The organism is Gluconacetobacter diazotrophicus PA1 5, assembly GCF_000021325.1.
Lineage (GTDB): Bacteria > Pseudomonadota > Alphaproteobacteria > Acetobacterales > Acetobacteraceae > Gluconacetobacter > Gluconacetobacter diazotrophicus.
The window spans coordinates 512,151-742,836 of record NC_011365.1 but is presented as its reverse complement, the minus strand read 5'-3'; the positions used below and the strand labels follow the sequence as shown (position 1 = coordinate 742,836).

General features: G+C 63.7%; 197 protein-coding genes, 3 tRNA genes, 3 pseudogenes and 1 riboswitch (2 of these 204 only partly in view). Of the genes and pseudogenes, 122 read left to right on the top strand and 81 right to left on the bottom strand.

Annotated elements, in window-relative coordinates; genetic code table 11:
* Together GDIA_RS18290 and GDIA_RS18285 are read left to right on the top strand one after the other, a co-directional pair.
* Positions 1-341, top strand: a protein-coding gene (locus GDIA_RS18290; RefSeq protein WP_157864088.1) for an IS630-like element ISGdi4 family transposase; it begins 717 nt to the left of the window's first position. Within the gene, positions 1-341 belong to an annotated coding region that runs on past the window's edge; the region does not span the whole gene.
* A 129-nt stretch (positions 342-470) separates the two neighbouring features.
* Positions 471-937: pseudogene (locus GDIA_RS18285) on the top strand (transposase); the annotation flags it as partial.
* An 82-nt stretch (positions 938-1,019) separates the two neighbouring features.
* Here GDIA_RS18285 and istB read toward each other — a convergent pair.
* The 3 genes and pseudogenes from istB to istA form a co-directional block, all read right to left on the bottom strand.
* Positions 1,020-1,799, bottom strand: a complete 780-nt coding sequence (gene istB / locus GDIA_RS03200) for an IS21-like element ISGdi17 family helper ATPase IstB (protein WP_012224987.1) — start codon at positions 1,797-1,799, stop codon at positions 1,020-1,022.
* A gap of 104 nt (positions 1,800-1,903) precedes the next feature.
* Positions 1,904-3,021, bottom strand: a protein-coding gene (locus GDIA_RS03195; RefSeq protein WP_157864127.1) for an IS3-like element ISGdi11 family transposase whose coding sequence is annotated in 2 segments (ribosomal slippage) — positions 1,904-2,769 and positions 2,769-3,021 — 1,119 coding nt in all. Because the reading frame shifts where the segments join, the coding sequence is not laid out codon by codon here.
* 61 nt (positions 3,022-3,082) lie between these two features.
* Positions 3,083-4,516: pseudogene (gene istA / locus GDIA_RS03185) on the bottom strand (IS21-like element ISGdi17 family transposase); the annotation flags it as partial.
* A gap of 112 nt (positions 4,517-4,628) precedes the next feature.
* On the opposite strand from istA, the pseudogene GDIA_RS18280 reads away from it, so the two are divergent.
* Positions 4,629-4,877 (top strand): annotated as a pseudogene (locus tag GDIA_RS18280) (integrase core domain-containing protein); the annotation flags it as partial.
* Between the two features lie 99 nt (positions 4,878-4,976).
* Here the strand turns inward: GDIA_RS18280 and galE are convergent.
* Positions 4,977-5,981: a UDP-glucose 4-epimerase GalE gene (galE, locus tag GDIA_RS03180; protein WP_012553265.1), complete on the bottom strand. Its 1,005-nt coding sequence runs from the start codon at positions 5,979-5,981 to the stop codon at positions 4,977-4,979.
* A 492-nt stretch (positions 5,982-6,473) separates the two neighbouring features.
* Positions 6,474-7,889, bottom strand: a complete 1,416-nt coding sequence (locus GDIA_RS03175; protein ID WP_244455088.1) for an LTA synthase family protein — start codon at positions 7,887-7,889, stop codon at positions 6,474-6,476.
* A gap of 210 nt (positions 7,890-8,099) precedes the next feature.
* Here GDIA_RS03175 and GDIA_RS03170 point away from each other — a divergent pair, with 210 nt between their 5' ends.
* From GDIA_RS03170 to GDIA_RS03155, 4 genes are all read left to right on the top strand, one after another.
* Entirely contained in the window at positions 8,100-9,269 is a 1,170-nt protein-coding gene (locus GDIA_RS03170; RefSeq protein WP_012553263.1) for a glycosyltransferase family 4 protein, read from the top strand.
* 187 nt (positions 9,270-9,456) lie between these two features.
* Entirely contained in the window at positions 9,457-11,082 is a 1,626-nt protein-coding gene (locus GDIA_RS03165) for a capsular polysaccharide export protein, LipB/KpsS family (RefSeq protein WP_244455087.1), read from the top strand.
* Positions 11,079-12,320, top strand: a complete 1,242-nt coding sequence (locus GDIA_RS03160; protein ID WP_012553261.1) for a glycosyltransferase family 4 protein — start codon at positions 11,079-11,081, stop codon at positions 12,318-12,320. The genes GDIA_RS03165 and GDIA_RS03160 overlap by 4 nt, the downstream gene beginning before the upstream one ends.
* On the top strand, positions 12,314-13,537 hold the full coding sequence (locus tag GDIA_RS03155) for a capsule polysaccharide biogenesis protein (protein ID WP_012553260.1): 1,224 nt from the start codon (positions 12,314-12,316) through the stop codon (positions 13,535-13,537). The genes GDIA_RS03160 and GDIA_RS03155 overlap by 7 nt, the downstream gene beginning before the upstream one ends.
* Here the strand turns inward: GDIA_RS03155 and GDIA_RS03150 are convergent.
* From GDIA_RS03150 to GDIA_RS03120, 7 genes are all read right to left on the bottom strand, one after another.
* A complete protein-coding gene (locus GDIA_RS03150; protein ID WP_012553259.1) occupies positions 13,480-14,766 on the bottom strand; it encodes an aminotransferase class I/II-fold pyridoxal phosphate-dependent enzyme in 1,287 nt (428 codons plus the stop codon). The genes GDIA_RS03155 and GDIA_RS03150 overlap by 58 nt on opposite strands.
* A complete protein-coding gene (locus tag GDIA_RS03145) occupies positions 14,763-21,806 on the bottom strand; it encodes a type I polyketide synthase (protein ID WP_244455086.1) in 7,044 nt (2,347 codons plus the stop codon). The genes GDIA_RS03150 and GDIA_RS03145 overlap by 4 nt, the downstream gene beginning before the upstream one ends.
* 716 nt (positions 21,807-22,522) lie before the next feature.
* On the bottom strand, positions 22,523-23,536 hold the full coding sequence (gene holA / locus GDIA_RS03140; protein ID WP_012226364.1) for a DNA polymerase III subunit delta: 1,014 nt from the start codon (positions 23,534-23,536) through the stop codon (positions 22,523-22,525).
* Positions 23,533-24,261, bottom strand: a complete 729-nt coding sequence (locus tag GDIA_RS03135; RefSeq protein ID WP_012226362.1) for an LPS assembly lipoprotein LptE — start codon at positions 24,259-24,261, stop codon at positions 23,533-23,535. The genes holA and GDIA_RS03135 overlap by 4 nt, the downstream gene beginning before the upstream one ends.
* Before the next feature lie 4 nt (positions 24,262-24,265).
* Positions 24,266-26,881: a leucine--tRNA ligase gene (leuS, locus tag GDIA_RS03130; protein WP_012553257.1), complete on the bottom strand. Its 2,616-nt coding sequence runs from the start codon at positions 26,879-26,881 to the stop codon at positions 24,266-24,268.
* Between the two features lie 88 nt (positions 26,882-26,969).
* Positions 26,970-27,497 (bottom strand): DUF3576 domain-containing protein, encoded by a 528-nt coding sequence (locus GDIA_RS03125; protein ID WP_012226358.1) that lies wholly within the window; start codon positions 27,495-27,497, stop codon positions 26,970-26,972.
* A gap of 161 nt (positions 27,498-27,658) precedes the next feature.
* Complete coding sequence (locus GDIA_RS03120) at positions 27,659-28,816, bottom strand: MFS transporter (RefSeq protein WP_012553256.1); 1,158 nt, start codon at positions 28,814-28,816, stop codon at positions 27,659-27,661.
* A 237-nt stretch (positions 28,817-29,053) separates the two neighbouring features.
* Between GDIA_RS03120 and GDIA_RS03115 the strand changes: the two genes are divergently transcribed.
* Positions 29,054-30,961, top strand: a complete 1,908-nt coding sequence (locus GDIA_RS03115) for a glycoside hydrolase family 3 C-terminal domain-containing protein (RefSeq protein ID WP_157864123.1) — start codon at positions 29,054-29,056, stop codon at positions 30,959-30,961.
* Between the two features lie 22 nt (positions 30,962-30,983).
* On the opposite strand, the gene GDIA_RS03110 is transcribed toward GDIA_RS03115, so the two are convergent.
* The 6 genes from GDIA_RS03110 to GDIA_RS03085 form a co-directional block, all read right to left on the bottom strand.
* Positions 30,984-32,267 carry a lytic transglycosylase domain-containing protein gene (locus tag GDIA_RS03110; protein ID WP_144880110.1) on the bottom strand — a complete coding sequence of 428 codons (1,284 nt, stop codon included), beginning with the start codon at positions 32,265-32,267 and terminating at the stop codon, positions 30,984-30,986.
* 85 nt (positions 32,268-32,352) lie between these two features.
* Entirely contained in the window at positions 32,353-32,799 is a 447-nt protein-coding gene (locus tag GDIA_RS03105; protein WP_012226350.1) for a DUF1489 family protein, read from the bottom strand.
* 7 nt (positions 32,800-32,806) lie between these two features.
* Positions 32,807-33,997, bottom strand: a complete 1,191-nt coding sequence (locus GDIA_RS03100) for a nucleoside hydrolase (RefSeq protein WP_012226348.1) — start codon at positions 33,995-33,997, stop codon at positions 32,807-32,809.
* A 30-nt stretch (positions 33,998-34,027) separates the two neighbouring features.
* Complete coding sequence (gene hemW / locus GDIA_RS03095) at positions 34,028-35,209, bottom strand: radical SAM family heme chaperone HemW (RefSeq protein WP_012553253.1); 1,182 nt, start codon at positions 35,207-35,209, stop codon at positions 34,028-34,030.
* Positions 35,199-37,193 (bottom strand): potassium transporter Kup, encoded by a 1,995-nt coding sequence (locus tag GDIA_RS03090; protein WP_012553252.1) that lies wholly within the window; start codon positions 37,191-37,193, stop codon positions 35,199-35,201. The genes hemW and GDIA_RS03090 overlap by 11 nt, the downstream gene beginning before the upstream one ends.
* 106 nt (positions 37,194-37,299) lie before the next feature.
* A complete protein-coding gene (locus GDIA_RS03085) occupies positions 37,300-38,046 on the bottom strand; it encodes a YggS family pyridoxal phosphate-dependent enzyme (protein ID WP_012553251.1) in 747 nt (248 codons plus the stop codon).
* A 144-nt stretch (positions 38,047-38,190) separates the two neighbouring features.
* On the opposite strand from GDIA_RS03085, the gene GDIA_RS03080 reads away from it, so the two are divergent.
* The 4 genes from GDIA_RS03080 (at position 38,191) to GDIA_RS03065 (ending at position 43,370) form a co-directional block, all read left to right on the top strand.
* The gene (locus GDIA_RS03080; protein ID WP_012553250.1) at positions 38,191-39,507 is read left to right on the top strand and encodes an RsmB/NOP family class I SAM-dependent RNA methyltransferase; all 1,317 of its coding nucleotides are present in this window, start codon (positions 38,191-38,193) and stop codon (positions 39,505-39,507) included.
* Positions 39,508-39,661: 154 nt separating this feature from the next.
* A complete protein-coding gene (rpe, locus tag GDIA_RS03075) occupies positions 39,662-40,339 on the top strand; it encodes a ribulose-phosphate 3-epimerase (RefSeq protein WP_012553249.1) in 678 nt (225 codons plus the stop codon).
* Positions 40,340-40,400: 61 nt separating this feature from the next.
* The gene (locus tag GDIA_RS03070; protein ID WP_012226335.1) at positions 40,401-42,194 is read left to right on the top strand and encodes a heparinase II/III domain-containing protein; all 1,794 of its coding nucleotides are present in this window, start codon (positions 40,401-40,403) and stop codon (positions 42,192-42,194) included.
* A gap of 36 nt (positions 42,195-42,230) precedes the next feature.
* Positions 42,231-43,370: a glycosyltransferase family 4 protein gene (locus GDIA_RS03065; protein WP_012226333.1), complete on the top strand. Its 1,140-nt coding sequence runs from the start codon at positions 42,231-42,233 to the stop codon at positions 43,368-43,370.
* A gap of 34 nt (positions 43,371-43,404) precedes the next feature.
* Here GDIA_RS03065 and GDIA_RS03060 read toward each other — a convergent pair whose 3' ends face one another.
* Complete coding sequence (locus tag GDIA_RS03060; protein ID WP_012226331.1) at positions 43,405-43,911, bottom strand: hypothetical protein; 507 nt, start codon at positions 43,909-43,911, stop codon at positions 43,405-43,407.
* A complete protein-coding gene (locus GDIA_RS03055) occupies positions 43,908-45,155 on the bottom strand; it encodes an aminopeptidase (protein ID WP_012553248.1) in 1,248 nt (415 codons plus the stop codon). Before GDIA_RS03055 ends, GDIA_RS03060 begins: the two co-directional genes overlap by 4 nt.
* Before the next feature lie 106 nt (positions 45,156-45,261).
* Between GDIA_RS03055 and GDIA_RS03050 the strand changes: the two genes are divergently transcribed.
* Positions 45,262-45,618, top strand: a complete 357-nt coding sequence (locus tag GDIA_RS03050; RefSeq protein ID WP_012553247.1) for a Rieske 2Fe-2S domain-containing protein — start codon at positions 45,262-45,264, stop codon at positions 45,616-45,618.
* On the opposite strand, the gene GDIA_RS03045 is transcribed toward GDIA_RS03050, so the two are convergent.
* From GDIA_RS03045 to GDIA_RS03035, 3 genes are all read right to left on the bottom strand, one after another.
* Complete coding sequence (locus GDIA_RS03045; RefSeq protein ID WP_012226325.1) at positions 45,572-45,982, bottom strand: DUF4186 domain-containing protein; 411 nt, start codon at positions 45,980-45,982, stop codon at positions 45,572-45,574. The genes GDIA_RS03050 and GDIA_RS03045 overlap by 47 nt on opposite strands.
* 13 nt (positions 45,983-45,995) lie before the next feature.
* Positions 45,996-47,237 (bottom strand): tyrosine--tRNA ligase, encoded by a 1,242-nt coding sequence (tyrS, locus tag GDIA_RS03040; protein WP_012553246.1) that lies wholly within the window; start codon positions 47,235-47,237, stop codon positions 45,996-45,998.
* A 114-nt stretch (positions 47,238-47,351) separates the two neighbouring features.
* Positions 47,352-48,017 carry an alpha/beta hydrolase gene (locus GDIA_RS03035; protein ID WP_012226321.1) on the bottom strand — a complete coding sequence of 222 codons (666 nt, stop codon included), beginning with the start codon at positions 48,015-48,017 and terminating at the stop codon, positions 47,352-47,354.
* 643 nt (positions 48,018-48,660) lie between these two features.
* On the opposite strand from GDIA_RS03035, the gene GDIA_RS03030 reads away from it, so the two are divergent.
* From GDIA_RS03030 to GDIA_RS02990, 9 genes are all read left to right on the top strand, one after another.
* Positions 48,661-49,827 carry a cysteine desulfurase family protein gene (locus tag GDIA_RS03030; RefSeq protein ID WP_012553245.1) on the top strand — a complete coding sequence of 389 codons (1,167 nt, stop codon included), beginning with the start codon at positions 48,661-48,663 and terminating at the stop codon, positions 49,825-49,827.
* Positions 49,824-51,050, top strand: coding sequence for a cysteine desulfurase family protein (locus GDIA_RS03025; RefSeq protein ID WP_012553244.1), 1,227 nt, complete (start codon positions 49,824-49,826; stop codon positions 51,048-51,050). The genes GDIA_RS03030 and GDIA_RS03025 overlap by 4 nt, the downstream gene beginning before the upstream one ends.
* Positions 51,038-51,352, top strand: a complete 315-nt coding sequence (locus tag GDIA_RS03020; protein WP_012553243.1) for a ferredoxin family 2Fe-2S iron-sulfur cluster binding protein — start codon at positions 51,038-51,040, stop codon at positions 51,350-51,352. The genes GDIA_RS03025 and GDIA_RS03020 overlap by 13 nt, the downstream gene beginning before the upstream one ends.
* 21 nt (positions 51,353-51,373) lie before the next feature.
* Positions 51,374-52,459 (top strand): tRNA 2-thiouridine(34) synthase MnmA, encoded by a 1,086-nt coding sequence (gene mnmA / locus GDIA_RS03015; protein WP_012553242.1) that lies wholly within the window; start codon positions 51,374-51,376, stop codon positions 52,457-52,459.
* Positions 52,460-52,497: 38 nt separating this feature from the next.
* On the top strand, positions 52,498-53,166 hold the full coding sequence (locus GDIA_RS03010; RefSeq protein WP_012553241.1) for a glutathione S-transferase: 669 nt from the start codon (positions 52,498-52,500) through the stop codon (positions 53,164-53,166).
* A gap of 7 nt (positions 53,167-53,173) precedes the next feature.
* Entirely contained in the window at positions 53,174-54,283 is a 1,110-nt protein-coding gene (locus GDIA_RS03005; protein ID WP_012553240.1) for a glycosyltransferase family 4 protein, read from the top strand.
* 91 nt (positions 54,284-54,374) lie between these two features.
* Positions 54,375-55,373, top strand: a complete 999-nt coding sequence (locus tag GDIA_RS03000; RefSeq protein ID WP_012553239.1) for a CobW family GTP-binding protein — start codon at positions 54,375-54,377, stop codon at positions 55,371-55,373.
* A gap of 11 nt (positions 55,374-55,384) precedes the next feature.
* Positions 55,385-56,434 (top strand): WD40 repeat domain-containing protein, encoded by a 1,050-nt coding sequence (locus GDIA_RS02995; protein WP_012553238.1) that lies wholly within the window; start codon positions 55,385-55,387, stop codon positions 56,432-56,434.
* Positions 56,435-56,537: 103 nt separating this feature from the next.
* Complete coding sequence (locus GDIA_RS02990; RefSeq protein WP_012553237.1) at positions 56,538-57,944, top strand: cytochrome P450; 1,407 nt, start codon at positions 56,538-56,540, stop codon at positions 57,942-57,944.
* Between the two features lie 21 nt (positions 57,945-57,965).
* Here the strand turns inward: GDIA_RS02990 and GDIA_RS02985 are convergent, their stop codons facing one another.
* From GDIA_RS02985 to GDIA_RS02975, 3 genes are all read right to left on the bottom strand, one after another.
* A complete protein-coding gene (locus GDIA_RS02985) occupies positions 57,966-59,336 on the bottom strand; it encodes a chloride channel protein (RefSeq protein WP_043459160.1) in 1,371 nt (456 codons plus the stop codon).
* 158 nt (positions 59,337-59,494) lie between these two features.
* On the bottom strand, positions 59,495-60,424 hold the full coding sequence (locus GDIA_RS02980; protein WP_012226296.1) for a cation diffusion facilitator family transporter: 930 nt from the start codon (positions 60,422-60,424) through the stop codon (positions 59,495-59,497).
* A 3-nt stretch (positions 60,425-60,427) separates the two neighbouring features.
* Positions 60,428-61,498 carry a cation diffusion facilitator family transporter gene (locus tag GDIA_RS02975; protein ID WP_012553235.1) on the bottom strand — a complete coding sequence of 357 codons (1,071 nt, stop codon included), beginning with the start codon at positions 61,496-61,498 and terminating at the stop codon, positions 60,428-60,430.
* A 134-nt stretch (positions 61,499-61,632) separates the two neighbouring features.
* Between GDIA_RS02975 and GDIA_RS02970 the strand changes: the two genes are divergently transcribed.
* Together GDIA_RS02970 and GDIA_RS02965 are read left to right on the top strand one after the other, a co-directional pair.
* On the top strand, positions 61,633-63,309 hold the full coding sequence (locus tag GDIA_RS02970; protein WP_012553234.1) for an NAD(P)/FAD-dependent oxidoreductase: 1,677 nt from the start codon (positions 61,633-61,635) through the stop codon (positions 63,307-63,309).
* A 99-nt stretch (positions 63,310-63,408) separates the two neighbouring features.
* A complete protein-coding gene (locus tag GDIA_RS02965) occupies positions 63,409-65,565 on the top strand; it encodes a catalase (RefSeq protein WP_012226290.1) in 2,157 nt (718 codons plus the stop codon).
* A gap of 6 nt (positions 65,566-65,571) precedes the next feature.
* Here the strand turns inward: GDIA_RS02965 and GDIA_RS02960 are convergent, their stop codons facing one another.
* Positions 65,572-67,824, bottom strand: coding sequence for a primosomal protein N' (locus tag GDIA_RS02960; protein WP_041249787.1), 2,253 nt, complete (start codon positions 67,822-67,824; stop codon positions 65,572-65,574).
* 235 nt (positions 67,825-68,059) lie between these two features.
* On the opposite strand from GDIA_RS02960, the gene GDIA_RS02955 reads away from it, so the two are divergent.
* From GDIA_RS02955 to GDIA_RS02945, 3 genes are read left to right on the top strand one after another with little or no spacing between them, the layout of a single operon-like run.
* A complete protein-coding gene (locus tag GDIA_RS02955; protein ID WP_012553232.1) occupies positions 68,060-69,034 on the top strand; it encodes a tyrosine recombinase XerC in 975 nt (324 codons plus the stop codon).
* A gap of 13 nt (positions 69,035-69,047) precedes the next feature.
* Positions 69,048-70,010, top strand: coding sequence for a prolyl aminopeptidase (pip, locus tag GDIA_RS02950; RefSeq protein ID WP_012226282.1), 963 nt, complete (start codon positions 69,048-69,050; stop codon positions 70,008-70,010).
* Positions 70,011-70,035: 25 nt separating this feature from the next.
* Positions 70,036-70,980, top strand: a complete 945-nt coding sequence (locus tag GDIA_RS02945; RefSeq protein ID WP_012226280.1) for a pepsin/retropepsin-like aspartic protease family protein — start codon at positions 70,036-70,038, stop codon at positions 70,978-70,980.
* Between the two features lie 43 nt (positions 70,981-71,023).
* Here GDIA_RS02945 and GDIA_RS02940 read toward each other — a convergent pair whose 3' ends face one another.
* The 3 genes from GDIA_RS02940 to glnK all read right to left on the bottom strand — a co-directional run bounded on the left by GDIA_RS02940 (position 71,024) and on the right by glnK (position 73,420).
* Complete coding sequence (locus GDIA_RS02940) at positions 71,024-71,524, bottom strand: hypothetical protein (RefSeq protein WP_012226278.1); 501 nt, start codon at positions 71,522-71,524, stop codon at positions 71,024-71,026.
* A gap of 169 nt (positions 71,525-71,693) precedes the next feature.
* Positions 71,694-72,998 (bottom strand): ammonium transporter, encoded by a 1,305-nt coding sequence (locus GDIA_RS02935; protein WP_261375499.1) that lies wholly within the window; start codon positions 72,996-72,998, stop codon positions 71,694-71,696.
* Between the two features lie 83 nt (positions 72,999-73,081).
* Complete coding sequence (gene glnK, locus GDIA_RS02930) at positions 73,082-73,420, bottom strand: P-II family nitrogen regulator (RefSeq protein WP_012226274.1); 339 nt, start codon at positions 73,418-73,420, stop codon at positions 73,082-73,084.
* Between the two features lie 243 nt (positions 73,421-73,663).
* Here glnK and GDIA_RS02925 point away from each other — a divergent pair, with 243 nt between their 5' ends.
* The 5 genes from GDIA_RS02925 to GDIA_RS02905 all read left to right on the top strand — a co-directional run bounded on the left by GDIA_RS02925 (position 73,664) and on the right by GDIA_RS02905 (position 80,295).
* Complete coding sequence (locus GDIA_RS02925; protein WP_012226272.1) at positions 73,664-74,926, top strand: UbiH/UbiF/VisC/COQ6 family ubiquinone biosynthesis hydroxylase; 1,263 nt, start codon at positions 73,664-73,666, stop codon at positions 74,924-74,926.
* A 76-nt stretch (positions 74,927-75,002) separates the two neighbouring features.
* Entirely contained in the window at positions 75,003-75,854 is an 852-nt protein-coding gene (gene cysE / locus GDIA_RS02920; protein ID WP_012226270.1) for a serine O-acetyltransferase, read from the top strand.
* 274 nt (positions 75,855-76,128) lie between these two features.
* Positions 76,129-77,520: an amidohydrolase family protein gene (locus GDIA_RS02915; protein ID WP_049762984.1), complete on the top strand. Its 1,392-nt coding sequence runs from the start codon at positions 76,129-76,131 to the stop codon at positions 77,518-77,520.
* A 31-nt stretch (positions 77,521-77,551) separates the two neighbouring features.
* The gene (locus GDIA_RS02910) at positions 77,552-78,802 is read left to right on the top strand and encodes a TIGR03862 family flavoprotein (RefSeq protein ID WP_012226267.1); all 1,251 of its coding nucleotides are present in this window, start codon (positions 77,552-77,554) and stop codon (positions 78,800-78,802) included.
* Entirely contained in the window at positions 78,799-80,295 is a 1,497-nt protein-coding gene (locus GDIA_RS02905) for a helicase HerA domain-containing protein (protein WP_012553229.1), read from the top strand. The genes GDIA_RS02910 and GDIA_RS02905 overlap by 4 nt, the downstream gene beginning before the upstream one ends.
* Positions 80,296-80,557: 262 nt before the next feature.
* Here GDIA_RS02905 and GDIA_RS02900 read toward each other — a convergent pair whose 3' ends face one another.
* Together GDIA_RS02900 and GDIA_RS02895 are read right to left on the bottom strand one after the other, a co-directional pair.
* Entirely contained in the window at positions 80,558-82,441 is a 1,884-nt protein-coding gene (locus GDIA_RS02900) for a HAMP domain-containing methyl-accepting chemotaxis protein (protein WP_012226253.1), read from the bottom strand.
* A gap of 232 nt (positions 82,442-82,673) precedes the next feature.
* Entirely contained in the window at positions 82,674-85,703 is a 3,030-nt protein-coding gene (locus GDIA_RS02895; protein ID WP_012553227.1) for an Rne/Rng family ribonuclease, read from the bottom strand.
* A 625-nt stretch (positions 85,704-86,328) separates the two neighbouring features.
* Between GDIA_RS02895 and GDIA_RS02890 the strand changes: the two genes are divergently transcribed.
* The 3 genes from GDIA_RS02890 to GDIA_RS02880 all read left to right on the top strand — a co-directional run bounded on the left by GDIA_RS02890 (position 86,329) and on the right by GDIA_RS02880 (position 89,670).
* Positions 86,329-87,228: an N-acetylmuramoyl-L-alanine amidase family protein gene (locus GDIA_RS02890; RefSeq protein WP_012553226.1), complete on the top strand. Its 900-nt coding sequence runs from the start codon at positions 86,329-86,331 to the stop codon at positions 87,226-87,228.
* Between the two features lie 3 nt (positions 87,229-87,231).
* Entirely contained in the window at positions 87,232-87,792 is a 561-nt protein-coding gene (locus tag GDIA_RS02885) for a chloramphenicol phosphotransferase CPT family protein (RefSeq protein ID WP_012226244.1), read from the top strand.
* Between the two features lie 303 nt (positions 87,793-88,095).
* Positions 88,096-89,670 (top strand): 2-isopropylmalate synthase, encoded by a 1,575-nt coding sequence (locus tag GDIA_RS02880; protein ID WP_012226242.1) that lies wholly within the window; start codon positions 88,096-88,098, stop codon positions 89,668-89,670.
* Positions 89,671-89,744: 74 nt separating this feature from the next.
* On the opposite strand, the gene GDIA_RS19615 is transcribed toward GDIA_RS02880, so the two are convergent.
* Together GDIA_RS19615 and GDIA_RS02870 are read right to left on the bottom strand one after the other, a co-directional pair.
* A complete protein-coding gene (locus GDIA_RS19615; RefSeq protein WP_012553225.1) occupies positions 89,745-90,185 on the bottom strand; it encodes a YMGG-like glycine zipper-containing protein in 441 nt (146 codons plus the stop codon).
* Between the two features lie 33 nt (positions 90,186-90,218).
* The gene (locus GDIA_RS02870) at positions 90,219-90,506 is read right to left on the bottom strand and encodes a YMGG-like glycine zipper-containing protein (protein WP_012553224.1); all 288 of its coding nucleotides are present in this window, start codon (positions 90,504-90,506) and stop codon (positions 90,219-90,221) included.
* 363 nt (positions 90,507-90,869) lie between these two features.
* Between GDIA_RS02870 and GDIA_RS02865 the strand changes: the two genes are divergently transcribed.
* From GDIA_RS02865 to GDIA_RS02840, 6 genes are all read left to right on the top strand, one after another.
* Entirely contained in the window at positions 90,870-91,916 is a 1,047-nt protein-coding gene (locus tag GDIA_RS02865; RefSeq protein WP_012553223.1) for a rod shape-determining protein, read from the top strand.
* Positions 91,917-92,053: 137 nt separating this feature from the next.
* Complete coding sequence (gene mreC, locus GDIA_RS02860; RefSeq protein ID WP_012226238.1) at positions 92,054-92,959, top strand: rod shape-determining protein MreC; 906 nt, start codon at positions 92,054-92,056, stop codon at positions 92,957-92,959.
* 12 nt (positions 92,960-92,971) lie between these two features.
* Positions 92,972-93,535: a hypothetical protein gene (locus tag GDIA_RS02855; RefSeq protein ID WP_012553222.1), complete on the top strand. Its 564-nt coding sequence runs from the start codon at positions 92,972-92,974 to the stop codon at positions 93,533-93,535.
* A 55-nt stretch (positions 93,536-93,590) separates the two neighbouring features.
* Positions 93,591-95,495 (top strand): penicillin-binding protein 2, encoded by a 1,905-nt coding sequence (gene mrdA / locus GDIA_RS02850; RefSeq protein WP_012226236.1) that lies wholly within the window; start codon positions 93,591-93,593, stop codon positions 95,493-95,495.
* 39 nt (positions 95,496-95,534) lie between these two features.
* Positions 95,535-96,689 (top strand): rod shape-determining protein RodA, encoded by a 1,155-nt coding sequence (rodA, locus tag GDIA_RS02845; RefSeq protein ID WP_012553221.1) that lies wholly within the window; start codon positions 95,535-95,537, stop codon positions 96,687-96,689.
* Entirely contained in the window at positions 96,686-97,111 is a 426-nt protein-coding gene (locus GDIA_RS02840; protein ID WP_012553220.1) for a DUF3293 domain-containing protein, read from the top strand. Before rodA ends, GDIA_RS02840 begins: the two co-directional genes overlap by 4 nt.
* Here the strand turns inward: GDIA_RS02840 and glyS are convergent.
* A complete protein-coding gene (glyS, locus tag GDIA_RS02835) occupies positions 97,092-99,152 on the bottom strand; it encodes a glycine--tRNA ligase subunit beta (RefSeq protein WP_012553219.1) in 2,061 nt (686 codons plus the stop codon). The genes GDIA_RS02840 and glyS overlap by 20 nt on opposite strands.
* Positions 99,153-99,155: 3 nt before the next feature.
* Positions 99,156-100,043, bottom strand: a complete 888-nt coding sequence (locus GDIA_RS02830) for a glycine--tRNA ligase subunit alpha (RefSeq protein ID WP_012553218.1) — start codon at positions 100,041-100,043, stop codon at positions 99,156-99,158.
* Between the two features lie 214 nt (positions 100,044-100,257).
* Between GDIA_RS02830 and GDIA_RS02825 the strand changes: the two genes are divergently transcribed.
* The 3 genes from GDIA_RS02825 to GDIA_RS02815 all read left to right on the top strand — a co-directional run bounded on the left by GDIA_RS02825 (position 100,258) and on the right by GDIA_RS02815 (position 102,672).
* Positions 100,258-101,004, top strand: a complete 747-nt coding sequence (locus GDIA_RS02825; RefSeq protein ID WP_012226230.1) for a DUF2076 domain-containing protein — start codon at positions 100,258-100,260, stop codon at positions 101,002-101,004.
* Between the two features lie 329 nt (positions 101,005-101,333).
* The gene (locus GDIA_RS02820; protein WP_012226228.1) at positions 101,334-101,705 is read left to right on the top strand and encodes a YidB family protein; all 372 of its coding nucleotides are present in this window, start codon (positions 101,334-101,336) and stop codon (positions 101,703-101,705) included.
* A gap of 157 nt (positions 101,706-101,862) precedes the next feature.
* Positions 101,863-102,672: a transglutaminase-like domain-containing protein gene (locus GDIA_RS02815; protein ID WP_012553217.1), complete on the top strand. Its 810-nt coding sequence runs from the start codon at positions 101,863-101,865 to the stop codon at positions 102,670-102,672.
* A gap of 601 nt (positions 102,673-103,273) precedes the next feature.
* On the opposite strand, the gene GDIA_RS19030 is transcribed toward GDIA_RS02815, so the two are convergent.
* The 13 genes from GDIA_RS19030 to GDIA_RS19010 form a co-directional block, all read right to left on the bottom strand.
* Positions 103,274-103,906 carry an Abi-alpha family protein gene (locus tag GDIA_RS19030; RefSeq protein WP_012553216.1) on the bottom strand — a complete coding sequence of 211 codons (633 nt, stop codon included), beginning with the start codon at positions 103,904-103,906 and terminating at the stop codon, positions 103,274-103,276.
* A gap of 162 nt (positions 103,907-104,068) precedes the next feature.
* Positions 104,069-104,242 (bottom strand): hypothetical protein, encoded by a 174-nt coding sequence (locus GDIA_RS19025; RefSeq protein ID WP_012553215.1) that lies wholly within the window; start codon positions 104,240-104,242, stop codon positions 104,069-104,071.
* Positions 104,239-104,538, bottom strand: a complete 300-nt coding sequence (locus GDIA_RS02810) for a type II toxin-antitoxin system RelE/ParE family toxin (protein WP_012553214.1) — start codon at positions 104,536-104,538, stop codon at positions 104,239-104,241. The genes GDIA_RS19025 and GDIA_RS02810 overlap by 4 nt, the downstream gene beginning before the upstream one ends.
* A 56-nt stretch (positions 104,539-104,594) precedes the next feature.
* Positions 104,595-107,390, bottom strand: a complete 2,796-nt coding sequence (locus GDIA_RS18265; protein ID WP_012553213.1) for a baseplate megatron protein TIM-barrel domain-containing protein — start codon at positions 107,388-107,390, stop codon at positions 104,595-104,597.
* 10 nt (positions 107,391-107,400) lie between these two features.
* Complete coding sequence (locus GDIA_RS18260; RefSeq protein WP_081434694.1) at positions 107,401-107,949, bottom strand: phage baseplate assembly protein domain-containing protein; 549 nt, start codon at positions 107,947-107,949, stop codon at positions 107,401-107,403.
* A gap of 9 nt (positions 107,950-107,958) precedes the next feature.
* A complete protein-coding gene (locus GDIA_RS19020) occupies positions 107,959-109,194 on the bottom strand; it encodes a hypothetical protein (protein ID WP_157864121.1) in 1,236 nt (411 codons plus the stop codon).
* A 476-nt stretch (positions 109,195-109,670) separates the two neighbouring features.
* Positions 109,671-110,105, bottom strand: coding sequence for a lysozyme (locus GDIA_RS18255; RefSeq protein WP_043458636.1), 435 nt, complete (start codon positions 110,103-110,105; stop codon positions 109,671-109,673).
* Positions 110,106-110,298: 193 nt separating this feature from the next.
* On the bottom strand, positions 110,299-110,955 hold the full coding sequence (locus GDIA_RS18250) for an HK97 family phage prohead protease (protein ID WP_012553210.1): 657 nt from the start codon (positions 110,953-110,955) through the stop codon (positions 110,299-110,301).
* Positions 110,956-110,984: 29 nt separating this feature from the next.
* Complete coding sequence (locus tag GDIA_RS18245) at positions 110,985-111,560, bottom strand: putative phage tail protein (protein WP_081434693.1); 576 nt, start codon at positions 111,558-111,560, stop codon at positions 110,985-110,987.
* Between the two features lie 12 nt (positions 111,561-111,572).
* Complete coding sequence (locus GDIA_RS18240; RefSeq protein ID WP_012553209.1) at positions 111,573-112,664, bottom strand: baseplate J/gp47 family protein; 1,092 nt, start codon at positions 112,662-112,664, stop codon at positions 111,573-111,575.
* A gap of 356 nt (positions 112,665-113,020) precedes the next feature.
* A complete protein-coding gene (locus GDIA_RS19015) occupies positions 113,021-113,413 on the bottom strand; it encodes a hypothetical protein (RefSeq protein ID WP_157864119.1) in 393 nt (130 codons plus the stop codon).
* 9 nt (positions 113,414-113,422) lie between these two features.
* Complete coding sequence (locus GDIA_RS19860; protein ID WP_407635498.1) at positions 113,423-113,824, bottom strand: hypothetical protein; 402 nt, start codon at positions 113,822-113,824, stop codon at positions 113,423-113,425.
* A 1-nt stretch (position 113,825) separates the two neighbouring features.
* Positions 113,826-114,137 carry a hypothetical protein gene (locus GDIA_RS19010; protein WP_157864117.1) on the bottom strand — a complete coding sequence of 104 codons (312 nt, stop codon included), beginning with the start codon at positions 114,135-114,137 and terminating at the stop codon, positions 113,826-113,828.
* An 80-nt stretch (positions 114,138-114,217) separates the two neighbouring features.
* Between GDIA_RS19010 and GDIA_RS18235 the strand changes: the two genes are divergently transcribed.
* From GDIA_RS18235 to GDIA_RS18995, 5 genes are read left to right on the top strand one after another with little or no spacing between them, the layout of a single operon-like run.
* A complete protein-coding gene (locus GDIA_RS18235; RefSeq protein WP_012553208.1) occupies positions 114,218-115,972 on the top strand; it encodes a terminase large subunit in 1,755 nt (584 codons plus the stop codon).
* Positions 115,973-115,991: 19 nt separating this feature from the next.
* Positions 115,992-116,414 (top strand): hypothetical protein, encoded by a 423-nt coding sequence (locus tag GDIA_RS19005; protein WP_157864115.1) that lies wholly within the window; start codon positions 115,992-115,994, stop codon positions 116,412-116,414.
* Positions 116,414-116,863: a phage GP46 family protein gene (locus GDIA_RS18230; RefSeq protein WP_081434692.1), complete on the top strand. Its 450-nt coding sequence runs from the start codon at positions 116,414-116,416 to the stop codon at positions 116,861-116,863. The genes GDIA_RS19005 and GDIA_RS18230 overlap by 1 nt, the downstream gene beginning before the upstream one ends.
* Entirely contained in the window at positions 116,856-117,251 is a 396-nt protein-coding gene (locus GDIA_RS19855) for an HNH endonuclease signature motif containing protein (protein WP_043458634.1), read from the top strand. Before GDIA_RS18230 ends, GDIA_RS19855 begins: the two co-directional genes overlap by 8 nt.
* A gap of 22 nt (positions 117,252-117,273) precedes the next feature.
* Positions 117,274-117,603 (top strand): hypothetical protein, encoded by a 330-nt coding sequence (locus GDIA_RS18995; protein WP_157864111.1) that lies wholly within the window; start codon positions 117,274-117,276, stop codon positions 117,601-117,603.
* Positions 117,604-117,837: 234 nt separating this feature from the next.
* Here the strand turns inward: GDIA_RS18995 and GDIA_RS18220 are convergent, their stop codons facing one another.
* A complete protein-coding gene (locus GDIA_RS18220; protein ID WP_012553207.1) occupies positions 117,838-119,256 on the bottom strand; it encodes a phage major capsid protein in 1,419 nt (472 codons plus the stop codon).
* A 94-nt stretch (positions 119,257-119,350) separates the two neighbouring features.
* Here GDIA_RS18220 and GDIA_RS18990 point away from each other — a divergent pair, with 94 nt between their 5' ends.
* The 4 genes from GDIA_RS18990 to GDIA_RS18975 all read left to right on the top strand — a co-directional run bounded on the left by GDIA_RS18990 (position 119,351) and on the right by GDIA_RS18975 (position 123,153).
* Positions 119,351-121,534 carry a hypothetical protein gene (locus tag GDIA_RS18990; RefSeq protein ID WP_012553206.1) on the top strand — a complete coding sequence of 728 codons (2,184 nt, stop codon included), beginning with the start codon at positions 119,351-119,353 and terminating at the stop codon, positions 121,532-121,534.
* Between the two features lie 38 nt (positions 121,535-121,572).
* On the top strand, positions 121,573-121,728 hold the full coding sequence (locus GDIA_RS18985) for a hypothetical protein (RefSeq protein WP_157864109.1): 156 nt from the start codon (positions 121,573-121,575) through the stop codon (positions 121,726-121,728).
* The gene (locus tag GDIA_RS18980) at positions 121,728-122,375 is read left to right on the top strand and encodes a hypothetical protein (protein ID WP_012553205.1); all 648 of its coding nucleotides are present in this window, start codon (positions 121,728-121,730) and stop codon (positions 122,373-122,375) included. The genes GDIA_RS18985 and GDIA_RS18980 overlap by 1 nt, the downstream gene beginning before the upstream one ends.
* A gap of 388 nt (positions 122,376-122,763) precedes the next feature.
* A complete protein-coding gene (locus GDIA_RS18975) occupies positions 122,764-123,153 on the top strand; it encodes a hypothetical protein (protein ID WP_157864107.1) in 390 nt (129 codons plus the stop codon).
* On the opposite strand, the gene GDIA_RS18970 is transcribed toward GDIA_RS18975, so the two are convergent.
* Complete coding sequence (locus tag GDIA_RS18970) at positions 123,140-123,697, bottom strand: hypothetical protein (protein WP_157864105.1); 558 nt, start codon at positions 123,695-123,697, stop codon at positions 123,140-123,142. The genes GDIA_RS18975 and GDIA_RS18970 overlap by 14 nt on opposite strands.
* Before the next feature lie 77 nt (positions 123,698-123,774).
* Between GDIA_RS18970 and GDIA_RS18965 the strand changes: the two genes are divergently transcribed.
* The 7 genes from GDIA_RS18965 (at position 123,775) to GDIA_RS18945 (ending at position 128,743) form a co-directional block, all read left to right on the top strand.
* A complete protein-coding gene (locus GDIA_RS18965) occupies positions 123,775-124,914 on the top strand; it encodes a Mu-like protein prophage tail sheath protein gpL-like protein (RefSeq protein ID WP_012553204.1) in 1,140 nt (379 codons plus the stop codon).
* A 121-nt stretch (positions 124,915-125,035) separates the two neighbouring features.
* The gene (locus tag GDIA_RS18960) at positions 125,036-125,416 is read left to right on the top strand and encodes a phage tail tube protein (RefSeq protein ID WP_157864103.1); all 381 of its coding nucleotides are present in this window, start codon (positions 125,036-125,038) and stop codon (positions 125,414-125,416) included.
* A 58-nt stretch (positions 125,417-125,474) separates the two neighbouring features.
* Positions 125,475-125,660, top strand: coding sequence for a hypothetical protein (locus GDIA_RS18955; RefSeq protein ID WP_157864101.1), 186 nt, complete (start codon positions 125,475-125,477; stop codon positions 125,658-125,660).
* 228 nt (positions 125,661-125,888) lie between these two features.
* On the top strand, positions 125,889-127,082 hold the full coding sequence (locus tag GDIA_RS18950) for a hypothetical protein (RefSeq protein WP_012553203.1): 1,194 nt from the start codon (positions 125,889-125,891) through the stop codon (positions 127,080-127,082).
* A 19-nt stretch (positions 127,083-127,101) separates the two neighbouring features.
* Entirely contained in the window at positions 127,102-127,563 is a 462-nt protein-coding gene (locus tag GDIA_RS18055) for a hypothetical protein (RefSeq protein ID WP_049762851.1), read from the top strand.
* 35 nt (positions 127,564-127,598) lie between these two features.
* The gene (locus tag GDIA_RS18215) at positions 127,599-128,378 is read left to right on the top strand and encodes a DNA circularization N-terminal domain-containing protein (RefSeq protein WP_012553202.1); all 780 of its coding nucleotides are present in this window, start codon (positions 127,599-127,601) and stop codon (positions 128,376-128,378) included.
* 11 nt (positions 128,379-128,389) lie between these two features.
* On the top strand, positions 128,390-128,743 hold the full coding sequence (locus GDIA_RS18945) for a hypothetical protein (RefSeq protein ID WP_157864099.1): 354 nt from the start codon (positions 128,390-128,392) through the stop codon (positions 128,741-128,743).
* Between the two features lie 290 nt (positions 128,744-129,033).
* Here GDIA_RS18945 and GDIA_RS19850 read toward each other — a convergent pair whose 3' ends face one another.
* A complete protein-coding gene (locus GDIA_RS19850; protein WP_407635500.1) occupies positions 129,034-129,399 on the bottom strand; it encodes an HNH endonuclease in 366 nt (121 codons plus the stop codon).
* 629 nt (positions 129,400-130,028) lie between these two features.
* Here GDIA_RS19850 and GDIA_RS18205 point away from each other — a divergent pair.
* A complete protein-coding gene (locus GDIA_RS18205) occupies positions 130,029-131,375 on the top strand; it encodes a phage portal protein (RefSeq protein WP_012553201.1) in 1,347 nt (448 codons plus the stop codon).
* Positions 131,376-131,405: 30 nt separating this feature from the next.
* Here the strand turns inward: GDIA_RS18205 and GDIA_RS18940 are convergent, their stop codons facing one another.
* Positions 131,406-131,771: a hypothetical protein gene (locus GDIA_RS18940; RefSeq protein WP_157864097.1), complete on the bottom strand. Its 366-nt coding sequence runs from the start codon at positions 131,769-131,771 to the stop codon at positions 131,406-131,408.
* Between the two features lie 207 nt (positions 131,772-131,978).
* Between GDIA_RS18940 and GDIA_RS02770 the strand changes: the two genes are divergently transcribed.
* The 5 genes from GDIA_RS02770 to GDIA_RS02755 all read left to right on the top strand — a co-directional run bounded on the left by GDIA_RS02770 (position 131,979) and on the right by GDIA_RS02755 (position 135,187).
* The gene (locus GDIA_RS02770; protein WP_012553200.1) at positions 131,979-132,569 is read left to right on the top strand and encodes a hypothetical protein; all 591 of its coding nucleotides are present in this window, start codon (positions 131,979-131,981) and stop codon (positions 132,567-132,569) included.
* 358 nt (positions 132,570-132,927) lie between these two features.
* Entirely contained in the window at positions 132,928-133,434 is a 507-nt protein-coding gene (locus tag GDIA_RS02765) for a hypothetical protein (RefSeq protein ID WP_012553199.1), read from the top strand.
* Positions 133,435-133,496: 62 nt separating this feature from the next.
* The gene (locus GDIA_RS02760; RefSeq protein ID WP_012553198.1) at positions 133,497-133,931 is read left to right on the top strand and encodes a hypothetical protein; all 435 of its coding nucleotides are present in this window, start codon (positions 133,497-133,499) and stop codon (positions 133,929-133,931) included.
* Positions 133,932-134,180: 249 nt separating this feature from the next.
* Positions 134,181-134,861 (top strand): hypothetical protein, encoded by a 681-nt coding sequence (locus GDIA_RS18935; RefSeq protein WP_012553197.1) that lies wholly within the window; start codon positions 134,181-134,183, stop codon positions 134,859-134,861.
* Between the two features lie 116 nt (positions 134,862-134,977).
* A complete protein-coding gene (locus tag GDIA_RS02755) occupies positions 134,978-135,187 on the top strand; it encodes a hypothetical protein (protein ID WP_012553196.1) in 210 nt (69 codons plus the stop codon).
* A 271-nt stretch (positions 135,188-135,458) separates the two neighbouring features.
* Here GDIA_RS02755 and GDIA_RS02750 read toward each other — a convergent pair whose 3' ends face one another.
* Together GDIA_RS02750 and GDIA_RS18050 are read right to left on the bottom strand one after the other, a co-directional pair.
* Positions 135,459-135,956 carry a hypothetical protein gene (locus GDIA_RS02750; protein ID WP_043458628.1) on the bottom strand — a complete coding sequence of 166 codons (498 nt, stop codon included), beginning with the start codon at positions 135,954-135,956 and terminating at the stop codon, positions 135,459-135,461.
* A gap of 699 nt (positions 135,957-136,655) precedes the next feature.
* Positions 136,656-137,123 carry a DUF6998 domain-containing protein gene (locus GDIA_RS18050; RefSeq protein WP_012553193.1) on the bottom strand — a complete coding sequence of 156 codons (468 nt, stop codon included), beginning with the start codon at positions 137,121-137,123 and terminating at the stop codon, positions 136,656-136,658.
* Positions 137,124-137,311: 188 nt separating this feature from the next.
* Here GDIA_RS18050 and GDIA_RS18930 point away from each other — a divergent pair, with 188 nt between their 5' ends.
* Together GDIA_RS18930 and GDIA_RS18195 are read left to right on the top strand one after the other, a co-directional pair.
* Positions 137,312-138,094: a hypothetical protein gene (locus tag GDIA_RS18930; RefSeq protein ID WP_012553192.1), complete on the top strand. Its 783-nt coding sequence runs from the start codon at positions 137,312-137,314 to the stop codon at positions 138,092-138,094.
* Positions 138,095-139,494: 1,400 nt separating this feature from the next.
* Positions 139,495-141,126, top strand: a complete 1,632-nt coding sequence (locus GDIA_RS18195) for a VapE domain-containing protein (protein WP_012553190.1) — start codon at positions 139,495-139,497, stop codon at positions 141,124-141,126.
* 195 nt (positions 141,127-141,321) lie between these two features.
* Here the strand turns inward: GDIA_RS18195 and GDIA_RS02745 are convergent, their stop codons facing one another.
* From GDIA_RS02745 to ssb, 6 genes are all read right to left on the bottom strand, one after another.
* The gene (locus GDIA_RS02745; RefSeq protein WP_012553189.1) at positions 141,322-142,563 is read right to left on the bottom strand and encodes a tyrosine-type recombinase/integrase; all 1,242 of its coding nucleotides are present in this window, start codon (positions 142,561-142,563) and stop codon (positions 141,322-141,324) included.
* A gap of 107 nt (positions 142,564-142,670) precedes the next feature.
* Positions 142,671-142,743 (bottom strand) — tRNA-Lys (locus GDIA_RS02740).
* A 70-nt stretch (positions 142,744-142,813) separates the two neighbouring features.
* Positions 142,814-143,299 (bottom strand): peptidylprolyl isomerase, encoded by a 486-nt coding sequence (locus GDIA_RS02735; RefSeq protein ID WP_012226222.1) that lies wholly within the window; start codon positions 143,297-143,299, stop codon positions 142,814-142,816.
* Positions 143,300-143,357: 58 nt separating this feature from the next.
* Entirely contained in the window at positions 143,358-143,867 is a 510-nt protein-coding gene (coaD, locus tag GDIA_RS02730) for a pantetheine-phosphate adenylyltransferase (RefSeq protein ID WP_012226220.1), read from the bottom strand.
* The gene (gene gyrA, locus GDIA_RS02725) at positions 143,860-146,652 is read right to left on the bottom strand and encodes a DNA gyrase subunit A (RefSeq protein ID WP_012226218.1); all 2,793 of its coding nucleotides are present in this window, start codon (positions 146,650-146,652) and stop codon (positions 143,860-143,862) included. Before gyrA ends, coaD begins: the two co-directional genes overlap by 8 nt.
* A gap of 167 nt (positions 146,653-146,819) precedes the next feature.
* The gene (ssb, locus tag GDIA_RS02720) at positions 146,820-147,374 is read right to left on the bottom strand and encodes a single-stranded DNA-binding protein (RefSeq protein WP_012553188.1); all 555 of its coding nucleotides are present in this window, start codon (positions 147,372-147,374) and stop codon (positions 146,820-146,822) included.
* A gap of 294 nt (positions 147,375-147,668) precedes the next feature.
* Between ssb and uvrA the strand changes: the two genes are divergently transcribed.
* The 3 genes from uvrA to speE all read left to right on the top strand — a co-directional run bounded on the left by uvrA (position 147,669) and on the right by speE (position 152,189).
* Complete coding sequence (gene uvrA / locus GDIA_RS02715; RefSeq protein ID WP_012553187.1) at positions 147,669-150,581, top strand: excinuclease ABC subunit UvrA; 2,913 nt, start codon at positions 147,669-147,671, stop codon at positions 150,579-150,581.
* Between the two features lie 158 nt (positions 150,582-150,739).
* Positions 150,740-151,198 carry an adenosylmethionine decarboxylase gene (speD, locus tag GDIA_RS02710; protein ID WP_012553186.1) on the top strand — a complete coding sequence of 153 codons (459 nt, stop codon included), beginning with the start codon at positions 150,740-150,742 and terminating at the stop codon, positions 151,196-151,198.
* Between the two features lie 121 nt (positions 151,199-151,319).
* Positions 151,320-152,189 (top strand): polyamine aminopropyltransferase, encoded by an 870-nt coding sequence (gene speE / locus GDIA_RS02705; protein ID WP_012553185.1) that lies wholly within the window; start codon positions 151,320-151,322, stop codon positions 152,187-152,189.
* 51 nt (positions 152,190-152,240) lie between these two features.
* On the opposite strand, the gene GDIA_RS02700 is transcribed toward speE, so the two are convergent.
* A complete protein-coding gene (locus GDIA_RS02700) occupies positions 152,241-152,546 on the bottom strand; it encodes a putative quinol monooxygenase (protein ID WP_012226209.1) in 306 nt (101 codons plus the stop codon).
* A gap of 139 nt (positions 152,547-152,685) precedes the next feature.
* Positions 152,686-152,773, top strand: a riboswitch (glycine riboswitch).
* A gap of 180 nt (positions 152,774-152,953) precedes the next feature.
* On the opposite strand from GDIA_RS02700, the gene gcvT reads away from it, so the two are divergent.
* From gcvT to GDIA_RS02665, 7 genes are all read left to right on the top strand, one after another.
* Positions 152,954-154,087: a glycine cleavage system aminomethyltransferase GcvT gene (gcvT, locus tag GDIA_RS02695; protein ID WP_012553184.1), complete on the top strand. Its 1,134-nt coding sequence runs from the start codon at positions 152,954-152,956 to the stop codon at positions 154,085-154,087.
* Positions 154,088-154,109: 22 nt separating this feature from the next.
* Positions 154,110-154,475 carry a glycine cleavage system protein GcvH gene (gene gcvH, locus GDIA_RS02690; protein ID WP_012226206.1) on the top strand — a complete coding sequence of 122 codons (366 nt, stop codon included), beginning with the start codon at positions 154,110-154,112 and terminating at the stop codon, positions 154,473-154,475.
* Between the two features lie 37 nt (positions 154,476-154,512).
* A complete protein-coding gene (gene gcvP, locus GDIA_RS02685) occupies positions 154,513-157,395 on the top strand; it encodes an aminomethyl-transferring glycine dehydrogenase (RefSeq protein WP_012553183.1) in 2,883 nt (960 codons plus the stop codon).
* A 195-nt stretch (positions 157,396-157,590) separates the two neighbouring features.
* Positions 157,591-157,785 carry a hypothetical protein gene (locus GDIA_RS02680; RefSeq protein WP_012226202.1) on the top strand — a complete coding sequence of 65 codons (195 nt, stop codon included), beginning with the start codon at positions 157,591-157,593 and terminating at the stop codon, positions 157,783-157,785.
* Between the two features lie 104 nt (positions 157,786-157,889).
* Positions 157,890-158,918, top strand: coding sequence for an ABC transporter substrate-binding protein (locus GDIA_RS02675; protein WP_012553182.1), 1,029 nt, complete (start codon positions 157,890-157,892; stop codon positions 158,916-158,918).
* Positions 158,915-159,943, top strand: coding sequence for a FecCD family ABC transporter permease (locus tag GDIA_RS02670; protein ID WP_012226200.1), 1,029 nt, complete (start codon positions 158,915-158,917; stop codon positions 159,941-159,943). Before GDIA_RS02675 ends, GDIA_RS02670 begins: the two co-directional genes overlap by 4 nt.
* On the top strand, positions 159,940-160,677 hold the full coding sequence (locus tag GDIA_RS02665) for an ABC transporter ATP-binding protein (protein WP_012226199.1): 738 nt from the start codon (positions 159,940-159,942) through the stop codon (positions 160,675-160,677). Before GDIA_RS02670 ends, GDIA_RS02665 begins: the two co-directional genes overlap by 4 nt.
* An 86-nt stretch (positions 160,678-160,763) precedes the next feature.
* On the opposite strand, the gene GDIA_RS02660 is transcribed toward GDIA_RS02665, so the two are convergent.
* The 3 genes from GDIA_RS02660 to GDIA_RS02650 form a co-directional block, all read right to left on the bottom strand.
* On the bottom strand, positions 160,764-161,123 hold the full coding sequence (locus tag GDIA_RS02660; RefSeq protein WP_012226198.1) for a hypothetical protein: 360 nt from the start codon (positions 161,121-161,123) through the stop codon (positions 160,764-160,766).
* Positions 161,124-161,181: 58 nt separating this feature from the next.
* Complete coding sequence (locus GDIA_RS02655; RefSeq protein ID WP_012553180.1) at positions 161,182-163,089, bottom strand: hypothetical protein; 1,908 nt, start codon at positions 163,087-163,089, stop codon at positions 161,182-161,184.
* A gap of 219 nt (positions 163,090-163,308) precedes the next feature.
* On the bottom strand, positions 163,309-164,022 hold the full coding sequence (locus tag GDIA_RS02650) for a class I SAM-dependent methyltransferase (protein ID WP_012553179.1): 714 nt from the start codon (positions 164,020-164,022) through the stop codon (positions 163,309-163,311).
* A gap of 32 nt (positions 164,023-164,054) precedes the next feature.
* On the opposite strand from GDIA_RS02650, the gene GDIA_RS02645 reads away from it, so the two are divergent.
* From GDIA_RS02645 to ftsY, 4 genes are read left to right on the top strand one after another with little or no spacing between them, the layout of a single operon-like run.
* Positions 164,055-164,456: a VOC family protein gene (locus GDIA_RS02645; RefSeq protein WP_012226195.1), complete on the top strand. Its 402-nt coding sequence runs from the start codon at positions 164,055-164,057 to the stop codon at positions 164,454-164,456.
* A 51-nt stretch (positions 164,457-164,507) separates the two neighbouring features.
* The gene (gene dapF / locus GDIA_RS02640; protein ID WP_012553178.1) at positions 164,508-165,347 is read left to right on the top strand and encodes a diaminopimelate epimerase; all 840 of its coding nucleotides are present in this window, start codon (positions 164,508-164,510) and stop codon (positions 165,345-165,347) included.
* Positions 165,344-166,606 (top strand): tRNA (N(6)-L-threonylcarbamoyladenosine(37)-C(2))-methylthiotransferase MtaB, encoded by a 1,263-nt coding sequence (gene mtaB, locus GDIA_RS02635; protein WP_012226193.1) that lies wholly within the window; start codon positions 165,344-165,346, stop codon positions 166,604-166,606. The genes dapF and mtaB overlap by 4 nt, the downstream gene beginning before the upstream one ends.
* A gap of 1 nt (position 166,607) precedes the next feature.
* Positions 166,608-167,588 (top strand): signal recognition particle-docking protein FtsY, encoded by a 981-nt coding sequence (ftsY, locus tag GDIA_RS02630; RefSeq protein WP_012226192.1) that lies wholly within the window; start codon positions 166,608-166,610, stop codon positions 167,586-167,588.
* Between the two features lie 22 nt (positions 167,589-167,610).
* Here the strand turns inward: ftsY and GDIA_RS02625 are convergent, their stop codons facing one another.
* From GDIA_RS02625 to GDIA_RS02615, 3 genes are read right to left on the bottom strand one after another with little or no spacing between them, the layout of a single operon-like run.
* Positions 167,611-168,834: a phosphoglycerate kinase gene (locus GDIA_RS02625; RefSeq protein WP_012226191.1), complete on the bottom strand. Its 1,224-nt coding sequence runs from the start codon at positions 168,832-168,834 to the stop codon at positions 167,611-167,613.
* The gene (gene gap, locus GDIA_RS02620) at positions 168,834-169,856 is read right to left on the bottom strand and encodes a type I glyceraldehyde-3-phosphate dehydrogenase (RefSeq protein ID WP_012226190.1); all 1,023 of its coding nucleotides are present in this window, start codon (positions 169,854-169,856) and stop codon (positions 168,834-168,836) included. Before gap ends, GDIA_RS02625 begins: the two co-directional genes overlap by 1 nt.
* Positions 169,857-169,876: 20 nt before the next feature.
* Complete coding sequence (locus GDIA_RS02615) at positions 169,877-171,943, bottom strand: transketolase-like TK C-terminal-containing protein (RefSeq protein ID WP_244455085.1); 2,067 nt, start codon at positions 171,941-171,943, stop codon at positions 169,877-169,879.
* Positions 171,944-172,069: 126 nt separating this feature from the next.
* On the opposite strand from GDIA_RS02615, the gene GDIA_RS02610 reads away from it, so the two are divergent.
* Together GDIA_RS02610 and hemA are read left to right on the top strand one after the other, a co-directional pair.
* On the top strand, positions 172,070-172,534 hold the full coding sequence (locus tag GDIA_RS02610; protein ID WP_012553176.1) for a hypothetical protein: 465 nt from the start codon (positions 172,070-172,072) through the stop codon (positions 172,532-172,534).
* A gap of 113 nt (positions 172,535-172,647) precedes the next feature.
* Positions 172,648-173,883, top strand: coding sequence for a 5-aminolevulinate synthase (gene hemA, locus GDIA_RS02605; protein ID WP_043459151.1), 1,236 nt, complete (start codon positions 172,648-172,650; stop codon positions 173,881-173,883).
* A gap of 53 nt (positions 173,884-173,936) precedes the next feature.
* On the opposite strand, the gene GDIA_RS02600 is transcribed toward hemA, so the two are convergent.
* A complete protein-coding gene (locus tag GDIA_RS02600; protein WP_012553174.1) occupies positions 173,937-174,746 on the bottom strand; it encodes a DsbA family protein in 810 nt (269 codons plus the stop codon).
* A 204-nt stretch (positions 174,747-174,950) separates the two neighbouring features.
* Between GDIA_RS02600 and GDIA_RS02595 the strand changes: the two genes are divergently transcribed.
* The 4 genes from GDIA_RS02595 (at position 174,951) to coaA (ending at position 179,199) form a co-directional block, all read left to right on the top strand.
* Positions 174,951-176,435, top strand: coding sequence for a gamma-glutamyltransferase (locus GDIA_RS02595; protein ID WP_012553173.1), 1,485 nt, complete (start codon positions 174,951-174,953; stop codon positions 176,433-176,435).
* 167 nt (positions 176,436-176,602) lie between these two features.
* On the top strand, positions 176,603-177,655 hold the full coding sequence (gene recA / locus GDIA_RS02590; RefSeq protein ID WP_012553172.1) for a recombinase RecA: 1,053 nt from the start codon (positions 176,603-176,605) through the stop codon (positions 177,653-177,655).
* Complete coding sequence (locus GDIA_RS02585; protein ID WP_244455084.1) at positions 177,639-178,043, top strand: hypothetical protein; 405 nt, start codon at positions 177,639-177,641, stop codon at positions 178,041-178,043. Before recA ends, GDIA_RS02585 begins: the two co-directional genes overlap by 17 nt.
* A 169-nt stretch (positions 178,044-178,212) precedes the next feature.
* Entirely contained in the window at positions 178,213-179,199 is a 987-nt protein-coding gene (coaA, locus tag GDIA_RS02580) for a type I pantothenate kinase (protein WP_012553170.1), read from the top strand.
* A 50-nt stretch (positions 179,200-179,249) separates the two neighbouring features.
* On the opposite strand, the gene GDIA_RS02575 is transcribed toward coaA, so the two are convergent.
* Both GDIA_RS02575 and GDIA_RS02570 read right to left on the bottom strand, forming a co-directional pair.
* Positions 179,250-180,383 (bottom strand): lactonase family protein, encoded by a 1,134-nt coding sequence (locus GDIA_RS02575; protein ID WP_244455083.1) that lies wholly within the window; start codon positions 180,381-180,383, stop codon positions 179,250-179,252.
* Between the two features lie 40 nt (positions 180,384-180,423).
* Complete coding sequence (locus GDIA_RS02570) at positions 180,424-183,651, bottom strand: glycosyltransferase (RefSeq protein WP_012553168.1); 3,228 nt, start codon at positions 183,649-183,651, stop codon at positions 180,424-180,426.
* 128 nt (positions 183,652-183,779) lie between these two features.
* On the opposite strand from GDIA_RS02570, the gene GDIA_RS02565 reads away from it, so the two are divergent.
* Positions 183,780-184,883: an anhydro-N-acetylmuramic acid kinase gene (locus GDIA_RS02565; RefSeq protein ID WP_012553167.1), complete on the top strand. Its 1,104-nt coding sequence runs from the start codon at positions 183,780-183,782 to the stop codon at positions 184,881-184,883.
* A gap of 115 nt (positions 184,884-184,998) precedes the next feature.
* Positions 184,999-185,340, top strand: a complete 342-nt coding sequence (locus GDIA_RS02560; protein WP_043458621.1) for an MFS transporter — start codon at positions 184,999-185,001, stop codon at positions 185,338-185,340.
* Positions 185,341-185,357: 17 nt separating this feature from the next.
* Here the strand turns inward: GDIA_RS02560 and GDIA_RS02555 are convergent, their stop codons facing one another.
* Positions 185,358-186,392 (bottom strand): glycosyltransferase family 4 protein, encoded by a 1,035-nt coding sequence (locus tag GDIA_RS02555; RefSeq protein WP_012226174.1) that lies wholly within the window; start codon positions 186,390-186,392, stop codon positions 185,358-185,360.
* 315 nt (positions 186,393-186,707) lie between these two features.
* Between GDIA_RS02555 and GDIA_RS02550 the strand changes: the two genes are divergently transcribed.
* Entirely contained in the window at positions 186,708-188,507 is a 1,800-nt protein-coding gene (locus GDIA_RS02550) for an ABC transporter ATP-binding protein (RefSeq protein ID WP_012553166.1), read from the top strand.
* Between the two features lie 3 nt (positions 188,508-188,510).
* A complete protein-coding gene (locus tag GDIA_RS02545; RefSeq protein ID WP_012553165.1) occupies positions 188,511-189,167 on the top strand; it encodes a GntR family transcriptional regulator in 657 nt (218 codons plus the stop codon).
* Positions 189,168-189,202: 35 nt separating this feature from the next.
* Here the strand turns inward: GDIA_RS02545 and minE are convergent, their stop codons facing one another.
* From minE to minC, 3 genes are all read right to left on the bottom strand, one after another.
* On the bottom strand, positions 189,203-189,493 hold the full coding sequence (gene minE / locus GDIA_RS02540; RefSeq protein ID WP_012553164.1) for a cell division topological specificity factor MinE: 291 nt from the start codon (positions 189,491-189,493) through the stop codon (positions 189,203-189,205).
* Entirely contained in the window at positions 189,490-190,305 is an 816-nt protein-coding gene (gene minD, locus GDIA_RS02535; RefSeq protein ID WP_012226169.1) for a septum site-determining protein MinD, read from the bottom strand. The genes minE and minD overlap by 4 nt, the downstream gene beginning before the upstream one ends.
* 97 nt (positions 190,306-190,402) lie before the next feature.
* Complete coding sequence (minC, locus tag GDIA_RS02530) at positions 190,403-191,116, bottom strand: septum site-determining protein MinC (protein ID WP_012553163.1); 714 nt, start codon at positions 191,114-191,116, stop codon at positions 190,403-190,405.
* A gap of 173 nt (positions 191,117-191,289) precedes the next feature.
* On the opposite strand from minC, the gene fzlA reads away from it, so the two are divergent.
* The 4 genes from fzlA to GDIA_RS02510 all read left to right on the top strand — a co-directional run bounded on the left by fzlA (position 191,290) and on the right by GDIA_RS02510 (position 195,434).
* Positions 191,290-191,958 (top strand): FtsZ-binding protein FzlA, encoded by a 669-nt coding sequence (gene fzlA, locus GDIA_RS02525; protein ID WP_012226166.1) that lies wholly within the window; start codon positions 191,290-191,292, stop codon positions 191,956-191,958.
* Between the two features lie 7 nt (positions 191,959-191,965).
* The gene (locus GDIA_RS02520) at positions 191,966-193,162 is read left to right on the top strand and encodes a BaiN/RdsA family NAD(P)/FAD-dependent oxidoreductase (protein WP_012553162.1); all 1,197 of its coding nucleotides are present in this window, start codon (positions 191,966-191,968) and stop codon (positions 193,160-193,162) included.
* Between the two features lie 22 nt (positions 193,163-193,184).
* Positions 193,185-193,937 (top strand): SDR family oxidoreductase, encoded by a 753-nt coding sequence (locus tag GDIA_RS02515; RefSeq protein ID WP_012553161.1) that lies wholly within the window; start codon positions 193,185-193,187, stop codon positions 193,935-193,937.
* A gap of 75 nt (positions 193,938-194,012) precedes the next feature.
* On the top strand, positions 194,013-195,434 hold the full coding sequence (locus tag GDIA_RS02510; RefSeq protein WP_012226163.1) for a replication-associated recombination protein A: 1,422 nt from the start codon (positions 194,013-194,015) through the stop codon (positions 195,432-195,434).
* A 24-nt stretch (positions 195,435-195,458) separates the two neighbouring features.
* Here the strand turns inward: GDIA_RS02510 and GDIA_RS02505 are convergent, their stop codons facing one another.
* Positions 195,459-195,698 carry a hypothetical protein gene (locus GDIA_RS02505; RefSeq protein WP_144880121.1) on the bottom strand — a complete coding sequence of 80 codons (240 nt, stop codon included), beginning with the start codon at positions 195,696-195,698 and terminating at the stop codon, positions 195,459-195,461.
* A 524-nt stretch (positions 195,699-196,222) separates the two neighbouring features.
* Here GDIA_RS02505 and GDIA_RS18190 point away from each other — a divergent pair.
* The 7 genes from GDIA_RS18190 to GDIA_RS02470 all read left to right on the top strand — a co-directional run bounded on the left by GDIA_RS18190 (position 196,223) and on the right by GDIA_RS02470 (position 205,323).
* On the top strand, positions 196,223-197,599 hold the full coding sequence (locus GDIA_RS18190) for an IS1182-like element ISGdi16 family transposase (protein WP_012553159.1): 1,377 nt from the start codon (positions 196,223-196,225) through the stop codon (positions 197,597-197,599).
* 289 nt (positions 197,600-197,888) lie between these two features.
* Positions 197,889-198,329, top strand: a complete 441-nt coding sequence (locus GDIA_RS18185) for a transposase (protein ID WP_050935015.1) — start codon at positions 197,889-197,891, stop codon at positions 198,327-198,329.
* A 222-nt stretch (positions 198,330-198,551) separates the two neighbouring features.
* Entirely contained in the window at positions 198,552-200,684 is a 2,133-nt protein-coding gene (locus GDIA_RS02490) for an EAL domain-containing protein (protein WP_012553158.1), read from the top strand.
* Positions 200,685-200,760: 76 nt separating this feature from the next.
* Entirely contained in the window at positions 200,761-201,738 is a 978-nt protein-coding gene (locus GDIA_RS02485; RefSeq protein ID WP_012226160.1) for an RluA family pseudouridine synthase, read from the top strand.
* 30 nt (positions 201,739-201,768) lie between these two features.
* On the top strand, positions 201,769-204,225 hold the full coding sequence (locus GDIA_RS02480; RefSeq protein WP_012553157.1) for an AsmA family protein: 2,457 nt from the start codon (positions 201,769-201,771) through the stop codon (positions 204,223-204,225).
* On the top strand, positions 204,222-204,962 hold the full coding sequence (locus GDIA_RS02475; RefSeq protein ID WP_012553156.1) for an ATP12 family chaperone protein: 741 nt from the start codon (positions 204,222-204,224) through the stop codon (positions 204,960-204,962). Before GDIA_RS02480 ends, GDIA_RS02475 begins: the two co-directional genes overlap by 4 nt.
* Before the next feature lie 148 nt (positions 204,963-205,110).
* Positions 205,111-205,323 (top strand): hypothetical protein, encoded by a 213-nt coding sequence (locus GDIA_RS02470; protein WP_012553155.1) that lies wholly within the window; start codon positions 205,111-205,113, stop codon positions 205,321-205,323.
* A 112-nt stretch (positions 205,324-205,435) separates the two neighbouring features.
* On the opposite strand, the gene GDIA_RS02465 is transcribed toward GDIA_RS02470, so the two are convergent.
* Positions 205,436-206,590: a bifunctional 2-C-methyl-D-erythritol 4-phosphate cytidylyltransferase/2-C-methyl-D-erythritol 2,4-cyclodiphosphate synthase gene (locus tag GDIA_RS02465; RefSeq protein WP_012226151.1), complete on the bottom strand. Its 1,155-nt coding sequence runs from the start codon at positions 206,588-206,590 to the stop codon at positions 205,436-205,438.
* A 248-nt stretch (positions 206,591-206,838) separates the two neighbouring features.
* Between GDIA_RS02465 and dusB the strand changes: the two genes are divergently transcribed.
* The 8 genes from dusB to GDIA_RS02425 all read left to right on the top strand — a co-directional run bounded on the left by dusB (position 206,839) and on the right by GDIA_RS02425 (position 216,783).
* On the top strand, positions 206,839-207,900 hold the full coding sequence (dusB, locus tag GDIA_RS02460) for a tRNA dihydrouridine synthase DusB (protein ID WP_012553154.1): 1,062 nt from the start codon (positions 206,839-206,841) through the stop codon (positions 207,898-207,900).
* 5 nt (positions 207,901-207,905) lie between these two features.
* Positions 207,906-209,015 (top strand): two-component system sensor histidine kinase NtrB, encoded by a 1,110-nt coding sequence (locus tag GDIA_RS02455; protein WP_012226146.1) that lies wholly within the window; start codon positions 207,906-207,908, stop codon positions 209,013-209,015.
* Positions 209,016-209,073: 58 nt separating this feature from the next.
* Positions 209,074-210,522, top strand: a complete 1,449-nt coding sequence (ntrC, locus tag GDIA_RS02450; RefSeq protein WP_012553153.1) for a nitrogen regulation protein NR(I) — start codon at positions 209,074-209,076, stop codon at positions 210,520-210,522.
* A 70-nt stretch (positions 210,523-210,592) separates the two neighbouring features.
* The gene (locus GDIA_RS02445; RefSeq protein ID WP_012226143.1) at positions 210,593-212,809 is read left to right on the top strand and encodes a sensor histidine kinase NtrY-like; all 2,217 of its coding nucleotides are present in this window, start codon (positions 210,593-210,595) and stop codon (positions 212,807-212,809) included.
* A complete protein-coding gene (gene ntrX, locus GDIA_RS02440; RefSeq protein ID WP_012226142.1) occupies positions 212,799-214,190 on the top strand; it encodes a nitrogen assimilation response regulator NtrX in 1,392 nt (463 codons plus the stop codon). The genes GDIA_RS02445 and ntrX overlap by 11 nt, the downstream gene beginning before the upstream one ends.
* Before the next feature lie 116 nt (positions 214,191-214,306).
* Positions 214,307-214,603, top strand: a complete 297-nt coding sequence (hfq, locus tag GDIA_RS02435; RefSeq protein WP_012226141.1) for an RNA chaperone Hfq — start codon at positions 214,307-214,309, stop codon at positions 214,601-214,603.
* A complete protein-coding gene (hflX, locus tag GDIA_RS02430) occupies positions 214,587-215,897 on the top strand; it encodes a GTPase HflX (RefSeq protein ID WP_012553151.1) in 1,311 nt (436 codons plus the stop codon). Before hfq ends, hflX begins: the two co-directional genes overlap by 17 nt.
* A 28-nt stretch (positions 215,898-215,925) precedes the next feature.
* Positions 215,926-216,783, top strand: coding sequence for an inositol monophosphatase family protein (locus tag GDIA_RS02425; protein ID WP_012553150.1), 858 nt, complete (start codon positions 215,926-215,928; stop codon positions 216,781-216,783).
* Between the two features lie 13 nt (positions 216,784-216,796).
* Here the strand turns inward: GDIA_RS02425 and mazG are convergent, their stop codons facing one another.
* Positions 216,797-217,573: a nucleoside triphosphate pyrophosphohydrolase gene (gene mazG / locus GDIA_RS02420; protein ID WP_012553149.1), complete on the bottom strand. Its 777-nt coding sequence runs from the start codon at positions 217,571-217,573 to the stop codon at positions 216,797-216,799.
* 144 nt (positions 217,574-217,717) lie between these two features.
* Between mazG and argC the strand changes: the two genes are divergently transcribed.
* The 5 genes from argC to GDIA_RS02395 all read left to right on the top strand — a co-directional run bounded on the left by argC (position 217,718) and on the right by GDIA_RS02395 (position 222,534).
* Positions 217,718-218,650: an N-acetyl-gamma-glutamyl-phosphate reductase gene (gene argC, locus GDIA_RS02415; protein WP_012553148.1), complete on the top strand. Its 933-nt coding sequence runs from the start codon at positions 217,718-217,720 to the stop codon at positions 218,648-218,650.
* Between the two features lie 60 nt (positions 218,651-218,710).
* Positions 218,711-218,794 (top strand) — tRNA-Leu (locus tag GDIA_RS02410).
* Positions 218,795-218,812: 18 nt separating this feature from the next.
* Positions 218,813-219,994 carry a phosphoserine transaminase gene (locus tag GDIA_RS02405; RefSeq protein WP_012553147.1) on the top strand — a complete coding sequence of 394 codons (1,182 nt, stop codon included), beginning with the start codon at positions 218,813-218,815 and terminating at the stop codon, positions 219,992-219,994.
* A 45-nt stretch (positions 219,995-220,039) separates the two neighbouring features.
* Complete coding sequence (locus tag GDIA_RS02400) at positions 220,040-221,185, top strand: ATP phosphoribosyltransferase regulatory subunit (RefSeq protein WP_012553146.1); 1,146 nt, start codon at positions 220,040-220,042, stop codon at positions 221,183-221,185.
* Positions 221,186-221,244: 59 nt separating this feature from the next.
* Complete coding sequence (locus GDIA_RS02395; RefSeq protein ID WP_012226126.1) at positions 221,245-222,534, top strand: adenylosuccinate synthase; 1,290 nt, start codon at positions 221,245-221,247, stop codon at positions 222,532-222,534.
* A 60-nt stretch (positions 222,535-222,594) separates the two neighbouring features.
* Here the strand turns inward: GDIA_RS02395 and rpoH are convergent, their stop codons facing one another.
* Both rpoH and GDIA_RS02385 read right to left on the bottom strand, forming a co-directional pair.
* Entirely contained in the window at positions 222,595-223,482 is an 888-nt protein-coding gene (gene rpoH, locus GDIA_RS02390) for an RNA polymerase sigma factor RpoH (protein WP_012553145.1), read from the bottom strand.
* 252 nt (positions 223,483-223,734) lie between these two features.
* The gene (locus tag GDIA_RS02385; protein ID WP_012553144.1) at positions 223,735-224,703 is read right to left on the bottom strand and encodes an RluA family pseudouridine synthase; all 969 of its coding nucleotides are present in this window, start codon (positions 224,701-224,703) and stop codon (positions 223,735-223,737) included.
* 63 nt (positions 224,704-224,766) lie between these two features.
* Between GDIA_RS02385 and GDIA_RS02380 the strand changes: the two genes are divergently transcribed.
* The 6 genes from GDIA_RS02380 to GDIA_RS18175 all read left to right on the top strand — a co-directional run bounded on the left by GDIA_RS02380 (position 224,767) and on the right by GDIA_RS18175 (position 229,327).
* On the top strand, positions 224,767-225,108 hold the full coding sequence (locus GDIA_RS02380) for a hypothetical protein (protein WP_012553143.1): 342 nt from the start codon (positions 224,767-224,769) through the stop codon (positions 225,106-225,108).
* A gap of 124 nt (positions 225,109-225,232) precedes the next feature.
* A tRNA-Glu gene (locus tag GDIA_RS02375) sits at positions 225,233-225,308 on the top strand.
* Positions 225,309-225,403: 95 nt separating this feature from the next.
* Entirely contained in the window at positions 225,404-226,600 is a 1,197-nt protein-coding gene (locus tag GDIA_RS02370) for an integrase (RefSeq protein WP_012553142.1), read from the top strand.
* Positions 226,590-226,931 (top strand): helix-turn-helix transcriptional regulator, encoded by a 342-nt coding sequence (locus tag GDIA_RS02365; RefSeq protein WP_012226117.1) that lies wholly within the window; start codon positions 226,590-226,592, stop codon positions 226,929-226,931. Before GDIA_RS02370 ends, GDIA_RS02365 begins: the two co-directional genes overlap by 11 nt.
* Positions 226,932-227,381: 450 nt before the next feature.
* The gene (locus tag GDIA_RS18180; RefSeq protein ID WP_244455082.1) at positions 227,382-227,897 is read left to right on the top strand and encodes a hypothetical protein; all 516 of its coding nucleotides are present in this window, start codon (positions 227,382-227,384) and stop codon (positions 227,895-227,897) included.
* An 8-nt stretch (positions 227,898-227,905) separates the two neighbouring features.
* On the top strand, positions 227,906-229,327 hold the full coding sequence (locus GDIA_RS18175) for an ImmA/IrrE family metallo-endopeptidase (RefSeq protein WP_157864093.1): 1,422 nt from the start codon (positions 227,906-227,908) through the stop codon (positions 229,325-229,327).
* A gap of 337 nt (positions 229,328-229,664) precedes the next feature.
* On the opposite strand, the gene GDIA_RS02355 is transcribed toward GDIA_RS18175, so the two are convergent.
* Positions 229,665-230,686, bottom strand: partial view of an IS701-like element ISGdi12 family transposase gene (locus tag GDIA_RS02355; RefSeq protein WP_012553139.1) — the 3' portion only. Its footprint extends 229 nt past the window's final position; the window shows 1,022 of its 1,251 coding nt (coding positions 230-1,251); its start codon lies off the right edge, out of view; it ends in the stop codon at positions 229,665-229,667.

Sequence of the window (230,686 nt, the reverse complement as noted above, 5' to 3'; positions counted from 1 at the left end):
GGTGCAACCTCCACGCCATGAACCGGCATCTCGACGAGATCTCGCAGGCCGTAGCGCCGGGCGCTCACGCTATCCTCATCGTCGATCAGGCAGCGTGGCATACCAGCCCGAAACTCGATATCCCCGCCAACATCACCATCCTGCCGCTCCCGCCACGCTCGCCCGAACTCAATCCGGTGGAAAACGTCTGGCAGTTCATGCGCAATACCTGGCTGTCGAACCGGATCTTCCGCACCTACGACGACATCGTCGATATCTGCTGCCACGCCTGGAACCAGCTCGTCGACCAGCCCTGGCGCATCATGTCCCTCGGGCTACGACAATGGGCACATGGGTTTTAACAAACAGGAGTTGGTATGACGGCATCCCCGTCGCGGAGCTTTGTCGGAAGGCCGGGATCAGCCAGGTGACGTGCCACCCGGAAATGTAACCATTTAAAAGTAGAGTCCGATCGAGAAGGATACGGACGAATGAAACGCAGTCGTTTTACGGAAGAGCAGATCATAGGGGTGCTGAAGGAACAGGAGGCTGGGCTCAAGGTCTCTGATCTTTGCCGCAAACACGGGATCAGTGATGCGACGTTTTACAAATGGAAGACCCGCTATGGTGGCCTTGAGGTATCTGAGGCCAAACGGCTGAAGGCATTGGCAGATGAAAACAGTCGTCTGAAGCGTCTCCTGGCGGATGCGATGCTGGATAATGCGGCGTTGAAGGAAATTGTTGGAAAAAAGTGGTGACGCCTGTCGCAAAGCGGCAGGCGGTCCTGCACCTTCAAAAGGCTCTGGAACTGAGTGAGCGTCGCGCCTGTGCCCTTGTTGGTCTTGCCAGGCGTGTTGCGCGGTATGTTTCCACCCGGGCAGATGATGCCGCCCTGCGCCAGCGCCTGCGGGATCTGGCGAGCCAAAGACGCCGCTTTGGCTATCGCCGTCTGGGTGTTAATTTCTGCTGAGATTTGACCCTGGGTTTTCATCGAGAACTGACCCGGCCTTTGGTTATCTCTGCTATGTTTTATGGGCTGGTCAAGCGGTTGCCTTTTCCTTCCGGTTCCTGGGGGCGGCGGAGCTTGCGCGGAACCGGTAGCTGTCATTTCCGGTTTCGAGGATATGACAGTGGTGGGTAAGGCGATCGAGCAGGGCTGTCGTCATTTTGGGATCACCGAAGACTTCGCCCCATTCGCTGAAGCTCAGATTGGTGGTGATGATGACGCTGGTGCGCTCGTAGAGACGGCTGAGGAGATGGAACAGCAGGGCACCGCCTGATGCGCTGAACGGCAAATAGCCAAGTTCGTCCAGGATCACGAGATCGAGGCGCAGGAGACGTTCCGCGATCTGTCCTGCTCGATTGGCGGTTTTTTCCTGTTCGAGGGCGTTGACGAGGTCGACCGTGGACCAGAACCGTATCTTCTTGCGGTGATGTTCGATCGCCTGCACGGCAAGTGCGGTGGCCAGATGGGTCTTGCCGGTTCCTGGTCCACCAATGAGGACGACGTTGTCGGCACGGTCGATGAAATCCCCGGCATGGAGTTGACGGACCATGGCCTCGTTGACCTCGGCGGCCGAGAAATCGAACCCTGCCAAATCTTTGTAGGCCGGGAACCTGGCAGTCTTGGTTTGATAGGCGATGGAGCGCACCTCTCGCTCGGCGAGTTCCGCCTTCAAAAGCTGGGAGAGGACGGGGATGGCGGCCTCGAATGCCGGCGCACCCTGTTCGGTCAGTTCGGCCGTGGCCTGGGCCATGCCATACATCCGCAGGCCGCGCAGCATGACGACGAGGGCACCGGCCGCGGGATCATGACGCATGACGGGCCTCCCCGCGCAGGGCGTCATACCGTCCGGTATCGGCCTGAGGCTCGCGTTCGAGCACCAATGCCTGCGGCGCGTCTGACCCTGCCCCGAACGTGCCCTCAGTTTTGAGTTAGGGTCTGTGTATTGTTGTATGCCTTGGTGGCGTGTTGAGCGAAAGCCTCTGGCGTCATGCCATTGAGGCTGGTGTGAGGCCTGACGGCGTTGTAGTCGGCCCGCCAGTCCTCGATGACCGTCCGAGCGTGGGCGATGTTACGGAACAGATGCTCATTGAGGCATTCGTCGCGGAACCGGCCGTTGAAGCTCTCGACGAACCCGTTCTGCTGCGGCTTGCCCGGTGCGATATAGTGCCACAGCACCGATCGCTTCTGCTGCCAGGCCAGGATCGCGTTCGATGTCATCTCGGTGCCATTGTCGCTAACGATCATCAGCGGCCAGCCGCGATGCTCGCCGATCCGGTCGAGTTCACGACCGAGGCGTTCGCCTGATAACGAGGTGTCCGCCACCAGCGCCAGACATTCGCGCGTGTAGTCGTCGACCACCGTCAGCACCCGGAAGCGCCGTCCGTTGTTCAATGCATCCGAGACGAAATCCAGGCTCCAGCGCTGGTTCGGCCCGTCGGGCAGCATCATCGGCGAGCGCGTGCCCAGCGCCCGTTTCCGGCCGCCACGCTTGCGGACCGACAGCCCCTCTTCGCGATACAGCCGGAACAGCTTCTTGTGGTTCATCGTCATTCCTTCCCGGCCGAGCAGGATATGCAGTCGCCGGTAGCCAAATCGCCGTCGCTCCCCAGCCAGTTCGCGCAGCCGCCCGCGCGCTGCGGCATCATCCGGGCGGCGTGACGCATAGCGCCAGGTCTTCGGGTCCATGCCGATCAGCCGGCAGGCCCGTCGCTGCGAATACTCTTTCTCCCGGATCGCCCAGGTCACGGCTTCCCGCCGCAAACCGGGCGTCACGAGTTTTTTGCCAGTAGTTCCTTCAGCGTCGAGACGTCCATCACGCTCTCCGCCAGAAGCCGCTTCAGCTTCGCGTTCTCTTCTTCAAGAGCCTTGAGGCGCCGCGCTTCCGACACCTCCATCCCGCCGTATTTCGACCGCCAGGTGTAGAAGGTCGCGTCACTGATCCCGTGCTTGCGGCACAGATCCGCAGCCGTAGCGCCCGCCTGATGCTCTTTCAGGACCCCGATAATCTGGTCCTGCGTAAATCGCGCTTTCTTCATCGTCTGTCTCCAGTGGACAGACCTTACTTCAATGCGAGGGCATTTCAGGGGGCAAGGTCACGTCGAGCCTGGGTGCTCCTGTTTTCTTGGCGTCCGTCAGACGATGCAACGTATTGAGGACGTGTGTCTTGGTGGCTACTCCCTCCTCGAGCGCGAGTTCAACCGCGCAAAGCACGGCCTGCTCATCATGCTGCAGCACCAGGGCGAGGATCTCGACCATTTCCCGGTCGCCGCCCGTGCGCCGGAGGAGGTGCGTCTGCAGCGTCCGGAACGCCTCGGGCAATTCAGAGAAGGGCGCGCCATTGCGCAAGGCCCCGGGTTTGCGCTGGAGCACCGCCAGGTAATGCCGCCAGTCATAGATCGTGCGACCGGGCACGCCGTGGGACCGCTCGACGATCCGGGGATGTTCGCATAGTATCCGTCCCTCGGCCGCGATCACCAACCGGTCGGGATAGACGCGCAGGCTGACCGGCCGATTGGCAAAAGAGGCGGGCACACTGTAGCGGTTGCTTTCGAACTGCACGAGGCAAGTCGGCGAAACCCGTTTGGTATGTTCGACGAACCCGTCGAACGGGCGCCCTGGAACCATCAGGTGAGGCACTTCCGCCGCATGGGCCTCGGCGAGGCTGCCGGGCAATTCGACATGCCTCAAGATAGTCCAACGTTCCCGGCAACGCGCCTCGAGCCAGACGTTCAGGGAGGCCAGATCAGGAAAATGCGGCATCTCCTGCCAGATCTGCCGCCGGGCGTCCTGGACGGTCTTCTCGATTTGACCTTTCTCCCAACCCGCTGCCGGATTGCAGAACTCCGCCTCGAACAGATAATGGCTCACCAGGGCCGAAAAACGCAGATTGACCTGGCGGACCTTGCCGGGCCCAACCCGGTCCACGGCGGTTTTCATATTGTCAAAAATACCTCGACGCGCAACCCCGCCCAAAACGCGAAAGGCTTCCGTCAGCGCGTCGAACAGCATCTCGTGAGTCTGGAGCGGATACGCCCGCAGAATGAAGGCCCGGCTGTAGGACAGCTTGGTGTGGGCGACCTGCAGCTTGACGCGCCGCCCTCCGATCACCGCCCAGTCCTCTCCCCAGTCGAACTGGAAGGCCTCTCCGGGTTGAAAGCGCAGCGGAACGAACACGCCGCGTCCCGTCGTCTGCCGCGCCCTTTGCTGTTCCGCCTTCCAGTTCCGGATAAAGGCCGCAACCCGTCCATACGATCCGTCATAACCCAGCGCTACAAGGTCCGCATGCAGGCGCCGCCCCGTGCGGCGCTGCTTGCGCGACTTTGACGTCTCCAGAGCAAGCCAGGTCGCCAGTTTCTCCGCAAACGGGTCCAGCCGGCTCGGGCGCCCGGCAACCTTGAACTGCGGCTCAACCGTCTCCGCCCGGAGATACTTGCGGATCGTGTTGCGCGACAATCGCGTCCGACGCTCAATCTCGCGGATCGGTACATGATCCCGGTAATGCCACCGCCGGATCACACTCAACAATTCCATGCTGATCACTCCTTTAACCCCCGGACAGTTGCTCCGGGGAAGTGTCAGACACGGGTCAATTCTCAATGAAAATTTCCGCCCCTACAGGGTCAGTTCTCGCTGGAAATCAACAGCCAACAATGTCACGCTGGACTTCTCCCGACCCGGCAAACCGACGGACAATGCGTTTATCGAGGCCTTCAACGGACGTCTGCGGGCGGAGTGTCTGAACGCCCACTGGTTCCTGACGCGTGCGGATGCACGCGAAAAGTTGGAGGCTTGGCGTAGAGACTACAACGAGGTCCGCCCGCATGGGGCGATTGGCAACAGGACGCCGATCTCGCTGCATCTTCCCGGTGACGCACCCAGCCCGTTACCGTGAAACCACGCCGGAAACTCTACCATCCGGCGGTCCAACCTTCGGGAGCAGATCAGACACCCCAGAAGTTCCGGCCCGGGGCGATCCAAAAAAGGAAGCACTTCACGCTGGGGCGGTAAGGTAGCCGTCAGGATGGACTAGGCGCCAGCGATAAGCCGTCTCGACGATTTCGTCGAGCGTGATGAAGCGTGGGCTCCAAGAGGTCTCGCGTCGCAGCCGTTCTGCCCCCGCGACCAGGCGGGCCGGGTCACCCTGGCGTCGGGGAGCCAGGCACCATGGGACCGGCTGCCCCGTCACGCGCTCGACGCTGCGGATCACATCCATGTTCGAATGGCCCGTGCCGGTGCCAACGTTATAGACTACGCTGCGGTCTCGAATGACCTCTAACGCCGCCAGGTGGGCATGGGCCAAGTCGCTGACATGGACATAGTCGCGGATGCATGTACCGTCCGGTGTGGGGTAATCGTTGCCGAACAGTTGCAGCGCATCTCGACGGCCCAGTGCCGCGTCGATCACCAGCGGAATTAGATGGGTTTCGGGGCGATGGTCTTCGCCGATCCGTCCGCCGGGATCGGCGCCGGCCGCATTGAAATAGCGCAAGCAGGCACTACGTAATCCGTGAATCCGGTCGGCCCACAACAGGGCACGCTCGACCATATGCTTGCTCTCGCCATAGGGCGAACCGGGAATGATCGGGGTGTCCTCGGTGATCAGCGGGTCCTCGGTCTGGCCGAACAGGGCCGCAGTGGATGAGAAGACGAAGCGTTTGACGCCATTGCGGACGCAGGCATCGATCAGCGTGAAGCCCAAGCCCGCATTGGCTTCCATGTAGCGGAGCGGCTGCTGCATGCTTTCGCCCACTAGCGAAAGCGCCGCGAAATGCAGTACCCCGTCCCACGGACCGTCGGCAAGCACGCTATCGATGAGGGCGCGGTCGACAAGATCGCCTTCGATGAGGGCCACATCCTCCGGGACCGACTCTCGATGGCCGGTGCGCAGATTGTCGAACACGACCACCTTGTGCCCCTCGTCGCGCAGCGCGGCGACCACGTGGCTACCGACATAGCCGGCTCCGCCGGTGATCAGGAAACGGGATTGGTGCGTCATGTTTTAGCTCAATTTTTGTTGGAAGGCTAAGCGAGGCGAAACCTCAACTCCGGTTATTGGATGTTCTCGAAGCGCATTGAATAGCCTCGGAGGGTAGTTTCAAAGAATTATTATTTTATAATTATCTCTTCTGCCAGGTCGCAATCGGAAGTGAAGTTCTGGATCCTATTGTTGGGAAGCGCAAACGTGAGGGTGAGAAGGCAGGTGCCGTAGTGACCCAGCCCTGAAGTGTACTCGATTTGAGATAAGATCTATTTTCGGGAATGGACAATGAAGACAGCGTGTTTCACCCGGGAACAGGTCCTGAAGATTTTGCCGGAGCATAAGGCAAGCGGGACTGCGATCGAACTGTAATCCAATTAAGGCATAGGGGATGTCACATTCTGCATTTGGCGAACGAATATGGCGGGGTGGAGGTTTCGAACGGCCGTTGGCTGAAGGTGTCTGGAAAAGGAAGATTCGAAGTTAAAGCCTTTCCTCTGGCCACGGCACTTAGGGGCATTCCATCAGGCATTCCGCAATGTTACGGCCCAACTGATGGACACCGATGTCGCGGCGATGGCCGGCCTGCCGTGTGCGGTCCAGGATGAAATAATCGGTCGAGGTGCCGATATCGAAGGTGCCATTATTCAGCATGGGCAGGCTGGGCTGGTGGTCGCCGTATAGGGCAAAAATGCCGCCGTCATCGTTCAGCCAGCGGGAGGACGCCAGTTGGCCGATCATTCGGTCGGTGGCCATCAGGCTGTCCAGGTAGCCGCCGAGTTTGGGGGCAAAGGGGCCGGGGGTTGTGGCCTGGGTTGGCCAGGGGCCGTGGTTGGCGACTGTGATGGCGAAGACGAAGACGGGTTGGGTCTGGCGGTCGACGAAGTCGTTGATCCAGGCGCCCAGGACCTCGTCGGGGACGAGGTGGCCGTGCGGGGCGTCGAAGGCCTCGCCGCCGATGAACTGGTCGAAGCCGAGATTGGGCATGACCTTGTGCCGGCCGTAGAACCGGCGGTCGTAGGGATGGACGCAGACCGTCAGGTAGCCCGCCTGCCGCATGCGCGCGGCCAGGGTGTCCAGGGGACGGCGGGCGAAGGAATAATAGGGGTTGAAGCGATCCAGTCCCAGGTCGGATGGGGAGGCGCCGCTGATGACCGCGAATTCGCTGCGTGTCGTGTTGGCCCCCCATGAATCGACATTCAGGTGGCCATGGCGCCAGGCGCGGTCCCGGCAGGCCATATACTCCGTCAGGGGGGACGGCTGGGTGGGGTCCAGCCGGCCGATATCGAAGAAGGATTCGGCCTGGACCAGGACCACCGGCGGCTTGTCCGCCGGCACGGTCACGATGCCGAAGCTGCAGGCGGCCTGGCGTTCAGGCCGTTCCTGGCGCGAGCAGACCGTATGGGCGGCGAAGCTGCCCAGCATGCCCAGTTTTTGCGCGTCCAGCACCGGATCGCCGCTCGGTCCGAACTTGCGCAGGACTTTTGCCATGATGTTCAGCGACGGGCGCCAGAAATAGGCACCGATCGGAACGGCCAGCAGCAGGGCCCCCGCCACGCGGGACAGTACGGGATGGGCCGGCATGGCGGGCGGTTCGACCGAAAACAGCCACGCCGTCGCCAGGACCAGCGTTCCGCCGATTCCATAGAAGACGGCGGGATGGACGTAGGGCAGGTAGAAGCGCGGGTGCGTGAAGACCAGAAAGAGTTCGCTGGCATCGGCAAAGACAACGGGTTCCCGAAGGACCTGGCGTTTGGTGTGGTCGGCCAGCAGCAGGCCCGCGGCCAGAACCGTCCACAGCAGGGCCGATGAGGCCGGCCGCTGGGTCAGCAATGTCAGCGCCAGCCACAGCGTGATGCCGATCACGATGTCCGGGATATCGTTGAGAAACGATCGGGTCAGCTTGCCACTCGTGAACCGAAGCACGAAAAGGGTGACGAGCCCGAGAACCGATACGACAGCAATGGCCCAAGCCTGCATTCTACCACCTTGGTCTTGTTCCGGATGTGGCATACGCGGGGTCATGTGCCAGCGCTACTCCATACACAGATGAGGACCGGTTTGCCATGCCGGGCAGCAAAGGGCTGATATTGCGGTTTTTTTATGAAATCCGATTTATAATTCGTGGCGGCGACGTTGTCTGACGGGCCGGTGATCTGGCTGGACGGACGCAATGCGAAACGGGCCGGCGGGACCGGTGTGGCGCGCTATACCCAGGCCATCGCGGAATGCCTGGAGCAGGCGGGCCTGCCCGCGACCTATCTGACCGATCAGGTCGAGGGAGCGCCGATCGGCCATCCGCATTCTTCGGCCAGGCAGGTCTGGCGTGCGGTGCAGACCCTGCGGCCTGCTTATCCCGCGACGATTTGCCGGGATGGGGGCGCGCCCTATGCGGTGTGCCCGGATATTTTCCGTATCGCGCATGTCAGGTTCAAGCTCTGGGGGGCGCTGGCCACCGTCTCGGTGCCCACGCCGCCCGACATCATGCACTGGACCTATCCGCTGCCGATTCGAATGAAAGGGGCGCGAAATGTGGTGACGATCCACGACGTCGTTCCCCTGACTCATCCGGAACTGACCGGGATCGATCCCGATCGCTATCGGCGGCTGCTGCGGCGTCTGGTCCGTTCGGCCGATGCGGTGGTGACGATTTCCGAGTCGGCGCGTCGCGATATCGCCACCCAATGCGATGTCCCGTTGTCGCATATTCACAACCTGTTCCAGACGGCCGGGTTTTCCGCCGACGAATTGCGGCAGGCGGGGCAGGTGCTGCCGCCCGCGCCACCGGGCTATTTCCTGCATGTCGGCCGCGTCGAAAGCCGGAAGAATATCTGTCGTCTCGTCGCCGCCCATGCGCGCAGCGGCACGCGGCGGCCGCTGGTCCTGATCGGACCCGATGGGGATGACAGGCCCGATTACGCGCCGTTTGTCGGGGACACCCCGGTCCTGCGTCTGCCCTGGTGTGACCAGCCGAGTTTGATCCGGGCGATCCAGGATGCGCATGGTTTGCTCTTTCCCTCGCTGGCCGAGGGATTCGGATTGCCCATCGTCGAGGCGATGGCCCTGGGGACGCCGGTATTGACCGCGCGCGGCGGGGCGACGGAAGAAATTGCCGCGGACGCCGCGATCCTGGTCGATCCCCTGGATATCGATGACATCGCCAGGGGGATCCGGACACTGGACGGGCTGGGGGAAACCTCGGCTTTGCGACTGGCGTTGCAGGGGAAAGGGAGGCTGCGTGCATCCCGGTTTTCCCGTGCCGCCTATACCGAGCGGCTGCGTCAATTCTATTGCTCGTTACTGTAATGAACTGGCGCCCGGGGACCGGATTTTAACGTGGCACAGCGTTGTCGATTTCGAAATGTTTGCTATAACCCCATAAATTCAGACGATTTTGAGAGGATATAACATCGCGAATGCCCGGGAATGACCAGCGATGCGGATAACGGGTGATACAACCGCCTTGTTGCGTCCTCCACCCTTTCACCGGGTCATGCCGGTTCTGGCCGTGAAGCAGGATGGTGCTACGTCGGAACGGGTCTGCGGTTCCGGGCGGGAACTGGACGATCTGGCCGCGCGGATCGTGCGGCAGCGCGTCGGCGGATGTTTCTGGGGGCGGCCTGCCGGAGCACGGCGGCCGGTCGTCGTATATGGCCCGGGATGGGGGGCCGGTTCCCGTCCAATTCGTTCGATCCTGCGGAATGTCTTCGCCGCGCATGCCGCGCAGGACGTGGTTCTGGTCTGCGGGCGGCGCCAGGGCGCACTGGCCGCATGGGGCCGCCGCCATGGGCTGGCGGTAGTCCCGGCCGATACCGATCCGCACGATCTTCTTGACGGTGCGACCTGTGTCTATGCCCACCCGACAACCGATCTGGCCCGGCTGGCCGTTCTGCGCGGCCATGCGGTGAAGGGGATTCCGGATGGGATGAGCCTGGCCGGAATCATGGCCGACATTGCGAATCGCACTGATTATGTCGATCCGTTTACCGGTGCGCCGATGGCATGCGCCGACGCGATCACGCTTCTGGCGGACTGGCGGCGGACGATCATGGCCAATCGCAGGATCGGCGCATGCCTTGGAATGTCGCGATGGAAGCGGCGCAGGATTGCCGATTTCCTGGCGACGGCGCCCGGCCATCCACCCTTTCGCCTGGACATCCGCGCCGGGCAGCGCGGCGCGGTGGCGGTGTGGGCAACCCGGCAGCCACCGGGACTGGAAGATGCGGTGCGCCGGGCGGGTATTCCGTTGTGGCGGGTGGAGGACGGCTTCATCCGATCCATCGGCCTGGGCAGCGCGTTGACCCCGCCTTCGTCGATTACGATCGACACGCGCGGCATGTATTACGACCCGGCGCAGGAGAGCGACCTGGAACATATTCTGGCCACATCCCCCTTTGATGATGTGTTGCGCGCCCGCGCCAGGAAATTGATGGATGCGTTGGTGCTGCTTGGTATTTCCAAATATGGCCCCGGTCGGGCCTCTGCCCTGCCTGCATACTGGGACGCCGCGGGGCGGCGCACGATCCTTGTGCCCGGCCAGGTCGCGGACGACCAGTCGGTGCGCCGTGGGGGCGGGCGGATCGCAGGCAACCTGGAACTGCTGCAGGCGGTCCGGGAGAGCAACCCGGACGCCTTCATCCTCTATCGGCCGCATCCCGATGTCGAAGCGACCCATCGGGTGGGGCATGTGGACGACGCGCTTGTCCTGCGGCTGGCCGATCGGATCGATCGCGGCGGAGCGATCACCGATACGATCGCCCGCGTGGACGAGGTTCATACCCTGACCTCGCTTGCCGGATTCGAGGCCCTGATGCGGGGACGGCGCGTCGTGACCTATGGCGCGCCGTTCTATGCGGGATGGGGGCTGACGGTCGATCGGGGGGACGTTCCCCCCCGCCGGACGCGGCGCCTGTCCCTGGAGGAACTGGTCGCGGGGGTCCTGATCCTGTTTCCGCGTTATCTGGACCCGGTGACCCGGTTGCCATGCAGCCCGGAAGTCCTGATCGAGCGCCTGCAGGACGCCCGGGTCTGGCGGCCTACCTGGTGGATGCGGGCGTTGGCCTTGCAGACAGGCTGGCGCAAGGCTGTCGCGCGCTATCGTGCGGCGGTGGCGTCATGATGTCCAACCCGATCCTGATGGATATTTCCCGGCTGCTGTCGCGTGCCGGCAGCGCGGTACCGACGGGAATCGATCGTGTCGAGCTGGAATACGCGCTGTATCTGTCACGGAATTTCCCGGCGCGGGTGACCTTCGTGGCCTATCACCCGCTGGGGCGGATCGGGGTCCTGCCGCGCCGTCCCACAACCTGGTTCCTGCGGATGCTGGCGCGGGCCTGGACGAACGGGACGCGGCCCTGGCGCGGGGCGTCACTGATGGCCGGGCTGCTGCTGCAGGCGGCGGCGGCCGGCACGGTTGGCGAGACCGCGCGGCGCCGGCTGTATCTGCTGCTGTCGCATCATCACCTGATGAAGCGTGACGTGATCGCCGGTTTCATGGATCGGGCGAATGCCGGATTGGCCGTCATGGTCCACGACCTGATACCGATCGACTATCCGGAATATGCCCGCCCGACCGAACCGGACCGCCATCGGCAGCGTATGGACACGGTGGGCCAACTGGCGGATTCCGTCATCGTGCCCTCGCAGGCCGTGGCGGACTCCCTGCGGCACTACCTGGCGCCGGGTGGCCGCTGCCCGCCGATCGGCGTGGTGCACCATGGATGCCATGTCGATCCAATCTCCACGATCCCGGTCAGCGGCCTGGCGCCGGATGTCCCGTATTTCGTCGTGCTGGGAACGATCGAACCGCGAAAAAATCATTTATTATTGCTTAATATCTGGCGGCATATGGCAACGGGACGTGACCGGAGCCGGTTGCCGCATCTGGTCGTCATCGGGCGCCGCGGCTGGGAAAACGAAAATATACTCGACATGATGGAACGTTGCCCCGCCCTTCAGGGGGTCGTGCACGAATACGCGACATTGTCCGATGTGGTGGTCGCTGATCTGGTCCGGGGGGCGCGCGCCCTGCTGTTTCCCTCGTTCGCCGAAGGATTCGGCCTGCCGTTGCTGGAGGCCCTGTCCATGGGCACCCCTTGCCTGTGCAGCGACCTGCCGGTCTTTCGCGAAATCGCCGGAGATCTGCCCTGTTACCTGGACCCGCTGGATGGACCCGGCTGGCAGCGCAGGATCCTGGACCTGGCCGGAGAGGACACGCGCGAGAACGGCGAGACGCCGGTCTTTGCCGACTGGCCGGCCCAGGTGGCGGCCGGGTTGGCGACGATCGACGGCGCGGTGCGTGCCGATGCGGCGGCGGCCGTTCGTCCGATGAACGTGGAAGCGAGGACGGCGTGCTGAGTTTCCTGGTGCTGCAGGGCAATGCCACCCCGTTCTTTTCCGAATTGGCCGCGGCCCTGAAGGCCGCCGGTCATCACGTCCGTCGCATCGCTTTCAACGGCGGCGATGTCGTCTTTTCCTCGGACGCCACCTGGTTTCGCGGACGCGAGGAGGCCTTGCCCGCCTTCATCGAAGACATCGTGGCGCGCGAACGGCCGGATGCGATGATCCTGTTCGGCGATTGCCGACCGATCCATCGCGTGGCGACCGAGATCGCCCGCGAGCGGGGCATCGCCATATGGGTGTTCGAGGAGGGGTATCTGAGGCCGGGCTGGATTACGCTGGAGCCGCACGGCGTCAATGGATTTTCCGCCCTGCCGCGCGACGCCGCCGCCATCCGGGCGCGCGGGACCGCACCCTGGCCCGCCCCGCGATACAAGCCGCATGCCGATTTCCTGCGGCGGTCGGTCTATGACGTGTCCTATCACGCCCTGCGCGTGGCCCTGACCCCGCTTTTTCCCCACGCGCGGTTTCATGCCGCCATCGACCCGTTCGTGGAATATGCGGGCTGGCTGCGGGACTGGGCCGGGCGCCTGGTGCGCAAGCCGCCGCAGGCGGTACTGCCCGATGGCCCCTTCATGCTGGTGCCGATGCAGATGGAAGGGGACTACCAGCTCCGGGTCCATTCCCCGTTCCACGGCATGGGCCAGGCGCTGGAGCAGATTCTGGGCTCTTTCGCCGCCCATGCGCCCGATACGCTGTCGCTGGTCGTGCGGCGTCACCCGCTCGATCCCCGGCTGACGGACTGGGAGGGGCTGGTCCGTGATCGTGCGCAGGCACTGGGCGTCGCGGACCGGGTTTATTTCATGTCCGAAGGGCCGCTGGAACCGGTCCTGGATTCCTGCATCGGGGTCGTGACGGTGAACAGCACCGTCGGGCTGCTGGCCCTGCGGCGGAACAAGCCGGTCAAAATCCTGGGCGAGGCGATCTACGACGTCGAGGGCTTGACCTTTTCCGGCCCGCTGGGACGCTACTGGCGCGAGGCCTGCGCCCCGGATGCCGGACTGCTGGACGCCTTCTGCCGCATGCTGATCCAGGAGGTGCTGGTCGAGGGTGATTTCTTCACCCCCGAAGGACGGGCGCTGGCGGTCGAGGGATCGGTTCGGCGGATCCTGTCCGCCTATTCCGACAGGGCCTGCAATTCCCGCACGAGAACCGCCGCCGTCGTTTCGATCTGATCGGGCGTGTGCGATGCGCTGACGAAGAAGCGCAGGCGCGCCGCCCGTTCCGGCACCGCGGGATGGATGATCGGCTGGACGTTGATGCCCTGTTCGAATACGGCCTGCGACAGGCGACCGGCCGTCACCGAACTGCCGGTGACCAGCGGCACGATGCCGTAGCCGGCGGAACTGCCGGTATCGAACCCCGCATCCTGGAAAAGACGCAGAAGATGGGCCGAGTTTTCGCGCAGGCGCGCGATGCGCCACGGTTCCTCGCGTATGATGTCCAGTGCGGCCAGCGAGGCGGCGGCGCCGGGCGGCGGCAGGCCGACGGAATAGACGAATCCGGCGGCCGTACGCTTGAGGTAGGTAATGACATCCGCGCGCCCGGCGATGTATCCGCCGCAGGATACCAGGCTTTTGCTGAGGGTCCCCATCCACAGGTCGACCGAATCCGGTGCAACGCCGGCCTGTTCGGCAATGCCGTGCCCGCCCGCGCCCAGCACGCCGGTCGAATGGGCTTCATCCACCAGCGACATGCAGTCGAATTCCCGCGCCAGGGCCACGAAGGCCGCGAGGTCGGGAATATCGCCATCCATGCTGTAATGGCCTTCCAGCACCAGCAGCGCGCGCTTATGAGCCTTGCGGTGCATCCATAGCTGCTCGCGCGCGGCGGCGACGTCGTTGTGGGCGAAGGCGACGCGGCGGGCGCCGGACAGGATCGCGCCCTGGATCAGGCTGTTATGGGCCAGGGCGTCATGGACGATCAGGTCGCCGGGCCGCATCAACTGGGCCAGTGTCGTCACGTTGGTCGCATGGCCCGATACCATCACGACGCAGTCCTCGGCGCCGTGCCATTCGGCCAGCGCATGTTCCAGTTCCCGATGGAACGGGCGTTCCCCCGACACCATGCGGCTGGCCGAAACCGTCGTGCCATATTTGCGCAGCGCGTCCTCGACCCGGGCGATGATCCGGGGATCGCCGTTCAGGCCGAGATAGTCGTAGGACGAGAAATTGATGTAGCTGCGTCCGTCGATCGACGTCGTGGCCCCGTCGAGTCCGTCATGCTGGCGGAAGAACGGATCGGCGATGCCGAGCGCCGCCGCGCGCTTCGCCATGAACTCCATTTCCTCCACGCCCGGCAGGGACCAGCCGCGCGAGCCTGTCTGGGCCGGTGCGGCACCGGACAGGCTGGCCAGCAGCTTGATGCGTTCGCCGAGGCGTCGGCCGAATTTCGGTCCCGTCATGTGGTCAGTTCTTCATTGTTCTGGGAGACGGGTTCGGACGACGCCGAGGCGGCCTGCCGTTCCTCGGCGGACAGATGGCGGTCCAGCACGGCCTCGTCCGGCGTGACGGCGGCGTCCTGGCCGCCGGCACCCAGCAGGGCGGAGACCTGGCGGGCGACGCGCCGTACGGTCATTTCCTGCCAGGCGAAACCGGGAAGCGACACGCCCAGTCGGCGTTCCAGCCCCAGTGCCAGTTCCACCGCCGTCAGCGAATCCATGCCCAGTTCGGCCAGCGGCTGGTCCAGGGGCAGCGCCTCGCGATCGGTCTGCATGATGCGGGTCAGTTCGCCCAGGATCAGGTCGGCGACGATTTCGCGCCGCTGTTCCTCGGTCGCCCCGGCCAGCAGGGTCATCAGGTCGCCGGTGTCGCTATCTTCGTCCCGACGGCGCGCCACGGCGCCGAACAGCGGTTCGTCCAGGATCGGCAGCATGTTTCCGGTTGCCTGCCAGTCCATGTCCGCCAGCACCGGGCACGGATCGGACGAGACGAGCAGGTCGGGCAGGGCGTCCAGCGCCGCCATGGAGCGCATCGATTGCGCGCCCAGCCGGCGATCCAGCGCCTCGCGCGCCGCCGCGTTGCGTTCCAGGAAGCCGGAATCGGCGATCGGTCCCCAGCGGACGGCGCAGCCGGGCAGGCCCGAATCGCGGCGTCGCCGGATCATTGCCTCCACCGCCGCGTTGGCGGCGACATAGGCGCCCTGGCCCGGCGCGCCGAGGGTGATCGTGGCCGAGGAGAAGATCAGGAACAGCGAAAGCGGATCGTCCCGCGTCAGCCGGTCCAGCGCCAGCGCGCCGCCCAGCTTGGCCTGGACCGAGGTGGCGACCTGCTCCTCCGTCAGGGTCGAGACCAGCCCGTCCGCCACGGTGACGGCGGCATGCACGACTCCGCCGAGCGGCGGCATGGTGGCGCGGATATCACCGACCAGCGACGCGAGCGCGGCCGGGTCCGTCACGTCGCAGGCGCGGATTTCGACGCGAAGCGCGCCCGCATCCAGCAGCGTGGCACGCAGGTCGGCGACGCCGTCGGCGGCGGGGCCGCGCCGGCTGACCAGCACCAGGTGCCGGGCCCCCCGCTTCACCAGCCACAGCGCGGCGCGCGCGCCGAACCCGCCGGTTCCCCCAGTGACCAGGACCGTCCGGTCGGCGGGCACATCCAGGTCGGGCGGCAGGTGCACGGGGCCCATCGTCAGGACGATCTTGCCCACATGGGCCGACGTGCGCATCAGCGCGAACGCATCGGTCGCGGCGGCGGCGGGGAAGCTGGTATGTGGCAGCGGGCCCAGCGCGCCCTCTTCCAGCAGGGCGTGAAGGCGCTGCGTCAGGGTGCCGACCAGTTCCGGGCGGTGGCGCACCAGCGCATCGACGTCGATCGCATGATAGCTGACATTCTGCCGCAGCGGGCCGATACCGACCCGGGTATTGGCCAGGAAGTCCCGCTTGCCCAGTTCCAGGAAGCGTCCGAACGGCCGCAGCAGTTCGAGACTGCGCTCCATCGCCTCGCCGCTCAGCGCGTTGAGGACCGCATCGACGCCCTGGCCGTTCGTGGCGGCCAGGACATCCGCGCCGAAGCGCAGCGAGCGGCTGTCCAGGACGGTTTCGATCCCCAGCCGTCGCAGCGCCGCCCGCTTGGCCGGCGAGCCCGCGGTGGCGATGATCCGCGCCCCGACATGGCTGGCATACTGAATGGCGGCCAGGCCGACGCCGCCGGCCGCGCCATGGATCAGCACCGTTTCCCCGGCGCGCAGCGCGCCCACGGTTTCAAGCGCGTACAGCACCGTCAGGTAGGCAACGGGAACGGTGGCGCCGGCCGCGAAGGACAGCCAGTCCGGCAGGGGCAGGACACTGCGCCGGTCCGTGACCACACGGCTGGAATGGGCGGCGGCGGACAGCGCCATGACGCGGTCGCCGGGCGAGAGGTCGGTGACCTGATCCCCCACGGCCTCGACCACGCCGGTGCATTCCATGCCCAGCGTCGCGCCGGCGAAGCCGTCCAGCAGCAACTCATCGGGCAGCATGCCGATGGCGGACAGCACGTCGCGATAGTTCAGGCCGCTGGCGCGGACATCGATGACGACGTCACGCGGCCCGGGCGCAGTGCGGGCTTCCGGGGTCCAGCACAGGCGGTCCAGCGGCCCCGGGACCGGCTGGATCAGCCGCACGGGTTCGGACGCCGGGGCGGCGGCACGATCCGGCAGGCTCTCGCGCAGGCGGCGGACCACGCGTCCGTCGGGGGTCCAGCGCACCTCGCGCTCATCATCCGTCGACGCGCATTCGGCGCGCACGGCCTCTTCGGTTCCGGCCTCCGTCATGGCGGCGGACAGGTCGATCCGCCGGCAGCGCAAGGACGGAAATTCGTTGGCGATCGTCCGGGCCAGGGCCGTACGCGCGGCCTCGTGCGGCGTGCGGGCGGCATCGCGGGTGACGACGGCCAGACGTTCGCCGGCCTCGGCGGCCTGCCGTGCGTCCTCGGCCAGGGCCAGCATCGCCCGGGCGGTGAGGGCGGTTTCGTCGTCCTCGTGACCCTCGGGCGCGTAGGACAGGCGGACCGGCGGCAGGACGGGGGCCGGTTCGGGGGCGGCGGCCAGCGGGTCTTCGGCCTCGGCCGCGACAGCCGCCAGCAGCGCGAGCGGGAACGGCGTCTGGCTGGGCGTGCTCTCGGCCACCGCGCGCAGGCGATGCGGCAGGTCGCGCCACGCGGCGATGGTGGTCAGCGGATCGGCGGACAGGTCGCGCAGGACGCCCCAGCCCCCGTCCTCGGCCGCCTCGGCCACCAGGATCAGGCCGCCCGGGGCCAGCCGGTCGGCCTGCGCCAAGATGGCGGCCGGCACGATGCCGTGCAGGCCGGGCGTGTAGGCGACCAGGACGTCATAGGCGCCGGCCGGAACGGTCTCGGCCAGGACGATGCCGGGCAGGTGGGCCAGCACCGTCGGGCGCAGCCGGGCCTGCCGTTCGCGGTTGGGTTCCAGGATCGTGTAATCCAGGCTCCCCGGCAGTCCGGCCAGGCGCGGGGCCAGTTGGCGGGTCAGGGTACCCCGGTCGGCATGCAGTTCCAGCACGCGTATCGGGCGGTCCTGCGGCCAGTCGCGCGTATAGGCGGCAATGGCGTCGGCGATCTGCGCCGCCGCCAGTTCGGCGGCACGGCCGGACAGCAACTGCCGGAACGCGATGTCGGGAAAGGCGTCGTCGCCCGGCATCGCTTCGTGGAGAGGGGCTTTGCCGCGCCGTTCGCCCACCCAGGCCAGCAGCAGCGCCGCCGGCAGCCATTGCGGCAGGTCCAGGAACAGGGTCTGCCAGACGCGCGTGACGTCTGGTGTCTCGCCCTGGGGTGCATCGCCCGCGGGCGCGTCGCAGGCGGTCAGGAAGGCCTGGGCCAGAAGGCCGGCATCCTTGTCGTCCGCGTCGCCGGCCGGTGTTTCCATGACCGGACGCAGGGCCAGGAAGCGGTCGTCGGACAACGGGGCGGGGGTGAGGGGCGACGGCAGCCAGATTTCATGGAAGCTGCGCTCGGCCACCGGGGTGGGGCGTTCGCCCGGCATGCGGGTGAACCAGCAGGCGGTGGCCGACAGCACCGCGCGCCCGTCGCCGTCCAGCATGACGATATCGGCCTCGGTCTCGCGCGGGCCGGACGTCGTGACGGTGGCCTGTCCACGGACCGGTTCCGCCGCCGTCAGGTCCAGGCGGATCACGCCGAACTTGCGGGGCAGCGGCGCATCCGTGGATTCGGTTCCGGCCCCGGCATGGTTGACGGCCAGTCCGACCAGCCCCTGGAAGGTGCCGTCCAGCGCCGTCGGGTCCAGCGTCAGGCCCGCCATCGGGGCGTGCCCGGTCAATGTCACCTCGACCCGGCCTTCGGCCATGGACGTGGCGGCGACGCGCTGGAAGGCCGGCCCGTAGGCCAGCCCGGCGGCACGCGCCGTGGCATACAGCGCATCCCCCGCCAGCATGGAATCGGTGGCGGCGGGCGGCAGCGCCGCAGGGGGGACAGGTGCCACGCCGGCCCGTGTGGTCGCATGGCGCGTCCAGACCGCGTGGGCCAGCCTCGGCCGGCTGTCGAGGGTGATCGTGCCGTCCGCTGCCAGCCGGACCCGGATTTCACGCAACTGTGCCGGTTCGATGATGATCGGGCGCATGATCTGGAAGTCGCGCAGTTCCAGCACCTGCGCCGCCGGCCATGCCGCCCGCGCGGCGGTGAAGGCGAATTCGATCATGCAGGCCGCGGCCAGGACGATGGTATCGCCGACCTTGTGGTCGGCCAGCCAGGGCTGCACCGCGCCGTCCAGATGCGCGATCCACTCGTTCGGATCCGCCTTGCCGCGCGCGCCCAGCAGGGGATGGGTGTTCTGCTGGTCGCACAGGACCACGGACGCGTCTTCGGTCGGGGTGTACCAGTGGCGCTCGCGCTGCCACTGGACGCCGGGCAGGCCACGGACCTGGGCCGGGCCAGTGAAGCACGACGCCGACAGGATATCGCCGCCCGCGGCAAAGCAGGCCAGGGCCGCGCGGGGGAACGGGTCGGTGGTGACCCGGGCCGGCACCGCCGGTATGGCCCGGAACTGCACGTCGCTGTCCCGCAGGATCTCGCGCAGGTAATGCTGCAGGACCGGGCGCGGGCTGATCTCGATGAAGATGGCGCCGCCCTGGGCGGCCGCCTGGCGCACGGATTCGGCGAAGAGGACCGGCGCGCGGACGTTGCGCCACCAATACTCGGCGTCGAACGTCGCGGTCACCGGCTGGCCCGTCACGGTCGAGATCAGCACCCGCTCCGGCAGGCGTGCGGTGATGGCGCCCAGGTCCTGGACCAGCGGGGTCGAGATCGGGTCCATCCGGCTGCTGTGATAGGCGTACCCGACCTTCAGCCGGTGGATCTGCAGCGCCGTGCCGGCGTTCGCCGCCTCCAGCCGGTCCAGCGCGTCCAGATCGCCCGCGACGGCCAGGGCGTTCGGCGCGTTGAAAGCCGCGATTTCCAGTTCCGGCGCGGCCTGCTTCAGCAGGCGCGTCGCCTCCTCCAAATCGCCATGCAGCGCGGCCATGCCGCCGCCGGGCGCTGCCGCCTGGTGACGGCTGCGCAGGACGACGATGCGCGCGGCCTCTTCCATGTCCAGCATCCCGGCGTAGAAGGCCGCCGCGATTTCGCCCACGCTATGGCCGATCGCGATATCCGCCCGCACGCCCTGCCGTTCCAGGCCGCGCAGGACGCCGATCTGGAAGGCGAACAGCATCGGCTGCGCGATGTCCGCCGGTTCGGCCGACCAGTCGCCCGACCGCATCGTCTCCAGCACCGACCAGCCGAGATGCGGGCGCAGCGCCGCGTCGGCCTCGGCGATGCCGGCGGCGAACGGGGCGCTGATCTCCAGCAGTTCCTGCCCCATTCCCGAAAACTGGGTGCCGTTGCCGGAAAAGACGAACACCGTGCGCCCCTGGGCCAGGGCCTGTCCGGTCACCACATCGGGATGGACCCGCGAGTCCACCCAGGTCGCCAGGGACGCGCGCATGTCCGCCGCATTCCCGCCGGGAACGCCCAGGCGATAGGGCAGGTGGGCGCGGCGGGTCGCGACGCCGCGCAGGTCGGCGTCGCTCCACGATCTGGCGGACCAGATCCGTGCCAGGTCGCGCAATCCGGCCTCGGACCGGGCGGACAGCAGCAACGGCACGGCGCGGCCCGGCGCGGCCTCGGGCGCGGACGGGCGGGCAGCCTGATCGGCGGCCCCGGCCGGGGCGGTGGCCAGGATCGCGTGGGCGTTGGCGCCCCCGAAGCCGAAATTGTTGACGCCGGCGATCAGTTCGCCCTCGCCGAGCGGCCGGGCCTTCGTCACCACATCCAGGTTGAGGTCCGCGAACGGGATGGCCGGACTGGGATTTTCGCAATGCAGCGAGGCCGGCAGGCGCCGCTTCTGCAGCGCCAGCATCGCCTTCAGCAGGCTGACCAGCCCCGACGCGGGCTCCAGATGCCCGACATTGGTCTTCACCGACCCGATCGGCAGCGGCGTGGCGCGCGCCTGGCCCAGCACGCTGCCCAGCGCCTTCGTTTCCACGGGGTCCCCGGCCGGGGTGCCGGTGCCGTGGGCCTCGACGAAGGCGAGCCGGTCGGGCGAGATTCCGGCCTGGTCGTAAATGTCCCGCAGCAGGGCGGCCTGGGCCTTGGCGCTGGGGAAGGTCAGGCCCGGCGTCCGCCCGTCGGCATTGACAGCGGTGCGGAGAATGACCGCGCGAATGTCGTCCCCGTCGCGCTGGGCGGCCGACAGGGGCTTCAGCAGGACCATGGCCCCGCCTTCGCCGCGCACATAGCCGTCGGCATCGGCGCTGAACGAATGGCACCGTCCCTTCGGGGACAGCATGCCCGCCGCGCAGAAGCCGATGAACGGATAGGGCGACAGCAGCATGCTGACGCCGCCCACCAGGGCCGCGTCGATACGGCCGGCGCGCAGATCCTCGCACGCGCTGTGCAGGGCGAACAGCGAGGACGAGCAGGCGGTGTCGACCGTCATGCTCGGCCCGCGCAGGCCAAGGGCGTGGGAGATACGGTTGGCGAAGATGCTGAGCGTGTTGCCCGGCATGAAATAGGCGTCGCCGTTCGCCGGGTCGGTCAGGCGCTGGTTGGCATATTCCAGCCCCGAGGCGCCGATATAGACACCGGCCGTCGCGATCCTCTCGGACGTCGTCCCGGCATCCTCCAGCGCTTCCCACGCCAGTTCCAGCAGCAGGCGCTGCTGCGGGTCGATCTGCCGGGCCTCGCGCGCCGAAATGCCGAAGAACGCGGCGTCGAACAGTTCGACATTGTCCAGGGTCGCGGCGTGCGTCGCATAGAATTTCCCGGCCTCGCCCCGCCGCGGGTGCCAGAAATCCCGCAGGGGAAACCGGTCGCCCGGAAGCGGCCTGACGCTTTCGCGTTCCTCGTCCAGAAGGTGCCAGAGACCTTCAAGGTCCGTCGCGCCGGGCAGACGGCAGGAAGCACCGATGATGGCGATGGGGTCTTCCGGAGTATCGGTAATGTGCCCAGGCATGGAACGATTCTGCATGAAGGGATATAATTCCAAATGCGACCAATGAATCAGGATGTAACGCGATCGAGACGGGGGGAAAAGGGCTGGCGGAACCGAAAAGCGGCGAAACGGAGGGGCACCGGTTCCACCCGATCACGCCCAGGACATCCATGGCTTATCGGGTCCAAGGTGAACGATCCCGGTCCCTTTTGCGATGCATACGGATTCTGCCGGGTCTTCTTCAATTCGTTGTTTGGTCGAGCCGGATGCGCAAGGCAAGCGGACAGCGCCGGATGAATCCGGAGCTGGATCGTTGGGTGGCAGGGTAATTCCGGGAAAAGTCACGGCGCTGTGATGGAAATTGTCCAGCACCGCACGGAGGGTGTGGTGTCCGCGGCGGGATTCGAACCCACGGCCCCAGGATTCATCCCACTTCGGCTTTCGCCGCCGCCATCGTCGATGGCGTTCGTGGTCTGGACTGTCCCTTCACCCTGGGCCCGAAGGCCGACAGGTGCCGCCCGTCCAGTCTCTACACCGTCCCGGCAGGCGCCGGGCTTGGCTCGGGATCGGCACGACCGCGCGGTCAGAGCGTTCCCCGAATTTGAGCGGATCCGTCATGCGGTTTCCCATCATGACGCCCAATTTGAAAACCAGGAATCCTGTGCTCTATCCTGCTGAGCTACGCGGACACACACGACGCTTCTAGCCGAGCGGGACGGTTCGGGCAAGCGCGCAGGTCACCGGCGGCGCCCCGCCATCGCGGTCGCGGCCAGGCGCGCGATATGGCGGCGGCAGAGCGCGAGGTCCGGGGCGCCGGTCTGCTTGCACTCCAGTTCCAGGCGCTGGGTCTGTTCGGCGGCCTCCATCAGGCGGGCGGCCGTCCACAGGGAAAGGGCCTGGCCGAAGGCATCGGTCCGCTTGAAGAAGACGGGCGGGCGCAGGCCGCGCATGGCGTCGGCGCGGCTCTGGCCGCCATCCATGGCGATTCGCGCGCGCCGCAGCCGGTGCAGGTGCGACAGCAGCGACCGGGCGACCGCGATCGGGCTGGTGCCCTCGGCCAGCGCGCGCTCGATCGCGATATCCGCGCCGGCCCGGTCGCCCGCTGTCGCGGCGAAGGCCGCGTCTTCCAGCGACACGCCCGCCGCGTCCCCGATGCACATCCGCACGTCGTCCAGCGAGAGCTGGCCGCCCCGCCCGGCATAGAGGGCGAGCTTCTCGACCTCGCCTCGTGTCGCGGCCCGGTTCGGTCCCAGCAGGCCGGCGAACCAGGACAGGGCGTCGGGATCGATGCGAATGTCCTCTTCCGCCAGCATCTGGCGGATCGAGGCTTCCAGCGCGCGGCCTTCCTCGGGGTAGCAGGCGATGGCGGCGCAATCGGCCTGCGCCTCGGCCAGCGCGCGCAGGCGCGCGCGCGAGGCCAGGCCCGGGGCCTCGACGATCACCAGCGTATCCGATGGCCGGGCCAGGCTGGCCTTCAGCGGGGCCGTCAGGCTGTCCCCGCCGTCGCGGACCCAGACGACGCGGCGGCCGCCGGCAAGGGATAGCGCGAAGATCTCCTCGTCCAGCCGGTCCGCCGCGTCGCGGTCCAGCACGGCGACGCGGAACGGGTCGTCCAGGTTCGGGGCGATGGCGGTCGCGGCCAGACGGGCGCGTTCGCGGATCAGGCCGGAATCGTCGCCGTGCAGCAGGATGACGCGCAGCGCCCCGGGTTCACGCAGGATGCGGGCGACCGAGCGCGCGTCGATCTTCACTGGTTGATCAGGGTCCCGTTGGCGGGCTCGGTCTCCGACGCGCCGGACGGGTTGGGCAGCGAACGTCCGATGGCCATGCCCGGCATGCCGTCCTCGCCGACCGACTGGCGTGGCATCTCGTTGCTGGCATTGGGCATGACGTTCGGGTCGATATAGGTCGGCTGCGGGGCGACGACCCGCTGGGCGGGCGTGGTATGGCTGCGGAACCATACCGCGAGCTGCTGGGTGATGCGCTCGGCGATCGTGTCGGCCACGCGCCGGCCGAGCGTGGCCTGGTTCAGGTTCTGGGCGAAATACTGCTCGAAAGACTCGTTCTCGCCGTCCACGGTCTGGGCGTCGCCCTGGGTCAGAAGGACGGGGTTGGGGGCGACGGTATACAGCATCCAGTGCGCGTGGCCCGTGGCGCGGGTACGCCCGCTGGTGTTGTCCGAATGGATGTCGATCGCTTCGTTCATCACATAGGAATTGACGCGCAGCGTATAGCCGGTCGGGTCCTCGGGGCCGGCACCGGCCAGGTCCTGCTGCAGGAACAGCCGCAATTCCTGGCCGTACCGTTCCGGAATGCTCGCGACATAGACCTGCCGAAGCTCGTCGGGAATGTTGTCCGCGGCGCTGCCGCCGGCACCCTTGCCGCCATAGAGGGGCTGGAAGCCGCATCCGCCCAGGGACAGCGACCCGGCCAGCAACAGGGCCCCAAGGACGGCGCGGCGCGGCGGGGCGGTCATCGGGTCAGCCCGCGATCACGAAATTGACGATGCGGTTGGGCACGTGGATGCGCTTGACGATGCGCTTGCCCTCCAGCAGCCGGGCGACGTTGGTCTCCGTTTCCGCCAGGGCGATGACCGCATCCGCCGGGGCGTCGGGCGGGGCCGCGACCGTGCCGCGCAGCTTGCCCATGATCTGAACCGCGATCGTGACCTGGCGGGCGACCAGCAGTTCGGGCTCGGCGACCGGCCACGGGCGGCTGACGGCGGGGGATTGTCCGGGCTCCAGCAGGGCCAGCATGTCCTCGGCCTGGTGCGGCACCATCGGGGCGGCCAGCAGGCACAGGGTCAGCGCGGCCTCGCGCCGGGCGAAATCCATGCCGTCGTCGCCTGACGCGCGTTCGGACTCCGCCAGCGCGGTCGTCAGTTCGTGCAGGCGGGCCACCGCGACGTTGATCGCGAAGCTTTCCAGCGCGTCGGTCACGGCGGCGATGGCGCGGTGGGTGGCCCGGCGCAGCGTATCGGCGGCTTCCGTGGGCGTGGCGGCGGCTTCCGCCACGGGCTGCACGGATTCGGCGACGGTGCGCACGGTCCGGTACAGCCGCTGCAGGAAGCGCGCGGCGCCGGCCACGCCGGCCTCGGTCCATTCCATGTCGCGTTCCGGCGGGCTGTCCGACAGCACGAACCAGCGTGCGGTATCGGCGCCGAACCGTTCGATGATCGCGACCGGCGCTACGGTGTTGCGCTTGGACTTGGACATTTTCTCGACGCGGCCGATCGTCACCGGGGCGCCGGTATCGCGGCTGACCGCGCCATCGGCACGGCGGTCGACTTCCTCGGGATACAGCCACTGGCCCGCCGCGTCGCGATAGCTCTCGTGGTTCACCATGCCCTGGGTGAACAGGCCGTCGAACGGCTCGTCCAGCCCGACATGCCCGGTTTCGCGCATCGCCCGGGTGAAGAAGCGGGCATAGAGCAGATGCAGGATCGCGTGTTCGATGCCGCCGATATACTGGTCGACCGGCAGCCAGCCGTCCGCCGCCGGGCGCACGGTCGGCGCTGCCGCGTGCGGCGCGGTGAAGCGGGCGAAGTACCACGAACTGTCCACGAACGTGTCGAACGTATCGGTTTCACGCGTGGCGGCGGCGCCGCAACGCGGGCAGGCGACGTGCTTCCAGGTCGGATGATGGTCCAGCGGATTGCCGGGACGGTCGAACGTCACGTCCTCGGGCAGCACCACGGGCAACTGGTCGTCGGGCACCGGCACCGCGCCGCAGGACGCGCAATGGATCACCGGGATCGGGCAGCCCCAGTACCGCTGGCGCGAGATGCCCCAGTCGCGCAGGCGCCAGTTCACCACGCCCCGGCCGACGCCCATGCCTTCCAGCCGGGTGATCGCCTCGGCCTTCGCGGTGGCCGAATCCAGCCCGTCGAGGAAGCCGGAATTGAACAGCGTGCCGTCACCGTCCCACGCCTTGCCGGTAATGGTGAAGGTCGTGGCGTCCTCGCCGGGCGGCAGGATCACCGGCTGGAACGGCAGGTGATAGGCATTGGCGAAATCCAGGTCGCGCTGGTCACCGCAGGGGCAGCCGAAGATCGCGCCCGTGCCGTAATCCATCAGCACGAAATTGGCGATCCAGACCGGGAAGCTGCGATCCGGCAGGAAGGGATGCGATACCCGCAACCCGGTATCGAAACCGCGCTTTTCCGCCGTTTCGATCGCTTCCTCGGACGTGCCCAGGCGGCGGCATTCGGCGATGAACGCGGCGGCGGCGGGATTGTCCTGCGCCACCTTGGCCGCCAGCGGGTGGTCCGCCGCGACGGCGAGGAAGGCCATGCCGAACAGCGTATCCGGCCGCGTGGTGAAGACCTCGACCGAATCGAGGTCGGTGTCGAAACCCTCGGGCGGGGCATGCAGGGCAAAACGCACCCGCGCGCCGACCGACCGGCCGATCCAGCGTTCCTGCATCGTCCGTACCCGCTCGGGCCAGCGGGGCAGGTGCGACAGCCCGTCCAGCAGGTCGGGCGCGAATTTGGTGATGCGCAGGAACCACTGCGAAAGCTGCTTCTTTTCGATCAGCGCGCCGGACCGCCAGCCGCGGCCGTCCACCACCTGTTCGTTCGCCAGCACCGTATGGTCCACCGGGTCCCAGTTCACCCAGCTTTCGCGGCGTTCGACCAGGCCGGCCCCCAGCATGTCCAGGAACAGCTTCTGCTGCTTGCCGTAATAGTCCGGCAGGCAGGTCGCGATCTCGCGGTCCCAGTTGAACGAGAAGCCCAGGCGCTTCAGCGTCGCGCGCATGGCGGCGATGTTGTCCAGGGTCCAGGCCTGCGGGTGCACGCCGCGTTCGCGCGCCGCGTTTTCCGCCGGCAGGCCGAACGCGTCCCAGCCCATCGGGTGCAGCACCGAATGGCCGCGGGCCCGCTTGTACCGAGCCACCACGTCGCCCAGCGTATAGTTGCGGACATGGCCCATATGAAGCTGCCCCGACGGGTAGGGGAACATCTCCAGCACGTAATATTTCGGGCGGTCGGCGGGGGGCACGTCGGGCACGTCGAAAGCCCCCGCCCGGTCCCATTCGGCCTGCCAGTGCGGCTCGGCCGTGCGGAAATCATAGGGGGCGGGGGAATTCTCGGTCATGATCATGGTCCGGGGCACGTGGCCCGATCGTCTATGGGGGCCCTGATCGATCGATGCAGGGAAGCGGGCCGCGCCGGGGCGGCGCGGGTCAGTGGCCGCCGCTGTCGGCGCGAAGCTGCCGCGCCCGGGTCAGGATGCGGGACGTGATGTCCGAAACCGTGTTCGGCGCGACCGGGGTGTCGGTCCACTGGCCGTCGGTGAAGGCCTGGCGGAAGACTGACACGCGGATGGCGTCGGACCGCAGGTTGCGCGACAGCACATAGGCCGTGATCTTGAAGCGTTCGTTCTTGGTCGCGGGCGGCGTGTACCAGTCGGTCAGGATCACCCCCCCCACCGCGTCGGCCGAGGCGAACGGCATGAAGGACAGGGTGTCGATCGCGCCGCGCCACAGATAGGCGTTCACGCCGCTGTTGCCGATCTGGTCGTCGCCGCCGCTGGCCGAACGATCCTCGCTCAGCAGGTGGTTCTTCGGCATGGCCAGCCCGGCGTCGGCGCTGTGCGGCGAACTGCCGCACGCGGCCAGGACGGCGAGCATGGGGGAAAGGGCCAGCGCGGGCAGCAGGCGCGCCCGCGACGAAAGGGAACGGCGGATGGCGGATGGCGGTCGAACGGTCATGATGCCCCTGTGGTCCCCTTGTGTATGGTCCCGCTGATGGACCGGCCGTCGTGGTGTTTCCCGCCCGGCCGGGGCCGGCGGTCGGGCCAGGTTCCAGCCGGTTTCGATGCCGTCTTCATATCCCGGCCTGCCAGCCCCGCCAAGTCGGCAGGACATTTTCTCTAGCGTGCGGCCACCGTACCGCGTTCGGCGGCCTGCGCCCACAGGACCAGCAGCAGCGCCGCCAGCGCCAGCACCGCGCCCACGACCGGCAGCGCGCCATAGGACCAGGGCGAGGACACGACCAGCCCGCCGATCCACGCCCCCACCGCGTTGCCCAGGTTGAAGGCGCCCTGGTTGAGGGTCGAGGCCATGTTCGGGGCCTCGGCCGCCTGCTGCACGACGCGATATTGCAGGGGCGGGACCAGCGCGAACACGATGATGCCCCACAGGAACAGCGTGGCCATGGAGGCGACGGCGAAATGGCTGGTTTCGACGAACGCCACCAGCACCACGATCGACGCCACCAGCGCCATGATGACCGAAGGCAGCAGCACCCAGTCCGCCAGGCGGCCGCCGGCCAGGTTGCCGATGGTGATGCCCGCCCCGAACAGCAGCAGCGCCACCGTGACCATCTGCGGCGACAGGCCGGCCCGGATCTGCAGCAGCGGGGTGATGTAGGTAAAGACGCTGAACAGGCTGGCGGAGCACATGGTCGAGATCAGCATGGTCAGCAGGACCTGCCGCCGGCGCAGCACGCGCAGTTCCGCCAGCACGCGGGCCGGGGCGTGGTCGTCCCCGCCCGGCACCAGCACGACGATGGCCAGCAGCGCCACGACCCCGATGGCGCAGACCGCCCAGAAGGTCGCGCGCCACCCCGCCCATTGGCCCAGCGCGGTGCCGAACGGGACGCCGAACACGTTGGCCAGGGTCAGGCCGGCGAACACCAGGGACAGGGCCTGCGCCCGCTTGTTGCGCGGAACCAGGTCGGCCGCCACGATGGCCGCGGTGCCGAAGAAGGCCCCGTGACAGAAGGCGGTCATGACCCGCGCCGCCATCAGCAGCAGGTAGGTGGGCGCGACGGCGCAGCAGAAATTACCGACGATGAACATGGCCATCAGGACCAGCAGGGCGGTCTTGCGGCGCAGGGGCGCGGTCGCGACCGCCACGATCGGCGCCCCCACCGTCACCCCCAGCGCATAGCCCGAGACGAGTTGCCCGGCGGCGGGGATCGACACGCCCAGATTGTCGGCCAGCTGGGGCAGCAACCCCATGATGACGAATTCGGTCGTTCCGATTCCGAACGAGGCGAGCGCGAGCGCGAGAAGGGGCAGGGGCACGAGGGGGGATTCCAAAAAAGATGGCCATCACGCAATGGAGATGCAAAATCCCTTCTTCCCTGTTCCGGCCTGCTTGAAAAGAGACATCATGCGGCGCCGTGATCGAAGGCGGTGTCTCGCGACGTTTCCGCCACATGGGGCGTTGACGTGTCATGGCGCCCGGATCGCGGCGCAGGGGCAGGGGGGATGGGATTGACGGTGCGGACGGATTCCCGAAGGCGAAGGACGCGCCTGGTCGTGGCGGCCCTGGGCGTCGCGTCGATCCTGCCGGTCATGCAGTCCGTGTCGCGGGCCGGCGCGGTGGACCGGGGGACGCGAATCGCGTCGATGGTGGCGCGCCTGACGCCGGCGGAAAAGCTGGCCCTGGTCCAGGCCGAAATGACCCCGGCGCAGGGCGGCGGCCCCATGATCGTCACCCTGCCGGGGGTTCCGCGCGTGGGCCTGCCCGCGTTGCGCATGGCGCTGGGCGACGGGCCGGGCCTGCCGTCGCCGTTGGCGCTGATGGCGACATGGGACACGGATCTGGCGCGGCGGGCCGGGCTGGCGCACGCGCATGCGGTTCGCGCGGCCGGGCGGGCCATCGTGCCGATGGGGGGCGTCGGGCCGGTGCCGACCGGGCGGACGCGCGATGGCGAAGACCCGTTGCTGAGCGGCCGGGTGATGGGGGGCGCCGCCTCCGGGCTGCTGGCGGGCCATGTGCTGCCGCTGTTCGGCGGCAAGGGCGTCGCCGGCCCCGGCGCCACGCGCGCCGACCGGCTGCTGGGCCTGTACCTGGCGATGGAACAGGCCCGGGGCGCCGGAATCCTGTGCCGGACGGCGATCGCCGACGCTCATCCCTGCGGCGACATGGACGGGATGAGGCGGACGATCCGCGATGGCTGGCATTTCGCCGGCATGATCGCCGAGCTGGCGGACCGCGAGGTCGCGGGCGACGGCATGGCGCGCCAGCCTTTCCTGCTGGCGACGCTGGCCGCCGGCGTGGACCTGGAGGGATCGCCGGCGACGGACACCCTGTTCGCCGTGGTCTTGCGGCAGGCGGTGAGCGGCGGCGCGGTGCAGCCCGCCACGCTGGACCGGATGATCGCGCATATCCTGCTGCCGCTGGACCAGGCCGGCGTGATCGACCGCCCGCCGCCCTTCGGTGCGCTGGGTACGGTCCAGCCGCCGCACGATCCGCTGGCGGAGGAGGAACTGGCGGAGGGCGCCGTCCTGCTGCGGAACGAAAACGATGTGCTGCCGCTGGCGACCACGGGCGGCGCCACCGCCGATGGCCCGGTCCTGATCGTGGGCGCGGGTGCCGCGCACGACGCGGCCCGCGCGCTGGTGGAGGCCCTGGGCCGCACGGGGCAGGCGGCGCGGCTGGCTGCCGATTCGCCGGGGGGCGGGCACTCGCCCGCCGATGTCGCGCGGGCGGATCGGATCGTGGTTTTTTCCGAGGGGCCGCAGGATGACCGGCTGATCGCCGCCATCGCGGGCAGCGGCGGCCATGTGGTGGTCGTGCTGCTGTCGGACGATCCGGACCGGCCCATGCCGTGGCTGGACCTGGTCGACGGTGTGGTTCAGGCCTGGTCCTGGCGCGGCGGGGGCGAGGCCGCGCTGGCGGCGCTGCTGACCGGTCAGCGGGATTTCGCCGGGCGGCTGCCCGCGACCTTCACGGGCGGGCAGGTGCCGGCGCAGGTCAGCCTGTCGGGCTACAAGGCGTTCGACCGCGCGCATGTCGCGCCGCTGTTTCCGTTCGGCTACGGGCTGTCGGTCCGCGCGCGGTTTTCATACAGCGACCTGCGGGTGACGCGGGACGGGACGCGGCTGGTCGTGTCCTTCGGCGTGACCAATTCCGGCAGCGGCGCGGGCCGCGACGTGCCGCAGGTCTATCTGGACCTGCCCGCCGGGGTGGGTGACGCGCCGAAGCGGCTGGTGGGCTGGCGCGTCGTGCAACTGGAACCGGGGCAGGCGGCGCGCCTGTCGCTGGGCATCGACGCGCATCTGCTGGGACAGTGGCACCCCGCCACGCTGGAATGGGTGGTGCCGGCCGGCGATTATGCGCTTTCGCTGGGGGCGCATTCGGCCAACCTGGTCCGCCAGGCCATGGTTCACCTGCCGGAACTGCACGTGCCCGGAGCGCTGCCCGACAGCGAAAGCGAATAAGGGTAGAAGAATCCGGGGAAACCTAATGCCCCGGCCGGACGATCATGCATGCCAGTCCCTGCTGCCGCAGGGTGGTGCAGGCCGTGGCCGCGCTGTTCTGCGCCAGGCCGGCCAGCCGCGCGCGATAGACGGCGTGACCGCCGGGCGACGGGATGGGCTGCACGACGCCGCGGGCACCATTCAGGGCGTTGAACGCGGCCTGGCGGGCCATCGTGTTGGCGAAGCGGGCCTGGCCCTCCGAAGTGAAGGCGCCGACCTGGATGGCCCATTGGCCGTAATTCACGCCGTCAGGCGGCAGGGCACGGCCCGAGAGCGGAATATGAATGATCGCGGGAACGATGGGCGCCATCCGGGACGGGGCCGGCGGCATCGTGGCGGCGGTGACGACTGCCGGCAGCACCGGTGCCGGGGGCGGCAGAGGTTGCGGCGGGCCGCTGACCATGGGCAGGCAGGGCGCGTCGGGGTCGTAGGCCGCGTTGGGGTCCTGCGCGCAGCGCGCGGCACGGGGGCGCGGCGGGACATAGGCCGCGTACTGGATCGGCTGGCCGCCGGTCGGGTTGGCGATCGTGGGCGTGACGACGACCGGCAGCCGGGGGCCGGCCGGCCGTGCGGCGGATGCCATGGCCACCGGCAGGGGCGTCGGTGTGGCCGAGACCATCTGCGTGCCGGTGCCATAGGCCGCCAGCGGGCCGCTGAGGGGGATGGTGCTGCCCAGGTTGGGTGTGACCGAGGCCAGGTAATTGACCGTCTCGTTCGGCAGCGACCGCCCGGTCTGCAGATAATCGTCCAGCCGCTGCGGTCCGGCGTTGTAGGCCGCCAGGAATCCCGGTGCGCCGTAGCGGTCGTACATCTGCCGGATATAGGCGGTGCCGGCCAGGATATTGTCGTGCGGTTCGTACGGGTCGGGGCCGAGCGTGTTCTGGTCCTGCATGTCGGCATAGGTCTGCGGCATCAACTGCATCAGGCCCATCGCCCCGGCGGAGGAAGTGATCGGCTGGCCGTCCAGGTATTCATGGCCGCCCGATTCCTGCTGGATGACGGCGCGGATCCATTCCTGCGGCACCGCGAAGCGGCCCGAGGCCTCGGCGATGTACGGGCCCCATGGGTCCTCGGCCGGGCCGGGGGCGCGGTAGGCGCCGTTGCGGGCATAATAGCGCGAATAGCGTGACCCGGGCGCGGTGCTGCAGGCCGCCAGCGTCGCGGCCGCGCCCAGCAGCGACAGGCCGATCACGACGCCGTATCCGCCGTGCGGCCGGCGCGCGGCGGGTGGGGCGGCATCGTCCGGTGGCGTCAGACGTCGGGTCATGATGCCATGTTGCCCCATTTTCATGAGTCCGCGCAATCGCTCTCCTGCGCAGAGTATTGATTTCCCGGGACTTCGCCAGCGGCGTCTAGATCAGGCACAGCCCCGCCAAGTCCCGCCGCAGCGCTTCGGGCAGCGCCGTGGCGTCGCCGCCGCCCGCGCCCAGATCGGGCGGGGCGTCGGCCGGGCGCAGGTAGCGCCAGCCCTGGAAGGGGCGCATCGGGCGCGGGACGACCGGGACGATCGCGGGGGCCAGCACTACCAGCGCGCAGGCCGCCCCGTCTTCGCGCACGTCCGGGCGGATATCAGCGATGCGCTGCCGGCACAGGATCATGCCGCCGATGACCCGGTAGAGCGAACCGCCCTGCAGAATTTCTTCTGCCCGGCGGGGATACATGCGGGTACGCAGCCAGGGCCGTCCGTCGGCGTGCGTGCCGTCCAGCCCATCTCCGGCGCCCTCCATCATCGTGCGCTGACGATGCGCCAGGTCGTCGATCGATGCGATTCCGACCGCCAGCTTGACCATGTGCAACATGGGATCGTCAGGGCCGGGGGAAGGCATGGGACGGATGGATGTCGCTCTGGGCCTCGTGCAGGAACGTGGCGAGGAAGCGTCCCGCATCCACGGACTGCACGATCCGCACCTTGCGGACGCCCATCGCCCTGGGCGCGGTGGCATCCGGCCAGACGACGGCGTGGCCGTATTGCGGCCCCTTGGAAATGTCGATGTCCATATAGGCGTCGATCGAGGACGTGATCAGGCCGGGGTCGGCGGCGATCGCCGTCGCCAGTTCGTCCCACATCGGCAGCGGGTCGTAATAGGTGCCGATATAGTCCGTCATTTTCGTCTTCTTCTGCGTGATGCGCTTCAGGTAGTCGCGCGTCATCATCAGGTCGTTCGACACGTTGCCCACGACGGTGATCGACGGCCACGGTGCCGTCAGCGTGATATGCGCCGCCTCCGGGTCGAAGATCATGTTGAAGTCCGAGGCGAAATCGACGTTCCCGGTCAGCGATTTCATGCTGGTGTCCAGCAATCCGCCCATGAACACCAGTTGTTTCGCCGTCGCGGCGAAGGTCGGGTCGATGCGGATCGCCAGCGCCAGGTTGGTCAGCGGCCCGGCGGCCACGATGGTGACCTGATGGGGGTGATTGTGGACCTGACGGATCAGGAACAGGGCCGCACTGTCATCGATCGGACGCTGTGCCGGGGCGCCCTCCTTCAGGTCCGGCAAGGGGGGCTGGGTCGCGGGCGTGCCGTCGATCGACCCGATTCCGCCCCAGGCGCCCTTCCACGGGATGACGCCGTATTGCTGTTCGCGCAGGCGCATCATCGGCACGCTGTTGATCAGCGGATAGACCGCGCCGTCCGCCACCGGCACGTCGCCCCGGCCGATAATGTCCAGGAACCGGCGCAGATGGGCGGATTCCTGGTTTTCCCAGCCATCGCCGGTCACGACGGTGAAGCCCAGGACCCGGACCGCCGGATTGAACAGCAGCGGAATGATCGATTGCTGGTCCGATCCGCCGGGACCGAGGAAATCATTGTCCTCGATCACCAGTTGCGGGGCGGCCGCCCGCGCGGGCGGCCCGGCCGTCAGCCAGGCGGCCAGCAGGCCGAGCACGCCGGCGCCCAGGGCGCGGCGGAAGGCGCGGCGCGGCACTTCGCGCGGCGTCGATTCGCGTCGGGTCGTCCCGAGGCGCATCGCGCGCCGGAGAGGGCAGAAAAACATGCGGCGTCCTAAATGCTGGTGGGCCGGGTCCTACAGCACCAGGGCGCCGAGCAGCGCTTCCAGGCGGAGGCGGCCCGACGGTGTTGCGCGCAGGACCGGTCCGTCCGTCGTCTCGTCCCGCAGAAGATATCCTTCTTCCAGCGCCGCCGCCAGAATCGCGGGGTCCAGCGCATCGGCCATCGCCATGCCGGTGCGGCGGGCGAAGCGGTCCTCGGTGATACCCTCGCTCAGGCGCAGGCCCATCAGCAGCATTTCCCGGGCGCGGTCGCGCGCCGACAAGGTCTCGTCCTGCATCACGCCGCTTCCCTGCCGCTCGACCCGTTCGGCCCAGGGTTCGGGGGCGCGGTGGCGGCGGGTGGCGTGCAGCGTACCGTCCAGCGTCAGGCGGCTATGCGCGCCGGGACCGATGCCCAGGTAATCGCCATAGCGCCAGTAGGTCAGGTTGTGGCGGCTTTCCGCCCCGGGACGGGCGTAGTTCGAGACCTCGTACCCCATCAGTCCGTGGCGGCCGGCGACGATAGCCGTTTCCTCGTACAGCCGCGCGGCATCGTCCTCGTCCGGAAGGGCCAGCAGGCCCTGGCGGTGCAGCCCCTCGAACCGGGTGCCGGGCTCGATGGTCAACTGATACAGCGACAGATGATCGGAGACGAGCGAGAGCGCCCGGTCCAGTTCGGCCCGCCACGCCGGCAGGGACTGGCCCGGCCGCGCATAGATCAGGTCGAACGAGATCCGGTCGAACAGGCCGCGCGCCAGATCCAGCGCATCTATGGCCTGCGTGGCGGAATGTTCCCGGCCCAGCAGGCGCAGCGCGTCGTCATCCAGGCTCTGGATGCCCAGCGACACCCGGTTGATCCCGGCATCGCGGAACGCGCGCAGCCGCCCGGCCTCGACGCTGGTGGGGTTGGCCTCCAGCGTGATTTCCAGGTCCGGCAGGGGGGTGAACAGGGTGGTGGCGTCCGCGATCAGCGCCGCCACGGTCGCCGGGTCCATCAGCGAGGGTGTGCCCCCGCCGAAGAAGATCGAGCCCAGCCTGCGGGGCCCGTCCGCGTTCAGCCGTGCCGCGTCCTGCGCCAGTTCGCGCCGCAGGGCGGCGGCGAAGCGGGCCTGGGGGATGACATCGCGGACATGGCTGTTGAAATCGCAGTACGGACATTTGGCCAGGCAGAATGGCCAGTGGATATAGAGCGCGAGCGGTGCGGCGTCAGATGGCAAGCCGCACGCCCAGTTCCACGACCCGGTCCGGCGGGATGCGGAAGAATTCGGTGGCGGGGGTGGCGTTGCGCGCCATCAGCAGGAACAGCGACATCCGCCAGCGCGACATCTTGGGCACCGAGGACCGGACCAGCAGTTCGCGGCTGGTGAAATAGGATGCCTGCATGACGTCGAAATCCACGCCGTTGGCCTTCAGGTCCTCCAGCGCGCGGGGCAGGTTCGGGGTTTCCATGAAGCCGTAGCGCAGGATCACCCGGTAGATATTGGGTGCCAGAAGCTGCAGCGCCACCCGGTGGCCGCGCGTGGCCTCGGGCTGGTCCAGGGTCTGGACCGTGACGAACAGCACGTGCTCGTGCAGCACCTTGTTGTGCTTCAGGTTGTGCAGCAGGCAGGTGGGCACGAATTCCGGCGTCGCGGTCATGAACACCGCCGTGCCGGGCACGCGGATGGTGCGCGACTGCGGCAGGCGCGCCAGGAAGGAATTGACCGGCAGGCTGTCCAGCTTCTGCCGGTTCATGATCAGGCCGCGGCCGCGCTTCCACGTCGTCATCATCAGGGTCAGCGCGATGCCCAGCAGCACCGGCACCCAGCCGCCCTGCGGGATCTTCAGCGCATTGGACGCGAAGAAGATGCTGTCCATGACGAAGAAGCCGCCGAACGTGAACGCCGCCGCCGCCCGCGACCAGTGATACAGGCGGCGGAACGCCACCATCGCCAGGACGCAGGTGCACATGAAGGTGCCCGTCACCGCGATGCCGTAGGCCGAGGCCAGGGCGTCGGAACTGCGGAACGCCACCACCAGCGTCAGCGCGCCCACCATCAGGAAGCGGTTGAACTCGGGCAGGTAGATCTGCCCTTCCTCGTTCTTGTTGGTGTGGGTGATGCGCATGCGCGGCAGGTAGCCGAGCTGGATCAACTGCCGACAGAGCGAGAACCCGCCGGAAATTCCGGCCTGGCTGGCGATGACGGTGGCCATCGTCGACAGGATGACCATCGGGATCTGCATCCAGTGCGGACCCAGCAGGAAGAACGGATTGCTCAGCGCCGACGGCGTGGCGATGATCAGCGCCCCCTGGCCCATGTAGTTCAGCGCGAGGCAGGGCAGGACGCAGAACAGCCAGGCGTAGCGGATGGGCTGGCGGCCGAAATGTCCCATGTCGGCGTACAGGGCCTCGGCCCCGGTGACCGACAGCACCACCGACCCCAGCGCGATGAACGACAGCCAGCCGTGAAAGGCGATGAAGCGCACGGCATAGATCGGCGAGATCGCCATCAGGATGCCCGGATGGCGCAGGATCTGCAGCATGCCCAGGATGCCCAGCATGCTGAACCAGAGCAGCATGACGGGGCCGAAGACCGTGCCGACCTTGCCCGTGCCGGCCGACTGGACGCTGAACAGCCCGATCAGCACCATGATGGCCACGGGAATGACCAGGTCGTGGGCCGCGGGAAAGCTGACCTCCAGCCCCTCGACCGCCGACAGGACCGAAATCGCGGGCGTGATCAGCCCGTCGCCGAAGAACAGGCACGCCCCGGCGATGCCGGTCATGCCCAGCACCAGCTTCAGCCGGGTGTTTTCCGACACGCGCTGGGCCAGCGACATCAGCGAGATGATCCCGCCCTCGCCATTATGGTCGGCGCGCATGATCAGCAGCACGTATTTCACGGTGACGATCAGGATCAGCGACCACAGGATCAGGCTTTCGACGCCCATCACCTCCCAGGCTTCGATCTGGTGGTGCTGCGACACGACCAGGATGGTCGATCGCAGGGCGTAGAGCGGGCTTGTCCCGATATCGCCGAAGACCACGCCCAGCACGACCATGAGGGCGGCGAAACCGACCGGATTGGCCGCATGTTCATGCTGGTCGGCGCCGAATTCGGTGATTTTCGTCGGCACGTCCGCCACGCCCCCCGCGGCGTTCGGGCTCGCCGGGGCGGAAGGCAGGGATCCGGGGGCCATATCGCCCGGGACTGGCGTCATGTCGGGACGTCTCCGCAGTCAGATCAGAGGGCGGCGGGTTGGCCGGCCTTGTTCATCGGCATAGCGTCATGATCCGGGGGGGGCAAGGTGACTTGCCGGGACCTAGCTATTCCCCGGCCCCCCTGTCTGGATCGGGCGTTGCTGTGGCAGGCCGCTGGCCGAAAATGGCGCTGCCGACGCGCACATGCGTCGCCCCGGCCGCGATCGCCGCCTCGAAATCGGCCGACATGCCCATCGACAGCACCTCCAGCCCGTGCGCGCGGCCCAGTTCCGCCAGGAACGCGAAATGCGGCGCCGGGTCCCGGTCCGCCGGGGGAATGCACATCAGCCCGCGTACCGCGTCGCCGAACCGCCGGCGGCAATCGGTGATGAAGGCGTCGGCCTGGGCGCGCGGCACGCCGGATTTCTGGGCTTCGTCGCCGGTATTGACCTGCACCAGCAGGTCCGGCAGGCGGCCGGCGCGATCGGCCGCGCGCACCAGGGCATCGGCCAGCGCCGGGCGATCCAGGCTTTCGATCATGTCCGCGATCCGCACCGCGTCCAGGGCCTTGTTGGTCTGCAACCCGCCGATGACATGCAGCCGCAGCGCGGGCCAGTCGGCGCGCAGGGACGGAAATTTCCCGGCGGCTTCCTGCACCCGGTTCTCGCCGAAGACCATCTGTCCGGCTTCCAGGGCCGCCACGACGCTGGACTGGGGATGGAATTTCGATACCGCGACCAGCGTGACCGCGTCCGGCGCGCGCCCCGCCCGCCGGGCGGCGGCGGCAATCCGCGCCCGGATGCCTGCCAGCGCGGCAGGGATCGCGGCGAGGGCGGAGGGGGAAAGAACGGGGGCGGCGGGCAGCGTCGTCATGGTGCTACGGTTGGGCCGCGCGGCCCGGCGGTCAAGGGCGGCGGGCAGAATTCCCCGGCGGGGGACTGGCGGCCCGGGGGCGGGCGTGCGATCAGCACGCCGGATGTCGAACCAACGATCGGGAACGGGGCAAGTCGGGCGGATATGATTCAGGGCGTACCAGACAGGTCAGGCGCGCGGGGGCGCGGCCCGCGCGGGGCCGCGGCGGACCCGACGCGGGATATCGCCTTCGATATCGTGCAGGGGGTGCTGGAACACCGGCGCATGCTGGAAACCAGCCTGGACCAGTCCGCCGCCGCACGGGACGCGGACGCGCGCGACCGTGCCGCCGCGCACCGTCTGGCGGCGACCGTGCTGCGTCACATGGGCACGGCGGGCATGGTGCTGGAACCCTTCCTGAAGAAGGAGCCGCCCCTGCCGGTGCGCACGGTGCTGCTGATCGGCGTGGCGCAGATCCTGTTCCTGGACACGCCCGCCCATGCGGCGGTCGGCACGGCGGTCTCGCTGGCGCGCCGGCGGGGGCTGGTGCCGTTCGCGGGACTGGTCAACGCCGTGCTGCGCCGGGTGGCCCAGGCCGGCGCCGGGGCGCTGGAGGGGCTGGACCAGGCCCGGCTGGACGTGCCCCCCTGGCTGTGGGGCGCATGGGGCAGCCTGGCGCGCCCGGTGGCCGAGGCGCTGGGCCAGGAGGCCCCGCTGGACCTGACATTGCGGCCGGGGCTGCCGGAGGCCGAACGGCCGCCCGGCGGGGTGATGCTGCCCACCGGGACCCTGCGCCTGCCGGCCGGCACCCGTGTGGCCGACCTGCCGGGCTATGCGCAGGGCGCGTTCTGGGTGCAGGACGCGGCCGCCGCCCTGCCGGCGCGCCTGCTGGCGCCCCGCGCGGGTGAGCGGATCGCGGACCTGTGCGCCGCCCCGGGGGGCAAGACGGCACAACTGGCCGTGGCGGGGGCCGAGGTCACGGCCATCGAGCGGGAGCCGGGCCGGCTGGCGCGGCTGAAGGAGAACCTGGACCGCCTCGGACTGGCCGACCGGGTGCAACTGGTCCAGGGCGACGCCGCCACGTGGCGGCCGGACGCGCCGCTGGACGCCGTGCTGCTGGATGCGCCCTGTTCGGCGACGGGCACCGCACGCCGCCACCCCGACGTGCTGTGGATCAAGCGCCCGCGTGACCTGACGGCGCTGACCGAGGGCCAGGACCGGCTGCTGGCGGCGGCGCGCGACATGCTGCGTCCCGGTGGCCGGCTGGTCTATGCGGTGTGCTCGCTCCAGCCCGAGGAAGGGCCGGAACGCGTACGCGCGGCCGAGGCGATGGGGCTGGAACCCGATCCCTTCACGGCGGAGGAACTGGCCGTGCTGCCCGAAGCCCTGACGAAGGAAGGCTGGCTGCGCACCCATCCGGGCCTGTGGACGGAACAGGGCGGCATGGACGGATTCTTCGCGGCGCGGTTCCGCCGCCGGTAGGCCGGGCCAGGGCAGGCACGGGACCCAGGGCCGGCATGGAACCCAGGGCAGCAGGGGACATGGACGCGGGCAAGCACGATCGTGATCCGCCGGGATGCGACGGAGGCACGCAACGGCTTGCACGCGGCATGTGATTTACTGTTACACTGTCCCCATGCCTGCTCACTTCCCCCCCCTCGTCGCGCCCAGCGTCCTGTCGGCTGATTTCTCCCGCATGGCGGACGAAGTCAGCGCCGTCGAGCGCGCGGGTGCCGACTGGCTGCACCTGGACGTGATGGACGGCCATTTCGTGCCGAACCTGTCCTTCGGCGCGCAGCTCATCAAGGCGTTGCGCCCGCGATCCAGCCTGGTGTTCGACGTCCACCTGATGATGGCGCCGGTCGATCCGTACCTGGAAATGTTTGCCCAGGCGGGCGCCGACCATATCCATGTCCATATCGAGGCCGGCCCCCATACCCATCGGACCCTGCAGCATATCCGCTCGCTGGGCGTGAAGCCGGGGGTCGCCATCTGCCCCGCCACCCCGCCCGAGGCGGTGGCCGAGGTGCTGGACCTGGTGGACGTGATCCTGGTCATGACGGTCAACCCCGGTTTCGGGGGCCAGAAATTCCTGACCAGCCAGTTGGGCAAGATCCGCACGCTGCGCCGCCTGGCGGACGCGACGGGCCGCGACATCCGCATCGGCGTCGATGGCGGCGTGGATGTGGAAACCGCGGCGCTGGCCACAGAGGCGGGGGCCGACATGCTGGTGGCCGGAACCTCGGTCTACGGCCAGCCGGATTATGGCCGGGCGATTTCCGCCCTGCGCGAGGCCGGCCGCCGGCCCGCATGACGAAAGCCGGACTGACGGACGCACGGCGCGCGTCCGGATATCGTGGGATGAGAGGGGCCTGATGGTCCTGCGACGCTGGAGCCAGGACGCGCGTCTTTCACTGGCACGCCTGCCGTCGCTGGCCGGGTTGGGCCGCGTCCCGCCCCAGCCGGTCCATGCCGTTCGCGACCTGTGGCCGGGCGATGCGGCATCGGGCGCGCGGCTGCTCCGCGGCAGCCTGTCTCATGCCGGCGTCACGCGGCCGATCGGCCCGGGCCGGTGGGAGGACCCGTCCTACCCCGAGCGCTTCCGGGCCTGCCTGCACGGATTCGCCTGGCTGCGCGACCTGCGCGCGGTCGGGACCGATTCGGCGCGGCTGCAGGCGCGGGCGCTGGTCGATGACTGGCTGTCCCATCCGCCCAGCGACCCGATGGTGCGTGACTGCGCCGTGACGGGCACGCGGCTGGCGTCGTGGCTGGGCCATTACGATTTCTTCGCCGCTTCCGCCGATGACGGGTTTCGCCAGCGCCTGATGCAGCGCCTGCTGGCGGAAGGACGGACGATTGCCGCCCTGATGCCGCCCGAATCGCATGACTGGCGGGCGCTGGCCGCGTTCAAGGGCCTGCTGGCGGCGGCGATCGCCATGCCCGACCATAGCGGCTTCCTGGTGCGGTTCCGGCGCTATATCGACGCCGAACTGGAACGGCAGATACTGCCGGACGGCTGCCATATCCAGCGCAGCCCGGAAATCCAGTTCCTGGTGCTGCGCGAACTGGCGGAAATGCACGCGATGCTGCACGCCGCGCAGATCGCCCCGCCCATGGCCCTGACCCTGGCGCTGGATCGGATGAGTCCCGTTCTGCGCGCGATGCGGCATGGCGACGGCGGGCTGGCGCTGTTCAACGGCAGCCACACGGGCAATGTCGCGATGATCGAGACGGTGCTGTCGCAGGCGACGCGCACGCGCGTGGTGGCCACCGCGATGCCGGACGGCGGCTTCATCCGCCTGCAGGTCGGCCGGTCGCTGCTGCTGGTGGACGCGGCCCCCCCGCCGCCGCCCGGCTTCGATGAAGATGCCCATGCCGGCACGCTGTCGTTCGAATTTTCGGTGGCGCGGCGGCGGGTGATCGTCAATTGCGGCGCGGGCGAGGGGCCGGAATGGCGACGGGCCCTGCGCGAAAGCGCGGCCCATTCCCTGCTGGTTCTGGAGGATACCTCGTCCTCGGACTTCGCGCCGCAGGGCGGAATCCTGCGCCGGCCGGTCCATGTGACGGCCGAACAGGTGGCCCAGGACGGCGCGCATTGGCTGGACCTGTCCCATGACGGCTATCACGCGCCGTTCGGCGCATCCTGGCGGCGGCGCCTCTATCTGGGAAACGGGGGCGAGGACCTGCGGGGCGAGGAAATCGTCGAGGGCGAGCGCCAGCAATCCTTCGTGCTGCGCTTCCACCTCCATCCGTCGGTCGGTGCGGAATGGGATGCCGATGCCCAGATCGTCATCCTGGACGTCGGCGGCCAGATCTGGAAATTCCGTGCCGACGGCGGCAAGGTCGCGGTCGAGGAAAGCGTCTATTGCGGCGGAACGACCCCCGAGCGCAGCCGGCAGCTCGTCGTCCGGGTGCGTCCCGGCGACCATGCGGACGAAGATCAGGCAGAGGACAATCAGGCGGATACCGATCAGGCGGATAAGGAGCCGGCGGATGAAGGCCGGACAGATGAGGATCGGGCCGCCCGGGACCATGCGGATGAAGACGGGCCGGCCCGGAACGCCGACACCCCTGACGCGGCCCCCCCGGCGAAGCCCGTGCCCCAGGCCGAGAGCGGCGAGCGTACACGCCAGGTCGTGCGCTGGGCGTTGATGCAGATGGAAGGGTAGGGGCGCGCCACGCGGTCTGGTGGCCCGGAACCGGGTATGAAAATTCTCGAAATCACCAATGTCGATTTTTCGCTGCGGCACTTCCTGCTGCCGCTGATGCGGGGCCTGCGCGCCGATGGGCACGAGGTCGTCGGCGTCTGCGCGGACGGTCCCCTGCTGGCCGATGTGCGCGGCGAGGGATTCCGCGTCGAGACGGTGCCGCTGGTCCGATCCTTCTCGCCCCTGGCGCAGATGCAGGCGCTGATCGCGCTGGTCCGGCTGATCCGGGAGGAAAAGCCGGACATCGTCCACGCCCACATGCCGATCAGCGGCCTGCTGGGCCGCCTGGCGGCGTGGCTGTGCCGCGTGCCGTGCGTGGCCTATACCTGCCATGGCTTCCTGTTCAACCAGCCGGGGCCCGCCCCACGGCGCGGTCTGGCGCTGGTGCTGGAATGGCTGGCCGGGCGGATCACCGACCGGTATTTCACCGTATCGGTGCAGGAGGCCGAGGACGCCCGGCGCCTGAAGATCCACCCGGCGCCGCTGGCGGTGGGCAATGGGCGCAACCCCTCCCTCTTCCAGCCCGATCCCGAGGCACGGCGGCGGATTCGCGCCGAACTGGGGGTGGCGGAAGGGGCGGTGGTCATCATCGCCGTGTCACGGCTGGTGCGGCACAAGGGCTATCCGGAACTGCTGAAGGCGATGGAGCAGGTGTCCGGCGCGATGCTGTGGGTGGTGGGCGAACGCCTGGAGTCCGACCATGGAGAATCGCTCGATTCGTGCTTCGAGGAGGCGCAGCGGGTACTTGGCGCGCGGCTGCGGTGCCTGGGCTATCGCGAGGACGTTCCGGCCCTGCTGGCGGCGGCGGATATCTTCACCCTGCCCAGCCATTTCGAGGGACTGCCGATGTCGGTGATCGAGGCGATGCTGACCGGCCTGCCGGTGGTGGCCAGCGATATTCGCGGCCCGCGCGAACAGGTCGTGAACGGCCGTACCGGGCTGCTGGTTCCCCCGGGCGAGGCCGTGCCGCTGGCGCGCTCCCTCGGCTGCCTGGTCCGCGACCCGGACCTGCGCTATCGGATGGGCGAGGTCGGGCGTGAGAGGGCCCGCGCCCGGTATGACGAGGACATCGTGGTCGGCCGCACCAAGATGGCCCTGCTGGCACCCGGGACGACGCCGACCGACGATGCCGGCTGACCGCCGTCCCGGTCAGGGCCGGGTACTGCTGCCGTTACTGCTGCTGGCCGGGACCGGCCGGCCCGCCCATGGCCTGCATCAGGGCCTGGGCTTCCTGGGGGGAATTGCGGATCAGGGCGACGTTGGCCGGGTTCGGGGTGGGGGCGTGCGCGCCGGGCGGCGGCGGCTGCTGGATCAGGGCTTCGGTCAGGCCGAAGGTCGTGATGCCCATCACGAAGTCGCGCGGGGTGAAGCCATGGGCGGCCAGGATCGGCGCCAGGCCGGGAATGGCGGCCGTCCGGTCGATCGTCTGGGCCAGCGACAGGTTCGGCGCGTTCGGCGGCGCGATGTTGGCGGCCTGGACGGCACGGACCGTCGCGGTCATGCGCGGCAGGAAATCGTTGGGCAGGCGGTACTGCGCCGCCGCCTCCATGTCACGCTGGAAGGCGGCCTGCTCCGCCGCGGTCGGCTGGCCCTGCTGGGGCGCCTGCTGTTGCGCCATGGCGGACAGGGGAAGGGACACGGCCAGCGCCGCCGCGAGGATGATCAGTCGCGTTTTCATACTTTGTTGACCCACTCACCATGTTTCATCAGGGGTTCGCACGCGCCATCCTGGGTGATGGCGGTCACGTCGATCTCGGCCGAGCCGATCATCCAGTCGATATGGATGAAGCTGCTGTTGGCGCCACGGGCCTGGATCTGCTCGGGCGTCTGGTTCTCGGTATCCAGCATGCATTTCGTGTAGGCCTGGCCCAGCGCGATATGGCTGGACGCGTTTTCGTCGAAGAGCGTGTTGCGAAACAGCACGCCGCTCTGCGAAATCGGCGAGGAATGCGGCACCAGCGCCACCTCGCCCAGCCGGCGGGCGCCCTCGTCGGTGTCCAGGATGCGTTCCAGCACCTCCAGCCCCTCGGTCGCATGCGCTTCGACGATGCGCCCGTCGGCGAAGCGGACCGCGATGCCGTCGATCAGCGTGCCCTGGTGGAACAGGGGCTTCGTCGCGCGGACATAGCCCTCGACCCGCCGCGCGTGCGGCGTGGTGAAGACTTCCTCGGTCGGGATATTGGGGTTGCACACGATGCCGTTGCGCGCCGGTTCCGACCCGCCGGCCCAGGCATGGCCGTCCGCCAGCCCCACCGTCAGGTCCGTACCCGGCCCGGTGAACTGCAGCGCCGCGAACCGGCGCTCGTTCAGCCAGTCGGCGCGGCGGTGCAGCGTGTCGTTATGCTCGACCCACGCCGCCACGGGGTCGTCCACCGTGACGCGGGACGCCAGGAAGATCGCGTCCCACAGCCGGGCCAGCGCCCTGTCCGGGGCATCGTCGGGGAACACCTGCGCGGCCCAGGCCGGGGTGGCGCAGGCGACGATGTTCCAGTTGACGGCGAAATTGGTGATCAGTTCCATCGCCGGGCGGCCGGCCAGCGAACTGGCCTTGCCGGCGCGGGCGACGCGGTCCGGGTCTTCCCCGGCCAGCAGGGTGGGGTTGCCGCCGGTCACGGCCATCCGCGCGGCGCCCTGGCGATAGGCGTTGGCCATGCCGTCCTGCAGCCAGCCGGCCGCGACGTCGAAGGACGCATCCGGGGCGTGGCGGAATCGCGCCAGCGTCATCTCGTCGTCCGAGAAGAACGGCGTGACCAGCGACGCGCCGGCGCGATAGGCGTGTTCGGTGATGCGGCGCACCAGCGGAACCGCGTCCAGCGACGCGGTGATCAGCAATTGCTGGCCCGGCGCCAGGTTCAGTCCGGTTCGGACCGCGACCTCGGCCAGCCGGTCCAGCAGGCCGTCATGGGACGATGCGGAAGTCATGAAGCCGTTCATCCTGTCATCTCAGTAGGTTCATTCTAGCCTGATCGCTTCGGACGGGATAGGCAACAGGTAGGCACCGGAATGGGCCATGTCAGGTAGGGGACGGATGAATATCGAACCGACGCGCCTGTGCGTGATGGATGACATACGCGACGGACCGCGCCGCGTCGTGGTGGAAGGCGAAGGGCTGGTGGTGTGGATGGCGGCCGATGGGCAACCCCGCGTCTTCGCCGATCGCTGCCCGCATCGCGACGCCCGCCTGTCGGCCGGTCATGTCGAAAACGGGCGCCTGCTCTGTCCGTTCCATCTCTGGGCGTTCGACGAATCGGGCCATTACGTCGGGCCCGACGGCGTGGCCGACCCGACCTGCGCGGTGCCGGGCGTGCCGGCGGACGTCCGTGACGGCGCGGTGTGGATCAGCCGCTTGCCTGTTCGCGATCCAGCCAGGTGCGAATCACCGTAAGGACATAGGCCCGTTCGGGGGCGTCCAGTTCGCGGCCGCGCGCCAGGCCGTGCCATTTTTCCAGGCAGCCGCGACAGCAGGTAGCGGTGGCGTGCTGGGCGACGAAGACCGGGTGCCCGCGCCAGGGCGTCTGGCGCCCGTCGCGGGCGGGACGCGCGGGGGCCAGGCGGCGCGCGATGAAATCCGCGGCGTGGGTCATCACGGTCGCCATGCCCTTGTCCGTCAGATAGGCGCGGTCCTTCGGGTCCAGGTGAAAGCGCGCGCGGAAGGCCGAGCGCGCAAGGCGCTGCCACAGCGCGTCCGGCACGGGCGGGGGCGGCGCAGGCGGGTGCGCGGCGTCGTCGGGCCCGGCCGCGGCAGCCATCAGGCGGGCGTCATCACGCGGGCCGCACCAGGATATGGTGCTTGCGTCCCGACGACAGCTTGATGGCCCCGTCCGCCAGGTCCGTCGTGGTGATCACCTGGCCTTCATCCTGCACCGCGACGTCGTTGATCCGCGCGCCGCCGCCGCGAATCAGGCGCCGCGCCTCGCCATTGCTGGCGGCCATGCCGCTTTCGACGAACAGGCGGAAGGCGGGAATGCCCGCCGCCAGCAGGTCGGCGGCGATCGTCGTGCCGGGCAGGGCGGCGGGCGCGGCCCCGTCCTCGAACGTGCGGCGAGCGGCCTCGGCGGCGGCATCGGCTTCGGCGCGGCCGTGGCACAGGGCGGTGGCCTCGGTCGCCAGGACCTTCTTCGCCTCGTTGATCTCGGTGCCGCCCAGGGCCGCCAGCCGGTCGCATTCCGCGATGGGCAGGTCGGTGAACAGGCGCAGGAACCGGCCGACATCCGCGTCATCGACGTTGCGCCAGAACTGCCAGTATTCGAAGATCGGCAGCCGGGACGCCGACAGCCAGATCGCGCCGCGCGCGGACTTGCCCATCTTGGCCCCGGACGCGGTGGTCAGCAGCGGCGTCGTCAGGCCGAAGACCTGCTTCTGGTCCGTCCGGCGCACCAGGTCGATGCCCGATACGATGTTGCCCCACTGGTCCGATCCGCCCATCTGCAGGGTGACGCCCTGCGTGCGGCTCAGTTCACGGAAATCGTAGGATTGCAGGATGGAATAGTTGAATTCCAGAAAGGTCAGCCCCTGTTCGCGCTCCAGCCGCGACCGGACCGAATCGAAGGCCAGCATGCGGTTGACCGAAAAATGCACGCCCACGTCGCGCAGCAGGTCGATATAGGACAGCCTGTCCAGCCAGTCGGCATTGTTGGCCAGCCTGGCCCCGGCCGCGCCGTCGAATTGCAGGAACTGGCGCAGGCAGCCCTCGATCCCGCGCAGGTTCGCCGCGATCGTCTCGTCCGTCATCAACTGGCGGGCTTCCTCGCGGAACGAGGGATCGCCGATCTTCGCCGTGCCCCCGCCCATCAGGGCCACGGGCCGATGCCCGTGCTTCTGCATCAGGCGCAGCATCATGATCTGGATCAGGCTGCCGACATGCAGGCTGTCGGCCGTGGGGTCGAATCCGATATAGCCCGCCGCCGGCCCCGCCTGCAGGGCGGCATCCAGGGCGTCGATGTCCGTGCACTGGAAGATGAAGCCGCGCGCTTCGGCTTCCTGGAGGAATTCGCTTTTAGGCATAGTCGGGTACTCTCTGGCGGGCCGGCCTGTCGGGGACATGTCCCGACAGGCCTTAGCATGCCCGCCTTGCGAGATGAAGCATGCCCGCCTTGCGAGATGAACCCGGGGACGGGGTCAGTCGGCCGCCAGCGCCAGCGCGCCGCGCGCCATGATGGTGCCGACATGGTCTTCCAGCGCCTCGGCGACCTGGTCGGAATGGTGGGCGAAGACATGGTCCGCGCCGGCAAAGATGCGGTAATCGACCGCCACGCCCTTCTGCGTGTTCAGCTTGTCGACCAGCTTGCGGACCGCGGGTTCGGGCACCAGCTCGTCGGCCTCGCCCGCGATCATCAGGCCGCCGCAGGGGCAGGGGGCCAGGAAGCCGAAATCGTAATGATTGGCCGGGGGGGCGACGCTGATCCAGCCGGTGATTTCCGGCCGGCGCATCAGCAACTGCATGCCGACGAACGCGCCGAACGAATAGCCCGCGATCCACAGCCCGCCGGCGTTCGGGTTGACCATCTGCATCCAGTCCAGCGCCGCGGCGGCGTCCGAGATTTCCCCGATGCCGCCGTCATAGCGGCCTTGCGACCGGCCGACGCCCCGCGAATTGTAGCGCATGACCGAGAAACCCATTTTCTCGAACGAGCGGTACATCGCATAGGTGATGCGGTTGTTCATCGTGCCGCCATGCAGCGGATGAGGATGGAGGACCAGCGCGAGCGGCGCATTCGGCTCGCTCGAATGATGGTAGCGTCCTTCCAGGCGGCCGTCAGGGCCGGCGAACATGACCTCAGGCATTCGTATCCCGCGATATGGATTCCGCGCCCCAGGGCATGGCGGCGGAATCGTTACTGTCACGGCCTGCGGATGACGATGCCCCGTCATCCCTCGGCAAAGAAAACAAGCGGCCCTTCGCGGAATCCCAGACGGGATGCGCGACCGGGCGTTCGGTCCACGTCAAAACCAGGTCACGTCGGCGTTGCCGTATCTCCCCGCGATCAATGAAACGCGATCGACGGGGATGGCACCGCCATCACTCCTTTTTATTGTGAAGCAAGCCCTGTGCTGATCAAAATGCCGGTTCGTCAGGCGTGGAATGCGTTTCCATCAGCCGTCGGAAGCGGGCGGGGGAAGTCAGGAGGGGCGGAAGCGAGGGGGGCGGTTGACTTCCAGCAGGACAGGACCATAGTTCAGTATCCCTTCTTCAGGCCCCAGCGCGCCCTGTCCGGCGCGGTCGCGTCGGGCGGGATCGTGCATCCGGCCATGAAAAAATCTTCGTCCGCCGGACCGGTCATGCGCTGACCGGCCAGGCTGCGGACCGTATATAGCGATCCAAAATCGCCAATTGCCATATAAATCGTGTTTAGGTCGCGCCGCGCGACCCGGAATTCGGACAGAAGCGCGCATCGTGGGGCAAGGACGGACGCGCAGGGTGGAGGTCATGGATCGCGATTTTTTCTATTTCGATGCCAACGCGTCGGAGCCCGCGCGTCCCGCCGCGCTGGACGCCATGGCCCGCGCGGCCGCGATCACCGGCAATCCGTCATCGGTCCACCGGGCGGGGCGGCAGGCGCGCGCGATCCTCGAATCCGCGCGGGAACGGCTGGCCGCGCTGTTCGGCGCGCGGGCGGATAATTGCGTCCTGACCTCGGGCGGGACCGAGGCCAACCTGTTGGCGATCGCCGGACTGGGCGGGGGCCGGCGCATTCTGGCCTCGGCCGTCGAACACGACGCGGTGCGGGCCGCCGTGCCGGCCGGCGCGGACCTGATACCCGTGGATGGGCAGGGCGTGGCGCGGCTGGAGGTGCTGGAGCAATGGCTGGTCGAAGCGGACGGCCCCCCGCCGCTGGTATGCCTGATGCTGGCGAACAACGAGGTCGGGACGATCCAGCCGGTGGCCGAGGCGGTGCGGATCTGCCACGCCCATGGGGCGCTGCTGCATGTCGATGCCGTGCAGGCGGCGGGACGGATACCCATCGACCTGGGCGCGCTGGGTGCCGACAGCATGGCGATCTCGGGCCATAAATTCGGCGGCGTTAAGGGCGCGGGGGCCCTGCTGCTGGCCGGGGAGGCGACGCGGGCGCTGCCGCCGATGATGGCCGGCGGCGGGCAGGAGCACGGCCGGCGCGGGGGCACGCCTGCCCTGCCGGCCATCGCGGCGATGGCCGAGGCGGCCGGGGACGCGGTGGCGGCCCTGGCGGGTGGCGGGGACGGACGCGCCGATCCCACGACGCTGGCACGGTGGCGCGACGCGATCGATGCGGCGGCGCGTGCCGCCGGTGCCGTCGTCTGTGGCGGCGACGCGCCGCGCCTGCCCAACACCACGTCCCTGGCCCTGCCCGGTCGTGCGGCGCAGATCCAGTTGATCGCGCTGGACCTGGCGGGATTCGGCGTATCGGCCGGGTCGGCCTGTTCGTCAGGCAAGGTCGCGCGGTCGCATGTGCTGCAGGCGATGGGCCACGGGTCGCTGGCCGGCGAGGCGATTCGCGTCTCGCTGCCCTGGACGGTGCGCGAGGATGACGTGACGCGCTTCATCGCCGCCTGGCGTGCGATGGCGGCCCGGCTGCCGGCGCGTGCGAGATCGGAACGAACGGAGGTCCACGTATGACGGACGGGCGCGAACTCTATCTGGACTACCAGGCCACCACGCCGTGCGATCCGGCGGTCGTCGCGGCGATGATGCCGTGGTTCGCCGAATCGTTCGGCAATCCCCACAGCGCCGATCACGCGCTGGGCCGCCGGGCCTGGGACGCGGTCGAGCAGGCGCGGGCCGAGGTCGCCGCCCTGCTGGGTGCCGACGCGCGGGAAATCGTCTTCACCTCCGGCGCGACCGAGGCCAACAACATCGCCATCAAGGGGGCGGTGCGCCATCTGGCGGCCCGGGGCGACGCCCGGCGGCGCGTCGTCACCGTGGCCACGGAACATAAATGCGTGCTGGAATCGGTGCGCGACCTGGCGGCGGAAGGGTTCGATCCGGTGGTGCTGCCGGTCGCGCCCGATGGGCGGCTGGACCCCGGGACGCTGCGCGCGGCGCTGGCGGTGCCCACCCTGCTGGTCAGCATCATGGCGGCGAACAACGAGACCGGGGTGCTGCACGACATGGCCGCCCTGGCCCCCATTGTGCGGGCGGCGGGCGCGCTGCTGCACAGCGACGTGGCGCAGGCGGCGGGCAAGGTGGCGCTGGATGTCCGGGCGATGGACCTGGACCTGGCATCGGTGTCGGCGCACAAGCTGTACGGGCCGAAGGGGGTGGGCGCGCTGTATGTCCGGCGGCGGCCCCGGGTGCGGCTGGCGCCGCTGTTCTCGGGCGGCGGCCAGGAACGCGGACTGCGCTCGGGCACGCTGCCCACGCCGCTGCTGGTGGGGTTCGGCGCCGCGTGCCGCATCGCGCGGACGGTCAGGGTCGAGGAGGCACGGCGGATGGCGGCGCTGCGCGACGGATTCCTGGAGCGCATGGAGGAGGGCGTTCCCGGGATCGTGGTCAACGGGTCGATGGCGCACCGCCTGCCGGCCAACCTGAACCTGCGCTTTCCCGACGTGCGGGCGCTGGACGTGATCGCGCATGCGCCGGAACTGTGCGTATCCACCGGATCGGCGTGCTCGTCGGCCGAACTGGTGCCGTCCTATGTGCTGACGGCGATGGGGCTGAGGGCCGAGGACGCGGCACGAAGCTTGCGTCTGGCGGTGGGACGCTATACCTCAGCCGCCGATATGGATCGTGCGGCCGCGATCCTGTGCCGGGCTGTAGCGGATGCGCGCCGGGCTGAACGGGGGGCGGCCGCGCGCGCCGCCCACGACGATACGGCCAGGACAGCAGAATGCCGCATATGATTTTCATCGAGAGTGACGGAACGCGCCGCGAGGTCGACGCGCCGGTCGGTCTGTCGGTCCTCGAGATCGCGCACAAGCACGGGGTGGACCTGGAAGGCGCCTGCGAGGGATCGCTGGCCTGCGCCACCTGCCACGTCGTGGTCGATCCCGACTGGGCCCCGAAGCTGGCCGCGCCGACCGAGGACGAGGAAGACATGCTGGACCTGGCATTCGGCCTGGAAAAGACGTCGCGCCTGGGCTGCCAGATCGTGATGACCGAGGCACTGGACGGGCTGGTCGTGCGCCTGCCGCACAAGGCCTGAGAAAGACGGGGGAACCAACTCATGCGGATCATGGTCGCCATGTCCGGCGGCGTGGACAGCAGCGTGGTCGCCGCGCGCCTGGTGGCCGAAGGCCACGAGGTCGTCGGCGCGACGCTGCAGCTCTATGATTCGCGCGAGTCCGCCCGCAAGGGCGCCTGCTGTGCCGGACGCGACATCCATGATGCGCGCCGCGTGGCCGACCGGCTGGGTATCCCCCATTACGTGATCGACGCGGAAACACGCTTCCGCCAGAGCGTGATCGAGACCTTCGCCGACGCCTATGCCGGCGGCGAGACCCCGGTACCCTGCGTGGCCTGCAACCAGGGGGTGAAATTCACCGACCTGCTGGGCATGGCGCGCGACCTGGGGGCAGAGGCGATGGCGACCGGCCATTACGTCCGCCGGATCGAGGGGCCGGACGGGGCCGAACTGCACCGCCCGGTGGATGAAGGCCGGGACCAGTCCTGGTTCCTGTTCGCGACCACCCGCCGGCAACTGGAATTCCTGCGCTTTCCGTTAGGCGACATGCCGGACAAGGCCGCCGTCCGGGCCGAGGCCGAGCGGTTCGGCCTGTCCGTGGCGGCCAAGCCCGACAGCCAGGACCTGTGCTTCGTGCCCGACGGGTCCTATGCCCGGGTGGTCGAGGCGCTGCGCCCCGAAATGGCGGGCGAGGGCGAGATCGTGGATGGATCGGGCCGGGTCGTCGGGCGGCATGACGGCGTGACCCGCTTCACGGTCGGGCAGAGCCGCCGGCTGGGCGATGCCGCGATGCGTGACGGCGCGCGCCAGATGGTGGTGGGCATCGACCCCGCTTCCCGGCGCGTGGTGATCGGGCCGCGCACCGGCAGCGCCGTGCGCGACCTGTCGCTGCGGGACATGAACTGGCTGATCGACCCGCCCGAGGGGGACCTGCGCTGCCTGGTCCAGATCCGCGCGCGCGAAGCCGCGCGGCCCGCGACGGTGCGGCGCACGGCGGACGGCGCCTCGGTGACGCTGGACGAAGCCGCGATGCCGGCCCCCGGGCAGGCCTGCGTGCTATATGACGGCAGCCGCGTCCTGGGCGGCGGCTTCATCCGGCGGCGCGAGATGGCGGGCGCGGCGGCCTGAACGGCAGGACCGCGCGTAAGGGACGAAGGATGGGTGGTATGGCGGACGGCAGACTGATCATCGGCACCAGACGGTATTCGTCCTGGTCGCTGCGCGGCTGGCTGGTCGTGCATCTGGCCGGGCTGGATGTCGAGGAGGTCCTGATTCCCATCGCCGGGGGCGGCGGCACCGCCGGGATCAAGGCGGTTTCGCCCAACGGGCTGGTGCCGTATCTGGAACATCGGGGCGCGCGGGTGTGGGAAAGCCTGGCGATCGGGGAATATTGCGCCGAGATCGCCCCCGCGCTGTGGCCGGCCGATCGCGTGGCCCGCGCCCACGCCCGCAGCATCGCGTCGGAAATGCATGCCGGATTCCGCCCGTTGCGCATGGCCATGCCGATGAACCTGGGCCGCCAGGCGCGGCCTTTGGCGGCGCCCCTGGCGGACGATGTGCTGGGGGACATCGCGCGGATCGACGCCATCCTGTCGGAAACCCGCGCGGCGTTCGGGGCGGGCGGCCCCTATCTGTTCGGCGCCGGCCTGACCGTCGCGGACGCGATGTATGCCCCGGTGATCGCCCGGTTCCTGTCCTATGGCGTGACGCTGTCGCCGGTGGCGGCCGAGTACGCGGCGGCGCTACGCGCGCATCCGCTGGTCGTGCGCTGGTATGACGAGGCGGCGCGCGAGCCCGCCGCGTGGCAGCTCGACCGCTACGAATCCATTTCCTGACGGCCTGGTGGCGCCGGTCGTCACCGTGCTGCCGCCGCGAGAGCGCTTCGCGCCGGGGCAGGCGGGGGCGATCAGCCTGCTGGTGCGCCGGCTGGCGGACGTGGGCGACGTGGTCGTCGGCACGGCGGTGGCCGCGCCGTTCGACGGCGTGACCTTCCGGCCGGCGGTGCCAGGCCTGTGGCCGCCGGCCTGGATCGCGGGGGGGGCGGGACGCTACGCCGCCGCCGTGGCGCGGATCGTGCGCGCCGTGCGCCCGGCGCTGGTCGAAATCCATAATCGCCCGGACGTGGCCTGGGCGCTGGCCCGGCGGTTTCCCCGCCTGCCGATGATGCTGGTGCTGCATAACGACCCGCAGGCGATGCGGGGCGCGGCCTCGCCGGGGGGGCGGGCGGCGATCCTGCGGCGCATGCGGGTGGTCGCGGTGTCCGGCTGGGTCCGGGGGCGGTTCGTCGCGGGCCTGCCCACCGGGGCGGGGGTCGACGTGGTCCCGAATTGTATCGACCTGGCCGGGCTGCCGCCCGCCCTGCCGCCGGCCGGGCGGGACCGGACGATCCTGTTCGCCGGCCGCGTGGTGGCGGACAAGGGGGCGGATGCCTTCGTCGCGGCGTGCGGCGCGGTGCTGCCCGACCTGCCGGGATGGCGGGCGCGGATGATCGGCGCGGACCGGTTCGGCCCCGATTCGCCGGACACGCCGTTCCTGGAGGCGTTGCGGCCCCTGGCGCGGGCGGCAGGCGTGGACATGGCCGGCTACCGGCCCCATGACCGCGTGCTGGCCGAAATGGCCCGTGCCGCCATCGTCGTGGTGCCCAGCCGCTGGCCGGAACCGTTCGGCCTGACGGCGCTGGAAGCCATGGCCTGCGGCGCCGCGCTGGTCGCATCCCCCCGCGGCGGGTTGCCCGACCTGGTGGGGGATGCCGGGCTGCTGGTCCCGCCGGACCCGGAAACCGGACTGGCGGATGCGATCCGCGACCTGGCCCGTTCGGCGGACCGGCGGGCCGACCTGTCGGCGCGGGGGCGGGCGCGGGCGCGGCTGTTCGACTGCGCGGCCGCCCGGACCACGTTGCGCGGCCTGCGCCGGGCCGGCATCGCCGCCGGCGGGGCAGGCCCCGGCGCCTGACCGGCCGCCACTTTCCTGCCGCCGGGGGATGGGACCGGCGGGCGGGTGGGCCTATATGCAGGAACGAATGGATACAGGGACAGGAGACGACATGTCTGAAACCCAAGCGGCGCTCCAGCCGAAAGACGGTGATGGGCTGGTGCCGGTGACGGTGCTGACGGGCTTTCTCGGCGCGGGCAAGACCACGCTGCTCAACCATATCCTGACGGCGGAGCACGGGCGCAAATACGCCGTGGTGATCAACGAGTTCGGGGAACTCGGCGTGGACAACGACCTCGTGGTGGATGCCGACGAGGAAGTGTTCGAGATGAACAACGGCTGCATCTGCTGCACCGTGCGGGGCGACCTGATCCGCATCCTGGGCAGCCTGATGAAGCGACGCGGGAAGTTCGACGGCATCATCGTGGAGACCACCGGCCTGGCCGACCCGGCACCCGTGGCGCAGACCTTCTTCGTCGACGAGGACGTGCGCGGCAAGACGCGCCTGGACGCCGTCGTGACCGTCGTGGACGCGATGAACGTGCTTCAGACGCTGGACGAAAGCCCCGAGGCGGTGAACCAGATCGCCTTCGCCGACGTCATCATCCTCAACAAGACCGACCTGGTGGACGAGGCCGCGATCGCGGCCATCGAATCGCGCATCCGGTCGATCAACGCGGTGGCGCGCCTGCACCGGGCCCAGCGCGGCGACGTCGCGCTGACCGACGTGCTGGACCAGGGCGGCTTCGACCTGGCCCGCGCGCTGGAGCACGCGCCGCGCTTCCTGGAGGACACCAGCCATTCGCACGAGGAAAACGTGACCTCGATGTCCTATGTGATGGAGGAACCGCTGGATGCGGCGAAGTTCCAGGCCTGGATCGGCGCGTTGCTGCAGGAACAGGGGGCCGACATCCTGCGCGCCAAGGGCATCCTGAACTATGCGGGCGAGAACCGGCGCTTCGCCTTCCAGGCCGTGCACATGATGGCCGATGGCGACTTCATCGGTCCGTGGAAGGAAGGCGAGGCCCGCGAATCCCGCCTGGTCTTCATCGGCCGCAACCTCAACCGCCCGCGCCTGCGTCGCGGCTTCGAAAGCTGCCGCGCGCAATGAGCGGCGCGGGGATGGCCGGCAACGCGCCGGCGGGACTGCTGGAGACGCGCGGCGCGGTAAGGATGATCGACGGCCATGTCACCGGTTGTGTCGCCTCGCGTGACAGCCGGCAGTTCGCCTTTGCCACCGCCGAGGGCGACATCGTGCTGGCGGCACGCGAGGATTTCGCAAACGCCGCCGTATGGCAGGTGCAGACGGTGCATGACGGGGCGATCCTGTCCCTGGCGCCGAATGCCGCCCCGGCGGGGTTCCTGACCGGGGGCGACGACAGCACGCTGCGTCGGATCGGCGCCGATGGCGCGGTCACCGACCTGGTGCGTGGCCGCCGCTGGGTCGAGCATGTGAGCAGTTGGGCGGACGGAAAGTCCGGCGTGATCGCGTTCGCGTCGGGCAAGCAGGTGGAACTGCGCGACGCCACGGGGGCGACGACCCTGAAGGTGCTGGAGCACCCCTCGACCGTCAGCGGCATCGTGTTCGATGCCAAGGGCAAGCGGATCGCGGCCTCGCATTACAATGGCGCGTCGCTGTGGTTCGTCCATGCCAAGGTCGATACCCCCCGGCGCCTGGAATGGAAGGGGAGCCATACCGGCATCGCGATCCATCCGGGCGGCGAGGCGCTGGTGACCAGCATGCAGGAAAACGACCTGCATGGCTGGCGCCTGTCCGACGGGCACAACATGCGCATGAGCGGCTATCCGCACAAAGTGCAGTCCATGGCGTTCTCGCGCACCGGCAAATGGCTGGTGACCAGCGGGGCGGACAGCGTGGTGATGTGGCCGTTCTTCGGCGGCGGCCCGATGGGCAAGCCGCCGTCGGAACTGGCAGGGGTGCCCGGTGTCATCTGCCGGCGCGTCGCCTGCCATCCGGTGCACGAGATCGTCGCCGCGGGGTTCGAAGACGGCACCGTGCTGCTGGAGGATGCGGCGGCGCAGCGGGTATTGCCGGTACGCGGCGCCGGTGGCGGCGCGATCTCCGCCCTGGCCTTCACCCCCGACGGCTGCGCCCTGGCCTTCGGGACCGAGGACGGGGGGATCGGAATCGTCGATCTGGCGGCACGCTAAGGGGCAGGGGGCAGGGGGCAGGGGGCAGGGTCGACGGACTGTCTCCCCTGCCATTCCCTCCCGGAGCTTGAATTTTCGACTGTGCGCCGATAGGTGGAATAGTATGGAATTCATCCCTCCCTTTCCGCCCCGTCCGAAGACATCGCTGTCGGTATTCGAGCTGTTGCGGAGAGGAACGCAAAACTTCCTGAATATATGGGAAGAAAAGGCATTCGAATACCAGACGATGTCGATGCAGGTTCTGGCCCGGCAGGTCTTCATCTGCAACAGTCCGGACACCGTCCGTCACGCCTTCATCACCCGTGCCGAGAATTTTCAGCGCAAGAGCCCGCAGATACGCAACGCCCTGTCGCCGCTGCTGGGTGACGGGCTGTTCGTCAGCGACGGCGAGACCTGGAAGCAGCGGCGACAGATGGTCTCGCCGGTGCTGCACACCTCGCGCATGGACCAGTTCGCCCCCGCGATGGTCGAGACCGTCGGCGAACTGGCCGACAGATGGGCCGCCCTTCCCGACGGGGCGACCTTCGACGTGCTGAAGGTCATGGCGCAACTGACGGCGGAAATCATCTGCCGCGCGGTATTCGGCCGGACGCTGGGGGCGGAGCATGCGCGCGAGGTGGCGGAAGCCTTTACCGAATACCAGAAATATGTCGATCAGAGCGATCTCGCGTCGTTCGGCCTGCCATCCTGGGTTCCGCGCCGGAACGGGGCCAAGACCCGCCGCGCGACGGCCCGGATTCACGCTGTCCTCGACGGGATCATCGCTGATCTTCAGCGCACCGAGGATGATGGCTCGGTCATCCGGATGCTGATGCGCGATGGGGTGCTGGACGCCACCGCGCTGCGGAACGAGGCCGCCGTCATCTTCCTGGCCGGGCATGAAACCACGGCCAACTGCCTGTCCTGGGTGTGGTACCTGCTGTCGCAGGCGCCGGAGGTCGAGGCCCGCCTGCACGAGGAACTCGATACCGTCCTCGGTTCGCGGGCACCGACCTTCGCGGATGTGTCGCAACTGGTCTATACGCGTGCCATCGTCGAGGAGACCCTGCGCCTCTACCCGCCCGTGCCCCTGCTGGCGCGGGAGGCGAAGGAGGACGACACCATCCGCAGCCGCAAGGTGAAGGCCGGCGCGCTGGTCATGGTGGTGCCGTGGCTGCTGCACCGGCACCGTCTCTACTGGCGCAAGCCCGACCATTTCATGCCCGAGCGGTTCCTGCCCGGCAGTCCGGATGCGCCGCAGAAATATACCTACGTGCCGTTCAGCATCGGCCCGCGGATCTGTCCCGGCCTGTCCTTCGGGCTGGTCGAGGCGATCATCTGCCTGGCCTCGCTGGCACGCGGCACGACGTTGCGCCTGGCGCCCGGCGCGGTGGTCGAGCCGGTCTGCCGCCTGACCCTGCGCCCCGGCGACACCCTGCCGATGACGGTGTGGAAGCGCACGGCCGCCGCCGGGACTCGACCGGTCCCGGCAGGCGCGTCGGCCCAACGCTGTCCGGTCCACCACGGCTGAGCGCTCGCGCGCAGGATCTCGTCAGACCCGTTCCGGCGCGGCGGGGCCGGGGACGATCGCGGCCCGGGGCGGGGCGGCGGTTTCCTCGGCCGGCGGGGGGGCATGTTCCACCACATCGAGGAATTTTTCGGCCAGCGCGCTGTAGAGCGACTGGCTGCAGACCGTGCGCGACACGGCATAGGCCAGGAACGACGTCGCCAGCAGCGCCAGCGTCACCTGCTGGTTGTCCGACATTTCCATCACGATGACGGTGGCCGTCAGCGGAGCCTGCACCACCGCCGAGAAATAGGCGACGGTGCCCAGCAGGACGACCGCGCCGGGCGTCGTATGGGGCAGGAACTGCGCGATCCACCCGCCGATGCCCGCCCCGATGGCCAGCGACGGCGCGAACAGTCCCCCCGGAATGCCCGAGCAGTAGGACACGATGGTGGCGATGTATTTCAGGATGAAGAACGACGCCGGATAATGGGTCTGGCCCGTGATGATCTCGCGCGCCTGTAAATAGCCCGTGCCGTAGGTGATGCCCCCCGATGCCACGCCCAGGACGGCCAGTACCAGGCCGCACGCGGCCGCGAAGGCCACCGGCCGGCGGCTGACGAACTGCCCCAGCACGCCCGGCAGGCCGGCCGAGGAGCGGATCAGGATGGCCGAGAACGCCCCGCCGCTGACCCCGCCCAGGATACCGCAGGCCAGCACCGCGATCCAGCTTATGCCGATCGGCACCACGACGTCGGTATGGCCGAAATAGGTATAATTGCCGACCAGCGCGATGGCGGTGACGCCCGACAGGATAACGCCGGTCAGCATCGTGCCGCTGGTGCGCTGCTCGAAGGAATGGCTCAGTTCCTCGATCGCGAACACGATTCCGCCCAGCGGCGTGTTGAAGGCCGCCGACACGCCCGACGCGCCGCCCGCCAGGATCAGCCCCCGGCGCATCCCCACCGCCGACAGGTTCAGCCAGCGGCCGAACGCATGCATGATCGCGGCGCCCACCTGCACGGTCGGGCCCTCGCGGCCGATCGATGCCCCGGCCAGCAGGCCCAGCGTGGTCAGCAGGATCTTGCCGAAGGCGATGCGCAGCGACAGCAGCCGGTCGACCACCGCGAAATCGTCCAGGTGCAGGGTCGCGATCGTCTGGGGAATGCCCGATCCCTGGGCGCCGCGAAACCAGGTGCGGGTCAGCCAGGTGGACAGCGCCAGCCCCGCCGGGGTGATCGCCAGCATGATCCACGGGTCCCAGTGGACCAGGCGCGTACGCAGGGCGGCGGCGGCGTCGGCGGCGGTGGCGAAGCCCACGGCGACCAGCCCCACGACGATGGCCGCGGCCCAGTACACGATCTTGCGCCGCCACTGCGCCGTCGTGACCCGGGCGGATCGGCGCAGGTGGCGCATATGGCGGATGCGCAGTTCGGTCAGGTCGGTTTTCATCATTCTCGCCCGAGGCAGGCCAGGCCTGCCCGGATGGGGGCTGCGGGTCGGTTCGGGGCCATCCGTCCCTTTAGCGCGGATTGTCCGGCGGGTTCCAGCGGAACCGCCATGCTAGCCCTGTTTCAGGATGAGGGCAGGATTGCCCGGGGCGCGGGGGCCGGCGGAACCGCAATTCCCTCATGCTTGGCCTTGCGCTCGGGCTCGACATGGATGTGGATCAGCGCCTGGCCGATCTCGGCGCGCAGGGCGGCCTCGATCCGGTCGCAGATCTCGTGGGCAGCGTCCACGGACATGGCGCCGGGAACCACCAGATGAAATTCCACGAACGCCATGGCGCCGACGATGCGCGCCCGCAGGTCGTGCGCCTCGATCGCGCCGGTGGCGTTGCTGGCGATGACGTGGCGGATATCGGCCAGGGTGTCCGCATCCGGGGCCTCGTCCATCAGGCCCGCGATCGAACGGCGCATCATCTCCCAGCCGACGCGCAGTACGTTCACCGCGATCAGCGCGGCCAGGGCGGCATCCAGCCAGGCCTGCCCGGTCAGCGGGATCAGGACGAAGCCGGCGACCAGCCCGACCGTGGTCCACACGTCGGACATCACGTGCTGGCCCGCTGCGATCAGGGTCGGCGATCGCCGCGCCCGGCCGGACTGCAGCAGCACGATCGCCCAGGCCAGGTTCAGTACGCCGGCCGAGCCGTTCAGCGCGATGCCCGACAGCGGCGCGTGCGGCAGAACCGGATGCTGCCAGTCGATCCAGGCCTCGCGCCCGATGGCCAGCGCGGTCATCAGTACCAGCACGCCTTCGGCCACCGCCGACAGGTATTCCGCCTTGTAATGGCCGTAGGTGTGGTTTTCGTCGGGCGGCAGGCTGGCGACGCGTAGCGCCCACAGGCCGGCCAGGGCGGCGACGACGTTGATGATCGTCTCGATCGCATCGGAATAGAGCGCGATCGAGCCGGTGACGCGCCAGGCGGCGTATTTCAGGCTCAGGGCGACCAGGCTGACCCCCAGGCTGGTCCAGGCCAGGGCGTTCTTGCTGATATGCGGCATGGGTCAGATCGTGTTCGCGTCCGCCAGGACACATCGTGCGGAATAGGACAGCGTTTCGATCTGGAAGGTGGGATGGCCGATGCGAAAGCGCGTGCGCAGTGCCTCGGTCGCGTCACGCAGCAGGCTGTCCTCGCTGGCGTCTTCCTCCCCCGGAGGAACGGGGCAGGCGGCGCGCACCAGATGCACGGTCAGGGCGGTGTCCGTCGTACTGATCGGCCAGATATGCAGGTCGTGCAGGTCCAGCACCCCCGGCAGGGTGCGCAGATAGGCCTCGACCCCGGCGCGGTCGATCGTGCGGGGCACCCGGTCCAGCGCCATGTCCAGCGAATCGCGCAGCAGCGACCAGGTGCCGGCGACGATCGTGACCGACACGACCAGGCTGACGATGGGGTCCACGCGCGTCCAGCCGGTATAGAGGATGATCGCGCCCGCGATCACCACCGCGACCGTCATCAGCGTGTCGGCCGCCATGTGCAGGAAGGCGGCGCGGATGTTCAGGTCCTCCCCGCCCCGCGCGAACAGCAGGGCGGTGATCCCGTTGACCAGGATTCCGATCCCCGCCACCACCATGATCGTGGTGCCGGGCACCGGGGCGGGGTTGATCAGGCGCAGGATCGCCTCCCACACGATGCCGCCGGTGACCAGCAGCAGCGCCACCGCATTGCCCAGCGCGGCCAGGATGGACGAGCGGCGCAGTCCATAGGTGAAATCGGCGCTGGGCGCGCGCCGCGACAGGTGCTGCGCCATCCACGCCGCCGCCAGCGCCAGGACGTCGGACAGGTTATGGCCGGCATCCGCCATCAGGGCGAGCGCGTGGGACAGCACGCCCCAGGTCGCCTCGGCGACGACATAGACCAGGTTCAGCGCGATGCCCCACGCAAAGGCGGCGCCGAAACTGGCCGGGGCATGGACGTGATGGTGGCCGAATCCATGTCCGTGCCCCTCATGCCCATGATCGTGACCGTGATCATGTCCATCATCGTGCGCGTGGTCATGTCCGTGGCCACACTCTCCCGCTTGGTCCTCGGCGGAATCGTGCCGGTGCGGGGGCGGTTGATCGTGCGGGTCGGCCATGGCGGCGTGGTTCTCGTCCGGGGGCGGGGGGCTTTCTGTAACAGAAGCGCGACCGGCGGGGCGAGTCCTGCATTCTTTTGCCGGGGGGCTCGCCCATGATATGGCACGCCTCCGAACAGAAACCGGGTTCCCTCATGATCCGACTGACCGAAATCCGGCTTCCGCTGGACCATCATCCCGATGCCCTGGCGGCGGAGATCATCCGGCGGCTGGGCATTCCGGCCGAGGACCTGCTGGATCACGCGGTGTTCCGCCGGGGCTACGACGCGCGGCGCCGGGGCGCGATCGTCCTGGTCTACACCGTCGATTGCACCCTGCGGGACGAGGAAGGGGTCCTGGCGCGGCTGGCGGGCGACAGGCATGTCGGCGTGGCGCCGGATACGACCTATCGCGTCCCCGTGGAGGACGGCGCCCGCCTGGCGGCTGCCGCTACCTATCGCCGCCCGATAGTGATCGGCGCGGGGCCGTGCGGCCTGCTGGCGGGGCTGCTGCTGGCGCAGATGGGGTTGCGGCCGCTGATGCTGGAACGCGGCAAGAGCGTGCGCGAGCGCACCGTCGATACGTTCGCCCTGTGGCGCAGATCGGTGCTGACGCCGGAAAGCAACGTGCAGTTCGGCGAGGGCGGGGCCGGGACGTTTTCCGACGGCAAGCTGTACAGCCAGGTCAGCGATCCGCGCCATTACGGCCGCAAGGTGCTGACGGAATTCGTCCGGGCCGGCGCGCCGAAGGAAATCCTCTATCTGTCCAAGCCGCATATCGGCACGTTCCGCCTGGTGTCGATGGTCGAGCATATCCGTGCGGAGATCGAGGCGCTGGGCGGCGAATATCGCTTCGGCGCCCGGGTGGAGGATATCCTGCTCGCGCCCGGCGCCCGCCGGGTCTCGGGGGTCAGCCTGGCGGGCGGCGAGGTGGTGCAGGCCGACCATGTCGTGCTGGCCGTCGGCCACAGCGCGCGCGATACCTTCGCCATGCTGCACGGCAGGGACGTTGCGATGGAGGCCAAGCCCTTTTCCATCGGCGTGCGGATTGAGCATCCGCAATCGGTCATCGATGCCGCGCGGTTCGGCACGCATGCCGGCAATCCGCTGCTGGGGGCGGCGGATTACCGGCTGGTGCATCACGCGTCCAACGGGCGGGCGGTCTATTCCTTCTGCATGTGCCCCGGCGGCACGGTGGTCGCCGCGACGTCCGAGGAAGGACGCGTCGTCACCAACGGAATGAGCCAGTATTCACGGGCCGAACGCAACGCCAATGCGGGGATCGTAGTCGGCGTCACCCCCGACCCCGATTATCCCGACGGCCCGCTGGCCGGCATCGCGTTCCAGCGCCATTGGGAACGCCAGGCCTACCTGGCCGGCGGCGGCGGCTACCGCGCCCCGGCCCAGCGCGTGGGCGATTTCCTGGCCGGCCGGCCCTCGACCCACCTGGGCGCGGTGGAGCCGTCCTATCGTCCCGGGGTCACGCCCACGGACCTGGCCGCCTGCCTGCCCGATTTCGCGGTCCAGGCCATGCGTGAGGCGCTGGCCGATTTCGGGCGGCAGCTCGCCGGCTTCGACATGGAGGACGCGGTGATGACGGGGGTGGAAACGCGCACGTCCTCGCCGCTGCGAATCCCGCGTGGGCCGGACGGGCAGAGCGTGAATACCGCCGGCCTGTATCCGGCGGGCGAGGGCGCGGGCTATGCGGGCGGGATTCTGTCGGCGGCCATCGACGGCATCCGCGTGGCCGAAGCGGTGGCCCTGGACCTGGCCGGGCGACCGGTCGACGGACTGATCCGCCAGACCATGACCCGCAGCGCCCCGGCCCAGTAGGGGCCCGGCAAGGGGCAACCCTCCCTTTGCGCCCACGTTGGCGAACCAGGGGCATGGCGGCGCCGGTCGCCCCATGCCGAAGGAAACAGAGGGGCTGTCATGAGCGTAAAATCACCAGGGACGAAATCGCCGGGTGCGAAATCACCCGGGCCGGGGCGCAAGACCGCCACGCTCGGGACCGAGACGATCCAGCGCGGGGCGGGTGGCGAGACGCATCAGGTGGCGGGGGGCGACGTGCCGGTCCTGACCACCCAGCAGGGCATACCGGTCGCGGATGACCAGAATTCGGCCCGGATCGGGGCGAGGGGGCCGACCCTGCTGGAAGATTTCCATTTCCGCGAGAAGATCTTCCATTTCGACCACGAGCGGATTCCCGAACGCGTGGTGCATGCGCGCGGCTATGGCGCGCACGGGTTCTTCGAACTGACGGAATCGCTGGCCGACGTGACGCGCGCCGACGTGCTGCAGCGCCCGGGCGAGCGCGTTCCGGCCTTCGTGCGGTTTTCCACCGTGGCGGGCAGCAAGGGATCGTCCGACCTGGCGCGTGACGTGCGCGGCTTCGCGGTCAAGCTGTACACGCATGAAGGCAACTGGGACATTGTCGGCAACAATATCCCGGTCTTCTTCATCCAGGACGCCATCAAGTTTCCCGACGTGATCCATTCGGTGAAGCCCGAGCCGGATCGCGACTTTCCGCAGGCGCAGTCGGCGCACGACAATTTCTGGGATTTCGTGTCGCTGTCGCCGGAATCGATCCACATGGCGCTGTGGGTGATGTCGGACCGCGCCATTCCCCGTTCGCTGCGGTTCATGGAAGGGTTCGGCGTCCACTCCTTCCGCTTCGTGAACAAGGCGGGCAAATCGACCTACGTCAAATTCCATTGGAAGCCGAAGCAGGGCCTGCAATCGGTGGTGTGGAACGAGGCCCTGAAGATCAACGGCGCCGATCCCGATTTTCATCGTCGTGACCTTTGGAACGCCATCCAGTCCGGCGATTTTCCGGAATGGGAACTGGGCGTGCAACTGTTCGACGACGATTTCGCCGACAGTTTCGATTTCGACGTCCTGGACCCGACCAAGCTGATTCCCGAGGAACTGGTGCCGGTGCGCCGGATCGGGCGGCTGGTGCTGGACCGGGTCGTCGATAATTTCTTCGCCGAGACCGAGCAGGTGGCCTTCTGCACGCAGAACATCGTCCCGGGCGTGGATTTCACCAACGATCCGTTGCTGCAGGGGCGGAATTTTTCCTACCTCGACACGCAGCTCAAGCGCCTGGGCGGCCCCAACTTCACGCATATTCCCATCAATGCCCCTAAATGTCCGTTTCACAATTTCCAGCAGGACGGGCACATGGCGATGCATAATCCGAAGGGCCGGGCGAACTACGAACCCAATTCCTGGGGCGGCGCGCAGGGCGGCCCGCGTGAGGACCCGGCGCGCGGCTTCACTTCCTTCCCGGCGCGCGAGGCGGGCGAGAAATTGCGGGAACGCTCCGAACTGTTCGGCGACCATTACAGCCAGGCCCGGCAATTCTACCTGAGCCAGACCGAGACCGAGCGCGTTCACATCCAGCAGGCCTTCACCTTCGAACTGAGCAAGGTCGAGACGCCGCCGATCCGTGCGCGGGTGGTGTCGCACCTGGTGAATGTCGATATCGACCTGGCCACCGCCGTGGCGCAGGGGCTGGGGCTGGAGGACCTGCCCGAGGCCGCCCCGCCGGCCCGCCCGCTGGTGGACGGCCTGGCGCCCTCGCCGGCGCTGAGCATCCTGCGGAACGGTCCCGACAGCTTCAAGGGGCGCAAGATCGGTATCCTGGTGACCGATGGCGTCGATGCCGGGCTGCTGAAGGCCGTCACCGATGCGGCGAGGGCCGAGGGCACGAACGTGGAACTGGTGGCGCCGAAGGTGGGCGGCGTGACGCTGCATGACGGCACGTTGGTTCCGGCCGGGCAGAAGATCAATGGCGGCCCGTCGGTGCTGTACGACGCCGTGGTGCTGCTGCCCTCGGCGGACGGGGCCACCCTGCTGATGCAGGAGGCGACGGCGCGGGACTTCATCGCCGATGCCTACGCCCATGCCAAGTTCATCGGCTACGCCGAGGCGGCGCTGCCGTTGATGGAACGCGCGGGGGTCCGCCCGGCCGACATGGATGACGGCATCCTTAAACTGTCCACGCCCGCCGACGCGACCGCCTTCATCGCCGCGTGCAGGGCTCTGCGGTTCTGGGAGCGCGAGGCGAACGTCCACGCGGTATAGGGCCTGCTAAAGGAACGAGACCGGATCGATATCGATGTCGATCCGGGCCCCGCGTTCGGGCGTCACGCGGTCCAGCCATTGCCGCAGCAGGGGCTGGACCGCGACCTCGCGCCGCGTGCGCAGCAGCAGTCGCCTGCGGTGGCGGCCGCGCAGGATGGCCAGCGGCGCGGGGGCCGGGCCCAGCACCTGCAGGCTGTCGCCCCGGGGCGCTGCCTGACCCAGGGCCCGGGCGGTGGCGTCGGCGGCCTCCGGCGTATCCGCGCTGACGATCAGGGCGGCCAGCCGGCCGAAGGGGGGCCAGAAGCCGGGGCGGCGCTGCTCGGCCTCCTGGCGCATGAAACTCTCGAAATCGCCTGACACCAGCGCCAGCATCACCGGATGGTCGGGGGTGTAGCTCTGCAGCAGCACCGTCCCCGGGGCCTCGGCACGGCCGGCGCGGCCGGCGACCTGATGCAGCAACTGCACCGTGCGTTCCGCCGCGCGCAGGTCGCCGCCGCCCAGGCCCAGGTCGGCATCGACGACACCGACCAGCGTCAGATGCGGAAAATGCCAGCCCTTGGCCACGATCTGCGTGCCGATCACCAGGTCGATCTCGCGCCGCGCGATCCGCGCCACGGCGTCGGCGGTGGCGGCGGGGCCGGGCAGGGTGTCGCTGGCCATCACCAGGATGCGCGCATCGGGGAAGGTGGCGCGCGCTTCCTCGGTAATGCGCTCCACGCCGGGGCCGATCGGCGTCAGGCTGGATTCGGCGTGGCATTCGGGGCAGGCGGGCGGTGTCGCTTCCTGATAGCCGCAATGATGGCAGGTCAGGATCTGCCGCGCGCGATGTTCCACCAGCCAGGCGGTGCAGTTCGGGCATTGCAGGCGGTGGCCGCAGGTACGGCACAGGGTCAGCGGCGCATAGCCCCGCCGGTTGAGGAACAGCATCCCCTGCTCGCCGCGCCCGATCGCCTGCCGGATGGCCTCGGTCAGCACCGGCGAGAGGAACAGTCCCCGTTCGGGCGGATGGGCGCGCATGTCGATGGTGCGCACCTCGGGCATCGTCGCCCCGCCATGGCGCGCGGTCAGCACCAGATGGCGGTAGCGGCCGGCCCCGACATTGGCCAGGGTCTCCAGGCTGGGCGTGGCCGAGACCAGGACGACCGGCGCGCGGTCCATGCGCGCCCGCACCACGGCCATGTCGCGCGCGTGGTAGGTCACGCCGTCTTCCTGCTTGAACGCGGTCTCGTGTTCCTCGTCCACGATGATCAGCCCCAGTTCCGCGAAGGGCAGGAACAGGGCCGAGCGCGCGCCCACCACCACCCGCGCCGTGCCGTCGGCCACCGCGTGCCAGGTGACGCGGCGCAGGCGCGGCCCCAGGTCGGAATGCCACAGCGCGGGCTCCGCCCCGAAGCGGCGGGCGAAACGCCCGGTCCATTGCGAGGACAGGGCGATTTCCGGCAGCAGCACCATCACCTGCTTCCCGCGCGCCAGGCAGGCGGCAATGGCCTCCATGTAGATCTCGGTCTTGCCCGATCCGGTCACTCCTTCCAGCAGGGTGACGGAAAAGCCGCCCTCCGCCGCCAGGGCACGCAGGGCCCGGGCCGATTCCGCCTGCTCGCCGTCCAGTGCCGGGGGGCAATGGTCCGGATCGGGCCGCACGAAGGCGGGGCGCGGCGTCATCGTTACCCCGCGCAGCGCCCCGGCATCCGCCAGGCCGCGCACCACGCTGGTGCCGACCCCGGCACGGCGGGCCAGTTCGGCGGCGGTCAGCGGCCCGTCATGCGCGGCGATGTCCAGCACCCTTCGCCGTGCCGGGGTGTCGCGCAGGCCCGGCGGCGGATCGGCAACGGCCCAGCCCAGCGCGGGGGCGGCCTGGGCGGCGGTGCCGGTGCGCAGCGCCATGGCCAGCACCAGCCCCGGGGGGGAAAGCGTATAGGCCGCGACCCAGTCGACGAAGCGGCGCAGCGAGGCCGGCAAGGGCGGCTGGTCCAGCCGCGCGATGACGGGCTTCAGCCGTCCGTCCGCCACGCTCTTCATGGGGGGCGGGGTGAATTCGGGCGGCAGGTTGCGCTCCGGGTCCCAGACCACGCCGGTTTCGGTACGCCGCCCCAGCGGCACGGTGACGATGTCGCCGGGTTGCAGCGGGGGGGCGGGCAGGTCCGGCGGTGCGGCATAGTCGAACGGGCCGGGGAAGGGCAGAGGCAGCAGGACCGCGACACGCGGCCGGCCGGTCGGAGGCTGCTTCAAAAGCCCCGCTGCTGGCGGTCCGACGCGCATTTCCTGCGCTCCGATGCTCACGGCCATAAGGCCGCTCCGCTTCGGTGCTCGGAAACACACGACGGGCGCGACCCTTCGGGCCGCTCTCGCTCAGCAGCGGGGCTTTTGAAGCAGCCTCCCATTCCCGCCTTCCGTGCCGGGGTGCGTTTGTCTAGACTCGCATGTGCCATGAGGTTTTCTATCGCCCCGGTCGTTTCCTGTCTTGTCCGCCGTCACGCGTGATGGGGGGCGGCGCATGACGGGCGCGGATCTGCGCGACGCCTTCCTGGACTGGATGCGGGACGAACGCCGGGCCTCGCCCCTGACGATCGCGGCCTATCGCGGTGACCTGGACCGGTTCCTGGATTTCATCGGCGCCCATGTCGGCGGCACGGTGGACCTGGCGGTACTGGACCGACTGTCGCTGGCGGACCTGCGGGCATGGCTGGCGTTCGAACATGCCCAGGGACATGCGCTGGCACAGCGCGACCGGGGGCGGTCCAGCACGCCGGACCGTGCGGCGCGGACCCGGGCGCGGCGGGTGTCGGCCATGCGGTCCTTCTATCGCTATCTGGCGCGGCGTCATGGCGTTACCAATCCGGCGCCCGGCCTGCTGGCCGCGCCGCGTACCAAATCCCCCCTGCCGCGCCCCTTGTCCGAAGCGCAGGCCCTGGACGTGCCCGATGGTGTAGGGGACCTGGCGGTCACGCCCCTGGGGCAGGCGCGCGACGCGGCGCTGTTCCTGCTGCTGTATGGCTGCGGATTGCGGATATCCGAGGCGCTGGGGCTGGATGTCCGGGATCTGGATCACGCGCTGTCGGCGGGCGGCACGCTGCTGGTCCGGGGCAAGGGCGGGCGGGAACGGCTGGTGCCGATCCTGCCGGCGGTGGCGCGTGTGCTGACGGACTGGCGGGCGCGGCATCCCGCGCCTCTGCCCGACGCGCCGCTCTTCCCCGGGGTGCGGGGCGGCCGGTTGCAGCCGGCGGTGGCGCAGCGGGCGATGCGCGCCTGGCGCGACATGGCGGGCCTGCCGGACCACGCCACGCCCCATGCCCTGCGCCATTCCTTCGCCACCCATCTGATGGAAGGCGGCGCGGATCTGCGCACGATCCAGGAATTGCTGGGCCATGCCAGCCTGTCGACGACCCAGCGCTATACGCTGGCCGACGAGGCCCGGCTGACGGAAGTCTGGACCCGCGCCCATCCCCGCGCGGCACGTCCGGCAGAATGAAGGAGCGCAGATCGTGACCACGTCGCCCGCCTGTACGCTGTATCCGCCCATCGAACCCTACCGGTCCGGCCATCTGGAAACCGGCGACGGGCATCAGGTCTATTGGGAATTGTGCGGCAATCCCGACGGCATTCCCGTCGTGTTCCTGCATGGCGGCCCGGGGGCGGGCTGCGCGCCCACGCACCGGCGCCTGTTCGACCCGGCGCGCTACCGCATCCTGCTGTTCGACCAGCGCGGATGCGGCCGGTCGCGGCCGCACGCGGCGCTGGAAAACAACACGACCTGGCATCTGGTCGAGGATATCGAACGGCTGCGCGAGATGACGGGTGCCACGCGCTGGCTGGTCTTCGGCGGATCGTGGGGCTCGACGCTGGCCCTGGCCTATGCCCAGGCGCATCCCGACCGGGTGACGGGCCTGGTCCTGCGCGGGATCTTCACCCTGCGGCGCGCGGAATTGCTGTGGTATTATCAGGAAGGTGCATCCTGGCTGTTCCCCGACAAATGGGAACGCTTCCTGGCCCCGATCCCGCCTGCCGAGCGTGACGACCTGATGGCGGCCTATCGCCGCCGCCTGACGCACGCCGATCCCGCCATCCGGGGCGAGGCCGCCGTGGCCTGGAGCCTGTGGGAGGGCGAGACCTTGACCCTGCGCCCCGCGCCCGACCTGGCGGCCCAGCATGCCGATCCCGAATATGCCCTGGCCTTTGCACGGATCGAAAACCATTATTTCGTCCATGGGGGATGGCTGGACGAAGGCCAGTTGATCCGCGACGTGGGGCGTATCCGCCATATACCGGCCGTGATCGTGCAGGGACGCTATGACGTCGCGACGCCGGTCCGCACCGCCTGGGACCTGCATCGCGCGTGGCCCGAGGCCGAATTCCACCTGATCGACGATGCCGGCCATGCGGTGGCGGAACCCGGAATCCTGAACGCGCTGCTGGACGCGACCGACCGGTTTGCCTCGCTTGGCTGAACATGGGCCGGCTGACCGTGCGCGCATGGGGACGCTGGCCATACTGGCGCTGCTGGCCATGCCGGCCCATGCCGAGCCCGCGCCGGGCCAGGATGACGCGCCGCCCTGCGCGCTGACGCGCATCGCGCGGGTGCCGCTGCGGGATGATGGGGGATATCTGTCCGTTCCGGTATCGATCACCGGATCGCAGGGGCGCGCCGCGTTCAGCCTGCTGGTCGATACCGGGGCCGAAGGCGGCCTGATCAGCAGCGGCGTGGTGTCGGCCCTGCACCTGGCGATCGACCCCGACCGGCGGACCGTGCTGCAGGGCACGGGCGGCATCGCGGGCGTGGTGCCCAACGCCATGGTGCCGGACCTGCGGCTGGGGGCACCGGGGCAGGAGGGCCTCGATCTGGGCCCATTATCGATTCCGGTGGGTGACCTGCCGGGGCAGCCGGTCATCCAGCCGCCGGTCGCGGGCCTGCTGGGTGCGGACGTGCTGGCAGGCTTCGACGTCGAATTCGATGTCGCCGGGGGCTGGCTGACCTTCTGGCGGCCTCAATCGGATACGGCCTGCCAGCCTGTCCCGGTCTGGCACGGCGTGTATCAGACCGTTCCGCTGCAGCGGGCGGGGCATCGGGTCAGCGTGGCCGCGGAACTGGATACGAGGGACCTGACCGCGCTGGTCGATAGCGGGGCCCGGTCGCGGATCCTGTCCACCGATGCGGCCCAACGGATGGGCCTGTCAGCCGATCGGCTGGCGGCCGACCCGGGGGGCGAGACCAGCGGCGTGGACGGGCGGCCGGTCCCGTATCACTGGCACCGCTTCACGTCGCTGCGCATCGGGCGCGAGGACGAACGCGCGCCGGTCCTTACGGTCGCCCCGCTGCGGGACCAGGTGGACATGCTGCTGGGCGCGGACTGGTTCGCCGGCCACGATGTCTGGATATCATACGCCACCAGCCGGATGTTCGTCCGGCCGGCGCGGTAGCGGGCCGGGCATATCGCCCGACCCTTGTAGCCTGACCTTGGGATCAGCCCTTCAGGTGGGCGTTGCAGACGCTGTAATAGCCGCCGCCCTTCTGGATCCATTTCAGGCCACCGTTGCCGTTGGTGGTCTTGTTGGCGTTGTACTGGTCCAGGCAGGTATGCATCCGGGCCTTGCCGGCCGACTCGCTGGAATATTTGGGCGACACGGCGCTGGGCAGCACCGCATTGCCGGCGGCGGCCGGGGCCGGGGTTGCCGGGGCAGTCGCCGGTGCGCTGGCGGGGGCTGCCGGAGCCGTCGTCGCGGGCGTCGTCGCCGGGGCGGTCGCCGTGGGGGTGGCGGAAGCGGCATCGGGCGTCGCGCACTGCGTCGCCTTGAACTCCTTGTAGGTCTGGCCCTTGATGGTGCCGGCCTTCCGTTCCGCGTTGAATTTCTTGTAGCACGCCTGCGCGGGGCTGACGGCGTGGGCGTGCGGCGCGGTGAATGCGATGGCCGGGGCGGTCAGAAGCAGCGCAAGTGCAAGCCGGCCATGAAGTGCGATAGCCATGGGGAAGGCAACCCTTTCCGTTTGCGGAACGGCGCGGGCGGGGCGGGGCGCCGCACCCCGGCCGTTCGATCTGGACAATCATCCATAACAGTTTGACTTGAATACGGAAAGAAAAAGGCCGGCCCGGGCATGCACCCGGGCCGGCCTGTCTGTTGTTCGGTGAAATGGATCAGTTGATGCGTTCGCCGTGCTGGGTCATGTCCAGCCCCTCGATTTCGTCCTCGCTCCGGACGCGCAGGCCGATGGCGAGGTCGACGATCTTCAGCAGGATGAAGGTCACGACGCCGCACCAGACGATGGTGACGCCCACGGCCTTGGCCTGGGTGACGAGCTGCGCGAAGGACCCCACGACCCCGGCGGGATTGGCGTCGGTGGCCGAAAGCGGGCCATAGGCCAGCACGCCGGTCAGCAGCGCGCCCAGGATGCCGCCGATGCCATGCACGCCGAAGGCGTCCAGGCTGTCGTCATAGCCCAGCATGTGCTTCATGGTGGTGGCGGTCCAGTAGCAGACCGCGCCGGCCAGCAGGCCGATGATCAGGGCCCCGCCCGGCAGCACGAAGCCGGCGGCGGGCGTGATCGCGACCAGTCCGCCGACGGCGCCGGAAATGATGCCCAGCACCGTCGGCTTGCCGGTGCGGGCCCATTCGGCCAGCATCCAGGCCACCCCGGCGGCGGCGCTGGCGATCTGCGTCGTCGCCATCGCCATGCCGGCGCGGCCGTTGGCCCCTACCGCCGACCCGGCATTGAAGCCGAACCAGCCGACCCACAGCAGCGACGCGCCGATGACGGCATAGGTCAGGTTGAAGGGCGACATATCGTCCTGGCCGTAGCCCTGCCGCTTGCCCACCACCAGCGCCGTGACCAGGCCGGCGACGCCGGCATTGATGTGCACCACGGTGCCGCCGGCGAAATCGATGGCGCCGAACCCCGCGACCCAGCCCAGCGGGCTCCAGACCCAGTGGGCGACCGGCGCATAGACCAGCAGCGACCACAGGATGGTGAACACGCACAGCGCGCTGAACTTCATGCGCTCGGCGAAGGCGCCGGTGATCAGCGCCGGGGTGATGATCGCGAACGTCATCTGGAACATCATGAAGACGCTCTCGGGGATCGTCATCACCGTGGCGTTGGCCGACCCCAGCCCCAGCGTGAAGCCGACATCGGACCCCTTGGAAATCTGCGCGCCGATGCCGTTCAGCATGAAGCGGGACAGATCGCCGATGTAGGGCGACCCGGTGCCGAACGCCAGGCTGTAGCCCGCGACCATCCAGACAATCGTGACGATGCAGCAGATGGCGAAGGACTGCATCAGCGTGGCCAGCACGTTCTTCTTGCGGACCATGCCGCCATAGAACAGGGCCAGGCCCGGTACGGTCATCATCAGCACCAGCGCGGTGCTGACCAGCATCCAGGCGGTATCGCCGGTGTTGATGGCGGGCGGGGCCGGATCGGCGGCCATGGCGGGCGCGGCCATGGCCGGCAGCGCCGCCCCGGCCAGCGTGGCCAGGGCGATGGTGGTGCCGCGAGGTGAGAAAGTCCGAATAGTGCGGGGGAGACTCACAGCGCGTCTTCTCCCGTCTCGCGCGTCCGGATGCGGATGACGCTGTCCAGGCTGGATACGAAGATCTTGCCGTCGCCGATCTTGCCCGTGTGGGCGGACTGCAGAATCACGTCCACGACCTGGTCCACGATGTCGTCCGACACCGCGACCTCGATCTTCACCTTTGGCAGGAAGCTGACATGGTATTCCGCGCCGCGATAGATTTCGGTCTGGCCCTTCTGACGACCGAAACCCTTCACTTCCGACACGGTCAGCCCCTGGATGCCCAGCGGGGTCAGGGATTCCCGAACGTCGTCGAGTTTGAAGGGCTTGATGATGGCTGTGACAAGCTTCATCGCGCCACGTCTCCTTGTTTCATGATGGTGATCCGTTCCCTGATCCGGATGATGATCCAAATCGTGAATACGGCAATACAAAAACCGTGCCATCTCTGCGCACGGTTGACGCCGAAGCCCGTCTGGTGTGCGTTGCATCCTTCGACCCGGGGGATTCTGCCTGATTTATGGGCTGGCAGCACCGGAACGGATCACGATTGTCGCGGGTCGTCCGATCCGCATGGCCACCACAGGACCCCACGCATGACCGCAGGCACGCAGCCCTTTCCCCGGACCGGATTTGCCGATGCCCGTGACGTCCCGCCTGACATCCCCGGTGATGTCGATGTCTGCATCGTGGGCGCGGGGCCGGTCGGCGCCACGCTGGCCTGCCGCTTGGCGATCGGGGGGCTGTCCGTGGCCATTGTCGACCGCGCACCCCTCTCGCCCATGGAAGATCCGGCCTTCGACGGCCGCGCATACGCCATCGCTGCCGGATCGCGCCGGCTGCTGGATGCGGCCGGGGTATGGGACCGCCTGCCGCTGCCGGCCTGCCCGATCGAGGAAATCCGCGTCTCCGACGGACGCCCGGGCGAGGCCCCGTCGCCCCTGTTCCTGGAATTCGGACGGCAGGACGCCGACCAGCCCTTCGGCTGGATGATCGAGGCCCGGGCGTTGCGCGTGGCGCTGAACGCGTCACTGAGTGCCCATGAGACGATCACCGTGCTGGCGCCGGAGGAAGTCACCGTGACACGCACGGAATCGGGTGCGCGAATCCGCACCCGCGCGGGCCACGAATTCGGCGCGCGGCTTGTGGTCGCGGCGGAAGGGCGGCGCAGCACCCTGCGCGACCAGGCCCGCATCGCCGTCACGCGCGTGCCGTACCATACCAGCGGCATCGTCTGCAGCGTGGCGCATGAACGCCCGCACCAGAATCGGGCGCTGGAACATTTCCTGCCCGCCGGTCCGTTCGCGCAACTGCCGATGGCCCCCACCCCGGATTACCCGAACCTGTCGGCCATCGTCTGGTCGGAAAGCGATGCCGTGGCCCAGCGTATGGTCGCCCTGCCGCCTGATGCCTTCGCGCACGAAATCCAGCGCCGGATGGGCGACTGGCTGGGCCGCGTGACCTCGGTCGGGCAGCGCTGGACCTATCCGCTGTCGCTTCAGTATGCCCAGCGCTATTTCGATACGCGGCTGGCGCTGGCGGGCGACGCCGCCCACGGCATGCACCCGATCGCGGGGCAGGGCCTGAATGTGGGCTTCCGCGACGTCATCGCGCTGTCCGACCTGCTGATCGCGGCCCATGCGCGGGGCGAGGACCCGGGCAGCCCGACGCTGCTGCGCCGCTACCAGGCCCGCTGCCGCCCGTCCAACATGGTGATGCTGGCCGCGACCGACATGCTGGAACGCCTGTTCGGCAACGACAATCCCATCCTGCGCGGCGTCCGCGACCTGGGCCTGGCGGGGGTGCATCGCCTGCCCCGGCTGCGCCGGGCCTTCGTGAAACAGGCCATGGGGCTATAGCTCTTCCGCACCTCCCTCTGGTCAGGGCGGGCGCGGATTACCATATCGTCATTCTCGTCCATTCATCAGGTTCACCATGCCCGATACGTCCCTGATCTCGCTGACCGAGGCCCGCAAGGCCGATCCTGCGCTGCTGGCCGCCGATTATCGCCGGCTGTGGGACGAAATTGCCCGTGGGTGCGAGGGCTGCGGCGACCCGCTGGTGCGCGGGCTGCTGGCGACCGGCATTCGCAACCATGCCAGTTTCGCCAACGGGCTGGCGGCGCTGATCGGGCGCAAGCTGGGCGACCGGTCGGTGGCCGACGACGCGCTGTCCAACCTGGTGACCGAGGTCTTCGAGTCCGATCCCGAAATCGTCGCCGCCGCCGCCGCCGACCTGGTGGCGATCCGCGAGCGCGATCCGGCGACGGCGAACTACGCGACGCCGTTTCTGTTCTTCAAGGGCTATCACGCGGTGCAGAGCCACCGCGTGGCGCACTGGCTGTGGAACAACGGGCGGCGCTACCTGGCGCTGCACCTGCAAAGCCGGGCATCGGAACTGTTCGCCGTCGATATCCATCCGGCGGCGCGGCTGGGTCGGCGCATCCTGTTCGATCACGGCACTGGAATCGTGATCGGCGAGACCTCGGTGCTGGAAGACGACGTGTCGCTGCTGCAGGGCGTGACCCTGGGCGGTACCGGCAAGAATGTCGGCGACCGGCACCCCAAGGTGCGGCGCGGCGTGCTGATCGGCGCCGGGGCCAAGATCCTGGGCAATATCGAGCTGGGCGAGGGGGCGAAGGTCGGGGCGGGCTCGATCGTGCTGGAATCGGTTGCGCCGTTTACCACCGTCGTCGGCAACCCCGCGCGGCCGGTCGGCACGCGCCATTCCTCGCTGCCCGCCTTCACCATGGACCAGACGCTCCCCCCCATAGACTACATGATCTGAAAATCTGGCTGGAGACGCGGTCTGGCCGCGATCCGACGCGCGTTTCCTGTGCTCCGGTGCTCTCGGCCATCAAGGCCGCTCCGCTCCGGTGTTCGGAAGCGCACGCCGGGCGCGGCCCTTTGGGCCGCTCTCGCTCACCAGCCCGCGTCTCCAGCCAGATTTTAGCGGCTTCGCCCGTTACAACTTTAAGCTGTGAGGCATGCCCACTGGACATCCGTGGTTCATGGCCGAACAGTGGGGCCGGAAAACGTTCAATAGCGGGAAGGAAGCGGGCATGACCATCGCAGGACGGTTCGGCTGGGCGCTGTCGCTGATGTTATGCGCCGGTGCAGCCAACGTGGCCGTGGCGGCGGAGGCACCGGCGGTGCTGCTGGAGCACGCGACGCTGATCGACGGCACCGGGGCGACGCCCGTGGCCGACAGCGCGGTCCTGATCCGGGACGGCCGGATCGCTTCGGTGGGGCGTGACGGCACGATCGCCGTGCCGGCGGGCGTGAAGACGGTCGATCTGGTCGGGATGACCATCCTGCCGGGCCTGATCTCGGACCACAGCCATACCGGGCTGGTGAAGGGCACGCAGGACGACACGGCCAATTATACGCGCGAGAATATCCTGGCGGCCCTGAAGCAGTATGAACGCTACGGCGTGCTGTCCGTGGTGTCGCTGGGCCTGAACAAATCCCCGCTGTTCGACCAGTTGCGGCAGGAACAGCACGCGGGCCGCAATCCGGGCGCCGACCTGTTCGGCGTGGACCAGGGGATCGGCGCGCCGGACGGCGTGCCGCCACAGGGCATGTTCCATCTGGGTGCCGATCAGGTCTATCGCCCGACCTCGGTGCCCGAGGCCCGCGCCGCCGTCGATCGCATGGTCGACGAGGGCACGGACCTGGTGAAGATCTGGGTGGACGATTTCCGCAACGGCGTGCCCGGCGCCAAGGGATTCCCCAAGATCGATCCCGCGATCTATCGCGCGGTGATCGAACAGGCCCATGCGCGCGGCAAGCGCGTCGCGGCGCATATCCATGACCTGGCCGACGCCAAGGCGCTGGTGGCGGCCGGGGCCGACATCGTTGCCCACGGCGTGCGCGACCAGCCGGTCGATACCGATTTCATCATGCTGATGGAACAGAAGGGCGCGTGGTATATCGCCACCCTGGACCTGGACGAGGCGAACTACATCTTCGCCCTGCACCCGGAATGGCTGGACGATCCGTTTCTGTCCGCCGGCCTGAACCCCGCCCTGCGGGCCCGGTTCGCCGACCCGGCCTGGCGGGCCAAAATCCTGGCCGCGCCGCTGACCGAAGCGTCGAAGAGGGCGGTGGCGCTGAACCAGCGCAACCTGATGACCCTGTACCGCGCGGGCATTCCTATCGGCTTCGGCACTGATTCCGGGGCATCGGCCACGCGGATTCCCGGTTTTGCCGAACATCGCGAACTGAAGCTGATGGTCGCGGCGGGCATGACGCCGGTCCAGGCCCTGACGATCGCAACGGGCCGCGCCGCCGCCCTGATGCAGTGGGACGACCGGGGTATCCTGCTGCCGGGCCGGTGGGCCGACCTGGTCGTCGTGTCCGGCGACCCGGCCCATGACATCACGGCGGTCGACAGGATCGCCCAGGTCTGGCATCGCGGCGTACAGACCGAAGGCGCGCTGATTCCACAATAACGCGGATCACGGGCCCGGTCGCAGGAGCAGGATGGCCGATATCGTCGTGATCGGTGCGGGGCCCGCCGGCCTGGCCGCCGCCGAAACCCTGGCCGCCCATGGCTGTGCGGTAACGGTGCTGGACCGTATGCCCACCATCGGGCGCAAGATGCTGATGGCCGGCCGGGGTGGACTGAACCTGACCCATTCCGAGCCGTTCGCGCGGTTCGTCACCCGCTATGGCGCGGCCGCGGACTGGCTGGAACCCGCGCTGCGTGCCTTCACCCCCGACGATCTGCGCCGCTGGGCGGAGGATTTGGGCCAGCCCTGCTATGTCGGCAGCAGCGGCCGGGTCTTTCCGCGCGCGATGAAGGCATCGCCCCTGCTGCGCGCCTGGGGGGCACGGCTGGCGGCGCTGGGGGTGGACATCCGCACCCGCCATGACTGGACGGGCTGGGACGCGCATGGCCGGGTGCGCTTCACCCGCCCCTCGGCCGACGGGTCGGTCGAGCAGGGGACGCTGCCCGCCGATGCCGTCCTGCTGGCGCTGGGCGGGGCAAGCTGGCCACGCCTGGGGGCGGATGGCACGTGGACCGGCCTGCTGGCCGACCGGGGCATCGGCATCGCCCCGTTTCAACCTGCCAATTGCGGTTTCGTCACGGACTGGAGCGACACCGTACGCGAACGCTTCGCCGGCACGCCGCTGCGCGGCATCGCGCTGACGCCCGACGGATCGGGCCCTACGGTGCGGGGCGAGGCCGTGGTGACGGCGCGCGGTCTGGAAGGCGGCGCGGTCTACGCGCTGTCGGCACTGCTGCGCGACCGGATCGCGGCCCATGGACAGGCCCGGCTGATGCTGGATCTGCGCCCCGACATGGGCGTGGAGGACGTGGCCGCGCGACTGGCCCGCATCCGCGGGCGCGAGAGCCTGTCGAACACGCTACGCAAGGCGTTGCGCCTGCCGCCCGTGGCGGTGGCGCTGCTGCGTGAGGCAGCCCCCCCGCCGCGTGACGCGGCCGCGCTGGCGCGGCTGGTCAAGGCGGTGCCGGTCACCCTGACGGCGCCCGATTCGCTGGATCGGGCGATCTCGGTGGCGGGCGGGGTGCGGCAGGCCGAGTGCGACGCGCGCTTCATGCTGCGGGCGTCACCCGGCCTGTTCGTGGCGGGCGAGATGCTGGATTGGGAGGCGCCGACCGGCGGCTACCTGCTGCAGGGCTGCTTCGCGACCGGGCGCGCGGCGGCGAACGGAATCGTCGATTGGTTGCGCGAGCAGGCCAAGGAACGGTATCCGTCCTGTCCATGACGGTTGCGATCACGATTGGGGATGTGCGCGGCGGCGGCCCCGCCGCGATGGATCTGGCGGAATTGCTGTCCACTCGCCTGTTGGTGCAGGGCAATTCCGGATCGGGCAAATCGCACCTGCTGCGCCGGCTGCTGGAACAATCCGCGACCCTGGTCCAGCAGGCCATCATCGACCCCGAGGGCGACTTCGTCAGCCTGGCGGAGAAATTCGGCCATCTGGTGATCGACGGCGCGGCCCATACCGAGGCGGAGCTGCAGGCGGCGGGCGAGCGGATGCGGGTCCATCGGGCCTCGGTCGTGCTGAACCTGGAGGGGGCCGACGCGGACGTGCAGATGCGTCGCGCGGCGGCCTTCCTGGGCGGGATGTTCGAGGTCGGGCGGGAATACTGGTATCCCGTGCTGGTGGTGGTGGACGAGGCGCAATTGTTCGCCCCCGCCGCCGCCGGCGACGTATCGGACGAAGCCCGGCGGGCCTCGCTGGGGGCCATGACCAACCTGATGTGCCGTGGCCGCAAGCGCGGGCTGGCGGGGGTGATCGCCACCCAGCGCCTGGCCAAGCTGGCCAAGAACGTGGCGGCGGAGGCGTCGAATTTCCTGATGGGGCGCACGTTCCTCGATATCGACATGATGCGCGCCGCCGACCTGCTGGGGATGGAGCGCCGGCAGGCCGAAAGCTTCCGCGACCTGGAACGGGGATATTTCGTGGCGCTGGGCCCGGCGCTCTGCCGCCGCCCCGTCGCGGTGCGCATCGGCCCGGTGGAAACCGAAAGCCGCTCGGCCGGTCCCGCCCTGCTGCCCTTCGCCCCCGCGCCGCCGCCCGAGGACATTCGCGACCTGATCCTGACGAAACTGCCCGAGCGCGAGGCATTCGCCCGCCCGTCGCGCCCGGCCGCACCGCCGCCGCCCGATATCCTGGCGCAACTGGCCGCCCACGCGGCCTCGGCGGCGGTGGAAGCCGAGGCCGAGGAACCGGTGGTCGAAACCCCGGCCGACCGGGCGGCGCAGCGCCGGCGCTTCACGACGATCCTGGCCGAAATCCTGCGCGACGAGGATGCCGGCTTCCGCCCCGTGCATGTGCTGTACCAGGACTTCCTGGTCCGCTGCCGGATCGAGGGCATGGGGCGGCAGGCGCTGGACATGCCGCAATTCCGCCGCGTCCTGGCCACCGCCCGCGCCGGCATCGACGCCGAAACCGCCGAGACCGAGGCCTGGCAGGCCGCTGAGCGGATCGCTGCCCCCCTGCCGGACGACGTGCGCGGCATCTTCCTGCTGATCGCCCGCGCGGCCATGGAAGGCGCCCCCTGTCCGTCGGACGCCACGATCGCCCGTGCCTACGGCACCCACTCGCTGGGCCGCGCCCGCCGCCAGCTGGCCTATCTGGAAGAACAGAACGTCATCGTGCTACGGATCGACGGCATGGGCCGGCGCAGCGCCGCGATCATCGGACCGGGCTGGGAAACGGTGCCGTCCGATCCGAATGGTGTCGAAGGATAAGGTTTCGCGGCCGCCGGCAGACGCATGGAGGATGACCGGATGTCCGACTTTCCGTCAAAGGCATGGTTTCGGGCAAAGCGGTACGGATACGGGGCCGGGCTTCCCGTCACATGGCAAGGCTGGGCGCTCTTTGGCGCCTTTGTGGTAGCCCTCTCGTTCCCCCCGATGATGCTGCCCCAATTCGTTCTGGCCAGGTCCAATGCCTGGGTGGTGGTTCCGGCACTGGTCGTTTTCGACCTGATCGCGACGCTGGTCTTCCTTCTTATCTGCCGACGGAAAACCGAAGGGGGCTGGCGCTGGCGCTGGGGAGATCAGCGTCCATGAACTCCAGGTCCTGACCGGACTCGTCTTCCGCCGGCTCCGGCAGGTGGAACTGCCCGACAAGGTCGTTAAGCCGGTGGCTTTCGTTCGCGAGGCTGGAGGACGCGGCGTTGAACTGTTCCGCGACGGCGGCATTCTGCTGGGTCGTCTGACCCAGCGAGGCCATCGCGGCGGTGATGTCCGTCAGGCTGGCGGATTGTTCCCTGGCCGAGACGGCTATGGCGTCCAGGTGCTGGCCCATCTGACCGATGAAGTCCACGATCGTCCGCAATGTTCCGCTGCATTCCTTCACGCGGCCCGAGCCTTCCTTCACGTCGGCGGCGGTATTGCGGATGACGGTCCTGACATCCACGGCGGCCTCGCCGCATTTCTGCGCCAGCGACCGGACCTCGTGGGCGACCACGGCGAAGCCCCGGCCCGCGTCACCGGCCCTGGCAGCCTCGACGCTGGCATTCAGCGCCAGGATGTTGGTCTGGAAGGCAATGCTCTCGATCACATCGACAACCGATGAAATCTGTTCCGAGCCGTTCTCGATGCGGTTCATGGCCTCTTCCGTCGCATGCGTGATCGTGCTTGACGCGGCGGCGGACCGGCGCGCCTGCGTGCCGATCTGCTGGGCGGTTTCGGATCGCCTGGCCGTATCCCCCACGCTTTGCGCAATGCCCGCCACGGCGGCGTCCGTCTGCTCCAGGGCCGTCGCCTGGCGTTCGGTCCGGGACGCCAGGTTGTCGGCCCCGGTCGCCAGTTCGCGCGCGCCGTTGCTGATGGCCTGAATGGCGCCCGACATCTGGGCGAACGTCGCGGCAAGCTGGGTCAGGGACTGGTTGAAATCCTCGCGCAGCGGCTCGAACTCTTTTGAAAACCGGGTCTCGATCTGGAAGGACAGGTCGCCCTCGGCCATCCGTTTCAGGCCGGCCGCCAGGGTGCCCGTCGCCCTGCGCAGCCATTCGCTGGCTTCGGCTTCGGCTTTTTTCTGAATGGAAGCGCGTTCGGTGTCGGCACGCTGGCGCTGGAGTTCGGCGTCGCGCTCCAGGTCCCTCTTCGCGATGGCGGCGGCGCGGAAGACGTCCAGGGACCGGGAAATATCGCCGATTTCATCCTTCCTGTCCGCGCACGGGAACGTCAGATCGGTCTGGCCCTTTGCCAACCTGCTGATGGATGCATTGATTTTCTGAAGCGGCCGAAGAATGTTCAGCACCACGACAAGGCCGGAAATGAGCATGGAAACGAACAGCGTGACATACGCCGCATAGACCCGCCGCAGCGTCGCCGTGTATGTGGCCCCCGATTCCGAAGCGTAGGTGGCGGCGTCCTGTATGTTTCCATTCATGAAGGACGTCAGCGTTTCGGAAACCGTTTCCTGCAATTCGATCAGGCGTTGCCCCTCGTTGACAAGGGTCTGGGTCCTGTCGTGGGCCGCGCCCCAGTTCTTGAATGTGGTGTCGTGGAAATCCTTGTACTCGTCCCACTGCGTTTCAAGGTTGTGGAACAGGACCTGATCCTGGTCGGTCTGGATGAAGGGCACGTACGCGTCGATGGCATGCGCGATTTTATCGGAAATCGCGGCGCTGGAACTGGAAAGAGTCGCAAACTCCTCTGGCGAGGATGTCCCGAGTTGCTTGATCTCGACGCCCCGGAAAGCGCGGATCTGACTGTCGATCGCGGCCAGGCCCCTGATGTTCGCCAGCGATTTGTGCGCGATCTCCTCTACCCGGAGATTGACCTGCGTCAGCCCTCTTATCGAAGATATTCCGGAAAAAACGCAGGACAGCGCGATGAGTATGAAAAGGAGGCCTAAAGATACCTTGATGCCGAAAAAGCGCACTGGCTGCCTCGTTGATTTTTGTGCCCAGGCCGCTTGTCCGCGCGAAGCGACGCATATTCATGGATGAGTCTAGGCGATTTCCGGGGCGCCAATTGTGAAGATTATATTTATTCTCCCCCTCGGGCGTGCCCGGCCGAAGCAGGGACCCTGCACTGGATAACAAAAAAGCCCCGCCTCCTTTCGGAAGCGGGGCTTCTTGTTCAACGGGCTGGAATGGCCCGCCGCGCTGGTGTCAGCGGCGCCACCAGCCGGTCTTGCGGGCCGGGGCCGGTTTGGAATCGTCGATGACGATCGGCTGTACCACCGGGGCCGTCTTTTCGGCTTCCGGGGTCGCTTCGGCCGTGGCCTCGGCTTCCGCTTCCGCCTGCGGCTTCGCCGCTGCCTTGGCGCGGGCAGGGGCCTTGCGCGTGCGGCGCGGCTTGGCCGGGGCCTCGGGGGCCGGTTCGGCCGCCTCGGTGGCATCAGCCTCGGTTGCGGCGTCCTCGGCCGGCTTGGCCTTGCGGGCGCGGGTCGTGGTGGTCGCCCGCGTGGTCCGCTTGCGGGTCGGCTTCTTCGGTGCCGCTTCGGCCGCATCCTCGGCGGGTACGGCCTCGGCTGTCGCCGGGGGCGCGCTGTCGGCAACGGTCGGCTCTTCCGCCGCTGCCTTGGCGGCCGTCTTGCGCGGCGTCGCCGCGCGGCGACGCTTGGGCTTGGCCGGTTCTTCAGCCTCGGCGGCAACGGGCGCGGGCTCCGTCGTGCTGTCCGGGGCCTCGGCCGTCATGGCCTCGGCCACCGCGCTCTTGCGGGCGCGGGTGCGGCGGCGGGGCTTGGCCGGGGTTTCGACCGTCTCGGCCTCGACCTCAACAGGTTCAGCCTCGACCGGCGCGGCTTCCACGGGGGCGGCCTCGATCACGATTTCGGCTTCGACGATCGCGGGGACCGCCTCGGGTTCCGACACGGCCAGCGTCTCGGCGACGTCGACGATGTCGGCCGGCATCGCATTCGGCTCGGGCCGCCGGACAGGGGCCTGCGGGGCCTCGGTCGATTGCTCGATCACATCGAAAATATCGAGGATGCCGTCGCCGAACGGATTGGCCGGCGTCGGGCCGCGATACGGTGCCTGCGCCGGCGGGGCGGCCGGCTGTGCCGGACGGCGGTCCTGCCGGTCACGGCGGCGGCGATTGCGGTCGCGTCCGCCCTCTTCACGGGCCGGCGCGGGCTCGGGCACGCTCTCGGCATGGATGGTGGGCACGGTCTCTTCCTCGCCCTCGTTCCCATGTCCGGCGTCTTCGTCCGCCTGTTCCGCATCGGCGGCTTCGGCCGGCACGGCCTGGGGCGCACCCTCGGCCCGCTCGCCGCCACGCCGGCGACGGCGCCGCCGGCGGCGGCGGCGATGATCGGTTCCTTCCTCGCCTTCCTCGGTGGAAACCGGCGCGGCCTCGGCTGCGACGGCCGCATCGGCCGGGGCTTCGGCCTGGATCGGGATTTCGCGCACGACGGGCGCGGCGGCTTCGGTCTCCTCGGCCAGGATGTCGGTCGGTTCGGCCAGCACCGGCGGCGCGACGGGCTCGAACCGTTCGGTCTGCGGCCGTACGCGCTCGATGCGAAGCTGCGGCGGCAGCAGGCTGGCATCGGGCGAGAAGACGACATGCATCTTGTGCCGCTTTTCGATCTCGCTCAGCCAGGCCCGCTTGTTGTTCAGGATATAGAGCGCGATCTCGGCGGCCACATGCACCGTGATCTCGGCCGCGCGACGGCGCGCGCCCTCTTCCTCGACGGCGCGCAGCACATGCAGGGCCGCACTTTCAGTGCCGCGTATGATGCCGGTGCCCTGGCAGTGCGGGCAGGGGGTGAAGGTCGATTCAGCGATCGACGGGCGCAGCCGCTGCCGCGACATTTCCAGCAGCCCGAAATGCGAGATCGCGCCGACCTGGATGCGCGCGCGGTCGGTGCGCAGCGCGTCCTTCAGCCGCCGCTCGACCATCCCGTTGTGCTTGCGGCTTTCCATATCGATGAAATCGATGACGATCAGTCCGGCCAGGTCGCGCAGGCGCAGTTGCCGCGCCACTTCCTCGGCCGCTTCCAGGTTGGTGCGCAGCGCCGTCTCTTCGATATTGCGCTCGCGCGTCGCGCGGCCCGAATTGACGTCGATCGCGACCAGGGCCTCGGCCTGGTTGATGACCAGATACCCGCCCGAGCGCAGTTGCACCGTGGGGGAGAGCATCGAGTCCAGCAGGCCCTCGACATTGAAGTGCGAAAACAGCGGCTGGCCGCCGTCCCGCCAGCATTTCACCTTCGGCGCGCTCTGCGGCATCAGCATGCGCATGAATTCGCGCGCCGATTTCCATCCGGCCTCGCCGTCGACCAGGATCTCGCCCACATCGCGGGTATAGATGTCGCGGATGGCGCGCTTGATCAGGCTGGCTTCTTCATAGATCAGCGCGGGGGCGACGGAATGCATCGTGTGGTCGCGGATGTCGTCCCACAGCCGCAGCAGGTACTCGCAGTCGCGCATGATCTCGGGCCGCGGCCGCTGGGCGCCGGCGGTGCGGACGATCATCGCCATGCCGCGCGGGATCTGCAGTTCCGCGATCACGTCCTTCAGCCGGCGGCGGTCGGCCACCGACGTGATCTTGCGCGATACCCCGCCGCCGCGCAGCGAATTGGGCATCAGCACGCAATAGCGCCCGGCCAGCGAGATATAGGTGGTCAGCGCCGCGCCCTTGTTGCCGCGCTCTTCCTTGACGACCTGCACCAGCAGGATCTGGCGGCGGCGAATGACCTCCTGGATCTTGTAGTTGCGCAGGAAGCGGGCGATGCGGCGCTGGACCAGGCTCTCGTCGCCCGTGTCGGTCTCGCCGCCCACGGTTTCCGGCAGCGGCTCGGCCTCGCCGTCGGCGGCCTGGGCGTCGCCATCGGCCTGGGCATCGGCGGCGGCGGGCTCGGCCGGCGCCTCGGCGTCGTCGTCCTGCGACTGCGCCTCGTCGATGCGGGCCTCTTCTTCCTGAAGGGCCAGCAGCTTCTCGCGATCCGCGACGGGGATCTGGTAATAGTCCGGATGGATCTCGCTGAAGGCCAGGAAGCCGTGGCGGTTCCCGCCATATTCGACGAAGGCGGCCTGCAGGCTGGGCTCGACCCGGATCACCTTGGCCAGGTAGATATTGCCCTTGAGCTGTTTCTTGGCCGATGCCTCGACGTCGTAGTCTTCGAGCCTGTTACCATCCATTACGACCACGCGGGTTTCTTCCGCGTGGGTCGTATCGATCAGCATGCGCTTGTTCATTAAAAACGGAACTCCGGTATGCCCTGTCCCGGCGTCTGTCCTGCGTCCGCATGGGGGACGGGCAACTGCGACGGGCAAGACGGGCAAAAGCAGACGGGGAAAATACGATGGATCCGGAAACCGTTGCGGCGGGGCCCGCGCAGGCGGCGCCAGCGCGCGTCACGTGGGACGCGTGCTGTGTCGTGCCGTCTGCCAGTGCGGGTCGCGTGGCGTTCATCCATCCTCATCAGGCGGTGACGCGCGCCCGTGCAGCGCCCGGTCGCATCGTCGGATCACATGGCGTCGTCATCCTGCGCCCGGCCTTGCGGCCGGGGGCGGAGCGGCAGCCTTGTCCCGTCAGCGTGGGGCGGCCCGATCGCCTCGGCGTCGGGCGCCACGCCCCGATGGGCCGGCCTGCCGGATGGACCCGGTCATGCCGACCTTGCCGTGTTCCGGCGTCGATCGACGCGGTTCCATCACCAGTACAGCATGACCTAACTGCGCCCCCGCTGCAAGCACCCGTTGGCAGGCAGGGATGCCGCCTGCGCGTCCGTACCAATGACCCCCCGCAAGTCGTTGAAATGCTGACTTGGGCCACGGACCCTGCTAGGGTGGCGGGCAGGATCCGCAACAGGGACCGGTATTCATGCACGAGGATCGTTCCGATAACGTGACGGCGCGCGGACGCCGGCAGGTCCTGCGGGCCGGCCTGTCCGCGACCGGCCTGGCGGCGGCCCTGGCCGTGCGCCCACGGGTCGCGTCGGCGGCGCAGCGCCGCGTGGCGCACCATGCGCGGCATGCGGCGGGATTGGCCGCGCCCGCCATCGTCGGGCGGGCGGCGGCGCCCCTGCCGCTGGTCATGCTCGACCCCGGCCATGGCGGAAAGGACCCGGGCGCGATCGGGGTCTCGGGCACCTACGAAAAACACATCGCCGAGGCCGCGGCGGCCGAACTGCGGCGGCAGTTGCTGGCCAGCGGCGCCTATCGCGTGGCGATGACGCGGTCGGACGACCGTTTCATTCCGCTGGAAGGTCGGGTGGATATCGCCCATGCCCACCGGGCGGCCCTGTTCATTTCCATGCATGCCGACGCGCTGACCGATCGCGGGGTGCGCGGGGCCAGCGTCTACACCCTGTCGGGCCAGGCGTCGGACGCGCAGACCGCGGCGCTGGCGCGCACCGAAAACAGCGCCGACCGCTTCGGCGGCCCGCAGGTGCATGCCAGTTCGCCCGAGGTGCAGGCCATCCTGGCCAGCCTGGTGACCGAGGAGACGCGGCGCGGCGCCGCCCACATGGCCAGCAGCGTGGTCGCGTCCTTCCAGTCGCGGATCGGGCTGCTGCCCCATCCGTCCCGCCATGCGGCCTTCGTCGTGCTGAAATCGGCCGACATCCCCTCGGTGCTGGTCGAAATGGGGTTCATGTCCAACCGGATGGACGAAGCCGCATTGCGCCAGGCCGGACACAGGATGATGGTCGCCGGGGCCATGAAGCAGGCCATCGACCGTTATTTCGCCTCGGCCAACGGCATCACGCACCTGACCGGCTGAAATATGGACCGGCCGCCTTGCGTCATCATCCTCAACGGTGTCGGCAGCGTCGGCAAGAGTTCCGTCGCGCGGGCGCTTCAGGGGCTGCTGGACCGCCCGTTCCTGCATGTCGCGATGGACGATTTCGTCTCCATGCTGCCGCCACGGATGCTCGATCATCCGGATGGCATGCAATTCGTCCCCGAAACCCGGGACGGGCATCCCTCGATCGCCATTCGCGGCGGGGCGGTGATGGCACGGGCGATGCGCGGTATGCGCCATGCCGTGGCCGCCATGGCGGGGCAGGGGAACGACCTGATCGTGGACGACGTGATGCTGGATGCGGCCGACGCGCGCGACTATCGGGCGCTGCTGGCGGGCTGCGTCGTGCATCTGGTCGGGCTGTTTGCGCCGCTGGCGATTTTGGAAGCGCGGGAGCGCGCGCGGGGTGATCGGCGGATCGGCCTGGCGCGCTGGCAGTATGATCGGGTGCATCGCGGCATGGCGTACGACCTGGAACTGGACACGGTTCGCATGACGCCCGGACAGTCGGCGCACAGTATCCGCGACGCGTTCGGCCTGTAATCCGCCGGATACGGATGGACGGGCCTTTTCTGTTGCAATCGGCGGATCGGCCTGTATGGTGCCGGCCATGGATTCCGCAACGATCATGACGGCAGGCTTGTCGGGCGCAGTGGCGCCGGCCCTGTCGCGTGCCTGCGGCCGGGACGCCCTTCTCCTCAGCCTTCGACTTATCTGCCCCTGAGCGTTCAGGGCCGGCAGGACGCCGGTACGCCCAGGGGAAGTTGCGGGAGCCATCCCGCATGCAAGGCAGGAACGCCCGCACGGCGTTCAAAGGCGAACATCCGGATCAATCCGAGGTAATTCATGACTATCGACCATCCGTCCTTCGGCCGCATCGACAATGATCGTGTCATCATTTTCGACACGACCCTGCGTGACGGCGAACAATCGCCCGGCTTCTCGATGAACCTGGCCGAAAAGCTCCGCATGGCCGAGGCGCTGGCGGAACTGGGCGTCGATGTGATCGAGGCGGGATTCCCCGTGGCGTCGAAGGGCGATTTCGACAGCGTGCACCAGATAGCCTCGCACATTCGTGCCCCCGTGATCTGCGCCCTGGCCCGCAGCGGCGGCCGGAACGACATCGCCAGCGCCGGCGAGGCCATTCGCCCGGCCGCGCGGGGACGCATCCACAACTTCATCTCCACCTCGCCGCTGCACATGAAATACAAGCTGCGGATGGAGCCCGAGACGGTGCTGGAGCTGATCACCGCCGGCAACCAGGCGGCGCGGCAGTTCACCGACGACGTGGAATGGTCGGCCGAGGACGGGTCGCGCACCGACCCGGATTTCCTGTGCCGGTGCGTCGAGGCCGCGATCAAGGCCGGCGCCACCACGATCAACATCCCCGATACCGTCGGCTATGCGACGCCCGAGGACATGGCCCGCATCTTCGCCGACCTGCTGGCCCGCGTGCCGGGAGCGGATACCGTGATCTTCTCGGCCCATAACCACAACGACCTGGGGCTGGGGGTGGCCAACACCATCGCCTCGCTGTCCGCCGGCGCCCGGCAGATCGAATGCACGATCAACGGCATCGGCGAGCGCGCGGGCAACGCGGCGCTGGAAGAGATCGTCATGGCGCTGCGCACCCGCCAGGACGTGCTGCCGTACAGCACCGGCATCAAGACGCAGAACCTGCTGCGGACGTCGCGGATGCTGGCGACGATCACCGGGTTCGACGTCCAGCCCAACAAGGCGATCGTCGGCCGCAACGCCTTCGCGCATGAAAGCGGCATCCACCAGGACGGCGTGCTGAAGAATGCCGCGACCTACGAGATCATGACGCCCGAGAGCGTGGGCTGGACCCGGTCGTCGCTGGTCCTGGGCAAGCATTCCGGCCGCGCCGCCTTTCGCGACAAGCTGAAGGCCATGGGATACGGCGAGATGGACGAGGCGCATCTGAATGATGCGTTCGCGCGGTTCAAGGACCTGGCCGACCGCAAGAAGGTCGTCTACGACGAGGACCTGGTCGCCCTGGTCGATGACGAGGCCCGCGACCATGCCCGCATCCGCTTCGTCTCGCTGGATATCGAGGCCGGGTCTCGCCGTCCGGCGCGCGCCGACCTGGCGCTGGAGGTCGACGGCGAGGCGCGCAGCGCCACCGTGACTGGCCAGGGGCCCGTCGATGCGGCGTTCAACGCGGTCCGCGAGATCTTCCCGCACGAGGCGACGCTGCAGCTCTATTCGGTCGGCGCGGTGACCGAGGGCAGCGACGCGCAGGCGCGCACCACCGTGCGGCTGGAGGAAGATGGCAAGCTGGTGGACGGCCAGGGCGCGGACAGCGACACGCTGGTGTCGGCCGTGCGGGCCTACGTTCATGCGCTGAACAAGCTGCTGGTCAAGCGTACCCGCGCCGAACCCGAAGCCATGACGGCCTGACCGGCACCGGACGGCCGGTATCATGACGGGCGGGGCATCCTTCGGGTGCCCCGCTTTTTTTCGTCGGTCCGTCCTCAATAACCGTTGTAGTAACCGCCCCCGTCATTCGGCGGCGGGGGATAATAGCCCTGGGGATAGCCCTGGGGCGGATAGGCGGGCTGGGCGTATCCGCCGTACCCGTAACCGGGCGGCGGGTATCCTGGCGGCGGGTAGGCGGGCGGAGGCGGCGGCGGGGCCGGCGTGGTCGCCGCGCCGGTCGCGGCACCCACCGCGCCGCCGGCCAGCGCGCCCAGGGCCGCGCCCCGGCCGCCACCGGCCAGGCCGCCGATCGCCGCCCCGCCGCCCGCGCCCAGCAGTCCGCCGCCCAGGGCGCGCTGTCCGGGATCGTACGGGTTGGTGCAGGCCGCCAGCGACAGTGCGGCGCCCAGCACCGCCATCGCCCCTGCCACACGGACCCGGCGATGGATCGTCGAGTCGGCCCGCGGGGAAAGGCTGCGCAGAAGGAACGTGGTCATCTCTCGATAATCCTGTCTGTCGGTAGCCGCGTGTCAGTAGCCGCGCCGGGGCGGGGGCGGCGTGGTCGCGGCCCCCGTCGCGGCGCCCACGGCACCGCCGGTCAGCGCGCCGATGGCCGCGCCGCCGCCGCCGCCGGCCAGGCCGCCGATGGCCGCCCCGCCGCCCGCGCCGATCAGGGCGCCGGTGCCGGCGCGCGCGCCGGGGTCATAGGGATTGCCGCACCCCGCGAGGGCCAGCAGTCCCGCCCCTGCCAGGGCGCTTCGAACGAGGGTTCGATGGCGGGTCTGCGTGGAGGTGGGGGCATGCATGCGGATCTTCATGATCGTCTTCCTTGTCACCGTCTGGCCGCCATTCTCGGTGCGGCTGATGGATGCGGAAGGGCGGTTCGGTGGCGAAAAAAAGGCATGCCGCCGCGCCGCCGCGCCACGCCGCAGATATGGGAAGCGGCCGGGCATTCCGGCAGGGGATGGAAAAGTTTTCATGCCAGCGGGAAGCGGGATCGGCGGGGCGGCATGGAAATGCACGATTTAATGTCCGTGGCCCTTGCCCGTCTCTTCCAGCCCCGGTAAGCCCACGGCCTGATCCTGTGGGCTTGTGTGCGAGGCGACGTGTGGCTGTCGGCACGTCGCGCAACCCCGGCCGGGATGATCTGCCATAGTCGTGCTTGTTGTCGGGAGTTCTGGATGTTTGCTCGTCTGCTGGGTCTCTTGTCGGCCGACATGGCCATCGACCTCGGCACGGCCAATACCCTTGTCTATGTCAAGGGGCGTGGCGTCGTCCTGAATGAACCCTCGGTGGTCGCCATCGCCGAGGTACGCGGCAAGAAGATGGTGCTGGCGGTGGGCGAGGAAGCCAAGCAGATGGTCGGGCGCACGCCCGGCAACATCACCGCCATCCGCCCCCTGCGCGATGGCGTCATCGCCGATTTCGAGGTCGCGGAGGAAATGATCAAGCATTTCATCCGCAAGGTGCATAACCGGCGGATGTTCGCCAGCCCGCTGATCATCGTCTGCGTGCCCTCCGGCTCGACCGCCGTCGAGCGCCGGGCGATCCAGGAAAGCGCCGAGAGCGCGGGCGCGCGCAAGGTCTTCCTGATCGAGGAGCCGATGGCGGCGGCGATCGGCGCCGGCCTGCCGGTCACCGAGCCGTCGGGCAGCATGATCGTCGATATCGGCGGCGGTACGACCGAGGTCGCGGTGATTTCGCTGGGCGGTATCGTCTATGCGCGCTCGGCCCGGGTCGGCGGCGACAAGATGGACGAGGCCATCATCTCGTATATCCGGCGTAACCATAACCTGCTGATCGGTGAAAGCTCGGCCGAGCGGATCAAGATCGAACTGGGATCGGCCCTGCCGCCCGACGACCTGGAAGATTACGGCGGCTGGCGCGAGGTCAAGGGACGCGACCTGATCAACGGCGTCCCGCGCGAGGTCGTGGTGTCGCAGGCGCAGATCGCCGAGAGCCTGGCCGAGCCGGTCAGCCAGATCGTGGACGCGGTGACCACCGCGCTGGAAAACACGCCCCCAGAACTGGCCGCCGACATCGTGGACAAGGGAATCGTGCTGACCGGCGGCGGCGCGCTGCTCTATCGGCTGGACGAGGTACTGCGCCGCGCGACCGGCCTGCCGGTGACGGTGGGCGAGGACGCATTGTCCTGCGTGGCGCTGGGGACTGGACGCGCCCTCGAAGAAATGAAACGTTTGAAGAATGTCCTGACCAGCATGTACTGACGGCAGGCGAAAACAGGCGGTTCGGCCAGGCGGTGGCCGGCCCGCGCAGGGACAGGCAAGGGGGCCGGGGCGATGAACGTCCGGCGGGGCGGCTGTAGAAACGGACAGGGACACCTGCGAATCGCGGGGGTGTCGTCATGATTCCGTTGTCCATCCCCCTCCGCCAGGCGCTGGACCGGCTGGTCCTGCCGCTGCTGATCGTCGCGGCGGTCGGCATCATGCTGCTGGGCCAGGCCGACCGGGGCCTGACCGAACGCGTGCGCATGAGCGTGGCCGACATTCTGGCTCCGGCTTATGGATTGATCGTCTGGCCCCAGGAAAAGTTTCACGGTCTGTTCGGCCGCATGCGCGACATGGGCCGGATGGAGGCCGAAAATCAGCGCCTGCGCCTGGAAAACGCCAATCTGCGCCATTGGTACGACGTTGCCGCCGCCCTGGCGGATGAAAACGCGGCGCTGAAGGCCAACCTGCACTGGATGCCCGATCCCGCGCCCTCGTTTGTCACCGGGCGCGTGGTCCGCGATACCAGCGGGCTGTATGCGCGTAGCGTACTGGTGGCCGCCAATGTCGATGCCGGTATTCACAAGGACGAAATCGTGCTGGACGCGTCGGGTCTGGTCGGCCGCGTGACCGAGGTCGGCGCGCGCTCGGTGCGGGTGCTGCTGGTAACGGATGCGTCCAGCCGGATTCCGGTGACGCTGGAAGTCAGCCATGGGGCCGCTATAATGGCGGGGGACAATTCGGGCACGCCGCGCCTGATCTACTATCCCCAGGATACCCCCCCGATCGAGGGAGAACGCGTCGTCACCAATGGCGAGATTGATTCACTGCCCCCGGGGCTGCCCGTCGGGCGGGTTCACTACCCGCGCGCCGGCCAGCCGGTCATCGTTCCGGCCGCGTCGCTGGAGCATCTCGACATTGTCCGCGTCTTCGATTACGGGCGGTCCGCCGTGGTCGCGCCGGATGCCCCGGGGCGGGTTCCCCTGCTGCGGCCCGGCAGTATCCTTTCGGTTCCCTTCCAATCCCCACTTGGTCGTGGATGAGAGTGTGCATGGATGACGCCCGACCAGTCACCTGCGCTTCAGCCGGGCATCCAGCCCCGTGCCAGCCTGTGGCGCCGGCTGGACGTGCTGTCGCGGCGCGGCCTGCCCGGCGCGCTGACGGGCCTGGCCATCCTGCTGCTGTCCGCGCCGTTCAACCTGCCGGGGCAGGCGGAGCTGCTGCCGGGGGTGGTGCTGTCCTCGGTCTTCTTCTGGACCATCTTCCGCCCGGCCTCGATGTCCTCGCCGCTGGTGTTCCTGCTGGGGCTGCTGGTCGATCTGCTGGGATTCGGGCCGCCGGGCGTGATGCTGCTGGTGCTGCTGATCGTCCACGGCGTGGGGATGTCGGCGCGGTACGGATTCGCGCGCATCCACGGGCTGCTGCTGTGGCTGGTGTTCGGCGGCGTGTCGCTGGGGGGGACGGTCCTGCAATGGACGCTGGTGTCCGCGCTGTCGCTGCGGGTGATGCCGGTCGGCGCGTTCGTCTTCCAGTGGACGCTGGGCCTGGGGGTGTTCCCGGTGCTGTATGCCGTCTTCGCCGCCATGGCGCGCACGATCGCCAATCCCGACCGCGCCTGACGTCCCCCTTGCGCGCGACTCATGACGTATTCTCTGTCCTGACGCGGATGGGTGGATGATCCGGCGCAGGAAAACCGCCACCCGCCTGATGTCGCGGCCCGATACCGGGAATCCGTCGCGCGGGGTCTTCACCCGGCGCGCGCTGGTGGTGCTGGGGGCGCAGATGGCGGCGCTGGGCGCGCTGGGGCACCGGCTGTACGGACTCCAGGTGCTCGACGGCGACCATTACGCCAAGCTGGCGGAAAACAACCGCGTCAATCGCAGCCTGATCGCCCCGCCGCGCGGCCGGGTGGTCGACCGGTTCGGCATTGCCGTGGCGTCGAACAAGGTCAACTGGCGCGCGCTGCTGCTGCCCGAGGACACCAGCGACATCTCCGGCACGCTGGACCGGTTTTCCGCCCTGGTGCCCATCGAGGCCCGCGATCGCGCGCGTATCGAGCGCGAGATGCGGCACAAGCGGCGCTTCATCCCGATCATGCTGCACGACTTCCTGTCGTGGGACGACATGGCGCGGATCGAACTGAATGCGCCCTCGCTGCCCGGCGTGCTGATCGATGTCGGGACCACCCGCAACTATCCGTTCGGGCCGCTGATGGCCCATGTCGTGGGCTATGTCGCGCCGCCGGGCGAAAAGGACGTGACGGCCGACGCGACGATGGCCCTGCCGGGAATGCGCATCGGCCGGTCGGGAATCGAGCAGACGCAGGATACCTTGCTGCGCGGCCAGGTGGGCGCGGTGGAGATCGAGGTCAACGCCGTTGGCCGCGTCATGGCCGAACTGTCGCGCGATGATGGGCAGGCCGGCGACGAAATCACCCTGACCATCGATTCGGGCCTGCAGCAGGCGGTGCTGGGGCGCATCGCCGACCAGTCGGCCAGCGCCGTGGTGATGGATTGCCGCAATGGCGAGGTGCTGGCCATGGTCAGCAACCCGTCCTTCGACCCCTCGCTGTTCGACAGCGGCGTCAGCCAGGCGCAATGGGTCGAATGGACCAACAACCAGGGCACGCCGCTGATCAACAAGGCGGTCGCGGGCGTCTATCCCCCCGGCTCGACCTTCAAGCCCGCCGTGGCCATGGCGGCCCTGCAGGCCGGCACGCTGTCGCCGACCGACCGGATCTTCTGTCCCGGCTACCTGGATGTGGGCGGCACGCGCTTCCATTGCTGGTCGCGTTACGGCCACGGATCGCTGACGCTGAAGGACGGGCTGAAATTCTCCTGCGACGTGTTCTTCTACGAAGCCGCGCGGCGGACCGGCATGGACGCCATCGCCGCGGCGTCGCACGCGTTCGGCCTGGGCACGCACCTGGATATCGAACTGCCGCACACCCGCCAGGGATTGATCCCGACCCCGGACTGGCGGCGGGCGCACGGCCAGCACTGGAATGGCGGCGATACGATCGTCAGCGGCATCGGGCAGGGATTCGTGCAGGTCACGCCGCTCCAACTCGCCACCTATGCATCGCGGATCGCCAGCGGGCGGGCGGTGCAGCCGCATCTGGTCCGCGCGGTCGCGGGCAAGCTGGCGGAGGGCACGGACCCCACGCACTGGCCGGCGCTGGGCATGCCCGATCCGTTCCTGGGGCAGTTGCGCGCCGGCATGTTCGCCGTGATCAACGAGGAACACGGCACCGCGCCCAAGGCGCGCCTGGATATTCCAGGCGTCCAGATGGCCGGCAAGACCGGGTCCGCGCAGGTGCGTCGCGTGTCGCGCGCCCTGCGCGAAAGCGGGCATTTCGATTCCTCCGCCCTGCCGTGGGAATATCGCCCGCATGCGCTGTTCATCTGCTATGCGCCCTATGACGCGCCGCGCTATGCGGTTTCGGTGGTGGTGGAACACGGCAATGCGGGCGCCGCGGTTGCGGCGCCGCTGGCCCGCGATATCATGACCGATGCGCTGACCCGCGACCCGGCGAACCGCAAGGAACCGCCGGGCCAGGTGGTGGCCGACATCGAATAGTCGCCGGTGGGCTGCGTTACCCCTGCCGGAGAGGGACACATGAATTTCCAGAAGCGCCTCCTGCGCGCCGAACCCAATTTCCGCATCCTGGCCAAGCTGTGGCAGGTCAACTGGCTGTACGTGCTGCTGATCTGCGTGCTGGCGGGGGTGGGGTACGGCGCGCTCTATTCCGCGGCGGGCGGGTCGTCCCGTCCGTTCGCCGGTCCGCAGACCATCCGCTTCGCCTTCGGCATGGTGATGATGATCTGCGTCGCGCTGACCAGCCCGCGCGTTCTGGTCCGCCTGGCCTGGCCGCTCTACGGGCTATCGCTGCTGCTGCTGGTCGCGGTGCTGCGGATGGGCCATGTCGGCAAGGGGGCGGAACGCTGGCTGATCATCGGCGGGATGCAGGTCCAGCCCTCGGAACTGGCCAAGATCGCACTGGTGCTGGTGCTGGCGACGTGGTTCCACCGCATCAGCTACCGCAGGATGGTCAATCCGCTCTACCTGCTGCCGCCCGCGCTGATGGTGCTGCTGCCGGTGGGGCTGGTGCTGAAGGAGCCCAACCTGGGCACCGCCGTCATCATCGGCGTGGTGGGGGCCACGATCTTCTTCGCCGCCGGGATGCGGCTGTGGCAGATCGTACTGCTACTGGCACCGCTGCCGTTGCTGGGCAAGTTCGCCTACGCCCACCTGCATGACTACCAGAAGGCGCGGATCACCACCTTCCTGCACCCCGAAAGCGACCCGCTGGGCGCGGGCTATAACATCATCCAGTCGAAGATCGCGCTGGGGTCGGGCGGGATGTGGGGGCAGGGCTACCTGCATGGCACGCAGGGGCAACTGAACTTCCTGCCGGAAAAGCAGACCGACTTCATCTTCACCATGATCGCCGAGGAATGGGGCTATGTCGGCGGGATCGTGGTCATCGGGCTGCTGATGCTGATGGTGCTGGGCGGGATGCTGATCGCCCTGCGCAGCCGCAACCAGTTCGGGCGCCTGCTGGGGCTGGGGATCGCGACCAATTTCTTCCTCTATTGCGCGGTCAACCTGTCGATGGTGATGGGGACGATTCCGGTCGGCGGCGTGCCGCTGCCGCTGATTTCGTACGGCGGTTCGGCCATGCTGACGGTGATGTTCGGGTTCGGGCTGCTGCTGTCGGCCTGGGTGCACCGCAATTCCACGTTCGGCGAGGCCGCGTCGGACCCGTCATGACCGGCCTGCGACCGGTCGATCCCGCCACCGCGCGGGCCTATCGGCTCAGCCTGTATCGCGCGGGCGGACTGTCGGTCCGCACCGGCCGGCGGCCGGTCCCTGATGACGACGCCGGGGCATGGTGGCGGCGGGGCGATATCCTCTTCATCAGCGCCAGCAATCCCGGCGGCGGCCGCCGGCCGGACGGCTGGAACCACCGGATGATGCGCCATCTGGCCGCGTCCCTGCCGGGCGTCACCCTGCACGCCGGGGAAGGGCGGCTGGGCCGCTGGTCCGAACCGCTGTTCGCCGTCGCCCTGCCGCTGGCGCGCGGGCAGGTAGTCGCCCGGCGCTTCCGCCAGAACGCCATCCTGCTGGTGCGGAACGGCCGCCCCGCGCGCCTACTGTTCCTGGCGCCGGTCCTTACCCCTCGATCTGGCTGAAATCCGCGATCAGCACCGTCATGCGGCGCAGTTCCGCCAGCAGCCGCAGCCGGTTGGCCCGCAGATCGGCCCGGTCGGCATTGACCGTCACGGCGTCGAAGAATCGGTCCAGCACAGGGCGCAGCCGGGCCGCGTCGCGCATCGCGTCCTCGAACCGTTCCGCCGCGATCGTAGTTTCCACGGCGGGGATGACGTCCAGCAGGGCGTTGGCCAGCTCCCGTTCCTCAGGCTGCTCGTACAGCGTCGGGTCCGGTGCGCCGTCATGCGGTCCGTCCTTGCGGTCTTCGATTCGCAGGATGTTCGCCGCCCGCCTGGTCGCCGCCAGCAGGTTCTGCCCGTCATCGGTGGCCAGCATCGCCGCCAGCGCGTCGGTGCGGGCCAGCAGGCGCGTGATGTCGCTATCCTCGTTGCCGCTGGAAATCGCGGCCAGGATGTCGTGCCGTGCCCCCTCGGCCCGCAACTGGACCCGCAGCCGCTCCGCCACGAATCCCGGCAGCAGGGCCAGGTCCGGCGCGTCGCGCAGCGTCTCGGGCAGGGCCTCGGCCGCCAGCACGAACAGCTTCACCAGGTCCAGGCGCAGCGCGTTCTCGCGGATGATGCGGATCACGCCCAGGGCGGCGCGGCGCAGCGCGTAGGGGTCGCCCGAACCGCCGGGCTTTTCGCCCGCCGCGAAGAAGGCGGCCAGGCTGTCGATCTTGTCGGCCAGCGCCACCGCGATCGACACCGGCGCGGCGGGCACGCCGTCATTCTGGCCGCGCGGCATGTAATGTTCGGCAATGGCGGTGGCGACCGGATCGGCCTCGCCGTCATGCCGGGCGTAGTACGCGCCCATCACTCCCTGCAGTTCGGGGAATTCGCCCACCATGCCGGTGGTCAGGTCCGCCTTGGCCAGCAGGGCCGCGCGTTCGGCCTGGGCCGGGTCCGCCCCCACCATCGGCGCCAGCAGCCCCGCCAGTCGCACGATGCGCTGCACGCGCGCGCCCTGGCTGCCCAGGGCGGCGTGGAAGGTGATGGCGTCCAGCGCGCCCACCCGGCTGGCCAGGGTGCGGGCGCGGTCCAGGTCCCAGAAATGGCGTGCATCGGCGAAGCGGGCGCGCAGCACGCGCTCGTTGCCCGCGATGGTCAGCGCGCCGCCATCCTCCGGCAGCAGGTTGGCCACGAAGGCGAAGCGCGGCGCCGCCGATCCGTCATCGTTGATCAGCGCGAAATAGCGCTGGTTGACGCGCATCGATACCTGCATGACCTCGCGCGGAAGGTCCATGAAGGTCTCGTCGATGCGCCCCAGGAAGGGAACCGGCCATTCCGTCAGGCCCGCGACCTCGTCCACCAGGCCGGGGTCGGGGACGATTCGCAGCCCTTCCTCGGCCGCCAACCGGGTCGTGCCCTCTTCGATCAGCGCGCGCCGTTCCGCCGCATCGACCAGCACCTGCCGCGCGCGCAGCCCGTCGCGCCACGCGGCGGCGTCGGTCACGGCGAAGGCCCCCGGCGCGGTGAAACGGTGGCCCTCGGTCAGGCGATCGGCGCGCAGGCCGTGGCCGTCATCCTCGCCGTCCGCCAGCGAAAACGCGACGGTCTCGCCATCCAGCAGGCACAGGATACGGCGCAGCGGCCGCACCCAGGTGAAACCGCTGCCTTCACCCCAGCGCATGGATTTGGGCCAGGGAAAGCGGCGCAGCAGCGGGGGCAGGGCCTCGGCGATTCGCGTCGCGGCCTCGACCGGGGGCACGGTGCGGTTCAGCACCCAGAATCCGTCCTCCAGCACCAGGTCGGCCGGGGTCACGCCATGCTTGCGGGTGAAGCCGGCCAGGGCCTTTTCCGGCGCGCCCTCGCGCGGGCCGCGCTCGGCAACGGTGGTGCCGGGGACGACGCCGTCCAGCGTCAGGGTCAGCGCGATGCGGCGCGGGCCGGAAAAGCCCCGCGCGTCGCGCGGGTTCAGCGGGGCCAGGGCATCGGTGACCAGGCGGACCAGGTCCTCGGCCGCGCGGGCCTGCATGCGCGCGGGAATTTCCTCGGAAAACAGTTCAAGCAGAAGTTCGGGCATGACTTATTCCTCGCCCGCCAGCCACGCGTCGCAGCATCGCCGGGCCAGCGTGCGCACGCGGCCGATATAGGATGCGCGTTCGCTGACGCTGATGACGCCGCGCGCGTCCAGCAGGTTGAACAGGTGGCTGGCCTTCAGGCATTGGTCGTAGGCGGGCTGGGCCACGCCGTATTCGACCAGCGCGATGGCCTCGCGCTCGGCGTCGATGAAATGGCGGTGCAGCATTTCGGTGTCCGCCAGTTCGAAATTATGGCGCGAATAGTCGCGTTCGGCGCGCAGGAACACGTCGCCATAGGTCAGGCCCTGGCCGTTGAAATCCAGGTCATAGACGTTTTCGATTCCCTGGACATACATCGCCAGCCGTTCCAGCCCGTAGGTCAGTTCGGTCGAGGGCATGACGGTCGGAATGCCGCCGACCTGCTGGAAATAGGTGAACTGCGTCACTTCCATCCCGTCGCACCAGACCTCCCACCCCAGGCCCCAGGCGCCGATGGTGGGATTTTCCCAATCGTCCTCGACGAAGCGGATGTCGTGCTCCATCGGATCGATGCCGATGGCGCGGTAGCTGTCCAGCAACAGCTTCTGGCTGTCCTCGGGCGTCGGCTTCAGCAGCACCTGATACTGGTAGTAATGCTGCAACCGGTTGGGATTTTCCCCGTAACGCCCGTCGGACGGCCGGCGGCAGGGCTGGACGTACGCGGCCTTCCACGGGCGGGCGCCAAGGGCCCGCAGGGTGGTGTGCGGCGACAGCGTGCCGGCACCCACCTCGGTATCGTACGGCTGCAGGATGGCGCAGCCCTGTTCCGACCAGAACTGGTGCAGTTTCAGGATCAGCGCCTGAAACGACAGGGGACGCGTGGCGGGCGGGCGGGGCGCGGGGGCCGGGACCATGGAAAGGATGCTCCGGTAGGCGGTAGGAAGGGGCATGCCGTCCGGCACGCGGAAGGGGCGCACCATACAGGGATGGCGCGCGGATCGAAAGCCGGGGTGCGCCAGGGCGGTACGATGTTCGCAGGGGCGGGGGGTGCGCGGGGCGGGCTTGCGGAATTGACGTCCGCGGGCCACATCTTGGCGAGGCACCCTTGTCGGAGACAGGACGGATACGATGAATAACGAGGAACGCGACCTGATCACGAAGTTCGTCGCCCGCGTCGGCGGCGCGCCGCAGGGGGGCTTCGGCAGCGTGCCCGCCACGGCGCCCAACCTGCCGCCGATCGACCCCGAGGCCGACAATTATATCGGCCAGATGTTCCAGCAATATCCCGAAGCCCGCTATCGCGTCACCCAGATGGCGGTGGTGCAGGAAGCCGCCCTGGTGCAGGCGCAGAATCGCATTCAGCAACTGCAATGGCAGTTGCAGCAGGCGCAACAGGCGCTTCAGGCCCGCCAGCAGGCGCCTTCGGGCGGTGGCGGTCTGTTCGGCGGGCTGTTCGGTGGCGGCCAGCGCCCGCAGGCGGCGCCCCCGCCGGGTTGGGGCGGCCAGCAGGCGGCCCCCCCGCCGCCCCAGCCGGCCTATCCCCCGGGAATGCAGCCCGGCATGTTTCCCGCGCGCGGCAGCGGCTTCCTGGGCTCGGCGCTGACCACGGCGGCTGGCGTCGCCGGCGGCATGATGGTGGGCAACGCCCTGACCGATCTGTTCAGCGGGCATCATGATGCCGGTGGATTCGGCGGCGGCATGCCCGGCGGTGAGACCATCATCAACAACAATTACGGCGATGCCGGCGCACCCGGGGCCGATCCGTTCGGCGGGGCCGGCGGCGCCGTCGATCCGGGCTTCGATGCCGGCGGGGACGCGGGCGGGGATGCCGGTTTCGGCGGCGGCGACTGGGGCGGCGGCGACGATAACTTCTAGGTCGCCCTGGAGGGACCGACGGAAGTGAACGATGAAAAGGCGGCCGCGAGGCCGCCTTTTTTTATGCTCCGTCTTCCCAGTCACACATTGCCGTGAGGCCGATTGATATCAGTCATGAATGGGTGTTATTCAGAACTCGGCCATCAAGGCCATTTCCTCTGTGTCGTCTCATCCGCGGGAAACCGGGGCCTTCGGGCTCCGGTTTTTCCGTTTTTCGGCCTCTCGCCGTCCCTTCCGCGGGCTCCGTCACACGTTCGAGAGAGACGGAACGAACGCCGTTTCCCCACGCTGACTGGAAGGTTCCGCAACGCTTCCGAAGGAGGGGAACGATGTCCATTACCAATTCGGCGACGAACCTGGGGACGACTCTGGGTGACTTCCTGACCGGTGCGCGCTACGACCTTTCGGGCCTGACCAGCGCGATCAATGAGTATCTGGACGGCGTTCGCCGCGAATACGGGCCCAACGGCTTTGCCGAGCGCGCCGAGGCCGCCGGTTATGGTGACATCGTCGCCCGCTGGAAAGCCGACGACAAGACCGGCCCGATGACCGAGGATATGGTCCGGACCCTGATCGTCCCGAATGACCTGGAATGGTTCGCCGGGCAGACGGGCCTGTCCGACCGCGCCGTGGTCATGATCCTGGCCAAGCAGCTTCCCATCGTGGTGTACAAGCGCGCGCATGCGGTCGTCCCGCATTGATCCTGCCGCGACGAATGCGATCCGGCATGGTTCTTCCGGATGTATCGTGCCACGGTGAGGGCGGCATCGAGACCGGCCCCGGAACCGGATATCCCGGACCGGCGGGCCGGGTGCGCGGCGCATGGCGCCGCGTATCGCCCATCGACCGGAGGAAGGCATGCTGATTCGCGCCGGCTATGACATCGCATTGACGGTCCAGGTTCCGACGCCGCTTGTCCTGATGTTGGAAGTCCACCCGGACCGCGAACCCGACCTGATGACGCCGCAGATTCCGGTTTTCGATCCGCCGGTTCCCGCCCAGCGATATCTGGACGGCTTCGGCAACCGTTGCACGCGCGTGGTCGCCCCTGTCGGCACGCTGCGCACCAGCATGTCCTTCGTGATCGCCGACAGCGGCCTGCCCGACCGGCAGATGCCCTGGGCGCGCGAGGTCCCGGTGGCCGACCTGCCGGCGGATTGCCTGGTGTTCCTGATGGGTAGCCGGTATTGCGAGACGGACCTGCTGTCGCCGGTCGCCTGGTCGCTGTTCGGCCATCTGGCCCCCGGCTGGGGGCGGGTGCAGGCGATCGTGTCCTTCGTCCACAATCATATTCGCTTCGACTATGCCCACGCGCGGCCGACCCGCTCGGCCTACGAGGCATATAACGAAGGGGTGGGCGTCTGCCGTGACTTCGCCCACCTGGCGGTGACGCTGTGCCGCTGCATGAATATTCCCGCGCGCTACTGCACCGGATATCTGGGCGATATCGGCATCCCGCCTGTCGATTATCCGATGGATTTCTCGGCGTGGTTCGAGGTGTGGCTGGACGGGCAATGGTTCACGTTCGACGCACGGCACAACACCCCGCGCATCGGGCGCGTCGTCATGGCGCGGGGGCGCGATGCCACGGACGTGGCGCTGACGACCTCGTTCGGTCCCTCGATCCTGTCGGGATTTTCCGTAACGACGTACGAAGAAATAGGCTGAAATATACTGGAAATGGTGAGCCGGGTGGGATTCGAACCCACGACCATTCGATTAAAAGTCGACTGGGAGGCGACATAACGATATGATAATAAACAGAAAGTACTGGCGTATGTGCCCGCTATGCTAGGCCCCAAAAAATAAATTTTGGCGCAAAAAATAAATGCTGCGCCATACTTTGATACAAAGCGTCGTCCCCGATCACTACCACTCCTACAGATCCATCATCAGTCGTCGAACCGGATGACACAGCACCACTGACAGGGGCCGGGATCGATGAATCTGACACCTCAAGGCACCTCGGACCTGTGCTATGGTCTTGGTTCCATCCAGCGAATCAATCTTGATAATTCGCGCCTCATGGCATCTCTGACAGTAAGCCTTGAGGTGCCATCCCTTATAGGTGGCAACCTTGCTCGCCAGGACGAACCGGCGCTCCTCGTCTTTCTTATGTCTCGTCATACTATGAGCCATGATCAGAACATAACATGAACACACAGGTGACGCGATCATGTTATGTTCCGGACAGGAAGGACTGAGTAGGCTAGTCCATTAAAGGCAGAAAAATCTTGGACTTATTACCCAAAATGTCCTTTTCGGTACTCTACCCAATATCTCCGACAACCCGTAGGATATTTGCGCCTTGGTATGCGAGTTGTAACGGACGGTCCGCCGTAAAGCGCTGCGTCGGATCAATTCCTTTCTGAACATAGTCAAAGCATTCGCTCTGGAACAGACGCCGACAGGATGCTGTTATGTCGCCAAGATGATATTGGGAACCGCTGGGAACATTTGTTACAATGTGTTGGTATAACGAATGTGCATTAAATTGCGTTCTACCAACCACATCACAGGTCTTCAAAACGAGAGCATCTATTGGTTCAAACGATTTTACAATAGAAATAATTTCTTTCGTGATGCTTCTTCCTTCTCCTGTGGCAATTCGTGCAAGAAGGGCGGCCCACAATTCCTGAAGTTCAGTACGATCTTCATCAGAGCAGGCTTCAAGAACTTCTTCTATGACTTTAAACGACGTATGGGAATCTTGTTTTCGATCTCCCATTTTCCCCTTGGCCAGAGTAAGTGTATTTTCGATATTTTTTTCCACTTGTAACTGCTTGAACTTCCCTTTAAATTTTTCCTTCACCCACTCAGGTATGAAGTCCTTAGCGGCACTCCCAAAAAGAAGAGCATCACGACCAGCTTGTATACATTGATCGACTGTTTGTAGGTCCAAAGTTTCCTCCTATATAGCATTGAGCATTATATCAGGCCGCTAATGCTGTGGTGACAATTGTGCGACGGCTATGTACACAGTATGTTCATAAAATGACAAAAGCCTTGGTCTTTGAAGACCAAGGCTTTTGTCATTCAATGCCGTAAGTGACCGTCCCCAGGGTTAATCGGCCATCCCTTCAGCCACGATAGCTTCGGCCCGTGCCACATCCTTACGGATAATTTCCACCATCCTCGGATCATCGGACTCCTTTGCGGCGGCCATCACCCCAGCCCGCAGATCGGGATTGCGGACCAGTTCCTCCACCGCATCGAAGCGGCTGTATCCTTTTTTCATGTCCAGTCCTTCTTCATCCGCTTGGCCTTCTGGATATCCCCAGCTTGGGTTCGTTTGTCGCCCCCAACCAGCAGGATCACCAGCTTACCGCCCTGTGTGGTGAAATATACCCGATAGCCGATCCCATGATCCACTCGGATCTCATGAACACCTTCGCCTACAGGCTTAACGTCGCCAAACAATCCAAGTTCTTCGATTCTCCTGATACGTTCGAAGATAGCCGCACTTGCCCGCTGATCCCGTATCTTTCGGAACCATTTCTGAACTTGTCCTGACCAAATAATTTCGTATTTCATGAACTATATATCGCTCTACTTTATTAAGTAGTAAAGCTATTAATGAGAAAAATAAGTTAGAATATACTTCCATTTTGGATTATCTTTTGGTCAAAGAATGTGCTGCCTCCAGCAAGCTTTCCACCAAGAGAATGGTTGAATACGGCAAGAGGGGCATCGGTATAATAAATCTTATCATTAACCAAAATGGTCATAGCCTGAGCGGGCCGAGCATCCATGTTATAAAGTGTGATCGCGGAAAAGGCGCCGTTGTTTCTTAATACCTGCAACCTCTTCAAGGTTTCATTGAGAGCATAAGCCTGTTCATCGGGGGCGTAATTGAATGAACATCCATATGCCGCATATACTTCGGTTGGATTCCATCCTTTAGATATGAATGAATTATAAAGACTCTGGGTGATGGAGTTCAATGTTGCCGGAACTGCGATAGTTGGTGAACCTAAATCAGCATATGGAAATTCGTTAGGTTCAACTGATGTACCACTGATTGAAGCAAATCCTAGTTCCGTTGCGGATAAGACCTTCATCTTAGGAACCCATGAAGTTCTTGTTCCTGCATACGCTTCATCAAAATGGAATGTTCCACCGTATGTAATGCCATCCTGTATGAATGTCATTCCAAATGTATAAAAATTAGCAGCGACAAGATTGGTATTTGTATTATATCCTCCGAGATAAACAGAAGTATCAGATGGGATCTCCATCACTGAAGCACTGGATACTGTATATTGTGATGAAACACCATCCCATACAATTGTAAGAGAATAAGTCGATGGGGTGAATGATACTGATAAATTGTGAATATTGTTATCTACCTCTCCAAGAGTTATAAAAAACTCGTTTGAAGAAGGTCCTATGCCAATCTTAAAACCTCCACCTGAACTGGTATCTATCATCAGTTCAAAGACGCCAGCACATTCAAACAGACGAGCATAATTCTGACTTGGGATAGTCATGACCTGTAACATGGTGTCCAGTGTCCATTGCGTCTGCAGAGATGCTGGAGTGAAAGTTGGTGTCTGGAATGTTCCATACGTAGACTTCCCATCTGTCGGTAGATAGGTGTCAGTGTCTCGTGGTGTGATCTGCTGACCAGAAACACCTGGAGCAGTCAGACCAGGAGCAACTACTGGTGCAGCGGTGCCAGTGAGGCCGGGAAGGCCGTAAGGATCAAAATCTGGGCCATAGCCTGCCAGTGATGTAGCTCCAGCCATAAATCCAGAAGCTTTGGATACGTAATGGCAACCTTCCCAAAACACCTTAACGTTCTTGATCCCAGCACTAGCCGCAATGGGGATTTGCGTTTCAAGAGTTTTACCTACACCTTTTGATCCGGTGATTGTTCGTTGTGATCCATCTGAAAGGTTATATGTGTAGTCAATGTCTTCTCCGGCAACCAGACCACCTCTGATATCTGAAGGACTAGCACTTACGTCAGTAGTCAGAGGAAAATACCAGTCGATTCCTACTTCATCGATATCAGGATGACTCCACAGGGCATCACATCGAAAACCACCTCCAACCCCATAGTCAGTGTAGTTCGCGGCATAGGTGATGGTACAGTTTGGAAAAGCTGCTCTTACTGAACTAGCAATAGACTGAAGACCTTGTACAAAGATTCCCCATTGGTCCGGAGGAGCATTTGTTGTTAGATCCGCAAATTCTGAACCGACAGCCCATCTTGTGGGAATGACACCATTTGTCTGGAATAGATCAATATAATATTGATTGAAGGCAATATAGCTGGTCATCCATGATTGAAAATCACTTGTCTCAGTCCATGTAAAATAACCTCGCCATATAAGGGCAGCAGAATCAGAAAGCCCCTGAGCATTATTCCATCCAAGAACGATCGGTGCAAATCCTACATTATATCCTCTTGATACGAGATACTGCATACCTCGAATCATAGAAGCATCATTTGCAGTCCCGCCTGCAGTCCCGTTCAGTTTGACCGCTGATGAAGCATAAATGCCACCAGCAAACCACTGAGAAACAGAACTTAATTCCGCTGCGATAGTGGAGTTAATTGCCGGTTGAACGAGGCCAGGGTTATTTCCTGTAGAGTCTGGACACAAAGAAAACCATTGAGTCCATATCATTAAGGTTTCGATATTAGGCAAATGTGATAAGTCGTTTTTCACCATATAAGGAAAATTGGCGGAACAAGACCCTGCTTCGATATTTTTTATATAGAAATCAATGGTACCATTAAACGGAGTATCATATGTACTAATCTGAACTTCTGTATCTAAATCAAACTCATTGAATACAGTAATCATAAGGGTATCGGCATATTTTGTAGCTTCACATGAAAGAACATTCTCTGTCAGGACAGACAGGTCAGCCGCAACATCGTTGAGAGTGGTCGCAGGGGAGCTTCCACCAGTAGGTTCAGAAGCGATAGAAGCTTCAATCGAGGAAATCTGGTTTTGTGCGTCAGTCAAACTCGCCTGTGCAGCACTTAATATTTCAGCAGAAATCACAAGGGCCGCCGCATCGAATGAACTGGTACAACTACCCAGTTCCGCAATTTTCGAGGCAATTGCTTCAGAGATTTCCGATACGTCCCCAGCCACACCGTCAATCGTGTTCATCGCACTCTGAAAAGCCACAATGTACGGATTGACAGTCCCGAGAATCAGTTGCTTCAGCCAGTTCACGATACTCACTGGATCAGCGCCAGGCAAAGACAGAAGAGGAAGATATGACTCCAAGCTGGTAATCATCTGCTGGAGAGCAGCTTCTTGTGCGGAGAGTATATTTTTTATTTCCGCCTCTACCTCTTGAAGATCACCACATACCTGAATTGATTGAATATCTTTAACTACGGAATCTGCCCACGCGCCCATCTAAATCTCCTTATGAAACATCAGTTATAATTCCGGAATCAACTCTTACTGTCTGTCCAAGAGGGGTTGAGAATGAGCCAGACCAACCATTGCTCGGAATAAGGTTTCCGTTGACGTAAACTGAACCGCCCCTGACCGAAACTACTTTGTTTCCATTAACGATAATATTTAAGGACTGATTTGATGTAATGTTTATATCATTACCGCTTGTCAGATAGACTGACTGCTTGGCGTCATCGTATATTTGAGTTTCACCGGCACTAAGTCCTATGGGATGATATCTGGCGTCGTGTGTTCCAATGACTAATTTGTTGTCGTCTCTTCCGTATGGATTGAGTGTAATCGCATCAGCACCAGACAAGGGAACAGACGTAAAACCATAATTGGAAACAATAGGAACATAGTTATAAGTTCCATTGCCGACCCCACGTATCTGTGAATAGCTGACCGATGTATCAGTCTGAGTATCCATTGATAAAGACTCTTTCTTTACCATATGAATTCGCGCTTGTTCGTGCTTAATTGAATTCTCTTTTAATGTTATAATATCACTTATCATTTAAATCCTTTAGTTAGATACGTTGACATATAAACTTGCTCCCTGATAACCGGGGCTTGGTTGCGGTTCAAAAGCAGATGATTGCATCAATGATAAAGTAGTATTTGATCCAGAAACAAAGCTGTACGAGAAATCTATAGACTCTACCAAGAGAGTCTGATTGTTCGTTAGCAGGTCAGGAAGATTGACATTAACCAAAGAATTTACTGCCCATAGAGATGTTTGTGCGCTATCACAGAATGCAGATGGAACCACCACTCGCAAAACCTGCGATTCTCCCATAGATCTATTAAGAACCCATTGGGCATAATTCTGACTAAACGACTGGTACTGGCCATCTGTAATCTGTGTTCCAGGCTTTGCAGATGTATAATTTGAATCGTTGTAGATATACTTCACCCTTGAAACATTCCCAGAGATTGGCGTGAGATATCCGTTCGGTTGATAGGTCATAGAAGCAGATCCATAGAATGCTTTTTCACCAGTAACACCGATGCCATTTACCACCTGCGACACATCTATAACATTGAACAGATTATCATTGTGCATTTCTATCTCAGCGTCTTTTATGTTATGAACGTTAAGATCAATTGGAGTAGATGTTGTATTAACGTCTGTTATTTGAAGTGTTCCAAGATTATCAACAAGAATTTTCCCAAAGAATCCTGACCATTTCATGATCTCGTTATAAGGAGATGAACCAAAGCTCAGATTGGCGGTCAGTCCAGAAGGACTAGATGTTGTAGATGAAACACCATCACTTGATACAGTTATATTGTATGGACTACATAATGTGTTAGCCAATTGTTCCAATGAAAAAAACTGAAAACTGCCCGGAAGATTCTGTACTGAACAGTCAAACATATTCCAAAGAAGACTTCGGCCGCCCATCTCATAGACATTGGACTCAGTACTGCGTGAAATCCTCATCCAGTTGACAACTCCTTTGAACGCCACTGAACCATTCAGTTTTATGACAACTGATGATCCTCGGAAATCAACGGGATGTTCCAGGTAGAAGCGGGCAGAGAAGGTTGATGGAAGGGTAGATAAAGAATTTGAGATAGAAAAGGATTCTATGTTAGTCTCGAAGTTGTAATTCCCTACTAACATAGAAACGATAAGTTGATTTCCTGTCATTTTAAATACCAAATAATGTCTATATTTGGTATTTAAAATATGTCTTTTTATGATGATGTGAACTCTATATTCAGCAATATAGTTGCTATGTTCGTTAATCCACAAGATAGATTAAATTTCTTGTGCGGCCTTATGACAAGCTTTGGTTATGACACAAGTTTTCAGAGCATTGATAGTGTAGGGGAGCCCAATACAAACGCATATTTCAGACAAAACTGTCTAATATATATCGCCCAGTCCGCTGGTCAGATAAATTTTCAGACTATAACAGATGCTCAATCTTGTGTTGCTTTAATAAGTCCTATGTTTGAGGCTGAGATAACATATCTTTTTAATAACTCATTCTTTGATCTTGGCGAAACATTCAATGATATTAAGTCAAAAACTATTTTGACTATTAATCAACAGACGGAAGATCTCCCTTATATAGTATCTTTGACCACTAAGATTTCAATAGCGCCTTGTATAACCGCATATATTCAATATGAAGATTCTTCTAGAGACATGGAAATCATATATAGAAACAACAGTTCAATAATTCATCCAGGATTTCCACCTATGACTATTCAAGTTCTATCTTATTAAGACAGAAAAATATCACGCTCTTTAATACGTCTGTCCAGAAGACCCTGAACCACCTCGCCATCAGCTTTGTCCCATAAAACAAACTGACCAGCCGCCCCTGTCATATTCCCAGCTAGGATGAACCTATGAAGAGTTGATCCCCTAAAGGCATCGAATCCCACGTTGTAGGCAAATGATGTCAGGGCGGTAAGCTGACTATCAGTCAGGATCTGCGGCATACAGGCCGTTGTGATTTCATTCTGGAGGGACACTACCTCTGGTGCCATCTGTGCCATTGCTTCAGCCTCCGTGATGGTCCCAGGATACGAAGGAGAGACGGGCTGATCGTTCCAGAAGCGAGAACCGAACCCGATTGTGAAGTATCCTGCTGAATCAGGATATGCCTCGGCACGAAAGCCTTCAAACTGACAGATTAAATCCAGAGCCGTCATTGAAACACTGCACCAATGATTGTCTGGAGCAGTGCGACAGGATCGCCGCCTGGTGCATGGAGGCTAGGCCATAACCAATTGAGAGCAGGTGAAAGCACGTAGTCCCATAGAATGATCCATGCTACGAGTAATCCGATAATTTTCTTTACTGGAAGACCATTCAAGAATGAATTGTTATCTTTGTCATCATTCATTATAAATCTCTAAGGCGTCTTCTAATTCTTAATTGCTTTTCTCTTTCATTTTGTGAAATCTCTTCTTCAGCAGGAGAATCATCTTCAACTGATTCATCTAAAACACTTTCTTCGGAATCAGTATCTTCAGAAGTATGATCCAAAATCAGTGCGTCCTGATGACACGGAATATTAACAACGGAAAACTCTAAAAGTTCTGATTTTTCTATAACGAAACCGCCATCGTCATTGAAGTAAGACTCAATTGGTCTAAATCCAATGGAAACCGCATTCAATATGCCTTGTGTAATGAGTGAATGAACACAAGCGGCACGAACGCCCGCAATTGGCGTTGAGAAGTCAGCGAACTTTACGGTTGCTATGATACGATCAGAGTTCTTATCTAATGAAATGCACTTTCCTATAGGAAAGTCCTCATCGTCATGTCCCCAAAGAACCACTGGATTATTCAGGTAATTTGAAACATCTATTCCGGAAGTTATGACATTATCGTTCGCACGGTCAGTTTCAGGTGTCGTTATGATAAAAGTCGCTGTATTTTCATTGCTATCTGAGATGGAGAATATAAAATCCTTCATCACTGAAACATCCCCGCGACCATTTAATTCATCAACGTTTCTTTTATATTCTTTTAATGTGTATTTCGTTCGTGCCATAATACCCAATACCTTTCTTTGGAAATTATTTAAAGTACAATCTGTGTATTGGTCGCGGGCTGATATAAGTAGAAGTCTATGCAGGCCAATAGAGTAGATAATCGAGAAAACTTACATTGAAGAAGAGTCAAATCTTGTGAGGTGTTTTCTATCAGCGTGACGGCGAATCCGACTGAATCATCGCCATCCATATAGGCTGTATCACCTAGTTCAGTGAGTCCGCAGACAAATGGTCCATATTCAACCACTTCAATGCTATACCCGTATTCAGAAGCCAAGCTTTTGTAAAAATCAGCGGTAATTCCTCCTACCTCTGTAAATCGGTTAAGAATCTGCTGTATCTCCTGCTCAGTGGTAAGTGTTTCAGTTATACAGCTATCGGGAAGTCCGAATGTCTCCTGCCACTCGTTTATAAAATTGATCGTCGTTCCGGGATTTAAATCAGAAATCAAATTTGTTGCATCGTCATCTAGTTGCCAAAGTTGGCTCATTAAAGAAGTCATAATTTGGTATTGAACTGTATCAGGTGTTTTCGGCCATGCCGGACCATTCGGTAATAACTGCATAATGAGTTGATTGTATTGTTCTTGTGTAAAATTCGCCATTGATAACTCTCCTTATGAATATGTGATTGTCCCAAGAGTTGGCCAACCCCCTTGAGCAATAGCAACAGTGTCAGCAGGAGATAACAACGTAAATGACGATGAACCATAAGCTGCTTCAACCACGTTAGCTAAGGAAGTGGTGTAAATTGAAGTTCCTAATGGATCGCCACTGGAATAAAGATAGTTTGAAAGAGCGGCGCTTATTGAACTTTTTTGTGCTGCACTCGCATTTGATATGCCACTAATAGTTATGTTGATCGGGTAAGGAACAGGGGCAGATATGTACATAGTCTCACCGATGGGACGTAGTGAGAAAGTCGCATTGGCAGCGATAAGCTGATCACCTGTTGCGGCAGGAAGACGGGGATCTGAAGACGAAACGCCATCGGTCCCATTTGGAAAACCGTTATTCCCATTGGTAGGAGACATCATGATGTAGCAGACGACTACATTTCCCTGAACAGGGACTGGAGCACACCAAGCCTGCTCAACACCTGGAACCTCAAGGAGCCAGTTGACGTGATCTGTCGGAGTTCCACCTGAAGGAATAGTAGAAAATGCGGCTAGAATTCGGGAGCGGAGCGCGTCATCAGTTTCAATGTCCGTACCACTTGTAATATTGCTGGTAAGGGTAAGGCTTGGGCTGACTCCAGAGATTGCTACCGATAGAGTGAATCCAGATCCAGAAGCTGTGTTTCCGATAACACCTGTTTGAGATGCCACTATCGGAACAGGACTTCCGACTACGCCACTTGCGGTCGTGGTGAATGTAAGGCCATCAGAATTTCTCGTAATGACCGAACCAGCAGGAATGTCCGTATCGGCTGTTCCACTGAAGGTTATAGAACCAGAAGCAGCTACGGCTGAATCTCGAACAACTCCTTTTAAACTCCCCCAGTTTTCGAGAATCGTACCAGTTGCAGTGAAAGGAACACCCTGAAGGGAGATATAATCGAGATATCCATATTGATATGAAAGTTCTTTCGCAATCGCCTTTGAGACTGCGTTCAGAACAGAGCCAGGAAGAGGCTGATTGCCACATGCCTGAGCAATGGCAGAGTTTATTCTTTGATTTATTGTTGAATAATTTGGATATTGAAACATACAAAAAGCAGCCTATACAGAAATATTAACTGCTGTTATTTAAGTTGCTAGTTGTATTTGATTTTACTTGTTCGCCGACGAACCAATTGTATTGGAATAAAACTGAACAACAGATCCAAGTTCAGATTGATACTGAAATATCTTAAGAAGGTCGGTATGGAGAATGTCCAGGTCGGCCCCTGAGAGACAGTAGGGCCGTGAGCTATCTGCCATCCCAAACTGGATATGTCTCAAGACGGGTTTTACGGGCAGAGGAGGGGCCTGTGTAATCATCTGTGTAGTCGGAACCGCAGGAACGACTGGCCCGGCACAGGCGGTCATTAAAACGCACAGGGACGATACTCCGAGGATTCTGATCATTGGGCACCTCCAAGCATGTCGAGGTCGGCATTGATCCTTGTTGAAACGTCGGCCTGTTTCTGAACTACGGGAGTATTTGATCTCAATATTTTCTTAATGTCCTGACTATCGGTTGAGATAGTCTGTTGCGCGCCCTGATCCTGAGATAATAGGTTATTGTATGATTGGTTTATTTGATTGTTAATGGTCTTCTGTTGATCTAACGACTGCGAGAATAACTGAACCTGTTGCGTTTTGTCAGAAACCTCAGACTTCAATTTATGAACAGAATCGATTTCACTTTTGATATGAAAAGCAAAGCCGATAACGCCAATAATCACCCCACCAATTAAAAAATACTTCCAATTATCCTTTATGAACCCAAATACAGATAATAAAATTAACGGCATATATAATCCTTATTTCTTAAAAAATCGTCCCATAATATTCTTATTTAGGCACATGGGATCTTCAAGAGCATCATTCTTGAACAGATATCTTGCTTCGAGATATTCAAGAGATCCACCTACCTCGACAACTTCAATTATTTCTTTTGTATATGGAACACCTTTGCTAATCAATTCAAGAACATGAATGGACGAGCTATTGTATGTTTTCCAGTCAGAAGTCTTTGAGATTGTTTTTTTATAGAGAGATTTCGATCCGTCTAGTTTCCTAGAAGGGATCTTCCTGTAGCTATGCGTCTGTTTTTTTCCGATATACCAGCAATCATTTTCAAAATCGATGCGATATATAAAACCAAATACCTCGGCAGACTCAAGATACGTTTCTGTAATCCCTTCTCCGAAAACCCAATTCATTTTATTCTAGATTAATACCAAGTTTAGTGGATGCAACTTTGATCTGCTCCACAACGTCAGATTCCATGGTTCCTACCTTTGATTGAAACTCCTCTTCAAGAGATACAAATTTCTCTTCGTATTCAGCTTTAATTGATTCTATTTTGGATTCGTATTCAGTTTTAATTGATTCTATTATTGACTCACTGTCAGATATAAATTCTCTTATATATTCGCCATGATCAGTAATAAGCTTATCATTCTTCAAAAACAGAGATATTGATAGACCGCCAAGAAATAGATCAAAAATTATCTCAAAAATATGTAGTATCATAGTATTTTCTCCTTACAGTAAAATATGAACTTATTTAAAACCTTAAATAATTTCGTATCAATTATTGGCTACATTAAAAAATGAAATATGAGGAAATCTATAATAATTTAGATCCACTATCAAAACAGCAATACTCTTATCCATATAAGGTTCTAAATGGAACTCTTGGTACAGAGGTATGTGAACTCACCAGACTCGCATGTGAAAGATCATTCAGGGATTTTGAACTTCCTGATTTCTATTATGATCCAACCGATCCAGAACGGTTCCGTTTTCTGACGACAAAGCTGGTCTATCTTGCTGGTGTAGGAAGTGTCGGCGGTACGCATGTACAAATCGAAGACTGGCAGTTGTGGTATTTCTCGCAACTTCTTGGATGGAAAAATGCGAATGGCAGAAACAAGGGAAAACGTAGATTCAGAAAAGGATCATTGTGGGTTGCTCGAGGAAATAACAAAACCGGTGCCGGAGCTTGGTTCTGCCTTTATATGTTGCTCTGCGATGGAGAATGGGACCCGCAGGTATATTCAGTCGGGGTAGATCGCGATCAGGCGTCTCATACATTCAAAGCTGCAGCAAATCAGATCGAGACGAACCCAAAGTTATTCAAGGCATTGGGGGCACAAGTCTATTCCAAATTCATAAAGGGAATACAAAACTACAAAGGCGAAAATAAACTCGGTGTTTTCAAAGCACTTGCTCGAGGTGCTTCAAAGATGAATGGACTGAATATCCATTTCGCTTTCCTTGACGAGCTACACGCTTATCCCGATCGATTAACCTATGATGTCATCGTGTCAGGTGCCAAAAAGCGAGATCAGTCTCTGGTTCTGGCCGCATCAACTGCCGGTCTGAATCTCGATAGTTTCGGATATGAAGATTATTGTTATGCCCGGTCAGTTCTACGTCAGGAGTTTGATCAGCAGGATGAGCAGTTCTTCTCCTGTGTATGGGAAGCTGATGAAGGAGATGATCCTTACTCCGAGGCGACCTGGGAGAAAGCCAATCCATGCTGGAATTCTGCCATTGATCAATTGTCCTTCAGAGCAGAGGCAGCTTCAGCCAAGAGGATTCCATCCAAGCGAAGAGAATTCTTCACCAAAAACCTGAACCAATGGCTCTCGTCCGGAACCACCTGGCTAGATATGGATGCGGTCAAGGCGTGCTATGATCCAGACATAGAGGAAGATGATGATTATGATTTCGGAATTACCGGGATAGATCTTGGCTCAAGATCGGATCTTTGTGTTTATACAAACGTATTCGTAAACACAATCGATGAGCAACTACATTATTATGTTTTTCCTCATCCTTATACATCAGAAGGATTCTTGGAGAAGAATATTAGTTCTCAGTTTCGGGCATGGCAGAACGATGGATGGCTTACTGTCCATAAAGGAAATGCGGTGTCATCAATCAGTTTCCAAAAGGATCTTTTGGAAAATTACGAGAACCTAGATATCCTCGAGTATGCCTTCGATAGAAATCAGGCGAATTATACTATGGAAACCTGCTCTGAAGAAGGTATTGAAGTCATATCCATAGGACAAAATGCCGAAACATTATCGGAAGCAACATCAGAGTTTGAAATAGCAATTCTTGAAAATAGAATACATTTCAAAAATCCCATGTTCCTACATCATTGTGCCAATAGTCATATATTCACAACGATTGACGGATATATGAAGCCAATAAAAGAATCGCGGAATTCAAACAATAAAATCGACATCGTAGCTTCAACTGTCAATGCCATCGCCAGATGCCTATGGAACCAAAGCAATCAGGTTATGGCCCCAGGTGTTATTGCGTCCATTCAAATTTTAAATAAGAGATAAAAACATAAGAGGATAAAAAATGAATTACGAAACGATGGCTAAAGAAGAAGTAATTAGACTTCTTAATACAAAAATCACAGTTGAAGATGTCGAACACCTACTTCAGTACTACCCAAACTATGAAACTATGAGTACAAAGCTAGATTCAAATAATCTGGTTTTTTCCAGAATCATTGCGATCTGTAAAAACATATACAATGTCAATCACAATGATAAAACAATAATCAAAATCCCAGCAGTTAATGGAACACAGACCGCCGCCCTGGCACCCCTTGCCCCCACTCCAGAGCCAGAAACCACAACCGAAGCACCTGCCATTCAACCAGTAGAACCAGTTGCTACCCCATCAGACGAGCCCCAGCAGGTTTCTACCACTAAGGTAGCAGAGCCAGTTGTCAGTGAGCCAGCAACCGCAACTGAAGCACCTGTTTCTGGTTCATAATGGATATCAATCTTTCATACGATAACGCCACGCAAGCTTTTGATTGGGTCTATGAAAATGGGGATTTCTGCACAAACACTGATGATCTAGCTTCAGCCGTGCAGATGTCCCTCTTTACCTGGGGCCACGCAACTGACGGCTGGGTAAATCCGGATGGCAGCGGCAACATGTACGGGAACTGGATTGATTCAGAATACGGATTCTATGTTGGATCTAGAATCTATCAATTATGGCTTGAGGGTATCACTACCGATGATGCTACCGTCGCGAAAACCAATGATATAGTGAATCAGTCTCTTGCTTGGATGCTATCTCAGGATGTCGCGTCCGCAATCTCTGTCAACTCCAATATAGTTAATAATTCACAGATTGAAATCGATATATCCATAACAAAACCAACTGGACAGGTATCTCAGTATAGCTATGTGTGGGGAAGCATAAATGGCTAATATGTTCAAGACACATAGGCCAAAGATAAAAACGAAAAGGAATCAGGTTGACAGAAACACTCAGAATTATGATCGAAAATGGAATCTATTTTCCACGAAGTTTAGATTCAATAATCCCTGGTGTGTGCGTTGTCTAAAAGAAGGAATATTGAACGATCAAAATACGCAAACGGATCATATCATACCAATAGAACAAGCTCCTGACCGAAAATATGATGAAACTAACCTTCAGACTCTTTGTAGATCTTGCCATTCAAAAAAGACATATGACGAGAAGCTCGGTATAGAGGCGAGAAATCAGCAGGTCATCAGAAACATCGAAAAACTGAAGAAATTACGCAAGGCGAGAATGTCATTTAAGGATAACGATTTAAATAAGAAAATATAAAGACCTATTTTAAGGAGATAAAATGGCAAGTAAGTATTCAAAAACCTATAAATTCGATCCTATCGTACATGGAAACAGCACGTTTAAATCCATTACAATCGAACCACCTTCAATTAATATTCTGTCTGATGCGATGGAACGTATCTATGATTTCTCAGATGGAGCTTCCGAAAAAGAACAGAATAAAGCGCGACTTGAGGGGATAAAATACATCTTCGAGAAGTGCGCCACGTCGCCAGATGGGACAGTTGATCCTTATCTTGTCGGGCAGATACGTGCTGATATAGTCATGGAAGGCGGAAACTACTTACTGGGTTTTTCAGCAAGCGCACAGGAAGCGCAGGAAAAATAATCCTAGAAGTCGATCCTGATTATTATAGTATCATTTCAGACATAATCATGTATCTAAAGCTTCCAAATATAAGAAAGGATGATCCTCTTTCCTTATGGAACGCATCTTTTTGGGAGATCGAATTCTGGCATGATAACTGCCATAGGAATTCAAATAATTAAGTTTGTGACATGGGAAATAAAAAAGGCGAGAATATTCTCGCCTTTTTTACTGCCATTTTGATTCTCTAGAAAATTAAGAACCGCTATTTTTTGTGCCAGATGCTCCGGATACTGAAGTGCTAGGAGTCTGAGTATTGCCAATGGATGCAGCAAAATTTCCAAGGTTCCAGCCATCTGCATTGATACATGCGATTGCATTATCAAGAGTCATTTTGAAATCAACGCGGTTAGCACATTTCCAAGCTATGATATCGGACTGTGCAGTGTTGATCTGAACACCACCACCAGTAACGAAAGATCCCTGATCAATTTCTTGAACTTCATAGGAGCCGGCATCTGCAACAACTGCATAATCTTTTGCTACTAGATAGATTGGAGAAACGGTATCGGTTGGAGTTGCTAGGGTATTTGGTAGATTTGAAGGAACAAGCGTTGTGTCAAAGATTTTATGACCGTTTAGTGTGCCACCTTGAATTTCATTCTCAAAGACTCTGATACCAAGTGAGGTGATAAGTGAGCGTAGGAATAATTTAGTCTGAGTAGACATTACCCATACGAGTTCACCCTTGATATTATTCTGACGAATATAAGATTCTGCTCTTAGTAGGTTTTCATATACAGAAGCAAAATCCACACCAGTTGAACCAAAGGTGTTTGTTGATAGAACTGATCCGGCTAGACCGATTGGTGTTCCATTGGTTTCTGCTGCTGAGTTGAGGAATGCTTCATCTTCAAAAAGCGCAATCTGTCTTGCTAGATCTTCAGTGATTTTTCCAGCAGCGTCAAAGTTAGCATACATCAGATATTCTTTGGTAGAATATGTGAAGACGGCTAATTTCTTCCAAAGGAAGTTGATGATATCGAGAGACATCTGAGAAGTTGGAATTGGTGCGCCTTCATTGATCCATGAGCCGGTTGATCCAGTGATCTGGCGTGGTTCAGTTAAGTTTCCTTTTGGCATATATTCAATGCGAGCAAATTGACGAACAACTGCTTCAGCACGGACGAGATCGATAAACCCGCGATAGTCCTGTGCTACAACTGGCTGACCAGCAGAAGTGAGATCCTTTATTAGACGATCACCATTGCGAATACCTAGACGATCAACTGCCGTTTTGCGAGCGTCAGATATACCTAAACGTTTTACCAAAGATGTGGCAATAACTTTTCGTGCGATACCTTCTGCTGGATTTAGACCAGAACCTACTTCAGAGACGATTCCAAATGTTTTTGATTTTGGTTTTGATTTTTCATCGTCGCCATCTTCATTTTCATCATCTACCTCTTTGGCATCTTCTTCATCTTCAAGGGCATCTTCAGCACGTTCGATTGAACGTTCTAGGCGTGAGATTTTGGCTTTTAAATCAGAGAGTGATTTTTCATCAGCTTCAATGTCAGCGCCTTCTACGTCCTTTTGATTTATTAGACCGACAAGAACGGTCTTCTTTTTCTTCAAGGCAGAGTATTCCGCCTTCATTTCTCTAATGTTCATATAAAGGAAGTCCTTACAAAAAACTAAGTTAGTTGAAATTATTTAAAGAGATGGAATTTAAATAAGAGTAGTTTTTGTAAGGTAGGGTGATATAATGGCGGGAAATACTAACGGATCGTATTCTATTAGGGTTGCTTTGATTGATGATGCTTCATCTGCATTGAAGACACTGAACAAAAACCTGATGGCAACTCAGGCTCCGATGAACAAACTCTCAAGGGAGTTCAACAAGTTCACAAAGTTGTCCGGTATAAGGGATCTCGGAAATAGTATCGGCAGTCTCACGGGTAAATTAAGAATGGCGATTGATCCCGCCGTGACTCTTGCAAAAGCTCTAACTGGAATAACGGGCATCGCCGGTGCTGCTGGTCTCGGAATTGCGATCAAAACAGCCAGCGATCGGGCATTGCAGATATCGAACACTGCAAGAGTTCTTGGACAATCTCCACGCAGCGTCAGAGCAGAACAAAACGCAGGAAGTCTTCTGTTCAGGGATCAGTCTGCCGTTACCAGTCAGATTCAAGCTACCCAAGACAGAAGATCACAGGTCATCCAAGGTCATGCTACTCAATACGAAAACGACTATATGACTGCGACAGGTCGCAATATTGGAAGAGACGATGCTCTTACTACACTGAGGTCAGAGCTTGATTATATCAAACAACAGACTCAGAGATATAACCTCGATCCTGGCCGTGTCCGCGATCTGATGGGCCAGTTTGGTATCGATCAACGATATACAGGAATGTCAGGAACAGACCTGCAGAGAGCAATCTCAAGAGGTCAGAGCAATTCTGGGAATCTTTCAAATCAGGACTATGACAATCTCGATAAAATGAATCAGTCTATTACTGACATTCAGCAAAAGGCAGTCGGAATCATTGACGAGTTCGCAGCCAAACTAGCCCCGGCACTTCAGCCGGGATTAGATATACTCAGTCAGGTTGAAGACAAAATAGAAAAATGGCTATCTAATTCTCCTCAAGCCCAACAAATGTTTGATAATATAGGAACGGCAGTTAAGAATTTTGGTGATTGGTTATTAAAAATCGATTTTGATAAAGTGGAATCAAACCTGGAAACTATAATTGATGATATGGGTGGAATCAAAACTGCTGCTGAAGCTCTTATAGGCATAAGTCTGGTTGGTTGGTTTAGTCCTTTGATTCTAGCAACAGGTTCTCTTGCTCTTAACCTTCTTAAGATCGGCACGAACCTGAACGCATTGAAAAATTCCGGACTGAACAAGGCCATTGCATCTGGAACAGTAGGATCAACACTGGGTTCTGGTGCCCGTCTACTGGGCCGTCTCATTGGGCCTGGTATCACTGTCGGGATGGGTGCCTATGAAGCCGGATCGGCAATTACCGATTATCACAAGGGACAGATCACCCGCAGACAGGAAGCAGAACGTCTTGGAGGCGCCAGTGGAGGTGTCGCAGGATCGCTGGCCGGTGCTGCTGGAGGAGCCGCTGTGGGAGGTGCTATCGGGTCCATGGTGCCACTCGTGGGGACAGTCATAGGGGCAGGGGTTGGTGGTGCCATTGGGGGATACTTTGGCTGGCAGGGAGGTGCTGCTGCTGGAACCAAGGGTACGGATCTCTATCGAGACATGATGGGCTATGATCGAGGCGCAGCCTCCTTGGCTAATAACTTCAGCAATAAACAGATTTCATCCCTCATGGGATCTATCACTGATATCGAAGGTGCCCGTTATGACCAGATGGGCGGGGCGGGAAACAAATATCTTGGAAAATATCAGTTGGGTCAGGGTGCGATTGCTGATGGTTCACGTATGCTTGGTATATCCACACCATCAAATAGCGAGCTTCTCAAAAATCCTCAGCTTCAAGATCAGATCGCCATGGCATTTGAGCAGTCCAATTATGAAGCTCTAAGAAAGAGTCCCGAGTTCAGAGCCCTGAACAGCGATCAACAGATAGGTGTCATGGCCTATGCCCATAATCAGGGGGCAGGAGGAGCGATCAAGTGGCTTCGGACAGGCGTTGCAGGAAAAGACGCCTTTGGAACCAGTGGAACTGAATATCAGAATCTTGCTCTCAGTAAGCTCGGCACCTCTGACAACGGAGTGGCCGTTCCTCCGGTCGGTTCAGGCAATCAGGGGGGATCGGTGCAGATGGCGTCGAACGATTCTCGTATCCAGCTAGATATTAACTTCGATGGAACGAAGTTTGTAGCACAGGCGAAATCCAGTGGTCGCCCTGTCCAGGTCAATACGAGACTAAGACAGACTCAGGTCATTCCTGTTGCAGTATAGCCTTAAATAAGAAATAGTAATAAGAAAGGTATATACAAATGGCAAAAGTTGAAATTCTAAAAGGCTCTAAAAAGGGCGAAATTATAAAAGTCAATTCAGCAATGGTTAATTCTCTTCAAAAGACTGGTGCGGCCAAAGCTGTAAGTGGTCAAAAAGAAAAGAATGATAATGAGCGTATAAAAAAGGGTAGATAATGCTAGAATCACTAACAACTACTGAAATCGTATGTCCTGTTCCAATTACCCTCATACAGCAATATATCGGGGTTCTTGATCCTTCACAAACTACAATAATTCAAATGATGGCTAACTCCATCACTAGAACTATCGAAAACAGAATCGGAAATTATATAATTCAAAGGCCGATTGTGTGGGTATGCTCTAAGAGTCGTCAGGATCAATCAAAGGATTATTATGATTCATGGTTAAGCTCTGGAATCTCCTTTGGTTGGAGTTGGAATCAGACAATATCTCAATGGATCACTCTTCCTACTTCTGCTGTATCGATTGAATCAGTATCGATTGCCAGATGGGGTGAAGCTGATGTTCTTTTGGTTGGGGGTGATGATTATGTGGCTGATTTAGAAACACAAGAAGCCCGTATTCAGTTTTCGTTCTATGACTATGTATCTGAGTTCTACAATTCATATGCTCACCTTGTCGTTAATTATACCGGCGGAATTTGTGCTGGAACAACTGATGATCCAGTTCCCTCGAGTATTCAGTATGTGATCTGCGAATTGACCAAAAGACTCTTTGAAAAGAGAGGAGAACCTTCCGCCCTGTTTACGGTAGGAATTGAAACCATGCTCAACGAACATATGAGATACGCGATAGCATAAGGAACATTATGGAAATAGAAACATCGAAGTTCTCAACACTACTGACTTTTTATAATACAGTATCCGCTCCAAATTCTGATTTTACGTCGATGACCACAACAAAGAATGTTATAGGTCATGAGTATGGACACGTTGTTCAAGAGAATCCGGTATTTGTTATAAACGGCGTTCAAGAAGGAATAAGAGAGTTCACCCACACAATTCAAACAAGATTCAATTATAATATTGATTCAACTTGTATGATTAGTAGGCAGTTATATATGCCTGATTCTATAACAATCGTTGATCAGTCATTCATAATCAATAAAATCATATATGTAGGAACTGAGAACCGTTTCATGGTTATTCAGGCGTCATTGATTCAACCAAACGACACCACTTCATCACAATGAAGGTAATTTTCAAAGTAGATAAATCAGTTCAGTTAATTTTGAATCAAGAGGCATTCACCAGAGAACTGCGTCTGATCGGACAAGAAATCTCCCGTAGAACAAAGGCTCTGATCCAGAAAGACCTATCGAATGTATCTAAGCCAGGTGAAAACCCTTTGGGGAAAACCGGTAACCTTGCTCGTATGATCCGGGTCAGGGTCAAGAAAAACTCTGTGCAGGTCATTGACCTAGCAAAATACGCTCTGGCCCTGGAAGCGGGTTCTCATGGCCCCGGAAAACGAGTGATGGAGGCACGTCCTTACCTATCGAGGGTGCTGGACGAAATGAAGCCCGACATTGAGCGCCGTCTTATCAGAGCGATTAACGAGGGGATTACGAGCCGGTAGCTGGTGTTATTCCGTTCAGGTTCAGAGAAGTGTTTTCATTATTATATCCAAAAGTTCCAGTCAAAGAAATTGATGTGGAAGGATACTGAAACTGACTTGGCGGGGTTAAATTATATCGGACTACCCAATCAACTCTATTAACAAGTCTTGATTCAGACATTGAAATAAGATCAGTTCCATCGAAATACGTCGGAATAATCTGAGAATCACATAACATCGTGTTCCCTAAAGCTAGCATAAGATCAGGAAGACATTGATCGTAAGTTGTGATTGATCCCGACATTCCAGTTAAATCAACTTGAGAATTGCTTACAATATAACAGGATATGACTGCATCAACTTCCTGATAATTTGAGTTGTATGTCTCTGGTTCTTTGGCGTTTATCGGGCCATACATTACTATACAAGCTGGGAGATTAGTAATTGGAAGATTGGTAAAATCGACTATTCTTCCCTCCTGTCCAGCACCACCTATATATTTGAATACAGAAGTTCCACTGGTTATTTTCTGGCACACAGTAGATATACTTGGAAATGTAGTCATTTGGTCTGGTGTCCTTAGTATTAAGTGCGTCCAGTATTTAAATACGGGATATACTTAATAATTAAGGAATAAACTTTATGGCAAGTTCTATTAATACAGGAGTTCCTTCTTCATTCCCAATACCTGGAACTTGGATCAATATCTCAAGTGCAGGATCAACCAATATAACAACAGACTTTGTTGTTGTTCTTATGGGAACAATGACGAGCGGATCTTCTGCAACTATCAATACCTTAGCAATTGCCGGGGCCGTAGCCGATGTACAAACAGCATATGGTGCTACTTCTGATATAGCCACAATGTACACTCGCTATCGAGAAATCGATCCCGTGACAACCGTTTATCTCATTAGCCCAGCCACCAGTGCAGGGACTGACGTAGCAACTGCTCTTACTTCCCTAAACAACTTTGCTTTTGATGTCGCAATCTCTCCATATTCTACCGAAGATGTTGTAAACGCATTTGATACCTACTGTTCCACAACGTGGGGGTATGCTTCTGAACTGTACGGCATTCACATCACAGCAGCATCTGATACCTTCACCAATCTTGCAGCTTTGGGTGCGACAGCAAATTCAAAATACACCGAAATAGCAGCGTTCGCTCCAGGTTCAACTGATTCTGTTGCTCAACGGGCCGCTGCGGTTGGGGCAGTGACCGTCATTCGTGCCTCTGCTGATCCTGCACTCCCACTACAAGAAATGTCATTGAATGTTGCTCCTTCTGGCTTCTCCAATGCCTTCAATATCTCTCAACGCACTTCGCTGTTTAATGCTGGCCTAGCAATCACTCGTGAAGACTTTTCTGGCAACGTATATCTTGAACGTTCAAGAACGACATATCAGACAAATTCTGCTGGATTACCTGATACATCATATCAGAATGTTGAGACACTTTTGTCTCTTTCATATTCATCTAAGTATATAAGAACGGGTCTAACATCAGTATTCTTCGGCAATAACCCTTTTAAGATCGTTGATGATGGGAATCCAATTCCAAACTCAGGAAACATTACTACACCATCAGCAATTCAGGCCGAGATCGTTTCTTTGTATAGTGATCTGGTGACGGATTATATCTGCCAAGATCAGGCAACATTCAACACAAACGTAAGTGTCCAATACGCCGGGAACGGAGTAGTTAATGCTTATATTCCACTGATTCTTGCTAACCAACTAAGACAAATAAACGCAAGCATATCATTCACAGCCGCATAATTTACCATGCTAGGAGTGGATCATCCCCGATCCACTCCTATATTGTTTTCTAGACAGTAGTATTTTTTGATGATTTTAATTTTAAATAATTTCTATACAAACTTATAAGGAATTACTTCACATGGCAGTTAACATGATCCAAGGCGTACAAACCTTCTCGATCAATGGGATTCAGTTTCCCATCACAGATATAAGTTGGACTATCCCAACTATAAATTATACACCACAAAATAGTATGCAGGGACTTCAGCCAAACATTCTTTCCTATGAAGCGGCATATGGTACAATCAGAGTCAGTGTTAAAAATGTAAATGGTATCGCGCCTTCCTATCTTAATGGAACTGTAAACAATACCGTTAACATTCTAACACGATATGGTACACAAATTGTCGGTCAGAACTGTGTATGTACAGAGCAGACGGCAAACAATCCTGAAACCATGACTTCGGAAATAGTCTTTACATCCGCCACTATTTCAGAAATTACTACGCAAAGCACTTAACATATTACGATCGGGGGATCGAAGAAACTTCATCCCTCTTTTAAATAAGGAGATTGAAATGAAACACAAAACAGACTTCGAGAAGAGATTCAATGAACTCAAGAAGATGAACGATAAGATAAAATCTGAAGTTCAGGATATAGTGGGCATTTCAAAAAAGATAACAGAGAGGGATAAGGTTGATGGAATGGATAACTCAGTTGATAATAGACTTATATCAAGGACATGTTATCAAGGATACTAAGGACTTAGTAATACTTCTTCTTGTCATATCAAGTGGTTTTCTGGCTTATCTTGTGGTATATCTAAACAGAAGAATCGTAGCTAAAGATTCAAAGATTGATGAATGTTTGGATAATGCTCTTAATTCCAATCAGACACTAATCGATCTTGTTTCCGCACTAAAGGAAATAATCACTGAAAAATAGTATGATTTTAAATACTCTTATTACAAATAAGGGTCATTAATAAAATGCAGTCTATTACTTTTGTTAGCGCAAATTTTAATACAGGGCAACCCGGATCACCATGGACAGGTCCCAATGCTCAACTTGTCTATGATGAATTGAACAACGTTCTTGCTATAGCCGGAATTACCCCAAACGGAACGAATTCACAGGTAGCAACCGCTCTCACTGATTATTTCGCACCTCTGGCATCGCCAGGCTTAACCGGTTCACCTACAGCCCCTACGCCAGCACAAGGCGATGATTCCACGCATATAGCCACAACGGCGTTCGTTCAGACGGCTGTATCATCAGCAGAGCTACCATACACACCCGTCCGCCAGGGCACAGGATCAGGGCAGGGATCAAACACAATTTCTATCGGCCTATCGACTGATGGCACGGACCAGCTTTTGGCGCAGTATGATTCAACTCCCATGGGTCCGCTTGCTCTCAGAGATTATACGGACGCAACCTATTTAAAACTGACCGGTGGAAGTTTATCCGGGGCATTATCAGTGAGTGGCACAATAACTGGCACAGGAGATATCCATACCGGCTCTGGGAACACTCTCTATACAAACAACATCAACGCACCAAGTGGAACACTATCTATCACTGGTAGTAATCTAACGACTACTGGAAGCCTGACCGTTGGAGGATCTATATATGGATCGTCTAATGTAGTGGATATTATGTACGGAACGTCTAACGGATGGAAATCTGCCTTCCAGAATGATGGCAGTTTCGCGATCTATAATCCTTCTGGAACCAACATATTTTCAGTAGGAGGAAGTGATGGAGATATAGTCACCTCTATGCCTATGACTGTGAATAACAGTCTATATGCCTACAACTCCCCGCCATCGGGTGATTCCTCTACTCAAGTTCCAAATACGGAATGGGTGGATAATAACTTCTATTCACTGACGAAATATAATAGCGATTTCTCAACATCAAATGGTGGCGTAATCAATCTACCTTGGAATAATTGTATTCAAGCCTGGAGTTTCGATCTGGTGACATCTGGATACACCGCCAATGTAAACTTCCCAGTTGCCTTCTCGGCTGGTCCATTCGCTATCTCCATTGAAAGCTGTGCTGGTGATATGGACACTTGGACCAATAACTGGAGCGCAACTGGATTTACAATCAATGTTCCGGATAATAGTGCAACTACAAATGGCAACATCAGCGTAATTGCGATCGGGCCAAGATAATAAGAAAAGGAAAAACAACATGGCAGATACAAATGCAGCAATAATAAGTAGTGCAACCACCCAGTTTCCAGAACGATATTATGCGTCCTATGACGAGACGGCTACGCAGCCTACATCAATCACCGGATGGTATGACACTTGGGGTATGAGTTCTCTCTCTAATGTACCACCAGCGTCTAGTATGATTCCGATCGCAGAAACGGACTGGAACAACACCACTAGTTTTCGTCTTTCGGTAGGCAGAGGTGTTCAGAGTGGAAAGATCATCGATTATACACCAGCACCTGTGCCGGTTCCTCTCACAACACAGGCTTCATCAGCACTGAGTTCTGCTCGTATATTCGTATATAACAACTACGGTATTTTAAATGAGGCAACGCCTGATGTGTGGGTTTCATACATCAAATCATTAATGGCGATATCATCTGGTGCAGATACCACATCAACTTCTCTTCCTTCTCTTCCTGCCGTATCAGCTTAAATATGAGAATTAATGATCATGTCTGAGGATATTGAATGATAACTGACTGTTCATTTGGTGGATTCCAATTATACGTAAAAGAAATATCAGAATCAGACATCGGGCCAAACTTTGTTTCACATATCTTTCCGTATAGTAGCGTCCCATATCTTGAAATCACCGGCAATAGAATACCTAGATATGAAGTCAGAGGATTTTTTTCGAACCAAACTGGCCTGGAGAAGATGGAATTTCTGGCGATATGTCAAAAGCAGAAGCTTCAATCATTCTTTCATCCTGATCTTGGACTTCAGCAGTGCGCCCTGGTCGGCATATCCACATCTGAGAACGACAGACAGATAGGTATCGTGTCATTCCAGATGACACTTCTACAATCCAATCAGCCCGCAAAATTTTCTCTCTTCAATGTGCTGACCAATCCACTGGGAGCACTAAATTCAGTGGTGAATTCGGGCATAGGAGCCGTGTCAGGACAGTTTGGGGGACTGATCGCCTCTACTGGTATCTCGGCCATCACTGCGGCCACCCACACCAACCTGACCGCCATCACGAACGCCATAGGGTCATCAACCTCTTTGGGACGAGTGAGTGGTGTGGATTCTATGCTGAATGGAGCAACCCTTGGGCGGTTCGCACAGGACACCACATTGTCGTCATCCGTGATGACGAGTGTAGCTTCAGGATCTGCTTCACAATCCAACAGCCAGATTGTTGCTAGCTTATCGGCGGCAGCAAGTCAGGCCAAATCGCAAAGTATTTCTAACATAAAAACATCTGTTTCAGATGCGACATCAGATGTTTCTACTCTAGCATAAGGAAAAATAAAATGACAACCATAACACTTAATAAGTATTCTTTAATTAAAGAAAAGATAGAAGAACTTGTTGTCGAGAATGGTGGGGATTCTAAGAAGGATTATCTGCCCATTGAAAACATTGTAGATATCATCGCGGATATAAAAATATATCAAAGGACCATTAAATCAGAAGGTGAAGTGATCTACGATGAAAAGAGAGGATGCTCATTGGCCCATCCTTTGACCAGAAATATCAGAGAGGCTCAACGTCTTCTACCCCCATTGTATGAATGTCTAGGACTGAACATAAGAGCAAGAAACAAGATTAAGGATATTACTTCACTGAAAGAAAACTCCTATGAGGACATAAAAGGACTTCTATAAAAATAATATGTGAAGAACAATTGTTCTTCACATATTTTTGTATGGTTTAATTTATGGCAGATATAGAACGACGAAGTTTCTTTATATCATCATCAGCCGCGTTTGAATTACATAGATCAAAATATGCCTTACATAATGTTTCATTTGTAGTCATTGGGTTAATGGTGGTTGTTCTTGTCGCACGAATTGCGAAATATGAGTCTAGGAGTTTTGTCGTCATCTCCTCGTGTGAAATTCCAGAGTCCTTTGCTAGAATCTTTATAATGAATGCGATTGATTTCTTGTCCATTTTATTTGTTTCCTTGTTCTTTTCTTATGTCGTAGGAATTATACGCTACGTGTTTGTACGATCTGTTTTTTTGAATGTTAATAATAGTTATAGGAGATTTTATATTGAATATCTCTTGAATTTTTTTATGTGGAGTGTTGGTAAATTCGAATCTTATGCTCCATACCTGCTCGTTTGTTAGTCTGACAGGAGCGGAGCGGGTAGTGATACAATCTATATTTTCCTGATGAGAGACTTCTTTGAGATGGTGCGGATTAACGCATATTTTATTTTCACATAGATGATGGATCTCAAATCCTGAATTGGGAAAACGGTTATATTCCTTATAGAATCCAATACGATGAGCGGGATACGCGATACCCAACATTCCTATCTGACCATAGCCAACATTATTGGGGGTTCGTTGCCATTCTATACAGGGTGTTTCATCATGGTATTTTGTATCGGATTGTATAGTGTTTTCGTCTAGCTTTTGTATTAGTGAGTCAAAGTATTTTGATACGTAGTCGTCATATTGGACGGATAGTAGATAATCTTTTAAGAAAGTAATTTCCTTTGGTAAATTAGGTTCTGTCATTTTATATTATTCTTTCATAAAACAAAACAAATAAGTCTTATTTGTCTAAAGGTATTTATAATAGAAAAGTAAAGAAAAATGACAAAAACACTAAAAAGCAGCATTTTTCTTCATTTTTCTTCATTTTTTTATGATTGTCGGGCTTTTCTTTTTAATTCTTTACCGAGTGCCTGGAGTATATGCCGGGTCTAAAAACTTTATGCGTGGGATGGTCATCGCCCGTTCAATCAAATTATCGCAAATTGTATTTTTTGGGTATCGAGTCTAGGTGTTTGTGGAATAATTAGCCTAAATACTCTTGAACAAAAGTTTCTGTCATTTTCTTTTGGTCAATTGATGAAAAATATATAGACCCAAAGTTTCTCCTTCTTTGGATCTATATATTTTAAATACTGGATATTGACTATCCGGGTTTAAAAATGAAATTTCAAACAACACAATTAGACGGAATTCTAAGCAGCTTTAAAAGCGCGATTAACAGTTATGTTGAACCTCCAATAAATCCCGGCATTTCTGGCTTTATCGGAATGATGCCAACGGCTTCTGGTATCTCGATCAATGTTGAGAACATGCTGCAATCATCAGCAGTCTCGTCCTGTCTAAGGATAATAATCGACGATATCGGAAAGCTTGATATAAACCTCGAGATAAAAAATAAACGAGGTGGATGGGTGGTTGATGAAACACCAGACACATTGAGGCTTCTTCGATATCCGAATCAAGAAAATGTTATGCAGACTTTGCTTAAAGCTCTGGTCTTTGATTATCTGACATATGGTAATGCGTATGTTGTCTGTATTCGAAATCCTGATGGTTCTACCCAAAAACTTGTTCACGTCAAAGCTAATGGCGTCACGGTAAGAAGAAATGAAAAGGGCGAGCTTAGATATACGGCATCGTCTAAAATGTTCATTGGTGAAAGAACCTCTGTAAGATCAGAAGGACCCGAGCAAGAGACTAGATCCATTAGTAATGAAGACATGATCCATATTAAGGATTTCTCAGTCTATGGTGGGGCAGTAGGAACGTCTATTGTTGACTATGCCAGAGAGGTTTTTGGGTTGACCATTGCTGCTCAAGAAACAGCAGCACGGACCTTCAACAATGGTGGGGCTCTACAAGGGTACTGGAAAACCACAAACGCGAAGGCCGGGAAGAAAACAACTGAGAACGTCCAAGCCGATCTTCAGAATATCATCGGAGGTGTTTCAAACTCGGGAAAAATCTCGGTTATCAACGATATGGATTATGTACCCACGAGTATGTCACCACAGGCTCTTCAACTGATTGAAGCTCGGAATCAGATGACTCTAGAGATTGCTCGTCTGTTTCGTGTTCCACTCCACAAGCTGGGGATGTCTGAAACCGACAAGGCTGCAAACATCGAACAGCAGGAAATTTCTTACATAAACGATACATTAAAAGCTATTACGAACAACATTGAGTCTTGCTTCAATAGAAAAATATTATTGGAACGTGATATAGGAATAAAAAGGTTTAAATTTGATTTTGAATCTATGACTTGTCCTGATCTTCAAACAAGATCTTTGGCTTATACGACATTAGTTGACCACGGGCTCATGACACCTGGATTTGCGGCAAATAAGCTTGGGATTCCTGTTCCAGAAGACGAGGAATATGCTGATTCATATCGCGTTCCTCTTAATATGGGAACGATTGGTGCGAATGAGGATATTCCGTTGTCATTACAGACACCTGAACCTGAAAAAAAGGTCAGAAAGAGAACACAAAAAAAGGAGGCATAAGCCTCCTTTTTAATCTTCATGAATGGAATTTTATTCAGCGCCCCATTCACCCTTCTTATTATTTAGTATCAATACAGGAGTATCGTTATTGAATATGAGAATTGCTTTCCCCAAAATCCATTGATTTGGGATGCCTTCGAACTCCTGCCGATAGGTATTTCCGTCTAACGTGTATGTTATCAATGTGAAGAATCTGTCCGTTGAGTCATGGCCAAGATATGTGCCTCCGGTGATCGTAATAACTTTTTGAGACAGTGTGCTGTATTGATTTACTTTACCGCAATCAACATGGACATAACATCCTGGTGTGTAAGGACGATCTGGTATCTTCTCCGCATAAGCGTTTGCAGATAAAATTAACATGCTCATCATCGATAATAGAAATAGACTTTTCATAGGACATTCCTTCCTTCGTTGTTGTGGGAAGGTTTCTGTTAACTCTGATATTATGCGCAGTACAGAACTTTTTTTAGAAATTCATGTATGATCGTATGTGGTGGAAACGTGATTCTCTTTATGAAAAGAAGCTTGATATCATAGTCTGGTTTAGTTATCAGTGTTTTAAGGCAATGGTTAGGCCGAGTATATTAAGGAATGGGTGTTATGGGATTCTTTGATACGTTGACCGTTTCGGACGGTGTGAAGAAAGTTACGGAAGTTAAAAAGGCTTCGCCCCGTGACAAGTTTGTGGAGCAACTGAATGGGCAACTTTCCTATGTGGCGGAGGCCATTGAAGAAGGGTCGATTGCCAAACTTCGGGCACGATACAGTGAAGACCATGAGGCTGAACTGGTACGGCTGAAGCGTGAGGCCGACCGGACTGGCAATCCTGAAGGAAAGCCAAAGACGAAAGCGCGGCTGATCCTTTGGTTTGAGGAAACCCGGAACGGATATGTGTCCGGCTTCCGCTATGGAACGTCTGGCTTCAATCCGATGGGGGGCGAAAACCCCCAGGCAGTGTTCGTGGCAGGGAAGACTCTTCAGGATCTGCAGGCATTCTATCAGGGGGCTATCAAGGCCGCTGAGGATGGAGAGTTGGATACGCTCCTCGATGCCGCTGAGAAGGCCCGTAAGCCGACTGGAAGGGGGGCCGCGAAAGCCAACGCGGAAAAGGGTTCAGTGTCGAGCCAGGTCCCGGACAACGATGTGAGGCTGGTGGCCCCCCCGAAGACGGGGCGGTCCCCGGCAAAGTAGGTCTACTGTACCTTATATATAGGTGGCTTCTGGAACGGCTGATCCGCAGGGATCAGCCGTTTTTCTTTTGGGTTGATGATTTCAGATATCAGACATTCCTTGTCCGCATAGATAGCAAATCTTCTTAAACAGGTTCTGCTGCACAAGTGGATCAAGTCATTGATATATAAGAAAAATCATTTTTGTTCGTGTTGTATCTTCAAGTATTCAGAATTTTGATTCGTACATTCTAGTAGTTGAAAACAGTGAATATCGAGTATTGGTAAAATAAATGCGGTTGATAATCCAGAAAAATGTGAGATGTTTAGATCATCGGATGGCAACGGCGCGAACCGAATAAACACGGAAGGACAATCAAATGACAAATTCTTTTCTTAGCATCCTGAGCAATGCTTGTGCGGATGGGAATGCCATCAATTCTAACGACAAGGGCGCAACAGCACGCGATAATTTCGCGGCGGCCCTGCGTATTCAGATCAATGTTTTGAATGACGTTTACGAATACGGATTTAACCAGGGCATCAAGCTCGCAAAGGAAGGCTCTACCAAGCGTTTTTTGCCGTGGTTCCGTAGGAACGACTGCGGATCTTACGAGATGCGGTTTGTCTATGCAACCTACTCGTTTGACCTCCTGACGGGCGATTTCAAGGGCTCCTACACCGTTCTTGGGGACGGTTCGATCAACTCGCTGATCGAATGGTGCGAACAGATCCATGCCGGAGCGATGAGAGGCGACCTGGATGAGATCCTTGAGAAGGCGCGGTGCGGACAGATCGAAATGGTCCGTAAGGGTCGGGAAGCGAAGAAGGCACAGAAGGCAGCGGATCAGGGGGCGATCCTGATGATCGAACACAAGGCGGCATAATCGAACGACTCATTGGGGGATCGTGATCCCCCAATTAACCGGCTCCAGAAAAGGAGGAAAAAATGAACGACGATATGATCCCGATGTCTGACGATCCTGAAACCCGGACTCTTCAGTTTGAACTGATCGAGGCTGAACGCGAAGTGAGGCGGATCAACCTGCGGCTGGAAGAAGGTCAGAGTGAAATCCAGTCTTACATCTCAACCGCGATTGAAGATCCTGATGCAGGGATCGGACCAATCGAACTTGAGGCCGATGGAAAGGTCTATGTCTCGAGTGGGGACTGGGGGACGAGGTTTGCTCTTGAGATCGCATCGAAGACTGATCTGATTGAAATCATCACCTATAGCAACTCTGACGAGGACACTTCGGGCTTTGATGAATCGATTCCAGACTTCATTGAAAAACTTCAGGCATGGATCGACAAGGAACTGTTCGGGGGATACATCCTGACTACGCGGGATTATGCCGAGATTAAGGTTCGATATCTGAAATAGTATCATTGTATGTCTTTTGGGAGGGGTTTTTTATGACCGCTCCTACTTTAAGCTGATTGAAGATGGAGATTGAAAATTCTTGATAGGTTTAGAACCTGCTTTTGGAAACAGGTGCCGGTTGTTCCCAAGATTACAAGGTTATTTATGTTCAAAAATGTATGTTACTTTTAGTTTTCTGTTGATATCGAGAAAAAAATAGCATAAAAATGGTTTAATTTAAATAATTTTGATAAAAAAGGAGATTGAAGAATGACTAGTCTATACGTTCTTTTATTTTTGGCTGTATGTCTTTTCATTTTCGGTTCATTAATCGCAGGTGTTCTCATTCATGTTTGGAAAAAAGACAAAAATAGAAGGAAGAAACATAATAGAATTTATAATGATTCGATATTAATAGGCGAAGAGTTGAAGGAAAACAATATATTAGATCCCGTAGGCGACGCCAGGGCACTTGTCCTTGTTTCGAGGTTCCAGGCGGGGGTTCCAGCCTCTATTAAGGGTTTAGATGATATATGCGATCATCTAAAGACAATGAGTGAAGAAGATAAAATTGTTCCTTCTGACATTGTTAATGCGTTATCTAGAGAAGTATATTTGAAAATCTTACAGATTAATAACCAAAGTACGTCTGTCAATGATGATATCACTGTGCATCCTCATCTGACTCGTTCTAGTCTTTATAGGAAGAAAGATGGTAAGGGATACATTTTATCAAGTTGTGAGGATAGCAAAACATTCTGTTTGAACGCAGGCTTGAAAATCCATAACGAAGTTTTTCCTGCCATTTTTGATGATGAAGATGAGTACTGGTTTCATAACGATGTTGATATTACAGACAAGGTTCAGTCGATTATTGAAAAACATAAGCTTCCACATTGGTCGAAATGGAATAAGTCTCATATAGCTAAGCTCAAGCTCTTTCTCGGATAATAGGATTTAAGAATTGCGGCCATTCACTCCTATTTTCTTGACGATCAGCCTTTTAGTCCGCATAATGCGGACATAGGCGAGGGGTTGGCCCCGCCTGTTTTGAGGGAGATGACCCCATGAGCGATACCACAGCACATCCTGACCTTGATCTGGCCGAGAAGGTTCTGAAGATCGCGAACCTCCACGCAGACAGCGAACTGAAGAATGCCCAACGGTTTTTTCTGCCATGGCAGTTTTTGGTTTCTGCCCTGGCGTTGGCATTTACGGCTGGGGCCGGTCTGACCGGTGGCCTTTTCGCGCTGATACGATGGAAGGTGGGGGGATGACCCCCACTCGTCTTCGGGAATGCCTTGTTCTGGTCCGCTGGTCCCAAAGGGGGCTGGCGGCGGCGCTTGATGCTGATGAACGGTTGGTTCGTCGGTGGGCATCAGGTGATGCCGATATACCGGAAGCTGTGGCCGAGTGGATCGAAGGTCTAGCTCAGGCACATGCCAGTCTACCTGCGCCGGGGCGATGGCGCAGTCGTGAGACTGCTCTCTCGTAGAGCGGAAATAAAAAACCCACGGTGGAATATTCCACCGTGGGTTTTTTATTTTGTTATTGTTGAAGGAATAACTCCAACAATATCAGGTATGCGGATTGTGTGAGGACATAGCCACCATACAATTGTTTGTCGATGTATGGTTTCAGGTCGCGCAACAATGTTTTTTTGCTTTCTCGGATATGTGGCAGGTCAATATCGTTAAATTCAATGATATCGATCAAATCTTGGATTTTTTCGATTCCCAAGGTCATTTGGCAACCTCGGTTCTCGGCAAGAGCAAAGATTGTTCCATCGGAAATGGTTATTTCATCCAAACCAGGGATGGATTTTTTATCCGGGTTGGACGCCAGGGCGTTCAGGACTGCGGGAATCCGAGATTGTCTGAAAACCTTCATATTGAAATCAACCTTGGTGCTGATGCGATTTCCCATCAGGAAGGCAGATTCCTGTTGACCCACGCAGGAAGCGATTAGTCGGACGAAGGTACGGTCAATTTGTTTTTGTAATTTTTCCATTTCGTCAAAAAATGGAATTTGGGCGTAATGAGTCATTTTTTGTATCCTTTTTCAGTTTAGGTTAGCATCGGCAGGTTCCCGTTTCATATTTTTGAAATGATGAAGTGTTGTTTCCGTTCGATGAAGGGAACATATCAGGGGGGAAGGGCAGCGTCTACCCGGAAAACACAATATTCGTGATTTTTTGTGAAAAATATTCTTGTAGTAAGACGATATGTCCGCATATTCATCACAACATAAGGTCCTGAAGAACTTTTTTCTATGTGATGTTATGTGATGGGATGAGTTTTTTACTTCATGGATGCCTGATCGGACTTCCTCATCACAGGAAGTCCGGATGGTATTTTACTTCAGGCATCCTGAATCGGTTTGTATGTGTGAGGAAGTGCCTGGATGGGTCGATGAAGTATCGTGCTGAGCCTGGGGAACCCAGCAGCTACCGAGGTGAATGGCGATCGATCATGTCGTTTCTGGCTAGGCACTGAGTCCTGATCAGGATGGAAAGTGGTAGAGCGGCAGACTTCTAACGGACTGATCCGAATCAATGGCCCACAGGATGGCCGTACAGGGCACCTAAGAAATATTCTGTTATGACGGGACCAGAACAGGACACCGGGGGCTGTACGGACCTGTACGGGGCTTAGAATGGATATGGGCCTTTTTTACTATAAAACCTGGGGGGTAGGAAGGAGACCATGCTGGTTTCTTTGACCTGTCAGGGACGTTCTGACGGCCTCATGTTGGCCATATCTTCCGTGCTATGCGCTTGAACTCACCGATACTGAGCGCGCCGCGTTGACGGGCCTTGGAGCCAGGGATTGCAAGACGTGCTGCGATTGACGGGAAGGGAGCTTCCCACATCTCTCGGGCATTGAGGGTCTTGTCATCCAGAAGCACCAGTAGAACGACATCGCAGGGCGCATCACTCTTGATGCGAGAGATCTTTTGCCCTGGCTTGGCTGCTTCGCCACAAGCGCGGCCTTTGATCTGAATGCGTTGTGGTCCATTGGCCGTGTGGCGGATGGCGTCATATCCCGGTGTGCGAGCTTCAGCCAACTCTAAGCCCAGGACTTCGGCAGCGACATATTCCGCGACTTCTCCCGTCACGCCCAATGGCTTGCCGGTCAGTCGGTAATATTCGGCGGCAAGAGGTTTAACCTCGGCCAGAATGGCTCTGATCCTATCAATCGGCACTTGGTCCACGGGGTTTCCTTGTAGCGGTCTATGCACATCCATGATCGGTAAATTATTGAGATAAAGGCAATCCTACCAATCCAAATAATTTTACGTGGATGCCGATCAGGCATTACTAATCTGCGAGATTGTCCGATGGTTGATCTCCAGAAACATTGCTAGGATCGCTGTATCAAGATTCTGGAGAGCATAAGTTAATGACGAAGCCGCCTACTGCTAAGTCGGAGCCTATTGAGCAGGAAAAAGAAAAGACCTGCTTTGTTGTAATGCCTATATCTGATCCAGACGGATATGAACCGGGTCACTTCAAGAGAGTATATGACAATTTGATAGCTCCAGCATGTGGGTTTGCTGGTTTCAAGCCGATACGTGCTGATGACGTAATGCACACAAACATGATTCATCTAGACATATTAAATCAGCTTTTGGAGGCTGATTTAGTCATATGTGATCTATCTAGTCGAAATCCAAATGTCATGTTTGAATTGGGTATCCGGCAGGCATTTGATAAGCCTGTTGTTCTAATACAAGAAGAGGGAACACCTCGCGTTTTTGATATATCGCCCATTAGGTGCGTGGATTATCCAAGAAGTCTCAGATACGATTCGGTAGTCGAAATTCAGTCAAAGATTTCAAGATATATGAACGAGACTTTTGATGCGAAGGATTCTGATAAAAGCATAAACTCTATTGTGAAGCTTCTGTCCATATCAAGGGCGGCAGGAATATCTAAGCCTTCTGGTGACGAAAATCATAATATGATGAGGCTTATTATTGAGGAGATTTCTTCAATAAAAAATATTGTATATAAAGATAGAGAGAGGGAAAATAAGGAAATTATAATGATGAGGAATGCAAATTTAGATTTGGAGCGAAGAAATGATTTTTCGCTCCAAAATAAAATTAGTAAAAACAAGTTATACAGTCTTGGTGATTTGATGAGAGATGCTGGTGGAAACCTAAAAAATGATAAATTATAGCGAATGACTTATATTTAGAAATCATAGAAAGCATTATTTCTACTCGGCTATCCCCTCGAAGGGATCGACTAGCGGCATCCGCAGCGCACAGGTGCCAGCAGGAGCGCATGTGCGCTGGTGGTCCCCGAAGGTGCTGTATCGCAATAAGGTGATTAATCTCGATAGACTGATGAGCCTGGGAGATCGTAACCAGCGAAGGGAGGGGATGGATAGCTAGTCGTGATCTTTTCAATCGCAAAACTACAAGCGCTCTTTTCACCAAAGGCGCCCACAGTGCCAAACAGAAAAGATAGTTTATTCAGAAAATAAACATAGTATGTAAGAAGAGTGCTAAATGTGAGGCTCTCGGAAGTTAGTGTTTTAGTTTGATTATCATTAAAAAGACTTGATGGGAATTGAAGTGTTTCTGTAGTTTCTATTGCATTATGGAAAAAATGTAGCGCAATCTTGGCATTCTTAACGTCTTCATATTGGTTATGATCTTTATGGATACAGTTAGTTCTTCCATCTTCCATCATGAGATCAGAAAATCTCTTGAAGCAAGATTCAATTAAAGTGATATCCTTTAGCAATCCAGGCATATTATCGGCTCCGTTATATAGACTTGATACGATAGTTCATTCTACGTGTCGTGAAAAAATTTAGCGATAGGTCTGATAAAAATATCTATCACTAATAAGCGCAGGTATTGTTCATACTGAAAATCGTGACCTGGACAGGATTTTAGGCTTTAGCCTGAAATCCTTGTATAAGGAATGTTGATAATCTCACCTATCGATTCGCTTATCTAATCAGCTATCTAGGGATATAGGGAGATAAGGGAGATTAAAATCAACTTACGTATTCATTTGGCTTTTCTCATTTTATTTCTTTTTACCTCTTAACTTACTTATTATCTCCCTATCTCCCTAGATAGATAAAAAATGGCAGTTTCTGTAGGTCTAATCCATAGGGAGTAAGCTGGGGACTAGCTAGGGAGATAGGGAGATAATGAGGAGAAATCACCACTCTATGTCCTTTGTTATGTCCTGAAGCTAGTCTTTGGTGTCCCTTAACCCTGATTTTTGACAAGTTATCTCCCTAGAAGGCCGAACATCGCCCCTCTCTAAGGTCGATTATCCTAGGGTCGAGGGGAGATAAAAATCCCGATACAGAAAAAATCTAGTAGGAAATAATTTAAAGTAGTTGAACATTATAAACTACGGAGTTATTATCCATTCATTCAAAACATAAATAACTTCGAATGAAACGATCCACCAAGTTCCGTTTCAGCAACGGGCTTAGGATGTCGTTTCAACATCATTAAAATAGAGAACCGTTGTGATTGGTCTGTGGTGGATCGTCAATCACAACGGTTTTTTTTATGCGTAAAGCAATAACAAAAAGGATTTTACATTTTAATGATGGAAGACAATTTAACACCACCACAAGACGACAAAGATTCAAAGAAAAAATTCAATTTTGAAACTGTAAACAGATACATTGACCTTATCGAGCAAGGTAAGATGGAAATCGACGATGCGGTTATATCCGCATTCACCATGATGTCAGATGACATTCAGAAGGTGTCAGTCGTCTTTAAAAAATCTGGATGTGTTTCCGCTGGTGATATCAAAAGATGCCTTAAAACCTTCTTAAAGCAACAAACATCATTCGCGGTCATCGAGTTTTATGGCGTTGAAGATTTCGTTAAAAAATACATGGAGAAATTTAAGCTAAAGTTCAATGAACATAAAAACATTGAAGATGATTCATTCAATGAATCAATAGAGAAAATGAAGAGGGAGATAGCAGAGAAGGGAGACCCCCATCATGCTATTGAACGTAATATGATTATGGAAAGACAACTTAAACACATATCACACAAAGACATTTCCGATTATATCACTGATATGAACAACTATGTTCTCGACAATGGATTATCGAAAAGAATAGGTGGAAAGCAGAACATCATTGATACAGTAAACAAGATTAGAAATGATGTTGATAGAGAACGTAAGAATAATATCATAAATTACCTAATTTATGGGTATGATACTGGAAATAGAGATCTAGAAGGATTTCAGAAGTTCATAGAACGTGGATCTGAAATGCTTGATGAAAGTCATAAGCATATTTCATTCACATTTGATAGATTAAAGAAAGCCGCCGAGATTATATCGGATGATGATTCAACATACGTTGCCACTGTTCTTTATCACTTCATCTGGCAGGTGAAACGTAAAATGACCGGCCGTCAGGTTGACCATCACATGATGCCTATTTTCACGGGAAAGCAGGGTCTTGGTAAATCTCAGTTCATATCTGCTTCTCTTCTGAAGCCTATCGATAGTCTATGGAGTCAGGTGAGCTTCGGGATAATAGAAGAAGAGAAGTCATTCGAGATATATAATAACTATGTTTTGTTCTTGGATGAAATGGGAGGTGTGAGAAAAGCTGATGTTGAAAACATAAAGAATGTCATTTCTGCACCAACAAGAACCGGAAGGCCCATGAGAACAAATGACTCTATTACGGTAAGAAACAATGTTGTCTTTATCGGTGCCTCAAATAAGACATTAGATGATTTGATTAAGGATGATACCGGTGCCAGGAGATTCCCAACCATCACATATGGAAAAAACAACCTTGCTCCTTACATGAATCCTGATTTCAAAAATATTGACTGGGAACAGATATGGCTTGGTGTAAACGAAGCCGCCCCTTGCCTATTTGAAATGTACAAAGAATTAAAAGAGTTGGTCATAGGAAAGATAGAAGAGGTCCGTTATGTCGGTCCATTCGAAGAATGGGCTTTTCGTGAAGAAACCGTTCGTGATTTCGGAATGAACGGTGCTGTAGGAAATAAAGCATACAAGACAGCGACCGCATTGTATGAGAACTTTAAGACCTTCATGGATACCTGTCATCCCCGCGCCTTCCAGATGTCTCAGAGAGCCTTTTCCATTCAGTTGAAAAAGACCGCGACTGATAATCCAGACAAGATCAGTCATAAGATAATTGAAAAACAATCAATGTATTGTTGGTTATAAAATAAGAAAAACCTCTTAATATTAGGTTATTAAGAGGTTTTTCTTATTTTAACTACAGCATCGTTATTGATTATTCTGCAGAATAATCAATAACACAACATCAATGAAGGAGGATATAATGAAAAATCTACTTTGGTATTTATAATCCCCATGCGACCCGGCTCTAAAGTCGGCAATGTTCTTACCCAACTCTCACTAGATCCGCGTTCCAGAAGGCCGCAGTCTGTCTCGTATCGATTCAAGCGTGACATGTGAATAGAACTTTTCAATCATAGCTACTGATGTGCCGCAGTTTTTGGCGATATCGTATATGTTCGCATGTGCGTTAATCATGAACGTAATATAATAGTGTCTGAACGAATAAGATGTTCTCTTTATTCCTCGGTAATCCTGTCGCAGAGAGCATTCTTCCAGAAGTGATACTACTTCTGGGTTAAAGGTCTGGATATGCCTACCCTTGATGTCAACAAAGATATAATCATTGGGATCTGGATCAGATCCCCGTATTATTTTCTGAACATCCCATATCATTAGAAAATCAGAGATTGTCCCATCAAGAGGTACAAACTCTCTTGATTTACCTTTGCCATGAACCCGGACGGTAATTCGACCTTCACAAAGTTTAGCGTTTCGAGATTCATCGAAACCAACTAGATCGATCCATCTGAGTTTTTGACACTCAATGGGGCGCATCCCCGAACCACACATAATTCCGACATATCCATAGAGGAGAATATGTGGATAACGTTCCTCATTGGATAGAGCGGGGAGGACGGTCCTCTTTCTCAGGACTGACAAGATTTTTTCAATCTCGGCATGAGAAAACCCAGGCCGATTGTGAACTTCACCTTCAATCTTATCAAACTTGGGAATTGTTTTTATGTGCCCGAGATTCTGACATCGGGTTAAGAATTTTTTAAAGACGACCTGCTCACTGTTGAGTGTGGAGCGGGTAGGGGTCTTTCTCGTCACCGGCCTACGAATCTGTCGCCCGAGTCGCTGATAGACGACCATCTCCAGATTCTTACCAGGCCCTTCTGTCCAATAGCTTAAGCGCCATTTCCGATACGCCTGAAGCCCCCTGTAGGTGATGTCTGATGGCTTATCGTCCCCGAAGTATCCCACGATATATCGGGAGAGAGCAGTCCGTTCAGGAGCCTTCAGGACGCCCTCTGCGATCCACTCATCTGCCAGGACCCTTACAGTCTTGTCTCTGGCTTCCAAGCCCTGCTCTGCACGTAAGAGAGCCTCATAATAGATCCGTGCAGCCTTACGATCTGCTTCCTTCTCATCTGCGGTCTGAAGGGACTTTCGAATCTGCCCCTGTCCCTTGATCGAGAAGCGGACGAACCAGTTTTTTGAGTTTGTCTGCTTGTAGATGGACCATGGCTGCGAATTAAACGCTCCCGCCACGCTGCTAGAACTATGCTTTCCCATCGCTAACTCATTGATGTTTGGTGCGTGAAACACGCTGAGTTAACGCTATGCTAGGGGACCCCATCAGATCAAGTTTTGTTAAGTCATTGATCTGATGGGGTATTTTATGAGCCGGGTGGGATTCGAACCCACGACCATTCGATTAAAAGTCGAATGCTCTACCGACTGAGCTACCGGCTCACCAGGGCCGCCTGTGCGGTGCGGCCCCAGGTAACGGTTTCGGCCGGTCAAGTCAACCGGCAGACGCGTGTCAGGCTGCGGCGGGACGCATGGAAATGATGCGGTCCGGGTCCTGCACCGTGCCGCTCTGGCCCGCGCCGCGCTTGATCTGGTCGATATGCTCCATGCCTTCGACCACCTGGCCGACGATCGTGTACTGGCCGTCCAGGTGGGGCGAGGGCTCGAACATGATGAAGAACTGGCTGTTCGCGCTGTCCGGGTTCATCGTGCGGGCCATGCCGATGGTGCCGCGCTCGAACTTCGCGGCGCGGGTGAATTCGGCCTTCAGGTCGGGCAGGTGGCTGCCGCTGGTGCCCGTGCCGGTCGGGTCGCCGCCCTGGGCCATGAAGCCGTGAATGACGCGGTGGAAGGGCGTGTTGTCGTAGAAGCCCTCGGCCGCCAGCGTACGGATCCGCTCGGCCGCCAGCGGCGCCAGGTCGGGACGCAACTGAATGACCACACGGCCCGTCTTCAGTTCCAGGTCGATCAGGTCGGCTTTCGGTGCGGTATCAGACATCGTTCATGTTCCAGTGCTGAAAGGCCCGTGGCACGGCATGCCGTGCCCGGACCGTGCGTTATCCCTCCAGCCGCGCCAGGACATGCCGGCGCGTGAAGGGGGGCACGAAGCCGGTGATGTCGCCGCCCAGTCGGGCGACCTCCTTCACCAGCCGCGAGGAGATATACTGGTTGCGTTCGGTGGCCATCAGGAAGACCGTCTCGATATCCGGCGCCAGATGGTGGTTCATGCCGAACATCTGCACCTCGTAGTCGAAATCCACCACCGCCCGCAAACCCCGGACGATCACGGTGGCGCCATGGGAGCGCGCCACCTCGACCAGCAGGTTGCCGAATCCCACCACGTCGATGGTCGTGCCGTTCCGCTGCGCCACCGCCCGGGTTTCGGCCTGCACGCAGGCGACGCGTTCGTCCAGCGGCATCAGGGGCTGCTTGCCGGTATTTTCCGCCACCCCCACCACCAGCCGGTCCACCAGTCGCGCCGCACGTTCGACGATGTCCAGGTGACCGTTGGTCATCGGATCGAACGTGCCGGGGTAAAACCCCGTGCGCGGCGTGGCATCAGGCATTCTCGTCCTCCGCCGCCGGGGCGTCGGGACCGCCGTCCTCGGCATCGTCATCGCCGTCATCCATCACGGGGAAGACGCTGGTGACGCGCTCGGTGGTGTCCAGGCGGAACAGCGTGACGCCGCTGGCCTGGCGGGACATGACGCGAATCTGGTCCACCGGCACGCGGATCAGGCGTCCGGCATCGGTGACCAGCATCACGTCGGTACCGTTGATGACCGGCAGCGTGGCCACGACCTCGCTGCCGCGCTTGCCGCCGTTGAAGGTCATGTTGGCAATGCCCTGTCCGCCGCGCCCGCTGACGCGGTAATCATAGGCCGACGAACGGCGGCCGAAGCCCGCGTTGCTGACGGTCAGCAGGATTTCCTCGGCCTGTTCCATCTCGGCGAACCGCTCGGGATCGATGACCGAATCGGCGGGCAGTGCTTCGTCGTCCGACGGTTCGGCGGCGACCTCCTCGGCCTCCTCGCCGGCCTGCAGCGCGGCGTTTTCCGCGCGGCGGCGGGCATTGGCCATGCGCAGGAAGGACGCGCGTTCCTCGACCGTCGCCTCGACATGGTTCAGCACGCACAGGCTGTTGACCTCGTCCCCCTCAGCCAGGCGGATGCCGCGCACGCCCGAACTGTCGCGCCCGGCAAAGACGCGCAGCGTGTCGTCGGTGATCTGGAAACGGATGCAGCGCGCCGCCCGCGTGGCCAGGAACACATCCTGTCCCTCGCGGCAGGTGGCCACGCCGATCAGCCGGTCGCCGTCATCCAGCTTCATCGCGATCAGGCCGGACGAGCGGATGTTGCGGAAATCGCTCAGGCGGTTGCGGCGCACGTTGCCCGTCGCGGTGGCGAAGACCAGGTGCAGGTTTTCCCACAGGGTCTCGTCCTGCGGCAGCGGCAGCACGGCCGTGATCGAATCGCCGCCCAGGTCGGGCAGCAAATTGACCAGCGCCCGGCCCTTGGCGGTCGGGCTGGCTTCGGGCAGGCGCCAGACCTTCTCGCGATAGGCCTTGCCGCCCGACGAGAAGAACAGCACCCACTGGTGGGTATGGGCGTTGAACGAGCGGACGACGATGTCGTCGCCCCGGCGTCCGGCGGCGGTCCGGCCTCGTCCGCCGCGATTCTGCGCGCGGAAGACGTCCAGCGGCGTCCGCTTGATGAAGCCCTCACGCGTGATGGTCACGACCATCTGGCCGGGCTCGATCAGGCTTTCGTCGGTCTGGTCGCCGGCATATTGCGCGATCTCGGTCATGCGCGGCGTCGCCAGTTCGGCGCGGATCGCCGCCAGTTCCTCGCACATCACTTCCATGCGGCGCGGGCGGCTGGCGATGATGGTCAGCAATTCGTTGATCCGGGCCGCGACCTCGGACAGTTCCTGCTGGATCTTCTCCCGCTCCAGCCCGGTCAGGCGCTGCAGGCGCAGTTCCAGGATGCCGCGCGCCTGGGCTTCGGTCAGGTAGACCTTGCCGTCGGTCACGACGTTGCCCTCGTCCTGGATCAGCGCCAACAGCGGCTCGACATCCGCCGCGTCCCAGGCCGTTGCCATCAGCGCCTCGCGCGCATGGGCGGCGTCGGGGGCGGCACGGATCAGGGCGATGACGGCGTCGATATTGGCCACCGCGATCACCAGGCCCACCAGCAGGTGACCGCGATCGCGGGCCTTGTTCAGGTCGAAGCGCGCCCGGCGCAGGATCACATCCTCGCGGAACGTGATGAAGGCCTCCAGCACGTCCTTTAGCCCCATCAGGCGGGGCTGGCCGTTATCCAGCGCCAGCATGTTGACGCCGAACGAGGTCTGGAGCTGTGTGAAGCGGTAAAGCTGGTTCAGCACCACCTCGGGCGTCGCGTCACGCTTGATTTCGATGACGATGCGCATGCCCGACCGGTCGCTTTCGTCGCGAATGTCGGAAATGCCCTCGATCTGCTTGGCGCGCACCAGTTCGGCGATGCGCTCCTGCAGGGTCGCCTTGTTCACCTGGTACGGGATCTCGGTGATCACGATGGCGCTGCGGTCGCGGCGCAGTTCCTCGATCTCGGCACGGGCGCGGATCAGGATCGAGCCGCGCCCGGTCTCGAACGCGCTGCGGATGCCGGCATGGCCCAGGATGATGCCGCCGGTCGGGAAATCCGGGCCGGGAACGATGCGGATCAGGTCGTCCAGCGTCAGGTCCGGATTGGCGATCAGCGCCAGGGTGGCGTCGATGATCTCGGCCGGATTATGGGTCGGGATGTTGGTCGCCATGCCGACCGCGATGCCCGAGGCGCCGTTGATCAGCAGGTTGGGGAAGGCGGCGGGCAGGATCTTCGGTTCCTGCTCGCTCTCGTCATAGTTCGGCTGGAAATCGACGGTGTCGCGGTCGATATCGTCCAGCAGGAAGGAAGCGGCCTTGGCCAGCCGCGCTTCGGTATAGCGCATGGCGGCGGGGGAATCGCCGTCGACCGAACCGAAATTGCCCTGGCCGTCGATCAACTTGACCCGCATCGACCAGAACTGCGCCATGCGCACCATGGCGTCGTAGATCGATGAATCGCCGTGCGGATGGTATTTACCCATCACGTCACCGACCGCGCGGGCCGATTTGCGATAGGGCTTGTCGTGGGTGAATCCGCTTTCGCGCATTGAATAGAGGATACGCCGATGCACCGGCTTCAGCCCGTCCCGCACGTCCGGCAGGGCGCGGCTGACGATGACCGACATCGCATAGGCGAGGTAGGAGGACCGCATCTCCTCCTCGATCGTCACCGGAATCATGTCGGAGGGTGCCGGCGGTTCCGGCGGATCGGGAATTTCGGTCAAGGCATATCCGTCATGTCAGTGCCACCCTGCGCGCCTCGTGGGCGAGGCGGGGGTGGCGGGAACCGGTCTGGGGGCCGGCGGCGTCACGCCGCACGATAGCACAGAGTCCGGCCGGGGAAAAAACGCGCCGCCCGGCCGGATTCGCCCCCGGCGGGGGCGCGTCCCGCCTAGAACGGGATTTCGTCGTCCAGGTCGCTGCCGCCATGCGGTGCGTCCCAGCCGCCGCCGGGATTGCCGCCGCCCGCGCCGCCCCCGCCGGGACCCCCGGCGCTGCCGCCGCGGCCACCGCCGATCTGCCGGGGCGCGGACGGCGCGGAATACCCGCCGCCATATCCGCCGCCGCCGGCATCGTCACCGGATTCGCCGCCCCGGTTGCTGTCCAGCAGCACCAGTTCGCCACGGAAGCGGTCTATCACGACCTCGGTCGTGTAGCGTTCCTGGCCGGACTGGTCGGTCCATTTGCGGGTCTGCAGCGTGCCTTCCAGATAGACCTTGCGGCCCTTGCGCAGGAACCGCTCGGCCACGTCCGCCAGGCGTTCGTTGAAGATGACGACCCGATGCCATTCCGTGCGCTCGCGCCGTTCGCCGGACGCACGGTCATTCCACGTGTCGCTGGTCGCCAGCGTCAGCGACACGATCTTGGCGCCGGCCTGGCTGTTCCTGACTTCGGGGTCCTTGCCCAGATTACCCACGAGAATGACCTTGTTGACGCTACCCGCCATACTGCTGTCCTGCTGCTGTCCGGTCCCGGGGGCGCGGCCCAAGGGCGGGCCCCCATGAAAAAAACCGTCCGCCCGGACCGGTGCTGGGTGGGGGGACGGAACTCGGTCGCCATCCTAACGCAGATGCGCGCCGGATGATACCGCATGTGCGCGATACGCCGGTGGCCGATGCGACCGGATTACATTTTTCCGCGTCGGCGGCTCTTGGCGGCGGGCACGGAACCGGTCAGAACAGAGTATGAACGAAGCGGCCCTGAGACAATCCGGTGCCGGGTGGAACGGAGAGCGGACATCATGGGTAATCGATCCAGGCCGGCACCCGGCCTGCCAGCGGCGCAGTCGATCCGGGTCCGCGGCGCGCGGGCGCACAACCTGAAGAACATCGACGTCGAAATTCCCCGCGACGCGCTGACGGTCGTCACCGGCCTGTCGGGATCGGGAAAGTCGTCCCTGGCGTTCGACACGATCTATGCCGAGGGCCAGCGCCGCTATGTCGAAAGCCTGTCGGCCTATGCGCGGCAGTTCCTGGAACTGATGGGCAAGCCGGACGTGGACGCGATCGAGGGCCTGTCGCCCGCGATTTCCATCGAACAGAAGACGACGTCGAAGAATCCGCGCTCCACCGTCGGCACGATCACCGAGATTCACGACTACATGCGCCTGCTGTGGGCGCGGGCCGGCGTGCCCTATTCGCCCGCCACCGGCCTGCCGATCGAGGCGCAGACCATCAGCCAGATGGTCGATCGCGTCATGGCGCTGCCGGAAGGCACGCGCCTGATGCTGCTGGCGCCGGTCATTCGCGACCGGAAGGGCGAATGCCGCAAGGAACTGGCGGAACTGCAGCGCAAGGGCTTCGCCCGGGTGAAGGTGGACGGCACGCTGTACGACATCGCCGAGGTCCCGGACCTGAACCGCAAGCTGCGTCATACCGTCGAGGCCGTGGTGGACCGGGTGGTGGTGAAGCCCGGCCTGGAATCGCGTCTGGCCGACAGTTTCGAGACCGCGCTGGGCCTGTCCGACGGCTTGGTCTATGCCGAGGAACTGCCGCGCGGCGAGGCCGAGCCGCCGCCGCACATCGTGTTCTCCTCGCGCTTCGCCTGCCCGGTCAGCGGCTTCACGCTGGAAGAGATCGAGCCGCGCCTGTTTTCCTTCAACGCGCCCCAGGGCGCATGCCCGGCCTGCGACGGCATCGGGCTGGAGACCTTCTTCGACCCGCACCTGATCGTGCCCGACGAATCCCTGTCGCTGGAACGCGGGGCCATCGCGCCCTGGCGCAGCACGCAAAGCCCCTACTACCAGCAGACGCTGGACAGCCTGGCCGCCCATTACGGCGTGGGCATGGACACGCCCTGGCGGGACCTGCCGGCGGGCGTGCGCGAGACCATCCTGGACGGCGGCAAGGACGAGATCCTGTTCCGCTATCGCGACGGCCGGAAATCCTATGACCTGACCAAGCGGTTCGAGGGCGTGGTGACCAACCTGCGCCGCCGCATGGCCGAAACCGACAGCGTATGGGTGCGGGAGGAACTGTCGCGTTACCAGTCCGACAAGCCCTGCCATGTCTGCCACGGCACGCGCCTGCGGCCCGAGGCCCTGTCGGTGCGGGTAGCGGGTTCGACGATCGCCGAGGCATCGGACTTGCCGATCCGCCGGGCGCTGGACTGGTTCGGCACGGTCGAGGCGACGCTGACGCCGCAGCGCGCCGAAATCGCGCGGCGTATCCTGCGTGAAATCCTGGACCGGCTGCATTTCCTGAACGATGTCGGGCTGGACTACCTGACCCTGTCGCGCGGGTCGGCCACCCTGTCGGGCGGGGAAAGCCAGCGGATTCGCCTGGCCAGCCAGATCGGATCGGGCCTGACAGGAGTGCTGTACGTGCTGGACGAACCGTCTATCGGCCTGCACCAGCGCGACAACGAACGGCTGCTGGGCACGCTGGACCGGTTGAAGCGGCTGGGGAACACGCTGATCGTCGTCGAGCATGACGAAGACGCGATCCGGAGCGCCGACTGGCTGATCGACATGGGGCCGGGGGCCGGGGTCAATGGCGGGCACGTGGTGGCCATCGGCACGCCCGAGGAGGTCGCGGCGAATCCGGCCAGCCTGACCGGCGACTACCTGTCCGGCCGCAAGCGGATCGATGTGCCGACGGTGCGCCGGCCGATCGATCCCGCCCGCATGCTGGTGCTGGAGGGTGCCGGCGGCAACAACCTGAAGGATGTCACTGCCCATTTCCCGCTGGGCACCTTCACCTGCGTGACCGGGGTGTCGGGGGGCGGCAAATCGACGCTGGTGATCGATACGCTGTACAAGGCGCTGTCGCGGCAGTTGATGGGATCGGGGCAGAATCCCGCGCCCTATCGCGGGATCGCGGGGCTGGACCTGCTGGACAAGATCATCGACATCGACCAGTCGCCGATCGGCCGCACGCCGCGATCCAATCCCGCGACCTATACCGACCTGTTCGCGCCGATCCGCGACTGGTTCGCCGAACTGCCGGAAAGCAAGGCCAGGGGCTACAAGGCGGGGCGGTTCTCCTTCAACGTCAAGGGTGGCCGGTGCGAGGCCTGCCAGGGCGACGGTGTGCTGAAGATCGAAATGCACTTCCTGCCCGACGTGTTCGTGACCTGCGACACCTGCAAGGGCGCGCGCTACAACCGCGAGACGCTGGAGGTGAAATTCCGCGGCAAGTCGATCGCCGACGTGCTGGCCATGACGGTGGACGAGGCGCTGCCGTATTTTTCTGCCGTGCCGCGGATTCGCGACCGGCTGGCCATCCTGCAGCAGGTGGGGCTGGGCTATGTCGCGCTGGGCCAGCAGGCGACGACCCTTTCGGGGGGCGAGGCGCAGCGCGTGAAGCTGTCCAAGGAACTGGCCCGCCGCGCCACCGGACGCACGCTGTACATCTTGGACGAACCCACCACCGGCCTGCACACCGAGGACGTGCGCAAGCTGCTGGAGGTGCTGCATGCCCTGGTGGATCAGGGCAACACGGTGGTGGTGATCGAGCACAATCTGGAAGTCATCAAGACCGCGGACTGGGTGCTGGACATGGGACCGGAAGGCGGCGATGGCGGCGGGCGCATCGTGGCCGAGGGCACGCCCGAGGACATCGCGGCGTGCCCCGAGAGCCATACCGGGCGCTTCCTGCGCCCCCTGCTGCCGGCGGCGGCGCCCAAGGCGCGCCGCCGTCGCTCCAAGGGCTGAGGGCCGCCGGATGGCTGTCATCGAAAATACTTGAAAAAAACATGCCCCGAGCAACCGAAAAATACTTGCGCTGATAAGGCTGTGGCCTTATCAGCGGCCCCCTTGGCCCAAGGGGGCGATCCCGCCCAACAGGCTGTCTACTGGTTTGGGGGTACGTGATGAACGCACTTGCTCAGCTGGGGATGGTCTCGGAATACCCGAGCAATATCCAGTCTTCTACTCCTTCCTCGTGCGACGAGGAGCGGAAGGATTATTTCGTTGAGAAAGACGGGATGAAGTTTGCGGGTACGCATCTTCTCGTCGATCTCTGGGATGCAACGAACCTGGATGACCCGGAGCAGATCGATCGCACGCTGTGCGAAGCGGCGGTGACGGCGGGGGCGACGATTCTGCACAGCCATTTCCACCATTTCACGCCCAATGGCGGCGTGTCGGGCGTGGTGGTCCTGGCCGAGAGCCATATTTCGATCCACACGTGGCCGGAACGCAATTTCGCGGCGGTGGACATCTTCATGTGCGGCGCGTGCGATCCGCATCTGGCGATCCCGGTGATGCAGCGCCTGTTCCAGGCGGACCGGGTCGTGGTGGACGAACAGCGCCGCGGCCGCGTCGCCTGACGGCGGGGGCGCCGGGCCCCGCCTGGCGCCGTTCCTGCCCGCATAGAACCCGGGGGCCGGATTTATCCGGCCTCTTTTTTTATGTCCGGCGTCCATCCGTGGACACGAGGGGAAATGAGCAATGACCGAAGCATGGATCGGCGAAACACTCTATGACGGCTGGCAGCAGCGCTTCCGGGTCCGCACCGAGCTGGCCCGCACCAGGAGCGCGTTCCAGGATATCGTGGTTTTCGAAAGCGAGACGCATGGCCGCGTCCTCGTGCTGGACGGCGTGATCCAGATCACCGAGGGTGACGAGTTCGTCTATCAGGAAATGCTGACCCACGTGCCGCTGCTGGCCCACGGCAACGCCGCCAGCGTGCTGATCATCGGCGCGGGTGACGGCGGCGTGCTGCGCCGGGTGCTGCAGCATCGCGGCGTGACCCGGGCGGTGATGGTGGAAATCGACGGCGAGGTGATCGCGCTGTCCAAGCAGTTCCTGCCCGGCATTGCCGGCGACGCCTGGACCGACCCCCGCGCCGAGGTGATCGTGGGCGACGGCATCGACTACGTCGCGCGCGCCGAAACCGGATCGGTCGATGTGATCATCGTCGATAGCACCGACCCGATCGGCGTGGGCGAGGTGCTGTTTACCGATTCGTTCTACGAACATTGCGCGCGCATCCTGACGCCGAACGGCATCATCGTGAATCAGTGCGGCGTGCCCTTCATGCAGGCCGACGAACTGCGCGACACCAGCCTGCGCCGCGCGCGGTTCTTCCCGCACGTGTCGGCCTATGTCGCGGCGGTGCCGACCTATGTCGGCGGGTTCATGACGCTGGGCGTCGCGGCGAAAGGCACGAATCCGGCCACACCGTCGGTCGAGACGATTCGCGCCCGGGCCGAGGCGGCGGGCATCCTGGGGACCACCGGCTACTGGACGCCGGAAATCCACACCGGCGCCTTCAACCTGCCGCCCTATATCGCGAAGCACCTGCCCGCGGCGAAGTAAGGCAGGAGGGGGCAGGGCGTTCATGCCCTGCCTTTCTTTCTGGTGGGCCTTTCAGGCAGGCTGCGTCGTCAGCATCCGCACCTTGACGATCTCGACGCCCAGTTCGGCGACGCCGTCCGCGAAGACCTTGTAATGCGGCGTCGTCAGGTGGGTGTCGAACGCCGCACGGTCCGTATAGACCTCGTACAGGATGACCGTGTTCGGTTCGCCGTCCGGCAGCAGGGCGTCGAAGCGGTGGCACCCTGGTTCGTCCGTCACCGAACGGGCTGCGTCATAGGCGCAGATTTTCAGGAATTTGTCGTGACTTTCGGGCGTTGTCGCAAATTCCGCGATGACGGTAAACGGGGTCGCATCCATGAGCGGTGTCCTTCTCTCGGGCAGTTTGCCGGCCGCCCAGCCTATGCGGGCGCAAGCGGCAGATCCAGAACCGGAACGGGCTTTTGATCGGGCTTTCCAGGGCGATTGACTTGCTTGCGCAACATATGCCAAGCATCGGAATGCTGACGCGGGAGAGACTGGCGAGAGCCGGCGCCGAAGGAGCAACCGCCCCGGAAACTCTCAGGCCAAAGGACCGCCCGGCATCGACTTCTGGAGAGAGACGCCCCGAGCGTCCGCCGACGGGATAGCGATCTCAGGCAAACCGACAGAAGGGGCATTCGGATCCGATCTTGGATTCAGGAGGCTCTGTTCATGTCACGCGGTTCGTTATCCCCCTGTCCGTTTCCCTTTCTTCCTGGCCTGACGGCCCGCATGCGGGGGGCGGCATGACCCAGCCCCTGCTGCGCACGCCGCTGCACGACCTGCATCTGTCGCTGGGCGCGCGCATGGTCCCCTTCGGGGGGTACGAGATGCCGGTCCAGTACCGCGCCGGCGTCATGGCCGAACATCAGCACACCCGCGCCGCCGCCGGCCTGTTCGACGTGTCCCATATGGGCCAGATCCGCCTGCGTGCGCGCTCGGGCCGTGTCGAGGACGCCGCCCTGGCGCTGGAGCGCCTGGTACCGGCCGACATCCTGTCGCTGAAGCCGGGCCGGCAGCGCTATGCCCTGCTGACCAACGAACAGGGCGGGATCATCGACGACCTGATGGTGTCGCGTGTCGGTGACACGCTGCTGCTGGTGGTCAATGCGGCGTGCAAGGACGCCGACCTGGCGCATATCACGGCGGCGCTGGACGATGCCTGTATTGTCGAATCCCTGCCGGACCGGGCGCTGATCGCGCTGCAGGGGCCGCTGGCGGGCGCGGCCCTGGCCCGGCTGGCGCCGGCATCGGCGGACATGCGCTTCATGGATGTCGCGGAATTCGACGTCGCGGGCGTGCCCTGTATCGTTTCGCGTTCGGGCTATACCGGCGAGGACGGGTTCGAACTCGGCATGGAATCCGGCGGCACGGTGCGCGTGGCCGAGGCGCTGCTGGCGCAGGCCGAGGTCGAACCGGTGGGCCTGGGCGCGCGCGACAGCCTGCGGCTGGAAGCGGGGCTGTGCCTGTATGGATCGGATATCGGTCCCGACACCACGCCGGTCGAAGGCGCGCTGGAATGGTCGATCCAGAAGAGCCGTCGCGCCGGCGGGGCGCGGGCAGGGGGCTTCCCCGGGGCCGACATCATCCTGGCCCGGATTCAGGACGGCGCCGCCCGTCGCCGGGTCGGGATCGCGGTCGATGGCCGCGCGCCCGTGCGGGGCGGCGCGCGCCTGTTCGCCGATGCCGAGGGGCATCGTCCGGTGGGCCACGTGACGTCGGGCGCGTTCGGCCCCACGGCCGGGGCGCCGGTGGCCATGGGATATGTCGATATCGCGCATGCGGCGACGGGCACCGCCCTGTTCGCCGAACTGCGCGGCAAATACGTGCCGGTCACGGTCGCGGCTCTGCCGTTCGTGGCACCGGGATTCAAGCGTTGACGCATTGGGTGGAGTTTTGAACATGACCGTCTATTACACAAAAGATCACGAGTGGCTGCGCATCGAGGGTGACGTCGCGACGGTGGGGATCACCGCCCATGCCGCCGAGGAGTTGGGCGAGCTGGTCTTCGTCGAAGCCAAGCCGGACGGCACCGAGGTCGCGCAGGGCGACAGCGCCGCCGTCGTCGAATCGGTCAAGGCCGCGTCGGATATCTACGCCCCCGTGTCGGGCACCGTCGCCGGATTCAACGGCGCGCTGGCCGACGATCCGTCGCTGGTGAACCGTGATCCGGAAGCCGAGGGCTGGATCCTGAAGATGCGCATCGCCGACCAGGGGCAGCTCGCATCCCTGCTGGATGCCGCCGCCTACGCCGCCCTGATCGCCTGATCCTGATACCCCTGCTGCTGTCGCGGAGAACCTGATCGTGACGTCCACCTCGCTCTGGCGGAATACCACGCCCGCCGCCGATGCCTTCTGTACCCGCCATGTCGGCCCCGCGGAGCGGGATGTCGCCGCCATGCTGGGGGTGATCGGCGCGGATTCGCTGGATGACCTGATGGACCAGACGGTCCCGGCCTCCATCCGCCTGCGCGGCGACATGGGGCTGGGCGACGGCCTGTCCGAACCGGCGGTGCTGGCGCGGTTGCGCGAAATCGCCGGGCGCAACCGGGTGATGGTCTCGCTGATCGGGCAGGGATATTACGGCACCGTCCTGCCGGGGGTGATCCAGCGCAACGTGCTGGAAAACCCGGCCTGGTACACGGCCTATACCCCCTACCAGCCGGAAATCAGCCAGGGTCGGCTGGAAGCCCTGCTGAATTTTCAGACGCTGGTGACGGATCTGACCGGGCTGGACGTGGCCAATGCCTCGCTGCTGGACGAGGCGACGGCGGCGGCCGAGGCCATGGCCCTCGCCCGGCGGGTCGCGCGGTCGAAGGCGGATGGATTCTTCGTCGATGCCGACTGTCATCCGCAGACGCTGGCGGTGCTGCGCACCCGCGCCGAGCCGATGGGGTGGCGGATCATCGTCGGCAATCCCGAACACGACCTGGACCCGGACGCGGTGTTCGGCGCGCTGTTCCAGTATCCGGGCTCGTCGGGCCGCATCCGCGATCCGCGCGCCTGGATCGAACGGCTGCATGCCGCGCACGCCATCGTGGCGATGGCGGCCGACCCGCTGGCCCTGACGGTGCTGGAGGCGCCGGGCACGCTGGGCGCGGATATCGCGGTCGGGTCGATGCAGCGCTACGGCATGCCCATGGGGGCCGGCGGCCCGCACGCGGCCTATATGGCGGTGCGCGACGCCTACAAGCGCAACATGCCGGGCCGCCTGGTGGGCGTGTCGATCGACAGCCGGGGCGAACCCGCCTACCGCCTGGCTCTGCAGACCCGCGAACAGCATATACGGCGCGAAAAGGCGACGTCGAACATCTGCACCGCGCAGGTGCTGCCGGCCGTCATTTCCGCGATGTACGCGGTCTATCACGGGCCCGAGGGGCTGGCGGCGATCGCGCGGCGCACCCATCGCCTGACCGCCATCCTGGTCGCGGGCCTGCGCGCCCTGTCGATCCGGGTGGAGACGGAATCGGTCTTCGATACGATCACCGTGCACACCCGGGGCGAAGCGGACCTGCTGCAGGTCCGCGCCGAAGAGGCCGGGATGAACCTGCGCGTCGTCGATGGCGACCGTGTCGGCATCAGCCTGGACGAGACCTCGACGCCCCATACCGTGCGTGCCATCTGGCGCTGCTTCTGCCGCGACGCGGGCCGGCTGGCGGCACTGGAGCGCGACCTGACGGCGCCGGACGACCTGCTGCCGGCCGCCCTGCGGCGGACCACGCTGTTCCTGACCCATCCGGTCTTCCACGCCCACCGGTCGGAAACGGACATGCTGCGCTACCTGCGCCGCCTGTCGGACCGCGACCTGGCGCTGGACCGCACGATGATCCCGCTGGGATCGTGCACGATGAAGCTGAACGCGACGGTCGAGATGATGCCGGTCACCTGGCCGGAATTCTGCGACATCCATCCCTTCGCCCCGGCGGCGCAGCAGGCGGGCTACGCCGAACTGTTCCAGGATCTAGAACGGCTGCTGAAGGCCGTCAGCGGCTATGACGCGGTGTCGCTGCAGCCCAATTCGGGCGCGCAGGGCGAATATGCCGGCCTGCTGGCCATCCGGGCCTATCACCGCTCGCGGGGCGAGGGCCGGCGCGATATCTGCCTGATTCCGGCCTCGGCGCACGGTACCAATCCGGCGTCGGCCCAGATGGTCGGCATGCGCGTGGTCGTGGTGGCTTGTGACGGGCAGGGCAATGTCGATATCGGCGACCTGAAGGCGAAGATCGCGCAGCATGCCGACCGTCTGGCCGCGATCATGATCACCTATCCCTCGACGCACGGCGTGTTCGAGGAATCGGTGGTCGAGATCTGCGACCTGGTACATGCGGCCGGCGGCCAGGTCTATCTGGACGGCGCGAACATGAACGCGCAGGTCAGCCTGTCGCGTCCCGGCGCGTTCGGCGCCGATGTCAGCCATTTCAACCTGCACAAGACCTTCTGCATCCCGCATGGCGGCGGCGGCCCCGGCATGGGACCGATCGGCGTCGGCGCGCACCTGGCGCCGTTCCTGCCCGGTGCGCCGCAGGAAGGCGGCACGAACGCGGTCTCGGCGGCGCCCTTCGGATCGGCGGCGGTGCTGCCGATTTCGTGGACCTACATGACGCTGATGGGCGATGCCGGCTTGCGGCGCGCCACCGAAATCGCAATCCTGAATTCCAACTACATCGCCAGCCGCCTGTCCGACCACTATCCGGTGCTGTATCGCGGGGCGAACGGCCGGGTGGCGCATGAATGCATCGTCGATCTGCGCCCGATCAAGGACCAGACCGGTATCACGGTCGATGACATCGCCAAGCGCCTGATCGATCATGGCTTCCATGCACCGACGGTCAGCTTTCCCGTGGCCGGGACCTTCATGATCGAACCGACCGAATCCGAGGGACGGGTCGAACTGGACCGGTTCTGCGACGCGATGATCGCAATCCGCGCGGAAATTCGCGATATCGAGGCCGGCGTGCTGACGGCGGACGAAAGCCCGCTGCGCCATGCCCCCCACACGGTGCGCGACCTGACGGAAACGGCCTGGGAACGGGCCTATGACCGCCAGCGCGGATGCCTGCCGGGCGACGTGGTTCCGTCCTCGAAATACTGGTCGCCGGTCAATCGCCTGGACAACGCCTATGGCGACCGGAACCTGGTCTGCTCCTGCCCCGACATGTCGGCCTATCAGGAGGAGGCAACGGCCTGACCCATACGCCTGTCCCGGGTTCGGCGCGCGAGCCATGCGCCGGACGCGAGGCAGAGGCCATGTTGTTTCAATAGATTGCGACCGGCCCCAATTGCCCTTGGGGCCCGCCTCCGCAAGGCGCATGGTCATGCTGCAACCGGACGAACCCGCCGTGAACACGGCTGAAGAAGAGGGACGGTCCGGAGGAGGCATAACATGTTCCATATCAGCATGGCCGGGCCGCACCGGCCCCATCTGCATGCGCCGTGGCGGGCCGTGGCGGCGCGGCAGGACGACCCGTCCGGGGTCGATGCGCGCGACCGGATCACGGTCGCCCTGATCTGCGGCGGCCTGCTGTCCGCCTTCGTGATCGACATGGCGATCCTGTATTTTTCGATGTTCCGACCGTAACGAACGCTCCGTTCGCCGTCCTCGTCTACCAGCCGACAGTATATCGGGGGCTGGTGATGGATATGTCCAATAGGATATAGATCATCCTCCGGAGGGGACGCGGAATGGGAAGACACGATCTGGCTGCCGCAATATTGGCGGCGGCGGTGGTGGGCGTGTGGCCCGCGGCCGGACGGGCGCGGACGGTCATGGATATGACGGGTCATGCGGTGACGTGCCCCGATCATCCGGACCGGATCGCCGACCTGTGGTTTGCCCATAACGAATTGACCATCATGCTGGGGGCGGCCGGTCGCATCGCGGTGACGGACGACCTGCCCGCGGCGCGGCCGTGGATGTATCGCGTGGCCCCCGCGCTGCACCAGGCGGTGGGGGTGACCAGCCCGGTTCCCAATACCGAAATGCTGATGCAGTCCGGGGTGGACCTGGCGTTCGTTGCCAACGATTCGCCGGCCGCGGCGTCGCTGCGCCATGTCGGGCTGCCGGTGGTGCAGGCCGGCTTCACCGATCTCGCGTCCCTGCTGCGCGCCGTGGACCTGACGGCCGATATCCTGGGGGACGCCTCGGCCCATGACGTGGCGCGGCGCTATCGCGCCGTGCTGACGGCGACGGTCGAACGGGTGCGGCAGGCCGTCGCCCCCGTTCCGCTGTCCGCCCGCCCGCGCGTGCTGCACGTCAAGTCGCTGGTGCCGCTGACGGTCGATGGCGAACATACCATCATCGACGAATGGATCACCCGCGCGGGCGGGCGTAACGCGGCGACCGGCCTGACGGGCAACATGCGCCCGGTGTCGATGGAACAGATCGCGGCCTGGGACCCGGACGTGGTGATCCTGGGCGCCGACAGCGGCGATGCGACCGCCGCGCCGGAAGGGTGGGCCGCGCTGCGCGCCGTGCGCGCCGGGCGTGTCCATCAAAACCCGGCCGGCGTGTTCCCCTGGGACCGCTACGGCAGCGAATTGCCGCTGCAACTCCTCTGGACGGCCCGGACACTCTATCCCGATCGGTTTCGTGATGTCGATATGGTTTCCGAAACCATCAAATTCTATCATGATTTTTTCGCATATGACCTGAAGCCGGACGATGCGGCCCGCATCCTGGCCGCGCAACGCCCCGCCGAGGGAGGGCGGTGAGTCCGAGGACTGGAGGTGGCCGCAACGTTGCGGGGTTGGCGCTGCCGGCGGCCGGTCTGGTGATCCTGGCTATCGTGTCGCTGGGGCTCGGTCGCTACCCGGTATCGGCGGCCGATATCGTGTCGGTCCTGCTGGGGCGGGACGGGGGCGTGATGCCGGCGCGGCGGGCGCTGCTCCATTCCATCCTGATCGGCACCCGCCTGCCGCGTATCGCCGGGGCGATCGTCGTGGGCGCCGCGCTGTCGGTCTCGGGGGCGGGGTACCAGGCGGTATTCCGCAACCCGCTGGTCTCGCCGGGACTGCTGGGTGTGCTGGCCGGCGCGGGGTTCGGCGCGGCGGCGGGCATCGTGACCGGCGCGGGGCCGGTGGGGATGCATCTTCTGTCGTTCCTGGGGGGCACCGTGGCGGTGGCGGCGGGCGTGGGCGTGGCGCGGCTGTTCGACGCGGCGTCGATGCTGATGCTGGTCTTCGGCGGCCTGGTCAGCACCGCGCTGTTCACCGCGCTGCTGTCGCTGCTGAAATATGTCGCCGATCCCGACCGGCAATTGCCGGATATCGTCTTCTGGCTGCTGGGCAGCCTGACGCAGGTCGCATGGTCCGACCTGGCGGTGATGGCGCCGCCGGTCCTGGTCGGGATCGTGGCGCTGGGGGCGTGCGGGCGCATGCTGGACGCGCTGGCGATGGGCGATGACGAGGCCCGGACGCTGGGCGTGCCGGTCACCGCATTGCGCTACGGCGTCATCGCGGCGGCGACGGTGCTGTCGGCGCTGACCGTATCGGTGGCGGGAATGATCGGCTGGGTGGGGCTGATCGTGCCCCATGTCGCGCGCCTGCTGGCCGGGCCGCGCAATGCCCGCGTCCTGCCGCTCAGCGCCTGCCTGGGCGGGGCGTTCCTGCTGGCATGCGACGATCTGGCGCGCAGCCTCTCGGCCGAGGAAATCCCGGTGGGGCTGATCGCGGACCTGCTGGGGGTCTGCGTCTTCGTGTCCGTGCTGCCGCTGATCCGGCGCGGATGGGCGGAATGACGCATCTGGTGGTCGAATCGCTCTCCTTCTCGCGGGATGGGCGCCGCGTCCTGGACGATGTGTCGTTCGCCATGCGCGCGGGCGAGGGCGTGGCCCTGCTGGGGCCGAACGGCGCGGGCAAGACCACGATCCTGCGCCTGGTGCTGCGGCTGCTGCGGCCGCGCGCCGGCCGCATTCTGCTGGACGGGCAGCCGATCATGGGCATGGCGCGGCGCGACCTGGCATCGCGGGTCGCCTATGTTCCGCAGGGCCATGCGGTGGCTTTTCCCTATCGGGTGCGCGATGTCGTGGCGCTGGGCCGGCTGGCGGCGGGCACCATGGTGTCGCCCTTCGTTTCGGCCGCGGATCGCGCGGCGGCCGGGCAGGCCATGGATCATCTGGCGATCGGTCACCTGGCGGACCGGTCCTATGCCGCGCTGTCGGGCGGCGAGCGGCAGAGCGTGCTGATCGCCCGTGCGCTGGCCCAGGGTGCGCGCCTGCTGGTGCTGGACGAACCCGAGACCGGCCTGGATTATGGACAGCAGCTCCGCCTGTTCGATCTGCTGCGCCGGCTGGCGGGCGACGGCTACGCCGTGCTGGCCACCACCCACGACCCGCTAAGGGCCGCGCGGGTCTTTTCGCGCGCGATCCTGCTGCAGAAGGGACGGATGATTGCCGACGGCCCGGCGGCGGACGTGCTGTCGACTGCCGCGATCAGCAGCCTCTACGGCTACCCGGCTTCCTGGAGTGGGTGATTGGGTAAACCCCATCACCCACTCCAGGTTTTTGTTTTCAGAGCATCTTCACGTGATGAGGTGATCCCACCTCATCACGATCTGCTCTAATCGGCAGTGGGATCCATTTCCTGGACCCGGACGGCCTTGCCGGTCCGGTCGTAATACAGGATGGCGTTTCCGCGCCGCTCGGCATAGCCGTCCGGCGTGCCGTCCTGTGTCCAGAACATCAGGCGGTCGGCGTCAGACTGTTCCACGATTTTGTCGCCGGCCGGGCGGTAGCGGTACTGGCTGAAATCCTTGTGCGCGGTGGGTATCGGCGGCCGTTTCGCCAACTGGTGCAGCGACATGGTCTTGTGCGCTTCTTCTTCGTCGTCGGCCAACGCCGGCGCGGCCATGGCGACAAGGCAGAGGGAGAGTGCCAATCCGCGAAGTACCTTGTCCTGCATGACCGTGATCTCCTTCATCCTGCGGTGCGGTCAGCGGGGAACATCCTCCCTTTTCCCTCCGGGCGCAACTCGAAGGCTACTGGAACGGCAGGTAGCGGAAATCGAAGAAGATCTGGCTGGCGCTGGTCGAGGGCGCGCCGCCGATGCCCCTCCAGGTCTCCACGCGGGAATAGGCAAGCTGGGTCCCGGCCTCGACCGTGCCGTACCGCCCCTTGAGGAACCGCCACCACGCACCGATGGTGAATTCCTGGACCGAGCGGATATTGGCCGTGCAGGCCAGCGGCGACAGTTCGATCTCGCATCCCGCGTTGGAGGCATTCGGGTTGCCGTACCCGTAGGCCGTGCCGTCGGCGGAGAAATAGCTCCGGCCCGATCGTTGCATGCCGTAATAGCCATAGACGTCGATCGCGGAATTGGGGTGGGCGACGATCCCCGCCGTTCCCTGTGCGTCGGGCAACGGCTTCGGCTTGCCGCTGGATGACAGGGTCACGTCGGGCAGCAGGACCGATCCGTAGCGGCCGATGCCCATGCCGGCCAGGCCCGCCAGGCGGATTTCGACCTTGTGCGGAATGACCGGCAGGATCGCCGATCCGCCGCCGCCGCCCGAAATCGCGGTATTGTTCCGCCCGACCCCGTTCACGACCACGCGGTCATGCGGGAAGCGCACGACGCCCTCGGCCTCGTAATGGCCCCAGGCCGGGTCCCATGCGACCTTGCCGATCACGTCGGGTGCGATCTCGTCGGAATAATTGGTGGTGAATTCGGTCAGGCCGGTGCCGTTCGCGCCGACGTTGGCCGTCCCGCCATTGGGCAGCGGGACCGATCCGTTGGCGTTGGCAAAGCCGGTGGTGTCGTAGATCGTGGCGGGGTTTTCGATCGACAGGCCCAGCCACAGCCGGTGATGCATCATGTCATGCACCACGCGCGCCTGCCATTGCCGGGCCCAGGTCTGCCCGGCCAGCATCGAGGATTCGATCGTCTCCGGCAGGCTTTCCTGGCGTGCGATGATGCCCCCGCGGCCGGGCGTCAGCAGGCTCCACGCCTGCCCGATCAGGAAATGATTGTCCGAGCGCGTGTTGTCATAGGCCAGGTATGCCTGCCGCAGGCGCGGAACGTAGGCATTGCTTTCGTACGGATTGGTCGTTTCCGCCCCGGCCCCGAAATCGGTTTCGACGAAACCCGATATGGTGGTGTCGGCATCCACATTGCCCCGCGCCATCAGCGAGAAGCGGCTGTAGCGTGCGCTGCCCTCGAAATTGTTCTCGTGGAAGCTGGACTGGTTCGGGAAGGGCATGGCCTGCCAGTAATTGAACGTGCCCGATGCCATATGGCGGTTTTCCAGCACGGCGGCGGTGTCGAAGAACCCGCCCAGGATGATGCTGACCGGGCCGAGGTGGAACACGCCGTGATCGCCCAGCGCGCCGGCGGCCTGCGCGCCCACGGTTTCCCGGGGATGGGGGCCGACATTGTTGTCGGCGATCCGGTTGACCATGTCCTCGGACCGGCGGCCGACGACGGCGGCCACGGTCGGCTCGTCGAAGCCAATCCGGGGCGGCGGCACGTCCATCGGGGCGGGGGCGGATGTCGCGGCAACCGTCGCGGGCGGCGCGGCATCGGCCACCGGCGCGCCACGGTCCTGGCTGTCGATGCCGGCCAGGCTTTCGGGCGCCGTCACCTTCATGGCCGACGAGGCATGGGGCGCGGCCGAGGCGGCTTCCCGTACCGGTTGCCTGGCCGCCGCCGTGCCGCCGGCATGGCCGCCCGTCAGGCGCGCGCGGTGTCGCGCCAGTTCCTGGCGCATCGCCATCAGGTCTTTCTGCAGTTCTAGCTGCTGCGCCTGGATGCGCGCGATCCGGCTTTCCATCGCATCGATCTGCGCGGCTTCGTCCTGCGCCGAGGCATGGGCGGGAGCAACGGTGGCGCCGCACAGCAGCAGCACCGACAGGCGCCATGGAAGCGGGGAAGTACGCACGGAAATCCACATTGACGGCAGCATCGCTCGATGATGATCGGGCATCATTATGTCAAAATATGTCGGAATAGTGCGTAAACAAGAATTTCATTTAAAAATCACATTGTAACGATTCATTCTAAATGTGAATATCATTCATTCAATATGAAATGCATGTCCGGCAATAGCGGGACATCCTGACCCTGTACTGCCGGATCGGCCGTGCCGCCCCCATGGGATGGCCTTCATTTTTCAGGCGGCGTTGGGCACGCGGGCGGTGATGGCATATACCGTGTCGCGCCAGGAGGGCGTGTCGGCCGGGGGGTGGACCTCGCCGCTGTCGATTCCGGCAAATCCTGCCCGTTGCAGCAGGATGGTCAGCAGGCGACGCCGATCGGTGCTGTCCAGCGCCTGCCACAGCGCCACGGCCTTGCCGGCGATCACCCGGTCCGAGAACGTCACGATCACCACCCCGCCCGGACGCAGCACGCGCCGGATTTCGGCCAGCGTCGCCATCGGCTGGCGCAGGTAGGGCGCGACATCGCACAGGCAGGCCACATCGACGGCGTCGTCGGGCAGCGGCAGGGTGGGGGTCGCGTTCAGGTCCTGCACGATCCGGTGGCCGATGCGCGGATTGTCGGCCATCGCATCGGCGTCCAGCCCGATGCCGATGACGGAGCCATAGGTCGCGTCGCGCGGCAGGTGGCTGTCCGGCCCGGCCATCAGGTCCAGCACGTCCGCGCCCTCGGCCACCAGGGTATGGTACAGCGCGGTGACGGCGGATTGCGCCCCGGGGTCCATCAGGGGGCCGGGATCGCGCCTGGCAAAGAACGACGCGTCGGGTTCGTCGCTGGCGACGGTGAAGGCGGCGGGGTGGAAGCCGTGCGGTTCGTCGGTCATGCCCCGCACATGCGACAGGTCGGGCGGAAAATCCAGACCCACAATGCCGGCCGGGCCGCTATACATCCGCCAACCTGTCGATAAAGGAGTCCGAAACGATGGCGAAGCTGATCCATTCCATGATCCGCGTGCGCGACGAAGCCGCGTCGCTGGCATTCTACGAACGCGCCTTCGGCCTGCGCGTGGCCGACCGGCTGGTCTTCGATGGTTTCACCCTGATCTACCTGTCCAATGCCGAACAGACATTCGAACTGGAACTGACGGTCAACCACGACCGCGACCGCCCCTATGACCTGGGGGACGGCTACGGCCACCTGGCGGTGTCGGTCGCGGATATCGACGCCGAACATGACCGCTTCACGCGGGAAGGTCTGTCGCCGCTGGCGGTCAAGCAATTGTCGCTGGGCGAGCGGGTCGTGGGGCGCTTCTTCTTCGTCGCCGACCCGGACGGCTATCGGATCGAAGTGCTGCAACGCGGCGCCCCGGGCCGGTTTCTCTGACGGCTGCAAGCTTGTCTCGCACTCCGCCGATGCGTGCCGTATAAGGCGCGCATGATGACCCCGTTCCACAAGATGCACGGCCTGGGCAACGATTTCGTCGTGGTGGACGAACGCGCCGAACGGTACGGCCTGACGCCGGCCCGCATCGCGGCGCTGGCCGACCGCCATCGCGGGATCGGCTGCGACCAGTTCGTGGTCCTGCAACCCGCCACCCGCGACGGCGCGGACGTCCTGGTGCGGTTCTTCAACGCCGACGGCACCGAGGCCGGGGCCTGTGGCAATGCCTCGCGCTGCGTCGCGGCGCTGCTGTGGCGGCAGGAGGGGCGGCGCGAGACGGTGCTGCAGACCCGGGCCGGCCTGCTGCCTGCCCGGGTGGATGACGCGGGCGTCGTCACCGTGGACATGGGCCGCCCGGCCCTGGACTGGCGCGACGTGCCGCTGGCGCGGGCGGCCGATACGCTGCACCTGCCGCTGGCGGGAGACCCGGCGGCGGCCTCGATGGGCAATCCGCACGCCACGTTCTTCCTGGACGACATGCTGGACCTGGACCCGGTCGTGGCCGGGCCGTTGCTGGAACATGATCCGCTGTTTCCCGAACGGGCCAATATCGGCTTCGCGCATGTCCGCTCGCGCACCGAACTGCGCCTGCGCGTGTGGGAGCGCGGCAGCGGCCTGACCCTGGCCTGCGGCTCCGGCGCCTGTGCGGCGGTGGTGAACGCCGTCCGGCGCGGGCTGGTGGAACGGACCTGCACGGTCGGGATGGATGGCGGCGCGCTGTCCGTTTCGTGGCGCGCGCAGGATGACCCAGGGGAAGGGGGGCATGTGCTGATGACCGGCCCCGCCACCGTCAGCTTCGTCGGCACGTTCGATCCCGAAGGCTATCCGTCATGACCGCCAAGCCGGAGATCCTGACCTTCGGGTGCCGCCTGAACACCTATGAGAGCGAGGTGATGCGCGGTCACGCGGCGGCGCTGGACGACGTGATCATCGTCAATACCTGCGCGGTGACGGCCGAGGCCGAGCGGCAGGCACGCCAGGCGATCCGGCGCGCCCATCGCGACCGGCCCGGCGCGCGGATCGTCGTGACCGGCTGCGCCGCGCAGATCGACCCGGACCGCTGGTCGGCGCTGCCGGGCGTCACCCGCGTCCTGGGCAATCGCGAGAAGCTGGAGGCCGCAAGCTGGACCCCCGCCGCGATGCAGGACGGCCACGCCGTATCCGACATCATGGCGGCGACCGAGACGGTGCCGCATCTGGTGACGGAATTCGCCGGCCGTACCCGCGCGTTCGTCGAGGTGCAGCAGGGCTGCGACCATCGCTGCACCTTCTGCATCATCCCGTTCGGCCGGGGGCCGTCGCGCTCGGTTCCGGTCGGGGCAGTGGTGGAACAGGTCCGTGCCCTGGTCGCCTCGGGCTATCGCGAGATCGTGCTGACCGGGGTCGACATCACCTCGTGGGGCGGCGACCTGCCGGGCCGTCCGGCGCTGGGGCAGCTCTGCCGGCGGGTGCTGGCGCTGGTACCGGAACTGGAGCGGCTGCGCCTGTCCTCGGTCGATCCGGTGGAAATCGACGACGATCTGTGGCGCCTGCTGGCGCAGGAGGGGCGATTCATGCCCTATCTGCACCTGTCGCTGCAGGCCGGGTCGGACATGGTGCTGAAGCGGATGAAGCGCCGGCACCTGGTCGAGGACGTGGCGCGCGTGCTGGACCGCGCCCGTGCCTGCCGCCCCGACCTGGGGATCGGCGCCGACGTCATCGCGGGCTTCCCGACCGAGACCGATGCCCTGTTCGCCGAAACGCTGGATTTCGTGCGTGCGCAGCGCCTGCCGTACCTGCACGTCTTTCCCTATAGTGAGCGGCCGGGCACCCCGGCGGCGCGGATGCCCGCCGTGCCCGTGGCCGTGCGCAAGGAGCGCGCGGCCCAACTGCGCGCGGCGGGGCAGGCGGCGGCGCGGGACTATCACGCCAGCCTGCTGGGGCGGACGCTGAACGTGCTGCTGGAAACCGCGACCACTGGCCATTCCGAGGAATTCGCCCCCGTCCGGCTGGCCCCGGACAGGCTGGACGGTACTGCGGCCGAGGCGGGGCGGATCGTGACCGTCCGGGCGACGGCGATTGACGAAAACGGACTGGTGGCGGAAACCCTCTGACATGGCACTTGGTTTTTTCTCCCGCCTCAAGGCGGGGCTGTCCCGTTCGACCCAGAAGCTGGGCGGTGGCATCGCCGCGGTCTTCACGCGCCGCAAGCTGGATGACGAGGCGCTGGAGGAGCTGGAGGATCTGCTGATTTCGGCGGATCTCGGCCCTGCCGTCGCGGCGCGGATCATCGAATCGTTCCGTCATTCCCGCTTCGGCGCCGAGGTCACGGACGACGAGGTCCGCGACGCGCTGTCGGCCGAAATCGCCCAGGTTCTGGAACCCGTGGCCGTGCCGTTCGTCCCCGATCCGCAGCGCAAGCCGCATGTGGTGCTGGTGGTGGGCGTGAACGGCACCGGCAAGACCACGACCATCGGCAAGATGGCGCGCTATTACGGCGAGCAGGGGCTGAAGGTCATGATGGTGGCCGGCGACACCTTCCGCGCCGCCGCCGTCGAGCAGTTGCAGGTCTGGGGCCAGCGGGTGGGCGCGCCGGTCATCGCCGGGCCGCCCAACGCCGACGCCGCCGGCCTGGCGTTCGAGGCCCTGAAGCGCGGCCAGGCCGAGGGCTGCGACCTGCTGCTGATCGACACCGCCGGGCGCCTGCACAACAAGGGCGCGCTGATGGAGGAACTGGCCAAGATCATCCGCGTGATGCGCAAGTTCGACGAAAGCGCGCCGCATTCCGTGCTGCTGGTCCTGGACGCGACCACCGGCCAGAATGCGATCGAGCAGGTGCGGGTGTTCAAGGAACTGGTCAACGTCACCGGCCTGGTCGTGACCAAGCTGGACGGTTCGGCGCGCGGCGGCATCGTGGTGGCGCTGGCCGACACGTTCGGCCTGCCGGTCCATGCCGTGGGCGTGGGCGAGCAGGCCGAGGATCTGCGCCCGTTCTCGGCCGAAGCCTTCGCCAGGGGGCTGGTCGGGGATTCCGTGCGCCTGACCCCGCGAGAGGGCGGGGAGGCGACGGAGGAAAAGGAGGACGGCCCGGCCTGACGCCGGGAACCGTCCCGTTCCGTCAGAGCGGCAGGATCCGCCCGGAGACTTCGCCCAGCGCCTGGATGCCCGGGAGAACCTTGCCCTCCAGCCATTCCAGGAACGCGCCGCCGGCGGTCGAGGTATAGGACATTTCGTCCGCCACGCCGGCATGGCGCAGCGCGGACACCGTGTCCCCGCCGCCCGCGACGCTGGTCAACTGGCCGGCCTGGGTCCGCCGCGCGACTTCCGCCGCGACCAGGTTGGTGGCGGTGTCGAAGGGATGCAGTTCGAACGCGCCCAGCGGGCCGTTCCAGACCAGGGTCTTCAGGCCCACGATCTTCTGGATCAGCAGGGTGACCGTCTCGGGCCCCGCATCCAGCATCATCGCATCCGCCGGGATCTCGTCGATCGGCACCGTTCTGGTCGGCGGATCGGCCCGGAATTCCGTCGCCGTCACCGCATCGACCGGCAGCACGATCTCGCACCCGCGTTCCTCGGCCTTGGCCATGATCGCGCGCGCCGTGTCGTGCATGTCCGCTTCCTGCAGCGACTTGCCGACCCGCACCCCGTTGGCCGCCAGGAACGTGTTGGCCATCGCGCCGCCGATGATCAGCACGTCGACCTTGTCCAGCAGGTTGCCGATCAGGTCCAGCTTGGTGGAGATCTTGGCGCCGCCGACGATCGCGCCGACCGGACGGACCGGGTTTTCCAGCGCGACGTTCAGGGCGTTCAGTTCCGCCTCCATCAGCCGCCCGGCGAAGGACGGCAGGAAGCGGGCGACGCCCTCGGTCGAGGCATGGGCGCGATGGGCGGCGGAAAACGCGTCGTTGACGTAGTCATCCGCCAGTGCGGCCAGCGCCTTGGACAGGTCGGGGTCGTTCTTTTCCTCGCCGGCATGGAAGCGCGTGTTTTCCAGCACCAGGACGTCGCCGTCCTGGAGCTTGGAAACGGCTTCCTCGGCCACCGGGCCGATGCAGTCGTCGGCGAACTGCACCGGACGGCCCAGCGTCGTGCCCAGGGCGGCCGCGATCGGCGCCAGCGACATCTCCGGCACCCGCTGGCCCTTCGGGCGGTCGAAATGGCTGACGACGATCACGCGCGCGCCCTTGTCCGCCAGTTCGCGGATGGTGGGGGCCAGGCGCTCGATGCGCGTCAGGTCCGTGATCTTCCCGTCGCGGACGGGCACGTTCAGGTCCGCGCGCAGCAGGACCTTGCGTCCTTTGGGCTGGAGCGCATCCAGCGTCTTGAAAGACAGCGCCGCCATCACAGAGATCCGAACAGCGCTGCGGTATCGGACATGCGGTTGGAAAAGCCCCATTCATTGTCGTACCAGCTGCACACCCGGACCAGCTTGCCGCCATCGACCAGCGCGGTCTCGGTCGCGTCGAAGGTCGAGGATGCGATGCTGTGGTTGAAGTCCGAGCTGACCAGCGGCGCGGTGTTGTACGCCAGGATCCCCTTCAGCGGGCCTTCGGACGCGGCCTTCAGCATCGCCGCGTTCACCTCTTCGACCGAGGCCGGGATGCGGGTCGGCACGAAATCGAGCGAGACGAGCGACACGTTGGGCGTGGGCACGCGGATGGCGGTGCCGTCCAGCTTGCCCTTCAGGTGCGGCAGCACCAGACCGACCGCGCGCGCGGCGCCGGTCGAGGTCGGGATGATGTTCATCGCCGCCGCGCGGGCCCGGCGCGGGTCCTTGTGCAGCGTGTCCACCGTGCGCTGGTCGCCGGTATAGGAATGGATGGTGACCATGTAGCCGCGCTCGATGCCGAACGTCTCGTCCAGCACCTTGGCGATGGGCGCCAGGCAGTTGGTGGTGCACGAGGCGTTGGAGATCACCGTCATGTCGCTGGTCAGCGTATCCTGGTTCACGCCATAGACGATGGTGGCGTCGACATGCGTTCCGGGGGCCGAGATGATGACCTTGCGCGCGCCGGCCTCGATCAGGTGCGCCGCCTTTTCCTTGGTCGTGAAGCGGCCGGTGCATTCCAGCGCGACGTCCACGCCGTCGAACGGCACCTTGGTCGGGTCGGCCTCGGCCGAGACCGCGATCGGCGCATAGGTGCGACCGTTGGCGGTGATGACGATCGCATTGCCCTCGACCCGCACGTCGGCGGGGAAGCGGCCATGGATGCTGTCATAGCTCAGCAGGTGGGCGTTGTCCGCGACGCTGCCGAGGTCGTTGATGGCCACCGGCACCACGTCGGTGCGTCCGCTTTCGATGATGCCGCGCAGGACGAGGCGGCCGATGCGGCCGAAACCGTTGATTGCGACTTTGACAGCCATTCTATTGCTCTCCCGAGTATTCAGCCGTTACGGAATGTCGGCCGTAGCTGGACGGTGCCTCCGGCGGCGTATCGTCCGCGGCCACCTTCCGCTTTCTGCCCGGACGGCGCGTGAAAGTCACGTCCCGTCTCGCTGATCAGGTGAATCGCCGTCTGGTGGATCCGTTCGGCGGTAATGCCCAGACGGCGATAGAGTTCGCTGGACGGCGCGGTCTCGCCGAAATCCTCCATGCCGATGAAGGCGCCGCGCGGCCCCAGCCACCGGTCCCAGCCGAAGCCCGACGCGGCCTCGATGCCGATGCGTGGCGCGCTGCCCAGGACCTGCTCGCGATAGGAGGCGTCCTGGCGGTCGAACAGTTCCCAGCAGGGCAGGGAAACCAGGGCCGCGTGAATCCCGTCCCGGACCAGGAGCTGCTGGGCCTGGCGGGCGATGGCGACCTCGCTGCCGGTGGCGACCAGCGTGACCTGGCGGGGCCCCCGTGCCTCTTCCATGACATAGCCGCCGTGCGCGCTGGCGCCGCGCGACCGGCGGCCGCGCAGGTCGGGGAATTCGGCCTGGCCGGCCGAAACGGGGCACAGCGCGATCAGGCTGGGCCCGTCGGCCCGGTGCAGCGCCAGTTCCCAGCATTCCGTGGTTTCGCGCCGGTCGGCGGGGCGGAAGACCGCGACATTGGGCATGGCGCGCAGGCTGGCCAGCTGTTCGACCGGCAGCCAGCCCGCCCCGTCCTGGCCCAGCGCCAGCCCGTCATCGGTCAGCAGGTAGATGACCCGCCTGCGCATCATCGCGGCGAAGCGCAGTGCCGGGCGCATCCGGTCCACGGCGACGAAGGTCGTGGCCCCGCACGGGATCAGGCCCCCATGCAGCGCGATTCCGTTCAGCAGCGCGGCCAGGCCATGCACCCGGGTGCCGCAATCGCCCGCGGCGGCATCGTCCGGGCGGATCGGGCCGGTCAGCTCGCCCCCCCGGCGCGATGCCAGGCACAGCATTTCCGGCACCAGGCCGCGCAGGATGTCCAGCCCGCGCCGGCCGTATCCCAGGGTTCCCTGCTCGTAGGGCGCGGGGTCCGAACCGTGCCCGGGGCCGGGTGGCGGTGCCCCGGTGCCGACCTGCCACGACCGGGCCCAGTCCTCGCGCCAGAAGGAGGGCAGGCGTCCCGCCGTCACGCGGTCGAATTCCCCGCGCTGCCGGTGCTTGGCCAGCCGCCGCAGCCACGCCCGCCGGGCCGAGGCCCCGCGGCGGGCGACGCGGGGCCACAGCAGGGTGGACAGGTCCTGCAGCGCCGGCAGGTCGCGGGGGGCGTTTTCCCCCGGGGCGGCGGCCGCGTTCGGGGAAGGCGCGATGGAACAGGCGACGACGCATGGCTTGCGCGAGCGCGTCGCGGCCGACAGCGCGGCATGCACCGCGTCGGGATCGTCGGCGGCGACCTTGCGCACCGACCAGCCGGTCGCGGCGTAGCGCGCCAGCGTGTCCTCGGCCTCGCTTTCATCCTGCGGCGGGATTTCGAACAGCACCGTGATGCGGTCCAGCCCCATGCGCGCGGCCAGCGAGGCAGCTTCCATCGCGACCCCGGTGGACAGTTCGGTGCCGCAGGACAGGACCCAGATCCGGTGGTTGACGATCGACCGTCCGAAGCGCGCCGCCATGCGGCGTTCGGCCAGCGCCATGCCGATGGCGGCACCCAGCCCCTGGCCGCCGGGGCCGAATGCCATTTCCACGGCCGGGTGGGCGCCATATTCCATCACCGCCTCGCCGGGGGACGTGACCTGCCCGGCCAGGCGCATCAGGGCGTTCCGCAGCGGGCGGTGGCGGGTCGACGACACGACGAAGCGGTCGCGATCCGGCCAGTCGGGGCAGGCCGGGTCGAATCGCAGGAACTGGTTCCACAGCACGCAGGCCGGGACGGCCATCGCCGCCGCGCGGCAGGCTGCCTCCGCGTCGTCCACGGCGGCGCCGATGAAGCCGCGCACGGCGTCGCCCAGCGCGTGGACCATGTTCCGCGCGTCCGGATCGGCGGGCGCCATGCCGGGTCCCGCCTCGGCAGCAGGGTCGTCGTCCAGGTCCGGCATCGGGGTGCGCGCGCGTGCCATGGAACGATGGTTTAGGATCGTGGCGGGCGGCCCGCAAGCGCACGCACGCAACCCCGGCGTCCTCCCGGCGCCCGCGGCCGGTTTTGCGCTCTTGCTCCGCGATGCGGATGCTGCAACCGTGCGCGCATGTTCCATCCCTCCCGTCCCGAACTGTTTCTGCTGGCTGTGACAATGGCGGGGACGCTGTGCCTCGCCTCGTGCAACCTGGTGGACCAGCGGACCTTCGATCCGCGGGCCAGCCGCGCGCCCCGTCCGCACTATCCCCCCCCGCCGCCCGCGCCGAAGCCGGTCCCGCCGCTGGTGGAAATCCGGCACGGCACGCCGCCCGACCAGTGGCAGCCGGCCCTGAAGGGGGCGGTGACCCGGGCGATGGCGCGCAAGCCGAACGTGCTGTTCGTGGTGACGGTCATCGTTCCGGCGGGGCCGACGCCGGCGCAGGAAAGCGCCGCCCTGGGCCGCGCGACGGCCACGGACGGGCAGGCGGTGGCCGCCGCGATCGTGGCGGACGGCGCCGGGCCGGCACAGGTGGAAATAACCGCTATGTCGGATTCGACGATGACCTCGGGCGTGATCCGGGTGTATGTGCGATGAACCGTAAAGGTAATCCGCACAGCGGACCCGGACGAACCGTAACGGCGAATGCCGCGCGGGCCAGTGCCCCGCAACCGGCATCGCGGGAGAATTCCTCAGTGGCCAGTATCGACGTGGGTGGGCATCCTTTCTACCGTTTTTGCCGGTCGGCATTGCAGGATATCCGCCAGCAGGGTCGCTACCGCCAGTTCACCCCGCTGGCACGCCAGGCCGATCGGTACCCGGTCTACGAATACGGCGCCGTCCGCCCGCTCGAGGGGCGTGACGTGGTGGTCTGGTCGGCGAACGACTATCTGGGCATGGGCGTCGAGCCCGCCGTGGCCGAGGCCGCGATCGCCGCGATCCGCGAACACGGGGCCGGGGCCGGGGGCACCCGCAACATCGCCGGTACCAGCCCCCTGCACGCGGCGCTGGAGGCCGAGCTGGCCGACCTGCACGGCAAGGAAGCCGGGCTGCTGTTCGTGTCGGGCTATGTCTCGAACCAGGCCAGCCTGCAGACGATCCTGACCAGCATGCCGGGCTGGATCTGCTTTTCCGACCGGCAGAACCATGCCTCGATGATCGCCGGCATCAAGGGCGCGCGCGGTTCGTCCTGCGTCATCTTCGAACATAACGACCTGGCCGACCTGGAGGCCAAGCTGGCGGCGGCCCCGCGCGACGTGCCCAAGCTGGTCGCGTTCGAAAGCGTCTATTCGATGGATGGCGACATCGCCGATATCGGGGCGACCTGCGCCCTGGCGCGGAAATACGGCGCCATGACCTATCTGGACGAAGTGCACGCCGTGGGGCTGTACGGTCCGCAGGGCGGCGGCGTGGCCGAGCGCGACGGCGTGGCCGACCAGGTGGACATCATCGAGGGCACGCTGGCCAAGGGCTTCGGCGTCCATGGCGGCTATGTCACCGGGTCGGCCGAACTGATCGATTACCTGCGCTGCGCGGCGTCGGGTTTCATCTTCACCACATCGCTGCCGCCGTCGGTGGTGGCCGCGGCCCTGGCCAGCGTGCGCATGGTGCGCAAGGATGCCTGGCGGCGCGAACGGATGTTCGAACGCGTGGCGGCCTTCCGCGCGCGGCTGACCGCGGCGGGCGTGCCCTTCATGCCCACGCCCAGCCATATCGTGCCGATTCCGGTGGGCGATGCCGATCGCTGCATGGACATCAGCCGCCGCCTGCTGTCGGAATACGGGCTGTACGCGACGCCGATCAACTACCCCACCGTCCCGCGCGGCACCGAGCGGCTGCGCCTGACCCCGGGCCCGTTCCACACCGACGAGATGATGGACGAAATGACCGCCGCGCTGGTCACGCTGCTGGGGCTTTCCGACCAGCGCAAGGTCGAGGCGGCCTGAAAAGGAAGCAGGGCGTAATGCCCTGCTTCCTTCATCTTTAGACAGGTGCTCTGTTAGCCGCGTCGCACCTTGGCGATGGCGGCCTTCAGTTCGTCCAGGTCCACCGCGCCCGGAATGACGTAGCGTCCGTCGAACACGAAGGTCGGCGTGCCCTCCAGATGGATGGCGGTGGCCAGGGTGGAATTGGCCCGCAGGGTCGATGCGACGGCCGAGCCCGCCATGTCGGTCGCCAGGCGGTCGGGGTCCAGCCCGGCCTGCGCCGCCAGCGTGCGGATGCGCGCCGCGTCGGGCTTCTGGCTGTCGGCCATGATCGCGCGCTGCATGCGGAAATAGGCGTCCTGTCCCCCCTGGAGGGCCGCCGCGGCGATGGCCTGCGCGGTCAGCAGGCTGGCCGGCCCCAGCACGGCGACCACCTTTTCCACGATGCGGACATCGGGGTCGTCATGGACCAGCCGGTCCAGGTCCGGCAGCACCTTGCGGCAATAGGGGCAGCGCGGATCATAGAATTCCACGATCGTCATGCGGGCGTGGGGGGCGCCCAGGATCGCATCGGTCGGCGCGGGGGTGCCCAGGGCGGCGCGGTTGGCGGCCAGCGCGTCGCGGGTCGTGGCCTGTTCCTGCGCCTCGGCCCCCGCGCGCAGGGCGGCGATGGCGTCGGTCAGGATGGTGGGATCGGTCTTCAGCGCGTCGCGGACGATCGCGACGATTTCCTTGCGCTGGTCGGCGGTGAACGTGCCGCCGTCCCCGGCGCGCGCACCCGTCGTGCTCAAGCCCAGCAGGATCGCGGCCGCGACACCCGACAGGGCCGCGCGGCGGCGCGCGGCCCGGCGGGCAGGGGGGCGGACAGGGGCGAAATACGGCAAGGGCGTGCTCCGGCAGTCGGTTCCTGGATGGTCCGCCGTCTGTAGAGCAGAACGCCCCGACGCGGAAGGGTGCGGCGGATGCGGATGTCGCGTGTTGCCGATGGCCCGGAAGACCGCTAATTCCCGAAGGCCCGGTGGTTCGCGTCGGGGTGGTCGTGTCTGTGGTCGTGTCCGGGATCGACGGTGGTTATGGAGAATTTGTGCGTGCGTGAACGTCCCCTGTATCCCCCGTTTCGTCGATATGGGGCCCGGTTGCTGTCGACCGCCCTGGCGGTCGCACTGGGCGGGTGCTCCTCCACACCGGTCAGAATGGTCAGCCACGAACTGTTCGGTTTCGGCGGCGCGGGCGCCGGCAAGACGTCGCCTTACCTGACCGGCTATATCGGCAACGTGGTCGCGGACGAACCGCAGGCGGCCATGGCGGCGCGCGATGTTCTGGCACGGGGCGGCAATGCCGGCGATGCGGCGACGGCCCTGGGGCTGGCGCTGGCGGTGACGCTGCCCTCGCGCGCGTCGCTTGGCGGCGGCGGGGCCTGCCTGGCCTGGCGGCCCGGCGACAGCGACGGCGGCCGGGCGTTCGTGTTCATGCCGGCTGCCGGCGCGACGACGCCGGAGGGCGGCGCGCCGGTGGACCGGCCGGCGGCGGTGCCGATGCTGGCGCGCGGGCTGTACCTGATGCACCTGCGCTATGGCAGCGTCGATTTCAACGAAACGATCACGCCGGCGCTGCAACTGGCGCGCGGCGGGGCCACGGTCAGCCGCGCGCTGGCCGGCGACCTGGCCGCCGTGCAGCAGCCCCTGCTGGCCGATGCGGGCGCGCGTGCGTTGTTCAGCCGCAACGATGGCACGGTGCTGGCCGAAGGCGACAGCCTGGTCCAGTCCCGGCTGGCCGGCGTGCTGGAGCAGATGCGTGCCATGGGTGTGGGCGATCTGTACAACGGGGCGCTGGCGGCGTCGTTCGTCGCCGGCAGCCAGGGTGCGGGGGGCGGCCTGATGGCGGCCGACCTGCGCGGTGCGCTTCCGTCCGAGACGATGCCGCTGACGGTGCGCGTGGACCGCATGACCGTGTCCTTCCTGCCCCCGCCGGCCGATGGCGGACTGGGCAGCGCCATGGCGTTCCGCGCCCTGTCCGACGGCGGGCAGGGCGGGACCGTGGGGCAGCAGGCGGTGGCGGCATGGCGCGCGCGCGCGACCGGAACCCGGAAGGCCGGGGACCTGGTGGCGCAGGCGCAGGCGATGGTCGATTCCGGCACCGTGTCGGGCGGCGGAATGCTGCCGCATCTGCCGGCCTCGACATCCTTCGCGGTGGTCGACCGGCATGGCGGGGCCGTGGCGTGCAGCCTGACGATGGACAATCTGTTCGGCACCGGCCGCGTGGCCGGCAGCACCGGCATCGTGATGGCGGCGTCGCCGCAGCGGCTGCCGCCCCCGCTGCTGACCGCCGCGATCGCAAGCCAGGGCGAAACCTTCCGCGCGGTGGCGACGGGATCGGGGCAGAACGACGCCGCCGACGCCGTGGCGGCGGAACTGCGGCAGGTTCTGACGGGACAGAAGCCCGGCGAACGGCCGGTGACGGCCGAGGGACGGATCAATGCGATCTCCTGCCCGGCCGGCCTGCCGGGGGGCGAGGGCAGTTGCGTCGGCGCGTCGGACGTGCGCGCGGCGGGGCTGGCGGTCGGGTCGGATTAAACCCCCGGCCGGCAAGGGGGCCGCTTGTGGGCGATCATGTTTTGTTCTAGTCTTGACGAACAGGGATTCGCGTCATGCGGCCCCGGTGCCGATCCTGGAGGCGAGCCCAGGCGGGCGGAGCGGGCAGGACCTGGGTATTTCATGATAGTGGAGCGGGGTTAAGGGCGATGGCGCAGGCACCGGGCATTGACAAGAGCAAGGCGCTGGAAGGCGCGCTCAGCCAGATCGAGCGGGCATTCGGCAAGGGGTCCGTGATGCGCCTGGGCCAGCGCGCCAACGAGGCGGTGGATGTCATTTCCACCGGCTCGCTGGGTCTGGATATCGCGCTGGGAATCGGCGGCCTGCCGCGTGGCCGTATCGTCGAGATCTACGGTCCCGAAAGCTCGGGCAAGACGACGCTGGCGCTGCATGCGATCGCCGAGGCCCAGAAGAAGGGCGGCGTGTGCGCCTTCATCGATGCCGAGCACGCGCTGGACCCCGGCTATGCCCGCAAGCTGGGGGTCGATGTCGACAACCTGCTGATCAGCCAGCCCGACGCGGGCGAGCAGGCGCTGGAAATCGCGGATACGCTGGTGCGGTCGGGCGCGATCGACGTGCTGGTGGTGGACAGCGTCGCGGCCCTGGTGCCCCGGGCGGAACTGGAAGGCGACATGGGCGACAGCCATGTCGGCCTGCATGCCCGGCTGATGAGCCAGGCGCTGCGCAAGCTGACGGGCACGGTGTCGCGCTCCAACACCATGATGATCTTCCTGAACCAGATCCGGTTGAAGATCGGCGTGATGTTCGGCAGCCCCGAGACGACGACGGGCGGCAACGCGCTGAAGTTCTATGCCTCGGTGCGGATGGATATCCGCCGGATCGGGCAGATCAAGGACAAGGACGAGGTCGTGGGCAACCAGACCCGCGTGAAGGTCGTCAAGAACAAGATGGCCCCCCCCTTCCGCCAGGTCGAATTCGACATCGTGTATGGCGAAGGGATCAGCAAGATGGGCGAACTGATCGATCTGGGCGTCAAGGCAGGCATTGTCGAGAAATCGGGGGCCTGGTTTTCCTATGACAGCCAGCGGATCGGGCAGGGGCGGGAGAATTCCAAGCAATATCTGCGCGAACATCCCGAAATGGCGGCCGATATCGAACGGCGGGTCCGCGAACAGGCTGGCGTAGTGGCCGAAGCGATGCTGGTATCCCCCGGTGAACAGGATCTTGCCGAAATCGAATAACCGAAACGGCCTGCCTTTCGGTGTGATGCTGATGCTGCTGGCCGGCCTGGCGGCGTGTACGGTGAAGCGGCCGGAAGGGGATTCGATCGACGTTCCGCCGACCGGCCTGTTCAGCGGCGCCCCACGGCCGGATGCGACTTCGCCCGGAAAGGCCGGGGCCGCCCGGCCGGGCCGGCCGGACAATGCGGGCGACCTGGCCGCCCGGCAGCCCGACTATCGTCCGCTGCCCGATGCCCCGGGCATGCAGATGATCTCCTCGGGCTTCGATTCCAACGCGTCCGACGATGACGCGGAGAAGGAAGACGGCAAGCATTACGTGATCCCGGATACGCAGGTCAGCTACGGCGCGCGCGGCACCCGGCAGGGGCAGCCGGCCGCTGGCCAGTAGGGCGCGCGGAGTCACGTCTGTGTCAGGGTGCGGGCAGGATACTGGATCACTCCGGGCGATGGTGTTACGCCGCGCGGAATTGCGGCGAAACGATGGTCTATCCGAAGGAAACGGGTCCATGGCGGGTTACATCAGGCAAGGCGGCCTCTGTCCGGTCCGGGCATAGGGAATGACATCCTCTTCCTCGCGCCGGGGGCGGTCGGTGCGGCCGGTCGCGGCGTTCCGCGAAAGCGATACCCCTCTGCCCTACCTGGCTTTCTCGCGTTCCGAATGGGCGGCGCTGCGTGCCAACGTGCCCCTGTCCCTGTCCGAGGACGAGATCGCGGGCCTGCGCGGCCGTAACGAACCGGTGTCGCTGGCCGATATCACCGAAATCTACCTGCCGCTGTCGCGCCTGCTGAACCTGTACGTCATGGCGTCGCGCAGCCTGAACAGCATGGTGGAAAGCGCCTTTCTGGGCTGTCCGAGCATTTCCGTCCCCTTCGTCATCGGCATTGCCGGCAGCGTCGGCGTGGGCAAGAGCACGTTCGCCCGCCTGCTGCAGGCCGTGCTGTCGCGCTGGCCCGATCATCCGCGCGTGGATCTGGTGACGACCGACGGGTTCCTGCTGCCCACCCGGGTGCTGGAAGAGCGCGATCTGATGCAGCGCAAGGGCTTTCCCGAAAGCTACGACCTGCGGCGGATGATCGGCTTCCTGGCGGCGCTGAAGGCCGGAGAGCGGCACCTGGACGTGCCGTTCTATTCGCACGACGCCTACGATATCGTGCCCGACCGGTTCCAGACGGTGGATCGTCCGGACATCCTGATCTTCGAAGGGCTGAACGTGCTGCAGACCGGCAGCGACCGGTCGGCGGTGGCGTCGGATTTCTTCGATTTTTCGATCTATCTCGATGCCGCGACGGCGGATATCGAATCGTGGTACGTGGAACGCTTCCTGCTGCTGCAGCGCACCGCGTTCCGCAAGCCGACATCCTATTTCCACCACTACGCCGACCTTCCGCGCGACAAGGCCGAGGAGATGGCGCGGCAGATCTGGGGCCGGATCAACCTGCCCAACCTGCAGGCCAACATCCTGCCGACGCGCGAGCGCGCGCGGCTGGTCGTGCGCAAGGAACGGTCCCACGCCGTCGGCGAGGTTCGCCTGCGCCACATCTGATGGCGCAGGGCTTATAACGGCGCAGGACTGAAGGGCGCGGTCCGGACGGATCAGCGCTGGCGTTCGATGTCGGCGCCCCCGCCGGGCAGGGGCGTGTCCCCCTTCACCGCCAGGGTGGTGCCGTCCCAGGACAGGGTGCGCAGCATGCGGTCCATGACGCCCTGGACCAGGATCGACGTCCCGTCCGGCGCGAAGACCAGCCCCTGTGGCCAGAGCGTGCCCGGCGCCTGCGCCAGTTGCGTCAGATGGCCGCCGGACAGTGAAAACACGGTGACGATCCCGCGATCATGATAGTGCGGCGAGGTCGGAACGACGGCCGACCCGTTCTGCGACACGACGGCGACGAACCGCCCGTCGCTGGAAATGTCCAGCCCCTCGGGCGCGTTGGGAACCACGACGCGCTGGATTTCGCGGATCGGCGCGGCCGTCAGGTCCAGGACCGACAGCGCGCCGGGCAATCCCTCGCCATGGCCCAGGATGCCCATGACCGCGTAATGCCCGTCCCCGGTCAGGCGGATATTCCACGGTCCCGGCCCGATCTCCAGCGGATGCGGATCGACCGTGACCCGATCCCCGTCCAGATGCAGGACGAAGACCCGGTCGCCCTTCCACAGGCTGACCAGCGCGCGCCGTCCGTCCGGGGTGATCGCCAGCCCACCCGGGAATCCGGCGGCCCCCGGCAGGGTGATCACCGTGCGGTCGCTCAGCCGGCGCCCGTCGAAGCGGAACCATGTCACCACGCCGCCGGCGCCATTGGCGACCAGCACATGCTTCTGGTCCGGCGTGATGCGCAGCGTGGTGGCGCCGGGGGCGGACGTGACCTGCTGGACCACGCGCGGCCTGTCGCCGGACAGGTCGATGACGCTGATCCGGTCATCCGGGACGATCCTGTCCCGGGCCGGGTCCGCCTTGCTGGCGGAAGACACCAGCGCGGTCCGGCCATCCGGCGTCAGGACCAGAGCGGTGGGCGGCCCCACGACGCTGACGGGCACGGCAACGCTGGCGCGCACGGTCCACAGCCCGTCCGCCCCCCGGTCCAGGACGGACAGCGTATCGGGCTTCAACGGTTTCGGCAGGACCTGCACGCCGTTTCGCAGGATGGAATGGGCATCATTGGCCGAAAGCACGGTCTGTGCCTGTGCCGCCGGGGCGATCATCAGCGACAGGCACAAAAGGGACAGCAATCCAAAACGCATCGAACACCTTGGGATTTATTTATTTCGCTTATCCCATGGATAACAGTTTTTCCAAAATGTCCGCCAACCGGCGGCGATACGCATGCGGATCATTCTCCCGCGCAATGCGTCCGATCGCACCGTCGCGCACCGTACGCCACAATCCGGCATCCTCGTACAGCGCCATGATCGCATCGGCAAAGCATTGCGGGTCGTCCGATCCGCCGCACAGGATATCCGTGCCCACATCCCAGCCGACCTGCCGGCACAGTACCGTGCTGGCCACCACCGGCAGGCCATGGGCGGCTGCCTCGTGAACCTTGTAGGGCAGGCCGCCGGCGAAGCGGGTGGGGGCGACGAACACACGGTGCCGGTCATAGAGCGGCCGCGGATCATCGACCGCGCCCAGGAAGGTGACGCGCCCATGGCCGGCCAGGGCGCTGAAATGAACCGACGGATCGACATGGCCCGCGATCGTCAGATGCATCTCCGCCGGCATGCGCGGCATGACCTGCGTGATGAACCACGCGATGCTGTCGTAATTGGGGGACTCCATGTCGTGCAGGGCGCCCAAAAACAGGATGCCGCTCCGCTCCGCCCAGCCCGAGGGCGTGGGGGCCGGTTCCAGCATGTGCCCCAGCACGGCGACATTGTCGTAACCGGCCGATCGCACCAGTGCTGCGTCATGGTCGCTGACTGCCACGATCTGCTGGCAGAAATAGGCGCAGGCCAGTTCGTCGCGCACCGCCTGATCCAGTTTCGGCGGGGATGCCAGGCCCAGCACCCGCGCGCGCTCCGCCGTCCGGGGGGCGGCGATGCACTCGGTGTCCAGGATGAAGCCCTCGACCGGCAGGGCGGCCGGTGACGCGGCCAGGATCGGCAGGATCTGCGCCAGATTATGGGTCCGGCCCACCCAGACCAGATCGTAATATCCCGGCCGTTCGCGGATCAGGTCGGCCAGCATGCCGATATGGCGGTCATGCAGGATTTCCACGCTGTCGGGCAGGGCGCCGTAGATGTCCAGCAGGGGCGTGTCAGTCATCAGGATCGGAAAGATGGTGACCTGATAATCCATTTCCACCATCAGGCGCACGATGTCGTTGGACCGTGCATAGCCCGCGCCATGGCGGCGGATCGGCGGCCGGTCCTCGATATACAGGATGCGTCGCCGGGCGCCGCGGGGCGAGCGCGCGAAGATGGCGTTCCCTGCGGCGCGGGGCTGGCAATAGCGCAGGATATCGCGATGCCTGTCGCTGAAGACGCGATGATTGCGATGCATCAGGACACGGGAATGATCGGTGTCGGACGATCCGTATTCCAGATGCCGCACCATGACCGACGGATCATAGACGACCCGGTACCCGGCCTTGCGCATCCGCACGCACAGATCGACTTCCTCGTAATAGGCCGGGGAAAAGGCCGGATCGAAACCGTCAAGCTGATGCAGCAACCCGGTCCGCGCCAGCAGGAACGCGCCGGAACAGTAATCGGCCTCGCGCACGAAGTTCGCCTCGGGCGTCGCGGGATCGCGGTCGCGCAGATAGCCGCTGGTGGTGCCGTCCCGCCACAGGATCGACCCCGCTTCCTGAAGAATGCCGTTGCTGCGGACAATCTTCGCACCGACCGCCCCGATGTCGGGCGCGGCATGCAGTCGGCGCAGCGCCCGCGCGATGGCTCCGTACTCCACGATCAGGTCGTTGTTCAGGTACAATGTGCAGGGTGCCGTCACCATCCGCAGCGCCGCGTTGCAGGCCTCGATATAGCCGACATTGCGCGCGAAGCGGATGATTCGGGCACCCGCGACGTACCGCTCCAGATGCCGCGTCTCGTCATGTGATCCGGAATCGGCAATGATGACCTGCATGTTTCCGGGCCCTCCGGTGCGCAGCGCGGCCAGGGCCTGCATCGTCAGGCTGAACCGGTTGTGCGCGACCATCACCACGGCCAGGTCGGCCGGCCCGTCCGGCGTGAAATCGATCGGTTCGTGCGCGTGCAGCAGCAGCATATCCTCGGCCGCCTGCCGGAAGGCGTCGCGGGATATCGCCTCGTCGATGCGTGGCGGGGCCGGCGCGATGCGCAGGTCGGCCGGTACGGCCAGCCAGAAACGGAACGGGTCCGGTTCCAGGCGCATTTCCGGGTTCGTCCGCGCCAGCCGGTCGCGAAAGGCGCGCAGGTCGACATCCGGGTGGGGGCGCCGCCATTCCCGCAGGCCGAATTCCAGAAAATGCTCGTATCCCGTGCGGAAGGTGCCGTTCCGCAGCGCGCTGTCCACGTCTTCGTAAAAAACACGGTAGTAATCTTCGGAAAACCAGGGCGTCGCACAGAAGCGGGTCGGGGTCGGATTGGCCAGGTAGTGATGCAGCGCGCAGGAATAGGCACCGGCGGCGATCAGCGCGGCGACTTCAGGATAGGTCTTCAGATACCAGATCGCGTCGAAACACGGCGACAGCGACAGGGTCGGTGCCACGTGGGGCAGGGACGCCGCCACCTGCCGGAACCTGCCGGACGGGTCGAACAGCCATTGCCCCCGCAGGCCGGACGGGTCGCCGACTTCCAGGTAATGGTCGTAAAGGTTGCGGTACCCCCGTATCGCCAGGCCTTCGGGCGACAGGTCGGGGTGCGCCCTGCGATACAGGCCGGAATCGAACAGCCAGTGCGGAGAACGATCGGCAAAACCGGTGGTCAGGTAATGGACGAATCCGTTCTGGACCACGCCGTCCGCGATCAGTCGCGCAATGTCGGGATGGGCCGTGCGATACCATGCCTCGTCGAAGAACGGGTTGGGGGAATGGCCCAGCCCGATGCCGAAATCCCGGAAATAGGCCACGACGTCGTCGCAGCCCAGGAAGACCATCTGCTCGGCGACGAAGGGATAGGCCGCCCGATACCAGTCCGGGTCGAACCGGTACCAGGCCGGCTGGTGCCCGGGATCGGCCGCCGCGTCCCGCCGCAGCGCGCGGGCCCGCGCGGCATGGATGTCGTCCTGCGTGCAGGACGCGTGGCCGGCCAGCGCCAGCAGCGGCTCGATCACCGACGGCGCCACACGCATGGTCGCGATCGGCACGGCGTGCCGCGCCTGCTCGCCCGAACTGGTCCCGATGTCCAGCAGGAAGGCGTCCACCCGGTACGTAATGGTCAATCCCGCGTCATGGCCCAGGCAGGATGCGAAGGCCCCGACGGTGTTTTCGATCGCCGGGGCGTCCGCACCGTTGCTCAGCAGAAGGCAGGCGATATCCAGCAGCAGTCCGACGACCGTGTCGCCGGGCGGGGTGGGCATGGGCTCGGCGTGGGAAAGGATGGTCGGGCCCTCCGTGGCGGCGCATTTCGGGTCTATCGGCAGGTGCTTAATGTTTGGTTATCCCGGTCCTTGCGATAGCGTGCCGGATCGGCAAGACGGGGGAGTGCATGATTCGTGTCATCGGCCTGATGAGCGGTACGTCGCTGGACGGCGTGGACGCCGCCGGCGTGGAAACGGATGGCGTGACCGTTCGGGCCGCGGGGCCGGCGGCGACCGTTCCCTTCCCACCGTCCCTGCGCCGCCGCGTGCGCGATCTCTGCGACCGCGCGCCGGGACTGCCGGCGGATGATCCGGACCTGCGCGCGGTGGAACGCGACCTGACCCTGCTGCATGCCCAGGCGGTGCGGGCCCTGGACTGGCCGGCGCAGTTGATCGGGTTCCATGGCCAGACGATCCTGCACCGGCCCGAGGAGGCAAGGACATGGCAGATCGGGGACGCGGCGCTGCTGGCGGCGGAAACCGGGCTGCCGGTTGTGCATGATTTCCGCAGCGCCGACATGGCGGCGGGCGGCGAGGGCGCGCCGCTGGTTCCGGTCTTCCATCAGGCCCTGGCGCACGGGATGGACCACCCGGTGGCCGTGCTCAATATCGGCGGGGTAGCGAACGTGTCGCTGATCGGCCCGCATGGCCGGCTGGTCGCCTGCGACACCGGGCCGGGAAACGCGCTGCTGGACGACTGGGCCATGCGCCATACCGGCGTGCCCTGTGACCGTGACGGCGCGCTGGCCCGTGCCGGGCGGCCCGACCCGGACGTGCTGGCCGAACTGATGAGCGATCCGTTCTTCCTGCGCGGCGCCCCGAAATCGCTGGACCGTCTGTCCTTCCATCGCGGGATGGAGGTGCTGGAGCGCCTGTCCGCCGCCGATGGCGCGGCGACGCTGGCGGCGTTCACGGTGCGCGCGGTCGCCGGCCTGAAGCTGCCGTTCCAGCCCCGCCGCTGGCTGGTCTGCGGCGGCGGCCGCCATAATCCGGTGCTGATGGAGGGGCTGCGCGACAGCCTGCCCGCCGCCGTCGACCCGGTCGAGGCCGCAGGCTGGAACGGCGACGCGCTGGAGGCCCAGTGTTTCGGTTTCCTGGCCGCGCGCAGCCTGCTGGGCCTGCCCCTGTCCTTCCCCGGGACCACGGGCGCCGGCCGCCCGGTCACGGGCGGCCGGCTGGAAACGCAGGGCGTGCCCGAGGCCGCGCTTTCGGCCCTGCGGTTGTGCGGCTAAAGCAACCCACAGACCCTAACTCATAACTGAGGGCACGTTTGGGGCAGGGTCAGCCGCGCCCGTCGCGGGCCGGCTGGCCGACCGGGGGCTGACCAACCAGGCCACCACCGGGGCCATGCTGACGATCGCCGGCGCCTACGGCCTGGGACTGGTGGCGGTGGCATGGCACGCGGTGGTGCTGCTGGCAGTGGCGGCGATCCTGCTGGATGCGGGCGTGCAGACCAACCAGGTGATCAGCATGCGGGCGATCTACATGCTGCGGCCCGACATACGGGGGCGGCTGAACGCGCTGTTCATGACCATCGTGTTCCTGTGCGGCGCTACCGGATCGGTGACGGCGGCGGTGCTGTTCCACCATTCCGGGTGGAACGCGGTCACGCTGGCGGGGGTGGTGCTGGCGCTGGTGGCGCTGACCCGCCAGGTCCTGGCCGGCGAAACGTTTCGCCGGCCAGGATAGTCACGCGGCGGATCGGTTCAGGCCTGCGCCCTGGCGGCGATCAGGTCGCGATAGACGGCCAGATAGTCCTCGGCCATGCGGCGGGCGGTGAAGCGTTCCTCGAATCGCTGGCGGATGCGGGTGGAATTCATCTCCGGCAGGCGGGCGCAGGCGGCGATGGCCTGCTGCTCGTCGTCCACGATCAGGCCGGTCAGCCCGTCTTCCAGCACCTCCGGCACCGATCCGCGGCGGAAGGCGACGACCGGCGTGCCGCAGGCCATGGCCTCGATCATCACCAGGCCGAACGGTTCGGGCCAGTCGATCGGCATCAGCAGGGCCTTGGCGCCGGACAGGAATCCGGGCTTCTGCTGGTCGTTGATCTCGCCGATCAGCTCGACGCCGTCGCCCAGCATCGGCAGGATCTCGCGATCGAAATACTCGACATCCACCTTGTCGATCTTGGCGGCGATCTTCAGCTTCACGCCCAGCGCGCGGGCGATGCGGATTGCCTTGTCTACGCCTTTTTCCGGGCAGATCCTGCCCAGGAAGGCAAGGTAGTCGCGCGGCCCGGGCTGCGGCGTCAGCAGGTTCGCCGGCAGGCCGTGCAGCACGGTGCGCACGTAATGGGCCTGGGGCAGGGGCAGGCGCTGGTTATCGGAAATCGACACGATCGGCACGTTCGGGAACGCGTTGAAGACCGGCTGCAGCTCCATCAGGTCCAGCCGGCCATGCATGGTGGTCAGCATCGGCGTCTTCTGGCGGCTGAAATGGGTGAAGGGCCAGTAATCCATATGGAAATGCAGGATATCGAACTGATCCGCCGCGCGGGCGACCTGTTCCATCATCAGCATGTGCGGCGCGATCGGGTCGCGAATCGCGGGGTCCAGGCGCAACGCCTGCGGCCAGCAGGCGTTCAGGCGGGCGGAAGTCACGCTGTCGCCGCTGGCGAACAGCGTCACGTCGTGGCCCATGGCCGTCAGTTCTTCCGTCAGGAAGGACACGACGCGCTCGGTCCCGCCATAGAGCTTGGGTGGCACGGCTTCATGGAGTGGCGCGATCTGGGCGATACGCATGGGGCAGTTCACTTCTTTCTTCCGCTTGAGGAAACAGGGGATGCTAGCGTGCGGGAGCCTAGCGTGCGACCGGGAAACGGCAAATCCATGGCATCGGCCCGGGACACTGATCCGGGTTACTGGTAAACGGAACGGGAGCAACCACGTTCCGTAACGAAGGGTGGCCGTAATGATAGGGTGGCCATAACGGCGGGTCGCCGGTCAGGAGAACCTTTCTTTCCTCCCCCTGATCCGGATAGATAAACAGTTCAGGGCGCAGGACTTTCCGGACGCCATGACGACCGGAGCGGCCGGCAGTAGAGAGGGCAGCCGATTTTGGCGAGTGATACCGAGACCACCATTCCCGACGACCAACTGGTCCGCTACCTGGGGCGGCCGCTCTCCTTTATCTTCCGCTATATGCGGCGCCATGCGGTTCAGCATGTCGTGATCTTCCTTTCGGTCGCGGTCGCGGTCGCCTGCACGGTCGGCGCCACATACGCCACCCGCTTCCTTGTCGATACCATGACCGCGCACGGCGCGGGAGAGATGGCGGCCGTATGGCGCGCGGTCGCGATCCTGGTCGTGGTGATCGCCTTCGACAACCTCTCGTGGCGGGTCGCCGGCTGGTTCGCGACCTATGCCTTCGTCGAGATGACGGGGGACGTGCGGCGCGACCTGTTCCGGTACCTGACCGGGCATTCCGCGTCCTATTTCGCCGACCGGATGCCCGGTGCCATGGCATCGCGGATCTCCACCTCGGCCATGTCGCTGTTCACGCTGGAGAACCTGGCGGCGTGGAACGTGCTGCCGCCCTGCCTGAACGTGGCGCTGTCGATCGGGCTGCTGCTGACGATCAGCCCGCTGATGGCCGGGGTGATCGTGGCCCTGTCGGGCGGGCTGTGCCTCCTGATGTTCCGCATGGCGGCGGGCGGGCGCGGCCTGCACCAGCATTACGCGGCCGAGGCCTCGCGCGTGGACGGCGAGATGCTGGACATCATCAACAACGTCTCGCTCGTGCGCTCGTTCGGCATGACGCATTACGAGCGCCTGCGCCTGGCCGACGTGATGCGCCAGGAAATGGGCGCCCGGGGCCGGTCGCTGCGCTACATGGAAAAGCTGCGGCTGGTCCATGCGGTGCTGACGGCGGTCCTGACCGCCGGCCTGCTGGCCTGGGTGGTGCTGCTGTGGCAGATGGGGCGCGCGACCATCGGCGACGTGGTGATGGTGGCCAACCTGGGCTTCATGATCCTGCACGGCACGCGCGACCTGGCCGTGGCGCTGGTCGAAACCATCCAGCACATCGCCCGGCTGGACGAGGCCCTGTCGGCCATCCTGGTCCGGCACGAAATGGTCGATTCCCCCGATGCGCGCGGCTTCACCGGCACCTCGCGCGGCGAGGTCGCGTTTCGCGACGTCACCTTCGCCTATCCGGGCGCCCGGCCGGTCCTGTCGCATTTCAACCTGGAAATCGCCGCCGGATCGCGCGTGGGCCTGGTGGGGCGGTCCGGTTCGGGCAAGAGCACGATCCTGGCCCTGATCCAGCGGCTGCGTTACGTTCAGGGTGGCGCGATCGAGATCGACGGAATCGACATCCGCGACCTGGACGAGCCCAGCCTGCGGGCCTGCATGTCGGTGGTGCCGCAGGACGTGTCGATGCTGCGCCGGTCGGTGCTGGAAAATATCCGCTACGGCAAGCCCGACGCGACGGATGAGGAGGTCCTGGCCGCCGCCGCCGCCGCTGGATGCCGCGACTTCATCGACGCGATGCCGGAAGGATTCCAGACCGAGGTCGGGGATCGCGGGGTCAAGCTCTCGGGCGGCCAGCGCCAGCGCATCGCGATCGCGCGCGCCTTCCTGCGCAATGCGCCGATCCTGATCCTGGACGAGGCCACCAGCGCCCTGGACAGCGAGAGCGAACAGCACGTGCAGGCGGCCCTGGACCGGCTGAAGGTCGGCCGTACCGTGATCGCGGTGGCCCATCGCCTGTCCACGCTGCGCGATTTCGACCGCATCGTGGTGATGGACCAGGGGCGGATCGTGCAGGACGGCCCCGTCGCGCTGCTGGAGCGCAGCGTGGGCCCGTATCGCGATTTCCTGGAGCGTCAGTCGATGACCGTGGAAGGCGCGGTATAAGGCATGACGAGCGACGGCGGGCGCAAGATGCTGGGCATCGACGCCTACAATCATATCCGCACCGGGCTGATCCGCAGCCGCTACCGCGTGGGTCAGCGGCTGGTGCTGCGTCCCCTGGCGGCCGAACTGGGCCTGAGTCCCACCCCGGTCCGCGAAGCGCTGCTGCGTCTCGTGTCCGAACAGGCGCTGGAACTGAACGATCGCAATACGGCGGTGGTGCCCGAGATCACGCCCGCCAGCTTTCGGGAAATCCATACGCTGCGGGTCGATCTGGAAAGCCGGCTGGTCCAGGCGGCGGCGCTGCGCGCCACGTCCGCCGAACTGGACGCGCTTGCCGAACTGGATGACGATTTCCAGGAGGCCTGCACCCGTCACGACGATGCCCGGATGGCGGCCAGCAACGCCGATTTCCACGCCATGCTGGCCGCGATCGCGGACCTGCCGCTGACGGCGAACATCCTGCGCAGCCTGTGGGCCCGGATCGGCCCGCTCTACGCGCTGGCACGGACCGGTCCGCCCACCCGGCCGCCCGGTGTCCCGCACCCGCATGACGAATTGCTGCGCGCATTGCGCGCCCGCGACCCCATCGCGGCCAGCCTCGCCCTGGTCCATGACGCGGAATATGCGCGCACCTGGATCGAGTCCCTGATGCCTTTCTAGGAGGTGGCTTCAAAAGCCTCCGAGCCTGGGGACGCCTATCTGGGGGCTGCTGCCGCTTGCGGCGGCGCGCTGGCCTTCAACTCCGGGACCTCGATATCGATTTCCAGCATCGAGACCCCGGCTCCGCGATCCATCTTGATCTGGACCTTGTCCTGATCGACGGTGATATGCCGCGTAATGACGGCCAGGATCTCTTCCTGCAGCTTCGCGATCAGCTCCGACTGGCCTTCGCCGGCGGAGCGTTCGTGGGCCAGCAGGATCTGCAGGCGGTCGCGTGCCACAGGGGCGGAAGTCTTGCGTCCGAACAGGGATGCCAGAAGGCTCATGCCACACTCCGCTTGAACAGCCAGTCAAACAGGCCCTTGCGCTCGGTCGGCACGCTGATGTCCAGCTTCTCGCCCTCCAGGCGGCGCACCGCCTCGAAATAGGCGCGGGCGGGGGCGCTGGTCGGATTGGATAACGTGACCGGGGTGCCGAGGTTCGATGCGCGCAGCACCTCCTCGCTTTCCGGTACGATGCCCAGAAGCGGAATCGACAGGATTTCCAGCACGTCCTCGGTGCGCAGCATCTCGCCCCGCGCGGCGCGGGCCGGGTCGTAGCGCGTCAGCAGCAGGTGCTTGTCGACCTTCTCGCCCCGCTTGGCGCGCTCGGTCGTGCTGTCCAGCATGCCGATGATGCGGTCGCTGTCGCGGACCGACGAGACCTCGGGGTTGGTCACCACCACGGCCTGGTCGGCATGATACATGGCAAGCTGCGCGCCGCGCTCGATGCCAGCCGGGCTGTCGCAGATCACCCAGTCGAATTTCTCGCGCAGTTCGTCCATCACGCGGGCCACGCCCTCGGGCGTCAGCGCATCCTTGTCGCGGGTCTGCGACGCCGGCAGGATCGACAGCGTTTCGACCCGCTTGTCGCGAATCAGCGCCTGCGCCAGCTTGGCATCGCCCTGGACCACGTTGATCAGGTCGAACACTACCCGGCGCTCGGCGCCCATCACCAGGTCCAGGTTCCGCAGCCCGACGTCGAAATCGACGACGACGACGTTTTTCCCCGTCTGGGCCAGTGCCGCGCCGAGGGCGGCGGTGGAAGTCGTCTTGCCGACGCCGCCCTTTCCCGATGTGACAACCAGCACCTTGGCCATACGCGTGTTCCTCTGTCCGGATTCGCCATTCTGCGGCGTCATGTCTGCGGGATTCTAGTGGCGGAGATATGGCGAGGGCAACGGGGAAAGCGGCCCTTCAATGCAATGGCCGGACGACAAGGGTGCCGTCTTCCAGCAGGGCCTGCGCCGGCTGGCCGCTCAGGGCGGGGTCGATCTCCTCGGCGATCATGTAATAGCCGTCGATCGCCAGCAGTTCCGCCTTCATCGCGGTGGCGAAGATCCGCGCCCCCGCCTGGCCGCCCATCCCCGCGATCGCGCGCCCGCGCAGCGTTCCATAGACATGGACCGACCCGCCGGCGGAAATCTCGGCGCCCGAGGCCACCGACCCGATGACGATCACGTCTCCGTCATGATGCAGGACCGACTGGCCGGAGCGTACCGGCCGCTCGACGATCAGCGACGCGGCGGGCACGGTGGCGGATGCGGCCTCGCCGCCATCCGTTTCCTCGGGCAGGGCGACGGTGCCCGAGGCCCGGCCGCCCTCGAATCCCTGCGGCCAGTCCCAGCCGGCCAGGGCGGGCCAGGCGGAATCCCCCCCTTCGATCCCGATGATCCGCACCCCGCGTTCCAGCAGGGCGGGGTACAGGTCGGCCAGGCCCTCGGCATCGCCCGACAGCAGGCCGAGGTCCAGAATGATCGGCTTGCCGACGAAGAAGGACGGCGAGCGCGCGATCTGTGCGTCCAGCCCCCGCAGCCAGTCATCCAGCCCGGCCTCGGGCGACAGCACAAGCGCCAGGAAGGAACGGCCGCGGGCTCGGATACGGGGAGGCGGTCGGGAATCGTCGGACAAGGGCGTCACGGACCTTCGGTCTGCGAATGATGGAGGCCCATTCCAGCTACCGTGAGAATCCCGCCCTGTCGAGCGATCGGTGGACCGACCGTGCGAATTCCCGGGCGTGTTTCAGGCAGGCGACATCATCGCGGGCCTTGGCGAAGCGTGGGGCGATGCAATAAAGCGGAGGGATGCGCATCCTCTATCATCTTCCGCTCTCGCCCTTCTGCCGCAAGGTCCGTCTTGTGCTGGGCGAAAAGCGCCTGCCGTTCGAACTGATGATGGAGCGGGTATGGGAGCGCCGTCCCGAATTCCTGGCCGCGAATCCGGCGGCAACCGTGCCGCTGCTGGTCGAGGAGAACGGGCTGGCGATTCCCAATTCGGCCGTCATCTGCGAATATCTGGAAGAAGCCTATCCCGACACGCCGCTGCTGGGCCGTACCCTGGCCGAACGGGTCGAGGTGCGGCGTCTCGTGACCTGGTTCGACGAGAAATTCGCCGCCGAGGTGACGGAGAACCTGCTGCATGAGAAGGTGATGAAGCGGATTTCCGGGCGCGGCAATCCCGACGGCAACGCCCTGCGGGCCGGATATGCCAACATCCGCTATCACCTGTCCTATATCGACTGGCTGGCGGAAACGCGGAAATGGCTGGCGGGGCCGACCCTGTCGCTGGCCGATTTCGCGGCGGCGGCGCACCTGTCCTGCCTCGATTTCATCAATGACGTGGACTGGTCCAAGGCTCCGGCGGCCAAGGACTGGTATGCCCGGATCAAGTCCCGTCCCTGTTTCCGGTCGCTGCTGAACGACCGGGTGACGGGAATCGTGCCGCCCGACCATTACGCGGATCTCGATTTCTGATCCGTTCATGTCCTTAGCCATGGATTTCGACGTCATCGTCCTGGGGGCCGGCGCGGCGGGGCTGATGGCCGCGCTGGCGGCCGGCCAGCGCGGCCGCCGGGTGGCCGTGCTGGACCACGCCGCCGAAGCCGGGCGCAAGATCCTGATTTCCGGCGGCGGACGCTGCAATTTCACCAACCTGGACACCGATGCCGGGCGGTTCCTGTCGGGCAACCCGCATTTCGCCAAGTCGGCGCTGGCCCGGTTCGGTCCCGCCGACATCCTGGCGATGATCGAGCGGCATGGAATTGCCTGGCACGAAAAGACGCTGGGGCAGTTGTTCTGCGACGGATCGGCGCGCGCCGTCGTTGCCATGCTGCTGGCGGAATGCGACGCGGGCGGGGTGGATATCCGCCTGTCGCATCGCATCACCGATGTCGCGGGGGGCGACGGCTTCAGCGTTGCGACCGATCACGGCACGTTCCGCGCGCCCGCGCTGGTGCTGGCGACCGGCGGGCTGTCGATTCCCAAAATGGGGGCCACGGGCCTGTCGCACGCCATCGCCCGGCAGTTCGGCCTGCGGGTCACGCCCACCCTGCCGGCGTTGGTCCCGCTGACGATCGACGCCGCCACCCCCGGGTGGGTGCCCGACCTGGCCGGGGTGTCGCTGGATGTCGTCGCGCGATGCGGGGCCACCCGCTTCCGCGAGGCGATGCTGTTTACCCATCGCGGCCTGTCGGGACCGGCGATCCTGCAGGTTTCGTCCTATTGGGATTCGGGGCGCGAGATCTGCCTGGACCTGATGCCGGGGCGTGATGCGGCCGAAGCCCTGCGGGCGGCCAAGCGGCAGCGCCCGCGCGTCGAGGGGCGGACGATGCTGTCCGGCTTCCTGCCGCAGCGGCTTGCGCAGGCCATGGCGATGCACCATCTGCCCGACGGGCCGGTCGGCGACATGCCGGACGCGGTGCTGAACCGGCTGGGTCAGCATCTGGGACGCTGGTGCCTGGTGCCCGCGGGAACCGAGGGCTTCGCCAAGGCCGAGGTCACGCGGGGCGGCATCGACACGCGCGACCTGTCGTCGCGCACCATGGAGGCACGGTCGGTCCCCGGCCTGTACGCGGTCGGCGAGGCCGTGGACGTGACGGGCTGGCTGGGCGGCTATAATTTTCAATGGGCCTGGGCCAGCGGCTACGCGGCGGGACGTGCCATCGCCGAAGGCGGCTGATCCCGGTCGGGAGGCAGATATCATGACGGCAAATGAAACGCGGCGCGTCGCGCTGGTCACCGGCGCGGTGCGCGGAATCGGGCTGGAAACCGCACGCCAACTGGCGCGGCAGGGAATTCACGTCCTGGTCGCCGGCCGCAGGCAGGAGCAGGCGGATGGCGTGGCCGACCGGCTGCGCGGCGAGGGCCTGTCGGCCGAGGGCGTGGTGCTGGACATCGACAACCCGGCGCAGCAGACCGCGCTGCGCGATTACATCGCCACGACCTATGGGCGTCTGGACATCCTGGTGAACAATGCGGGTGTCCTGCTGGACCGGGGGGCGGACGGGGCGGCCCCGCCGCCGTCGGCGACGCCGGACAAGACGTTGCGGGACACGTTCGAGATCAACCTGTTCGCGACCGTGCAGGTGACGCAGACGCTGCTGCCGCTGGTCCTGAAATCGCCGGCCGGGCGGATCGTCAACCTGTCCAGCATCCTTGCGTCACTGGGCGCGCACAGCGATCCGGCCTCGCCGATCTACGGCAAGCTGACCTTCGCCTATGATGCGTCCAAGACGGCGCTGAACGCCTTTACCGTGCACCTGGCGCACGAGCTGAAGGACACGGCGGTCAAGGTCAATTCCGCCCATCCGGGTTGGGTGCGCACCGACATGGGCGGGCAGGACGCGCCGCTGGACGTGGCCCAGGGCGCACTGACCAGCGTGCGGCTGGCGACCCTGCCCGATGACGGCCCGACCGGCGGCTTCTTTCACATGGATCACGCGCTGCCCTGGTGAGGCATTTCCACTCGGCGCCATGCCCGTGGTATCCGGCGGGCCGGGGCACTCTGCGACAGGGATGGACGCGACGGCATGGCGGGCAGGCGGGATGACCACGGTGACGGAGATCTGTTCGGCGGTCCGGCGTCCCCCGTGCAGGGCACGTCGGGGCAGGGGGCGTCCGGTTCCGGCGGGCGCCGGGGGCGGGCCGCGCCGCCGCGCACGCAGCCCCTGGCCGACCGGCTGCGCCCCGAATCGCTGGACGATGTGGTGGGGCAGGACCACCTGCTGGGCCCCGACGGCGCGCTGCGGCGCATGCTCGATCGGGGATCGCTGGCCAGCCTGATCCTGTGGGGCGGCCCCGGGGTCGGCAAGACGACCATCGCCCGCCTGCTGGCCGACGCGGCAGGGCTGCGTTTCGTGCAGCTTTCGGCGGTGTTTTCGGGCGTGGCCGACCTGAAGCGCGCGTTCGACGATGCCCGGCGCCTGGGCGAAGCCGGGCAGGGGACGCTGCTGTTCGTGGACGAAATCCACCGCTTCAACCGCGCCCAGCAGGATGGTTTCCTGCCGGTGGTCGAGGACGGGACGGTGGTCCTGGTGGGTGCCACCACCGAAAACCCATCCTTCGCGCTGAACGGCGCGCTGCTGTCGCGCTGCCAGGTGATGGTGCTGCGCCGGCTGGACGATCCGGCGCTGGAACGCCTGCTCTGCCGGGCGGAGGAGGCAACCGGTCGCGCGCTGCCCCTGACGCCGGACGGGCGCGCCACCCTGCGTGCCATGGCCGATGGTGACGGGCGCTACCTGCTGAACATGGTCGAACAGGTTCTGGCGGTTCGCACGGACCAGCCGATGGACGCGCACGGCCTGTCCGGCCTGCTGGCCCGGCGCGCGGTGCTGTACGACAAGGACCGCGAGGAGCATTACAACCTGATCTCGGCGCTGCATAAATCCCTGCGTGGCTCCGATACCGATGCGGCCCTGTACTGGTTCGCCCGCATGCTCGAAGGCGGCGAGGACCCGCGCTACATCGCCCGGCGGCTGACCCGCTTCGCGGCCGAGGACGTGGGCATGGCCGATCCGCAGGCCCTGCCGCTGGCTATCGCGGCGTGGGAGACGTACGAACGTCTGGGCTCGCCCGAGGGGGAACTGGCCCTGGCGCAACTGGTGGTCCATCTGGGCACCGCACCGAAGTCGAATGCCGTCTACACGGCGTACAAGGCCGCGCGGCGCCTGGCGAAATCGACCGGCAGCCTGATGCCGCCGGCCCATATCCTGAACGCGCCGACCAACCTGATGAAGGATTTGGGATACGGTCGCGGCTACGATTCCGAATACGCGGATGTCTACGCGGATGCCGATCCGGGGGCGGGACAGCGGACCGCCGCGCGCGATCACTTCCCCGACGGGATGGGCCCGCAGCAGCTCTATCGGCCGTTCGATCGCGGGTTCGAGCGCGAAATCGGGAAACGTCTGGAATACTGGGCGCGGCTGCGCGCGGGCGGCAAGGGCCAATAGCGCGCCGTCTTGCCCGGTTTCTTCTTACGCGTGCGACTTGCTGCCGGTTACCAGCACGGTTTTTTCCATGTCGATCATCCGCGCCTCGGCCTTGACCTCGGTTTCGTCAGCGGGGGCGCAGAGATATTCCATCGCGGCGAGCCACGCATCATGCTGCAGCAGGACTTCGGCGATGATATCGGCGGCGATGGGGAATTCGGTTATCAGTTCGTCAACGATGACCTTGATGACAACCGGGTCGCGTGCCTCGATTTCCGTCAGCACCCGGGGACGATACCCGCCAGGGAAGACAGAATTGAAAATTCGATGCATACGTACCTCCAGCTTTCAGTGCGCGGGTGAACGGAGCGTATCGTGGAATGATGCCGGAAATTTTTACCAAAAGACTAATGCGGCCCGAACGAGACGGAAGAATCTTGTCGCCCTGAATAGTGAGTCTCTCATAAAAAAAGGCGAGGGACACAAATATTATCGATTGAGTATCGAATATATTTATCTTCGGGAAAGTTGCCCCTGGGTCTGATTAAATTTCACGGCAAAGAAACGCGACCGGGCAGAACGTTCTGAACGGAATGTGTATGGTCGGCAGAGTAGAATTGTTTCCCAGTGTCAAATCAGCAACATCCTATTGTCTACGTATATAACAGGTGGGGATATCTCTTTTCCTTGATCTGTATCAATCGGAAGAGCCTGTTTGAAAATGTGGGCTGGCGAGCGATAGTGTTGAAAAAGTCGCGCTTGCTTTGAGAGTGAAGCACTGATTCACTCTTCGCAGGAGGAACCTGCAAATGATGGGTGATCGAACGAAAATACAGGAGGCACTGTTCTACGAGTTCCGTCTTGAAGATCATGTGCCAGCTGGCCACCTTTTGCGTTCAATTGATCGCTTTGTCGATCTGGACGGCCTGCGTGAGCATCTTCGCCCATTTTACAGCGGCACGGGGCGGCCTTCAATCGATCCCGAGCTGATCATCAGGATGTTAATCGTTGGCTACGTGATGGGTATTCGATCCGAGCGACGGCTATGTGAAGAAGTCCATCTTAACCTGGCCTACCGGTGGTTCTGTGGTCTTGGTCTCAACGGCCCTGTGCCTGATCATTCGACATTCTCGAAAAACCGGCACGGACGCTTCCGGGAGAGTGATCTGCTTCGCCAAATGTTCGAAATGACCGTCCGGCAGTGCATCGCCAAGGGACTGGTGGGCGGTGAAGGCTTTGCGGTCGATGCCAGTACGATCAAGGCCGACGCTAATCGGCAGCGCAGTGTTCCGAGCCCAGATAAACTGCCGATCGAGGTGGCCCAACGTGCTGTGCGGGAGTATTTCTCGGTGCTGGACGATGCTGCATTTGGGTCTGCTACGCCCGTGCAACCAAAATATATCTCTCCGGTCGATCCTGCTGCACGTTGGAACGCTGCAAGCGGTGGCCTTGCTTATTATGCCTACTGCACAAATTACCTCATTGACCTTAAATCGGCTGTCATCATGGATGTAGAAACCACGACAGCCATCCGGCAGGCCGAGGTTACGGCGCAACGCAGAATGATAGAGCGTACGCAGGAAACATTTGGAATATGGCCCGAAAGGCTTGCTGCGGATACAGCTTATGGATCCGCAGAAAATCTTGCGTGGCTGGTTCATGAGCGTGGCATAGAACCTCACATTCCGGTCTTCGACAAATCTGCCCGGCAGGACGGGACTTTCGAACGTCGAGATTTCACATATGACCACGTGCACGATCTTTACATCTGTCCTGGAGGACAGCAACTGAAGCAGCAGTGGCGCAAGATCAACTCGGATCAACCAAATGCCCCTCCCGACAACCTACTTCGATACCGTTCGTCGAAACTGGCGTGCGACGTATGCACTCTCAAACCAAAATGCTGCCCTAATCAGCCCAATCGTAAGGTTCTGCGCTCTATTCATGAAGGCGCTCGTGATATGGCCCGCGACATTGCTTTAACCGACGCCTATATTATCTCCAGACGAGAACGAAAGAAGGTCGAAATGCTATTTGCTCACCTCAAGCGCATTTTGAAGATCGATCGGTTGAGGCTCAGAGGACCAAACGGCGCCCGTGATGAGTTCCATCTCGCCGCAGCTGCCCAAAATCTCCGCAAAATGGCGAAACTGATACCTCCCGGAGTGCCTGCCTTATCCACCTGAGGCAAGAAAGCTGCACTTATGTCGAAGTGGCTTGGCAACACTTTCACTCTTCACCATGAGTTTTTCAACACTATCGAGCGAAAGCGGCCCGAAGGTCGCGCCCGTCGTGTGTTTTCGAGCACTGAAGCGGAGTGGCCTTATGAGCCATGAGCATCGGAGCGCTGGATCGGCGACATGAAGGCCGTCGCGCGGGTGGTGTTCGAGCCGACTGGCCCGTATCACCGGCTGCTGAAGGAACGTCTGGCCCCCTTGAGCGTGCCAACGATCAAGGTCAACCCGCGGCAGCCTGATGCGAGACCGGACGGCAACGATCAATCGCCTCAAAAGCCTGACGATCGATTTACTGAAACGCCATGGCCGGCATCGTTTGCGGCAGATCGAAGTGCAGATCGCCTCTCTCGATGCCGCCATCGCGGCATTGGTGGCAGAAAATCCGCACTTGTCTCGGCGCCGGGACGTGCTGGCCGGCCTCGCCCCGATCACCCGCCCGTCCGGAACATGGCGGGGAAGAAGTGTCATTCAGGGCGGCAGGGCTGCCCTCCGGCAGGCACGCTACATGCCAGCCATCGTCGCCATGCGCTTCAACCCCTATCTCAGGCGGGTCTATGACCGACTGACCACCATCGGAAAACACGCCAAAGTCGCCATTGCCGCCGTCATGCGAAAACTTATCGTGCCCGCCAACGCACGGGTACGGGATTACCGCCTCTGGACGCCAAAAGCCGCTTGACCACAACGGATACTCTCAGGCGAGCCGTGTGAAATAATACCAGATTGAACTGGGTTTCATTCAAATGAATTTAACAATAAATTTTTAATGAAACTTATTTTGGCGCAAAATTTTTTTCAAATTCAAACCGCCTATTGATATCGCCATATACGTACCGTTAATAAAATAAATGTGTTGTTTTTTTAGACGAGTGGATGAAACTGGCTTGTGCGGGAAGCAGAAATGAAACATTCCGCTTCGTCATCCCTTTTGATGCGGGATCTTTCCACGCCAGGCCCTACCGTTGGCCCGTCGGACAAGGGCGAACGGATCTTCGAACTGTTCCGGGACGACCCGGAATTGATGCTGGTCGCCGTCGTCGATGAAGGCGGCGCGCCGATCGGGCTGGTGGAACGGCAGGCCTTTTTCGCCAAGGTTTCGGGGCAGTTCGGGCACGCGCTGTTCGCCGGGCGCCCCGTGGCCCTGCTTATGGACGACAGGCCCGTGATCGTGGATGCCGCGGTCTCGTCGACGGATTTCACGTCCATGACGATCACGGCGCAGTCGTCGGACGTGCTGCGCGGCTACATCGTCGTTGCCGGGGGGCGGTATCTGGGCACGGGAACGGCCCTGGACCTGATCAATGCCTCGCATTCCAATGCGGTCGCGTCCGCCGCGAACCTGCATGAAACGGCCGAGGAATTGCGCAAGGCGAACAGGAAGATCCTGCGCGACAAGCTGTTCATGGATACGATCGTCGAAAATATCCCCTCGGCCCTCGTGGTCAGGTCGGTGCGCGACGACCGGCTGGTCCTGATCAACCGCGCGGCCGAACTGATGACCGGCCGCGAGCGGAGCGAACTGGTCGAGCACACCGCCGCCGACGCCTTCACCGAAACCGAGATCGGCCACGCCCTGGTGCATCCCGAGGGCACGCGGCGGGAGGGCGTTTCCGAGAGCCTGCTGCGCAACCGCGCGGGGGACATGCGCGCGGTCGCGACGCGCTACGTCACGATCGCGGACGAACGCGGCGACGCGCGCTGGGAACTGTGCGTGGCCGATGACGTCACCGAACGGCGGCAGGCCCGCCAGCAGGTCGAACGGCTGGCGCATTACGACCCGCTGACCGGACTGGCCAACCGCGCCCTGTTCGGTGCGCGGCTCGACGGCGTGTGCGTGGCGGGGCACGAGGCCATCCTATTGTGCATCGACCTGGATTATTTCAAGACGGTCAACGACCTCTACGGTCACGCGGCGGGCGATGCCCTGCTTCGCCTGGTGGCCGACCGCTTGCGGGCCTGCAGCCGTCCCGACGACCTGATCGCGCGCCTGGGCGGCGACGAATTCGCCATCATCTGGCCCAACGTGCCGGAAAAGGAGGAACTCGCCCATCGCGCGGGTGAAATCGTCGAGACGATCAGCCGGCCCTACGTCATCGACGGCCAGCACGTCGCGATCGGCGCCAGCATCGGATCGGCATCCTATCCGGCGGATGCGGGTTCATCCGATCTGCTGCGGCAACATGCCGATATCGCGCTGTACAAGGCCAAGGCGCTGGGGCGGAACTGCTTTCATTCGTTCGATGCCGGCCTCAGCTACGAAATGCGCAACAAGGCCCGGCTGGGCGACGAGCTGCGCGCGGCCATCGGAAGCAGCCAGATCTGCCTGCATTTCCAGCCGCTTTACACCATGCCCGACAACCAGATCGCCGCCTGCGAGGCCCTGGTGCGCTGGAACCACCCCGTACGCGGGATGATCCCGCCGGATCAGTTCATCGGCCTGGCCGAGGAAAACGGCCTGATCCACGAACTGGGCGAGTGGGTCCTGCGTGCCGCGTGCCGCGAGGCCGTCTGCTGGCCGCCGCACGTCAAGGTCGCCGTCAATGTTTCGCCGGTCCAGTTCCGCAATTCCCGGTTCATGGCCATCGTGCAGTCGGCCCTGATGGAAGCGGGCCTCGTGCCCCACCGGCTGGAAGTCGAGATCACGGAAAATATCTTCGTGCAGAACAGCGCGGTCAACCGCGACATCCTGCGACAGCTCGCCGACATGGGATGCAGCGTCGTCCTGGACGATTTCGGAACCGGCTATTCCGCCCTCAGCTACCTGCGGCTGTTCTCGTTCCAGAAAATCAAGATCGATCGTTCCTTCGTCAAGGAATTGCCGGAAAAGAGCGCATCGGGCATCATCCAGGCCATTGTCAGCCTGGCCCAGAGCATGGACATTCCCACCACCGCCGAGGGCGTGGAAACCCAGGAACAGTGGGCGAGGCTGCACGCCATGGGATGCAGCGAGGCGCAGGGTTTCCTGCTGGGGCGGCCCGAACCGGTCGCCGCCATCCGCGAGCGCCTCGGCGTCAGGGACGTCGTCATGTCCTGACGGATGACCGGCGATTCGCGGGTGAAATCGCGCAACCGCTGGACAGTTGGGCCAGAGTGCGGGAAAGCCCTCGATCATGAGTGTTGTGACCCTGACCGTCAGCGAGGACGAGGCCGATATCCGCCTGGATCGCTGGTTCCGCCGCCACTACCCCCACCTGACCCAGGGGGCGTTGCAGAAACTGTGCCGTACCGGGCAGGTGCGCGTGGACGGCAAGCGCGCCGAAACCTCCACCCGCCTGCTGCCGGGCCAGGCGGTGCGCGTGCCGCCCATTCCCGGCGCGTCGCGCCCCGCGCCGCCGCCCCGCCCGGTGCTGGACGAGCGGCTGGTGCGCGAAATCCGCGGCATGGTGATCTATAGCGACGACCAGGTGATCGTGCTGAACAAGCCCGCCGGTCTGCCGGTGCAGGGCGGTCCCGGGATCATCCATCACGTCGATGCCATGCTGGACGGGCTGAAGGACCAGGACGACGACCCGCGTCCGCGCCTGGTACACCGGATCGACCGCGACACGTCCGGGCTGCTGCTGCTGGCGCGCACCCCCGGCGTGGCGGCGAAGCTGGCGGCATCCTTCCGCGGGCGGGACGTGCGCAAGACCTACTGGGCGATCGTGGTCGGGCGGCCCAGCCCGGCCTCGGGCGTGATCGACCAGCCGCTGGCCCGGCTGGGCGCCGGCCCCGGCGCGCTGACGGTGGTCGCCTCGCGCAAGGACGCCGACGCCGCGCATGCCCTGTCGGAATACGAGGTCCTGGATGCCGCCGGGCGCAAGCTGTCCTGGCTGGCGCTGTCGCCGCTGACCGGGCGCACGCATCAGCTTCGCGTGCATTGCGAGGCCCTGGGCACGCCGATCCTGGGCGATCCGAAATATGGCGGGGATACCGCCCACCCCGAGGGCTTCGTCGACCGGCTGCACCTGCACGCCCGCACCCTGGACCTGCCGCATCCGGCGGGCGGGCGGCTGGTGGTATCGGCCGACCTGCCGTCCCACATGCGTGAAACCTTCCGGCAACTGGGCTTCAGTGCCGGGGCCACCCAGCCGCCACGACGGGGCTGAACGATGGCGGACAGGAACGGAGGACAGCCCATGACGGGACCGGGGGCACGTTCGGGGCGGGGCCGTGCCTGGCTGCTGGCATCGGTGGCGGCGGTCGTGCTCGTGGCAGGCAGCGCCACCATGGCGGCGCGGGCCATGATCGACCCCGCCAGCCTGCGCCAGCAGGCGGTGGCGGCCGTCTGGCGCCAGACCGGGCGCGTGCTGCGGGTGGGTGCGCTGGACGTGCGCATCCTGCCCTATCCCTCGGTGTCCGTTCGCGACCTTGCGCTGTCGGACATGGCGGGCGGGGCGCGACCGGACATGCTGACCGCCACCGGGCTGGATGCGCGGCTGGCCATCCTGCCGCTGCTGCATCACGAAATCCGGCTGGAGGACGTGCGCCTGACCCACCCCGACCTGCTGGTCGAACGGATGGCCGACGGACGGGCGAACTGGCAGATGCATCCGCAGCCCGACACGGCACCGGCCGCGTCCAACCCCGGCGGATCGTCGCATTCTGCCCGCTGGGCGGTGCGCATCGGCAGCGTGCGGGTGCGCGATGCCGTCGTGACCTGGGATGACCGGCAGGCCCATGGCACGGGAACGGTCGCGCTGGATCGTGTGGCGCTGGACGGGCTGACGGGGTCGGCGCCGTCCTTCGACGTGCAGGGACATCGCCCCGCGGATGCCGGTGCCGGCTTCACGATGCAGGGCCAGGTCGGCCCCCTTGTTACGCCATCTTCCGACCCGTGGAAGGTGCGGGTCCAGGCGGCGTTCCTGCTGGACGGCCAGCCGGGCGGCAGCCTGGGGCTGGACGGCGCGCTGTCCGATCCGGCGCATCTGCGCGGCTATGACGTCACGCTGCATGCCACGGCGGGCCAGGTTTCGGGGCTGAACCGCCTGTTCGTGCATGCCGGCCTGCCGGATGTGCGGAATGTCGATCTCGCGGCCCGGATCGTCGACATGGCGGATGGCGACGCCGCGCCGCAACCCGGCCTGCGCATGCTGCATCTGCGGGCTGGTCCGGTCGATGCCGGCCAGGTCGTGCCGGCCCTGCGGCTGGACCATCTGGCGATCGACGCGCCGACCCCGGCCGATCACATGACGATCCAGGCGGCCGGGACGTACGGCGCGCGACCGTTCGACCTGCATGGCACGGTGGGCACCTTGTCCGAAACCATCGCGGCAGCGCGCAGCCGGCTGGGCAGTCCCATGCCGCTGGACCTGTCCGGGGACGTCGCGGGGGCGGCCCTGCACGGGGGCGGCAGCATCGGCGGCGGCCAGTCCGACCTGGATCTCCATGTCGCCGCCGATCGTCTGGCGCTGCCCGGCGACCGGGTTCTGGACCATCTGACCGCCGATGCCCATGTCGCGATGCAGGGCGGGGACAGCGTTCGCCTGTCGGGCCTGCGGGTGGATGCCACCCAGATGGCGCTGGCCGGCGGGCTGGATTTCACCCGCCATGGCGGAACGGGCGGCGTTCCGCTGCTGGGCGGCCGGATACGGGCCGACAGGCTGGACCTGGACGCGCTGCACATCACGGCCCCGCACGCCGCCGCCCCCACGCCCCGGGCCCCGGCGCCGGACACGACCGCCCCTGCCGCGCCGGCACCAGCGCCGGCACCGGCCGACGCCGTCCTGCCGTTCGACCGGCTGCGGCGGATGAATATCGACCTCGATCTCGCGGCGTCGCAGCTTCGGCTGAACGGCGACGATTATCATGACGCGCTGGCGCACGTGCTGCTGCGCGGCGGCCGGCTGGTGATCGACCCGCTGCGCGCGGACGGCGCGGGCCGCCACCTGAACGGTACGATCACGGTCGATGCGTCGGGCGACGTGCCGCGTCTTTCGGCCAGCGTGGGATCGCTGGTCCTGCCGGCCGAATGGGTGGCGGCTCAGGCCGGTATCCCCGCGTCGGTGCATGGCGCGTTGCAGATGGTCGGCGTCCTGGACACGCAGGGGACGACGCGCGCGGCGCTACGGTCCGCGCTGGCCGGCCATCTGGGCCTGTCGCTGGTCAACGGGCAGATCGACGGTGCGGCCCTGGGCCGCCTGCTGGGTCCGGGTGCGGCCGGCGCGGCGCAGGACGCCCTGGCCGGGCTGCGCTGCTTCGGGGTGCATATGGCGCTGGGCGGCGGCCAGGCCACGCTGGATACGATCGGCATGCAGACCCGCCGCCTGTCGGTCACCGGGCATGGAACGGTCGGACTGGTCCGGCAGGACCTGGACCTGCATCTGGTTCCGCAACTGCTGATCGGCTCGACCGGGGCGGCGATGCCGGTCGAGATCGGCGGCACGATCCAGGCGCCGCAGCCGCGCCTGGACCCGGCCGGTGCCGGGCGGCGGTTCGTCCTGACCATCGGCCCGTCCTCCGGCATCGCCGATCCATGCCCCGCCGCATTGCAGGCGGCGCGCGAGGGCCAGCCTGGCCCGGCCCCCGGGGCCGCGCCCAAGGCCAAGGCGCCAAAGGTCATGGACATGCTGCGCGGCCTGGGACTGTTCCGATGAGCGGCGATCCGGCGCGGGACGACGCCCGCAAGCGCTTCTGGGACCAGGCCACGGTCGAAACGCTGCCGGACGGATTCGCCGTCCTGCTGGACGGCCGGACCGTGCGCCTGCCCGGCGGCACGGCGCTGTGCGTGCGAAGCGCCGCCCTGGCGACGGCGCTGGCGGCGGAATGGCAGGCGGCGGGCGGGTCCAAGGGGGGTGTTTTCACCCCGGCCGACCTGCCGCTGACGCGCATCGCGGGCACGATGCTGGAGCGAATCGCCCCGGACCGGTCCGCCACCGTCGCGGTGCTGGCCGGCTATGCCGGGGGCGACCTGCTCTGCTACCGCGTCCGCACGCCGGCGCTGCTGGTCGAACGGCAGCGGCAGGAATGGGACCCGTGGCTGGACTGGCTGCGCGTCCGGTACGGCATCAGCCTGACGGTGACCGAGGGCGTGATGCCGATCGCTCAGTCGGAAGAGGCCCTCGGCGCCGTGCGCGCGGTGCTGGATGCCCTGTCCGACGGGGCGCTGGCGGCGCTGGGTGTCGCGGTGCCGGCGCTGGGAAGCCTGGTCCTGGGCCTGGCCCTGGCCGAGGGACGGCTGACGGCGGAACAGGCCACCGCCTGCGCCACGCTGGACGAGCGGACCCAGATGGAATTGTGGGGCCACGACGCCCAGCAGGCCGAACGCCTGTCCCGGCTGGAGTGGGACGTTCGCGATGCCGAAACATTCCTGCACCTGGTGAATGAGTCATAGAGGCGCCTGACGGCGCGGGCCCTGTCATCGATCCGCCATAATGCAACGGCACATCGGATCTTGCGTTCCGATACCGAGCCGAACACTTCGTTACAGGTCTTCGCTGTAGAAGGGACGAGGAGCGAAACTGGCGACACAGGAGAGTCCCATGGCCTCGATCGATTGGCGGCCGCTATCCGAACCGTCCGGCTTTGCCGAGCGTGACCCGTGGCAGGACATTGCGGCCCGCAGGGACCGGCCGCAGACGTCGCGCCGCATGAAGCAGAGGCTGGGCCACTGGGTCGCGACCTGCGCCATGGGGGCATGGGCCCTGCTGGCCATCGTGCCGGTCATCGTGGTCCTCATGGCCATCGACGGTTAATCACCGTCCGAAAACAGCCCCACGGCCGCCATGTCTGACGGCCGTGCGCGCTGAAGTCCGGGAGACGGGCGCGGGACCGTCTCCAGCCAGATCGATCCGGGGCCAGGTATATCTAGGGAACCAGGACCGTGGCGCTGGCGGTGCAGGCGATGCCTTCCTCGCGGCCGGTGAAGCCCAGCCGTTCGGAGGTCGTGGCCTTCACGGAAATCCGGTCGATCCCGACCTGCAGCAGATCGGCCAGGCGCTGGCGCATCGCCTCGGAATGCGGGCCGATTTTCGGCCGTTCGCAGATCAGCGTGACATCGGCATTCACCAGCATGCCGCCCCGGGCGCGAATCCGCTCGCCGGCATGGACCAGGAAGCGCGCGCTGTCGGCGTCCTTCCACTGATTCTGGCTGGGCGGGAAATGGCGCCCGATATCGCCCTCGGCCAGCGCGCCATAGATCGCGTCGCACAGGGCATGGATACCGACATCGGCGTCCGAATGCCCGGCCAGGCCGCGATCGTGGGGCACGGTGATGCCGCACAGGATCAGGGCGCGGTTCTCGGCAAACGCATGGACGTCGTAGCCGATGCCGGTGCGCGGCAGCAATGTCGGACCGATCAGGCGTTCCAGGCGCATGAGATCCTCCTTGTAGGTCAGCTTGATATTGTCTTCCGATCCGGGCACCAGCGCGACCGTGTGGCCGGCTGCCTCCAGCAGCGCCGCGTCGTCGGTCGCGTCCGTCGCGGCGGCGCCGCGATGCAGGTCGCGCAGCAGCGCGAAGCGGAAGCCCTGCGGCGTCTGGGCGCGAAACAGGTCGTCCCGCGGCACGGTGCCGGCAATCACGCCGTCCCTGCCGCGCTTGATCGTATCGGCCACCTGCACGGCGGGAATGGCGCCGGGATGGGCCGCCAGCGCCGCGATCACCGCCTGCGTCACCTCGCCGGGGACATAGGGGCGGGCGCCGTCATGGATCAGCACCAGGTCGGGCCGCGCGGACTCGGGCAGGCGGTCCAGCGCCTCCAGCCCGGCGCGGACGCTTTCCTGCCGCGTCTCGCCCCCCGCCACCGGCGGCAGGACATCCAGCCCCTGCAGCGCATCGGCCAGGGCCTGGGCATCGCCCACCGGCTGAAGCAGGTCGACATGCGGGATCAGGGCATCCGCCGCATGGCGGATGATGGGCCGGCCGCCGAGCGTCAGATACTGCTTGGCGACAGGGGATGCCGTCGTGGCGCTGAAACGTCGGCCCACGCCTGCGGCAAGGAGAATGGCTGCAACACGCATGGCGGAGCAATGCGGCGGAGATTCCCCGCCGTCAAGCGCTGGAACGCGCGGGGATGCCGTATTTTGCGGCTCCGCCCCCGGTTTTGTGGCTCCGCCCCTGGGGGAATGCCGCATCGCGATTGCGTGACAGCGGAAGATTGGGTATTCTGCTTAAATCCTGGGCATAGATGCCGGAAATTCGCCCAATCCCGGCGCCCATCCGTGTGCCGGGCGCGGGATCTGACAGCCCAACGGGGGTAATGCCGTCCATGTCGTCCGAAATGTTGCGTCCCGTCGATCTGGGTGGGGGGGTGGTCCTGCGCACCCCGGTCATCCTCGCCCCGATGTCCGGGGTGACGGACCTGCCGTTCCGCCGGCTGGCGCGGCGGCTGGGCGCGGGCCTGGTCATTTCGGAAATGATCGCCTCGTGGGCCATGGTGCGGGAGAACCAGGCCACCCTGCGCATGGCCGAGGTCGCCGATGATGACGGCCCGAACGCGGTGCAGCTGGCCGGCTGCGAGCCCGAGGCCATGGCCCAGGCGGCGCGGATCGCGGTCGATCGCGGCGCGGACATGGTCGACATCAATTTCGGCTGCCCGGTCAAGAAGGTGGCGGTCGGCCAGCAGGCGGGCTCGGCGCTGATGCGGGACGAGGCCCTGGCCGCGCGGCTGCTGGATGCCGTTGTGCGGGCCGTGGACGTGCCGGTGACGCTGAAGATGCGCATGGGCTGGGACCATGCCAGCCTGAACGCGCCGGCCCTGGCCCGCATCGCGGAACAGACGGGCATCCGCATGGTCACCGTGCATGGCCGCACGCGCCAGCAATTCTATAACGGCACCGCCGACTGGTCCTTCGTCCGGCAGGTAAAGGACGCGGTATCGCTGCCGGTGATCGTCAACGGCGATATCCAGACGGTCGACGACGCGCGGCAGGCCCTGGCGCTGTCGGGGGCGGACGGGGTGATGATCGGGCGCGGCTGCTATGGCCGGCCGTGGTTCCTGGCCCAGGTCGCGCAGGCGCTGACGACCGGCGACATCGTGCCCGACCCCGACCTGGCGACGGAAAAGGCGATCGTGCTGGATCATTACGACATGATGCTGTCGCATTTCGGCGCCCATCCCGGGCTGCGCCTGGCGCGCAAGCATGTCGCCTGGTATTCCGCCGGCCTGCCGGATTCGGCCGGATTCCGCGCCGCCATCAACCGGGTGGACCAGGCCCAGGAGGCCATCGGGATGATCTCCGCCTTCTATGACCGGCACATCGCTGCCGGTTCCCACCGCGCGCGGCGCGGCACGGCGGCGGGCGGTCAGGATGCCGCCCAGGCGGCTTGAAACCCATGGCGGCCGGCATGGCCCTCGACATGCCGCAGCCGGATGGCGCCGCGCTGCTGGACGCGATGTCGATGCCGGTGGTCCTGGTGGGGCCGGGCAATCATATCCGCTACATCAACAGCGCGGCCGAACCGTTCTTCGGCGCGTCGCGCCAGCAACTGATGCATCGGGACCTGGCGGAAATCCTGGCGGCCGACCATCCGATCTTCCTGCTGGTCGAACAGGTGCGGCGCGACGGTGTGACGACCGCCGAACATGAACTGACGCTGGACGGGCCGCGGCTGCACCGCACGGGCATTACCGTGCAGGGCACGCAACTGCCCGACGAACCGGATTCCGTGCTGCTGACCTTTCACGATTCGTCGGCGGCGCGGCAACTCGACCGGCAACTGACCTTCCGGTCCGCGGCGCGCAGCGTGTCCGGCATGGCCGCCATCCTGGCGCACGAGGTCAAGAATCCCCTGTCCGGCATCAGGGGGGCGGCGCAGTTGCTGGAAAGCTCGGTGGCCGAGGGCGACCGGGAACTGGCGGTGCTGATCCGGGACGAGGCCGACCGGATACGCGACCTGGTCGAGCGCATGGAAATGTTCAGCGACAAGCCGCTGGAACGGCGCCCGGTGAACATTCATCGCGTGCTCGAACGCGTGCGCATGCTGGCCGAGCAGGGATTCGCCGGCAACATCCGGATCGTCGAGGATTACGATCCCTCGCTGCCGCCGGTCTGGGGCAATCGCGACCAGTTGGTGCAGGTGCTGCTGAACCTGGTGAAGAACGCGGCCGAGGCCATCGCATCGGACGGGCAGGGGGGGGAAATCACCCTCGGCACGTCCTACCGGCACGGGGTGCGGCTGGCGGTGCCGGGGATGGAACATCGCGTCGAACTGCCGCTGGTGGTGTCGGTCCGCGATACCGGGCCCGGCATTCCCGACAGCATCCGGCCCCATCTGTTCGAACCCTTCCTGACGACGAAGACCAGCGGAAGCGGCCTGGGACTGGCCCTGGCGGGCAAGATCATCGACGACCATGGCGGCGTGATCGAAATCGACAGCCGCCCCGGCCGCACCGAGGTCCGCCTGCACCTGCCCATGGTGGCCGAAGGCAGGACCCTTCCCTGACCGCCGGCCGGACGCCGCCCCCAGCCCTTAGCCCCGATTCAAGAGACTGACCTATCGCATGCCCCTGCCGACCGTCCTTGTCGCCGACGACGACCGTTCCATCCGCACCGTCCTTAGCCAGGCGCTGGGGCGCGCGGGCTATCAGGTGCGCGTCACCGCCCATGCCGCGACCCTGTGGCAATGGGTCGAGGAGGGCGAGGGCGACCTGGTCATCACCGACGTGGTGATGCCCGACGAAAACGGCCTTGACCTGATTCCGCGCATCAAGCGGGCCCGGCCCGACCTGCGCGTGGTGGTCATGAGCGCGCAATCCACCCTGATGACCGCCGTCAAGGCGACCCAGCGCGGCGCGTTCGAGTACCTGCCCAAGCCCTTCGACCTGAAGGAGCTGCTGTCGGTGGTCGCGCGCGCGCTGGCGTCGCCGGCCGGCGCCCTGGCCGAACCCGCGCCGGTCGATACGGACGAACGCATGCCGCTGATCGGCCGGTCGATGGTGATGCAGGACATCTATCGCATCATCGCGCGACTGACGACGTCGGACCTGACGGTGATGATCAATGGCGAGAGCGGCACCGGAAAGGAACTGGTGGCGCGCGCCCTGCACGATTACGGCCGCCGGCGCGGCGGGCCCTTCGTCGCCGTCAACATGGCGGCGATCCCGCGCGAACTGATCGAGAGCGAACTGTTCGGCCATGAGCGTGGCGCGTTCACCGGGGCCACCAGCCGCAATCCCGGCCGCTTCGAACAGGCCGCCGGGGGCACCCTGTTCCTGGACGAGATCGGGGACATGCCGCCCGAGGCCCAGACGCGCCTGCTGCGCGTGCTGCAGGACGGCGAGTTCACCACCGTGGGCGGCCGCCAGCCGATCCGCGCGAATGTCCGTATCATCGCCGCCACCCATCGCGACCTGCGCCAGGCGATCCGCACCGGATCGTTCCGCGAGGACCTGTTCTATCGCCTGAACGTGGTGCCCATCCGTCTGCCGCCCCTGCGCGAGCGGGCCGAGGACATCCCCCTGCTGGCCCGCCACTTCCTGGACCGCTGCCGCGAGGACGGCCTGCCGGGCAAGATTCTGGACGACGGCGCGGTGGAACGGCTCCAGGCCAGCCGCTGGCCGGGCAATGTGCGCGAACTGGAAAACCTGATGCGCCGGCTGGCGGCCCTGTACCCGCAGGAGACGATCACCGCCGACCTGATCGATTCCGAACTGGCCGAAACGCTGCACGAGCAGGGCGCCGATGCGCCGGACCTGCGCGAGCAGGAACCGCTGGCCGACGCCGTGGCCCGCCATATCCGCCATTTCCTGGCCTCGGGCCAGGACGGCATGCCGCTGCACGACATCTACGACCGCGTGATCGCCGAGGTCGAACGGCCGCTGATCCAGATGACCCTGGCGGCCACCCGCGGCAACCAGATCAAGGCGGCGGCGATGCTGGGGCTGAACCGCAACACCCTGCGCAAGAAGATCCGCGACCTGGAAATCCCTGTCGTTCGCGGCGCGAACTGACCGTGAAGCGGGAGATCGTCCATTGACCGAACCCAGGGCATCCCGCGCCCGGATTCCGGCGCCGCCGCTGATGCGCGGCCTGTTCGGGCTGCTGGCGCGGCGCGACGTGACCATCGCCCTGGTCGCGCTGGCGCTGTGCTTCGGGGTCGCGACCTTCGTGGTGCTGTCCGGCGGCCTGTCGGTGACGCATTACCCCCGCATCCAGGCGCTGATCTTCGTGCTGAATTTCCTGGTCCTGCTGCTGCTGGCGCTGGCGCTGTCGGAACGGCTGGGCCGCGTCCTGGCGGAACGGCGGCGCGGCCTGGCCGGGGCGCGGCTGCATGTGCGCCTGGTCACGCTGTTCGGCATCGTGGCGGTGGCGCCCACCATCGTCGTCGGCTGCTTCGCCACGGTGTTCTTCCATTACGGCATCCAGATCTGGTTCAGCGACCGGGTGAACACCGCGCTGAACGAGGCGCTGCAGGCCTCGCACGGCTATCTGCAGGAACATAACGCCAATATCCGGACCGAGGCCTTCTCGCTGGCCAACTACCTGGCCGGCGCGGCCAACGGCCTGGAAGGGTCGGGGTCGGACCTGATGCACGACCCCGAGGCCCTGGATCAGATCCTCGATTCGCAGGCCACCCTGCGCGGCCTGAACGAGGCGGTGATCTACGACCCGCTGACCAACCACATCGTGGCCTCGGGCGGGCTGATGAGCCACCCGGGCGACATGCAGGCCCTGCCGCCGCCCTCGGCCACCATGATGGCCCGCACCAACGAGATCGCCATTCTCGATTCGCCCGACGAGAAGACGGTCCGGGCGGTCATCTCGCTGGGCGACACGCCGCCGCTGATGCTGGTGATCACCCGCCCCGTCGATCCCGAAATCCTCGACCACATGCACAAGACCGAAAATGTGGTGGCCGATTACCAGCGGCTGAACCGGAACCGCTCGAAGATCCAGTTCACCTTCGTGCTGATTTTCGCGCTGGTGGGGCTTCTGGTGCTGTTCGCGGCGATCCTGATCGGCCTGGTGCTGGCCAACCAGATCGTCCGGCCGCTGGGCCTGCTGATCCTGGCATCCGGACGGATCAGCGACGGCGACCTGAAGGTGCGCGTCCCCGAGGGCGAGCGCGACGATGAGCTGTCCAGCCTGTCGCGTGCCTTCAACCGCATGACCGACCAGCTTTCCAGCCAGCGTTCGGAACTGATGATCGCCTACGACCAGATCGACGAACGCCGCCGCTTTACCGAAGCCGTGCTGTCGGGCGTGTCGGCGGGCGTGATCGGCCTGGACGCGCAGCAGGTGATCGAACTGCCCAACCGTGCGGCGGCCACCCTGCTTCAGCAGGATCTGGCGGCGGCCATCGGCCGGCGCCTGGTCGACGTGGTGCCGGAATTCCATCCGATGCTGGACGAGGTGGCGCGGGCTTCCGACCGGGTCTGGACCGGCGAGGTCCAGGTGGGCAGCGGCGCGCGGGCCTGCACGCTGCTGGTCCGGATCGGGGCCGAGACCCGTGGCGCCAAGGCCGAGGGCTATGTCGTGACGTTCGACGACATAACGGCATTGCAGGCAGCGCAACGCAAGGCCGCCTGGGCCGACGTCGCCCGACGCATCGCGCACGAGATCAAGAATCCCCTGACGCCGATCCAGCTCGCGGCCGAACGGCTGAAGCGGCGCTTCCTGCGCGAGATCACGTCGGATCCCGAAACGTTCAGCCAGTGCGCGGACACGATCGTGCGCCATGTCGGCGATATCGGGCGCATGGTGGACGAATTTTCCGCCTTCGCGCGGATGCCGCAGCCGATCATCCGCCCCGAGGACCTGTCGCGCATCGTGCGCGAGGCCCTGGTCCTGCAACGCGCCGCCCACCCCGAGATCCGCTACGAAACCGACCTGCCCGAACACGGGCCGGTGGTGTCATGCGACCGGCGGCTGATGGTCCAGGCGCTGACCAATTTGCTGCAGAATGCGGCCGACGCCATTGCAATGGTACCAAAAGATGGGAATGCTGCATGCAGCCCGGCCGGTCCGGCCGGCATCGTCGGGATTGTCTTGCACATCGAAGGTTCGGAGGCCCACCTCACGGTGGCCGACGACGGGATCGGCCTGCCGGAAGAAGACAGGCAGCGATTGACCGAACCCTATGTGACCCACAAGCCGAAAGGAACCGGCCTGGGTCTGGCGATCGTCAAGAAAATCCTGGAAGATCATGGTGGTAGCATCCGTCTGGAGGACCGGCCAGACGCAAGGGGAGCGGTTTCGATCTTGATACTGCCTGTAAAGGACGACCATGGGGCATGAAATCCTGATCGTCGATGATGAGCCGGACATCCGGCTGCTTGTCGAGGGCATTCTTCGGGACGAAGGCTACGAGACCCGCCTGGCAGGGGATTCGGATTCGGCAATCAGCGCCTTTCGGGCCCGCCGGCCGTCTTTGGTCATCCTGGATGTCTGGCTCCAGGGCTCGCGTCTCGACGGCCTGGGAATCCTCCAGGCCATCCAGGGCGAGGAACCGGTCGTTCCCACCATCATGATCTCCGGCCACGGCACGATCGAAACCGCGGTCGCGGCGCTGCAGCACGGCGCCTATGACTTCATCGAAAAGCCCTTCCAGTCCGACCGGCTGCTGCTGGTGGTCCGCCGCGCGCTGGAGGCATCGCGCCTGGCCCGGGAAAACGCCGAGCTGCGCCTGCGCGCGGGGCCCGAGGCGATGCTGTACGGCGACAGCCCGGTCATCGCGGGCGTGCGCAACCAGATCGAGCGCGTGGCCCCCAGCGGCTCGCGCGTGCTGATTTCCGGCGCCGCCGGGGCGGGCAAGGAGGTCGCGGCGCGGATGATCCACGCGCGCTCGCGCCGGGCCGAAGGGCCGTTCATCGCCCTGAACTGCGCCACCCTGGCCCCCGGCCGGTTCGAGGAGGAACTGTTCGGCATCGAGGGGGCGCCGGACGGCACCGGCCGCCGGACCGGCGTGCTGGAACGCGCCCATGGCGGCACCCTGCTGCTGGACGAGGTTTCGGACATGCCGATCGAAACCCAGGGCAAGATCGTCCGCGCGTTGCAGGACCAGAGCTTCGAGCGCGTGGGCGGGGCGTCGCGGGTCAAGGTCGATGTCCGCGTGCTGGCCGCGACCAATCGCGACCTGCAGGAAGCGATCGCCGCCGGCCGCTTCCGCGAGGACCTGTATTACCGCCTGGCGGTGGTGCCGCTGCGCGTGCCCAGCCTGCGCGAACGGCGCGAGGACATTCCCGGCCTGGCGCGGCTGTTCCTGCGCCGGGCGGCGGAAAACGCGGGCCTGCCGCTGCGCGACCTGTCGGGCGACGCCGTCGCCGCGCTGCAAAGCTATGACTGGCCGGGCAACGCGCGGGAACTGCGCAACCTGATGGAACGGCTGCTGATCATGATGCCGGGCAACGGGTCCGACCTGATCCGTGCCGAGATGCTGCCGCCGTCGGTGGGGCAGGGCGCACCTGCATTGCTGAAATTTGATCCCGCCGCCGACGTGATGGGCCTGCCGCTGCGCGAGGCACGGGACCTGTTCGAAACCCAGTATCTGCAGGCGCAGCTCCTGCGTTTTGGCGGCAATATCAGCCGTACCGCCGGCTTCGTCGGCATGGAACGCAGCGCATTGCACCGCAAGTTGAAACAGTTGGGCGTCACGTCGGAGGAGCGGGGCGCAGGATGAGGTTTTGCCCCGCGGGGAAGGGCCTGCTAGACAAGGGCAATCGCATGTTATCGGTACGGAGCGGTACGGCGTGTTCCGCCCTCGTTCCCGCCCACAGAAAAAAGTAAGGCCCAGCCGTGGCAAAAGAACCGACACAAAACGTTCAGGATGTCTTCCTCAACCATGTCCGACGGTCCAAGACCCCGGTCACGGTGTTCCTGGTCAATGGCGTAAAGCTGCAGGGCATCATTACCTGGTTTGACAATTTCTCGGTGCTGCTGCGTCGCGACGGTCATACGCAGCTTGTCTACAAGCACGCCATCAGCACCGTCATGCCGGCGACGCCGGTGGTCCTGTTCGACCCGTCGCGCACCGAAGGCGCCACCGTTGACCTGACGGAGAAGGATCTGGCGGGGGATGCCGATCTCCTCTGACGATCCCGTGTCGCAATCCGCGACGCGGGCCGCCGTCATCCTGCCCTGGGAACGGCCGGACCGCCAGGAGGAAGTTCGGGCGGCCGAGGCCCGACTGGAAGAAGCTGTCGGCCTCGCCGCCTCGATCGGCCTGGTCATCGTGCGCCAGGCCGTGCTGGTGCTGCGGGCACGCCGGCCGTCGACATTGCTGGGAAACGGGCAGGTCGAATCGCTGCGCGCGGCGGTCCAGCAGGACCGCGTCGCCGTCGTGATCGTCGATTCGCGCCTCTCCCCCGTGCAGCAGCGCAACCTGGAACGCGCCCTGGGCTGCAAGGTCATCGACCGTACGGCGCTGATCCTGGACATTTTCGGCGAGCGCGCGGCCACCAAGGAAGGCACGCTGCAGGTCGAACTGGCCCATCTGGAATATCAGCGCAGCCGCCTGGTCCGGACCTGGACCCATCTGGAGCGCCAGCGCGGCGGCTTCGGCTTCCTGGGCGGTCCGGGCGAAACCCAGATCGAGGCCGACCGCCGCATGATCGGCGACCGGATCGTGCGCCTGAAGCGGGAACTGGAACAGGTGCGGCGCACGCGCGGCCTGCACCGCGCCGCGCGCCGGCGGGTGCCGTTTCCGGTCGTGGCGCTGGTCGGTTACACCAATGCCGGAAAATCGACCCTGTTCAATGCCCTGACCGGGGCGACCGTCTTCGCCCAGGACCAGTTGTTCGCCACCCTCGACCCGACGATGCGCGGCATTCGCCTGCCGTCGGGCCGGCGCATCATCCTGTCCGACACGGTGGGCTTCATCAGCGACCTGCCGACCGAACTGATCGCCGCCTTCCGCGCGACGCTGGAAGAGGTCGCCGAGGCCGACGTCATCCTGCATGTGCGCGATATCTCCCATCCCGACAGCGCCGCCCAGCGCGCGGATGTCGAGGACGTGCTGGAAGGCATGGCCGGCAGCGGCACGCTGGAGGACGATTGGCGCCGGCGCGTGATCGAGGTGCAGAACAAGGCCGACCTGATCGGCGGCCGCGATGCCGTGCCGCCCCGCAAGGGCAGCGTCGTCATTTCGGCCATCACGGGCGAGGGCCTGCCCGACCTGCTGGCCGCCATCGATTCGCGCCTGACCGAGGCGATGGAAACCGTCCGCTACACCATCCCGGTGAAGGACGGCGCCATGCTGGCGTGGCTGTACGCTCATGGCGAAGTGACATCGCGCGAGGATGGCGAGCAGGCTATCGTGGTGACGGTTCGCCTGTTGCCGGCCGACCGCGCCCGTTTCGAGATGCAGATCGCCGGTCAGGACCAGTAGGGGTGCGGCCCGGCAGGGAGTGAAGATCATGACGGTCCCCGTTTCCGCCGGCCCTGTTTCCGTGGGACAGATGCGCGAGGTGCTGGGGATCATGCGGCTGGCCGCGGCCCGCCAGGTCATGTCGCGCTTCCGGCAACTCGATTCCGCATCCATCCGCTGCAAGACCAGCAAGCTGGACGTGGTGACCGAAGCCGACGAAGCCGCCGAGCGCGACATCACCGAGGCCCTGCTGCGCCTGTCCCCCAAGGCCGTGGTGATCGGCGAGGAAGCGGTCAGCGCGCGCCCGGCCCTGCTTGATTCGCTGGGCGAGGCCGAACTGGCGTATGTCGTCGACCCGATCGACGGCACCGCGAATTACGCTGCCGGCGTGCCGCTGTTCGGCGTGATGGTGGCCGTCGTGGCGCGGGGCGAGGTCGTCGGTGCCGCGATCCTGGACCCGGTTTGCGACGTCGCGGCGCTGGCGGTGCGGGGCGAGGGCGCCTGGCTGGTCGGCCCGGACGGTGCGGAACGCACGCTGGCCTGCGCGCCGCCCGCCCCCGCGGAAGAGATGTGCGGCAATGCCTCCTGGCGTTATCTGCCGCTGCCGATCCGCGACACCGTCGCGCGGAACCTGCCGCGGGTGATGGGCTCGTGGGACTTCCGCTGCGCGGCGCATGAATATCTCATGCTCGCGGACGGGAAGTGCCATTTCCTGCTGTTCAACCGCACCTTGCCCTGGGACCATCTGGCCGGCTGGCTGATCCACCGCGAGGCCGGCGGCTACTGCGCCCATTTCGACGGCAGCCCCTATCGCCCGACCGACCTTGCCGGCGGCCTGCTCTATGCCCCCGACCGGGCAAGCTGGCTGGATCTGCGGCGCCTGCTGCTGGAATACGACAGGGACTGAAAACGGCTTCGTCCTACCGCTCGCGCCGCTTGACCTCCTGCCAGCCGGCTTCCATCTCGGCCAGCGTGCTGTCCGGCAGGCTGGTGCCCCGCCGGGCCAGGTCCTGTTCCATGGCGGTGAAGCGGCGGGTGAATTTGGCATTGGCCTGGCGCAGGCAGGCTTCCGGGTCGATGTCCAGTTTGCGGGCCAGCGTCGCCAGGGTGAACAGCACGTCCCCCAGTTCGTCGGTGATGCGCGCGCGATCGCCCGAATCCAGTTCGGCCTTCAGTTCCGCGACTTCCTCGTCCACCTTGTCCAGGACGTCCCTTGCATCGGGCCAGTCGAATCCGACCCGGGCCGCCCGCGCCGACAATTTGCGCGCGCGCAGCAGGGCCGGCAGCGCCGCCGGAATGCCGGCCAGCGTACCCTCCTCCCGCCGGGCCTGCCGCTCGCGTTCCTTTTCATCTTCCCACTGGCCGGCCTGCAGCGTGGCATCGCCGAACACATGGGGATGGCGGCGGACCATCTTGTCGCCGATCATGCCGGCCACGGTCGCGAAATCGAACCAGCCGGCTTCCTCCGCCATGCGGGCGTGATAGACGACCTGCAGCAACAGGTCGCCCAGTTCGTCCGGCAGCGCCGCCCAATCCTGCCGGGCGATCGTGTCCTCGACCTCATAGGCTTCCTCGATCGCGAACGGGGCGATCGTGGCGAAGTCCTGCTCGCGGTCCCACGGACATCCCGCCACCGGATCGCGCAGCCTTGCCATGATGTCTATCAGGCGGGACAGGGCCTGGGTGGCTTCGGACATCGGGGGGAACTCCATGTTATGAAAAGGCCGGGCATGATGCCCTGCGCCCCGGGACATTGACAAAGAATCCGTCTCCAGGGGTATCGGCCTTTGGATTATGGTACAGGCCCCTATCCATTAGGGGTGAGGGAGAACGGACGGATCATGGACGGACAGGCGACGGTTTTCATCGATGGCGAGGCCGGGACGACGGGGCTGGGCATTCGCCAGCGCCTGCATGCCCTCCCGGTCGCGGTGCGGTCGATCGACCCCGAGCGCCGCAAGGATGCCGACGCAAGGCGCGAGATGATGGAATCGGCCGATCTGGTCGTGCTGTGCCTGCCCGATGCGGCATCGCGCGAGGCCGCGTCGATGGTGGCGGCGATGGAGGCCGCCGGCGGGCCGGCCCCGCGCCTGCTGGACGCCAGCACGGCCTTTCGCGTCGATCCCGACTGGGCGTACGGTTTCCCGGAAATGGGCGCGGACCAGGCGGCGGCGATCGCGACGGCGCGGCGCGTGTCCAATCCCGGCTGCTATCCGACCGGCGCGATCGCGCTGCTGCGTCCGCTGGTCCGGGCCGGATTGCTGGCCCCCGATTTCCCGGTCACGATCAACGCCGTCAGCGGCTATAGCGGCGGCGGCCGCACGATGATCGAGGCGCATGAGCGCGAGGGCGGCCCGGCCTTCGAACTCTACGGCCTGGGGCTGGATCATAAGCATGTGCCGGAAATCACCCGCTATGCCGGCCTGTCGCGCACGCCGCTCTTCGTGCCCTCGGTGGGGCATTTCCCCCAGGGCATGATCGTCTCGATCCCGCTGCATCTCGACATGCTGGCCGCACCGGCCACCGGGGCGGACCTGCGGGCCGTGCTGGCGGATGTCTACGCTGGCTCGGACCGGGTCGGCGTGGCCGAGGCCGGCACCACCCTGGATGCCGATGCGTTGGCGGGAACCGACCTGATGGAATTGCGCGTGCACGCCAACGACGCGCGCCGCCAGGCGGTGCTGACCGCGCGGCTGGACAATCTGGGCAAGGGGGCATCGGGCGCCGCGATCCAGAATATCGCGCTGATGCTCGGCCTGGCTTCGCCGGCCTGAAAGGGGCGGGCAGTTGATCAATTGCCAGATTCCCCGGTTTGCTGGTAAGCAGGGGACCAGGCGAGAGTGACGGAACGGTAGACGTAGTCGGCTCAAAATCGACCGCCGCAAGGCATAGGGGTTCGAGTCCCCTCTCTCGTACCACCGGCTCCGGACAGGATGATGCTCTCTATTTCTCCCGATGCGATCGTCAAGCCGGGTGCGCGCCCCGGCAATCCCTGTTTCTCCTCCGGCCCCTGCGCCAAGCGGCCGGGCTGGTCGCTGGATGCGCTGTCCGGGGCGCTGCTGGGGCGGTCGCACCGCGCACCCGACGGCCGCGCGCGGCTGAACGAGGTCATTACCCGGTCGCGCGCCATCCTGGGCATGCCGGACGACTGGAAGCTGGGGATCGTGCCGGCTTCGGACACCGGCGCGGTGGAAATGGTGCTGTGGTCGCTGGTCGGCCAGCGCCCGGTGGATGTCCTGGCCTTCGAGAGCTTTTCGGCAACCTGGGCCAACGATATCGTGGCCCAGCTTCAGATCCCCGACGCCCGGGTGCTGAGGGCCGATTACGGCCGCCTGCCGGACCTGGGGCAGGTGGACTGGTCGCATGATGTCGTCCTGGCGTGGAACGGCACGACCTCGGGCGTGCGCATCCCCGACGGATCGGCCATTCCGGCGGACCGCGACGGGCTGGTCATCTGCGACGCGACCTCGGCCGCCTTCGCCATGGACCTGCCGTGGGACAAGCTGGATGTGGTCACCTGGTCCTGGCAGAAGGTCCTGGGGGGCGAGGCCGCGCACGGCATGCTGGCGCTGTCGCCCCGCGCCGTCCGCCGGCTGGAGCAGGCGCCCGCCCCGCGTGCCCTGCCGAAGATCTTTCGCCTGACATCCAAGGGCAAGCTGATCGAGGGCATCTTTCGCGGCGACACCATCAATACGCCGTCGATGCTGTGCGTCGAGGACGCATTGGACGGCCTGCGCTGGGCCGAGGCGATCGGCGGACTGCCGGCGCTGGTCGCCCGCAGCCAGGCCAACCTGGCCGTGGTGTCGGACTGGGTCGCCCGGTCCGATTGGGCGGCGTTCCTGGCCGGAACGGCGGCAGAACGGTCCAGCACCGCGATCTGCCTGACCATCGTGGCGCCCTGGTTCCGGGCCCTGGACGCGGAGACGCAGGCCCGCGCGGCCAGGCGGATCGTGGCCCTGCTGGAGGGCGAAGGCGTCGCGCTGGATATCGGCAGCTACCGCGATGCGCCCCCCGGCCTGCGGCTGTGGGGCGGTGCGACGGTCGAATCCGGTGACCTGCGCGCCCTGATGCCGTGGCTGGACTGGGCCGAGGCTCAGGTACGAGCCGAATACGCCTGACGGGCGGGCATGACGAATGGCCGGGACGGTGCTATAGGCGCGCGCATGACGGACGACCCGCCTCCCAATCCCGCCCTGCTGCCCGCGGGCTTTGTCGACCTGCTTCCTTCCGATGCCGAGGCCGAGGCCGCCGGCATGGAAGACCTGATGCGGGTCTTCGCGACGCACGGATACAGCCGCGTGAAGCCGCCGCTGCTGGAATTCGAGGATACGCTGCTGAGCGGATCGGGCGCGGCCGTGGCCGACCAGGCCTTTCGCCTGATGGACCCGGACACGCGGCGGATGATGGCGCTGCGTCCCGACATCACGCCGCAGATCGCGCGGATCGCGGCGACCCGGCTGGCCGATGTGCCGCGTCCGCTGCGCCTGTCCTATACCGGGCTGTGCGTGCTGGCCAGCGGCGGGGCGCGGGAAAGCGACCGCCAGATTTCCCAGGCCGGGATCGAACTGATCGGCCCGGACTCGCCCCAGGCCGACGCTGAAATCATCGCACTGGGGGCCGAAGGCCTGGCGGTGCTGGGGGTGCCCGGCGTGTCGTTCGACCTGACGATGCCCTCGCTGGCGCCGGCGCTGATCGCGGAAATCGACTACACCCCGGCCGAGCGGCAGGCGCTGATGCGCGCCCTGGACCGCAAGGACGCGGCGGCCGTCGCGCGCCTGGCCGGCGGCCTGGCGCCGGTGCTGACCGAATTGCTGCATGCGGCGGGTCCTGCCGAACGCGCGCTGGCGGTGCTGGGTGGGCTGGTCCTGCCGGAACCGGTCCGGGCGCTGAGCGACCGGCTGGCCGCCACCTGTGCCGCGATCAAGGCGCGCGTGCCCGATATCCGCCTGACGGTCGATCCGGTCGAATTCCGGGGCTGGCGCTACCATACCGGCGTGTGCGTGACCGTGTACGCCCGTGGCCAGCATGAAGAACTGGGCCGGGGCGGGCGCTATATTTCCAACAATGACGAACCGGCCTGCGGCCTGACCCTGCGCCCCGAGGCCCTGCTGCGGGCCGCCCCGACCCGGCCCGGACGCATCCGCGTGTTCCTGCCCGCCGGGTGCGACCCGGCGCTGGGCCGGCGGCTGCGGACCGAAGGCTATGCCACGGTCGACGCCCTGGCACCGGTCGCCGACCAGGCGGCCGAGGCAAGGCGCCTGGGTTGCACGATGATCGCGGCCGGCGACGGAATCGTGGCGTTAGACTGACACATTTGTTAAAGCCGGGCGCCATCTGCCGCCCGTCCCGTTTTTCCAAGGAGCACCTTATGTCCAACGTCACCGTCATCGGCGCCCAGTGGGGTGACGAGGGAAAGGGCAAGATCGTCGACTGGCTGGCCAGCCGCGCCGATATCGTCGTCCGCTTCCAGGGCGGTCACAATGCCGGCCATACGCTGGTGGTGGGCAGCCAGACCTACAAGCTGTCGCTGCTGCCGTCCGGCCTGGTCCGAGGCAAGATGGGGGTGATCGGCAACGGCGTCGTCGTGGACCCCGAGGCGCTGCTGGCGGAAATCGACCGGGTGAGCGCGCAGGGGCTGGAAGTATCGCCGCGGACGCTGCGCATCGCTGAAAACGTGCCGCTGATCCTGCCCGTCCACGGCGCCATCGATCGCGCGCGTGAAGCCGCGCGCGGCGACCGCAAGATCGGCACCACGGGCCGCGGCATCGGCCCGGCCTACGAGGACAAGGTGGCACGCCGCGCCATCCGCCTGTGCGACCTGGCCGAGCCCGAGACGCTGGACTGGAAGCTGGACGAACTGCTGCTGCACCACAACACGCTGCTGGCCGGCCTGGGGGCCGAGACCTTTACCAAGGACGCCCTGCTGGCCCACCTGACCGCGCTGGCGCCGCGCGTGCTGCCCTACATGGATACGGTGTGGGACCTGCTGGACGATGCGCGCCGCGCCGGACGGCGAATCCTGTTCGAAGGTGCGCAGGCGGTGATGCTGGACGTCGATCACGGCACCTATCCGTTCGTCACCAGTTCCAACACCATCGCGGCCAATGCCGCGACCGGCAGCGGCGTGGGGCCGGGCAGCGTCGGCTTCGTGCTGGGTATCGCCAAGGCCTATTCGACCCGCGTGGGCGAGGGGCCGTTCCCCAGCGAACTGCATGACGACATGGGCCGCACCCTGGGCGAGCGCGGGCATGAATTCGGCACGGTGACGGGGCGCCCCCGCCGCTGCGGCTGGTTCGACGCCATGCTGGTCCGCCGCGCGGTGCGCGTGGGCGGCGTCAACGGTCTGGCCCTGACCAAGCTGGACGTGCTGGATGGCCTGCCCGAGATCCGCGTGTGCGTCGGCTATGAACTGGACGGCCAGGAAATCCGCAGCTTCCCGTCCTCGCCGGCGGCGCAGGCCCGCGTCAAGCCGATCTACGAGACGATGGAAGGCTGGACCGATACCACCTACGGCGCGCGGTCCTGGGCGGACCTGCCGGCGCAGGCGATCAAATATGTCCGCCGGATCGAGGAACTGGTCGAGGCACCGGTGACCCTGCTGTCCACCAGTCCGGAACGCGACGATACGATCCTGATGCGCGACCCGTTCGAGAACTGACGATCCACCCGGAAACGGGAAACGGAAGAGGGGGAGGCGCTTCAACGCCCCCCGTCATTCTCAGTTTGCGGCGTGGGCTTCGCGATGGGCCTCGACTTCCGCCTTCATCGCCGCCTGCACCTTCTCGAACGCCCGGACCTCGATCTGCCGCACCCGCTCGCGCGAGATGTTGTAGGTGTGCGACAATTCTTCCAGCGTGGCCGGGTCGTCCTTCAGGCGGCGTTCGGTCAGGATGTGGCGCTCACGGTCGTTCAGCGTCTTCATGGCATTGTCCAGCAATGCCTTGCGTCCGCTGAATTCCTCGTTTTCCGCCAGGGTCTGTTCCTGGTTGTCGTGTTCGTCGACCAGCCAGTCCTGCCATTCGCCTTCGCTGTCGGCGCGCAGCGGGGCGTTCAGGCTGTGATCCGGCGCCGACAGGCGGCGGTTCATGTTGATGACGTCCTGCTCGGGCACACCCAGCGATTCGGCGATCTTGTTCACCTGCTCGGGCTTCAGGTCGCCGTCGTCGATGGCCTGCATCTGGCCCTTCAGGCGGCGCAGGTTGAAGAACAGCTTCTTCTGCGCGGCGGTGGTGCCCATCTTCACCAGCGACCAGCTATGCAGGATATATTCCTGGATGGCGGCCCGAATCCACCACATCGCATAGGTCGCCAGGCGGAAGCCGCGATCCGGGTCGAAGCGGCGGACCGCCTGCATCATCCCGATATTGCCTTCGCTGATCAGCTCGCCCAGCGGCAGGCCATAGCCGCGATAGCCCATGGCGATCTTGGCGACCAGGCGCAGGTGCGAGGTGACGAGCGCATGCGCGGCCTCGGTATCGCCCTTGTCCTTCCAGCGCCGGGACAGGCGCTGTTCATCCTCGGGCGACAGCATCGGAAATTTACGGATGTCCTGAAGGTATCTTGACAGGTTGGATTCAGGACCAACATTGAGAACGGAAGAGGCCATGGACCGGACTCCTTTTCCCTGGGGGTGGTCATCTGTCCCTGGATGTCCTACGGCACATCCATATGAAGGGTTGCACGACCGTGCCCGCATGACGCGTGGATGGACTTCACGTCCCCGCGAGACGCCCCCTCCATGGGCCGCGTCGACGCGGGACGTCCAATCCGGCGGTGCGTCACCCGTCGGAGTTATGGTGTCCAGCCTACTGGCGGTCCGGCAGACCGTCAAGGAAACTCCCCTGACATTGCCTTAAAACTAAGCAATCTTTGCCAGCAACGTCTTGAAATCGTCCGGGGGCGCGGTTTCGAACAGCAGGGATTCGCCGGTGCGGGGGTGGGTAAAGCCCAGTCGCGCCGCATGCAATGCCTGGCGCGGAAAATCCAGCGCCGCGCGGCGTGCATCCTCGGGCAGGGCGCGGGCGGCGGCGGGAATGCGGCGCAGATAGACCGGGTCGCCGACCAGCGGATGGCCGCTGGTGGAAAAATGCACGCGGATCTGGTGCGTGCGGCCCGTCGCCAGCCGGCATTCGACGGAACTGATCCCGCCATGGAAGCTGTGCAGCGTCCTGTAGTGCGTCATGGCGTGCTTGCCGCCGTGCGTGACCACGGCCATGCGCTTGCGGTCGCGCCTGTCGCGGCCGATCGCGCCCTCGAACGTGCCGCTGGCCGGTGACAGGATGCCCCAGGCCAGCGCCAGATAGGTGCGGTCGATATCGCGCGCGGCGAACGCGTCCGACAGGGCGGTATGCGCCTGCTCGGTCTTGGCCACCACCATGACGCCCGACGTATCCTTGTCCAGCCGGTGCACGATGCCCGGCCGGCGTTCGCCGCCGATGCCGGTCAGGCTGTCGCCGCAATGCGCCAGCAGGGCGTTGACCAGCGTCCCGTCCTCGTTGCCCGGCGCGGGATGCACGACCAGCCCGGCGGGCTTGTCCAGCACGATCAGGTCCGAATCCTCGTACAGGATGGCGAAGGGAATGGCCTGCGCCCGGGGTGTCGCCGGGATTGCCGGGGGCATCCTTATCTCATAACACAGACCCGCCCGGACCGGGTCGGCCGGTTCGCGCAGGACATGGCCGTCGCGCAGGACATGGCCGCCCTCCATCAGCGCCTTGACGCGCGAGCGCGACAGCGTCCCCACCATATCGGCCAGGAAACGGTCGGTACGCTGGCCGGCATGCTCCGTCTCGGGCGTCAGGCGGATGGGTTGGGTGTCGTCGGTCATGCGCGGCTCTTAACGGAAAATGCCCGCCGGGAAAATGACGGCGGCCGGATACGGAAAGCAATCATGAACGCACAGGCCCCGAACGGACCCGGCTCGAAAGCCCTGCTGGCGGCGGTGATCGGCATGGGGGTCCTGCTCGCCGTGGGGTCGTTGGTGCTGGTGGGGGTCCTGGTCCATCGCATCTCGCATCCCCATTCCGTGTCGTCCGTCCGGGTGGTGTCGCCGCCTGACGGGGCGTACGGCCCGCTTGTGCTGGACGAACCGGCCGGGACGCACATTACCGCCATGGCACGGCAGGACGACGCCATGCTGGCGGTCTCGCTTTCCGGCGGCGGCCCCGACCGTATCGTCCTGTGGGACCTGGCCCACGCGCGGGTGGCCGGGCGGCTGACCCTGGCTCGTTAGGCCGCGTTCCGCCCTAACGGCCTGAAAAATATCGGTCTTGGAAAAAAAGCGATGCGGGCGGATTTTCCGGTATCAGGCGGGTTGCGTCCAGCCGCATGATGGCATAGAAGCTGCCTCGTCCAACGTCCCGTTCGTCTAGAGGCCTAGGACACCGCCCTTTCACGGCGGTAACACGGGTTCGAATCCCGTACGGGACGCCATTGATTTCCTTGAGTTTTTCGAGGAAACGGCATGATAAAATTTGGGTTTTTGAGCCAGATTTGAGCCATCGCGAGGAGGATGCTATCCTCGCGACATGGCAAGCAGCAGCGATAAAACACGAGATCAGGCCGTGACCAGGGCCAAGGGGGACATAGACCCTGCGACTGGTAAGACCTTGCCGGCTGGCATCTCGTGCCGCGGCCCTAAGCAGTATCAGGCTCGCAAGCAAGTCGATGGCAAGCGCTACCGCAAGACCTTCTCGACCGCCGCGCTGGCTCGACGGTGGCTCAACGAGACCGCCGCCAAGGTCGAACTCGGCCAATTCAAGGACACCAGCGCGCTCGACAAGCAGACCATCGGCGACCTTGTGGACAGGTATGCCAAGGAGTGCATGGATGGGCGTGGCGCTGACCTGACAGGGCATATCCCGGCCATTCTCCGGGACAAGGATCTGCCTGGAGTCCGGCTGTCCAAATTCTGCCTGGCGGATGTGCGCGGCTTCCGGGATCGGATGATGTCTGCCGACTATTCCCCGGCCACGGTCGTCAAACGTCTAAACCTACTTGCCTCGGTCATCCAGCACGCCATCAGCGAGTGGGATACCTCCATCGTCAACTACGCCTCCGGACGGTTCGTGAAGCGGCCGGAAGGTGCGGACAAGAAGCGCAATAGACGGCTCGACGAAGACAAGGACAAGGACGGGAAGACGGAGTTCGATAGGCTGATCGTGGCTGTCTCGGACTCCGTCTATCCGGACGATGTGTGGCTGGTCCGCTGGTCGATCGAGCAGGGCACAAGACGCGGTGAGGCGATCGGCCTGCGATGGTGCGATGTCGATATCGAACGCAGCTTGATCAAGCTGGGGGGCGAGTCCGGCAAGACCAAGACGCACAAGACCCAGGAAGAACAAGGCCCTGAAATCCGCCCGTTGACGCCGGGAGCAAGGCGACTCCTGCTTGAGAAACGGGACACATACGAGACGCCGCCGGAGCCCGGCGACAGCGTGTTCAGCGTAGGCAAAGAGTCTACATTCAGCATGCGTTACGGGCGGATGGTCAAACGCACCGGGCTCCACAACCTGACGTTCCATGACCTGCGCCACGAAGCGACCAGCCGCCTCGCGCGTCTGCTGCCGAACCCGCTGGACCTCAAGAGGGTCACGGGACATCGTGATCTGAAGAGTCTGGACCGGTATTATCAGCCGGTCCCGGAATCCATCAGCAAGCAGATCGAGGAGGCTGAGCGGCTGGCCGGCATCATCGCCGCCGAGGAAGGCGACGATGACGAGTAAGGAAGACGAGTCACGCCGTCTGCCGGCCGTGATGGACTACAAGCAGGCCGCCGAGTATCTGGGCGTCTCCCATGGGCGCCTGCGGAATCTGATGTGGCTCGGCTGCGGACCCAAATCGTTCAGCTTCGGCAAGCGTGACCGCCGCTTTCGTGTCTCTGACCTGGATGCGTTCATTGGCGCCAAGGTTGGAGACGTGGCGCCCGCGACAGTGATCAAGCGCGGTCCAGGTCGGCCACGAAAAGGACGGACGTGCTTCGGCGCAATGCTCGCGGTGGGGTTATTGTCGATCGCGATAGCCGCTCTGTCGCTGCTTGCTAAAATCCTGTGGTAACCACGCCCTCACGCCGACACTTCGCGCCTTACGCCGCTCCCGGTCCTCGCTCGCTCGGCGTCAGCACCAACTATTTGTCGGGCGATCCTGTCTGCTCATGAAGCAGAGGAGCAGCCATGGTCGCGCGGGGCGGTTATGCGTGCGGCCCCTGCGATGGCGAGAATCGCGGTGGATGTCCAGCCCTCTTCCGCTTCTGCCCTCATCTCGGTCACCCGGTCGGGACATGTACCATTCCAAAACCGGACGTAGATTTCAAGTGCTGACCCCGGGCGGGTTGGGATGGCTGTAGTAGGGCTACTTCCAAGCGCGAGGCTTGGGAAAGCTGTCATCCAGCGAGAAGCGCCTGCCGATTGCTATGTTTACATTTTCGAGCCTAAGGGTAGGATTGATACAACTGGAGCTAGCTAACTTGGTTCCTGCTAGATAGATTCGATTAGAAAGACGATCTTTTTGAGCAAAACGAAGCAAGCCTTTGACCGATTTCGCCACACCTATCCGGAAAGAGAATGTCCCCCCGTAGGTCATGAGGACGAACGTCGTGAGATGACAAGCGCTGATGGGCTCGAACAATGGCGCGACGGGACGGGCGAGGTCGCTGAGGGTGAGCCGCCGATGCTAATGAAAAATCATCCGAAGTTGCGCTTGTGGGTCGTGCGCGCCGAAGATGTTGTCCATGCGCCGGAATGCGGCAGCTTTGCAGATACGCTCAACGGGAAAGAAATCAAGCATAGCAATCTCACAGGCGCTCGTCCTGCGCATTGCGGCGGCCAGCTCGTCTTTGTCGAGAACGATGCAGTTGCGCTTGACGGAGGTTCAGGTCGTTATGGTCCACGTAGCAAAGAAGAGATGACTGCGGTCGCTAGGGCGTTTAAGAATTCGGGCTATGGGGTGTGGAGTTACGGGTGGGACGATGAAAATGCGTGGCCTTTTCGTATTGGGTCTCGTCTGCCGCAATGGGTAAAATGAATCTCCCATTGAAGGCCGAACTTGACCGCGTGTTCGGTCTGGAGTCGTGTGGCGATACACCAGAAGATCGGGCCGCCAGTTCCCCACGTCGTTTTGTCAGAAGTCAGTCGCAACTTTCCCCCGACCGTCCCGCTGCGACCGGACCACGCATGACCGCTCGGTGGGCATTAAAACAATTCGGCTACGCTGCACTCCGCGAGGCGGTCGATGAGGGTGCGACCGTCATTAGTGTCAGTCTTGATGAGCCTGCGCGCTCGCTGCGGGAGCAGCGTGTGAGGCTCGGACTCACGCAAGAGCAGGTGGCTCGGGCTAGCATGCTTACGGTCAACGACGTGCGGCGCGCTGAGCAGCTAGGGGCGATCTCGCCGGTTCGTCGCCTGCAACTCCTTGCCCAAACTCTTGGGCTCAACGATGAGCAACTGGGCGTCCGACCAGATGCGAGCGCCGACCAGCAATTAGCAGTCCGCCTGCGGACGCTCGGGAGTGCCGGACACAACGTACGCTTCTCACCCTCCCTGGTGCTCAAGCTTGCGGAGGCGGCGTGGACGATATCGCGGCAAAACTTGCTCGCGGTCGAGCTTGGTGTTGTTCCGAATATACTCAAGCACTTTGATGCGAGCGATGATTATTATGCTCCAGTATGGCGCCGGGGGTATGATCTGGCAGAACGAACGCGCACCCTGCTGAACTTAGATCCACTTGCCCCAATCCCATCAGTGCGTGAGCTCATTGATCAACTGGGGATTCCGCTGATTCAGGCCGCAATGGGAGCGGCCTTCGCAGGCGCAACGGTAGTTAATGGTGACGATCGAGGGATCGTCATCAATACTGAAGGTGACAACCAGAATGTCTGGGTGAGGCGGATGACCTTGTGTCACGAGCTTGGCCATTTGCTTTGGGATCCACCAGCTCGTCTGCGCCGCCTTCATGTCGACCGTTACGATGACTTGCGCACTGCCGAGGCCGGCGGCGGCGACGAAGTAGAGGCGCGTGCTAATGCCTTCGCCATTTCCTTTCTGGCACCGCGTGAGGCTGTAATCGAAATCGTCAAGCGTGGTGCAAGTCCGACTGATCAGGTGATCGAGCTCATGAAACGCTTCGGCGTTGGCGCAACGGCCGCGAAGTATCACATCGCGAATGTCTCGCGCAACTGGGGTGCCGAGGTCGATACCCGGCATGTCGCATCTAACCAGCTTCCACCACCTGATGATTATTGGACAACAAACGAGAACTGGACGGCGGACTATTTTCCCGTCGCCGGCGTTCCTATTAGTCGTCGTGGGCGCTTCTCCGGGTTGGTAGCTATTGCCGCTTCCCGAGAACTGATTTCGACCGATACGGCGGCATCATGGTTGCAGGCGGCACCCTCGGCTTTGGCTCAGCAGTTGGCGACAATTGCCGAACTGACTGCTCAGGATCTTGCTGTTTAGATCACTCAAGGGGGGGGAGGTGGGCTTGGGCCGCTCTTGTCGGCCTTAAGTCTTCGCGACATCGGGGCGTATAGCTCTCATGAAGGACGGTAGTGCGAATGGCAGCTTTTCTACCCTCGCAGACCCGAACCAAACATTCCGCTTCCTCCCCTCCCGCATAGCTGCCGGTCTAACATGCGCTTATGGCAGGCCGTCGGAAGCCGTTCATCACGCGACCTCTAGCACTACAGTTGCGTTTTTGCCCTGAGGCGCGAGAGGTATGCTGCGGCCTGATGAGCACGTCGAAAGAACGACCATCGGAGGATATGCTCGATGGAGGCGCGGCTTCGGGTAATTTTCACGGCGAGGCGGCGGATTTCCTGGATTGACCAGCGGATGAGCGGCCGCGTTTGTGCAACTGGCTTTTTTTGAGCGCCATGGCGTTGGCCTGGGACCGCACAGCGGCCATCATGGCGTAAGCCAGCATGACCAACGAGACGTGACGGTGCCAGCCATGCCAGGAACGGGTTTCATTATGGTCGAGTCCGAATTCGTTCTTGGCGGTCTCGAACCCTTCCTCGATTCGCCAGCGCGTGCCCTCGACACGCACCAAGATCTCAAGCGGTGTTCCCTGAGGGCACCAGGTCGTGAAATATGCCAGATCGCCATCGGAGGGATTACGCCGGACCAGCAGCCCACGGGTCCATATCCCGGTTGAGATACCTGAATATTCGGAGGCCTCGAGATCGGCCATCGGGCAATACAGCCAGTCATACAGTCGTTCGCCCTTGGTGCCGCGTCCGGCGGAACAGCGGACCCAGGTCTCGTCCGGCAGGGTCTTGATGATTTCGCGCGCCTCGCCGGACCAGTGGATGTCCGGACGCCAGGAATGGAACCAGTGATTGGCGTTGACGCCAAGGACGAAGCCTTTGCCTGCGCGGCGCAAAGCCATTTCCAGTTCACCGACGCCATAGACGCTGTCGCCAGCCACCCACCGGAACGGCACATCGGCCGCAAGCGCCCGGCCGATCATCGCGGTGGCCAGGGACGGTTTGCTGGCAAACGTGACATCGCCCGGCACATGGGCCGCCGCCAACCGCTCAGGCTTTTCAGTCCAGGCTTTCGGCAGATACAAAGCCCGGTCGAGAAAAGCATGCCCCTTGTCAGAGACATAGGCTGCGAACACGCCAATCTGGCAATTCGTGATCTTGCCGGCAGACCCGGTATATTGCCGTCCCACTCCGCATGATGCAGAGCCCTTCTTGAGGAAACCAGTCTCGTCGACCACCAGTACCGCGTCGGCATCCCCCAGATGCTCGACAACATGATCGCGCACGACGTCCCGCAATGCATCGGCGTCCCAATGCCCGCGTCCAAGCA

Excerpts from the sequence above, each read along its gene's own strand:
- istB (WP_012224987.1), bottom strand. The coding sequence starts at position 1,799 with ATGCGTCATGATCCCGCGGCCGGTGCCCTCGTCGTCATGCTGCGCGGC.
- galE (WP_012553265.1), bottom strand. The coding sequence starts at position 5,981 with ATGACGCACCAATCCCGTTTCCTGATCACCGGCGGAGCCGGCTATGTC.
- GDIA_RS03165 (WP_244455087.1), top strand. The coding sequence starts at position 9,457 with ATGCCGGTTCTGGCCGTGAAGCAGGATGGTGCTACGTCGGAACGGGTC.
- GDIA_RS03160 (WP_012553261.1), top strand. The coding sequence starts at position 11,079 with ATGATGTCCAACCCGATCCTGATGGATATTTCCCGGCTGCTGTCGCGT.
- GDIA_RS03150 (WP_012553259.1), bottom strand. The coding sequence starts at position 14,766 with ATGACGGGACCGAAATTCGGCCGACGCCTCGGCGAACGCATCAAGCTG.
- GDIA_RS03145 (WP_244455086.1), bottom strand. The coding sequence starts at position 21,806 with ATGCCTGGGCACATTACCGATACTCCGGAAGACCCCATCGCCATCATC.
- GDIA_RS03135 (WP_012226362.1), bottom strand. The coding sequence starts at position 24,261 with ATGACCGCCCCGCCGCGCCGCGCCGTCCTTGGGGCCCTGTTGCTGGCC.
- leuS (WP_012553257.1), bottom strand. The coding sequence starts at position 26,881 with ATGACCGAGAATTCCCCCGCCCCCTATGATTTCCGCACGGCCGAGCCG.
- GDIA_RS03125 (WP_012226358.1), bottom strand. The coding sequence starts at position 27,497 with ATGACCGTTCGACCGCCATCCGCCATCCGCCGTTCCCTTTCGTCGCGG.
- GDIA_RS03110 (WP_144880110.1), bottom strand. The coding sequence starts at position 32,267 with ATGACCCGACGTCTGACGCCACCGGACGATGCCGCCCCACCCGCCGCG.
- GDIA_RS03105 (WP_012226350.1), bottom strand. The coding sequence starts at position 32,799 with ATGTTGCACATGGTCAAGCTGGCGGTCGGAATCGCATCGATCGACGAC.
- GDIA_RS03100 (WP_012226348.1), bottom strand. The coding sequence starts at position 33,997 with ATGTTTTTCTGCCCTCTCCGGCGCGCGATGCGCCTCGGGACGACCCGA.
- GDIA_RS03090 (WP_012553252.1), bottom strand. The coding sequence starts at position 37,193 with ATGACGCCAGTCCCGGGCGATATGGCCCCCGGATCCCTGCCTTCCGCC.
- GDIA_RS03085 (WP_012553251.1), bottom strand. The coding sequence starts at position 38,046 with ATGACGACGCTGCCCGCCGCCCCCGTTCTTTCCCCCTCCGCCCTCGCC.
- GDIA_RS03080 (WP_012553250.1), top strand. The coding sequence starts at position 38,191 with ATGATTCAGGGCGTACCAGACAGGTCAGGCGCGCGGGGGCGCGGCCCG.
- rpe (WP_012553249.1), top strand. The coding sequence starts at position 39,662 with ATGCCTGCTCACTTCCCCCCCCTCGTCGCGCCCAGCGTCCTGTCGGCT.
- GDIA_RS03070 (WP_012226335.1), top strand. The coding sequence starts at position 40,401 with ATGGTCCTGCGACGCTGGAGCCAGGACGCGCGTCTTTCACTGGCACGC.
- GDIA_RS03065 (WP_012226333.1), top strand. The coding sequence starts at position 42,231 with ATGAAAATTCTCGAAATCACCAATGTCGATTTTTCGCTGCGGCACTTC.
- GDIA_RS03060 (WP_012226331.1), bottom strand. The coding sequence starts at position 43,911 with ATGAAAACGCGACTGATCATCCTCGCGGCGGCGCTGGCCGTGTCCCTT.
- GDIA_RS03055 (WP_012553248.1), bottom strand. The coding sequence starts at position 45,155 with ATGACTTCCGCATCGTCCCATGACGGCCTGCTGGACCGGCTGGCCGAG.
- GDIA_RS03050 (WP_012553247.1), top strand. The coding sequence starts at position 45,262 with ATGAATATCGAACCGACGCGCCTGTGCGTGATGGATGACATACGCGAC.
- GDIA_RS03045 (WP_012226325.1), bottom strand. The coding sequence starts at position 45,982 with ATGGCTGCCGCGGCCGGGCCCGACGACGCCGCGCACCCGCCTGCGCCG.
- tyrS (WP_012553246.1), bottom strand. The coding sequence starts at position 47,237 with ATGCCTAAAAGCGAATTCCTCCAGGAAGCCGAAGCGCGCGGCTTCATC.
- GDIA_RS03035 (WP_012226321.1), bottom strand. The coding sequence starts at position 48,017 with ATGCCTGAGGTCATGTTCGCCGGCCCTGACGGCCGCCTGGAAGGACGC.
- GDIA_RS03030 (WP_012553245.1), top strand. The coding sequence starts at position 48,661 with ATGGATCGCGATTTTTTCTATTTCGATGCCAACGCGTCGGAGCCCGCG.
- GDIA_RS03025 (WP_012553244.1), top strand. The coding sequence starts at position 49,824 with ATGACGGACGGGCGCGAACTCTATCTGGACTACCAGGCCACCACGCCG.
- GDIA_RS03020 (WP_012553243.1), top strand. The coding sequence starts at position 51,038 with ATGCCGCATATGATTTTCATCGAGAGTGACGGAACGCGCCGCGAGGTC.
- mnmA (WP_012553242.1), top strand. The coding sequence starts at position 51,374 with ATGCGGATCATGGTCGCCATGTCCGGCGGCGTGGACAGCAGCGTGGTC.
- GDIA_RS03010 (WP_012553241.1), top strand. The coding sequence starts at position 52,498 with ATGGCGGACGGCAGACTGATCATCGGCACCAGACGGTATTCGTCCTGG.
- GDIA_RS03000 (WP_012553239.1), top strand. The coding sequence starts at position 54,375 with ATGTCTGAAACCCAAGCGGCGCTCCAGCCGAAAGACGGTGATGGGCTG.
- GDIA_RS02995 (WP_012553238.1), top strand. The coding sequence starts at position 55,385 with ATGGCCGGCAACGCGCCGGCGGGACTGCTGGAGACGCGCGGCGCGGTA.
- GDIA_RS02990 (WP_012553237.1), top strand. The coding sequence starts at position 56,538 with ATGGAATTCATCCCTCCCTTTCCGCCCCGTCCGAAGACATCGCTGTCG.
- GDIA_RS02985 (WP_043459160.1), bottom strand. The coding sequence starts at position 59,336 with ATGCGCCACCTGCGCCGATCCGCCCGGGTCACGACGGCGCAGTGGCGG.
- GDIA_RS02980 (WP_012226296.1), bottom strand. The coding sequence starts at position 60,424 with ATGCCGCATATCAGCAAGAACGCCCTGGCCTGGACCAGCCTGGGGGTC.
- GDIA_RS02975 (WP_012553235.1), bottom strand. The coding sequence starts at position 61,498 with ATGGCCGACCCGCACGATCAACCGCCCCCGCACCGGCACGATTCCGCC.
- GDIA_RS02970 (WP_012553234.1), top strand. The coding sequence starts at position 61,633 with ATGATCCGACTGACCGAAATCCGGCTTCCGCTGGACCATCATCCCGAT.
- GDIA_RS02965 (WP_012226290.1), top strand. The coding sequence starts at position 63,409 with ATGAGCGTAAAATCACCAGGGACGAAATCGCCGGGTGCGAAATCACCC.
- GDIA_RS02960 (WP_041249787.1), bottom strand. The coding sequence starts at position 67,824 with ATGCGCGTCGGACCGCCAGCAGCGGGGCTTTTGAAGCAGCCTCCGACC.
- GDIA_RS02955 (WP_012553232.1), top strand. The coding sequence starts at position 68,060 with ATGACGGGCGCGGATCTGCGCGACGCCTTCCTGGACTGGATGCGGGAC.
- GDIA_RS02945 (WP_012226280.1), top strand. The coding sequence starts at position 70,036 with ATGGGGACGCTGGCCATACTGGCGCTGCTGGCCATGCCGGCCCATGCC.
- GDIA_RS02940 (WP_012226278.1), bottom strand. The coding sequence starts at position 71,524 with ATGGCTATCGCACTTCATGGCCGGCTTGCACTTGCGCTGCTTCTGACC.
- GDIA_RS02935 (WP_261375499.1), bottom strand. The coding sequence starts at position 72,998 with ATGGCCGCGCCCGCCATGGCCGCCGATCCGGCCCCGCCCGCCATCAAC.
- glnK (WP_012226274.1), bottom strand. The coding sequence starts at position 73,420 with ATGAAGCTTGTCACAGCCATCATCAAGCCCTTCAAACTCGACGACGTT.
- GDIA_RS02925 (WP_012226272.1), top strand. The coding sequence starts at position 73,664 with ATGACCGCAGGCACGCAGCCCTTTCCCCGGACCGGATTTGCCGATGCC.
- cysE (WP_012226270.1), top strand. The coding sequence starts at position 75,003 with ATGCCCGATACGTCCCTGATCTCGCTGACCGAGGCCCGCAAGGCCGAT.
- GDIA_RS02915 (WP_049762984.1), top strand. The coding sequence starts at position 76,129 with ATGACCATCGCAGGACGGTTCGGCTGGGCGCTGTCGCTGATGTTATGC.
- GDIA_RS02910 (WP_012226267.1), top strand. The coding sequence starts at position 77,552 with ATGGCCGATATCGTCGTGATCGGTGCGGGGCCCGCCGGCCTGGCCGCC.
- GDIA_RS02905 (WP_012553229.1), top strand. The coding sequence starts at position 78,799 with ATGACGGTTGCGATCACGATTGGGGATGTGCGCGGCGGCGGCCCCGCC.
- GDIA_RS02895 (WP_012553227.1), bottom strand. The coding sequence starts at position 85,703 with ATGAACAAGCGCATGCTGATCGATACGACCCACGCGGAAGAAACCCGC.
- GDIA_RS02890 (WP_012553226.1), top strand. The coding sequence starts at position 86,329 with ATGCACGAGGATCGTTCCGATAACGTGACGGCGCGCGGACGCCGGCAG.
- GDIA_RS02885 (WP_012226244.1), top strand. The coding sequence starts at position 87,232 with ATGGACCGGCCGCCTTGCGTCATCATCCTCAACGGTGTCGGCAGCGTC.
- GDIA_RS02880 (WP_012226242.1), top strand. The coding sequence starts at position 88,096 with ATGACTATCGACCATCCGTCCTTCGGCCGCATCGACAATGATCGTGTC.
- GDIA_RS19615 (WP_012553225.1), bottom strand. The coding sequence starts at position 90,185 with ATGACCACGTTCCTTCTGCGCAGCCTTTCCCCGCGGGCCGACTCGACG.
- GDIA_RS02870 (WP_012553224.1), bottom strand. The coding sequence starts at position 90,506 with ATGAAGATCCGCATGCATGCCCCCACCTCCACGCAGACCCGCCATCGA.
- GDIA_RS02865 (WP_012553223.1), top strand. The coding sequence starts at position 90,870 with ATGTTTGCTCGTCTGCTGGGTCTCTTGTCGGCCGACATGGCCATCGAC.
- mreC (WP_012226238.1), top strand. The coding sequence starts at position 92,054 with ATGATTCCGTTGTCCATCCCCCTCCGCCAGGCGCTGGACCGGCTGGTC.
- GDIA_RS02855 (WP_012553222.1), top strand. The coding sequence starts at position 92,972 with ATGACGCCCGACCAGTCACCTGCGCTTCAGCCGGGCATCCAGCCCCGT.
- mrdA (WP_012226236.1), top strand. The coding sequence starts at position 93,591 with ATGATCCGGCGCAGGAAAACCGCCACCCGCCTGATGTCGCGGCCCGAT.
- rodA (WP_012553221.1), top strand. The coding sequence starts at position 95,535 with ATGAATTTCCAGAAGCGCCTCCTGCGCGCCGAACCCAATTTCCGCATC.
- GDIA_RS02840 (WP_012553220.1), top strand. The coding sequence starts at position 96,686 with ATGACCGGCCTGCGACCGGTCGATCCCGCCACCGCGCGGGCCTATCGG.
- glyS (WP_012553219.1), bottom strand. The coding sequence starts at position 99,152 with ATGCCCGAACTTCTGCTTGAACTGTTTTCCGAGGAAATTCCCGCGCGC.
- GDIA_RS02830 (WP_012553218.1), bottom strand. The coding sequence starts at position 100,043 with ATGGTCCCGGCCCCCGCGCCCCGCCCGCCCGCCACGCGTCCCCTGTCG.
- GDIA_RS02825 (WP_012226230.1), top strand. The coding sequence starts at position 100,258 with ATGAATAACGAGGAACGCGACCTGATCACGAAGTTCGTCGCCCGCGTC.
- GDIA_RS02820 (WP_012226228.1), top strand. The coding sequence starts at position 101,334 with ATGTCCATTACCAATTCGGCGACGAACCTGGGGACGACTCTGGGTGAC.
- GDIA_RS02815 (WP_012553217.1), top strand. The coding sequence starts at position 101,863 with ATGCTGATTCGCGCCGGCTATGACATCGCATTGACGGTCCAGGTTCCG.
- GDIA_RS19025 (WP_012553215.1), bottom strand. The coding sequence starts at position 104,242 with ATGAAAAAAGGATACAGCCGCTTCGATGCGGTGGAGGAACTGGTCCGC.
- GDIA_RS02810 (WP_012553214.1), bottom strand. The coding sequence starts at position 104,538 with ATGAAATACGAAATTATTTGGTCAGGACAAGTTCAGAAATGGTTCCGA.
- GDIA_RS18265 (WP_012553213.1), bottom strand. The coding sequence starts at position 107,390 with ATGGGCGCGTGGGCAGATTCCGTAGTTAAAGATATTCAATCAATTCAG.
- GDIA_RS18260 (WP_081434694.1), bottom strand. The coding sequence starts at position 107,949 with ATGATAAGTGATATTATAACATTAAAAGAGAATTCAATTAAGCACGAA.
- GDIA_RS18255 (WP_043458636.1), bottom strand. The coding sequence starts at position 110,105 with ATGACGGCTCTGGATTTAATCTGTCAGTTTGAAGGCTTTCGTGCCGAG.
- GDIA_RS18250 (WP_012553210.1), bottom strand. The coding sequence starts at position 110,955 with ATGGCACGAACGAAATACACATTAAAAGAATATAAAAGAAACGTTGAT.
- GDIA_RS18245 (WP_081434693.1), bottom strand. The coding sequence starts at position 111,560 with ATGGCGAATTTTACACAAGAACAATACAATCAACTCATTATGCAGTTA.
- GDIA_RS18240 (WP_012553209.1), bottom strand. The coding sequence starts at position 112,664 with ATGTTTCAATATCCAAATTATTCAACAATAAATCAAAGAATAAACTCT.
- GDIA_RS19015 (WP_157864119.1), bottom strand. The coding sequence starts at position 113,413 with ATGCCGTTAATTTTATTATCTGTATTTGGGTTCATAAAGGATAATTGG.
- GDIA_RS19860 (WP_407635498.1), bottom strand. The coding sequence starts at position 113,824 with ATGAATTGGGTTTTCGGAGAAGGGATTACAGAAACGTATCTTGAGTCT.
- GDIA_RS19010 (WP_157864117.1), bottom strand. The coding sequence starts at position 114,137 with ATGATACTACATATTTTTGAGATAATTTTTGATCTATTTCTTGGCGGT.
- GDIA_RS18235 (WP_012553208.1), top strand. The coding sequence starts at position 114,218 with ATGAAATATGAGGAAATCTATAATAATTTAGATCCACTATCAAAACAG.
- GDIA_RS19005 (WP_157864115.1), top strand. The coding sequence starts at position 115,992 with ATGAATTACGAAACGATGGCTAAAGAAGAAGTAATTAGACTTCTTAAT.
- GDIA_RS18230 (WP_081434692.1), top strand. The coding sequence starts at position 116,414 with ATGGATATCAATCTTTCATACGATAACGCCACGCAAGCTTTTGATTGG.
- GDIA_RS19855 (WP_043458634.1), top strand. The coding sequence starts at position 116,856 with ATGGCTAATATGTTCAAGACACATAGGCCAAAGATAAAAACGAAAAGG.
- GDIA_RS18995 (WP_157864111.1), top strand. The coding sequence starts at position 117,274 with ATGGCAAGTAAGTATTCAAAAACCTATAAATTCGATCCTATCGTACAT.
- GDIA_RS18220 (WP_012553207.1), bottom strand. The coding sequence starts at position 119,256 with ATGAACATTAGAGAAATGAAGGCGGAATACTCTGCCTTGAAGAAAAAG.
- GDIA_RS18990 (WP_012553206.1), top strand. The coding sequence starts at position 119,351 with ATGGCGGGAAATACTAACGGATCGTATTCTATTAGGGTTGCTTTGATT.
- GDIA_RS18985 (WP_157864109.1), top strand. The coding sequence starts at position 121,573 with ATGGCAAAAGTTGAAATTCTAAAAGGCTCTAAAAAGGGCGAAATTATA.
- GDIA_RS18980 (WP_012553205.1), top strand. The coding sequence starts at position 121,728 with ATGCTAGAATCACTAACAACTACTGAAATCGTATGTCCTGTTCCAATT.
- GDIA_RS18975 (WP_157864107.1), top strand. The coding sequence starts at position 122,764 with ATGAAGGTAATTTTCAAAGTAGATAAATCAGTTCAGTTAATTTTGAAT.
- GDIA_RS18970 (WP_157864105.1), bottom strand. The coding sequence starts at position 123,697 with ATGACTACATTTCCAAGTATATCTACTGTGTGCCAGAAAATAACCAGT.
- GDIA_RS18965 (WP_012553204.1), top strand. The coding sequence starts at position 123,775 with ATGGCAAGTTCTATTAATACAGGAGTTCCTTCTTCATTCCCAATACCT.
- GDIA_RS18960 (WP_157864103.1), top strand. The coding sequence starts at position 125,036 with ATGGCAGTTAACATGATCCAAGGCGTACAAACCTTCTCGATCAATGGG.
- GDIA_RS18955 (WP_157864101.1), top strand. The coding sequence starts at position 125,475 with ATGAAACACAAAACAGACTTCGAGAAGAGATTCAATGAACTCAAGAAG.
- GDIA_RS18950 (WP_012553203.1), top strand. The coding sequence starts at position 125,889 with ATGCAGTCTATTACTTTTGTTAGCGCAAATTTTAATACAGGGCAACCC.
- GDIA_RS18055 (WP_049762851.1), top strand. The coding sequence starts at position 127,102 with ATGGCAGATACAAATGCAGCAATAATAAGTAGTGCAACCACCCAGTTT.
- GDIA_RS18215 (WP_012553202.1), top strand. The coding sequence starts at position 127,599 with ATGATAACTGACTGTTCATTTGGTGGATTCCAATTATACGTAAAAGAA.
- GDIA_RS18945 (WP_157864099.1), top strand. The coding sequence starts at position 128,390 with ATGACAACCATAACACTTAATAAGTATTCTTTAATTAAAGAAAAGATA.
- GDIA_RS19850 (WP_407635500.1), bottom strand. The coding sequence starts at position 129,399 with ATGTTGGGTATCGCGTATCCCGCTCATCGTATTGGATTCTATAAGGAA.
- GDIA_RS18205 (WP_012553201.1), top strand. The coding sequence starts at position 130,029 with ATGAAATTTCAAACAACACAATTAGACGGAATTCTAAGCAGCTTTAAA.
- GDIA_RS18940 (WP_157864097.1), bottom strand. The coding sequence starts at position 131,771 with ATGAAAAGTCTATTTCTATTATCGATGATGAGCATGTTAATTTTATCT.
- GDIA_RS02770 (WP_012553200.1), top strand. The coding sequence starts at position 131,979 with ATGGGATTCTTTGATACGTTGACCGTTTCGGACGGTGTGAAGAAAGTT.
- GDIA_RS02765 (WP_012553199.1), top strand. The coding sequence starts at position 132,928 with ATGACAAATTCTTTTCTTAGCATCCTGAGCAATGCTTGTGCGGATGGG.
- GDIA_RS02760 (WP_012553198.1), top strand. The coding sequence starts at position 133,497 with ATGAACGACGATATGATCCCGATGTCTGACGATCCTGAAACCCGGACT.
- GDIA_RS18935 (WP_012553197.1), top strand. The coding sequence starts at position 134,181 with ATGACTAGTCTATACGTTCTTTTATTTTTGGCTGTATGTCTTTTCATT.
- GDIA_RS02755 (WP_012553196.1), top strand. The coding sequence starts at position 134,978 with ATGAGCGATACCACAGCACATCCTGACCTTGATCTGGCCGAGAAGGTT.
- GDIA_RS02750 (WP_043458628.1), bottom strand. The coding sequence starts at position 135,956 with ATGACTCATTACGCCCAAATTCCATTTTTTGACGAAATGGAAAAATTA.
- GDIA_RS18930 (WP_012553192.1), top strand. The coding sequence starts at position 137,312 with ATGACGAAGCCGCCTACTGCTAAGTCGGAGCCTATTGAGCAGGAAAAA.
- GDIA_RS18195 (WP_012553190.1), top strand. The coding sequence starts at position 139,495 with ATGATGGAAGACAATTTAACACCACCACAAGACGACAAAGATTCAAAG.
- GDIA_RS02745 (WP_012553189.1), bottom strand. The coding sequence starts at position 142,563 with ATGGGAAAGCATAGTTCTAGCAGCGTGGCGGGAGCGTTTAATTCGCAG.
- GDIA_RS02735 (WP_012226222.1), bottom strand. The coding sequence starts at position 143,299 with ATGTCTGATACCGCACCGAAAGCCGACCTGATCGACCTGGAACTGAAG.
- coaD (WP_012226220.1), bottom strand. The coding sequence starts at position 143,867 with ATGCCTGATGCCACGCCGCGCACGGGGTTTTACCCCGGCACGTTCGAT.
- ssb (WP_012553188.1), bottom strand. The coding sequence starts at position 147,374 with ATGGCGGGTAGCGTCAACAAGGTCATTCTCGTGGGTAATCTGGGCAAG.
- uvrA (WP_012553187.1), top strand. The coding sequence starts at position 147,669 with ATGGGTAATCGATCCAGGCCGGCACCCGGCCTGCCAGCGGCGCAGTCG.
- speD (WP_012553186.1), top strand. The coding sequence starts at position 150,740 with ATGAACGCACTTGCTCAGCTGGGGATGGTCTCGGAATACCCGAGCAAT.
- speE (WP_012553185.1), top strand. The coding sequence starts at position 151,320 with ATGACCGAAGCATGGATCGGCGAAACACTCTATGACGGCTGGCAGCAG.
- GDIA_RS02700 (WP_012226209.1), bottom strand. The coding sequence starts at position 152,546 with ATGGATGCGACCCCGTTTACCGTCATCGCGGAATTTGCGACAACGCCC.
- gcvT (WP_012553184.1), top strand. The coding sequence starts at position 152,954 with ATGACCCAGCCCCTGCTGCGCACGCCGCTGCACGACCTGCATCTGTCG.
- gcvH (WP_012226206.1), top strand. The coding sequence starts at position 154,110 with ATGACCGTCTATTACACAAAAGATCACGAGTGGCTGCGCATCGAGGGT.
- GDIA_RS02680 (WP_012226202.1), top strand. The coding sequence starts at position 157,591 with ATGTTCCATATCAGCATGGCCGGGCCGCACCGGCCCCATCTGCATGCG.
- GDIA_RS02675 (WP_012553182.1), top strand. The coding sequence starts at position 157,890 with ATGGGAAGACACGATCTGGCTGCCGCAATATTGGCGGCGGCGGTGGTG.
- GDIA_RS02665 (WP_012226199.1), top strand. The coding sequence starts at position 159,940 with ATGACGCATCTGGTGGTCGAATCGCTCTCCTTCTCGCGGGATGGGCGC.
- GDIA_RS02660 (WP_012226198.1), bottom strand. The coding sequence starts at position 161,123 with ATGAAGGAGATCACGGTCATGCAGGACAAGGTACTTCGCGGATTGGCA.
- GDIA_RS02655 (WP_012553180.1), bottom strand. The coding sequence starts at position 163,089 with ATGTGGATTTCCGTGCGTACTTCCCCGCTTCCATGGCGCCTGTCGGTG.
- GDIA_RS02650 (WP_012553179.1), bottom strand. The coding sequence starts at position 164,022 with ATGTATAGCGGCCCGGCCGGCATTGTGGGTCTGGATTTTCCGCCCGAC.
- GDIA_RS02645 (WP_012226195.1), top strand. The coding sequence starts at position 164,055 with ATGGCGAAGCTGATCCATTCCATGATCCGCGTGCGCGACGAAGCCGCG.
- dapF (WP_012553178.1), top strand. The coding sequence starts at position 164,508 with ATGATGACCCCGTTCCACAAGATGCACGGCCTGGGCAACGATTTCGTC.
- mtaB (WP_012226193.1), top strand. The coding sequence starts at position 165,344 with ATGACCGCCAAGCCGGAGATCCTGACCTTCGGGTGCCGCCTGAACACC.
- ftsY (WP_012226192.1), top strand. The coding sequence starts at position 166,608 with ATGGCACTTGGTTTTTTCTCCCGCCTCAAGGCGGGGCTGTCCCGTTCG.
- GDIA_RS02625 (WP_012226191.1), bottom strand. The coding sequence starts at position 168,834 with ATGGCGGCGCTGTCTTTCAAGACGCTGGATGCGCTCCAGCCCAAAGGA.
- gap (WP_012226190.1), bottom strand. The coding sequence starts at position 169,856 with ATGGCTGTCAAAGTCGCAATCAACGGTTTCGGCCGCATCGGCCGCCTC.
- GDIA_RS02615 (WP_244455085.1), bottom strand. The coding sequence starts at position 171,943 with ATGGCACGCGCGCGCACCCCGATGCCGGACCTGGACGACGACCCTGCT.
- GDIA_RS02610 (WP_012553176.1), top strand. The coding sequence starts at position 172,070 with ATGTTCCATCCCTCCCGTCCCGAACTGTTTCTGCTGGCTGTGACAATG.
- recA (WP_012553172.1), top strand. The coding sequence starts at position 176,603 with ATGGCGCAGGCACCGGGCATTGACAAGAGCAAGGCGCTGGAAGGCGCG.
- coaA (WP_012553170.1), top strand. The coding sequence starts at position 178,213 with ATGACATCCTCTTCCTCGCGCCGGGGGCGGTCGGTGCGGCCGGTCGCG.
- GDIA_RS02570 (WP_012553168.1), bottom strand. The coding sequence starts at position 183,651 with ATGCCCACCCCGCCCGGCGACACGGTCGTCGGACTGCTGCTGGATATC.
- GDIA_RS02565 (WP_012553167.1), top strand. The coding sequence starts at position 183,780 with ATGATTCGTGTCATCGGCCTGATGAGCGGTACGTCGCTGGACGGCGTG.
- GDIA_RS02560 (WP_043458621.1), top strand. The coding sequence starts at position 184,999 with ATGCTGACGATCGCCGGCGCCTACGGCCTGGGACTGGTGGCGGTGGCA.
- GDIA_RS02555 (WP_012226174.1), bottom strand. The coding sequence starts at position 186,392 with ATGCGTATCGCCCAGATCGCGCCACTCCATGAAGCCGTGCCACCCAAG.
- GDIA_RS02545 (WP_012553165.1), top strand. The coding sequence starts at position 188,511 with ATGACGAGCGACGGCGGGCGCAAGATGCTGGGCATCGACGCCTACAAT.
- minE (WP_012553164.1), bottom strand. The coding sequence starts at position 189,493 with ATGAGCCTTCTGGCATCCCTGTTCGGACGCAAGACTTCCGCCCCTGTG.
- minD (WP_012226169.1), bottom strand. The coding sequence starts at position 190,305 with ATGGCCAAGGTGCTGGTTGTCACATCGGGAAAGGGCGGCGTCGGCAAG.
- fzlA (WP_012226166.1), top strand. The coding sequence starts at position 191,290 with ATGCGCATCCTCTATCATCTTCCGCTCTCGCCCTTCTGCCGCAAGGTC.
- GDIA_RS02520 (WP_012553162.1), top strand. The coding sequence starts at position 191,966 with ATGTCCTTAGCCATGGATTTCGACGTCATCGTCCTGGGGGCCGGCGCG.
- GDIA_RS02515 (WP_012553161.1), top strand. The coding sequence starts at position 193,185 with ATGACGGCAAATGAAACGCGGCGCGTCGCGCTGGTCACCGGCGCGGTG.
- GDIA_RS02510 (WP_012226163.1), top strand. The coding sequence starts at position 194,013 with ATGGCGGGCAGGCGGGATGACCACGGTGACGGAGATCTGTTCGGCGGT.
- GDIA_RS18190 (WP_012553159.1), top strand. The coding sequence starts at position 196,223 with ATGATGGGTGATCGAACGAAAATACAGGAGGCACTGTTCTACGAGTTC.
- GDIA_RS18185 (WP_050935015.1), top strand. The coding sequence starts at position 197,889 with ATGCGAGACCGGACGGCAACGATCAATCGCCTCAAAAGCCTGACGATC.
- GDIA_RS02490 (WP_012553158.1), top strand. The coding sequence starts at position 198,552 with ATGAAACATTCCGCTTCGTCATCCCTTTTGATGCGGGATCTTTCCACG.
- GDIA_RS02485 (WP_012226160.1), top strand. The coding sequence starts at position 200,761 with ATGAGTGTTGTGACCCTGACCGTCAGCGAGGACGAGGCCGATATCCGC.
- GDIA_RS02480 (WP_012553157.1), top strand. The coding sequence starts at position 201,769 with ATGACGGGACCGGGGGCACGTTCGGGGCGGGGCCGTGCCTGGCTGCTG.
- GDIA_RS02475 (WP_012553156.1), top strand. The coding sequence starts at position 204,222 with ATGAGCGGCGATCCGGCGCGGGACGACGCCCGCAAGCGCTTCTGGGAC.
- GDIA_RS02470 (WP_012553155.1), top strand. The coding sequence starts at position 205,111 with ATGGCCTCGATCGATTGGCGGCCGCTATCCGAACCGTCCGGCTTTGCC.
- GDIA_RS02465 (WP_012226151.1), bottom strand. The coding sequence starts at position 206,590 with ATGCGTGTTGCAGCCATTCTCCTTGCCGCAGGCGTGGGCCGACGTTTC.
- dusB (WP_012553154.1), top strand. The coding sequence starts at position 206,839 with ATGTCGTCCGAAATGTTGCGTCCCGTCGATCTGGGTGGGGGGGTGGTC.
- GDIA_RS02455 (WP_012226146.1), top strand. The coding sequence starts at position 207,906 with ATGGCGGCCGGCATGGCCCTCGACATGCCGCAGCCGGATGGCGCCGCG.
- ntrC (WP_012553153.1), top strand. The coding sequence starts at position 209,074 with ATGCCCCTGCCGACCGTCCTTGTCGCCGACGACGACCGTTCCATCCGC.
- GDIA_RS02445 (WP_012226143.1), top strand. The coding sequence starts at position 210,593 with ATGCGCGGCCTGTTCGGGCTGCTGGCGCGGCGCGACGTGACCATCGCC.
- ntrX (WP_012226142.1), top strand. The coding sequence starts at position 212,799 with ATGGGGCATGAAATCCTGATCGTCGATGATGAGCCGGACATCCGGCTG.
- hflX (WP_012553151.1), top strand. The coding sequence starts at position 214,587 with ATGCCGATCTCCTCTGACGATCCCGTGTCGCAATCCGCGACGCGGGCC.
- GDIA_RS02425 (WP_012553150.1), top strand. The coding sequence starts at position 215,926 with ATGACGGTCCCCGTTTCCGCCGGCCCTGTTTCCGTGGGACAGATGCGC.
- mazG (WP_012553149.1), bottom strand. The coding sequence starts at position 217,573 with ATGTCCGAAGCCACCCAGGCCCTGTCCCGCCTGATAGACATCATGGCA.
- argC (WP_012553148.1), top strand. The coding sequence starts at position 217,718 with ATGGACGGACAGGCGACGGTTTTCATCGATGGCGAGGCCGGGACGACG.
- GDIA_RS02405 (WP_012553147.1), top strand. The coding sequence starts at position 218,813 with ATGCTCTCTATTTCTCCCGATGCGATCGTCAAGCCGGGTGCGCGCCCC.
- GDIA_RS02400 (WP_012553146.1), top strand. The coding sequence starts at position 220,040 with ATGACGGACGACCCGCCTCCCAATCCCGCCCTGCTGCCCGCGGGCTTT.
- GDIA_RS02395 (WP_012226126.1), top strand. The coding sequence starts at position 221,245 with ATGTCCAACGTCACCGTCATCGGCGCCCAGTGGGGTGACGAGGGAAAG.
- rpoH (WP_012553145.1), bottom strand. The coding sequence starts at position 223,482 with ATGGCCTCTTCCGTTCTCAATGTTGGTCCTGAATCCAACCTGTCAAGA.
- GDIA_RS02385 (WP_012553144.1), bottom strand. The coding sequence starts at position 224,703 with ATGACCGACGACACCCAACCCATCCGCCTGACGCCCGAGACGGAGCAT.
- GDIA_RS02380 (WP_012553143.1), top strand. The coding sequence starts at position 224,767 with ATGAACGCACAGGCCCCGAACGGACCCGGCTCGAAAGCCCTGCTGGCG.
- GDIA_RS02370 (WP_012553142.1), top strand. The coding sequence starts at position 225,404 with ATGGCAAGCAGCAGCGATAAAACACGAGATCAGGCCGTGACCAGGGCC.
- GDIA_RS02365 (WP_012226117.1), top strand. The coding sequence starts at position 226,590 with ATGACGAGTAAGGAAGACGAGTCACGCCGTCTGCCGGCCGTGATGGAC.